A 223396-nucleotide genomic window follows, 5' to 3' on the forward strand; every position below is an offset into this window, starting at 1 on the left:
GTGATTCAGCGACAGCCTTTCGCCGGAAGTTCTGTGTGCTCCTGCAGGCCGCGCTTCGCCGCTGGCCAGCGCGGGCGCGCCCCGAAAAAACTAAAGATCAGTGGCGTTCCGCACTCCGCGCCGGATGTGCCGTCTTGCGGCACATCCGGCCCTACCCCTTGAAACCTGGCCGAATTGCCTTATTATTAGCACTCGTTGGGTATGAGTGCTAACAATCCTCTGTCCCACATTGCTTCGAATGCCGGCCCGCCGGGCCGGCAAGTCTTTGTTTCAACTTTGTTGATGATTTAGGAGTTGGTATGAACCTGCGTCCCCTGCACGATCGCGTGATCGTCAAGCGCCTCGAAAACGAAACCAAGACGGCTTCGGGCATCGTGATCCCCGACAACGCCGCCGAGAAGCCCGACCAGGGCGAAGTGCTGGCAGTGGGTCCCGGCAAGAAGAACGACAAGGGTGAAGTGATCGCCCTGAACGTGAAGGTCGGCGACCGCGTTCTGTTCGGCAAGTACAGCGGCCAGACCGTCAAGGTCCATGGCGACGAACTGCTGGTGATGAAGGAAGACGACCTGTTCGCGGTCGTCGAAAAGTAATCCACGCGCTTCGAAACCGCACTTTCCAACTGAATCCGGAGAATTGAAATGGCAGCAAAAGACGTAGTTTTCGGCGGCGAAGCACGCGCCCGCATGGTTGAAGGCGTGAACATCCTGGCCAACGCGGTCAAGGTCACGCTGGGCCCCAAGGGCCGCAACGTGGTGCTGGAGCGCTCCTTCGGCGCCCCCACCGTGACCAAGGACGGCGTGTCGGTCGCCAAGGAAGTGGAACTCAAGGACAAGCTGCAGAACATGGGCGCCCAGCTCGTGAAGGAAGTGGCCTCCAAGACCAACGACATCGCCGGTGACGGCACGACCACCGCCACCGTGCTGGCACAGGCCATCGTCCGCGAAGGCATCAAGTACGTGGCCGCCGGCCTGAACCCCATGGACCTCAAGCGCGGCATCGACAAGGCTGTCGCCGCCCTGGTGGAAGAGCTGAAGAAGCAATCCAAGGCCACCACCACCTCCAAGGAAATCGCCCAGGTCGGCTCGATCTCCGCCAACTCCGACGAATCCGTGGGCAGCATCATTGCCGAAGCCATGGACAAGGTCGGCAAGGAAGGCGTGATCACCGTTGAAGAAGGCAAGTCGCTGGCCAACGAACTCGACGTCGTCGAGGGCATGCAGTTCGACCGCGGCTACCTGTCGCCCTACTTCATCAACAACCCCGAAAAGCAGGTTGCCCTGCTGGACAACCCCTTCGTGCTGCTGTTCGACAAGAAGATCAGCAACATCCGCGACCTGCTGCCCACGCTGGAAGCCGTGGCAAAGGCCGGCCGTCCCCTGCTGATCATTGCAGAAGACGTCGAAGGCGAAGCCCTGGCAACGCTGGTGGTCAACACCATCCGCGGCATCCTGAAGGTTGTGGCTGTCAAGGCTCCTGGCTTCGGCGACCGCCGCAAGGCCATGCTGGAAGACATCGCCATCCTGACGGGCGGCAAGGTCATCGCTGAAGAAGTGGGCCTGGCGCTGGACAAGGTGACCCTGGAAGACCTGGGCCAGGCAGTGCGCATCGAAATCGGCAAGGAAAACACCACCATCATCGACGGTGCTGGCCAAGCTGCTGAAATCGAAGCCCGCGTCAAGCAGATCCGCATCCAGATCGAAGAAGCCACCAGCGACTACGACCGCGAAAAGCTGCAAGAGCGCGTGGCCAAGCTGGCCGGCGGCGTGGCCGTGATCAAGGTCGGCGCTGCCACCGAAGTCGAGATGAAGGAAAAGAAGGCCCGCGTTGAAGACGCCCTGCACGCTACCCGCGCTGCTGTGGAAGAAGGCATCGTGGCCGGCGGCGGCGTGGCTCTGCTGCGTGCCAAGCAAGCCGTGGGCGAACTGAAGACCGGCGACGCCGAGCAGGACGCCGGCATCAAGCTGATCATGAAGGCCATCGAAGCGCCCCTGCGCGAAATCGTGGCCAACGCCGGTGGCGAGCCCTCGGTGGTGGTCAACGCCGTGCTGAACGGCTCGGGCAACTACGGCTTCAACGCCGCCAACGACACCTACGGCGACATGCTGGAAATGGGTATCCTGGACCCGACCAAGGTGACGCGTACGGCCCTGCAGAACGCCGCTTCCGTGGCATCGCTGCTGCTGACGACCGAAGCCATGATCGCCGAGTCCCCCAAGGCTGAAGGCGCCCCCGCCATGCCCGACATGGGCGGCATGGGTGGCATGGGCGGCATGGGCATGTAATTGCCCGCCGCAACCGGGCAGGCCTTGCGCCATACCCGGTTTGCCCCGCAAGGAAAAGGCCGCCCTCGGGCGGCCTTTTTCATTGCATGAACGCTGTTGCCGATGTCCTCAGGACACGGCCTGGCCCCAGGCCCGGCCCAGGCGCGCCACGGCCTCGGTGATCTGGGGCACGGTGGGCGCCGCATACGACAGGCGCATGCACAGGCCGGCCTGCTGCGCCGCCTCGGCCGGGAAGAAGGCCTTGCCTGGCACATAGAGCACGCCCTGCTCCACAGCGGCCGTGAACAGCGCCCGGGCCAGGGCCTCGGGCTCGCCCGCATGCCGTTGTGGCGGCAGCAGCTGCGCCCAGACGAACATGCCGCCCGCAGGCCGCACGAAGCGGATCTGCTCGCCCAGGGCCGACTGCATGCCCGAGCACAGCGCATCCATGCGCGCCGCGTACTCGGCGCAGGCCTGGGCCAGCTGGGGCGCATAGCGGCCCGAGCGCAGATAGTGCGCGGCGATCATCTGCGCCAGCGGCGAGGTGCACAGATCGGCCGTCTGCTTGGCGATGGTGCAGCGGCGCAGCAATTGGGCGTCGGCCAGCATCCAGCCGATGCGCAGCGCAGGCGCCACGGTCTTGGACAGGCTGGACAGGTAGACCACGGGATTGGCCTGGGCGCCGCACAGCGCCAGGCCCGTTTCGTAGATCGACGGTTCGCGCTGGCCGGTAAAGCGCAGCTCGCCATAGGGATCGTCCTCGACGATGGCAAAGCCGTGCTGGCGCGCCAGCGCCACCAGGGCCTCGCGCCGCGCCGCGGGCAGCAGCGTGCCGCCCGGGTTGGAGAAGTTGGGCACGGTGTAGAGCAGCTTGGGGCGGCGCGCATGGGGCCACTGCGCCAGCAGGCTGGCCAGGGCACCGGTGTCCAGGCCGTGTTCATCCGTGGGCACGGCCACGACCTGTGCCTGGGCCAGCTTGAGCGTCTGCAGCGTGGCCGGGTAGGCGGGCACCTCGACCAGCACCGGATCGCCAGGCTCCACCAGCACCTTGACCAGCAGGTCGAAGGCCTGTTGCGAGCCCGTGGTCACGATCATGTCGGCCGGCGTGCAGGCAATGCCGCGCGTGGCGCACAGCGCGGCCAGGGCTTCGCGCAGCGGCAGCTGGCCTTCGCTGGCGCCGTACTGCAGGCTGGCGGCAGCGTCCTGCTGCAAAGCGGCCATCGCGGCCTGTTGCAGGCCTTCGGCATCGAACAGGCTGGGCGAGGGATAGCCGCCCGCCAGCGAGAGCATGCCAGGGCGGCTCAGATAGGGAAACAGCTCGCGTATGGGCGAGCCTTCGGGGTGCGCGAACAGCGGGTTGAACAGATGGGCGGTGGGCGACTGAATGCCCAGGTCTGCAGTGCTCATGAAGGCCTCTTGCGGCTTTGCAAAAAACAAAGGGGCGCGTGCACAGGCCTGGCGCCTGCGCATGCGCCCCGGGAAAGGGGATACAGGGTGGATGCCGGCCAAAGCCGGCATCCAGGCAGCCGGTCAGGCCACAGCCTGGGCGGCCTGGGTGCGCAGCGCGCTGCGCAGCTGGTCGATGGAGCGCTGCTGCGCCTGCTCGTACAGCGCGATCTCGTCATGCACGCGGGCACCCAGGTCGGCCTCGAAGGCCTGCTGGGCCGCATGGGCCGCGTACTGCTTTTGCTCTTCGCCGCCCAGGTTGGACTGGAAGATGCCGGCCGCGCTCACGGGCAGGAAGTCTTCGTAGACGATGGGCTCGGCCTGGGCCAAGCCACGGGCGATCAGGGCGTCCAGGTCCGAGGCGGCGGCCGCGGCGGCCTCGCCTGCGGCCAGGGCGGCTCCCTCGTCGCTCAGCGTGAAGCGGTAGAAGGCCAGGTCCTGGCGGCGCAGCTGCTCATGCGTGTCGGGGAAAGCCTCGAAGACCTGGGCCAGGCGGCTGCCGTAGTCGGGTGCGGCACTGCCCGCGCTGCCCATGTCGCGCACCTGGGCCAGCAGCTGGTCGTAAAGCGCGCGGCCCTTGCGCGTGAGCGCCACGCCGCGCTGCTCGATCTCGCCGAAGCGCGCCGTGTGCGAGCCTGCGCCCGTGGCATCGCCGGCAAAACGCACGGTCTCCTTGAGCGCCTTGAAGCTGGTCTGGCGCAGCAGGATGGGGCAGGCGCGGCGCGGCGGGCCTTCGACCACGTCCTTGGCGTCCATGCCGCGTGCGGGCATGGCGGCCTGGGCCGCGTCGATGTCCAGGGTGCGCGGCGTCAGGTGGTTGATGTGCGGGCCCTTGAAGCAGACCACGTCGGCGATCAGGCGGTGGGCCTTGTGCAGCGCGTCATAGGTGGCGCCGTCCACGGTGGATTCGCTGTGCCAGCGGAAGGTCTCCAGCGCCTCGCCGACGAATTCATCGGCCTCGGCATCGGTGAGGCCGCCGTTGGCCTCGGACTGGGCGATCAGCGCCAGCGCGCGCTCGGTGAAGATGTTGCGGCGCGCCAGGATGGCGGCAGCCTGGGCGCGCAGCGCCTCGTCGGCGATCAGGTCCAGGCGCAGCAGCGAGGTGAAGACGCGGAAAGGGTTGGCCAGCAGCGCGGCATCGCTGACGGGACGGAAGGCCGTGGAGTGCACGGGCACGCCGGCCACCGACAGGTCGTAGTAGCCCACGGGCTCCATGCCCATGATGGCGAACAGGCGGCGCAGCATGGACAGCTCGGCGGCCGTGCCCACGCGGATGGCGCCGTGGCGCTCCACGCCCAGGCGGGCCAGCTCGCCACTGCGCTGCATCCGGGCCAGCAGCTCAGGCTCGGCCTGCAGCGTGCGCTGGTTGATGTCGGCCACGAGTTCGATCAGCGTGCCGTACTGGGGCACTTCATCGCGGTACATCTCGGACATGGCGCTGGAAAAGCGCGCGCGGATCTCGTCGGAAGGCACGAAGGCGTTGGCGGACGTAGAGGACATGGTGCTTGTGGGGACTGATGGTGGGGCCGCAGATCAGCCTGCGGCATGGTGAATTCCTGGCACGCATGCTAGGTCTGCGCCTTGAGCCTGGTCAAACGATAATCGGGCCCATAGGTCATTCCCAAACAGAATGGCCCCTCCCACGATTGCCCCACCGCTCCCTGCCATGCTGCTGTCCCGCCGTTTCCTGCCTCCCATGTCCCTGCTGTGCGCCTTCGAGGCAGCGGCCCGGCACCAGAGCTTCACGGCAGCTGCGGCCGAGCTGCACCTGACGCAAAGCGCCGTCAGCCGCCAGATCCGAGCGCTGGAGGAGCGGCTGGAGGCAGAACTCTTTGTGCGCGAGCGCCAGACCGTGCGCCTGAGCCCGGCCGGCCAGGCCTATGCGCAGGAAATCCGGGGCGCGCTGATGCGCATCTCCACGGCCACGCTGGGCTTTCGGGCCAACCCGCGCGGCGGCAGCCTGAACCTGGCCATCCTCCCCACCTTCGGCACGCGCTGGCTGGCGCCGCGCCTGCCGCAGTTCTTCAGCGCCCACCCGGGCATCACCATCAACCTGACGACGCGGCTGTCCCAGTTCGACTTCCAGCTCGAAGCCGTGGACGCCGCCATCCATTTCGGCCTGCCGCACTGGCCGGGCGCCGAGCTGGCCTTTCTGATGAGCGAGACCGTGGTGCCTGCCTGCAGCCCCGCCCTGCTGGCCCAGCATGGCTTTGCCCAGCCCCAGGACCTGCTGCAGGCGCCGCTGCTGCACCTGGCATCGCGCCCCGATGCCTGGCAGCGCTGGCTGTCCGTGCACCATGCGCCCATGGCCGAGGGCCAGGGCATGCTGTTCGACCAGTTCGCCACCGCCGCCCAGGCCGCCATCGCCGGCGTGGGCGTGGCCTTGCTGCCACGCTTTCTGATCGAGCGCGAACTCGCACAGGGCGATCTGGTGCGTGCCCTGCCCCATCTGCCCGAGATGGAAAGCGCCGAGCGCTACTACCTGGCCTGGCCCACGAGCCGCGGCAACTACCCGCCGCTGCAAAGCCTGCGCGAGTGGCTGCAGCAGGCGGCCCAGGATTTCATGCGGGACGGCCCGCAGCCCTGACGCCCGCAGCGCCTGCCACCAGCGCCTGCAGCGCGGCCACCGGAAGCTGCCCGGCCAGGCCGATGGCCACGATGGCGGGCACCTGCTGCTGCGCGGGCGCTGATGCGGCACGCAGCCGGCCGCTGCGCCCGGCAAATTGAAGCTCGCTCCAATGGCCCGCCCCGGTCTGCACCACGCCCTTGAGCCGCAGCACGCCAGCCGGCATGGCCTGCAGCCACGCCTGCAGGGCCGTCTCGGACAGCACCCCGGGCGGCTGGCAGGACCAGGTCTCGAACTGCCGGCCATGCATGGGGCGCGCAGTGCTGGCACCCCATGAGACCTCCCGCACGCCACGCAGCAGGGCTGCGCCGCTGAGCAGTTGCACGGGCACCCGGGCTTCGTGCACGTCGCAACGTTGCGCGGCTGGCGCGTGGTGGGCTATCCAGCCGTGCACGCGCTCCAGGGTCCGGGCATCGGCCAGATCGGTCTTGTTGACGATGACCAGGTCGGCCCGGGCCACCTGGCGCTGCAGCGTGTCGGCCAGCAGCGGATCGGCGGCCTGCGAGAGCAAGGTGCCGGCATCCAGCACCACGATGACTCCATCGAGCGCCAGACCCGGATCGGCCAGGCCCAATTGGGCGATGCGCCAGGGGTCGGAGACGCCGCTGGCCTCGACCACCACGGCGTCGAAGCGCTCGCGCTGCTGCAGCACGCCGATCAGGGCCATGGACAGGTCATCGCCGATCTGGCAGCACACGCAGCCATTGGTCAGCGCGATGGTGTCGCCGCTGTGGTCCTTGATCAGGCCTGCATCGATGTTGAGCGCGCCGAAGTCGTTGACCAGCACGGCCAGCCGCTGGCCATCCGCATGGCGCAGCCAGTGGTTGAGCAGCGTGGTCTTGCCGGCGCCCAGGAAGCCGCCGATGACCGTGAACGGCAACCGCTGTCCCATGTCATGCCGCCTTGAAGACGCGCCCCGACAGCACCGTGCCCCAGACCCTGAGGTCCTTGAGCACCATGGGGTCCAGGGACAGCGGATCGTCCTCCAGCACGCAGAAGTCGGCGCGCTTGCCGCATTCGATGCTGCCGATCTCGTGGTCCAGCTTCAGTGTCCAGGCCGCGCCCAGCGTGACGGCATGCAGGGCCTGGGCCACGGTCAGGCGCTCGGCCGCGCCCAGCACGCGGCCCTTGGGCGTGATCCGGTGGACCGCGCACCAGGCGGTGAACAGCGGCCCCAGCGGCGTGACGGGCGCATCCGAATGGATGGCCAGCGGCACGCCGGCGGCCAGCGCGCTGGCGCAGGCATCGAGCCGCATGGCGCGGTCCGGCCCCATGGTCATCTCGTAGTGCTGGTCGCCCCAGTACCAGAGGTGGTTGGCGAACAGGTTGGCGCACAGGCCCAGCGCCGCCATGCGGCGAAACAGCGGCGCATCGATCATCTGGCCATGCTGCAGCGTGTGACGGTGGTCGGGCCGGGGCGCGCGGGCCAGCACGCGGCCTATGGCGTCGATGGCGGCTTCGCTGGCCTCGTCGCCATTGGTGTGCGTATGGATGAGCAGGCCCGCGCGGTGGTAGGTCTCGAAATCGGCCTCGTACTGCGCGGGCGCGGTGACCCAGATGCCGTTGGGCGCGCCGTTGTAGTGACCGGGCCAGCGCAGGCGCGCCGAAAAGCCCTGGATGGAGCCGTCCAGCATCATCTTGACCAGGCCGTAGCGCAGCCGGTCGGTGTTGCGCGCCATGAGCGCGCGCACATGCCCGGCACCGGCCTCGGCGCCATGGGTGCCGTGAAACGCCTGGAAGGCGGGCAGGATGCGGATGGGCACCTGGTCGTCGCCCAGCGCGGCCTCCAGCACGCGGCAGTCCTGCTCACCCAGTTTGTTGACCAGGTCGGTGGCCGTGGTCACGCCCTGGCGGCAGGCCAGGCGGGCGAAGGAGCGCACGCCGGCCTCGGTCATGGGCGCCAGCAGCCCGGCGTTGCCGATCTTGCGCAGCACCAGGAACATGGCGGCCGGTTCCTGCAGCTCGCCCGTGGGCTCGCCGGCCAGGGCGTGGCCGGGCGCAAAGCGCACCACGCCCTCGACCTCGTTGTCGCGCGTGATCTCGGCCAGGCGCAGCATGGCGCTGTTGACATTCATCAGATGGCCGTTGGCATGCGAGATCACGATGGGACGGCCTCCTGCGGCGCGGTCCAGGTGCTCCACCGTCATGCGCTCGCCGCCGAAGTAGATGGGATCGAACCCCCAGGCGATCAGCGGCTGCCCGGGCGGCAGGCCCTGCGCATCCATGCGCGCCGCCACCTCGGCCAGGCGGTCCACCACGGCATCCATGGAGCGCAGGCCGGGCCAGGTCTTTCCGTCGGGGTCGCGCCGGTCGAACCAGCCCGTGTATGTCCAGTCCCACATGCTGCCTTCCTTGAGGTGACAGTGGCCCTCCACCAGCCCGGGCAGCAGCACCTGGTCGGCAAAGCGCTCGTCGATGCGGCATTCGCCCCAGGCCGTGCAGCGCGCGAGGTCCCCGACAGCGAGGATGCGCCCGTCGCGCACGGCCACGTGCGTGGCCTCGGGCTGCATGGGGTTCATGGTGATGATCTTGCGGGCGGCGTAGACGGTGATGCTCATGGTGGCGGGTGCTCCGGGTTCAAAGGGCCAGCGGCGCGCGCGGCACGCCATAGATGTGGTCCACGCGGATGCATCGCACCCAATGGCCGGGGGCGGCTTCGCGCAGCGGTGGCGTCTCGGCCGAGCACGCAGGCACGGCCACGGGGCATCGCCCGGCGAAGCGGCAGCCCGCGGGCGGGTTGATGGGACTGGGCGGATCGCCGGCCAGCCGTATGCGCCGCGCCGCGCGCTCGCGCCCGCCGCGCACCGTGGGCACGGCCGACATCAGGGCCACGCTGTAGGGATGCAGCGGCCGCGCAAAGAAGGCCTGGCGCGGTGCGCGCTCCACGATCTGGCCCAGGTACATGACGGCGATGTCGTCGCAGATGTGCTCGACCACGGCCATGTCGTGCGAGATGAACAGGTAGCTCAGGCCCAGCTCGCGCTGCAGCCGCGCCAGCAGGTTGAGGATCTGGGCGCGGATGGCGATGTCCAGCGCCGACACGGGTTCGTCGCAGACCACGAGTTCGGGCCGCGTGGCCAGGGCGCGCGCGATGTTGATGCGCTGGCGCTGGCCGCCCGAGAACTGGTGCGGGAACAGCTGGCGCTGTTCGGGCCGCAGGCCGACCTGGGTGAACAGCTCGGCCACGCGCGCCTCGCGCTCGGCCGGCGTGCCCACGTCCATCAGGTCCAGCGGAGCGCGCACCGCATCGCCCGCGCGCTGTCGCGGATTCAGCGAGGAAAACGGGTCCTGGAACACGATCTGCATGCGCCGCCTCGCCTGGCGCAGGGCCTCGCCCGACAGGCCACCCAGGTCGGTATCGCCCAGCTGCATGCGGCCTGCCGTCACGGGCGCCAGGCGCATCACGGCCAGCGCCGTGGTGGTCTTGCCCGAGCCCGACTCGCCCACCACGGCCAGCGTGCTGCCGCGCCGCAGGCTGAAGGACACGCCGTCCACGGCCTTGACCACCTCGGGCCTGCCGAACAGGCCCTTGCCCGGGCGCGGAAAGTGGACCTGGAGATCGTCCACCTGCAAGAGGGTATCGTCCATGCGTGCGTTCATGCCAGGGCCTCCGTGTGGGCGCGGATGCGGGAAGCGGGAGCGTGCAGCCAGCAGGCCACGCCGTGGGATGGATCATCCAGCGCGACCAGCGGCGGCGCCTCGCTGGCGCAGCGCGGCTGGGCCTCGCGGCAGCGCGCACGAAAGGCGCAGCCGCTGCCCAACTCCCAGATCGAGGGCACGACGCCGGGGATCTCGGGCAGCTCGGTGCGCCCGCCTGCCTGGCTGCTGCCCAGCTCGGGCAGGCAGGCGATCAGGCCGCGCGTGTACGGATGGGCGGGCGCCGACAGCACCTGCTCGCAGCGGCCCTGCTCGATCACGCGGCCCGCATACATGACCATGACGCGGTCGGCCATCTCGGCCACGGCCCCCATGTCATGCGTGATCAGCACGATGGCCGTGCCCTTGTCGCGCTGCAGCTCGCGCAGCAGGTCGAAGATCTGGGCCTGCACAGTCACGTCCAGCGCCGTGGTGGGCTCGTCGGCGATCAGGATGTCGGGCCGGCAGGCCAGGGCCATGGCGATCATCACGCGCTGGCGCATGCCGCCCGACAGCTGGTGCGGGTACTCGTGCACGCGCCGCTCGGGCGCGGGGATGCCGACCTGCCGGAGCATCTCCACGGCGCGCTGGCGCGCGGCGCCCGCGTCCAGGCCGGCGTGCAGGCGCAGCGGCTCGGCGATCTGCTCGCCCACGGTGAGCACCGGGTTCAGCGAGGTCATCGGCTCCTGGAAGATCATGGAGATGCGGTTGCCGCGCACCTGGCGCATATGGGCCTCGCCGGCGGCCACCAGGTCCTCGCCCTGGAAGCGCACCTGCCCGCCCGTGATGCGGCCCGGAGGCGAGGGAATGAGGCGCAGCAGCGCCAGCGCCGTCATGCTCTTGCCGCAGCCGGATTCGCCGACCACGCACAGGGTCTCGCCCGCGCGCAGATCGAAATCCACGCCGTTGAGCACCGTCGCCTGGCCGCGCCGGCCCTGGAAGGCCACGCGCAGGCCGCTGACTTGCAGCAGGGGGGTGTCGGTGTCCATCAGCGCTCCCTCAGCTTGGGGTTGAGTGCATCGTTGAGGCCGTCGCCGATCAGGCTGACGGCCAGCACGGTGACGAAGATGGCAGCACCAGGAAAGGCCACGGCCCACCAGCACGACAGCAGGTACTGGCGGGCCGACCCGATCATCAGGCCCCAGCTCATCTGGTTGGGGTCCCCCAGGCCCAGGAAGGACAGACCGGCCTCGAACAGGATGGCGGCGCCCACGGCCAGCGTGGCCGACACCACCAGCGGCGGCAGCGCATTGGGCAGGATCACCTTCCAGATGATGCGGCCGTGGCGCGCGCCGATGGCACTCTCCGCGCGCACGAATTCGAGCTGGCGGATGCGCATGAACTCGGCCCGCGTCAACCGCGCCGTGGCCGGCCAGCTCACGCTGCCGATGGCCAGCGTGACCGTCACCAGCGAGGGCGAGAACAGCGTGACCACCACCATGGCGAACAGCAGCGCAGGCAGCACCTGGAAGAACTCGGTCACGCGCATCAGCAGCGCATCGACGCGGCCGCCGTAGTAGCCGGCCATCGCCCCCAGCGTCACGCCGATGCACACCGACAGCAAAGCCGCGAAGGCGCCCACCATCAGCGTGGCGCGGCCGCCGTGGATGATGCCCGTGAGCACGTCGCGCCCCAGCTGGTCGCTGCCCAGCCAGGCCTCCTCGCTGAACGGCGGGCTCAGCGGCATGGTGCGGATCTCGAACGGGTCCGCAGGCCAGATCCAGGGGCCGGCGATGGCCACCAGCAGCACGATGAGCAGCATGGCCATGCCGGCAATGGCCGAGGGGTTGCGCAGGAACATGCGCAGCGCCTCACGGGCCGGGTGCTCGGCATGGGCTGCGGCCTGCGGCGCGGCGACGGTCGGCACGGACACGGAAGGTGGTGTGATGGCATTCATGGTCTCAGGCCGCCTTGATGCGGGGATCGATCAGCCGGTAGCACAGGTCGGTGACGAGGTTCATCACGACCACGACGATGGAGGAGAACAGCAGCACGCCCAGGATGGTCGGGTAGTCGCGCCGCAGCACCGAGTCGAAGGCCAGCCGGCCCAGGCCCGGCCAGTTGAAGACCGTCTCGACGATGATGGCGCCGGCCATGACGTTGCCGAACTGCAGGCCCAGCATGGTCACCACGGGCAGCAGCGCGTTGCGCAGCGCATGGCGGTAGAGCACCACATGCTCGGCCAGGCCCTTGGCGCGCGCCGTGCGGATGTAGTCGGCGCCCAGCACGTCCAGCATGGACGAGCGCGACAGCCGGCTGTACTGCGCCAGGTAGACCAGGGCCAGTGTCAGCGCAGGCAGCACCAGGTGCCGGGCCACGTCCAGCAGGTCGGCAAGGCCTGCGCCGCCTGCGGCATCGGCCGAGCGCATGCCCGACACCGGCAGCACGGGCCACCAGGAGGCAAACGCCAGCACCAGCAGCATGCCGGTCCAGAACACGGGCGCCGCAAAGCCCACCAGGGACAGCACGGTGATGCACTGCGACAGCAGGCCGTTGGGCCGGCGCGAGGACAGCACGCCCAGCAGCGTGCCCACCACGAAGGCCGTGAGCACGGCGGCCAGCACCAGCAGCAAGGTGGCGGGCACGCGCTCGGCAATCATCTGCGCCACCGGCAGGTTGAAGAAGTAGGAGTAGCCCAGATCACCACTGGCCACGCGCGCCAGGTAGATGCCCAGCCGCACGGGCAGCGGCCGGTCCAGCCCGTAGCGTGTGCGCAGCTCGGCCATGAGCTCGGGCTCCATGCCGCCGCTGGCGCCGGCAATGGTCTCCACGGGATCGCCGGGCGCCGCATGCACCAGCATGAAGTTCAGCACCACCACGGCCAGCACCAGCGCCAGGCCCTGCAGCAGCCGCTTGAGGAGTGTGCGGAGAAATGCCATGGCCGGGTCCTCCTGGATTACTTCAAGAAAATCTCGTCGTAGGGCGAGGCCGGCCCCCAGACCGTGGTCGGCAGGTTGCCCACGTTCTTGCGCGCAGCCGTGTGGTAGGGCGAGTTGTTGATGAAGATCACCGGCAGCTCGTCGGTCACGGTCTTCTGGAAAGCCGCATAGAGCTTCTTGCGCTCGGCCGTGTCCAGCGTGCTGCTGGCCGTGTTCAGCAGCTCGTCCACCTTGGGATTGCGGTAGGACTGGGTGTTGGTCCAGACCACGGGCTTGATGTTGGTGGACAGGTAGCTGCGGTGCACGCCGATGACCGGGTCGCCCCAGTTGAAGACGATGTCCATGGACAGGTCGAAGTCATGCGTGGCCAGCCGCCGGGACCAGGCCGGGAAATCGGCCGAGGCCCTTACATCGACGGCGATGCCCACCTTCTTGAGCTGGGCGCGCACGTACTCGGCCACGTTCTTTTGCTGCTCGTCCGTGCCCGGCAGGTAGTCGATGGTGATCTTGAAGCGCTCGCCGTTGGCGCCGGGCTTGAGGCCGGCCTCGTCCAGCAGGGCCGCCGACTTCTTGAGGTCCAGCGGATAGCGCACCAGGTCGGCCGAGGCAAAGGGGCTGGCCGCCACGATGGGGCCGTCGGCCACGGTGGCGAAGCCGCCCATCAGCGCCTTGGTGATGAAGTTCTTGTCGATGGCATGCGCAATGGCCTTGCGCACGCGCACATCGTCCAGCGGCTTCCTGTCGGTGTTGATGGCCAGCCAGTTGATCGAGCCTATGCCCTCGAAGCCCTTGCCGGTCAACGTGATCTGGGGATTGGTGGACAGGCGCTTCAGGTCGATGGAGGCCTGCAGGTAGGGCACCATCTGCACGTCGCCGCGCTCCAGGCTCAGCAGCAGGCTGGAGGAGTCGGGCACGATGTTGAAGACCAGCTTGTCCAGGTAGGGCCGGCCGGGCAGGAAGAACTTGTCGAAGCGCTCCATCACGATGCGCTGGCCCGCGCGGAACTCGGTCAGCTTGAACGGCCCCGAGCCCACCACGTCGGCGCTGTTGCGCGCATGGGTCTTGAGGTCGGCACCGTCGCCATAGATGTGCTTGGGCAGTATGGGCGCCAGCGCCGGGCTCATGGCCAGCAGGATGGCCGGATGCGGCGCGTTCATGCGGATGATGGCCGTGTAGGGGTCGGGCGTGTCCACCTTCTCCACGGGCCCCAGCATGGTCTGGAACGGGTGGTTGGCCTTGATGGCCATGATGGAGAAGGCCACGTCGGCCGAGGTGATGGGCTTGCCGTCGTGGAACACGGCATTCCTTCGCAGGTTCAGGGTCAGCGACTTGCCGTCCTCGGCCAGCTTCCAGGATTCGGCCAGGTAGGGCTGGGGCTTCCACTGGTCATCGAAGCGCAGCGGGCTGGCGAACAGCTGGGTGGAGGGCATGGCCGTGGCAATGCCCGATTGCACGGCACCGTTCAGGTGCCGTGGCACCTGGGTGCTGCCCACGATCAGGGTGCCGCCGCGCTGCGGCTCCTGGGCCTGGGCCTGCAGCGGCGTGGCCGCCAGGCCCGCCAGCGCGCCGGCCAGGGCCAGGGCCGCCAGGGCGCGGCGTCGGAAAGTGATGGTGTGCATGGACTGTCTCCCTCGTTGGATCGCCAGGCCGCGCGGCTCGCTGCCTTCAATCCAGAATACGCAACAAGGGCGCGGGCCGCGGGGGCCACAGCCGTCCAAACGTAGGAGCCAGAGGCCCGGTGTTTACCCGCGTCGGCCGGCCCAAACCTTTACTTGCCCGCACCCGCACCGCAACATGGCGCCGACCGCGCGCCCTCTGCCCGGCCGCGCCAAGAACGCCCCCCGATTGCCTCCGTTGCGCCATGAGCACCCCTTCCGCCACAGACCCACGCCACCAGTGGGCCCGCCTGTTCGCGCTGCCCGAGCAGCCCGGCCTTCCCCTGAAGGACCGCCTGCGCCTGGCCCTGGTCCAGCCCATCCTCGAAGGCCGCCTGCCGCCCGGCGCGGCCATGCCACCCTCACGCGAGCTGTCGCGCCTGCTGGAGGTGTCGCGCAATACCGTGACCACGGTCTACGAGCAGCTCGTGGATGAAGGCTTTCTGGAAGCCCGCCCGCGCAGCGGCGTGTTCGTGGCCCGGGATTCGCGCTTGGCCGGTGTGGACGGCGCCGTGGCCCTGCCTGCGGCAAGTCCCGGGGAGCCCGCACCGGACTGGTCTGCACGCGTGCTGCGCTCGCTGACGGACAGGCACACGCTGTCCAAGCCGCTGCAGTGGCGCGAGTACCCCTACCCCTTCGTCTACGGCATGCACGATCCCGCGCTGTTTCCCACCGAAGGCTTCCGGGAATGCTGCACGCGCAGCCTGGCGCGCGCCCAGCTGCCGCACTGGACGCCGGACTTCGAGACCGACGACGTGCCCGACCTGATCGAGCAGATCCGCCTGCGCCTGCTGCCCCGGCGCGGGGTGTTCGCGCTCAAGGAAGAGATCCTGGTCACCGTGGGCGCGCAGCAGGCCTTCTACCTGCTGGCCGACGCGCTGCTGGACCCCTCGCAGCGGCTGGGCTTCGAGGAGCCGGGCCACCCGCATGCGCGCAACACCTTTTCGCTGCGCCGCCCGCACTGGGTGCCCGTGGCCGTGGACGAGGAAGGCGTGGTGGTCGATGGCCTGCCGCCGCTGGACTACCTGTTCGTCACGCCCTCGCACCAGAGCCCCACCACCGTGACGCTGAGCCTGCAGCGGCGCGAGCAACTGCTGCGCCGCGCCGAGCAGGGCGATTTCGTGATCATCGAGGACGACTACGAGGCCGAGAACCTCTACCAGGGCAGGCCCATGCCCGCGCTCAAGAGCCTGGACAAGGGCGGGCGCGTGATCTATGTGGGGTCGCTGTCCAAGAGCCTGTCGCCCGCGCTGCGGCTGGGCTACATCGTCGCGCCGCGCGCGCTGATCGACGAGTTGCGCGTGCTGCGCCATGCCATGGTGCGCCACCCCAGCGCCTTTCTGCAGCACGCCTATGCGCTGTTCCTGTCGCTGGGCCACCATGAAGCCCATGCGCGCCGCGTGAACCAGGCCATGCTGGAACGCGTGGCGCAGGTGGACCGCTCGCTGCGCGCACACCTGCCGGATTTCATCTTCCGCCAGCCCCAGGGAGGCGCATCGCTGTGGGTGCAGGCGCCGGCCTGGCTGGACGCCGATGCGCTGGCCGCCGTGGCGCGCCGCCACGGCGTGCTGATCGAGGCAGGCAGCGCGTTCTTTGCGACGCCGCGCCAGCCCTGCCCCTTTTTCCGGCTGCGCCTGTCCTCCATTGCCACCGATCAGATCGATGCAGGCATTGCGGCACTGGCACAGGCGGTGGCCGAACTGGCCCGGTCGCGATGACCGGGTCCGGGCCCTTGGTCACTGCTGCGCGTAGGACTCCAGCGGCTTGTCGTTGGGCTTTTGCAGCAGCTGCTTGAGCATGTCGCTCATGGGCAGGTTCAACGGGGCATTCTTGGGCGGAATGGGCTGCACGAACCACTTGTCGTAGATCTTCGCCACTTCGCCCGAGGCCATCATGCCCACCAGCACGTCGTCCACGGCCTTCTTGAAGGCGGGATCGTCGCGGCGAAACAGGATGGCGATGGGTTCGGAGCCCAGCACCTCGCCCACGATCTTGAAGCCTGCAGGGTTCTTGGAGTTGGCGATGACGCCGGCCAGCAGGTTGTCGTCCAGCACGAAGGCATCGGCACGGCCCGATTCGAGCATCAGAAAGCTCTCGAAATGGTCCTTGCCCAGCGAGGTGGGCAGGTTCACGCCATTGTCGCGCCCGTACTTGCGCAGCAGCTGCACGGCAGTCGTGCCGGCCGAGGCCGCCACGGGCTTGCCGTCGAGCTGCTTGAAGGAGGTGATGCCCGAGTCGGCACGCACGGCCATGCGCACCTGGCTCACGTAGGTGGTCACGGCAAAGGCCACCTGCTTTTGGCGCGCGAGGTTGTTGGTGGTCGGGCCGCAGCCGATGTCCACGGTGCCGTTCTGCACCAGGGGCATGGTGTTCTGCGAGGTCAGGGCCATGTACTCGATCTTGGCCTTGGGCACGATCTGGGCCAGCACCTTCTCGCACAGCTCGACGTGGTAGCCCACGTACTTCTGCGTGGTCCCGAAGGCATAGGCCATGGGCGCCGAGCTTTCGCGCACGCCCATCACCACCTTGCCTGTGCTCTGGATCTTGTCCAGCGTGCCGGCCGCTTCCTGTGCATGGGCAGCGCCAGTTGCCGCCACCACACATGCCATCGCCACATGGGCCAGTACGAATCGCATCGAGGGTCTCCTTGGATAGTTGTTGCAGGTCCGAAGGCGCGCTGCGCCTCCACCCTGCCGAGCCGCCGTCACTGGCTGCATGCAAGCAGGGCCGCCGGCAAGGCGATTGCATCAACTATCGAGCAATCAGGCGCCTGTGCATAACGATGAAATGGAAGAAGGTCATGCTCCACCCACATGACCCGGCACCCTGCTGGTGCGCTGCGGGGGCCACAGGCCCGCAGCGCCCGGTCAGCCGGCCGACCCTGCCGCAAGCCGGTGCATGAGGCCCTGCGTCGAGGCATCGACGCCCTGCCAGTCGCCGCTGTCCTGGCGCGCATGCAGCTGGCGCGCCAGGTGCTTGCCCAGCTCCACGCCCCATTGGTCGAAGCTGTTGATGCCCCAGACCGCACCGGCCGAGAAGACACGGTGCTCGTACAGTGCGATCAGGGCACCCAGCGATGCCGGATCGAGCTGCTGCAGCAGCAGGAAGCTGCTGGGCCGGTTGCCCGCGCAATGGCGCTCCGCACCCTCGCCGTGGCGCCCCTCCATCAGGGCCTGGGCCTGGGCAATGGCGTTGACGACCAGGCTCTGGTGGTGGGCGCCCAGGTATTTGCCGCCGTCGCGCAGTGCGATGAATTCCACGGGAATCACGTCCTGGCCCTGGTGCAGCATCTGGAAGAAGGCATGCTGGCCATTGGTGCCGGGCTCGCCCCAGATCACGGGCGCCGTGCGCACGGGCAGTGTCTGCCCGTCGCGCGTCACGCCCTTGCCGTTGCTCTCCATCTCCAGCTGCTGCAGATAGGCGGTCAGCCGCCGCAGGCCATGGCTGTAGGGGGCAATGCAGCGGCTGGAGAAGCCGCAGAAATCGCGATACCAGACGTCCAGCAGGCCCAGGCGCAGCGGCAGGTTGCCCTCCACACCGGAGGAAAAGAAATGCGCGTCCATGGCATGGGCGCCGTCCAGCAGCGCACGGAACTGCGCCGCCCCGATGGCGATGGCCACCGGCAGGCCGATGGCCGACCACAGCGAAAAACGCCCGCCCACCCAGTCCCAGAATCCCAGCGTGCGGCGGATGCCGAAGTCGGCTGCGGCCTGCACATTGGTGGTGAGCGCCACGAAGTGCCGGTCGATGGAGCACGCGGCCTGCGCATCCTCGCTGCCGCCCTGCTCCAGAAACCACCGGCGCGCCGAGTGCGCGTTGAGCATGGTCTCGGCCGTGGTGAAGGATTTGGAGGCGATCAGGAACAGCGTGCTGTGCGGGCGCACGCGGCGCAGCACATGGCCGAGCTCATGGCCATCGACGTTGGAGACGAAATGGAAATTCTTGCCCGCATCGACCCAGTCCTCCAGCGCATTGACCACCACTTCGGGGCCCAGGTGCGAGCCGCCGATGCCGATGTTCACGATGTCGGTGATGCCCTCGTCGCCACGCACCTGCTCGGCCAGGGCCAGCATGGCGTCCAGCGTCTCGTGCACCTGGGCCAGCGCCTCGTGCATGGCCGGCTGCCACTGCTGCACGGTAGCGCAGTGGCGCAGCTGGCCGCCGTCGCGCGGCATGCGCAGCAGCCAGTGCATGACGGCGCGGCCCTCGGTGCAGTTGACGGGCTCGCCGGCCAGCATGGCGTTGCGCTGGGCCAGCACGCCGGCCTGCTGCGCCAGCTCGCGCAGCAGCGTCTCGGTGGCTTCGGTCCAGAGGTTCTTGGACAGGTCGGCGAAGACATGCGGGGCCTGCTGGCTCAGCGCGTCCAGCCGGCCCGCGTCCGCGGCAAAGGCCTGGCGCAGATCCAGGGACCGGATGTCTTCGTTGAAATGGCGTTCAAGTGCCGACCAGGCCGGCAAGGTGTTGCACAAAACGGGCAAGATCTTCATCCAATCAGTCTGCGGCCTGCTGCATCAATGCTTCGAGCTTGCGGGTGTCGGCAGCGAAGGCGCGTATGCCTTCGGCCAGCTTCTCGGTGGCCATGGCGTCCTCGTTGAGGGCCAGGCGGAAACCGGCTTCGTCGTAGTGCACGGGATCGAGGGCCAGGGTCCGCGCGGCCTCGGGGTCCAGGGCGCGCGCCAGGGGCGCATCGCTGGCGCCCAGCTGGGCCAGCAGTTCGGGGGCGATGGTCAGCAGGTCGCAGCCCGCCAGCGCCACGATCTGGCCCGTGTTGCGAAAGCTCGCGCCCATGACCTCGGTGGCGATGCCGAAGTGCTTGTAGTGCTCGTAGATGGCGCGCACGGAGCGCACGCCGGGATCGTTGGCGCCGGCCATGGCGGCCTCGTCCCACTGGGCGCCGGCCTGCTTCTTGTACCAGTCGTAGATGCGGCCCACGAAGGGCGAGATCAGCTGCACCTTGGCCTGTCCGCAGGCCACGGCCTGGGAGAACGAGAACAGCAGGGTGAGGTTGGTGTGGATGCCGCGCAGCTCCAGCTGGCGCGCCGCCTCGATGCCTTCCCAGGTGGAGGCGATCTTGATGAGCACGCGGTCGATGTGCACGCCTTCGGCCTGGTACAGCTCGATCAGGCGCTCGGCACGCGCCACGGTGGCCGAGGTGTCGAACGACAGGCGCGCATCGACTTCGGTGGAGACGCGGCCCGGAATGGTGTTCAGGATCTCGCAGCCGAAGCGCACCAGCATGCGGTCCATGACCTCGTCGAGGCGGCGGCCCTTGTACTGGGCCACGGTGGCGCGCATCAGCGGCGCGTACTCGGGCTTTTGCACCGCCTTGAGGATGAGCGAGGGATTGGTGGTCGCATCCCGCGGCTGGAACTGGGCCAGTTGGTGGAAGTCGCCGGTATCGGCCACCACGGTCGTGTACTGTCGAAGCGCATCAAGCTGGTTCATGGAACATCCTTTGGGCGGGAGCCTGGCGAGGGGCGGCATCGCACCAGGGCGGTGCGGTTGTACCGGCAAATCCTCCGAGTGTATGCGCGCGCATGGTTTGCATCGGCGTCAGGAAAGTAAGCGAAGGCTGCCGCTCATGCAAAATGCGCGCTGGACCTGCCTTGCGGCAACCGCTTCCCTTTACCCATAGAACAACGCCCACCGCCTAATGCTGGACCGCATCACCGCCTCGCTGCCCTCGCTTGCTCCCGCCGAACAACGCGTGGCCCGCCTGGTGCTGGCCGATCCACGGGCCTTCGCACGGCAGCCGGTGCGCGAACTGGCCGAGCGAGCCCATGTCAGCAAGCCGACGGTGGTGCGTTTTTGCCGCAGCATGGGCTACGACGGCCTGGCCGACTTCAAGCTCAAGCTGGCCGGCAGCGTCAGCGAGGGCGTGCCCTTCATCCACCGCAGCGTGGACACCGACGACAAGACCAGCGACGTGATGGTCAAGGTGGTGGACAACGCCGTGGCCGCCTTCCTGCAATACCGCAATGCCGCCAGCACCACGGCCATAGAGCAGGCGGCGCAGGCCATCGCCTCGACCTGGCAGACAGGCCGGCGCATCGAGTTCTACGGCGCAGGCAATTCGGGCATCGTGGCGCAGGATGCACAGCACAAGTTCTTTCGCCTGGGCGTGACCAGCCTGGCCACCAGCGACGGCCACATGCAGGTGATGAGCGCCACCCTGCTGGGGCCCGGCGACTGCGCGGTGATCATTTCCAACTCGGGCCGCACGCGCGACCTGATGGACGCGGCCGACATCGCGCGCAAGAACGGCGCCACCACGATTGCCATCACCGCCAGCGGCTCGCCCCTGGCCTCGGCCTGCCACATCCATCTGGCCGCCGACCATCCCGAGGGCTACGACCGCTACAGCCCCATGGTGTCGCGCCTGCTGCACCTGCTGGTCATCGACGTGCTGGCCACCTGCGTGGCGCTGCGCATCGGCCCGGCCCTGCAGCCTGCGCTGGAGCAGATGAAGAACAACCTGCGGGCCAAGCGCTACACGTAGCACCGGCCCCCAGGCCCACCCGCCTCGTTCAGCCCTGCCAGCGCCTGAGCACCAGCGAGGCGTTGACGCCACCAAAGCCGAAACCGTTGACCAGGGCATGCTCCATGGCCCAGGGCCTTGCCGCGCCGGCGATCAGGTCCAGCCCCTGGGCCAGGGGATCAGGCTCCAGGAGATTGCGCGTGGCCGGCGCCATCTGGTCGCGCAGCGCCAGCACCGTGAAGATGGCCGCCACCGCGCCCGCCGCGCCCAGCAGATGGCCCGTGGCCGACTTGGTGGAGCTGATCGCCACGCCGCTGCCCTCGCCAAACAGGGAGCGCATGGCCGCCAGCTCGCCGCGGTCGCCCACGGGCGTGGAGGTGGCGTGGGCATTGAGGTACTGCAGCTGATCCGGCGACAGCCCGGCCATGGCCAGCGCCTGTGCCATGCTGCGGCGCGCGCCGTCGCCATCTTCCGGGCCCGAGGTGATGTGATAGGCATCGGCACTGGTGCCGTAGCCCACCACTTCGGCCAGCGGCACGGCGCCGCGCGCCAGTGCGTGGTCCAGTCCCTCCAGCACCAGGGCGCCCGCGCCCTCGCCCATGACAAAGCCGTCGCGGCCCGCGTCGAAGGGGCGTGAGGCCTCTTCGGGCCGGTCGTTGTATCCCGTGGAAAGGGCCTTGGCCGCCGCGAACGCACCCAGGCTCACGCGGTCGATGGCCGCCTCGGCGCCGCCGCACAGCGCCACGTCGGCCTCGCCCGAACGGATCATGCGCAGGCCGTCGCCCAGGGCCTGCACGCTGGCTGCGCAGGCAGTGACCGGCGCACCCAGCGGGCCCTTGAGCCCATGGCGTATCGACACATGCCCGGCCGCGAGATTGACCAGGAAAGACGGTACGGTGAAGGGCGACAGGCGCGACACCCCCCGGCTGTCCGTGGTGCGCACGGCCTGGGCAATGGCGCCAAAGCCGCCGATGCCCGAGCCAATGATGCAGGCCGTGCGCGTGCGCTCCTGCTCGCTGGCCGGCTGCCAGCCGGCCTGGGCCAGGGCCTGGTCCGAAGCGTCCAGTGCCAGCGGAATGAAGCGGTCCATCTTGCGCTGGTCCTTGGGCGAGACCACGGCATCGATGTCCCAGCCGCCTTCCGGGTCCCGGGCCAGGTCGGGCACCTGGCCTGCCACCTGGCCCGGCACATCGGGCGCCAGATCCTCGGGCAGCCGGCTCAGGCCCGATGCGCCGGACAGCAGCCGCCGCCAGGCCAATTCAGTGCCCCGCCCCAGCGGCGAGACCATGCCCATGCCCGTGATGACCACGCGGCGTGCGAGAGGACCCGTGCTCATGAACGCTCCCTGATGGACCATGCAGAGACTGCAGCGCGCACGGGGCACAGGCTGCTCGGGATTGAAGAGGCGTTCATCGGTTCTTCCCTGTAGAGTGCACAGCCCCTGCCGCAGATGGTGAGCATTGCCTGCAGGGACGGACTTATGATGATGGCCGTCATCATAAACGCATTTTGATGACAACCATAATCATTGGACAGTGCACATGAAAGTCACGAAAGCCCAGGCCGCGCAGAACCGGCAGGACATCCTCGAAGCCGCTGCGCGGCTGTACCGCGAGCACGGGCTGGACGGCGTCGGCGTGGCCGAGGTGACGCGCGGCGCGGGACTCACCCACGGCGGGCTCTATCGCCACTTCGAATCCAAGGACGCGCTGGTGCGCGAAGCCTGCGCACGCGCCTTCGACTGGCCCATCGCGCCGCTGGACGGCCTGCAGGGTGAACAGGCCGGCAGCCTTGCCGCGCGCGTGCAGTCCTATCTGTCGCCGCAGCACCGCGACAGCCCCGGCGAGGGCTGCCCCGCTGCGGCGCTGGCCGTGGACGTGGCTCGGGCAGGTGGTGATCTTTCAGCGGTGTTCGCCGAAGGGGTGGAACGCAACATCGGCAGGTTTGCGCGCGTGATCGGCACACTTGGCGACGATCAGGCACCCGATGCCGCACAGCGCGCCCAGGCCATGGCCATGCTCAGCAGCATGGTGGGCGCCCTGGTCCTGGCACGTGCCACGGTCGCCGCCAATCCAGCCTTGTCCGACGAGATCCTGGAAACGGTAAAGGCCCACCTTCTTGCGACCGAGGGACAGCCCCGCTGACCGGCTCCGCCTGCGCTATACGTCCTGCGAAGGCAGCGGCATGGCCTGCTCGATCAGGCTGGCGTGCAGGGCAGCGCCCAGCGGCAGCACCTCGTCGTTGAAGTCATACCGGCTGCTGTGCAGCGGCACCCCGGGCTGGGCGCCCGTGGATTGCCCCAGACGCAGGTAGGCGCCGGGTTTGTGCTGCAGCATGAAGGAAAAATCCTCCGCGCCCATGCTGGGCTCCAGCTGCCGGTCCAGGTTCTCCACGCCCACCAGCGCCTGGGCCACGTCGGCCGCAAAGGCGGCCTCCGTGGGGGAATTGATGGTGGCGGGATAGATGCGCTCGTAGTTGACCTTGGCCGTGGCACCCAGCCCCAGCGCCACCGCGCTGCACAACTCCTGCAGTCGCTGCTCGACACGGTCCTGCACGGCGGGATCGAAGGTCCGCACGGTTCCCACCAGCGTTGCCGTGCCCGGCATCACGCTGAAGGCGCCCAGGTCCCCGGCCTGCACGGCGCACAGGCTGATGACGGCACTGTCGATGGCGCGCACATTGCGCGAGACGATGCTCTGCACGGCCGTGGTGATGTGCGCGGCCGCCAGCACCACGTCCACCGTCTGGTAGGGATGGGCGCCGTGGCCGCCGCGCCCCGTGATCTCGATGGTGATGCGGTCGGCCGCCGCCATCATCGCGCCCATGTTGATACCGACGGTGCCGGCGCGCATGGCGGGCCAGTTGTGCATGGCGTACACGGACTGCATGGGAAAGCGGTCGAAAAGCCCGTCATTGATCATGGCCCGCGCGCCGCCCCGTCCTTCCTCGGCAGGCTGAAAGACCAGCACGGCCGAGCCGTCGAAACGCCGTGTCGCAGCCAGGTAGCGGGCGGCGCCCACCAGCATGGCCGTATGGCCGTCATGCCCGCAGCCGTGCATCAGCCCCTGCTTGCCCGATCTCCAGGGAAATTCGTTGTGCTCGACCATGGGCAGTGCATCCATGTCGGCACGCAGGCCCACCATCGCTCCCGAGCTATGCCCCTGGCCACGGATCACGGCCACCAGGCCCGTGGTGCCCAGGCCTTCGTGGATCTCGTCCACGCCGCATTGCCGCAAGGCCTCCTTGACGCGCGCAGCCGTGAAGCGCTCCTCGAACCCCAGCTCAGGATGCGCATGCAGCTCGCGGCGCAGCGCCGTCAGCTCGGGGTGGTACTGAGCGATCTGGGCAAAGACCCGACCGCCTGCCTTGTATCGAGTGGCTTCCATCGCCTTGGTTCTTTCGCTTCATTGGCCTGCGCATTACCTTAACGCAGGAAATCGCGCCCGCCCACCGTCAGCCCATCGACAGGAAACAAAAAGGCCTCCCGAAGGAGGCCATCCGTTGCGCAAACGCCGCGCGCTCAGAAGCGATGGCGCAGGCCGACGGTGAAGCCCGTGCGCTTGGTGGCGCCATTGGCGTCGAGCATCACGCCCGAGCCGCCACTGGTCTTGGTGTGGTCCAGGGCCACATAAGCATCCGTACGCTTGGAGAAGGCGTAGTCGAGCACCGCCACCAGGAAGTCTGCCTTGCCATTGAAATTGCCCGTGCCCGAGCCCGACTGCTTGGCATGGTAGTAATGCGCGCCCACATTGATCTGGGGCGTGATCTGGTAGCCGAAGCCCATCTTGTACATCTGGCGCTTGTTGGCGTCGCCGGCCACGAAGCCGCCGTTGGACGAACCCGTCCAGAAGGAGTTGAGGATGGCCTGGTCGAATCCACCGCCTGCGGTTGCCGCCGGGAATGCGTCCTTGCGCTTGTTCAGGCCGTAGCCCAGGTTGACGTACCAGGGACCCACGCGGTAGGAGCCGCCCAGGGTATAGGCATCGACCTTGGTGCCGGCCGGCAGCGTCGTGCCCAGGTAGCCGGCGCCTGCGGAAATGCCGCTTTGCGAGTAGCGCAGATAGCCGCCAGCCGTCTTGATGGCGCCACCGGGCACCACGCCAGTGCCGACCTTGTCGAAGGTGTTGTTCTCGTCGAACGAATACTGCAATGCGCCGCGCACGGGGCCGAACTCGGCCAGGTACTTGACCATGTTGCTGGCGCGCGCGCCCATGGACATGCCGATTTCAGGCTTGTAGGCCTCCATGTACGGCGAATACGGGAAGGAGGCATAGGTGGACGTCACCAGGTCGAACAGCATGTTGTACTGGCGACCCAGGGTGATCTGGCCGAAGCTCTTGCTGCGCAGGCCCACCCAGGATTGCTGGAAGTAGCTTGCCGCAGCCTGCTCGCCGGTGTCGGTGAGGAAACGGGCTTCCAGGTTGGCAATGGCTGCCAGACCGCCGCCCAGGTCCTCGGTGATGTTGATGCCCCAGCGGCTTTGCGACATGCCGCCGCCGATCATCTGGGTCTTGCCGCTCTTGGTCGGGCCTTCATTGGTGGTGTGGCGCACGCCGGCATCGACGATGCCGTACAGCTGTACGCTGCTTTGCTGGGCGAATGCTGCCAAGGGTGCCGTTGCTGCCAACACCGCCAGTGCCACGCTCTTTTTCACGAATGAAGAATTCATTGTGTTGTCTCTCTCTTGTTAACGATTGGTTGGTGGAAATTTCATTCTAGAAACGCTTTTCCCGCCTCGTCACCGTTGGCACAAGCACAACACAGGTCTTTCCCTAGCACAAAACAAAAGAGCCAGTCCGAAGACTGGCTCTTTTTTGCTTCAAATGGCAACTGGCTTACGCCAGCCGTTCATTAGAAAGCGTGGCGGATACCGACTTGCACGCCAGTCTGGCTTTCGCCAGCTTGCACGCCACCAGCGTACACGCCCTTGGCTTGCAGGCCCAGGGTCGAAGCATCCTTGTTCTTCAGGAATGCCAGGTTGCCGTACAGAGAGGTGCGCTTGGACAGGTTGTGCACGTAGCCCAGAGTGATCTGGTGAGCCTTGGAGTCGATGGCCTTCTGGTCGTACAGAGCGTACTGCAGCTTGACTTCGCCCACGCCGCCCACGGGAGCCGAAGCGCCCAGCATGTAGGAGTTGGTCTTGATGTCGCCGCCGATGTCGCGCTTGAACTTGGTCTGTTGCAGCAGGCCGCTCAGCTTGGCAACGCCGAAGTTGTACGAAGCACCCAGGGTGATTTCGTCACGGTCGGTAGCCAGGCCGCCAACGGCAGTCTTTTGCTGGGCAACGCCCAGGCTGGCGCTCAGGGGGCCGTTGTCGTATGCAACGTAACCGCCGATGTAACGGCCGACGCTGTCAGCAGTACCGATGGTTTGCTTTTCGTCGAAAGCGTAGCCAAAGCCGGCGTTGAAACCGCCGAAGTTGGGGGTGTAGTACGAGATCAGGTTGTTAGCGCGGATGCCGTTGTCGTCGGCGCCTTGGCCAGCAGCCCAGTTACGGAAGCCCATGAACTGGCCGATACCGGTGGCGCTGAACAGGTCGTAGGAGGTCAGCTTTTGGAAGGTCGGAACTTGGTCACGGCCCAGGCGCACTTCACCGAAGTTGCCCGACAGGCTCACGGTGGAACGACGCTTGAAGTTGAAGCCGCTGGCGTTGCCATCGTCACCGAAGATTTCGCCTTCCAGCCAGAAGCCAGCCTTCAGACCACCACCCAGGTCTTCCGTGCCGCGCAGGCCCAGACGGCTCGTGGAAGCGCCGCTGGTGCCCAGACCATAACGGCTGTCGCCAGCTGCGTCCTTGTTCACGTAGGCAACGTTGGTGTCCACGATACCGAACAGGGTCACGGAGGATTGAGCCATTGCGGCGCCGGAAGCAGCCAGCACTGCCAGGGCAATCAGAGATTTTTTCATTACGAGTTACTCCAAGGTTTAGAAGGGCGCCGGTCGTGAGGAAGAGAGGCTTGGCCTGAGGCTCCACCGGTTTCCCGCGCCAACCTCCTGGTGGGGAAGTTAGGGCCTATTGCACCAGACCGCCGCTGCCCATGCAAAGAAATTCACCCACAAACGGGCTTGAACCCCCGTTTTTCGTTGCACTGCCGCAACAAACCTGCAGACCAACACAATCAGGCCCAACCCGAACATCGCGCCGGCCTTGTTGCGCTTGCACAAAGAGAGGGCATGTCGTCCTGGTGTACCGTTCAGACCCTGAATTTGCCAAGATTTTCCGCTCTAGGGACCGCCCATGGACAAGATACTGACTGCCGCCGATGCGGCGCTTCGCACCCTGTTTGCACAGCCTTCCGCGGCCGAGCGCTCTCCCGCCACCGGCATCGCGGAGGGTGAGCTGACCGAGGCACAGCGCCGCCTGTCGGGCGCCTTGATGCGCGTCAATCATGTCGGAGAGGTCTGCGCCCAGGCGCTGTACAACGCCCAGGCCATGGTGACGCGCGACATGGTGCTGCGCAAGCATCTGCTGGAGGCGGCCCGCGAGGAAACCGATCACCTGGCATGGACCCGCGACCGGCTCAACGCCCTGGGCGACCGGCCCAGCCTGCTGAACCCGCTGTGGTTCGCCGGGGCATTCGCCATCGGCGTGGTGGCCGCCAAGATCAGTGACGCCGCCAGCCTGGGCTTCGTGGTGGAGACCGAGGAGCAGGTTTCCGCCCACCTGGAATCCCATCTGGGCCGTCTGCCCGAGGAGGACCGCCCTTCGCTGGCCGTGGTGGCCCGCATGAAGGACGATGAGGAGCGCCATGCCGCCGCTGCGCGCGAAGCCGGCGCGCTGGAGCTGCCGCCGCCCGCCCGCGCCCTGATGCGCCTGGCCGCCAAGGTCATGACGACGACCGCTCACCGCATCTGAGATCCGAAGCTTCTGAAACGACGGGAGCTGCATCCAGCCAAAAAAGAAGCGGGCCCGGCCCGCTTTCTTCATTCTTGGCGAGTCCCCGCCGAGGCACGGACCCAAGCCCCCAGACACATCAGGCCTCGACGATGTCGAACCCCGTGGTGATCTCGGCCGTCTTGCCCAGCATGATGGTGGCCGAGCAGTATTTGTCGTGGCTCATGGCAATGGCCCGCTCCACCGCGCCCGCTGGCAGGCCGGTGCCGCTGACGGTGAACTGCATGTGGATCTTGGTGAACACCTTGGGGTCGTTGTCCGCGCGCTCCGAAGTGAGCTTGACGCTGCAGCCTTTGACCGCGTGCCTGCCGCGCTTGAGGATCAGCACCACGTCGTAGGCCGTGCAGCCGCCTGCGCCTGCCAGCAGCATTTCCATGGGGCGGGGTGCCTGGTTCTGGCCTCCATTGGCAGGATTGGCCGCATCCGGCGCCCCGTCCATATTGACCACATGGCCGCTGCCCGTTTCCGCCACGAAGCCCATGCCCGAGCGCATGCCGGTCGTGCCGCCTGTCCAACTCACTGTGCATTCCATTGTTGCGTCCTCAAAAAACTGTTGCTATTTTGCATCAACTACACAAAAACCCTGATTTTGTTGCAACGCAGCACCTGCCGTGCATACAATGCACCCAAGCGTTATCTGAAGGGTTAACCCGGACACCCCTCCAGATGGACTGCAGATTGTGAACCAACTTCACCCTGCATCGCACCAGTTGTCTCCTCCACCTCCTCTATTGGTGGATTCAGCCCCCGGCTTTACAGCCTGGGGCTTTTTTTTGCCTTCGTCGTCCCTGGCCCAGCCTGGACGCTGCACTGCAGCATGAGTCACAAGCGCCTATGATGGCCGCCTGACACCGACAGGCCGCCTCCCGGCCTGCTGCTCTCCAGCCTTTCGCCGACGATGAACCACCCCCTGACCCCTGCCGACTACCTGACCAAGATCCTTACCGCGCGCGTGTACGACGTGGCCGTGGAGTCGGACCTGGAGCCCGCCAAGGCGCTGAGCCGCCGCCTGCACAACAAGGTGCTGCTCAAGCGCGAGGACCAGCAGCCGGTGTTCAGTTTCAAGCTGCGAGGCGCCTACAACAAGATGGCACACCTGTCCGCCGAGCAGCTGGAAAAGGGCGTGATCTGCGCCTCGGCCGGCAACCATGCGCAAGGCGTGGCGCTGGGCGCACGCAAGCTCGGTTGCCGCGCCGTGATCGTGATGCCCACCACCACGCCGCAGGTCAAGATCGATGCGGTACAGGCGCTGGGCGGCGAGGTGGAACTGGCCGGGGAAAGCTATTCCGACGCCTACAAGCACGCCGTCAAGCTGCAAAAGGAAAAGGGCCTGACCTTTGTGCACCCCTTCGACGATCCCTATGTGATCGCCGGCCAGGGCACGATTGCCATGGAAATGCTGAGCCAGCTGCAAAAGCTGGGCAGCCCGCGCCTGGATGCCGTATTTGTCGCCATTGGCGGCGGCGGCCTGATCTCGGGCGTGGCCAACTACATCAAGGCCGTGCGCCCCGACGTGAAGGTGATCGGCGTGCACACCAAGGATTCGGACGCCATGCTGCAGTCCGTGCGCGCCGGCCACCGCGTGGAGCTGGCCGATGTGGGCCTGTTCGCCGACGGCACGGCCGTCAAGCTGGTGGGCGAGGAGACCTTCCGCATCGCCCAGGGCCTGGTGGACGACTACGTGGTGGTCGATACCGATGCCGTCTGCGCCGCGATCAAGGACATCTTCGTGGACACGCGCTCCATCGTCGAGCCGTCCGGCGCCCTGGCCGTGGCGGCGATCAAGCAGTACGTCGCGAAGAACAAGACTAGGGGCGAGACCTATGCCGCCATCCTGTGCGGCGCCAACATGAACTTTGACCGGCTGCGCTTCGTGGCCGAGCGTGCCGAGGTGGGCGAGGAGCGCGAGGCGCTTTTTGCCGTGACCATCCCCGAGGAACGCGGCAGCTTCAAGCGCTTTTGCGAAGTCGTGGGCAAGCTGCCTGGCGGCCCGCGCAACGTGACCGAGTTCAACTACCGCATCAGCCACGAGAACAAGGCCCATGTCTTCGTGGGCCTGACCACGGCAGCGCGCGGCGAGTCCGAGAAGATCGCCAGGAACTTCGAGAAGCAGGGCTTCGAGGCGCTGGACCTGACCTTCGACGACATGGCCAAGGAGCATCTGCGCCACATGGTCGGCGGCCATTCGCCGCTGGCGCAGGAAGAGCGCCTGCTGCGCTTCGTCTTCCCCGAGCGCCCCGGCGCACTGTTCAAGTTCCTCAGCCTGATGGCGCCGACCTGGAACATCTCGCTGTTCCATTACCGCAACCAGGGCGCGGACTACGGCCGCATCCTGGTCGGCATGCAGGTGCCCGCCAAGGATGGCAAGAAATTCGACGCCTTCCTGAGCAATCTTGGCTACCCCTGGGTCGAGGAAACCGCCAACCCGGCCTACCAGCTTTTCCTCAAGTGACGGACCTGGCGGGCCGGCACTGACACGCCCATGCAGCCGCTTCGCCACTTTGTCCTGGCCGTCCAGTTCTTCAGCCGCATCCCGGTCACGGGGCGGCTGGCCGCCTGGGCTGGCTGGAGCCCCCAGTTGCAGCACGCCAGCGTTGCCCATCTGCCGGGCGTCGGCTGGCTGGTGGGCGCATGGGGCGCAGCGTGCCTGGCGGCAACGGGCTGGCTGCTGGCGCCTAGCCCCTGGATGCCGCTGGTTGCCGCCGTTCTCTCCACCGTGGCCACGCTGTGGCTGACCGGGGGACTGCATGAAGACGGATTGGCCGATGTGGCCGACGGCCTGGGCGGCTTTGTCCCGCCCGAGCGCGCGCTGGAAATCATGAAGGATTCGCGCCTGGGAGCCTACGGCGCCATGGCGCTGGTGATGGCGCTGCTGGCCAGGATCTCCCTGGTCGCGCTGCTGGTCGACATTCGCGTGCAATGGGCTGCCTTGCTGCTGTGCAGCATCCATGTGCTGTCGCGCATGGCGCCGCTGGCCCTCATGCAATGCCTTCCCTATGTGGGCCAGGCCACCCACTCCAAGGCCTTGCACGCCGCGGGTCGGCCATTGGCTGCCAGGGGCCTGGTCGCGGCAATCCTCTGGTGCCTGCCCGCCCTGGCGCTGTCGGCGTGGCTGGCGGGCCTGCCGCTCGTCATCGGCCTGGTACTGCCCGGCGCCCTGGTCACGGCGGCCATGGTGCGCTGGCTGCGCCGTCGCCTGGGCGGCATGACGGGCGATTGCCTGGGCGCCGCCCAGCAGGTCTGTGAACTGGCCATGCTGCTGGGCGCCGCCGCTGTGCTGATGCGCATGCAATGAACGCTCTCCCAACGCCGCACCTTTGGCTGGTACGCCATGCCCGCCCCCTGGTGGAGCCCGGCATCTGCTATGGCCGGCTCGACATGGAGGCCGACGCCCAGGCCACGGCCGATGCGGCGCAGGCCCTGCACCTCGCCCTGCCTGCGGATTGCCTGCTGGCGCATTCGCCACTGCGCCGATGCCATCAATTGGCACAGGCCCTGCAGGCACTGCGGCCCGGCCTGGCATCGGCGGCGGACAGCCGCCTGCTGGAGATGGACTTCGGCGAGTGGGAAGGCCAGCCATGGGATGCGCTGGACCGCAGCGCCATCGATGCCTGGGCGGCAGACCTTGCCGGGCACGCGCCGGGCCGGGGAGAGTCCCTGGCCGCCATGCTGCGCAGGGTGGATGAGGCCTTGCAGCAGGCGAGCAGGGGCTCGGTGGGCGATGGCGCCGCACGCGGCATCGTCTGGATCACCCATGCCGGTGTGGCACGCTGCGTGCAATGGCTGATGCGTGAAGGCAACGCCCTGCCTCAGGCGGCCCAGTGGACGCTGCCGGCGCCTGACTTTGGCGGCTGGCTGGTATTGGAACTGCAGCCGCCGCACTGACCGGACTCAGCGCTTGTCGGGCAGGGACAGCTGCAGCGTGATGGAGGCGGGGCCATCGACGCTGGGGCCCAGGCGCGCCTCGCGGCCCGAGACCGACTGCAGCACCACGCCCTCTTCCACGGCACGCCCCACGCGAAACGGCTTGGCCGGCTGGTTGCCCACGGCGATGACCGCCGCGCCGCCGCCGCTGTCGCGACCGGCCAGCACACCCACCAGCGCATAGCGCGAGACCACAGGCGCCGCGACCGGCACAGCAACACCCTGAGCAGCGGCCACGCCCCCCAGGGCCTGCGCCAGCGCGGGCGCATCGACCTGCAGTGCCTCGGGGGGAGCCGGTGGCACGGGCGCCCCCGCGCCGCCATTGCCCAGGCGCATGGCCCAGAAAGCCACGATGCCGGCCGCCAGCAGCCAGAGCACGAATGTGGCCGCCTTGACGTGCCAGGTCCGGGCCTGGCCCCGGTTCAATGAAAGTGTCACCATCGCGCGATTATGATGGAGCGATATGTCCAATTTGCTGCACCGTTCCATGACCAGCCTTCCCCGCCGTCCGCTGCCTGCCCTGCGCACCGCCGTCCAGCGCGGCTTCACGCTGATCGAGCTGATGGTGGTCCTGGTCATCATCGGCGTGCTGGCGGCCCTGATCGTGCCCAACGTGCTGGACCGCGCCGACGATGCCCGCGTCACGGCTGCACGCACCGACATCACCAACATCTCCCAGGCGCTCAAGCTCTACCGCCTCGACAACCAGCGCTATCCCACGGCCGAGCAGGGCCTGCAGGCGCTGATCATCCGTCCCACGAGCGGACCGCTGCCCAACAACTGGAAGCCCTATCTGGAAAAGCTGCCCAACGATCCCTGGGGCCGCCCGTACCAGTACCTGAATCCGGGCATCAAGGGCCCCATCGACATCATGTCCTTCGGTGCCGACGGCCAGGCCGGCGGAGAGGGCAAGGATGCCGACATCGGCAGCTGGCAGTAAGTCGATGGCCCGGGCGATGGCCCGCAAGCGCCGCGCTGCACCGCACCACAGGCCCGCACTCCCGGCGGGCCTGCCTGCTCTCATGCCCCGCCAGACGGTTGCGCCCACCCTGACCATTCCTTCGCGCGGCTTCACCCTGCTGGAACTGCTGGTGGTCATCAGCATCATGGCGATTGCCGCTGCCGGCGCAAGCCTGTCTCTGCGCGACAGCGGGCAGGCCCAGCTGGAACGCGAGGCCGAGCGCCTGGCCGCACTGCTGGAATCGGCCCGCGCACAGGCACGAGCCAACGGCGTGCCCGTGCGCTGGCGGCCCATGCCGCAGGGCTTTCGCTTCGAGGGCCTGCCGGCCAGCGCGCAATTGCCTTCGCAATGGCTGCAGCCCGGGGTACAGGCACAGCCGGCGACGCCGCTGATCCTCGGCCCCGAGCCACTGATTCCTCCCCAGTCCGTCACGCTGACGCTGCGCGACTCCAACAGCCCGCCGCTGCGCGTGGCCACGGATGGACTGCGGCCCTTTGCCGTGCAATCCCTGCCATGACAGGCATCCACGGACCACGCCGCAGGCACGGCGCGCCAAGGCGCCTGCCGCACGGCTTCACGCTGATCGAGGTCCTGGTGGCCCTGGGCATCGTGGGCATTGCCCTGATGGCAGGCCTGCAGGCCACATCGGCCCTGACTCGCAATGCCGAGCGCCAGTCCGAGGTGCTGCTGGCCCAGCTGTGCGCGCAAAACGAGCTGGTGCGCCTGCGCCTGTCGCGCCAGATGCCGCCCGTGGGCGACAACAGCTTCACTTGCGAGCAGGGCAGCCGGCAGCTGCAGGTCCAGCTCAGCGTGCGCCCGACGCCCAACCCCAGCTTCCGCCGCGTGGATGCCCTGGTCGTCACGGCCGAGCATCCGGTGCTGCGGGTATCGACCATCGTGGGCCGCTTCTAGATGCGTTTGCGCCCTTTCTCCCGCGCGCAAGGCTTCACCCTGGTGGAGCTGATGGTGGCCATCGCCGTCATGGCCCTGCTGGCCCTGGTGAGCTGGCGCGGACTGGACAGCATGGTGCGCTCGCAGGAGACCATTCGCGCGCGCAACGAGCAGCAGATCGTGCTGCAGACCGTGATCGCCCAGTGGAATGCCGACCTCGAAGCACTGATGCCGCTGGAGCACGCCCAGGTCATCGACTGGGATGGCCAGGTGCTGCGCATGACCCGCAAGAGCAGTGCCGCCGTGGACGATGGCGCCGTGGTCGTGGCCTGGGCCCGCCGCCAGACAGCCGGACGCGACCAGTGGCTGCGCTGGCAGTCGCCACCGCTGCGCACGCGCGCCCAGTGGCGCGAGGCCTGGAACCAGGGGGCGCAATGGGGACGCAATCCTTCGGACGACCAGCGCCGCCGCGAAACCGTGCTGCTGCCCCTGGACCAGTGGCGCCTGTACTACTACCGTGACAACGCCTGGAGCAACCCGCAGTCCAGCGGCTCGGACAACGGCACGGGCACGCCCAATCCACCATCCGGCGGCACCAACAGCAGCGCACAGCTGCCCGCGATTCCTGACGGCATACGCGTCGAACTGACCCTGCCGCCCGACAGCGCCGTCCCCGGCCGCGTCACCATGGACTGGGTCAACCCCCTGCGATCCAACAGCCGATCATGATGCGCGCACCCCGCACCCTGCCCGTCCGCCGCCGCCCTCGCGGCGTGGCCCTGCTGGCCGCCATGCTCACGGTCACGCTGGTCGCCACCTTTGCCGCCACCGCGCTGTGGCAGCAGTGGCGCAGCGTGGAGGTCGAGACCGCCGAGCGCAACCGCATGCAGGCCGCCTGGATTTTGCTGGGTGCGCTGGACTGGTCGCGCGTGGTGCTGGCCGAGGATGCGCGCACCAGCCTGCAGGTGGACCACCTGGCCGAACCCTGGGCCGTGCCGCTGCAGGAGGCGCGCCTGTCCACCTTCCTGGCGGCGCAGAACAACGTCAGCCAGGTCGATGACGGCATGGCCGACATGCAGGACGCCTTTCTCTCGGGCCAGATCATCGACCTGCAGTCGCGCCTGAACCTGCGCAACCTGCTGGGCGCGCCCGACAAGCCCGAAACCCTGCGCCCGCTGGCACGCCTGCTGGAACGCCTGAACCTGCCGCCCGCCTATGCCGCCCAGATCGTCCAGGCCCTGCGCGCAGCGGCCACCGCCGGCGAGGGCGCGCAGTTCCTGATGCCGCGCACGCTGAGCCAGCTCGGCTGGCTGGGATTGCCGCCCGAGGTCGTCTCGCGCCTGGAGCCCTACATCACCCTGCTGCCCGAGAACACGCCCGTCAACCTCAACACCGCCAGCGCCGAAGTCATCTGGGCCAGCGTGGAGGACCTGACCTGGTCCCAGGCCAGCCAGCTGGTGCAGCTGCGCGCATCGCGCCCGCTGCGCAGCCTGGCCGATGCCTCCAACGCGCTGGGCCTGCCGCAGAAATTCGAGGGACAGAACCTGTCGGTCGCCACCAGCTTCTTCGAGGCGCGTGGCCGCATGCGCCTGGGCGAGATCGTGGCCAGCGAACGCTCCATGTTGCGGCGCAACAACATGACAGTCACTACCATCTGGCGCGAGAGGGGGGACTGGGGATTGCCCGAAGCTCCCGCGCCGTGACAGATGCCTGTCACACTCGGCCCCCTACAATGCCCGCTTCCGTCCATGAGCACCTTGATTCTTCATCTGCCTGCGGGCCCCGCTGGCGAATACGCCTACGCACTCAGCAGCGACGGCCCGCGCGCCGACCGGCATGGCCACGCCGCAGCAGGCCTGCTGCCCGATCCTGGCCGCACCGGCCAGACGGTTGCCGTGGTGCCGCACCAGGCCTTGTCCTGGCATCTGGTCAGCCTCCCCCATGGCGTGCCTACGGGGAGCCGGCGTGGACATGTGCGCCTGCGTGCCGTGCTCGACGGGCTGCTGGAAGAGCGCCTGCTCGACGACCCCTCCCAACTGCATCTGGCGCTGCAGCCTCAGGCACGCGCGGGCGAGCCCTGCTGGGTTGCCGCCTGCGACAAGGCCTGGCTCCATGCCCATCTGCAGGCCCTGGAGTCCGCAGGCCGGCCCGTGGGCCGCATCGTGCCCGAATGCCCGCCACAGTCCACGCCCCAGCTGTGGGCCGTGGGCACGCCTGAATCGGCTTGGCTGCTGGCCACCGGCCTGAGCACGGCCCCGCAAGGCATGGAATCGCTGGCCTGCCTGCCGCTGCGCACCGACAGTGCCGACCCCGCCATGCTGGCCGCCCTGCTGCAGGCCCTGCCCCCCGACACCCCGATCCAGGCGGACCCGGCGCTGGCCCGCGCCGCCGAGGCCCTGCAGCGCCCCGTCAGCCTGCTGACGGACGCCCAGCGCGGCCTGGCGGCCCGCGCACAAAACTGGGACCTGGCCCAGTTCGACCTCGACCTGGGCGGCGGCAGCCGCACCCGCCGGCGCATGCTCGACGGCTGGCAGAGCTTTCTGCGCGCGCCGCAATGGAAGGCCGCGCGCTGGGGTGCCGCGCTCACACTGCTGGCCCAGGTGGTGGGCCTCAATGCCTGGGCCTGGACCGAAAACCGCGCCATCGCGGCCAAGCAGGTCCAGGTGCGCTCCACGCTGGCCACCAGCTTTCCGCGCGTTCCCGTCATCGTCGATGCGCCCGTTCAAATGCAGCGCGAAGTCGCCACGCTGCGCCAGAGCGCCGGCGCGCTGACGCAGGGCGACCTGGAACCCCTGCTGGCCGCCGCATCCCGGGCCCTGCCTGCCGGCCAGTTGCCGCAGGCCATGGACTACCAGGACCGTCAGCTGCGCCTCAAGGGCGTCTCGCTGGAGGCCGAGGCACTGGAGCAGGCACAACAACATCTGGCCGGCAGCGGCCTGCGACTGCAGCGCGACGGTGCCGACCTGCTGCTTGCCAAGGAGGCCCGGCCATGAACATGCGCGCATCCCGCCAAAGCCTGGCCCCACTGCGCGCGCGCTGGAATGCCCTGGCGCCGCGTGAACAGAACATGACGCTGCTGGCCGGTGGTGTGGTGGCACTGGCCCTGCTGTGGTGGCTGGCCCTGGCCCCCGCCCTGCACAGCCTGCGCACCGCGCCCGAACGCCATGCCCAGGCAGACCGCCAGTTGCGCCAGATGCAGCTGCTGCAGGCCGAGGCCGAGCAGCTGCGCAGCAACGCACGCCCCGTGGTCGGCGATGCCAAGGCGCTGCTGCAAAGCTCGCTGTCCGCCGAACTGGGCGCCTCCGCCCAATTGAACTGGATGGGCGACCGCGCACAGATCACGCTCAAGGCCGCGCCCGCCGCCGCGCTGGCGCGCTGGCTGGCCCAGGTCCGCAGCAACACGCACGCCGTTCCCGCCGAGATGAAGCTGGCCCGCAGTGCTTCTGCAAGCGCCGCAGGCGCTGCCGATGCCGTGCGCTGGGATGGCAGCCTGGTGCTGGACCTGCCTGTCGATCCGTCGCGGGCACCTTGAGCATGCGCCGCCAGCCCCGCTCCCAGCCTGTCCTGCGCTCACCGCGCGGCTGGGCGCTGGCAGGCGCCCTGTGCGGCCTGGTGGCCACCACCGTCGTCTGGGCACCCGCCGCCTGGCTGGCACGCGGCGTGGATTCCGCCACACAGGGCCAGGTACTGCTGCTGCAACCGCGCGGCACGCTGTGGAACGGCTCGGCCTCCCTGGCCTTCACCGGAGGCGCCGGCAGCCGCGACCGCACGGCCCTGCCCACGCGGCTGGAATGGACGCTGCGCCCGCGCCTGGACGGTGCCCGCATTCAGCTGCGCAGCGAATGCTGCACACCCACGCCCGTGGTGCTGGACCTGCTGCCGCGCTGGCAGGGCCTGAGCGCCGTGGTGCACGACAGCGACACGCGCTGGCCCGCCTCGCTGCTGTCCGGCCTGGGCACGCCCTGGAACACGGTGGACCTGCAAGGCCAGCTGCGGCTGGCCACGCAGGCCCTGCAACTGCAATTGCTGTGGCAATCGGGGCGCTGGCGCAGCGACGGCAGCACGCGGCTGGAGGCGCTGGCCGTATCCTCGCGGCTGTCCCCTCTGCGCCCGCTGGGCAGCTACCGGCTCGACATCCTCGGGGGCGACAGTCCGCAGCTGCAGCTCAGTACCCTGACCGGCGACCTGCGCCTGAGCGGCCAGGGCCAATGGGTAGGCCAGCGGCTGCACTTCCAGGGCGAGGCCTCGGCCAGCCCCGAGCGCGAAACCGCGCTGTCCAACTTGCTCAACATTCTGGGACGGCGCCAGGGGCCCCGGTCCATCATTTCCTTTGGTTGATCCATGACTCAGCAGCACACGACCCCGTTCTGGCGCAACACCCTGCACACGCTGGCCGTCAGCGCCATGCTGGCCTGCACCGCTGGCACCGCCCAGGCCCAGCAGACCAATGCACCGGCAGGCGCCACGCCCAGCCTGCGTCCGGGCGAGCCTGTGACGCTGAATTTCTCGGGTGCAGACATCGAGGCCGTCTCGCGTGCCATCGGCGCCATCACCAACCGCAACGTGGTGGTCGACCCCCGCGTCAAGGGCCAGATCACGCTGCTGACCGACAAGCCCGTGCCGCCCGCCACCGCCTACCAGCAGTTCCTGGCCGCGTTGCGCCTGCAGGGCTTCACCATCGTCGAATCGGCCGGCCTGTACAAGGTCATCCCCGAGGCCGACGCCAAGCTGCAGGCCAGCGAAGTGGCCGTGGGCGCGAGCCGCAGCAGCGCGGGCAGCCAGATCGTCACCCAGATCTTCAAGCTCAACTACGAGAACGCGGCCAACCTGGTGCCCGTGCTGCGCCCCCTGATCAGCCCCAACAACACCATCAACGTCAACCCGGGCAACAACTCGCTGGTCATCACCGACTACGCAGACAACCTGCAGCGCATCTCGCGCATCGTGGCGACCATGGACGTATCCAACGCCACCGATGTCGAAATCATCCCGCTGCGCCATGCCGTGGCCACCGACATGGTGGCCCTGGTCTCGCGCCTGATCGAAGGCGGCACGGCCAGCCCCGGCGGCCTCACGGTGACCGCAGGCGGCGCCAATATTCCGGGCCAGAGCGACAACGCCTTCAAGACCTCGCTGATGGCCGAGCCGCGCAGCAACTCCATCGTGCTGCGCGCGGCCAACCCGGCACGCCTGGCCCAGGTGCGCTCGCTGATCGCGCGGCTGGACCAGCCCGCCATGAACGGCGGCGGCGACCAGGGCAACATCCACGTGGTCTATCTCAAGAACGCCGACGCCGTGGCGCTGGCCGCCACCTTGCGCGCCGCCATCGGCGCCCAGGCCACGGCCGCCGGCACGGCCAGCGGCCAGCCCGGTGCGGGCGGCACCCTGCCGCAGGGCGGCGGCATGTCCTCCATCCCCACCTCGCAGCCCGTGGTCTCGCGCGACTCCAGCGGCACGGCATCCATGGGCATGGGCTCGTCCTCGGGCCTGGGCAGCGGCGGCGGGGGCGGCGCGCTGGGCGTGGCCCAGCAGCCCTCCACGGGCGGCATGATCCAGGCCGATCCTTCGACCAACTCGCTGATCATCACGGCACCGCCGCCCGTCTACCGCCAACTGCGCGCCGTGATCGACAAGCTCGACGGCCGCCGCGCCCAGGTGCTGATCGAAAGCCTGATCGTCGAAATCAAGGACAACCGGCTGGCCCAGTTCGGCATCCAGTGGCAGGCCATGCTCAGCAACAACGGCCGCGTGATCGGCACCCTGGGCACGAACTCCAATGTGGCGGGCGCCAACATCCTGAACCTGCTCGGCCTGGTCAAGGATGGAGGCCTCGACGGCAGCGCCATTACGGGAGACACGTTGTCCAGCCTGAGAGGCACCAACCTCGGCTTCACGCAGCGCGTCAACGGCAAGGACACGCTGGGCTTTCTGGCCAACTTCCTGCAAAACAGCGGTGACGCCAACATCCTGTCCACGCCCAACCTGATGACGCTGGACAACGAGGAGGCGCGCATCATCGTGGGCCAGAACGTGCCCATGGTCACGGGCTCGTACGCCAGCAACTCCACGGGCGGCACGGTCAACCCCTTCACCACCGTGGAGCGCAAGGACGTGGGCCTGATGCTGCGCGTGCGCCCGCAGATCAACGAGAACGGCACGGTGAAGCTGGCCGTGTTCCAGGAAGTCTCCTCGGTGGACGAGTCCACGCGCAAGGACACCAACGGCCTGACCACCAACAAGCGCTCCATCGAGTCCAACGTGCTGGTCGAGGACGGCAACATCGTCGTGCTCGGCGGCCTGATCGACGACAACTACTCCCAGGCCGAGGACCGGGTGCCTCTGCTGGGCGACATTCCCGTCGTGGGCAACCTGTTCCGCAACACCAACCGCAAGCGCAACAAGACCAACCTGATGGTCTTCCTGCGCCCCGTGGTGATGCGCGATGCGACTGCGACCAACCAGGTCTCTTCCGAGCGCTACGAAGCCATCCGCGCGCAGCAACAGAGCCTGCAGCCCGAGCCCAGCGCCCTGCTGCGCTCGGTCAATGCCGCGCCCGTGCTGCCCACGCTGACGCCGCAGCCGGACCCCGGCTCGTTCACCAACCCGGCCGCCATCGTCAACGTGCCGGGCGCCAGGCCCGAGCTGATCGACTTCACCCAGCCGCAGCCCGCCGCGCCCGCCCCCGTGCCGGCCGCTCCCGGCGCGCTCTGAGGCAGGAAGGCCCCATGCGCTACCCCCTGCCCTATGCGTTTGCGCGCACCAGCCAGCTGCTGATCGAGGACGACGGCCACGAGCCCCTGCTCTGGCACGGCCCCTCGCCCGACTGGCAGGCCCTGTCCGAAGTCCAGCGCAGGCATGCGGTGCAGCGCTGGCAGATGCTGGACGCGGGCACGCTGGCCCACCGCATCAGCGCCGCCTACTCGCAGGGCGAGTCCAGCGCGGCCCTGGTGGTCAGCGAGGTCGAGTCCGACGCCGACCTCTCGCGCATGATGCAGGAGCTGCCTGCGGTCGAGGACCTGCTGGAGACGGCCGACGACGCGCCCATCATCCGCATGCTCAACGCCCTGCTCACGCAGGCTGCGCGCGACGGCGCCAGCGACATCCACATCGAGCCCTACGAGCGCCATTCCAGCGTGCGCTTTCGCGTGGACGGCGACCTGCGCGAAGTCGTGCAGCCCAACCGCGCACTGCATGCAGCGCTGATCTCGCGACTGAAGATCATGGCCGACCTGGACATCGCCGAAAAGCGCCTGCCCCAGGACGGCCGCATCAGCCTGCGCCTGGGCACGCGCGCCATCGACGTGCGCGTCTCCACCCTGCCCAGCGCCCACGGCGAGCGCGCCGTGCTGCGCCTGCTGGACAAGAGCGAGAGCAAGCTCAGCCTGGAGGCCGTGGGCATGCAGGGCGAGACGCTGAGGCGATTCACCCACCTGACGGCCCAGCCGCACGGCATCGTGCTGGTCACCGGCCCCACGGGCTCGGGCAAGACCACCACGCTGTATGCGGCACTGTCGCGCATGGACGCCAGCCACAGCAACATCATGACGGTGGAGGACCCCATCGAGTACGAGCTGGCCGGCGTGGGGCAGACCCAGGTCAACGCCAAGATCGACCTGACCTTCGCCAAGGCCCTGCGCGCCATCCTGCGCCAGGACCCGGATGTGATCATGATCGGCGAAATCCGCGACTTCGAGACCGCGCAGATCGCCATCCAGGCCTCGCTGACCGGCCACCTGGTGCTGGCCACGCTGCACACCAACGATGCCTCCAGCGCCGTCACGCGCCTGATCGACATGGGGGTGGAACCCTTCCTGCTGTCGTCCTCCCTGCTGGGTGTGCTGGCCCAGCGCCTGGTGCGCAAGATCGACACCACCGAGCCCAGCGGCTACCGGGGGCGCACCGGCATCTTCGAGATGCTGGTGGTGGACGACACCATCCGCGCGCAGATCCACCGCCAGGCCAGCGAGGCCGAGATCCGCGACACCGCGCTGGCCGCGGGCATGCGCCTGATGCGCGACGACGGCGAGCGCCTGGTGCGCGAGGGCATCACCACGCCCGAGGAAGTGCTGCGCGTCACGCGCGACTAGGCGCAGGCGGCCACGCCCGACCCTGCGCAGCACGGGGCATCCCTGTTTGCCACAATGGTCGGCATGTTGGAATCCCTACGCGCCTGGAGCGCTCCCTATGGCGGCGACCTGTTCCTGTGGGTCGCCACGCTGAGCCTGATCAGCTACATCGCCCTGTGGTGGTTCAAGTCACGGCTGTCCACCAGCCAGCTGCGCCGCGTCATCCGCCTGTCGGCGCTGGTGGCGCTGCCGCTGTCCTGGCTGGCCATCCAGCAGGGCGAGAACCATCTGGCGGCAGCCATCCTCCCCCTGGTCTGGTGCGTGGTGCTGGGCATCACCTGCGCGCGGGAAATGTCCAGAAGAAACTGAGTGCGCGAACGCGCACCAGGAATGCCCTGGCGCGGCAAGGCCCGCGCCGCCCCCACCCACCGTGAACTGGAAGTTGGAACCTGCCATGACATCATTCAATGAAGTCCGTCTGTCCATGCTCGACCTCGTGGCCGTGCGCGAAGGCGGCACCGTCGCCGAGGCCCTGGACATCGCGCTGGCCACGGCCCGCAAGGCCGAGGCACTGGGATTCGAGCGCTACTGGCTGGCCGAGCACCACAACATGCCCGGCATCGCCAGCTCGGCCACGGCCGTGCTGATCGGCCACATTGCAGGCGGCACCTCGAAGATCCGCGTGGGCTCGGGCGGCATCATGCTGCCCAACCATGCCCCGCTGGTGGTGGCCGAAGCCTTCGGCACGCTGGCCGAGCTGTACCCGGGCCGCATCGACCTGGGCCTGGGCCGTGCGCCCGGCACCGATGGCGCCACCATGCGCGCCCTGCGCCGTGACCGCGTCGAGACCGAGGAAGACTTCCCGCGCGACGTGATGGAGCTGCAACGCCTGCTGGCCCCGGCCACGCCGGATCAAAAGCTGGTGGCCACGCCGGGCGCGGGCACCAACGTGCCGATCTGGCTGCTGGGCTCCAGCCTGTTCTCGGCCCAGCTGGCCGCCCATCTGGGCCTGCCCTACGCCTTTGCCTCGCACTTCGCGCCGCGCATGCTCTACCAGGCCGTGCAGCTGTACCGCAGCCTGTTCAAGCCGTCGGCCCAACTGGCCAAGCCCTACGTGATCGTCGGCGCCCCCGTGATCGCCGCGCCCACCGATGACGAGGCCGAGTACCTGGCCAGCAGCACCTACCAGCGCGTGCTGGGCATCATCACGGGCCGGCGCGGACTGCTGCCGCGCCCCATCGAGAACTACGCGGCCCAGCTCGGCGAGCAGGAGCGCCGCGCCATCGGCGACTTCCTGGCCGTGGCCTCCATCGGCGGCCCGGACAAGGTGCGCACGCGCCTGCAGAAGCTGCAGGCCGACACCGAGGCCGACGAGCTGATCCTGGTCAGCGACGTGTATGACCGCGACCTGCGCCTGCGCTCGCTGGAGATCACGGCCGGCGTCATGGGCCGCTGAAGGCATGAGCCGCTCCGCCCGGCTGCTGCAGCTGATCGACCTGCTGCGCCGCGCGCGCCTGCCCCAGGCCGGTCCGGTGCTGGCCCGGCAGCTGGACGTGAGCCTGCGCACCCTGTACCGCGACATCGCCACCCTGCGCGAACAGGGTGCCGCGATTGCGGGCGACCCGGGCGTGGGCTACGAGATGCGGCCCGGCTTTCTGCTGCCGCCGCTGATGTTCACGCCCGATGAGCTGGAAGCCCTGCTGCTGGGCGCGCGCTGGGCCAGCCGCCAGGCCGACCCCGAGCTCGCCCAGGCCGCCACCGCCGCGCTGGACCGCATACGCAGCGCGCTGCCGCTGGAGCTGCGCATCGAGGTGGACACCAGCGGCCTGCTGGTGCCGCCCATCTGCCACGAATCCGTGACCGAGCCCTGGCAGACCGCGCTGCGCCTGGCGATACGGCGCCAGCACCGGGTGCTGCTGCACTACACGGATGAGAAGGGCCAGCCGACCGAGCGCCGGATCTGGCCTTTTGCCATGGCTTTCTTCGATCAGCGGCGCATTCTTGCGGCCTGGTGCGAACTGCGCCAGGACTTCCGCCATTTCCGCGCCGACCGCGTGCGCTCCGTCACCGATCTGCAGGAACGGTATCCCGACCACCGCAGCGGCCTGATCGAACGCTGGTCGCGGCAACTGGGCTACACGGTCCGCTGACACCACTGCTGACAAAAACTGTCAGCATGGCCTCCTACAGTCGCTCCCATGGCCTTCTCGCCATGCATTCAAACCACTGGGAGCCTTCATGAACGACTCGATCAAGCCTCTGCGCTTTTACTTCCACCCCCGCTCGCGCGCCGTCATCGCGCGCTGGATGCTGGAGGAATGCGGCGCCCGCTATGAGCCCGTGCGGCTGGAATTCGGCAGCACCATGAAGGCTGCCGACTACCTGGCCATCAACCCCATGGGCAAGGTCCCCGCCCTGGTGCATGGCGAGACCGTGATCACCGAACAGGCCGCCATCCTTGCCTATCTGGCCGACATCTTCCCCGAACGAAGGCTCGCGCCGGCCGTGGACAGCCCGCTGCGCGGCGTCTACCACCGCTGGATGTTCTTCCTGGCCGGCCCCGTCGACGCGTTGATGACAGCCAAGAGCCAGGGCCACCTGGAGCAGCAGACGGCCGACCAGGCCATGTCCGCCGGCTATGGCCGCTATGACGACGTGGTGCAGACGCTGCGCCAGGCCGTGGCCGGCAGGCGCTACCTGTGCGGCGACCAGTTCACCGCGGCCGACGTGCTCATGGCCAGCTACCTGCGCTGGGGCACGATGATGAAGCTGCTGCCCGCGCTGCCCGAATTCAGCGATTACGGCCAGCCGCTGATGGAACGCCCGGCCTCGCTGCGCTCCATCCAGCTCAACGAAGCGGACCTGGCCGCCCAGCCGGCATAGGCACCTCCGGGACCTGGGGACGAGGCCCGAGACGGCCTCGCCATCCAGCCGTCACCGGCAGCGGCTACCATCGGGGGTTGGATCGCCGCCTGGCGTTTCCTGAACGCCATCCTTCCCCAGCCCCTCCCGACTCCCGCCGCGCATGCCTGCCTTTTCCTTCGAAGCCCTGGATGCCCAAGGTCAGACCCGCAAGGGCACGATCGAAGCCGACAACGCGCGCGCTGCGCGCAGCCAGCTGCGCGCCCAGGCCCTGGTGCCCATGGCCGTGGAGATCGTGGCCTCGGGGTCCGCGTCCGGCCCGCAGGGTGGCGCCTCGCGCTGGCTGACCCGCCCCGTCCTTGGCTCCACAGGGCTCACCGTGTGGACGCGCCAGATGGCGGGGCTGGTCGGATCAGGACTGCCCATAGAGCGCGCACTGGCCGCGCTGTCCGAAGAAGCCGACGACCCGCGCCAGCGCCACCTGGTGGCCGCGCTGCGCGCCGAGGTCAACGCAGGCTCCACCTTTGCCCGCGCACTGGCCCAGCATCCGCGCGAGTTCTCCGACATCTACTGCGCCGTGATCGGCGCCGGCGAGGCCAGCGGCAGCCTGGGCCCGGTGCTGGAGCGGCTGGCCGACGACCTGGAATCGCGCCAGGCCCTGCAGTCCAAGCTCATTGGCGCAGCCCTGTACCCGGCCATCGTGACCCTGGTGGCCATCGTCATCGTGCTGTTCCTGGTCAGCTACGTGGTGCCCCAGGTGGCCAGCGTGTTCGCGGGCACCAAGCGCGCCCTGCCCTGGCTCACCGTGGCCATGCTGGCGCTCAGCGACTTTGTGCGCAGCTATGGCTGGGTCGCGCTGATCGCCCTGGTGCTGGGCGCCGTGGGATTCCGGCTGTCCATGAAGAACCCCGTGCTGCGCGAGCGCTTCGACGCCTGGTGGCTGCGCCTGCCGCTGATCGGCCGGCTGGCGCGCAACTACAACGCGGCACGCTTTGCCGGCACGCTGGCCATGCTGGCGGGCGCAGGCGTGCCCATTCTCAAGGCCTTGCAGGCCGCCGCCGAAACGCTGGGCAACCGCGCGCTGCGCGCCGATGCCATGGACGCGCTGGCCCTGGTGCGCGAGGGCGCGCCGCTGGCCTCGGCCCTGGCGCAGAAAAAGCGCTTCCCGGGCCTGATCTCCATGTTTGCCCGCCTGGGCGAGCAGACCGGCCAGCTGCCCGTGATGCTGCAGCGCGCGGCCAACCAGCTGTCCACCGAGGTGCAGCGCCGCGCCATGCACCTGGCCACCATCCTGGAGCCGCTGCTGATCGTGGCCATGGGCATGGTCGTGGCCCTGATCGTGCTGGCCGTGCTCATGCCCATCATCCAGCTCAACCAGTTCGTCAAATAGCGACAAGCGCCAAGCCATGCCCGTGACCCTGCAAGACAAGCTGGTCGTTGCCATCTCATCGCGCGCACTGTTCGACTTCGAGGAAGAGAACCGGCTGTTCGATGCGGGCGACGAGCAGGCCTACATGCGCCGCCAGCTGGACCTGGTGCACCAGCCGGCACGCCCGGGCATCGCCTTCCCGCTGGTGCGCAAGCTGCTGGCCTTCAATACGCCCGAAGTGCAGCGCGTGGAGGTGATGATGCTCTCGCGCAACGACCCGGCCAGCGGCATGCGCGTGTTCGCCTCGGCCAAGGCGGCCGACATGCACATAGAGCGCGGCGTGTTCACGCGCGGGCGCGATCCGTTTTCCTACCTGCGGCCGCTGGGCGCCCACCTGTTCCTCTCGGCCAACGAGGTCGATGTGCGCAAGGCCCTGTCCATCGGCTTTCCCGCGGCGCGCGTGATGGTCGACTCCACGCCCGCAGGCGACCGCTACCCGCAGGAAGTGCGCATTGCCTTCGACGGCGATGCCGTGCTGTTCTCCGACGAGGCCGAGCGCATCTACCAGCAAGGCGGGCTGCCGGCCTTTCTGCGCCATGAGGTCTCCCATGCCGCCACGCCCCTGGGAGAAGGGCCATTCAAACCCCTGCTGCAAGCCCTTCACCGGCTTCAGCAGCAGGCGGACTCGTCCCAGACCATGCGCATTCGCACGGCCCTGGTGACGGCGCGCAGTGCGCCGGCGCACGAGCGCGCCATCCGCACATTGCTCGATTGGGGAATCACCGTGGACGAGGCCATGTTCCTCGGCGGCCTGGAAAAAGGCCCCTTCCTGCGCGAGTTCGAGCCGGATTTCTTCTTCGACGACCAATCGGGCCATGTCAGCTCGGCGGCCCGCCATGTGCCCGCAGGCCATGTGAACAGCGGCGTCTCCAATCCGGACGCCGATCCGCTGAAGTAAACAATTGCAAAGGGCGCACAGCCCTGGCTTGCAGACACCGGTTCCATGCCCAAATAGGTGCCATGCATTTTCCCCTCATGAACCGCTCCGCCCTGCTGCGCCGGCCGCCTGTGCTGCAGGCCGCCGCTGCCGTCCTGCTGACCAGCGCCTTCATGCTGCCCGCCGCGCGCGCGCAGGCGGCCGAGACGGCCGACAAGGCGTCCACCGGACAGACCTCGGCCAGCCCGGCGCCATTGACCAAGGGGGAAATCAAGGCCCAGCGCGAATTCAAGATGCTGGACTTCAACAAGGACGGCAAGCTCAGCCGCACCGAAGTGGCGCTGTTCCCGCGCCTGGCGGCGGCCTTCGACGAGGCCGACACCGACAAGGACGGCTACGTCTCCTATGCGGAAGTGCAGGCCTTTGCCGTCAAGTACCGCGCCGAGCGCGACAAGGCGAAGGCCAAGGCGCAGGCCGAAGAGGCAAAGGCCGCCGAGCATGCCGCAGCCGTGTCCGCTGCCAGGGACACGAAGGAAGGCGAAGGCTCAAAGGACTGAGCCTGCGCATTCAGCCACTGACACTCAAAGTCCGCCGGTACGCTTGACCTTGGGTTCCGAATAGGTCAACGGCTCCTCGCGCACCTGCAGCTTGTTGCGGGCCACGTCATCGGCCTTGCTGACCTCCTGGGCCTGCTCCACGGCCATAGCGCTGGCGCGCCACATGGACTGGATGAACTCGATGAGCTGCTTGGAAATCGGCTCCTTGGGCGGCTCCTCGACCTCTTCCTTCTGCTTGATCTCCTCGGCCAGCGTCCAGTCGCGGTTTTCCTGGTCCACCACGGACGGTTTTTCAGGATCGCGAATCACACGGCCTTCTCCGATGCGGTCCGTGGATTCGACAGGATTGGCAGCGTTCACGGGACGCACGGGCACCGCGCCCGACGCGCCGGTGGAGTACAGATCGGCGCTTTGCGGGCGCCACGGTATGGGCGATCGGTCAACAGGTGGAATTGGCATGGCTCGACCCTCTTGCTGGATGTGTGCTGTGGGCGGGAATTTCCCGCCGTCGCCTCATCATCGACAGAACCTGAAAGAACTGAAGCGCTTTTTTTGAAAGACGCCCAGGCCTGCCTCAAACCAAGGGTAAACCCTTAAACCACCCTGACCAGGCGCTAGAGGAAACGCTCCAGCATCTTGCGCGAGGCACGGTCCAGCGCCGTGCTGTCGGGCACGCTGAACTGCACGCCGTCCTGGCTGGTGATCATCAGGTGCGTGCGGCCCGACAGGCGGCGGATATCCTCCTCGGCCTTGAGCACGAGCTGCGCGGGACCGCGGTCGGTCTCCAGGTCCCAGGTGCTGGGCGTGGAATAGCTGGACACCTTGCGGATGCGCTGGATGACGGGCACGAACTCGCGCACGGCCAGATCCTGCTCGATCAGCGTGCGGGCCTGCGCGGGCAGGTGGTCCATGTGGTCCACCCACAGCGCCTCCTTGCCATCGGCACAGACCAGGGACAGGCCTTGCAGCGGCGCGGCAATCGGAAAGGCGCGCACGGGCACCACGGATTCATGGCGCGTGCCGTCGGCCAGGATCAGCACCAGGCGGCCATGGGCGTTGCGCTCCACGCGTACGCGGCTCAGATCGGCGCCGGCGGCGCAATGTTGGGCAGTGGACATGGCTTATTCCTCGATGGTGGTTGCGACCAGGGTCAGGCCTGCGGCCTGGGCATCCTCTTCGGCGCGCCGCGCCTGGGCCTGGTACAGGCGCCAGTAGGCGCCCTGCTTTTCCATCAGTTCGTCGTGCGGCCCCACTTCCACGATCTCGCCCCGGTCCATGACCACGAGGCGGTCTGCCTTGCGCAGCGTGGACAGACGGTGGGCGATGGCAATCGTCGTGCGGCCCTGCACCAGATTGTCCAGCGCCTTCTGGATTTCCTTCTCGGTCTCGGTGTCCACGGCAGAAGTGGCCTCGTCCAGGATCAGGATGCGGGGATCGATCAGCAGCGCGCGCGCGATGGAGATGCGCTGGCGCTCGCCGCCGGACAGGCCCTGGCCACGTTCGCCGACCAGGGAGTCATAGCCGTGCGGCAGGCGCAGGATGAATTCATGGGCATGGGCCGCACGCGCGGCCGCCACGATTTCCTCGCGCGTGGCGTCGGGCTTGCCGTAGGCGATGTTCTCGGCAATGGTGCCGAAGAACAGGAAGGGCTCCTGCAGCACCAGGCCGATGTTGCTGCGGAAGTCCGACACCTTGAGCCGGCGGATATCCACGCCGTCGAGCTGGATGGAGCCTTCGCTCACGTCGTAGAAGCGGCTGATCAGGTTGACCAGGGTGCTCTTGCCCGAGCCGCTGTGGCCGACCAGGCCGATCATTTCACCCGGGCGAATCTGCAGATCCAGGTTCTTGATGACGGCGCGGCTGCCGTAGCGGAAGGTCAGGTTGTCCAGCGTGATGGCACCCTGCACGCGCGGCAGCTTGACCGGGTTGACCGGGTCGGGCACGTTGCTCACGTGGTCCAGGATGTCGAAGATGCGCTTGGCGCCGGCTGCCGCCTTCTGTGTGACCGAGACGATGCGGCTCATCGAATCCAGGCGGCTGTAGAAGCGGCCGATGTAGGCGATGAAGGCCGTCAGGATACCGACCGTGATCTGGCCGCCCGCCACCAGCCAGATGCCGAAGCCCCAGACCACCAGCAGGCCGATCTCGGTCAGCAGCGTCACCGTGGGCGTGAACAGCGACCAGGTCTTGTTGACCTTGTCGTTGGCCTGCAGGTTGACCAGATTGGCCTGGGCGAAGCGGTCGGCCTCGCGCTTTTCCTGGGCGAAGGCCTTGACCACACGGATGCCGGGAATGGTGTCGGCCAGCACATTGGTCACCTCGGACCAGACGCGGTCGATCTTCTCGAAGCCCGTGCGCAGGCGGTCACGCACCAGGTGGATCATCCAGGCGATGAAGGGCAGCGGCACCAGGGTGACCAGGGCCAGCCATGGATTGATGGAGAACAGGATGACCGAGGTCATCACGATCATCAGCACATCGGTCGCAAAATCCAGCGCGTTCAAGGATAGAAACAAATTGATGCGATCTGTTTCCGCCCCGATGCGCGCCATCAGGTCGCCCGTGCGTTTGCTGCCGTAGTAGTCCAGCGACAGCGTCAGCAGGTGGTTGTAGGTGGTCGTGCGCAGGTCCGAGCCAATGCGCTCGGAGACCTTGGCCAGCACGAAGGTGCGCGCCCAGCCCAGGCCCCAGGCCACCAGGGCCGCAGCCAGCAGGCCGCTCAGGTAGAAGACCACCAGGCTGCTGTCGATCTGCTGCCCGTTCTGGAACGGGATCAGGATCTTGTCCACGATGGGAATCGTCAGGTAGGGCGCCACCAGGGTGGCGCCCGTGGAGGCCAGGGTCAGCAAAAAGCCCAGCAGCAGCTGGTGCCGGTAGGGATGGGCAAAGCGCCACAGGCGCAGCAGCACCCAGGTGGAGGTCTGCGGACCCTGCTGGCGCGCGCAGGCCGGGCATTCGTCGGCCTCGGGCGGCAGCTCGGTCTGGCAGGCCGGGCAGCGGGGCACATCGTCCTCGGGCCCGTCGAAGTCCTCGCCGCGCGCCATGCGCTCACGCTGGTGATCGAACTGTTGCAGCAGGCGCAATACGCCCGCCTGGTGGCGCAAGGTGAAGCGCCACAGCGCCAGCCGAGCCGCAGGACCATGCAATTCGAGGTTGCCCACGCCGCCGTGGTCCAGCGTACGCAAATTCTGATCGACCGAGAGTATCCACTCACTCCATCGCTGATCCTCAGGATCACAGGCGATGAGGCGCTGGTTGGTCAGGACAACCCAGCCTTCGCCGAAGCGCATATCCAGGGTCAGGTCAACCGTGGCGAGGGCCAGCACGTTTTCATTGGAAGCGAGCCTGGCTCGCAGCTCAGCCCCGCGGGGGCTGGCAAGGAAGGCCGAAACGTCCACAGAATGGTGTTCTTGCATGTTGAGTTGTTTTTCCCGCCCCTGGCGGCTCCTGGTGTCATGCGGGCAACCGCAGCTCCCCGGTGGATATCCCGCGCGTTGCACGGCATACCCTGCTCAACGCGCCAACCCTGGTTTAGGCTGACAACACTGCGCATGGGTTTTCTGGGCGCACAATCCTCTCCCATTCTCCGGCGATCCGAATCCGGGTCGTCGTTCACGCTTACCCGTTGACCGACATGGCGAAATTCAAAGACATCCAACTCTTGCGCACCACCTACCTGCGTGGACCCAGCGTCTGGACCTACCGTCCCGTGCTGGAGGTCTGGCTGGATCTGGGCGAGCTGGAGGACTATCCCTCGAACAAGCTTCCCGGTTTCAACGAGCGCCTGACGGCCTGGCTGCCCGACCTGGTCGAGCACCACTGCGGCGTGGGCGAGCGCGGCGGCTTCATCCAGCGCCTGGAAGGCGGCACCTGGTGCGGCCACGTGCTGGAGCACATCATCATCGAGCTGCTGAACCTGGCGGGCATGCCTGCCGAGTTCGGCCAGACCCGCGAGATCTCGCAGCGCGGCGTGTACCGCATGGTCTTCCGCTGCCCCGAGGAAACCGTGGCGCGCACGGCCCTGGCCCATGGCCACAGGCTGATCATGGCCGCCATCAATGACGAGCCCTTCGACCTGAAGGCCGCCATCAAGGCCATCAAGACCGAGATCAACGACCGCTACCTGGGCCCGAGCACGGGCTGCATCGTCGATGCGGCCGGCGAGCGCCGCATCCCCCACATCCGCCTCAATGACGGCAACCTCGTGCAACTGGGCTATGGCGCCGCGCAGCGCCGCATCTGGACCGCCGAGAGCGACCAGACCAGCGCCATCGCCGAGGGCATTGCCCAGGACAAGGACTTCACCAAGCGCCTGCTGGCCGCCTGCGGCGTGCCCGTGCCCGAAGGCCAGATCGTCCACAGCCCCGAGGAAGCCTGGGAAGTGGCGCAGGACATCGGCTTTCCCGTCACCGTCAAGCCCTCGGACGGCAACCACGCACGCGGCGTGACGCTGGACCTGCGCGACGAGGCCGACATCAAGGCCGCCTTCGCGCTGGCCCAGCCCGAAGGCTCGGACGTCATCGTCGAACGCTTCATCGACGGCACCGAGCACCGCATCCTGGTGGTGGGCGGCAAGGTGGTTGCCGCCTGCCGTGGCGAGACCGTGAGCGTGGCCGGCAATGGCAAGTCCACGGTTCGCGAACTGGTCGCCGTGGTCAACCAGGACCCGCGTCGCGGCCCCGAGCAGGAATACCCGCTGGACTGGATCAACCTCGAAGCCCCGGCCGTGAAGCTGGAACTCAAGCGCCAGAACGTCACGCCCGACACCATTCCTGCCCAGGGCACCAGCGTGCTGCTGCAGCGCAACGGCAACATGGCCATCGACTGCACCGACGAAGTCCATCCCGAAGTGGCCTACATGGCCACGCTGGCCGCCAAGATCGTGGGCCTGGACATCGCGGGCATGGACATGATCCTGCAGGACGTCTCGCGCCCCATGAAGGAGCAGGGCGGCGCCATCCTCGAAGTCAACGCCGGCCCCGGCCTGCTGATGCATCTGAAGCCCACCAGCGGCGCGCCGCGCCCCGTGGGCATGGCCATCGCCGACCACCTGTTCCCGCGCACCGAAGAGGGCACGGGCGCCGGCCGCATCCCCCTGGTCGGCATTGCCGGCACGCGCAACAACGGTTTCACGGCCCGCCTGGTGGGCTGGCTGCTGCAGTTGTCGGGCAAGCTCACGGGCGTGGCCAGCAGCGAAGGCATGTTCCTGTCCAACCGCCAGACCCAGAAGACCAATACCGCCAACTGGGCCGGCGCCCACCGCCTGCTGACCAACCGCCTGGCCCAGGCCGCCGTCATCCAGACCACGGCCCGCTCCATCCTGGAGGAAGGCCTGGCCTACGACCGCTGTCTGGTCGGCGTGGTCACCGACATGGACGGCTTCGAGCAGTTGCCCGACCATGACGTGCACGAGCAGTCGCAGATGACGCGCGTGATGCGCACCCAGATCGACGTGGTGCTGGACGAAGGCGCGGGCGTGCTCAATGCCGACATCGAACAGGTGGCCGACCTGGCCCGCCTGTGCGACGGCGAGGTGCTGTTCTATTCGATGCAGGCAGACAGCCCCGTGGTCGCGGCCCACCGTTGCGAGAGCGAAGGCCGTGCCGTCTTCGTGCGCGGCAACCAGGTGATCCTGGCCACGGGCGCCGCCGAGCGCGTGCTGGGCACGCTGGACGCGCTGAGCCTGCCCGGTGGCCTGCGCCCGGACACGCCGGCCCTGCTCGCTGCCATTGCCGCGGCGTGGTCCATGGACATTGCCCCCGACCTCATCGTCGCCGGCATCAAGACCTTCGACTACACGCCGGCCGCCGCTGCGGTTTCCACCGCCGCCGCCTGAGCCCGACCACACGATGACATGCAGGCAGGCCCGGCGACGCGGGCCTGCCCTCCGAAAGAAGACACTATGCAGATCACCCGCATCCGAGCCCTGCGCGGCCCCAATCTCTGGACCCGCAGCACCGCCATCGAAGCCATCGTGCAATGCGAGCCCGGCGACTGTGACTACTCGGCCCTGGCAGGGTTCGAGGACCGGCTGCGCGCACGCTTTCCCAAGATCGGCACGCTGCAGCCGCACGGTGCCGACCAGCGCCTGTCGCTGGCCCATGTGCTGGAAGTGGCGGCCCTGTCGCTGCAGGCCCAGGCCGGCTGCCCCGTGACCTTCAGCCGCACGCACGAGACCGTGGAAGCCGGCACCTACCAGGTGGTGGTGGAGTACACCGAGGAATCCGTGGGCCGCCTGGCCATGGAACAGGCCGGTGCGCTGCTGCAGTCGGCACTGGCCGACACGCCCTTCGACGCCGACAAGGTGGTGGCCGAGCTGCGTGAACTCGACGAGGACGAGCGCATCGGCCCCTCCACAGGCTCCATCGTCGATGCGGCCGTGGCGCGCGGCATTCCCATCCGCCGCCTGACCTCGGGCTCGCTGGTGCAACTGGGCTGGGGCTCCAAGGCCCGCCGCATCCAGGCCGCAGAGCTGGACCAGACCAGCGCCGTGGCCGAATCCATCGCCCAGGACAAGGACCTGACCAAGCGCCTGCTGCACGCCGCCGGCGTGCCCGTGCCGCTGGGCCGCCCCGTCAAGGACGTGGAAGAAGCCTGGCTCGTGGCCCAGGAAGTGGGACTGCCCGTGGTGGTCAAGCCCCAGGACGGCAACCAGGGCAAGGGCGTGGTGGTCAACATCACCACGCACGAGCAGCTCAAGGCCGCCTTCGCCACCGCCTCGGAATTCGGCGACGACATCATGGTCGAACGCTTCCTTCCCGGCCATGACTTCCGCCTGCTGGTGGTCGGCGGCCAGCTGGTGGCCGCTGCGCGCCGCGAGCCGCCCCAGGTGCTGGGCGACGGCCAGCACACCATCCGCGAACTGGTCGAGCTGGTCAACCAGGACCCGCGCCGCGGCTCGGGCCACGGCACGGCGCTGACCAAGATCCGCCTGGACGACATCGCCATCGCGCGCATCGCCACCGAAGGCCTCACGCCCGAATCCGTGCCGGCCCAGGGCCAGCGCGTGGTGCTGCGCAACAACGCCAACCTGTCCACGGGCGGCAGCGCCACCGATGTGACGGACGACGTGCACCCCGACATCGCCGCGCGCGCCGTCGAGGCCGCCCAGACCATCGGCCTGCACATCTGCGGCGTGGACGTGGTCTGCGAGACCATGCTGCGCCCGCTGGAGGAGCAAAACGGCGGCATCGTCGAAGTCAACGCCGCGCCGGGCCTGCGCATGCACCTGGCGCCGTCCTTCGGCAAGCCCCGCAACGTGGGCGTGCCCATGGTCGATGAGCTGTTCGCACCCGGCCAGGATGGCCGCATCCCGCTGGTGGCCGTCACCGGCACCAATGGCAAGACCACGACCACGCGCCTGATCGCCCACCTGTTCACCTCGCATGGCTGGCGCACGGCCATGACCAATACCGACGGCGTCTACGTCAACGGCCGCCAGATCGACAGCGGCGACTGCTCGGGCCCGCGCAGCGCGCGCAACGCCCTGGCCCACCCCGAGACCGATGCGGCCGTGCTCGAATGCGCACGCGGCGGCATCCTGCGCGAAGGGCTGGGCTTCGACCGCTGCCAGGTGGCCGTGGTCACCAACGTGGGCGCGGGCGACCATCTGGGCCTGAACTACATCACCACGGTGGAAGACGTGGCCGTGCTCAAGCGCGTCATCGTGCAGAACGTGGCCGCCGACGGCTATGCCGTGCTCAACGCCGCCGACCCGTTGGTCGCCGCCATGGCCTCCACCTCGCCGGGCAAGGTCATCTACTTCGCGGCCGACCGCCACCATCCCGTGATGGCCACGCACCGCGCCCAGGGCAACCGCGTGGTCTACGTGGACGGCGACAGCATCGTTGCGGCCGAAAGTTCGTGGCGCGAGACCATCGCCCTGCGCGAGATCCCCATCACGCGCAACGGCACCATCACCTTCCAGGTGGAGAACGTCATGGCCGCCATCGCCGCCGCCTGGGGCGTGGGCCTGCCGTGGCAGACCATCCGCCGCGGGCTGGCCGGCTTCGTCAACGACAGCGACAACGCCCCCGGACGCTTCAACGTCATGGACTACCGTGGCGCCACGCTGATCGCCGACTACGGCCACAACCCCGACGCCATCCGCGCCCTGGTGCAGGCCGTGGATGCCATGCCGGCCCAGCGCCGCAGCGTGGTCATCAGCGGCGCGGGCGACCGCCGCGACCAGGACATCACCGAGCAGACACAGATCCTGGGCAAGGCCTTCGACGACGTCATCCTCTACCAGGATGCCTGCCAGCGCGGCCGCGCCGACGGTGAAGTCCTGGCCCTGCTGCAGCAAGGCCTGCAAGGCGCACCGCGCACCGACTACGTGACCCAGATCCAGGGTGAGTTCAACGCCATCGACCACGCGCTGGCGCGGCTGACGCCCGGCGACCTGTGCCTGGTGCTGGTGGACCAGGTCGAGGAAGCCCTCGAACACCTGCGCCGCCATGTGGCGGGTGAGGCCTGACATGAACGGCCGCGCCTTGCTCACGGCCGCTCTGGCCACGCTGCTGCTGGGCGCCTGCGGTGCGCGCGCCGAGCAGGTGGGCGCGGTGGACACGGTGTTCAAGTTCATAGGCCCGGACCACAAGATCGTGGTCGATGCCTATGACGATCCCAAGGTGGCGGGCGTGACCTGCTATGTCTCGCGCGCCAAGACCGGCGGCATCAAGGGCGGCCTGGGCCTGGCCGAGGACCGCGCCGAAGCCTCGATCAGCTGCGTGCAGACCGGACCCATCCAGATCCCTGCGCCGCTCAAGCAGCAGGACGAGGTGTTCACCGAACGCATCTCGCTGCTGTTCAAGCGCCTGCGCGTGGTGCGCATGGTCGATGCGCAGCGCAACACCCTGGTCTACATGACCTACTCGGACCGCGTGATCGAAGGCTCGCCGCAGAACAGCGTCACGGCCGTGCCCGTGCCGCGCAACACGCCGATACCGCTGCAAAAGTAGCCTGGGCTCATTCCTGCGCCTGGGACCTGCAGGCCTGCACGAAGGCCGCCAGCGCAGGCGAGCGGCGCTTGCCTGCCCGCTGCACCAGCGAGAAATCGCGCCACATGCGCGGCAGCGTGGTCGGCAGCACGGCCAGTTCTCCTGACACGACCAGGGCCTGCACCAGCACGCGCGACAGGCAGCTGATGCCCAGGCCCTGGGCCACGCAGCGCGCTATGGCCTCGGAGCTGCCCAGCGTGGCGGCGGCCGGCAGCTGGTGCAGATGCGGCAGCAAGGCATGCTCCACCATCTCGCGCGTGCCCGAGCCCGGCTCGCGCAGCAGCCAGCGCGCACCGCGCAAGGCGGCCACGCCCAGCGGGCGCTGGCCGGCAGCCTGCACCAGCGGGTCCTGTGCTGCGGCCACGATGACGAGTTCGTCACGCATCCAGGGCTCGACCTCCAGCCCGGGCCAGTGGCTGGTGCCCTCGATCAGGCCCAGGTCCACGTCCAGCGATTCCACGGCCTGGCCCACCTCGCGCGTGTTGGCGATCTGCAGGTCCACGCTCAGGTGCGGATGGCTGCGCGCCAGGTGCGCGAGCACGGCTGGCAGCGCATAGGTGCCTATGGTGGTGCTGGCTGCCACGCGCAGACGCACGGGCAGGCTGGCGGCCCGCACCGAAAACGCCTGCTCTATGCCCCTGGCCTGCTCCAGCAGCGCCAGCGCCTCGGGCAGCAGGGCGCGGCCCGCGTCGTTGAGCGCCAGCCGCCGGCCCACGCGCTCGAACAGCTGGGCGCCCATGGCCTGCTCCAGCTGCTGCAGCGCGGCGCTGGTGGCCGACTGCGACAGGGCCACGGCGTCGGCCGCCGCCACGGTGGAGCCGGCCTGGGCGACGGCGCAGAAGATTTCAAGTTGGCGCAGGGTGAGGTGCAGCATGGCGTGCAGTCTGGACGAGGCATCAACCTGTTTCCCCGGTTGATGCTACAAAAACTATTCGTTATACGAATATAGCCAAGAAATCTAAAGTGCCTCCCATGCACCGCGCTCCTGACGCGGCGCGCAGGCACCATGAACACCACTTCCCTCCCACGCTCCTCCCTCCCTGGCTGGCTTCGCCATTTGACCGAGCTTGCGCCCGGCCTGCTGCTGGCAGGCGCCATTGCCGCAGCCGCCACCTGGGGCGCACGCCAGCCCCTGCTGGCCGGCTCGGGCCTGAGCGCGCTGACGCTGGCCATCTGCATCGGCCTGGTCATCGGCAACACCGTCTATCCGCGCCTGGCGCCCAGCTGCCATGCCGGCGTGGGCCTGGCCAAGCAGCGCCTGCTGCGCGCGGGCATCGTGCTCTACGGCCTGCGGCTGACCTTCCAGGACATAGGCCATGTGGGCATGGCCGGCGTGGTGGTCGATGCCCTGGTGCTGGGCAGCACCTTCTTGCTGGCGCAGTGGCTGGGCCGCCGCGTCTTCGGGCTGGATGCGCGCACCACGGTGCTGATCGGCGCGGGCAGCTCCATCTGTGGCGCCGCTGCCGTGCTGGCCACCGAACCCGTGATCAAGGGCCGTGCCGAAGACGTGGCCGTGGCCGTGGCCACCGTGGTGGTCTTCGGGACCGTGGGCACCTTCCTCTATCCCGCGCTGTTCCACTGGAACGCTGCCCACGGCTGGCTGGACATGTCGCCTGCGCAGTACGGGCTGTACGTGGGCTCCACCGTGCATGAGGTGGCCCAGGTCGTGGCCGCCGGCGAAGCCATTGCGCCCGAAGCCGCCGACGTGGCGGTGATCTCCAAGATGGTGCGCGTGATGATGCTGGCCCCCTTCCTGCTGCTGCTGTCCATGGCGGTGGCGCGCGGCAACCGCAGCAGCCAGGTGAGCGACGGCCAGCCGCGCCGCATCACCATTCCCTGGTTCGCGCTGGGCTTCGTCGCCATGGCCGGCGTGAACTCGCTGGGCGTGCTGCCCGCTGCCGTGGTACAGGTGGGCGTGCAGCTGGACAACGCGCTGCTGGCCGTGGCCATGGCGGCCCTGGGCCTGACCACCCATGTCCGCGCCGTGCGTGCCGCAGGCACGAAGCCCCTGCTGCTGGCCGCCTTGCTTTTCGCATGGCTGCTGGTAGCGGGCCTGCTCTTCAACCGCTGGGTGCCCGGCCTGCTCTGAAGCTGCCAGCATCCATCGACCGGCCCTGCGAGCCATCGTCTCGCAGGGCCTTTTTCATGGACGGCCTGCCTTCCAGAGCAAGGGAATACCCTTAAATCAAATGCAGGAACAATTAATTTGCAATGCAAATTAATTGAACTACAAAGATAATCGAGGCATGTCCTTTGCCTCTGCCCCTCCCCGCGCCCGTCTCGGCTTTCTCATGGTCACCCTGGTACGCCAATGGCGCCGCCAGGTCGAGGAACAACTGCTGGCCGACGGCCTGACCGACGCCACCTGGGCGCCGCTGATCCACCTGCGCGCCTGGGGCGATGACGTCACGCAAAAGGAACTGGCCGAGCGCGTGGGGCTGGATGGCTCCAGCCTGGTGCGCCTGCTCGATATTCTGGAAGGCCATGGATGGGTGGAGCGCCGCGCCGACCCCGGTGACCGGCGCAGCAAGCGCATCTTCCTGACCGATGAAGGCAACGGCGCCGTGGACCGCGTGCGCGCCACCATGCTGCAGGCCGAGCTGGCCATGCTGCAGGACCTGGACGATGCCGAGGTCGAGGCCATGCTGGCCGGCATGGCCAAGATCCAGGCGCGCATGGGCGCGCTGCGCACGGAAGGCGCGCCATGAGCGCACTCCACGATGCCTATGGCCGCCTGCTGCAGGCCTCGGCCCGCTGGGGTTTCGACCCCGTGCGCCTGCGCCAGCACCTGCGCACGGCCTTCGCCGCCTGCCTGGCCTTGCTGGCCGCCTGGCAGCTGGGGCTGGAGCATCCGCAGTGGGCCGCCATGGCCACCTGGGCCGCATCCCAGCCGCTGCGCGGGCAACTACTCGAAAAAAGCTTTTTCCGGGTCGCAGGCACCGTGGCCGGCACGGCCGTCGGCGTGGGCCTGGTGCTGCTGGCCCAGGGCAATCTGCTGTGGCTGGTGCTGGGCCTGGCCGTCTGGCTGGGCCTGTGTGCGGGCGTGGGCAATCTGCAGCGCAGCTTCGTGGCCTACGGCACCATGCTGGCCGGCTATTCGGCAGCCATGGTGGCGCTGCTGGACTTCGCCCATCCCGAGCAGGTCTTCGCCCTGGGCTGGGACCGGCTGTTCACGGCGCTGACCGGCGTGTTCGCAGCCTTGCTCGTGGGCTGGCTGTTCACGCCCAAGGGCAGCGGCATTCCCGGCAATGCCGAGGTACGCCAGCTGTTTGCCCGGCTGCTGCGCGATCTGGCCGACAGCCTGCAGGCGCGCGGCCGTTCGTCACTGGGCTCGCAGGAGATCGCCGCCCGCCTGCTGGCCATGGCGGTGATCGAGGAGGGGCTGGACCCGCACGCCGCAGGATCGCAGCGCTCGCGCGAGGCCGTGCACGCGCTGCGCCGACTCATGAATGCCCAGATCTCGGCCCTGCTGTGGCTGCGTGACGCGCCGTCGCAGGAGCCGCCTGCGGCCTTTGGCGAGGCGCAGGCCCTGGCCGCCGCGCAGGCGCTGCGCGAAGCCGCCGTGGCGCTGGAGACGCGCGTGCAGTTGCACGAGGCCACGGCGGCCCTGATACGCGCACGCGAGTCCGCCGCAACCTGGCCCGGCGCGGCCGACATGCTGGCCCCGATGGGCTTTGCGCTGCAGGCCCACCTGGCCGCCACCCATGACGTGGCCCTGCCGCCCGGCCACCGCGCGCGCCAATGGCCCGTGGTGCTGCACAGCGATTGGCTGGGCGCGCGCCGCGCCATGCTGCGTGCCAGCGCGGCCATCGCCATCGTGGGCCTGCTGTGGGTGGTGACGGGCTGGAGCGGCGGTGCCTACATGCTGCTGGGCATGTCCATCATGCTGACCGTGTTCTCGGGCTTCGAGAACCCTTCGGCCACCATGCGCCATGTGACCCTGGGCCAGGCCATGGGCGTGCTGGTGGCCCTGGCCTGCCAGTGGCTGGTCTGGCCGTTCGCCAGCAGCCAGGCGGGCCTGGTGTGGCTGATGCTGCCCTTCGTCTTCGTGGGCGCGCTGCTGTTCTCCCACCAGCGCACCATGCTGTCGGGCTATGACTGCAACATGGTGCTGCTGCTCCTGCTGCAGCCCCACTACCCGCAGACGGCCAGCTTCGGACATGCGCTGGCCCTGGGGCTGGCCGTGGTGTCCGGGCCGCTGGCCGGCTGGGCGGCCTACCGCTTCATCCTGCCGGTCACGCTGCAGGGCCGGCTGCAAAGCCTGCGCTCCATGATGGTCCACGAACTGCAGGATATGGCCGCCACGCCCGGCCATGCGCGCGATGGCCGCATCTGGCGCGCCCGCCTGTACCACCGGCTGCTGCGCCTGGTGCGCATGTCGGAGCAGGCCGGAGGGCAGCTGGGTGCGCAGGCAGCGGAGTGCGGCCTGGCCGCCCTGCATGTGGGCCGCGCCATCCAGGCGCTGCACCAGCTGTCCGGGGAAGCGGCCCTGGGCGACGGCACGGCCCGCGCCGTGCGCGCCGCGCTGCTGCGCCTGCAGCGGCTGCAGCAGGCGCCCGGCCAGTGCCCGCCGCTTTTGCGCGCGCTGGCGCAGCGCGTGGCCGAACGCCACCCCGACCAAGCCCGCCAGCTGCGCCATGCCGCGCATGAGATCGCGCAGCACGAAGCCTTCTTCCGCAATGCCGGCTGAAGCACGGGCCCATGCCAGAATGAACGGCTAAGGCCGGCCCAGGCCGGCAGCGCCCCACGCTCTCTGTCCCCCTGTTGCGAGGAAAGCATCCATGACGTGGAGCGACACCACCATCACCTCACAGCGCCTGGCGCTGCGCCCCTTCACTGCCGCCGATGCCGATGAGGCCTTTGCCTGCATCACGCCCACGTTGACGCGCTACCTGTCGTTCGAGCCGCCATCGGCGCCTGCCGATTTCGAGGCGGTCTGGCGCGGATGGCTGCGGGAGATCGCAGCCGGCACGGACTTCAACTTCACGCTGCGCGAGCGCGCGTCAGGCCGATTCACCGGCCTGCTGGGCCTGCACCGCGCGCGCGATGCCGAGCCCGAACTCGGCATATGGATACGCGAGGACGCGCATGGCCAGGGCCATGGCCGCGAGGCCGTTGCCGCCCTGGCCGCCTGGGCCGCGGAAACCTTCGCCCCGCAGTCCTTCAGCTACCCGGTGGCCGAGGCCAACACGGCCAGCCGGCGCATCGCCGAAGGATTGGGCGGGGTCGTCGTGGAGCAGCAGCAGCGGCCCAAGTACGCGGCCGTCATCTACCGCATTCCCGCGCGCAAGCCGCACCCATGAAAAACGGCCCCCTCAGGGGCCGTTCATCGTTCAGCCGGCCATGATCACACGGCGGCAATGGACACGGCCTTGGAGACCAGGTAGGCCTCCAGCGCCTCGGGGCCGCCTTCGGAGCCGTAGCCCGAGTCCTTGATGCCGCCGAACGGCATCTCGGCCGAGGCCACGGCCGGCTGGTTGATCCACAGCATGCCGGCCTCGACCTGCTGCGCCAGCTGGTGAGCGGTCTTGATGGAGCGCGTGAACGCATAGGCGGCCAGGCCATAGGACAGGCGGTTGGCCTCGGCGATGGCATCGCCCAGATCGTCGAAGCCGCGGATGGCAGCCACGGGGCCGAAAGGCTCCTGGTTGAAGATCTCGGCGCTCAGCGGCACATCGCCCAGCACCGTGGGTGCAAAGTAGTTGCCCTTGTCGCCCAGGGAGCCGCCGCCCGTGAGCAGCTTGGCGCCCTGCTTTTGCGCGTCCTCGATGAAATGGGCCAGTGCGGTGACGCGGCGCGGATTGGCCAGCGGGCCCATCTGCGTGCCCTGCACCAGGCCATCGCCGACCTTGAGGCCCTCGGCATGCGCCACCATGGCGCGTGTGAACTCCTCGCGCACGCTGTTGTGCACCAGAAAGCGCGTGGGCGAGATACAGACCTGGCCTGCATTGCGGAACTTGGCCGCCCCCGCCGCCTTGACGGCCAGCGCCACGTCGGCATCCTCGGCCACGATGACCGGCGCGTGGCCGCCCAGCTCCATGGTCGAGCGCTTCATGTGCTGGCCGGCCAGCGCCGCCAGCTGCTTGCCCACGGGCGTGGAACCCGTGAACGTGACCTTGCGGATCACGGGATGGGCGATCAGGTAGGAGGAAATCTGGGCCGGATCGCCGAACACCAGGCCCACCACCCCGGCCGGCACGCCGGCATCGACAAAGCACTTGAACAGGGCGGCAGGCGCAGCCGGCGTTTCCTCGGGCGCCTTGCACAGGAAGGAGCAGCCCGTGGCCAGCGCCGCGCCGATCTTGCGCACGATCTGGTTGACGGGGAAGTTCCAGGGCGTGAAGGCGGCTACGGGACCCACGGGCTCCTTGATCACCAGCTGCTGCACCTCGGGACGGCGCGAGGGCACGATGCGGCCATACACGCGCAGCGCCTCGTCGGCAAACCATTCGATGATGCCCACGCCGGCCAGGATCTCGCCCTTGGCCTCGGCCAGCGGCTTGCCCTGCTCCTGCGTCAGCAGGGCGGCGATCTCGTCGGCCCGGTCCTTGAGCAGGGCTGCGGCACGGCGCATGGCGGCGCCGCGCTCATGGGCGGAGACCTTGCGCCAGGTCTCGAAGCCGCGCTGAGCGGCGGCCAGCGCACGGTCCAGGTCGGCTACGTCGGCATGGGCCACATGGCCGATGACCTCGCCGCTGGCCGGATTGCGCACGGGAATCTTCCTGCCGCTGGCGGCGTCCTGCCATTGGCCGTCGATCAGGAGTTGGGTGTCGGAGTAGGAGTGGCTCATGCTGGATCAGATCCTTGGTAGATGACAGGGGGCAGATGTGTGGGGCAGGCACGGCGCTCGCAGTGTCCGCACCCGGCTGCCGCTGCAGCGCAGCGACCATTCTAGGAAGCGCCGGACGGCCCTGCCGTCACCGGGCTGTCACGCACACAACACCTAAAATGCCCGGGTTTCGCAATATCCACCAATCCGTTGAGAGGGAGCTCATGACCGATCTTTTCGACACCACTGCGCGCAGGGGCTTGCGCAGCGTCGCGCTGGCGCTCGCCCTGGCCGGCAGCCTGGGGCTGGCATGGGGGCAGGAATCTGCCTACCCCGCCATGAGCGTGGACCACCATGTCCAGCCTCTGAACTCCCCTCGGGAATTTCTGGCATCTCGCAGCTTGGCCGCCCCTTCCGAGGTCACACCACTGCGCGTGGAACTGGGCGCATGGAAGGAGTACCACGCCGCATCGGCCCCGCAGGACGGCGCCATGCAGGTGGGCGCGCAGCGACTGAGCACACAGACGGCCACGACCGACGCGCTGGCCTCGCAGTTGCAATGGCACTCCACGGCCTCGGGCGGCCTGGTGGCCGCTGTCAGCCTGCGTTCGGAAGGCGCCTACGGCATCCGCATGGGCGTCGAGATGCAGCAACTGCCAGGCAGTGCGCTGCTGCGCGTATATGCGCGTGACCATCGTGCGGGCGCCTACGAGATCGCCGGCCAGCGCGTGCTGCAGGGTCTGCAGGCCAATCTGGAGGCGGGAGACAAAACCACCGATGGTCGCACCTGGTGGACGCCGGACACCGGCGGTGACGAGGTGACGCTGGAGATCGAACTGCCACCCGGCATTCCCGCCGACGCGCTGCGCATCGCCATCCCGCGCGTGATGCATATCCACGAGAACCTTTCGCTTCCGCTGGAAAGCGAAATGCAGTTCTCGGCCCAGCTCAACGAGTCCCTGTCCTGCAATCTGGACTCCACCTGCTACGACAACTACAGCACACAACGCAATGCCGTAGCACGCATGCTCTATGTGAAGAACGGTGCGGGCTATTTGTGCACGGGTACGCTGCTCAATGACAAGGCCGCTTCCGGCACGCCTTACTTCATTACGGCCAACCATTGCATCAGCAGCCAGACAGTGGCTTCCACCCTGGAAACCTCCTGGTTCTATCGCACGCCCTCCTGCAACAGTCGCACGTTGTCATCCGCAAACAGGGTGCTGCGAAACGGTGCCACCTTGCTCTATGCGACAGCGGACTACGATTCCACACTGCTGCGCCTCAACGATGCGCCCCCAGCCGGTGCGGTGTTTGCAGGCTGGACCAGCCAGACAGTGGCTGGTGGCACCAGCATGGTGGGCATCCACCATCCCCGAGGCGATCTGCAGAAAATCAGTTTCGGCACAGTCTCCAGATCAGTCTCATGCGAGCCTTCCAGCGAAGGGATGATGAAATGCGCCAATGTCAGCGGTGGCTTCAACCTGGTGAACTGGGATCAAGGGCTGACGCAAGGAGGCAGCAGCGGCTCGGGCATGTTCGTGGAAGGACGTTTGGCCGGGGTCCTCTATGGCGGCGACGACCAGACTTGCCCTGCCTCTGGCGGCATGTCCATCTATGGACGCTTCGATCTGCTGTTTCCCAATGTTCAGAAATGGCTTGCAGCAGACCCGATTACCGGCACCTCCCAGACACGTACCCCCGTCTATCGCTTCTTCAATCGGGTCACCGGTGCGCATTTCTATACAGCCAATGCACAAGAGCGCGATCAGGTGATTGCAACCTATCCGGCCTTCCAGTATGAAAACGTGGCCTTCTATGCATCCACCCAAATGCAACAAGGGCTGGATCCCGTATTCCGCTTCTTCAATAGAAATACAAGCGCGCATTTCTTCACCATCGACGCCTTCGAGCGCAACCAGGTGAAGATCTACTATCCCGGCTTCATCGATGAAGGCATCGCCTGGTATGCCGCCACAACTGCAGTCAATGGAACAGTTCCCATATTCCGCTTCTTCAACGAGCAGACTGGTGCGCACTTCTACACCATCAACATTGCAGAGCGGGATCAGGTGATCACCAAGTATCCCTTCTTCAAATATGAGGGTGTGGGCTACTACGTCTGGAAAACCCAGTAAGCACGCGCACTGCACCTGCTGCAGTGCCTCCCCAAGAAGAAGGCCCCGCACTGCGGGGCCTTCTTCTTGGGCAACAGCCGTCACCCCACCAGCACCAGCCCCGGCGGCAGGCTATCCCCAAAGCTGCGCTTCGCATCCTGGGCGTCCATCTGCTGGACCTGTTCCACCAGGTCGATCCAGCGCTGCGGTGCACCGGCGCCGCGCAACCGCTCCAGCACCAGGGCGCGCTGGGCATCGGGCAGGTCCAGCGCACGGTCGCCCGTCATGCGGGCCATCTGAACGGCGGCGAACATGGCGGTTTCATTGCGGCGCCAGTCCTGGGCCAGGGTGGCGTCGAGGAACTCCTGCGCGGCCTCGGGCGGCATGACGCGGTGGGCGTTGGCGGCCAGCGGCATGCGCGCGGCCAGCCGGCCTATGGCCCACCAGGTCTGCACGGATTCACCAGGGTGCTTCAGCCGCTGCAGCATCCACTGGCCCATTTCCTGGCGGTACTGCCAGGGCACGGCCTCCATGGCGGCGAACAGGCGCAGCATGTCGTCGTAGCTGCCATGGGCGGACTTGCCCTGGCTGCGCTGCGTGGACTGCTGCACGGCCTTTTGCATGTGGCCGGCAACCTCTTCCAGCAGCTCCATCTGCCGGGCCTCGTCCAGGCCCGCGGCCACGCGGCGCCAGAACACCCACCATTCGGTGCGGTTGGCCGCCTCACCGCCATGGCCCAGGCCCTGGCCATGCAGTTGCCAGACCTGCTGCATGCGCCAGCCGTCCAGCTCGGCGCCCACGCCGGGTCGCAGGCACCAGCCTGCCAGGTTCAGCCAGACGCGCTCGTGCTCGGCCGTGCGGCGGCGGCGCCTGGCGCGGGCCAGCAGGGCGTCGAACAGTGCGCGCAGCAGCGGCAGGTCCCAGTCCTCGCGCGGGCCCAGCCGTCGCTCCAGCGACTGGCGCAGCTGGCGGACCTCCTTGGCCGTCACCTCCTGGGCCTGGCTGCCGAAGATGCGCTCGATCAGGGCCACGGCGTCCGCCAGCCGGCCCTGCCGGGCAGAACGATCGCCGGTGTCCTGCGCATCTGCGGCCAGCGCACCACGCACGCTGAACGGCAGCAGCCACTGGCGCTGCGCATCGTCGGCGGCCACGCAGCGCACCTCCAGCGTGCCGACCTCGGTCATGCAGGCCTGCAGTTGCACTTCGACCTGGGCCTTGTCCCGGCCTTCGGGCGCGGGCAGCACGGTGGACAGGGCGGGCAGCTCGACCCAGCCCTCGCCGTCGAGCGCCGCGATACGGCCGGCCTGCGCAGGCGCCGCCGCCAGGCTGTTGGCCACCAGCGAAAAGCGCACGGCCTGGCCCAGGCGCAACGCAAAGCGCCGGCCGGAGAGCACGATGCGCACGCCCTCCTCCGTGCCGCGCGGCAGCAGGCAGATGCCCTGTGGTGCGGCACCCGCCTTCTCGGGCAGGACCAGCCAGTAGCTGCGCGGCGAGCCACCGCCGATGCGCGGTACCGGGGCGGGCACCGTCCGGGCATCTTCCGATTCCGGCAGATCCTCAGACGGACGGCTCTGGACATGCATGGCCAGGCCATGCGCCGCTGCGCCGCGTGCAACGGCCCAGTCGGGATGCGGGTTGTGCAGCAGGCGCAGCGGCTGGCCGCGCCAGGCCTGCAGCTGCGCCACCAGCCGCTGGGCCAGCGCATGGGCGTGGAAGACGCCGCCATTGAGCAGGACCGCATCGGGCAACTCCCCAGCCGCGTGCTGCGCGAGGAACTGCGCCAGGTGCCGTGTGATCGCCGCATCGGCAGGATAGGGTAGCCCCAGGCCGCGCAAAGCGCCCTGGCGCCGGGTGGGCAGATCCTGCAGGCCGGCCAGCGGCATGAAGCCTTCGACCACGGCCTCGCGCACCTCGTCGCGGCGCAGCGTGGCCGTGCGCGTCTGCGCCAGCAGCTTCGATCCGCCGCCCAGCAGGGTCACGGCCACGGACTCGGGCGCATCGTCGGCCAGCAACTGTTCCTTGGCCATGCGGCAGCGCTGCACCAGTTGGGCGAAGCGTGCGGCGGGCAGACGCTCGCCGGGCGGGGCGAACTGCGGCTCCAGCCGATGGGCCAGCGCCAGGTCCATGTTGTCGCCGCCCAGCATCAGGTGCTCGCCCACGGCCGTGCGTGTCAGCACGGGCAGGCCTCCAGCTTCAGCGGGCTGCACGCGGATCAGGGTCAGGTCGGTGGTGCCGCCGCCCACATCCACCACCAGCACCAGGCGGCAGTGCGCCAGCTCGGCCGCCAGGCGTTCGCCCTGCAGCACCAGCCAGTCGTGGAAGGCGGCCTTGGGTTCCTCCAGCAATTGCACCGCAGGCAGACCGGCCAGCCGCGCGGCCTCCAGCGTCAGTGCGCGCGCGCCTTCGTCGAATGAGGCCGGCACGGTCAGCACGACCAGCTGGTCCCTCAGCGGCGCGCCGGGGTGCGTGCGGTCCCAGGCCTGCCGGACATGGTCCAGGTAACTGGCCGAGGCCTGCAGCGGCGACAGCCGGGCCACCTCTTCGGGCGCGCCCCAGGGCAGGATGGCCGCCGTGCGGTCCACGCCCGCGTGCGACAGCCAGCTCTTGGCACTGGCCACCAGGCGCGACGGCACGGCCGCGCCCAGGTCACGCGCCCAGCGGCCATTGACAGCGGGCGCTTGCGCATCGGCGCCCAGTGCCGCCCAGGGCTGCTGCCAGGCATCGCCCAGTTCGCCGGGCGCCGCCTGGTAGCGCGCAGAAGGCAGCAGCACCTGGGCAGCGACCTCGCCAGCCGAGACACGCTGCGCCACGGGCAGCAAGGCGATGTCGGCCGCCGTGCCGCCCACGGGCACATGCGCCACCACGGTGTGGCTGGTGCCCAGGTCGATGCCCACGATGTGGGCGGCGTCGGGAGCGAAGGGGGTGGCGGAGGCGGGGGCGGCAGTATCAGGCATATCGGCAGTCATACAGGGCACGGTGCGCGGCCCGGACCGGGCCTGCCGCCGGGGCGGGCTACGCTACATCGGCCCGCACGTCGAACTCCACCTTCCAGCGTTCGTCACCACCCACGGGCACGGCGTTGAGTTCCAGCGTGCCGATGTCGGTCACGCGCGCATGCAGGGTGACGGGCACGATCTCGCCGGGCGCACGGCCTTCGGCGGGCAGATGGGCCTCGATTTCCTGCAGCTCGACCAGCTCCTCGGGTCCCCAGAAGTCCAGCACGGTGCCGACCTGGTCGGCGCGGCGCACGGAGGAGCCGAAAAAGCGCAGGCGCACGGGCTCGCCCACGACCAGGCCGAATTCCTGGGTGTCCAGCGCCACCTCGGTGCCCTCTTCCATGCCGAAGGGCGCCAGGCACAGGGCCGAGATGGGCGGCTCCATGCCGGGGATGGCGGGCATGTTGCTTTCCACGCCCACGTAATAGCTCTGCGCCGTGCCGCCACGGATGCGCACGCCACGGCCCGCAGCCGCCACATGGCCGAAGTAGGCGGCGCCGCGCGCCACGGCCAGGTCGAGGTTGGCGCCGTCCAGCAGGCGCGCGGGTTGCGCGCCTTCGCCGGCCAGCCAGCCGTTGACGACTTCCAGGATGCGCTGCTCGATCTGCGGCGCCTTGAGCACGCCGCCGTTGAACAGGATGGCCGAGGGATGCAGGAAGGACGCGCCCTCGGGCTGCGTGCCCTGGAGGCCTTCGATCTGCTCGGTGGCGCCGGCCTGGCGCGAGAGGAAGGCCGCCAGGTGGCGCGTGACAGCTGCGTCCTGCGCATAGGGCAGGCCCAGCTGGGTCAGCGCGGCGCGCGCGCGGGTCTGGGGCTTGTCGGAGACGGCTGCGCGCGGGAAGAAGCCTTCCACCAGCATCTGCAGCACCTCGTCACGCGTGACCTCGGTGCGGATGCTGCCGCCGATGAGCTTGCTGCCCCGGCTGGGCACGACCACGGGCACGGACTGCAGCGTGGCATCGGCCAGCAGTTGCTCCTTGGCCTGGCGGCAGCCATGGGCCAGGGCACGGGTCTGCCAGGCGTCGAGCTGCTTGCCCTCCTGGGCCAGCTTGCGGGCCACGCCGTAGGCCAGGGCCAGGTCCATGTTGTCGCCGCCCAGCAGGATGTGCTCGCCCACGGCCACGCGCTGCAGCTCCAGGCCGCCGTCCTTTTCCAGCACGGCAATCAGCGACAGGTCGGTGGTGCCGCCGCCCACGTCCACGACGAGGATGATCTCGCCGCTTTGTACCTGCTTGCGCCACTGGCCGCCGCTGGCCTGGATCCAGCTGTACAGCGCAGCCTGGGGTTCCTCCAGCAGCGTGAGCTTCTGGAAGCCCGCCGCGCGGCAGGCCTCGGCCGTCAGCTCGCGCGCGGCCGGGTCGAACGAGGCGGGAATGGTCACCGTCACATCCTGGGCATCGAACGGCGCCTCGGGATGGGCCTGCTCCCAGGCCCAGCGCAGGTGCGACAGGTAGCGGATGGAGGCGGTCAGCGGCGAGACGCGGTGCACCTCTTCGGGCGCATCGGCCGGCAGCAGGGGCGAGCGGCGGTCCACGCCCGGATGGCACAGCCAGCTCTTGGCGCTGGAGACCAGCCGGATCGGCGTGGCCGCGCCGCGCGATCGCGCGAACTCGCCCACCACGAAGTCCTGGCTGGCGCCCCAGGGCAGGGCCATGTCGGCCGCAGTCAGCTCGCTTTCATGCGGCAGGTAGAGGAAGGATGGCAGCAGCGGGCGTGCCTCCACGCTGGAGGGGCCGGTGAGCTGGGGAATGTCCAGCACGCCCTGCTCCACCTTCTCGCCATCGCTGGCCTGGCGGTCCACATAGGAGAGCGCGCAATGCGTGGTGCCCAGGTCGATGCCGATGCTGTAGCGCGCCTGGGAGGATTGAAGGGACTGGTCCATGCTCACAGCTCCACCTCGGCCTGGGCCACGATGGCGGCAGCCTTGTGATCGGTGAGCTGGGGCAGGCGGACATCGTCCACGCGCCAGCCACGGTGGCCCAGCGTGCCCGTGAAGGGTGCCTGGCCGACCACGTTGCCCGTCAGGCGCACGGCGGCGGCATCAAAGCCTGCGGCCAGCGTGACGCGGCTGCCTTCGGCCTCCGTCCGCACGGGGGCGATGCTGAAATGCTCACGCAGCACCTTGCGGCAGCCTTCGTGCACCACGCGCGCGGCGGCGCCGATCTCGGCGTCGGCATAGCCGGCCACGTCTTCCTGCACGAAGTCCACGAAGCGGGCCTCGCGCTGCAGCAGGCCCAGCAGCTGCAGGGCGGCGGTGCCAGCGGGTGCGGCCGGCTCCACGACGGTCTTTTCGACGATCTTCTCGACCGGCACCTCGACACGCTTTTCAACCACTTTCTCGACCACCTTTTCGACAGGCACCTCGACACGGACCTCGACGATCCGGTCCACGGGCACCTCCACGCGCACCTCCTTGGGTGCGGGCGGCGGCACGTCGGCGGCCAGCGGCTCGCCGTCGCGCAGGCGGGACACATCGGCGGCCAGGCGGCCGTTGCCGAGGATGGCGAAGAAACTGCCGATCGCGATGGCGATGCGGCTCAGGAACGAGGGGGGAGTCTTGGAATTCATGGGCTTCTCTTGGCGAGAGGACCCTGCCGGGCCGATCGCCGCGCAGCAGGGCAACCGGGCGCCGATGGTCCTCCACCGGGCGCCCGCAGGGTCCGTGATGTTACCCAAAGCAACGAAGCCCCGTCCTGTACACGGCCCCATGCCCCCGTGCGCAAATGGCCTCGCGGCATAATCGCGGCTGCTCCTGCCCCTGTCCATGGCCCATACACGCCTTTTCCGCCACGCCCCGACCCGCTGCACCGCCTTGCGCGCGCAGCGGCCGCAGCGCGTGCACGGCGTGCCCACGGCCTTCATCAGCCTGTGCGGCTTCACGGCCCTGCTTTCCGCCGCCGTGCGGAAAGCCTGAGGTCCACCCCCAGCTTCCCGCACGGCCCCCGCAGCGAATCCCGCATGCGAAGCGCATGCCAGGAGCTGCCGGCCCACGCCCCGCACCTCCCTGGCCTGCACGCCTTTTCGGCCGCGCCGCCGCATGGCGCAGCCGCCTTGACCCCGGAGCCGATGATGGACATGGAACTCTCCCAAAACTTTCTGCGTGCCAAAAGCCCCTGCGCGGCGGGCTTTCGCTGGTTCGTGCGCAACCGCCATGACGGCAACGACTACCAGCGCGTGCTCGACGCCCTGGTGGGCGATGGCCGCGTCGAGGATGCGCGCTGGCTCATGAACCAGTTCGGCCCCACCGACGCCGTGCTGGAGGTCGATCACCTGGAGGCCGATGCCCTGGTGTTCGCGGGCAGCGTCGTCGTGCATGGCGAGCTGCGCGTGCCCGGCCTGCTGGCCGTGGGCCGCACGCTGCAGGCCGGCGCCGGCATCCACGCCGGCCGCATCGAGGCCGGCCAGGACCTGCACAGTGGCGGCGCCATCTTCTGCAGCGGCCCGCTGCAGGCCGGCGGCCTGGTCAAGGCCGCCTGGAGCGTGGACGTGCACGAGGAACTGCGCGCCGAGGACGTGCGCGCCGGCTGGGAGCTGCGCTGCGGCGCCGACCTGCGCCTGGGCGGAGGGGCCCAGGCCGGCCAGGACATCGAGGTGCAGGGCGCCATCCGCTGCGGCAAGGGCCTGCGCGCGGGCGGCAGCATCCGCGCCAGCGGCCTGATCGAGCTGGGCCATGGCCTGTACGCTGGCGCCGACGTGGAAGGCGGCAGCCACATCGAGGTGGACTGGGGCATGCGTGCGCTGGGCGACATCCGCGCGGCCTGCAGCATCCGCGCGGGCGAGACCCTGCATGCCGAAGGCGAGATCGCGGCCGGCCCCGGCTACGGCATCTATGCGGGCATGAACGTGCAGCAGGATGCCTGGCCGTCCTGTGCCTGGGTGCATGCGGCGCAGCGCCCGCCGGCACTGCTCAGCGGCTGGTGGGAGGAGGCAGCGGCACCGGCCTGATGCCCGCAGGGACACGCCGGCCTGCGCCCCCGCAGCGCAGCGCCGCGATGCAAAATACCCGCTTCGCCGCCGACCGGGCGGCTCCAAGGAATCCCACATCGTGTTCACCGGCATCATCCAGGCCGTGGCAAGCATTGCCGCGATGCGCGACCAGAACGGCCTGCGCACCTTCACCCTCGACTTTCCCGAAGGCTTCTGCCAGGACCTGGCCATCGGCGCCAGCGTCTCCACCGACGGCGTGTGCCTGACGGTGACGGAGATCCTCTCGCCCACGCGCGCCACCTTCGACGTGATGCTGCAAAGCCTGAACATCACCACGCTGGGCGGCTATGCCGTGGGCGGGCGCGTCAATGTGGAGCGCGCGGCAAAGGATGGCGCCGAGATCGGCGGTCATCCGCTGTCGGGCCATGTGGATTTCACCTCGCCCGTGCTGGAAGTGGCCTCCAGCGACACCAACCACCGCATCCGCTTCGGCATTCCCGAGGGCTTTCGCCACTACGTGTTCGCCAAGGGCTACATCGCCATCAACGGCGCCAGCCTCACGGTGTCCGAGGTGGACCGTCAGGCCGGCTGGTTCGAGGTGTGGCTGATCCCCGAGACGCGCCGCATGACCGTGTTCGAGTCCAAGGGCGTGGGCGACCTGCTCAATGTGGAGATCGACCGCAGCACCCAGGTCGTGGTGGACACGGTGCGGGAGACCGTGCAGCAAAGCCTGGGCCGCCTGCAGCCCGTGCTAGAAGCCTTGCTCAAGGAAAAAGGCCTGAGCCTGGACGACTTCATAGACGTCCCCAAGCTGCCCGGCTGACTGCCTTCGTCGTTCAACGCCCTGCCGCCAGCGGCGGATTGAAACGCCGCAGGCGCAGCGCGTTGCTGAGCACGAAGACGCTGGACAGCGCCATGGCCCCGGCCGCGAACACGGGCGACAGCAGCGTGCCGTTGACGGGGTACAGCAGGCCCGCGGCCACGGGGATCAGGGCCACGTTGTAGGCAAAGGCCCAGAACAGGTTCTGGCGGATGTTGGCCATGGTGGCCTTGGACAGCGCAATCGCATTGGGCACGCCGCCCAGGTCGCCTGACATCAGCACCACGTCGGCCGCCTCGATGGCGATGTCCGTGCCCGTGCCGATGGCCAGGCCCACATCGGCCTCGGCCAGGGCCGGCGCGTCGTTGATGCCGTCGCCCACATAGGCCAGCGTGCCGTGCTCGGCCTTCAGGCGCTTGACGGCATCGACCTTGCCGCCGGGCAGCACCTCGGCCACCACCTCGTCGATGCCCAGCTGGCGCGCAATGGCCTCGGCCGTGCGGCGGTTGTCGCCGGTGATCATGGCCACCTTCAGGCCCAAGGCGTGCAGCGCGGCAATGGCGGCCGGCGTGCTGTCCTTGATGGGATCGGCCACGGCGATCATGGCGGCCAGGCGTCCGTCCACCGCGGCATACAGCGGCGTCTTGCCTTCGTCGCCCAGGCGCGCGGCCTCGTCTGCCAGCGTGTCCACCTGCAGGCCCAATTCGCGCATGAAGCGGTCGGCACCGATCTCCACGCGCACGCCGTCCACCTGGGCGCGCACGCCAAAGCCTGTCACCGATTCAAAGCGATCCACAGCGCCCAGCGGCAGATCCTCGGCCTTGGCAGCATCCACGATGGCGCGCGCAATCGGGTGCTCGGAGCGGTCCTCCACGGCCGCCACCAGCGCCAGCACGCGGCTACGCTCGCCCTCGAAGCCCGGGGCCAGCACCAGGTCGGTCAGCTCGGGGCGGCCTCGCGTCAGCGTGCCCGTCTTGTCCACGGCCACCACGCGGGCATCTTTCAAGGTCTGCAGGGCCTCGCCCTTGCGCAGCAGCACGCCCATCTGCGCGGCCCGGCCCGTGCCCACCATGATGGAAGTGGGCGTGGCCAGGCCCATGGCGCAGGGGCAGGCGATGATGAGCACGGCCACGGCATTGACCAGCGCAAAGCTCAGTGCGGGCGACGGCCCCCAGGCCAGCCAGGCGCCGAAGGTCAGCAGGGCCACGGCCATCACGGCCGGCACGAACCACATGGTGACCTGGTCCACCAGCGCCTGTATGGGCAGCTTGGAGCCCTGGGCCTGCTCGACCATGCGGATGATCTGCGCCAGCAGCGTGTCCGCGCCCACCTTGGTGGCGCGAAAGGCCAGTGCGCCGTTCTGGTTCACCGTGCCGCCGACCAGTTCGGCACCCGGAGTTTTCTCGACCGGCACGGGCTCGCCGCTGATCATGGATTCATCGACGAAGCTGCTGCCCTCGATGACCTCGCCATCGACGGGAATGCGCTCGCCGGGCCGCACCTCGATGGTGTCGCCCGCACGCACGGCGGCGATGTCCACTTCCTGCACGGCGCCGTCCTTGCGCACGCGCGCCGTCTTGGCCTGCAGGCGCACCAGGCGGCGGATGGCCTCCGAGGTATTGCCCTTGGCGCGCGCCTCCATGAAGCGGCCCAGCAGGATCAGCGCCACGATCACGGCCGCCGCCTCGTAATACACATTCACCGTGCCGGCCGGCAGCCACTGCGGCACGAAGGTGGCCACCAGCGAATAGGCAAAGGCCGCCGAGGTGCCCACGGCCACCAGCGAATTCATGTCGGGCGCGCCGCGCAGCAGCGCGGGAATGCCTTTCTGGAAAAAGCGCAGGCCCGGCCCGAACAGCACGATGGCCGACAGCAGGCACTGCAGATACCAGCTGTTCTGCGTGCCGATGGCCTGCCCCACCCAATGGTGGAAGGCCGGCACCATGTGGCCGCCCATCTCCAGCACGAACACCGGCAGCGCGAACACTGCGGCCACGATCAGCGAGCGCTTGAGCGAGGCCCGCTCGCGCGCCTGGCGCTGCTCCGTGCCGTCTTCGGCCGGCGACTGCGCTGCGCCGCCTTCACTGGCCGGGTTCGCGCTGGCGCCCAGCGGACGCGCTTCGTACCCGGCCTTGTGCACAGCTGCCACAAGGGCCGCCACATCTGCACTGCCAGCCAGCGTCACCACTGCACGCTCGGTGGCCAGGTTCACGCTGGCCGATTGCACGCCTTCCACCTTTTTCAGCGCACGCTCCACGCGGCCCACGCAGGAGGCGCAGGTCATGCCCTCCACTTCCAGTTCCACGCTGGACTGGGGCACTTCGTAGCCGGCCTTCTCGATGGCTGCAATGGCGGCGGGCAGATCGGCCGCGCCCTCGAAGCGGATGCTGGCCTTTTCGGTGGCCAGGTTGACCACGGCTTCCTGCACGCCCGGCAGCTTCTTGAGCGCGCGCTCCACACGCCCCACGCAGGAGGCGCAGGTCATGCCCTGAACGGGCAGGTCTATGGCCATGCCGGCCTTGGTCGATGCATTCATTGCCTGACTCCTTTGTTCTCGCATGCAGGCACTTTAGAGATTGCCACCATGTCAAGGTCAAGCCCCCTGCAGGGCGCTTTCATCGCCATGTCATCTGCCTTGCCCAGCATCGGCGGCCGTGACAAACCGATACAGAGAGAACCCGTTCATGTCCTTGACCTCCCATCGCCCCGCCCTGCGCCCGCTGGCCGTGGCCCTGGCTGCCTCCGCCCTGATCGCCGGTTGCGGCGGCTCCGGCAACGACACGCCCGCAGGCCAGCCGCTGGAGCTGCGCATTCTGCACATCAACGATCACCACTCCACGCTGGAGTCCAAGAGCAAGACCCTGCAGCTGGACGCCGGCACGGGCAAGGCCGAAGCCGTGGCCGTGGACGCCGCAGGCTTTGCGCGCGTGACCCAGGCCATCGAGGAGCTGGCCACGCAGTCGCCCAACGTGCTCAAGCTGCATGCCGGCGACGCGCTCACCGGCACGCTGTACTTCAACCGCGCAGGCGCCGACGGCGAGGCCGATGCCGCCCTCATGAACACCGTCTGCTTTGACGCCTTCACGCTGGGCAACCACGAGTTCGACAAGGGCGACAGCGGCCTCAAGTCCTTCCTGGACCGCCTGCGCGCCGGCACCTGCAAGACGCCCGTGCTCAGCGCCAACGTGCGCTTTGGCGCCAACTCGGCCCTGAACGCGGCCAAAGCGCCCGGCTATGTGAACCCCTCCACCGTGGTGGAGCGCGGCGGCCAGAAGATCGGCATCGTCGGCCTGACCATTGCGGGCAAGACCAAGGCATCGTCCAGCCCCGATACCGACACCACCTTCGAGGACGAGGCCACGGCGGCCCAGCGCGAAATCGACGCGCTGCGCGCCAAGGGCATCAACAAGATCATCGTCATGAGCCACGTGGGCTATGAGTACGACCGCCAGATCGTGCCCAAGCTCAGCGGCGTGGACGTGGTCGTGGGCGGCGACTCGCACACCCTGCTCGGCCCCGACGTGCTCAACACCACGGGCGTGGGCACGCCCGGCGGCGCCTACCCCACGCGCCTGACCGACAGGGACGGCAGCCCCGTCTGCGTGGTCCAGGCCTGGGAGTACGCCCAGGTCGTCGGCGACCTCAAGGTCCAGTTCGACGCCGACGGCCGCGTCACCCAGTGCACGGGCACGCCCCATGTGCTCATCGGCGACAGCTTCACCATCGCCGGCAAGGCCGCCACCGATGCGCAAAAGACCGCCCTCAAGGCCAGCGCCGCCGCCACCGGCGTGCTGCGCGTGACCACGCCCTCGGCCAAGGCCACCGCCGCGCTGCAGCCCTTCAAGGACAAGGTTGCCCAGTTCAACCTCAAGCAGGTCGCCACCGTGCCCCGGGAACTGTGCTCGCGCCGCGTGCCCGGCGGCGTCGGCACCATGAACTACAGCCAGTCCAGCGCCGCCTGCAATGCCGAAGGCAGCGTCAGCGTGCGCGGCGGCGACATCCAGCAGCTCGTGGCCCAGGCCTACCTGGAAGAAGCCAACCGCCACTACGGCGGCGCCGACATCACCCTGCAAAGCGGCGGCGGCGTGCGCATCCCGCTGCTGGGCCAGGTCACGGCCGCCCAGGTCATCCAGGTCCTGCCCTTCGGCAACAAGCTGTTCCGCCTGGACATCACCGGCACGGAAGTCAAGGGCATGCTCGAGGACGGCCTGCAGGCCGTCTACGGCCCCAGCGGCACGACCGGCCCCTACCCCTACACGGGCGGCCTGCGCTTTGACGTGAATGCGGCAGCGGCGGCCGGCCAGCGCGTATCGGGCATCGAGGTGTACGACAACGCGAGCAAGTCGTGGAAGCCGCTGGATACGGCGCGCACGTACAAGCTGTTCGTGCTGAGCTTCAATGCCACGGGTGGCGATGGCTACAAGACGCTGGCGGCCGTGCCTGATGCGCGCCGTCTGGACATTGGCGTGCTCGATTCCGATGTGTTCTTCAACTACATCGAGAGGCAGCCGGTGGATGCGGTGTCTGGTCTGCCGCTGCTGTCGCGGCTGCCGGCGGATCTGTACAGCACGCGTAGTTTTCAGGGTGGGCGCTGATTAGTTCACGCTCTTTTTTGAGACCCTGCCGGGGGGTGTTTTTCGAGGCCGGGTCTCGGCCCGGCCTCTGCCCCAGAGGCACAACACAATCAAAAACAGGTCAACCAGAAATCAGCCAATCCGAGCAATCACAGCCCCCAACACCTGCGCCTTCCCCGCCTCAGCTACCAAAGCCACCACCCCACTGCGATGCGCAGTCACCTGCATCTCCATCTTCATGGCCTCCATGACGGCAATCACATCGCCCTCCTGAACGGTGTCGCCATCCGCCACCTTCCACGCATGCAGATTCCCTGCAATGGGTGAGGTGACGGCAGCGGGGTCCACTGCAGATTCGGCAGCCGGCGCGGCAGCCACACCGCCGCCAGCCGATGCCAGCCCCTGCAGCAGCACCGCAGGCAGGCCCAGCGACACCCGGCGCCCGTCGATCTCGACCGCGCAGCGCACCAGGCTGGCGTCGGGCAGCGGCTCGGCGCGCACGGCGGCGGCCAGGGGTTCGGCGAAGTCGGATTCGATCCAGCGCGTGTGGACCTTGAAGCCGTCGTTGCCCACGAAGTCGGCATGGCCGATGACGGCGCGGTGGAAGGGCAGGACGGAGGACAGGCCTTCGATGCGGAACTCGGCCAGGGCGCGGCGGGCGCGGGCCAGGGCCTGTTCGCGCGTGGCGCCGCTGACGATGAGCTTGGCCATCAGCGAGTCGAAGCTGCCGGGCACGACCGAGCCGGTCTGCACGCCCGTGTCCAGGCGCACGCCGGGGCCCGAGGGCGGGTCGAACCGCACCACGGGGCCGGGCGTGGGCAGGAAGCCCCGGCCCACGTCTTCGGCGTTGATGCGAAATTCGATGGAGTGGCCCAGCGGCGCCGGGGTTTCGGTGATGGACAGGGGCAGGCCGTCGGCCACGCGCAGCTGCTCGATCACCAGGTCCACGCCCGTGGTCTGCTCGGTCACGGGGTGCTCGACCTGCAGGCGCGTGTTGACTTCGAGGAAGGAGATGGCGCCGCTCTGGCTCAGCAGGAATTCCACCGTGCCCGCGCTGACGTAGCCGGCCGCCGCGCAGATGTCGCGTGCGGAGCTGTGGATGCGGGCGCGCTGATCGTCGCTGAGGAAGGGCGCCGGGGCCTCTTCCACCAGCTTCTGGTTGCGCCGCTGCAGCGAGCAGTCGCGCGTGCCCAGCACGACCACGTTGCCGTGGGTGTCGGCCAGCACCTGGGCCTCGATGTGGCGGGGGCGGTCCAGGAACTGCTCGACGAAGCATTCGCCGCGGCCGAAGGCGGTGACGGCCTCGCGCACGGCCGAGTGAAAGAGTTCCTCCACCTCGTCCATGCGCCACGCGATCTTCATGCCGCGCCCGCCGCCGCCGAAGGCGGCCTTGATGATGATGGGCAGGCCGTGCTGCTGGGCAAAGGCCAGCACTTCGCCGGCATCCTTGACGGGGTCGGGCGTGCCGGCCACCAGGGGAGCGCCGACCTGCAGGGCGATCTTGCGCGCCTCGACCTTGTCGCCGAGCTTGGCGATGGTCTCGGGCGTGGGGCCGATCCAGCGCAGGCCCGCATCCAGCACGGCGCGCGCAAAGGCTTCGCTTTCGGACAGGAAGCCGTAGCCGGGGTGCACGGCGTCGGCGCCGCTCTTGTGCGCGATGGCGATGAGCTTGGCGATGTTCAGGTAGGTGTCGGCCGGGCGCTCGCCGTCCAGGCCATAGGCCTCGTCGGCCATGCGCACGTGCAGGGCGTCGATGTCGGCATCGGCGTAGACGGCCACGGATTTCACGCCGTAGTCGGCGCAGGCGCGGGCGATGCGGACGGCGATCTCGCCACGGTTGGCAATCAGGACTTTTTTCATCGCAATACCTTCAATTGTTCTGCAGGCGCTGGGCGCCTTGCGCGCCGGGGGGAATATTCCTCGAAGGCGCGAATGGGGTTGAAGCGGATCCAGGCGCCCACGGGAATCTGGCCGGCCAGATCGAGGTGGTGCGGCGCCACGCAGCCGATGACGGGATAGCCGCCCGTCAGCGGATGGTCGGCCAGGAACAGCACGGGCTGGCCGCTGGGGGGTACCTGGATGGCGCCCAGCGGCGTGCCTTCGCTGGGCAGCTCGCCGGCCACGGCGCGCTCCAGGGGCTGCTCGCCCGCCACGCGCAGGCCCACGCGGTTGGACTGCGGCGTGACCTGCCAGCGCTGCGCGGCCAGCAGGGCCACGGCATCGGGCGTGAACCAGTCGGTGCGCGGGCCCAGTTCCACGTCCAGCACCACGTCCTGCCCGGCGGTGGGCAGGGACTCGGGCGGCAGCTCGGGTGCGGACACGGCCGTGCGGTCCGCAGCCCGCACGGGCAGGATCTGGCCCACGGCCAGGGCGGCTGGGCCGACATTCGCCAGGGTGTCGGTGCAGGCGCTGCCCAGCACGGGCGTGACGGCAAAGCCGCCGCGCACGGCCACATAGCAGCGCGCGCCGGCCACGGGCTGGGCAATGGTCAGCAGGTCGCCATCGGCCAGGGCCACGGCCTGGTAGCGCGGCACGCTCCAGCGCTGGCCGGACCCGGTGGTCACGGTCAGGGGTGCATCGGCGCCCGTGATGGCGACCACGGTCTCGCCCTGGCTTTGCAGCGACAGGCCACCGCCCACGGTCTCCAGCACGGCCAGGTCGCTGGCATTGCCGACCAGGCGGTTGGCGGCCTTGAAGGCTGCCTGGTCCATGGCGCCCGAGGCCGAGACGCCCTGCCCGGCCTGGCCCAGCCGGCCCCGGTCCTGGAACAGCGTCATCAGGCCCGTCGCCTTCACGCGCAGCGCGTTGCCTTCATGCGGCGCGGCCTGCGCCACGGCGGGCGCGGGCGCCTCATCCACCTGTGCCATGCCGGCCGCATCGACAAAGCGCACGCGGTAGCCGGGCTGCAGCAGCGCAGGCAGTTCGCGCGCCAGGTCCCACATGCGCGCCGAGGTGCGGCCTATCAGTTGCCAGCCGCCCGGGCTGGCCTGGGGATAGACGGCGCTGAACGTGCCGCCCAGCGCCACCGAGCCGGCCGGCACGCGCGTGCGCGGCGTGGTGCGGCGCGGCACGTTGAAGATCGGATCGCCCCCGCTGAGGTAGGCGAAGCCGGGCGCGAAGCCCGTGAAGGCCACGGCGTACTCGCTGCCCGTGTGGCGGCGCACGACTTCCTCGGGCGTGATGCCCAGCAGCTGCGCCACATCGGCCAGGTCCTCGCCGTCGTAGTGCACGGGGATTTCGACCAGCACATCGCTGCGCTCGGCGCGCTGGCTCAGGTCACGCGCGGCGATGCAGTTCACCAGCTCGGCCACGCCCACCTGGGCGGGGGTGAACTGCACAAGCACGGTGCGCGCGGCCGGCACCAGCTCCTGCACGCCGGCGATGGGCTCGCGCTGCAGCGAGCCCAGCAGGGCCAGGGTTTCATCCAGGTCGGCCAGCTCCACCAGCAGGGCCTGGCGGTTGACAGGTAGAAAGCGCATGGCCACTCCTCAACCCGCGAAGGAGGAAATGCGCACGCCCTCCTGCTCGAAACGCTCGCGCAGATGGCGTGCGATGGCCACGGCTCCCGGGCTGTCGCCATGCACGCAGATGGAGTCGGCGGCAATGCGCACGGGGCTGCCGTCCACGGCCTCGACCACCCCTTCGCGCACCAGCATGAGCATGCGCGCGGCGATCTGGTCCACGTCGTGCAGCACGGCGCCCGGATCGCGGCGCGAGACCAGGGTGCCCTCGGGCGTGTAGCCGCGGTCGGCAAAGGCCTCGGCCACCACGGTCAGGCCTGCGTCGCGCGCCCAGTCGATCAGGGGCGAGCCGGCCAGCGCCACCAGCACCAGGCTGGGGTCGATGGCGCGCATGGCCGTGATCACGTCGGTGGCCTGGCGCCTGTCGTGGGCGATGGTGTTGTAGAGCGCGCCGTGCGGCTTGACGTAGCGCACCTCGGTGCCGGCCACGCGGGCCAGGCCCTGCAGCGCGCCGATCTGGTAGATGACGCCGGCCACCAGGTCGGCGCTGGCCACGTCCATGTTGCGCCGGCCGAAGCCGACCAGGTCGGGATAGGACACATGGGCGCCGACGATGGCGCCGCGCGCGCGGGCGGCCTTGAGCGTCTCCAGGATGCCTGCCGGGTCGCCGGCATGGAATCCGCAGGCCACGTTGGCGCTGCTGACGATATCGAGCATGGCGGCATCGTCGCCCATGCGCCATCCACCCAGGCTCTCGCCAAGATCACTGTTCAGGTCAATTTTCATCGTTCTCTCCTCACCGGACTCGGTGCACGGGGTTCAGTGCAGCTGGCCGGCGTTTTCCTTCAGATCCTGGGACACGGTCAGGGCCGTGCGGATGGTCTCGCGCACGGCAGCCACCTGGTCGGCCAGCGACATGCTGGGCATGCCCGGCTTGCGCGCTGCCTGCTCAGGCAGGGCCGGCACATGGATGAAGCCGCCCCGCGCACCCGGCGCAGCCTTGCCCTGGGCCAGCCAGTGCATGAGCGCGAAAAACACGTGGTTGCAGACAAAGGTGCCCGCCGTGTTGGACACGGAAGACGGAATGCCCCGCGCACGCAGGTTGTGCACCACGGCCTTGATGGGCAGCGTGGAAAAGTACGCGGCGGGCGCGCCCGGGATCACCACCTGGTCCACGGGCTGGCGCGCCGCATGGTCGGGAATGCGGGCGTCGTCGATATTGATGGCCACGCGCTCGGGCGTGAACTCGCTGCGGCCGCCGGCCAGGCCCAGGCTGATGACCAGCACCGGCTGCAGCTGCGCAAGCGCCTCCTGCAGCTGGCGCAGCGATTCGCCGAACACGCAGCGCAGCTGCAGGCCGTGGACGGTGGCGCCCTCCACGATCTCGCCATGCAGGGCACGCGCCACTTCCCACGAGGGATTGACAGGGTCCTGCTCGAACGGCTCGAAGCCGGTCACCAGGATGCGCGGGGAAGTGGAATCGGTCATGGCAACAGTCCGTCCTTTAACGGAACATCAGGAAATACATGAGGAAGACGTTGGCCGTCAGCAGGGCCAGGGCCGTGGGCACCTGGGCGCGGATCACGGCATTCTTGTCGATCTCCAGCAGCGCGGCGGGCACCAGGTTGAAGTTGGCCGCCATGGGCGTCAGCAGGGTGCCGCAGTAGCCCGAGAGCATGCCGATGGCCGCCATCACGGCCGGGTCGCCATGGTAGACGCCCACCAGAATGGGCACGCCCACGCCGCCCGTCATCACCGGGAAGGCCGCGAAGCCATTGCCCATCACCACCGTGAACAGCGCCATGCCGAGCACGTAGACGGCCACGGCCACGAAGCGGATGTCCATGTTGATATAGGTGGTGGTCACATAGGCCACGGCCTTGCCCACGCCGGCGTCCGAGAACACCAGGCCCAGCATGCCCAGCATCTGGGGCAGCACCAGGGCCCAGCCCAGCGCATCGGTCAGGCGGCGCGATTCGCGCATGCCCTGGGCCGGCGTCTCGCGGGTCAGCCAGCAGGCCAGGCCCAGCGCCAGCACGCAGCCCACGCCCAGGCTCACCAGCGTGGTGGCCTTGGGGTCCAGCAGGGGCGTTCCGCCGAAGACCAGGTGCGAGGCGCTCAGCGTGCCCACCATGGTGATCAGCGGAATCGCCAGGGCCGGCACGAACAGCTTGTTGCCCAGGCGCTTGGCGCTGGCCAGGTATTCTGCATCGCTGCGCGGCGCGTGGCGGCCGCTGCCCACGCCACCGAAGCCGGCGATCAGCGCCATGGCCACGGCGATCACGCCCACGACCACGGGCGGCAGTTCATTGCCCACCAGGAAGACGGCTGCATACAGCGCCCAGAACAGGCCGCTGGACCAGCGCTTGGGGTTGCTGGCATCGCGCAGCGTCATCACGGCCGTGACGGCCAGGACGAAGCCGACCAGGTAGTACAGGTGTTGGATGGTCAGCGTCATTTCAGGCTCCCTTGGCTTGGGTGGCGTTGGCATTGGCCGCGTCGGCTGCGACGCCCGCCTTGTACTGGGCCAGCTCGCGCTCGAGCATGCGGTCCAGGCGACCCAGGCGCCAGGCGTGGATCACGAAGGCGCAGATGGCCGTGGGAATGCCCCACAGCGCGACGTGGATGGGCTCGACCTCGATGCCGGCTTCCTTCAGGAAGGTGGTCATCAGCACGATGGCGCCGAAGGCCACGAAGATGTCCTCGCCGAAGAACAGGCCCACGTTGTCCGTGGCGGCCGAGTAGGCGCGCAGCTTGTCACGCACCTTGGCGGGCAGGATGCCGAAGCGCGACTGGGTCGCGCCTTCGGCCATGGGCGCCAGCAGCGGACGCACCATCTGCGGGTGTCCGCCCAGGCTGGTCAGGCCCACGGCGGCCGTCAGCTGGCGCGCCGCCAGGTAGACGATGAGCAGGCGGCCAGCGGTGGCCGACTTGATGGAGCTGATCCAGTTTTGCGCGTGCTGGCGCAGGCCATGGCGCTCCAGCAGGCCGATCACGGCCAGCGGCAGCAGGATGATCAGCGGCAGGTTGCGCGTCTTGATGAAGCCCGTGCCGATGGTGGCCAGCACCTTGTCGACGGGAAAGCCCGCCGCCAGTGCCGTGCCGATGGCCGTGACGATCACGACCAGCATGGGATTGAAGCGCAGCACGAAGCCCGCAACGATGATGGCCACCCCGATAAGCGGCCAGAGATTGACGTCAGTCAGCATGTTGATTCCCCCTTCACACCCCCGGTGCGGAGCGGCCGTCAAGCCGCCCCGCAGGCCCAACCCGGTGGCGTGGAGTGCGCTGCCAACCTGGTTTTGTTCAACAAAACAAAGAATTTGTCTTACAGAAACGAATTGTGAATAAGACAATCAGCGCATGCTGATAGTACAAACCCGCATATCGTTGCCCAAGGATTGAGCACGCACGGGGTTTTCAAATGCCAAAAGCTATCGGATATTGAACATCCATAGAAGGCATTAACACAACAATGCCCCTGCCCCGGTATCGCCTGTGACGAGGCCGCCTCCTACAATGGGCCGCCCTCCCGGCCTGCGGCGCACGCGTGGCAGTCGGCGTGAATGGCACCTTCCTGCTCCCATCCCTTTTGTCCGAGCTCTGAATCCATGCAACGCCGTCAACTTGTTTCCCTGCTTCCCCGTGCTGCAGCCATCGCAGCGGTTCCCGCGCTGGCGCCGGCCTTCGTGCGCAATGCCTTCGCCGATGAGGCAGGCCTGTCCGCCAAGACCATCACCATCGGCTGCTCGGCCGCCATGAGCGGCCCGCTGGCCGGGTTCGGCTCCGACATCAAGCTGGGCACGGAAGCGGCCATGGCGCAGATCAACGCACGTGGCGGCATCCAGGGCCGCACGCTGCAGCTGCAGATGGTTGACGACGGCTACGTGCCCCAGCGCTCGGCCGACAACGTGCGGCAGATGCTCTCCAAGGGCACGGCCTTTGCCCTTCTGTCCTGCGTGGGCACGCCCAACAACGCCGCCGTCATCCCGCTGATCGAGGAAGCCGGCGTTCCCTATGTGGCGCCGTTCACGGGCGCCTCGTCGCTGCGCAAGGGATCGCGCAACGTCTTCCATGTGCGCGCCAGCTACACCACCGAGGTCCGACGCCTGGTCCAGCGCCTTGCGGGCATGGGGCTCAAGGGCATTGGCATCGTCTACCTGGACAACGCCTACGGCCGCGAAATGCTGGAGGACGCCACGCGCGCCCTGGAGGCCGAGAAGATGGCCCCCGCCGTGCAGGCGGCCATCGCCACCGATGGCAAGAATCTGGCCGATGTGTTGAACAAAGTGGACGCGGCCCACCCCTCGGCCGTGCTGCTGGCCACGGCTGGCACGGTGTCGGTCGATCTGGTGCGCGGCCTGCGCAAGAGCGCGCCCGGCGTGCTGCTCACCGGCCTGAGCGTGACCCTGCCCAACGACAGCCTCAAGCCGCTGGGCGAGGACGCCCGGGGCATTGCCCTGACCATGGTCGTTCCCGCGCCGCACCAGGCCAAGCTGCAGGTGGTGCGCGACTACCAGGCCGCCATGCGCGCCCACGGGCAGCAGGAGTTCTCGCTGGGCACGCTGGAAGCCTATGTGAACACACGCGTGCTGGCCGAGGGCCTGGAACGCGCAGGCCGCGACCCCAGCCAGGCCAAGCTGCGCTCGGCGCTGGCCGGCATCCGCAACTGGGACATGGGCGGCTTCGTCATCGACTACAGCGGCCAGACGCCCCATGTCGGCTCCAGCTTCATCGACCTGGGCGTGCTGGGCAATGCGGGGCGCTTCATCGGTTGATGAAGGCGGGTGGCTTGCGGGCCAGGCCGCTGGCGGATCGGCCCATCGTTTCTTCCTGTCGCTGCACCAAGGAGCCTTCGCCATGCCTGCCGAACGTCACCCACTTCCGCACCCCGCCTTGCACCCTGCTGCACATCCCGCTTCGCACCGGGGCCTGCAGCGCCGCCTGCTCATCCTGGCAGCGGCTGCCCTGCCCGGTCTTGCCCTGGCGCAGAAATGGCCTGCGCAGCCCGTGCGCATCGTCGTGCCCTACACGGCCGGAGGCGGCTCGGACAACATCGCCCGCGCGCTGGGCACGGAGCTGTCGCGCGAACTGGGTCAGCCCGTGGTCGTGGACAACAAGCCCGGCGCCTCGGCCATGCTGGGCGCCGAGCTGGTGGCACGCGCCGCGCCCGACGGCTACACGCTGCTCCTGGCCGACATGCCGCACACCATCACGCCCAGTCTCTACAAGACACCGTACGACGCGCTCAAGGACTTCACGCCCGTGGCCCTGATCGGCTCCTCGCCGCTGGTGCTGGCCGTCAACCCCAAGCTCAAGGCGCAGAGCGTGAAGGAATACATCGCGATGGCCAAGGCACGGCCCGGCCAGATCAACTTCGCCTCGGGCGGCACGGGCACGGCCACGCATCTGGCAGGCGAGCTGTTCAAGCAGCAGACGGACACCTTCATCACCCACATTCCCTACAAGGGCTCGGGCCAGGCCGTCGCCGACGTGGTGGCCGGCCATACCGAGAGCATGTTCTCCTCGGCCCCCACCGTGATCCCCCATATCAAAAGCGGCGCGCTGCGCGCCCTGGCCACCACCGGTGCCCAGCGCTCGCCGGCCCTGCCCCAGGTGCCCACGATGGCCGAAAGCGGCGTGCGCGGCCTGACCGTGCTGCACTGGTTCGGCCTGCTGGCGCCTGCCCGGTTGCCCCCCGGCATACAGACCGCGCTGCACGATGCCGTGGCCCGCGCCATGGCCACGCCCGCGCTCCAGACCAAGCTGCAGTCCCTGGGGCTGGAACTGACGCCGCGCACTGCGGCGGAGTTCGGGGCCCAGATGGAGACCGACGCCGCACGCTGGGCCCGCGTCATCAAGGAACGCAACATCAAGGCGGACTGAATGCCCTCCCTGCACCATCACCACGACGCCGTTGACCTGCGCAGCGACACCGTCACGCGCCCCACGCCGCAGATGCTCGAAGCCATGGCCTGCGCCCCGCTGGGCGACGACGGCCTGGACGGCGACCCGACGGTGCGTGCGCTGGAAGAGACGGCGGCCCAGCGCTTTGGCAAGGCCGCAGGCCTGTTCGTGGCCAGCGGCACCATGGGCAACCTCGTGGCCGTGCTCGCCCATGGCCGCATGCCCGGCGAGGTACTGGCCGAGGCCGGCAGCCATCTGCTGAACGCCGAGCGCGCAGCCGCGGGCCTGACCGGCATGCACTACCGCAGCCTGCCCGGCGACGGCGGCCTGATCGCCCTGCCCGCTCTGGAAGCGGCGCTGGACACCTCGGCATCCGCGCGCTGCCCCAGCGCCCTCGTGGCCGTGGAGAACACCCACAACGCACGGGGCGGCAGCGTCGCGGCGCCCGAGTCGCTGGCGGCCCTGCATGCCCTGGCCGCCCGCCATGGCGTGCCCGTGCATACCGATGGCGCGCGCCTGTTCAATGCCGCCGTGGCACTGGGCCTGTCCTGCCGCGAGATCGCCGCACACACGGACTCGGTCACCGTCTGCCTGTCCAAGGGCCTGTCGGCTCCGGTGGGCTCGGTGCTCATGGGCCCGGCCGACTTCATCACGCGGGCGCGCGGCATACGGCGCATGCTGGGCGGCACCATGCGCCAGGCCGGCGTGATCGCGGCGGCGGGCCTGGTGGCGCTGGAGCACATGGTCGATCGCCTGGCCGAGGACCACGCACGCGCCCGCCGCCTGCACCAGGGCCTGCGCGCCATCCACCCGGCATGGTGCGCGGCCGAACTGCCGCAGACCAACATCGTGCAGGTGCGCGTGGGCACCAGCGCGGCCGATGCGCGCCTTTGGGAGGCACGCCTGGCCGAAGCCGGCGTGCTGGTGCGCACGGGCAGCGCGGGCCTGCTGCGCCTGGTCACGCACCGCCACATTGACGACGAGGCCGTGGACAGCACCCTGCAGACCTTCACGCGGCTGCATCACGACAACTGAGCACCACGCGAGGCCGGCAGGAGTGCCGGCCCTGGCTACACTGCCCATCGACCCTTGCATCCCCCATCACCATGACCCGCAGCACCGACATCCTCAACCTGACCGACCGCGTGACCGAGCAGCTGCGCAGCAAGCTCATCGATGGTGCCTGGGAGCCCGGGCAGAAGCTGTCGGAAGCCTCGCTCAGCGAAAGCCTGCAGATCTCGCGCAACACGCTGCGCGAGGCCTTCCGGCTGCTGACCAAGGAAGGCCTGCTGGTGCACGAGCCCAACAAGGGCGTGTCGGTGGCGGCGCCCAGCATCGCCTCCATCATCGACATCTACCGCGTGCGCCGCATGGTGGAGTGCCAGGCGCTGGCCCAGGCCTATCCCATGCACCCGGCTCGCAGCCTGATGCGCGAAGCCGTGGAGGCAGCGCAGCGCCACCGCGAGGCCCAGGACTGGTCCGGCGTGGGCACGGCCAACATGAGTTTCCACAAGGCCGTGGTGCAGCTGGCCGACAGCGAGCGCCTGGACACCATGTTCGAGCACCTGCTGGCCGAGCTGCGGCTGGCCTTCGGCCTGCTGCGCGACCCGCACTTCCTGCATGCGCCCTATGTGGACATGAATGCGCGCATCCTGCAGCAGTTCGAGGACGGCAAGCCGGCCGAGGCCGCTGCCGCACTCAATGACTACCTGGTGCATTCGGAGCGGCTGATCCTGGCCGCCTACGCCCGACGCCTGGCTGAAAAAGGCATCAAGGTGTGAGACAAAGACACCCCCTGAGCGGCTGACGCCGCTTCCCCCTCTCTACTCGCTTCGCGAGGGAGGGGGACGACACCCTCGGGGCGGGGCGGCCCTTCCTCGGTGTCCCTGGCTTTTCGGGCGCGCCGGTTTCATGGGCTATGGGTAACGCACAGCGCCAGGGATCACTGGCTCGTGCTCAACGCGAGGCCTTGCGCCGTGCGTCCAGGCTCCAGCGCGCCACGGGCGCCAGCATCAGTTGCACGAATCCCCCGGCGATCGCCAGGTTCTTCAGGAACTGCACCAGCTGGCCCTTGTCGCCGAACTGGTTGTGGAACATCAGCGCCGACATGACGCTGAACACGGCCATCACGGCCGCGGCCTCGCGGGTGCGCCAGCCCAGCAGCAGGGCCGTGGCCACGCCCAGCTCCACCACCAGCGCCATGGCATACGACAGCATGGGCAGCGGCAGGCCCGCCTTGGCGATATAGGCCATGGTGCCCTCCGGCCCCATCAGCTTGCCGATGCCGCTGTAGATGAACAGCAGGCTCAGCAGCACCCGGGCCAGCAGCGGCGCGAAGTCGGCCCAGGGCGATGCGGCGGCATGGGCAGTGGAATGCGTGGCGGCGCGCATCGTCGGCTCAACCCGGGACACGACCGGAACCCTGGCCTTCGGCCGCTTTCACCGAGCCGCCCAGGCGCTGCACTTCGGCCAGGTACTCGGGGCCGCTGCGCATGCGCTGGTACTGGGCCAGGCGCTGCTGGTAGTCGGCATCCCAGTGGTTCACATCGGACTCGCGGTAGACGTTGAGGCCGGCGCGGTTCCACAGGGCCAGGTCGGCCTGCACTTCGGCGCGCGACAGCGCGGGGCCGGAGCTGGCGGGCTCGGCGCCGAACCAGGTTTCTGCAGATACCGTGGCAGCCGGTGCGGCCGAGGCCATGCCCGGCCACAACGCGGAGGAAAGTGCGGCAGAAAGGGCGGTGATGGCGAAGAGGGTCTTTGCGTGCTTCATGGCGAATCCTTTGTCAAATCCTGCAGCGCGTGATTGCGTTCTGCATGGCTGCAGTCTCGTCTTCGCCCGCCTGCGCGTCAGTGCCTAAACGCACAGCTTTGCGCAAACTCTCCAGCTCCCACGCTCACCATCCACGCTCAGGGCCACTGCAGGCCGGGCCGTGCCACATGCAGGGCCGGCAAGGGCTCGGAGCGCCCGCGCACCTGCACCTGCCGGACTTCACCCAGGCCATCGGCCGCGCCCGCGCGGCGCGCCACCTCCAGCGACAGCACCAGCCGCGCCTGGGCGCTCTTGGTGTACTCCTGCAGGCGGCTGGCCGTGTTGACCACCTCGCCCACAGCCGTGAAGGTGGTGGTGTGCTCGAAGCCCACGCGCCCCACGGCGGCGCGCCCCGCGTGCAGCCCCATGCCGAAATCCACCGGCTGGCCGAACTGCGCCTCGAAGCTCGCGCTCCACTCCTGCATGCGCCGGTCGATGAGGGCGCTGGCCTGCACGGCCTGGCGGCAGGCCGTGTCCAGGTCGGTATCCAGGCCGAAGATGGCCATCACGCTGTCGCCGATGAACTGGTTGGCCATGCCGCCGCTGTCGTGCACGGCCTGGCCCACGCGCTCGAAATACTGGTCCAGCACCCAGGACAGGTCCACGGGCCATTGCCGCTCGGCCAGGCCCGACCAGCGGCGCAGGTCCACGAACAGGATGGCCACCGCGCGCACTTCGCGGACCTCGCGCTGCTCATCGCCCCGCCCGGCCTGGGCGGCTGCCGGCGAGCGAAACAGCGGCGCCACCTGCACATCGCCCGTGGGCCGCAGCTGGCAGGCCAGCCGCACGTCCTGCGGCGCGCCCACGCGCTCCAGCGTGAGGCGCTCGTCCCGCACCGGCGCAGGCAGGTGGGCCGCCGGGCCGGACACGCGCACCCGGCAGGTGGAGCAGCGCGCCCTGCCGCCGCACAGCGACAAATGGGCAATGCCATGCTCGCGGCTGGCTTCGAGCACGCTCATGCCCTGGGGCACCTGCACCGTGCGGCCCGGATAGTGCAGCAGCACCTGGCGGGCGCCGCGCAGGCGCATGCGCCGCCACAGCCAGGGGCCGGCCAGCAAGGCAGCCAGGCCGGCCAGCCAGCCCTGGCGCAGCCCCGATGTCAGATCGCGCAGCAGCTGCGCCGCCTGCGGCGAAGGCCCGGCCGGCGCGGGCACACCGGCCGCCGCGATCTCGCGCGCCATGGAGACGATTCCCAGCGCCGCCAGCACGGGCAGCAGCACGGCGGCCGTGAGCAGCAGCGGCTGCCAGCGCCGCCACCAGCCGCGCGCACGCATGGCCATGTGCAGGCCCATGCAGCCGTGGGTCCACGCGGCCGCCATCAGCAGCAGCTGGATGGCCATGCTGGAGGGATTCCAGGAAGAACGCACGATGCGCGCATACGAGGGGTCCACGCCCCAGGCCTCCTGCGCCAGCCGCGTGGCCGGCACGTGCAGGGCCAGCAGCAGCGGCAGGCTCAGGCCCAGCAGCAGCCGCACGGCCTCCAGCGCCGGCATGCGCAGACTGCGCCGCCGCGCCAGCGCCTGCAGCGCCAGCCCCATGTGCACGGCCAGCGCGCCGTAGAGCAGCAGGCTGCCGGGCAGGGATCGCCACACGCCGTGGACCAGCTCGCGCACGGCCTCGGCCGTGGCCAGCGAGACCAGGCCCAGGGCATGGTTGGACAGGTGCAGCGCCGCATAGGTCCACAGCACCAGGCCGGTGGACCAGTGGAGACTGCGCAGGGACGGCAGGGACGGAGGAAGGACACGGGCCATGGAAACGGATGATGCGCCCGACGGCAGGACAAGACAGGAACAATGGCGGCTTGAAGGAACTTGGGACAGCGCAGCCCGATCCAGAATCTTTGTACATTCCGCCCGCTATTGGTTCCATGGCCCACCCCACCCAGCCCTCCAGCTTCGCCCTGCGCGGCATCACCCTGTTCGAGGGCCTGGGCACCGCCAGCCTGGACCGCATCGCCGCCGACTGCGAATGGCGCCCGCTGCAGGCCCGCCAGCCCGTGTTCAATCGCTGCTCCACGGGCAGCGACGTGTTCTTCCTGGTCAGCGGGCGCGTGCGCATCACCACCTATTCGCCGGGCGGGCGCGAGGTCAGCTTCCGCGACTACGGGCCCGGCGAGCACTTCGGCGACCTGGCGGCCATTGACGGCCAGGCCCGCTCCACCGATGTGGTCACCCTGGAATCCTCGCTGCTGGCCAGCCTCTCGCGCCAGGACTTCCTGGCCCTGCTGGCGCGCGAGCCCGCCATCGCCTTGCGCATGATGGAGGGCCTGGCCGGCCTGGTGCGCCGGCTGACCGACCGCGTCATGGAACTGAGCACCCTGGGCGTGCCCACGCGCCTGCACAGGGAGCTGCTGCGCCTGGCCCGGGAGGCGGGCGTATCGCCCGAGCACACGGCCCTCATCAGCCCCGTGCCTTCGCACTCGGTGCTGGCCAGCAAGATCAGCACCAACCGCGAGCAGGTCACGCGCGAGCTGGGCGCCCTCACCCGGCGCGGCCTGCTGCGCAAGGAGGGGCGCCAGGCGCTGCTGGTGACCGATGTGCGCGCACTGCAGGCGCTGATAGCGCAGGAAAGCTAGGCGGACTCCATTCGCCAGCCCTGCGGCGACCACATCAGGCGTTCGGTCAGCCCGATGGCCTGCAGAAAATCCTCGTCATGCGAGACCACGACCAGCGTGCCGGCGTAGCCGCGCAGCATGCCCTCCAGCGCCTGCAGGGAAGGAAGGTCCAGGTGGTTGCAGGGCTCGTCCAGCAGGAGCAGGGGCGCGGGCGGCTCGGCATGCAGCGCGCAGGCCAGGGCAGCCTTGAGCTGCTCGCCGCCGCTGAGCCGACCCGCGGGCTGCTCCACCTGCCGGGCCGCCAGCCCGAGCCAGGCCAGGCGTGTGCGCAACACATCCACGGGGGTGCCGGGGCATGCGTCCTGCAACTGCTCCATCACCGTGCGCCCGGGCTGCAACAGGGACAGGCGCTGGTCCAGGTAGGCACAGGCCTGCATGCGGCGCACCTCGCCCGCCTGGGGCGCAAGGCGGCCTGACAGCACATCGAGCAGGCGCGTCTTGCCGCAGCCGTTGGGACCGGTCACGGCCAGGCGCTGGCCGCCGTACAGAGACAGGTTCAGGCGCGGCCCCGGGGAAAACGGCAGCAGCACATCGTCCAGCAGCGCCACCACGTCGCAGGGAGCACCTACCGGTGGCGGCGCCTGCAAGCGGATGTCGGCCTGCAGGTCGATCTGGCGCGCCGCCTCGCGCACGCGCTGGTCCAGCGCTTCGCGCGTGTCCGCCTGCTGGCGGCGCAGGCGGCCGGCCGACGCCTGGCTGCGCTCCTTTTGCCGGTCCAGCAGAATGCGCGCCTGGTTGGCCTCCTGGCCCTGGCGGCGGCCGCGCGCCTCGCGGCGCTGCTGGCGCTCCTGCTGCTCGCGCAACTGCTGCGTTTCGCGGCGGCGCTCCAGCTTGCGCTGCTCCAGCAGTTGCACCGCCGAGGCCATCTCGCGCGCCTTGGCTTCGGCATAGAAGGCGTAGCCGCCGCCGTAGCTGCGAAGCCCCTGCGGCGACAGCTCCACGATGCGTTCCATGCCCTGCAGCAGACTGCGGTCATGACTGACCACGACCAGGCCACCGGGCCAGCGCTGCAGTTGCGCGGCCAGGGCCTGGCGGCTTTCGCGGTCCAGGTGGTTGCTGGGCTCGTCCAGCACCAGGTGGTCGGCGCCCGACAGCAGCGCGCCCGCCAGGGCCGCGCGCATGGCCTCGCCGCCGCTGAGGGCGTGGCCCGGCGTATCGGCACGCAGATGACCCAGGCCCGCCAGCTCCAGCTGGGCCTGCAGGCGCTGGCGCAGGTCCCAGCGGTCGGCCAGCAGCTCGAAGTCGCGGGGCTCGCAACTGCCGGCCTCGATGCGCGCCAGCGCCTCCAGCGCGGGCTGCAGCCCGGCCAGCGCCGCCACCGAAGGCTGGCCGTGCCAGTCCGTGCGCTGGGCCAGGTACAGCACCTGCCCCGAGCGCAGGCAGCGGCCCTGCGAGGGCGCATCCAGCCCGGCCAGGATGCGCGCCAGCCGCGACTTGCCCACGCCGTTGCGCCCCACCAGGCCGGTGCGGCGGTGGTCCAGGGTTTCGGAAAGATCGGAGAAAAGGGGGCTGCCATCGGGCAGCACGCAGGAAACGCCGTCGAGCGTGATCGTGGTATTCGTCATATCGCGGTTCATGGATGCCAACGCAGTTCCTTGCCGCTTTGCATGCATTGCGCGTGCGGTGGGCAGGGTCGGGAAAAGCGGGCCGCTGGGATAGCGGCAGCATCAATGGCGCATGGGACGAATACCTCCTGCAATGGCGAACGAAGCCGCCATTATAGAAATCATGGGACGGACGTGCTGGCCGTGCCGGAGGGGGCGCCATCGGCGCCGTCGGGGCCAAGGGGGCCGGCATGCGCACCGGCGTTTGCACGCGGCGGCTCGGGTCCGGTGGGCCCGGCCTGCCGCGCGGGGGCTGCAGGCGCCGATGGCGCGCAAGGGTTCGAAGACTGTGCCGGCGGGCGGCCCTGAAAGCACAGGGCGTTGAGCGCGATCCAGAGGGGCATGTGTTTATGTTCCGGGGTCGGCAGCAGGCGGCGGCCGGCGCGCGCTGCCGCGCGGCCCGGCGATGCGCCGCTGCCATTCAAGGACGAAGACGAAGAAGACGGGCACGAAGAACACCGCCAGCACCGTGCCGCTGACCATGCCGCCGAACACGCCCGTGCCGATGGCGTGCTGGGTCTCGGCGCTGGCGCCCGATGCCAGCATCAGCGGCACCACGCCCAGCGCAAAGGCCAGCGAGGTCATGAGGATGGGCCGCAGCCGCAGGCGCGCGGCCTTGATGGCGGCCTCGCGCAGGTCCTGGCCTTCCTCGCGCAGCTGCTTGGCAAATTCCACGATCAGGATGGCGTTCTTGGCCGACAGGCCGATGATGGTGATCAGGCCCACCTTGAAGAACACATCGTTGGGCATGCCGCGCAGCAGCACGGCCGCCACCGCGCCCAGCAGGCCCAGGGGCACGACCAGCATCACCGACAGCGGGATGGACCAGCTCTCGTACAGCGCGGCCAGCACCAGGAAGACCACCAGCATGGACAGGGCCATGAGCAGGGGCGCCTGCGCGGCCGACTGGCGCTCCTGTAGCGACTGGCCGGTCCAGGCCACGGCAAAGCCGGGCGGCAGCTGGGCCACCAGCCGCTCCATCTCGGCCATGGCCGCGCCGCTGGATGTGCCGGGCGCAGGCGTGCCCGAGATGCGCGACGCCAGGAAGCCCTGGTAGCGCACCAGCTGCAGCGGCGTCTCGGACCACACGGGCGTGGCGAACTCGGCCAGCGGCACCATGCCGCCCGCAGCGTTGCGCACGTTCAGCCGGAGCACATCATCGATCTGCATGCGCGCGGGCGCGTCGGCCTGCACGATGACCTGCTGCATGCGCCCGGCGTTGGGGAAGTCGTTGACGTACAGCGAGCCCATGGCCGTGGACAGCGTCTCGCTGATGGCGGCAAAGCCCACGCCCAGGGCCTGGGCCTTCTGGCGGTCGATCTCCAGCCGCACGCTGGTGCCCGAAGGCAGGCTGTCCTGGTAGGCCGAGCCCAGCACGCTGCTGCTGCCGGCCAGCGCCAGCAACTGGTCGGTGGCCGACTTGAGCGCGGCATGGCCCTGGCCCGTGCGGTCCTGCAGGTACATGGTGAAGCCCGAGGAAGTGCCCAGCTCATCGATGGCCGGGGGCTGCAGCACCATGATGGCGCCCTCGGGCGCGTGTTCCATGGCCTTTTGCGCGAGCGAGACTTCCTCGCCGGCCGTGGCGCCGTTGCGCTGGTCCCAGTCCTTGAGCGTGGTGAAGGCCATGGCCGCGTTCGGGCCCGAGCCCGCGAAGCTGAAGCCCAGCACCGAGATGCTGGAGGCGATGCCGGGGCGCTGCGCCACATGCTCCTCATAGCGCTTGACCACGTCCAGCGTGCGCTCGGCCGTGGCATCGGCCGGCAGCTGGATGGAGGTCATGAAGTAGCCCTGGTCCTCCTCGGGCAGGAAGGCCGATGGCAGCTGGCGCAGCGCAAACACCAGGATGGCCACGATGGCCGCGAACAGCAGCATCATGCGGCCCGTGCGCCGGACCAGGCCCGTGACATGGGCCTCGTAGCGGTTCGTCAGCCGCTCGAAGCCGCGGTTGAACCAGCCGAAGAAGCCTTTCTTCTCATGGTGGCCTGCCGCCACCGGCTTGAGCAAGGTGGCGCACAGCGCCGGCGTCAGGCTCAGGGCCAGGAAGGCCGAGAACAGGATGGACACGGCCATGGACAGCGTGAACTGCTGGTAGATCACGCCCACCGAGCCGCTGGCGAACGCCATGGGAATGAACACCGCCGTCAGCACCAGGGTGATGCCGATGATGGCGCCCGTGATCTCCTTCATGGCCTTGAGCGTGGCATCGCGCGGCGACAGGCCTTCCTCGGCCATGAGGCGCTCCACGTTCTCCACCACGACGATGGCGTCATCCACGATGATGCCGATGGCCAGCACCATGCCGAACATGGTCAGCACGTTGATGGAAAAGCCCGCCACCAGCATCACGGCGAAGGTGCCCAGCAGCGCCACGGGCGCCACGATGGCCGGGATCAGCGTGTAGCGCAGGTTCTGCAGGAACAGGTACATCACCAGGAAGACCAGCACCATGGCCTCGACCAGGGTCTGCACCACCTTCTCGATGGAGATCTTGACGAAGGGCGCGGTGTTGAACGAGATGGTGTGCTGCATGCCCTGCGGCAGGATGGAGGCCAGCTCGGCCATGCGCTTTTGCACGGCAGCGGCCGTGCGCACGGCATTGGCACCGGGCGACAGCTGCACGGCGGCACTGGTGGCGGGCTTGCCGTCCTCGCGGTTGGAGAAGGCATAGGACTGCGCGCCCAGCTCCACGCGCGCCACGTCGCCCAGCACCAGGCGGGAGCCGTCGGCATGGGCGCGCAGCACGATGGCCGCGAACTGCGCGGGCGAGGTCAGCTGGCCCTGCACCGTCAGCGGCGTGGTCACGCGCTGGCCCGGCGCGGTCGGCGCATCGCCCACGCGGCCCGGGGCGATCTGCATGTTCTGCTGCTGTATGGCCTGGGTGAGGTCGCCCATGGACAGCCCGTAGGAAATCAGCTTGGCCGGATCGACCCAGACGCGCATGGCCTGCTCGGTACCGAACAGCTGCACGCGGCCCACGCCCTCGATGCGGCGCAGCTCCTCCACGATGTTGCGCGCCATGTAGTCATTGAGTGCCAGCTCGTCGAACTCGCCGCCCGGCGAGATCAGGCCCACCAGCAGCAGAAAGCTCGACGTGGCCGACTCCACCTGCAGCCCGTTCTGGCGCACGGCCTGCGGCAGGCGCGGCTCCACGGCCTTGATGCGGTTTTGCACATCCACCTGGGCCAGCTCCGGGTTGGTGCCGGGCTTGAAGGTGGCCTTGATCTCGGCCGAGCCCGAGGTGTCCACCGAGGACTCGAAGTACAGCAGGTGGCGGACGCTGGACAGCTCGCGCTCGATCAGCGAGACCACGGAATCATTGAGCGTCTTGGGCGTGGCGCCCGGATAGGTGGCATACAGGCTCACCGTGGGCGGCGCCACCGTGGGATAGCGCGATATCGGCAATTGCGGGATGGCGAGCACGCCCAGCAGCACGATGAACAGCGCGATGACCCAGGCAAAGACGGGCCGGTGAATGAAGAACTGTGGCATGGACGCGAGGTCTGGTTTTCAATGCGCGCCAGGGCGCGCTGCGGAAAAAATACGGCGCCTGGCGCCGAATCATCTGAGGGGCCATCCGGATGCAAATCCAGATTGCCAGGAGGCATGGGGATGGAGGAAACTCCTGCCGGTGCGGCTTCGGCCTGCGGCGTGTTGCCGCCAGGGCCATTCATCCATGGAGCCGCTGCAAAGCTAACAGCTCTCCCACCCGCTCATACGGCATTGCCGCTGTGACTTCATATTCAGGGATTTGTTTCGCATGCCGGCCAATGGCGGCGGCACAGGGAAACAGCTTGCGTTCTTTCGATGGCATTTCGGCCCGGGAAATGTGGAAGAACGATGGAGATGAACACAGCCCCCGCCGCGACCCCAAAATGGCTTCTATCATTGCCCAGCCCTTGCCTTTCCAGCCATCGACATCGCTCATCCTCGTTGCCGAGGACGAGCCCGAGATCGCAGACATCCTGTGCGCCTACCTGGCCCGCAGCGACCTGCGCACCGTCCATGCCGCCGATGGCCAGCAGGCCCTTGAACTGCATCACCACTTGAAACCCGATCTCGTTCTTCTCGACGTGCAGATGCCACGCCTCGACGGCTGGCAGGTGCTGTCCGAAATCCGCCGGCGCGGCGACACGCCCGTCATCATGCTCACCGCCCTCAACCAGGACGTGGACAAGCTCATCGGCCTGCGCATTGGCGCGGACGACTACGTGGGCAAGCCCTTCAATGCGGCCGAGGTCGTGGCGCGCGTGCAGGCCGTGCTGCGCCGCTGCGGCCAGGGCCGGCTCCGCGATACCAAGCTGCTGCAGGCCGGCCCCTTTCGCGTGGACCTGGACAGCCGCGAGGTCAGCGTGCAGGTGCAGGGCGCCACGCATGTGCCCGAACTCACCGTGACCGAATTCAACCTGCTGGCCAGCCTGGTGCGTTCGCCCCGGCGCGTGTTCAGCCGCGCCGAGCTGCTGCTCAGTTGCCTGCCCGAAGGCCACACGCTGGAACGCACCGTGGACAGCCACATCAGCAAGCTGCGCAAGAAGCTCGAAGGCCTGGGCCTGCAGGGCATGCCCGACAGCGTGCGCAGCGTGGGCTACCGGCTGGGGATGGACCCATGAGCGCAGTGCCGGGCCTGCGCCGGCAGGTGGTGCTGACCATGTCGGCCGTCACGCTGGCCGTGGTCGTGCTGTGCGTGCTGGGTTCGTACGCCTTCTATGCACTGCTGCTGACCTTTCACCCGGCCAGCGTCTCCGACGGCTGGATGCCCTCCAGCGTGGAGCTGGCCTGGGTGCTGCTGACCCTGGTCATCGCCCTGCTGATCGCCATCTTCGTGGCCACGCGGCTGTCGCGGCGCATCCTGCCCTCGCTGGACTCGGTGGCCATCAGCCTGCGCCAGCTGGCCCAGGGCGACCTCTCGGCGCGCGCGCACACCGACGACAGCGCGCTGCACGAGGCCGCCCAGCTGGTGCACGACTTCAACAGCCTGGCCCAGCGCCTGGAAGGCATGGCGCAGGAGCGCGCCTTCTGGAGCGCGGCCATCGCCCATGAGCTGCGCACGCCCGTGACCATCCTCAGCGGACGGCTGCAAGGCCTGTCCGACGGCGTCTTCCTGCCCAGCAAGGACATGCTGGCCAGCCTGATGACCCAGGTCGAGGGGCTGACCCGCCTGATCGACGATCTGCGCCTGCTGGGCCTGCAGGACAACGGCCACCTGCATCTGGAGCTGCGCCAGACCTGCCTGGCCGGCGAGGTGCGATCGGTGACCCTGGCCGTGGGGCCGGCGCTGGAGCAGGCGGGCCTGCAACTGGCGCTGGAGCTGGACGAGCAGCCCGTGGTCTGCGACCCCGTGCGCATACGCCAGGCCCTGCTGGCCCTGCTGGAGAACGCCATGCTGTATGCGCAGCCCGGCCCCCTGCTGGTGGCCGCGCGCGTGCGCCAGGGCCTGTGCACCGTGCGCGTGGAAGACAGCGGCCCCGGCGTGGCGGCGGACCTTGCGCCGCGCATCTTCGACGCCTTCCAGCGCGGCGAAGGCGCCCGCAGCCGCAAAAACGCCGGCGTGGGGGCCAGCAAGGGCAGCGGACTGGGCCTGGCCGTGGTCCAGGCCATTGCCCAGGCCCATGGCGGGCGGGCGCAATGCCTGCCGGGCGAGCGCGGCGGCGCGCTGTTCGAGCTGAGCTGGCCGGCCTGACCTCGTCAGAGCCGCAGATCAGCCTGCGAAATCATCGGCCCGCACATGGCGTGCGTCCCAGGCAGCGGCCAGCGCAGCGGCCCGGCCCAGGCGCACGCGGCCTGATTCAAAGTCCACGATGCCTGCCTCCTGCGCCGCCGCAGGCCGCGCGGGCCGCTCGCGCGTGCGGCCGTCGGTGAGCAGCCACAGCCAGCCCTGGCAGGAGGCCTCTGCGCCGCAATGGCGCTGCAGCAACTGGCCCGCCTGCTCCACGGCCGCCTGCAGCGGCGTGCCGCCGCCCCCGCCAATGGGAGCGATCCAGTCGTCATTCCAGGCCGCAGCCTTGCGCGGCGGCAGGCGCAATTCCACGCGCGTGCCCGCAAAGCAGATCAGCGCCACCTGCTCGCGGCGGCGGTAGGCCTCTTCCATCAGCGACAGCAGCACGCCCTTGGCCCGCGCCAGTGCGCCGCTGGCGGCCATGGAGGCCGAGCAATCGAGCACAAAGCAATGCAGCCGCGTGGCCTGCGGCGGCTCGCGGCGGCGCTGCAGATGTTCGGGCGCCAGCGCCTGGGCGCCGCGCGCGGCCAGCGTGCGCGGCCAGTCCCAGCTGCCGGTGGTCTGCCCGCCTTGCGACTGAGCCAGCCGGGGTTGGCTGGCGGCCTGCTGGCCCGCCCCCGCACCCCTTGCCTGTGGCGCGGGGCCGCGGGGGCTCAGGCTTTTTTTGCGGCGGGCGCTCCCGCCTTTGCGGCCTCGCGGGCAAGCAATGAGGGCACGGCGACACGCAGCAGGCCCACGGGCTCGGGCGGCATGGCGCCCCAGTCAGCCTCGGAGGGCGGGCTGTCGCCTGCGCCGTTGGCCGTGGATTCTGCAGGCGGCCGGATTTGTGCCGGCGACTGCGAAGGCGGATTCGATGGCGCTTGCTGTGGGGATGGCTGCTGCTGCGGCTGTGGCTGCGGCGCCCCCGGCTTGCGGCGGTGCACCAGCACCAGCTCGGCCACGGCCTGCACATGGTCGGGCCTGACCTCGGCATCGCCCAGCCAGGCGGCCCAGGCGCGGGCGGCGCGCAGCAGCACCAGGTCGGCCCGCAGGCCGTCCACCTGGGCGGCAATGCACAGCGCTCCGGCGGCCTGCAGCACCGCGTCGGACCAGGGCAGCGCGCCGGCCGGCTGCAGGCGCTCGCGTGCCGTGCGCAGCTGCGCGGCCAGCGCGGCCTGGGCGTCTGCATGGCGGGCGCGGAAGGCGGCCGGGTCGGCATCGAACAGCAGCCGCGCGCGCACGATGGCCTGGCGCTGGGCCGGGTCCTCCACATTGGCCAGGCGCACGCACAGGCCCAGGCGGTCCAGCAACTGCGGGCGCAGCTGGCCTTCCTCGGGGTTCATGGTGCCCACCAGCACGAAGCGCGCCGCGTGGCGGTGGGAGATGCCGTCGCGCTCGACCACGTTGACGCCGCTGGCGGCCGCATCCAGCAGCACATCGACCAGGGCATCGGGCAGCAGGTTGATCTCGTCCACATAGAGCACGCCGCCATGGGCGCGCGCCAGCAGGCCGGGCGCGAATTTGAGCGCATGCCCGGCCATGGCCTGGCCCAGGTCCAGCGAGCCGGCCAGATGCTCCAGCGAGGCGCCCAGCGGCAGCGTGACGAAGGGCGCGGCATCGATGAGCTCGGCCAGCGCGCGCGCGGCCGTGGACTTGGCCGTGCCGCGCGGCCCCTCGATCAGCACGCCGCCCAGTTGCGGGTCGATGGCGGCCAGCAGCAGCGCCTGGCACAGCAGGGGCTGGCCGGCAATGGCGGCAAAGGGAAACAGCGGCGGCAGCGCGGGCGGGGCGCCGCTGCCCAGGTCAGGAGATGCGGTCATGCGCGCAATCCTTCGAGATGGTTTTCATGTTCCAGCAGCAGGTCTTCCAGCTGCTGGCGATAGTCGCCGGGCTGCTCCCACAGGCCGCGCTGCATGGCTTCGAGCAGGCGCTCCAGCATGTCGCGCAGGGCCTGCGGATTGTGCTGCACGAGAAAGTCGCGCGTGGCCGCGTCCAGCACATAGGCGTCGGCCACCAGGGCGTACTGGTGGTCGCCCACCTGCTGCGTGGTGGCGTCGAAGCCGAAGAGATAGTCCACCGTGGCCGCCATCTCGAAGGCGCCCTTGTAGCCATGGCGCTTGGCGCCGTCCATCCACTTGGGATTGGTGACGCGCGAGCGCACCACGCGCGCAATCTCCTCCTTGAGCGAGCGCACGCGCGGCTGGGCCGGGTTGGCATGGTCGCCGTGGTAGAGCGCGGGCTGGCGGCCCGAGAGGTGGCGCACGGCCGAGGCCATGCCGCCCTGGAACTGGAAGTAGTCGCCCGAGTCGAGGATGTCGTGCTCGCGGCTGTCCTGGTTGTGGGCCACCACGTCGAGCTCGCCCAGGCGGCGGCGCAGCGCATCGCCTGCGGGCACGCCCTCGGCGTCCTGGCCGTAGGCATGCTGGCTCCAGCCCAGGTAGGCCTGGGCCAGGTCGGCATCGCCCTGCCAGTCGCCGCTCTGGAACAGTCCACCCAGGCCCGATCCATAGTGGCCGGGTGGCGCGCCGAACACGCGCCAGCCGGCCTGCAGGCGGGCCTGCACGGCGTCCATGCCCTGCGCCCGCAGCTGCTCGGCCTCGGCCAGGATGCGCGCGCGTATGGGGTTGTCCTCGGCGTCTTCGTCCAGCGCGGCCACGGCCTGCACGGCCGCGTCGAACATCTGCACGGCGCCCGGGAAGGCATCGCGGAAGAAGCCCGAGATGCGCAGCGTCACATCCACGCGCGGCCGGCCCATGCCCACGCGCGGCACCACCTCGAAGTCCACCACGCGCTGGCTGCCGGGCGCCCATTTGGGGCGCACCCCGATCAGCGCAAAGGCCTGGGCGATGTCATCGCCACCCGTGCGCATGGTGGCCGTGCCCCAGACCGACAGGCCCAGGGTGCGCGGGTATTCGCCGTGCTCCTGCAGATAGCGCTCCAGCAGCCTGAGCGTGGCCTGCTGGCCCAGCTCCCAGGCGGCCTGGGTGGGAATGGCGCGCGTGTCCAGCGTGTAGAAATTGCGCCCCGTGGGCAGCACGTCGGGCCGCCCGCGCGAGGGCGATCCGCTGGGCCCGGGCGGCACGAAGCGGCCCTGCAGCCCGCGCAGCAGCTGGCGCAGTTCCTCGCCGCCACAGGCATCCAGCGCGGGCGCCAGCACGGCATGCACCTGCGCCAGCGCGGCGCGCGTCTGCGGCCAGTCACCGGCCGGGGCCTCACCTTCCAGCAGTTGCTGGGCCAGCAGCTCCAGGCGCTCGCGCGTGTCTCCCTCATGGCGCCAGGGCTCGTCGCTCACGGCCTGCAGGGCGGCGGGGCGCGCGCCGGTCCAGGGGCGTGCGGGCTCCATGCGCAGCGGGTCGAACCCGGGGCTGTCCAGCAGGTCGGCGGCCAGCGCCTGGATCAGGCCCTGGCCTTCGTCCGACGGGAAGCGCGCCAGCGCCAGCAGCGTGTCGCGGCGCTGGCGGCCTTGAGGCGAGGCGCCGAAGACATGCAGGCCGTCGCGGATCTGGGTTTCCTTGAGCTCGCACAGGTAGGCGTCTATGCGTTCGAGCACGGCATCGTCGTCCTGCGCGGCACCGGGCGCCAGGTCCAGCTCCTGGTCCAGGTGCTGGCGGCGCACGATGTCCAGGATCTGGCGGCGCAGCAGCGCGCCGCGCCGCGCATCGACCAGCAGCGCGTCGTAGTACTCGTCCACCAGGCGCTCCAGGTCCTGCAGCGGGCCGTGGTTTTCGGCGCGCGTCAGCGGCGGCATCAGGTGGTCGATGATCACGGCCTGGCTGCGGCGCTTGGCCTGGGCGCCTTCGCCGGGATCGTTGACGATGAAGGGGTAGAGATGGGGCAGCGGGCCCAGGATGGCATCGGGCCAGCACGCGCCCGACAGCGCCAGGCTCTTGCCCGGCAGCCATTCGAGGTTGCCATGCTTGCCCACGTGGACCATGGCGTCCACGGCAAAGCGGTCGCGCAGCCAGAAGTAGAAGGCCAGGTAGCCGTGGGGCGGCACCAGCTCGGCATCGTGGTAGCTCGCATAGTCCTGCGCGCCCATGCCTTTACCGACCAATGCACGCGCCGGCTGTATGCCGACAAAGACATGGCCCAGGCGCAGGCCCGCGATCATGAAGCGGCCCTGGCGCAGCAGCGGGTCGGCCTCGGGCGCGCCCCAGCGCGCCGTGATGGCGTCGGCCATGCCGTCCGGCAGCGCGGCCAGGCGCGCCAGGTATTCGTCCAGCGCATAGCTTTGCCAGGCCGGGCGCAGCGGCCATTGGGCCGGGTCGTTGGCAATGCCCTGCTGCAGGGTGTGCATCAGCGCCTCGCCATCGGCGGGCAGCTGCGCGGGGTCGCCCAGCTCGTGCCCTTCGGCCGCCAGGTGCTGCAGGATGGCGATCACCGAGGCCGGCGTATCCAGCCCCACGCCGCTGCCGATGCGGCCTTCGCTGCCCGGATAGTTGGCCAGCACCAGGGCCAGGCGCTTGTCGCGCGCGGGCAGGCTGCGCAGGCGGCACCAGCGCCAGGCCAGGTCGGCCACGAAGTCCACGCGGTCGGGCTCGGGCTGGTAGGCCACCACGTCGGCCTGGGTGAAGGCGCAGCGGTGGGACAGGCCCTTGAAGCTGATGGCGCGCGTGATGATGCGGCCATCCATCTCGGGCAGCACCACCTGCATGGCGATGTCGCGCGGGCGCAGGCCCTGGCTGTCGGCCCACCAGTCCTCGCGGTTGCCGCCGCTGGCAATGACCTGCAGCACGGGCGCATCGCCGGCCAGGGCCGTGCCCGATTCCAGCGCCGAGAACGCCGTGGTGTTGAGCACCAGCTGCACGGCATGGTCTTCGCAGAGCTGGCGCAGCGTGGCCAGGCACAGCGGGTCCTTGAGCGAGTCCAGCGCCACGGGCAGCGGGTTCATGCCGCGCTGCTGCAGCGACAGGGCCATGGCGTCGAAGGCCGCCGTATTGCCCGCCAGCAGGTGGGAGCGGTAGAACACCAGGGCCACCGTGGGCGCACCCGGCGTCCAGGCGCGCTGCAGGTCGTCGATGCCGGCCACGTCATGGGCCTGCACCTGGGCAGGGTTGGGGGCGTTCTCGAACAGCGCAGGCGGCACGTGCACGGCTGCCTGAGGCAGGGTGCGCGGCGGCAGCGGCGCATCGCCCCGGTCCAGCCCGTGGTAGACGGTGGCCTTGAGGAACTCGCGCGCATTGGCCGCGCCGCCCGAGCGCAGGTACTGCCACAGCTGGCGGCAGGCGGCGGCCGGCAGCGTGCTGCGCGCCAGCAGGTGCGGGTCTTCCTGCAGGTCACCCGAGAACATGGCCAGGCGCTGCCCCTTGCGGCGCGCCAGAGAGCCGATCTGCTCGATGCCGTAGGGCCAGGCCGACTCCGAGCCCAGGTGGTCCACGATGACCACGCGGGCATGGCGCAGCACCTCGTCCACATACAGGTCCAGCGAGGCCGGCTGGCGCAGGTACAGCAGATTGGCCAGCCGCACCGAAGGGAAGTCCGCCGACGCCCCGGCCAGCGCGGCCACGGCCGAGGACAGCAGGGCCAGCGTGGTGTCGGCCGAGCTCAGGATGACGATGTCGGCCGGCGTCTGGTCGAGGCGGGTGACGATGCTCTCGTCCTCGACGAAGCCGCCGGGGCGCGTGGACAGCAGGTGCATGGAACAGGTTTCAGTGCGGAATCGGAAGGTCAGGCGGCCACATTCTCCAGGCCCTTGCGCAGCGCTGCTTCGTCAAGGTCTTGCCCGATGAACACCAGGCGCGTGCCGCGTGCCTCGCCCTCGCGCCAGGCGCGGTCGAAATGGTGGTCGAAGCGGCGGCCCACGCCCTGCAGCAGCCAGCGCATGGGCTTGCCCGGGATCTCGGCAAAGCCCTTGACGCGCAGGATGCTGTGCTGCTCCACCAGCGTCTCCAGCGCGGCCAGCAGGCGGTCGCGGTCCACGGCGGGCAGGTCGATCACGTAGGAGTCGAAGTCGTCGTGGTCATGGTCCTCGTCGTGGTCGTGGTGGCTCACGCGCTGGTCGATGGTGGTCTCGGCCGCCTTGGCCAGGCCCAGCACCACGTCCAGCGGCAGGCGGCCCTGGGACGATTGCACGATCTTGACCTCGGGCGGCAGCTCCTCGCGCACCAGGGCGGTCACGCGCGCCAGGGCCTCGGCATCGGCCAGGTCGGTCTTGTTGAGCACCACCAGGTCGGCCGCGCCCAGCTGGTCCTCGAAGAGTTCGTGCAGCGGCGATTCGTGGTCCAGGTTGGGGTCGGCGCGGCGCAGCTCGTCCACGGCCTGGGGATTGGCGGCGAACTGGCCGCTGGCGGCCGCTGGCGTGTCCACCACGGTGACCACCGCGTCCACGGTGAACACGTTGGCGATCTCGGGCCACTGGAAGGCCTGGACCAGGGGCTTGGGCAGGGCCAGGCCCGAGGTCTCGATGATCACGGCGTCGATCTGGTCGCGGCGCTCGGCCAGCGCGCGCATCACGGGGAAGAACTCCTCCTGCACCGTGCAGCACATGCAGCCGTTGGCCAGCTCGTACAGCGCGCCTTCGCGCTCGTTGCCCTCGTCGTCGCAGCCGATGCCGCAGCCCTTGAGGATCTCGCCGTCGATGCCCAGCTCGCCGAACTCGTTGACGATGACCGCGATGCGCCGGCCATCGGCGTTGTCCAGGATGTGGCGCAGCAGCGTGGTCTTGCCGCTGCCCAGGAAGCCGGTGACGATGGTGGCGGGAATCTTGGCGGTTTGCATGGAAGGTTCTCCAGAAAAAAGAGGAAGTCAGACGGTGGCGAAAGGCACGGCGCTGCGCAATGAAGGAAGAACCTCCTGCGCAAACAGCTCCATGCCGGCGAGGGCCTGGGCGTCGCTCCACAGGCCGTTGGCGTTGAAGACGCAGCGCAGCTGGCCAATGCCCGTGCGCTCGCGCAAGGCGGTGATCTGCGCATGGCACTGCTCGGGCGTGCCATGGATGAATTGCTCGGCCAGCACGCGCGTCACATCGATGGGCAGCACCTGGTCGGCCGGCACGCCGCGCTTGCCCGCGAAGTACACGCGGCGCTGGTACAGCTGCGGCCACAGCGTGGCCAGCCGGGCCTGCACGGCGGCCTCGTCGGCACCGATGCAGACATAGCGCGCCAGCGATGAACGCGCACGCAGCGCGGCGGCATCGCGCCCGCGCTCCCGGGCAGCGGCCTCCAGGCGCTCCAGCTGCATGCCTTCGGGCGGCTCCAGGCTCAGCAGCAGGGGCAGATTCTGATCGACGGCAAAGCCCAGGGTCTCTGCCGTGGAGCCGGCCACATAGATCGGAGGATGGGGGCGCTGCACGGTCGAAGGCAGGGCGGGCCGGTCCTCGAAGCTCCACGGCCCCTGCCCCGCCACGATGGGCCTGCCCGACAGCGCCTCCACCAGGATGCGGCAGGACTGCGCAAAGCGTTCGCGCGTGCAGTCCGCATCGATCTGCAGGGCGCGCAGCGCGGCCGGCTCCGTGCCCCGGCCCACGCCCACGTCGATGCGGCCGGCGCTTTGCAGGTCCAGCTGGGCAATCTCCTCGGCCAGCATCAGCGGGTGGTGCAGCGGCAGCACCAGCACCGAGGTGCCCACGCGCAGCCGCTCGGTGCGCGCCAGCACGGCGGCGGCCAGCAGCAGGGGCGAGGGATAGGGCCAGGCGGTATCGGGCACGCGGAATTCGTTGAACCACACGCCCTCGAAACCCAGGCGCTCGGCGCGCTCGAACAGCGCCAGGAATTCACGGTGCCCGCCGCGCGTGGCGTCGCGCGTCCAGCCGGCCAGATCGATGCGCATGGGGTCAGTTCTCCTGTTTCAGCCGCGCGCGCAGCAAGGTTTGCGGGGGTGCGTCGATGCGCTCGAAATCCACGCCGAACACGGCATCCAGCCCCGGCGCATGCAGCAGCTCGGCAGGGGCTCCATCGAGCGCAATGCGCCCCTGGTCCAGCACGATGACGCGCCCGAAGTGCGCCAGCGCCAGGTCCAGGTCATGCATGACCACCAGCACCAGCCGCTCGCGCCCACGCTGCGCCAGCGCCTGCACCAGGGCCAGGCGGTGGCGCACGTCCAGCGCGGCGCCGGGCTCGTCGGCCAGCAGCACGGGCGGGTCGGTGGCCAGCACGGTGGCCAGCAGGGCACGCGCCTGCTCGCCGCCGGACAGCGTGGACCAGCGCCTGCGCGCGAAATCCTGCAGCCCGGCGCCTGCAATGGCCGCCTCGACACCACCCCGGCCCGCCAGCCGCATGTGCGTGAGCTCGGCCAGCGTCAGGTCCCAGTGCGGCGCAAAGCGCTGGGGCATGTAGCCCACGCGGCGTGCGCGCTCGGCCACGGGCAGGGTTGCGATGTCTTGCCCGTCCAGCAGCACGCTGCCGGATGCAGGCGCCTGCAGCCCCGCCAGCAGGGACAGCAGGCTGGACTTGCCTGCGCCATTGGGTCCGACCAGGGCCACGGCGCCGCGCGGGGGCAGCTGCACAGAGACCGCATCGAGCACGCTGCGGCCACGATGGCGCAGCGTGAGGGACCGGGCCTGCAGGCGTGGCACGGCGTCGTCCATGGCTTGATCGTTCATGCGGACCTCAGCCTGCGCGCCAGCAGCACGATGAAGAAGGGCCCGCCGGCCACGGCCGTGACCAGGCCCAGCGGGATTTCGGCCGGCGGCAGCACGCTGCGCGCAATCGCATCGGCCAGCGTGACGATGATGGCGCCCGTGAGCGCCGACGCCGGCAGGGCCGCGCGGTGCAGCGGTCCCGCCATCCAGCGCGCGATGTGCGGCGCAGCCAGGCCCACGAAAGCCACCAGCCCGCCATAGGCCACGGCCACGGCCACCACCAGCGAGCCGGCCAGCACGGCCAGCGGCGTGAAGCGCGCCACGTCCAGGCCGAAGCCCTGGGCCGCATCCTGCCCCAGGCCCAGCAGGTCCAGCCCGCGCGCCAGCGCCATGGCCCCGGCCAGGCAGGCCAGGGAGGCGCCGGCCAGCAGGCCCAGGCCGCTCCACGACGGCGTCTGTATGCCGCCCAGCACCCAGCTGAGCACCACCTGCAGGCTCACCGTCTCATCGGACAGCGCCAGCATCAGGAACGAGCGCAGCGCGCCCAGCACGGCCGCCAGCGCCACGCCGGCCAGCAGCATGCCGGCCGCATCGGTGGCACCGGCCACGCGCGAGACGGCCAGCACCAGCACGGTCGAGCCCCAGGCGCCCGCAAAGGCCAGCACGGGCAGCGTCCAGGCCTGGGGCAGGCCGAACAATAGATGCATCGGAACCAGCAGGGCGACAGTCGCCCCCAGCGCCGCGCCGCCCGAGGCGCCCAGCAGATAGGGCTCGGCCAGCGGATTGCGGAACACGCCCTGGAAGATGGCGCCCGACAGCCCCAGCAGCGCGCCCACCAGGGCGGCTGCCAGCACGCGCGGCACGCGCCACTGCAGCAGCAGCCGGCTGCGCAGGCTGTCTTCGCCGCCCAGCGCGGCCAGCAGGTCGGCAGGGCTGGCCCACTGGTGGCCCGCGCAGGCGGCGATCAGCAGGCTGGCCAGCAGCAGCAGGACCGCACCGGCCCAGGGGCGCCACGCAGGTGGATGTGAAAGGGAATTCATGCGGCCTCCCCGGCCCAGGCCGCAGGGTGCAGCCAGCGCGAGAGCTTTTCCACGCCGCCGAAGGTGCGCGGCCCGGGAATCAGGAACTCGGCACGCGCCACCGTGGTGGCCCGGCCGCCGCGCACGGCACGCAGGTCGCGCCAGCCGCGCTGGCCGATCAGGTCCTGCATGGCCTCCTGCGTGCCAGCGAACAGCAGCACGTCGGGGTCGGCGGCCAGCACGGCCTCGGGCGAGACCTGGGGCACGGTGCCCAGGCCGTCCAGCGCGAACGAAGCGCCCGCGCGCACCATGGCCTCGCCGGTATAGGTGCCAGGGCGTGCCGCCAGCAGCATGCCGTTGCCCAGCCGGCCCGTGACCATGAGGGCGCGCGGCCGGGGCTGGCCGGCCACCTGCCGGTCCACGCGCAGCAGCCGCGCCTCCTGCGCCAGGGCCAGCGCCTGGCCGCGCGCCTGCACGCCCGTGGCGCGGGCCACCAGGCGCAGGTTGTCCATCACCTCGGCCAGCGAGCGGCTGAGCAGCACCATCACCGGCACGCCGATGCGCTCCATGGGATCGACCAGCTGGTGCGCTGCCTGGCGCGCGGGCGTGACGATGACCAGGTCCGGCTGGCGCGCCACCACGGCGTCCACCGAAAACCCCAGCCGCCCGCCCACCTTGGGAATGCGCTCCACGCCCGGCGGAAAGCGCGTGAAATCCTCCACGCCCACCACGCGGTCCAGCAGGCCCAGCGCGGCCACCAGCTCGGTGTTGGAGGCAAAGATGGAGACGATGCGCTGCGGCGGCGCGGCAATCTCCACGCGCCGGCCCAGCGCATCCTGCAGCACCACCGGACCGCCTGCAGCGACGGTGTCGGCCCAGGCCGCGGGCAGGCCGCAGCCCAGGGCCGCCGCCGCGCCCTGGCGCAGCAACTGGCGGCGCGTGGTGCTGGATTGCCTCATGCCATGGTCCTCAAAACTCTGCTTGCAGGCCGACCATGAGTTCGCGCCCGGCCATCGACGTTCCGCAGCCGCCGTTCTGGTACGCCGGGTTGGCGATGCAGGGCGCGCGGTCCAGCGCGATGAAGATGGGATGGCGGTTCAGGTCGAACAGGTTGTTCACGGCCGCGAACAGCTTGACGCCCGGCGACACGCGGTAGTCGGCACGCAGGTTCCAGATGGTGAAGGCGCCCTTGCGGTGGATGAAGGTGCTGCGGGGCTCGCCCTGCGGGATGAGCAGCGCCTCTTCCGTGTCGTACCACATGGGACCGCGCAGCAGCGTGGACAGCTGCAGGCTCCAGTCGCCCTGCAGGCGCCCGCTGCCGCGCCCGTAGCGCACGCCGGCCGAGGCCTCGTAGCGGTACATGCGCTGCACCTTGTCGGTATTGGCCGACGCTGGCGATCCCTTGTCCCGCATGCTGAAGTGGTAGTAGCCGCCAGCCCAGGCCTTGAGCTGGTGGCCCGTCAGGTTCAGCGCCCGCGCCAGGTCCATGTCGGCCTGCATTTCCAGGCCGCGCGCCACGATGTCGGCCGCGTTGTTGGCGTAGTCCGAGGTATTGGTCGTGGCCCCGCGCGAGACGGTGATGATGCGGTCGCTGATGGTGTTCTGGAACAGGGCCGCATCCACGCGCCAGCCGGGCTGCTGCAGCGCGGCGCCGACCTCGATCTGGCGGCTGGTCTCGGGCTTGAGGTTGGGGTTGCCGAAGGTGCGGCCACCGCCGACGGCCGTGAAGTCCGAGGCCAGCTCCGTGGCCGTGGGCGCGCGAAAGCCCGTGGAGGCCGCAGCGCGCAGCGTAAGCCGGTCCGTGGCCTTCCAGGTGGCGCCGGCCGACCAGGTGTGGTTGTCGTAGTCGCGCGTGCTGGCCTGGGCCAGGGCCAGGTTGGGCGTCTCGTCGAAGCGTGTCGTGCCCCAGGTCTTGCGCAGGCCGGCGCGCAGCGTGAGGCGGTCGTCGAACAGGGTCTGCGCGTCCTCGACGTACAGCGCGTGCACCTGCTCGGTCTGGTTGTTGTCGTAGGGCGCAACCTGGCCCGCCGGGCCGCCCGGCATGGCCACGCGCAGGCGGTCGGAGCGCAGCTTGCTGCGCTCCCAGTCAAAGCCCATCAGCAGGTCATTGGTCTGGCTGACACGCAGGCGCGGCTGAAAGCGCAGGCCCGTGGCGTCCAGCTGGCGGTGGTTGTAGTCGCGCGCCGTGCCGGGCACGGCGCTGTTGCCCGAGCGGATCACGGGCGAGGCCCAGTTGAACTCATCGGTATCGACCAGGCTGTAGAGGTGGGTCGTCCAGCTCAGGCGCTGGCCGGGCAGCGCGCCCTCGTAGGTCAGGTCCAGCGAGCGGTTGCTGCGGTTGTCGCGGCTGTAGATGTTGGCGCCCGATCCGCGAAAGCCCGCGTTGTAGATGCCGTCCGTGCGCAGCTGCAGCTCCACGCGGTGCAGCTCGTGCAGCTGCCAGCCCAGGGCGCCACTGGCGCCGCGCCGCTTCCAGCCCGTGTTCTCCATGCGCGTGCCGCCGTCGCCCGACTCGTAGTCGCCGCGCCCGCCTGCGCTCACGCCGAAGTACCAGTCGAAGCGGTCATTGGCGCCGGCCGTCTGCGCATCGGTACGCCACAGGTCCCATGAACCGGCCTGGACCTGGGCGCGCGTGCCGGGTGCGGTCGCTCCCGTCTTCATGATGATGTTGACCACCCCGCCCATGGCCTGGCTGCCGTAGATCACCGAGGACGGGCCGCGCACGATCTCGATGCGCTCCACATCCGAGGGGCTGAGCTTGGACAGGTTGGCCGTGCCCGCGCGCCGGCCGTTGACCAGCACCAGCACCTGGCTGCGGAAGTCGCGCCCCTGGCCGTCGGTGGAGGCGCCGCGCAGGTTCATCGAGGTCTGGGCCGCCGTCCATTCGCTGAGAAAGCCCACGGCGTTCTCGGCCAGCAGGTCGGTGACCGAGCGCGCGCTGGAGCGCTCTATGGCCTCGCGGTCGATGGTCTGCGTGGTGCCCGCGATGCGGCTGCGCGCCTCGGGCCGCGCCGTGGCGGTCACGAAGACGGCGTCCAGCGCATCGTCGGCGGATGCACCGGCTTTACCGGCCGCCGGTTCCTGTGCGGCGCCGGCCGCCGCGGCGCAGCAGGCCAGCACGGCCGCAGCGGTGGCCGGGCGCAGGAAGGGAGGAAGGGGAAAGGGGCCGGAACAATCGGCGGCCAAAGAAGCGAAGCGCATGCGTTGAATCCAACTGCCCCAGTCACCCGTGGGGCCTATCGTCTGAACCACGCCGCACGGCGCGCACGCCGGAGCCGGCCACGCCAGCGCAGGCTGGGGCCGGACCGGACAGGCGCACTCCCGCGGCGTCCGAAAGCAATGCAGAAGGCCGGTATCCGGGCTTGCGGAACGCTGCGGCGCGCATCGTGGGCGCGCTGCAGCAGGCATCCCCGCCTTCCCATGTCCGTCCAGACACAGTGGCTTGCGGCGCGCAACCGGTGGGTGGCGCGCCAGCGTGGGGAGTTGTATTCCGCTGACCGTTGCGGGGGCAGCGCAGGCATTGCGAGCGGCCACCTCGATGGCATCGCGCACCTGCTTCCCGTTGAACCCCTGGCCGGCAAGCGGCATGGGGCACCTTCAGCAACAGCGCACCGCCACGGCCCAGGGGCTGCGGCGGTGCGCCAGCGGCGGATTATCGCTGATGCGGTCTAGGCCCAGAAGCCCGACACGCGGGCCAGCGCACGCAGCGCGCGGCGGCTGCTGCGCGCGCTGGTGGCCAGGCGGGCCTGCAGGTAGCCGGCGGCAAACCAGGCGCGCGGATCCGTGCCGGCCTCGTCACGAAAAAGCGCGGCCGCCACGGCCATGTCGTTGTGCAGGCCCAGCGCGTCCTGGGCGGGCACCAGCGCCTCGGCAAAGCGCCGGCCCTTTTTGCCGGGCCACATTCCGGGCGCGAATTCCCGCGCAAAGTCCGCCAGGTAGCGCAGGCGCTTGAGCCGCTTGCGCACGCGGTGCTGCTGCGCCAGCGGCAGGCGGTCGAACTGCCGGCCGTCGCGCAGCACCTGGCGGTGCAGGCGCGCCAGCCGCCGTGCCAGGTACTTGCGCGTGCCTGCGGCGGACAGGCTGACCAGGCCGGGCTGCCGCTTGCCTGCAGGCGCCTGCGCCAGCGCATGGATCTCGGCCAGCGTTTGCAGGAACTGCGGCTCGCGGACCGCAGCGGCCGCGTCCGCGTCGGCCTGCCCGGCATCCGGCACGGCCCAATCGCACAAGGGCGCATCGGCGTCCTGCAGCAGCGGCCGCACCACGTCGGCCAGGGTGCCGGCATCGCGCAGCGTGCCCAGGCGCGCAAAGGCCAGGGCCAGCGGGGCATCCCATTCGGCGCGCATGCCGGGCGCCAGCCCTGCGCATTCGCGCAGCAGGGTGCGCAGGCGCCGCAGGGCCACGCGCAGCTGGTGGATGCGTTCGGCCTCGCCGCTGCCGGCGTCCACGGCATCCATATGCGACTGCACCTGGGCCAGTGCGGCAGCCAGCGCCGCACGCACAAAGCCGGCCGCATCGGGCCGGTCGGGGAACTGCCTGGCAGGGGTGGTCATGGTCAGGAGAGGATGTGCGGGCGTTGCTGCGATTGTGGGCACCGCCCGGCCCCCGGGTCAATCGGCGCCATCCCCGCTCAGGCTGTGCAGCGCGGGCCGGGCAATGCGCACATAGTCGGCCGAGTCCAGCACGATGGAGCGGTCCAGCCGGCCCGCATTGAAGGCGATCTCGGCAAAGCGCTCCACCAGTGCCGGGTCCACCACCAGGCGCACCTGCGGGTTGAAGGAGAACGGCGGCACCGATCCCATCACGCAGCCGGTGGCGGCCTGGGCCTCCTCTGGCGAGGCCAGCGTGGCCTTGCGCACGCCCACGGCCTGGGCCAGGCGCTTGAAGTCCAGCTTGCGGTCGCCGGGCAGCACGGCCAGGAACAGCTGGGGATCGCCCGCACCGGCCGCATCGCGGCTCTTGCAGAGCATGGCCTTGGCGCCCTGGCCGGGTGCCGTGCCCCGGATTTCGGCGACGAGGTCGGAGCGGCCCTCGGCAGGGTGCTCGATCACGCGAAAGCGCGCGTCCTGGGATTGCAGCAGGTGAACAAGGGTGTCGAACATGGCAGGGAGCACAAGAAACGGACAAAAAGGCAGGTCGCCTGAGTTTTGACATTTTGTCCAATTCAAAACAAAATGTCCAATATGACACAACGCACTCCCGAGCAGCGCCAACTGCTGGAACAGGTGGCCAAGATCGCCGAAGGCCTGGGCCAGACCCTTGCCCCGTTCTGCGAGGTGGTGGTGCATGACCTGCTCGACCCGTCCCATGCGGTGCTGGCCATCCACAACAATCTCTCGGGCCGCGAGGTCGGCCAGGGCGCGACCGAGCTGGGCCTGGCCCGCATCCAGGACGCCGGCTACGAGCAGGTCATCGCCAACTACCCCAACCAGTTCGCCGATGGCCGCCAGGCCAAGAGCACGTCCATCGGCATCCGCGACTCCGAGGGCCGCTACATCGCCGCCCTGTGCATGAATGTGGACCTGACGATGTTCCAGGGCTTCCAGAGCATGCTCAACCGCTTTGCCGCCGTCAGCGGCGACACGCCGGCCCGCGAAATGCTGGCGCCCATGGGCGCCGGGGCCGGTGCCGACGCGGTGCGCGCCCGCATCGACCAGTTCGCGGCGCGCCTGGCGACCACGCCGCGCGCCCTCAAGCCCGAGGAGCGGCGCGCCCTGGTCCGTGAACTCAAGGGCGACGGCCTGCTGGACCTTCGCCGCTCCATGGAGACCATTGCCGCCCACCTGGGCGTGTCGCGCGCCACGGTCTACAGCTACGCCAAGTAGCTCCCGGCACCCCGCCGATCAGCAACCCCTTCTCTCCCGTACCGATGACAAGCCTTCCCACCTATGACGACGTGGCCGCAGCGGCCCAACGCATCCAGGGCCATGCCCACCGCACGCCCGTGCTCACCTCGCGCACGCTGGACGAGGCGCTGGGCGCCCGTGTCTTCCTGAAGTGCGAGAACCTGCAGCGCATGGGCGCCTTCAAGTTCCGGGGCGCCTTCAACGCCCTGTCTCGCTTCAGCGCCGCGCAGCGCAAGGCCGGCGTGGTGGCGTTTTCCTCGGGCAACCACGCCCAGGCCATCGCCCTGGCAGCGCGGCTGCTGGAGATCCCCGCCACCATCGTCATGCCGCATGACGCGCCGGCCGCCAAGGTGGCGGCCACCAAAGGCTATGGCGGCCAGGTGGTGGTCTACGACCGCTATACCGAAGACCGCGAGCAGATCGGCCGCGACCTGGCCGAGCGCCACGGCCTGACCCTGATCCCGCCCTACGACCATGCCGACGTGCTGGCCGGCCAGGGCACGGCCGCCAAGGAACTGTTGGAGGAAACCGGCCCGCTCGACGCCCTCTTCGTGCCGCTGGGCGGCGGTGGCCTGCTGTCGGGCACCGCCCTGTCCACACGCGCGCTCAGCCCCGGCTGCGCCCTCTACGGCGTGGAGCCCGAGGCCGGCAACGACGGCCAGCAGTCGCTGCGCGCAGGCCGCATCGTCCACATAGACACCCCAAAGACCATTGCCGACGGCGCCCAGACCCAGCACCTGGGCGGCATCACCTTCCCCATCATCCAGCGCGACGTGACCGACATCCTCACCGCCAGCGATGCCGAGCTGGTCGATGCCATGGGCTTCCTGGCCACGCGCATGAAGCTCGTGGTCGAGCCCACCGGGTGCCTGGGCCTGGCCGCCGCGCGCCAGAAAGGCGAGGAGCTGCGCGGCCGGCGCGTGGGCATCATCCTGAGCGGCGGCAACGTGGACATGCAGCGCTTTTGCAGCCTGCTGGGCGCCTGATCCTGATCCTGGCCCTGATCGAAGGCCGCCCTCACCCGCGCGGGCTGAAAGTGCGCGGAAACACCACGGGCGCGCTGCGGTCGGCCAGGCGGTAGCCCATGGCGGGGCGGCGTGACGTGCCCTCCACCTGGCCGGCCTCCACCAGAAAGCCGGCCGCCATCATGCGCGTGCGAAAACCGCTCTTGTCCACGGGGCGGCCCAGCACCACTTCGTAGGCCTGCTGCAGCTGCGGCAGCGTGAAGGGCTCGGGCAGCAGAAAGGCCGGCAGCGAGGTGTACTCCACCTTGCCCCGCAACCGCTCCACCGCTGCGCGCAGGATCTCGCCGTGGTCGAAGGCCAGCGCAGGCGCGCGCAGCAGTTCATCGACGGCAAACCACGACACATCGGCCGCATTCGCTCCCTTGGCCAGGATCAGGTCATGGCCCGGGATCAGCGCGAAATACACATGCGTGGCCGACCAGCCACGCGGGTCGCGCGCCGCGCCGCCCCAGCTTCCCAGCTGCTCCAGGTAGGGGCTGTCCACGCCCGTCTTGTCCAGCAGCTTGCGCCGCGCGCAGGCCAGCAGGTCCGCGTCCTGGCGCACATCCACAAAGCCGCCGGGCAGCGCCCACAGCCCCGGGAAGGGCTCGCTGCCCGCCGTGGGGCGCTGCACCAGCAGCACCTGCAGGGCATCGTCTGCCACCGTGAAGATGACCACGTCCACCGTGGTGAACGGGCGCGGGAAGTCCAGCGCGCCCTGCGGGGATGGGGAATTTTTTTCAGCCATGGGATGGATTGTGCTTGACGTGCCGGATTTTAAGTTGCACTATGCAACCCATACAAGTTGCACAGAGCAACTTAAAGGAGAAACACCATGTTCGGCATCCGTTTCATCAAGTCCCAACCCACGGTCCACCTCATGCAGTTCCGCGCCGGCAAGGTGGTGCGCGAGGGTGCGGGCCAGTCCTTCTTCTACTACGCGCCCACCACCACCCTGGTCGCGGTGCCCGTGGGCAGCCAGGACTGCCACTTCATGCTGGAGCTGGTGACGGCCGACTTCCAGAGCGTCACCGTGCAGGGCCAGGTCACCTACCGCATCAGCACACCGCGCCAGACCGCCACGCTGATGGACTTCTCCCTGGCGCGCGACGGCCAGAAATACCTGTCCGAAGACCCGCAGCGCCTGGGCGACCGCGTGACCATGCAGGCCGAGGTCATCATCCAGCAGGCCGTGCAGGCGCTGGAGCTCAAGCAGGCGCTGCGCTCCTCGGCACTCATTGCGCGCACGGCCCAGCAGGAGCTGGCCGCCCAGCCCGAGATCGAGGCGCTGGGGCTGGAGATCCTGGGCGTCTCGGTCATGGCCGTCAAACCCACGCCCGACATCGCCCGCGCCCTGGAGGCCGAGGCGCGCGAGTCCAACCTCAAGGCCGCCGACGACGCCGTGTATGCCCGCCGCATGGCTGCCGTGGAAAACGAGCGCGCCATCCGCCAGAACGAGCTCGATACCGACGTGGCCGTGGAAAAGAAAAAGCGCCAGATCCGCGAGGCCCAGCTGGAAGCCAAGGCCGCCCAGATGCGCAAGGAAAACGAGCTGCGCGCCGAACAGATGTCCGCCGACGTGGCGCTGGAGGCCAGCCGCCGCGACTTCGTCGAAGGCCAGGCCGCCAACAGCCGCACCCTGGCCGAGGCCGAGGCCTACCGCGTGGGCGCCGTCATGCAGGCCCTGGAAAAGGCCGATCCGCGCATCGTGCAATCGCTGGCCGCCGTGGGCATGCAGCCGGGCCAGCTCATCGCCCAGGCCTTTGGCGGCATTGCCGAGAAGGCCGAGCGCATCGGCCAGCTCAACGTCTCGCCCGAGCTGCTGCAGTCGCTCATGGGCGCCGGTGCAGGCCATGCAGCTGCCGTGGCCGATACCGAACCCGCAAGGAGCCGCCGTGAACGCCAATGAACGCAAGACCGTGCTGGTGGTGCGGCGCACGCGGCTCGATGAGCTGGTGGCCAGGTACCACACGCTGTCCCAGGCGCGCTTCTACATCGAGCACCTGGGCGCAGACTTCGGCGACTACCTGCGCGAAAGCGCCGCCTACGCCGCCGCCCTGCAGGCCGTGGTGCAGGCGCTGGAGGCACGCGGCCGCTACCAGATCGTGGACCGCGCCCTGGTGCCCAACTTCGTCTTCGGCGCCGACGACATCGTGGTGGCGCTGGGCCAGGACGGCATGGTGGCCAACACCATGAAATACCTGGACGGCCAGCCGCTCATCGGCGTCAACCCCGAGCCCGCGCGCTGGGACGGCCTGCTGCTGCCCTTCGCCCCCGCCGACCTGGCCGCCCTGCTGGGCGACGTGGCCGCCAACCGCCGTCCCACGCGCGCCGTCACCCTGGCCGAGGCACGCCTGAGCGACGGCCAGGTGCTGCGCGCCGCCAACGACCTGTTCATCGGCCCGCGCAGCCACACCTCCGCCCTGTACGACATCGCGCTGGGCGACCGGCAGGAATCCCAGTCGTCCTCCGGCCTCATCGTCGCCACGGGGCTGGGCTCGTCGGCCTGGATCAAGAGCATCGTCACGGGATCTATGGGCATTGCCCGCGCCGTGCGCGGCGCGTCCACCGACTTCGACTACCAGCCCTTCGCCTGGGATGCGCCACGCCTGGACTTCGCCGTGCGCGAGCCCTTTCCCAGCCGCTCCTCCACGGCCGAACTGGTCTACGGCCAGGTCACCGCCGGCCAGCCGCTGACCCTGCGCTCGCGCATGCCCGACCATGGCGTCATCTTCTCGGACGGCATGGAGGCCGACTACCTGCAGTTCACGGCGGGCATGCAGGCCACCATCGGCCTGTCGGATCGGCAGGGCTGCCTGGTGGTGTGAAGGACCGGCCCTGCAGCGTGGCGCAGCGCCCTCAGAACACCTACAACAACAACAACGACAGCGACAACGACAACGAACAGACCATGAATCTCGCAACAGCACCCTACCTGCAGCAATCTGCCACCTGGCCTTCCGAGGGAGAGCACATCCTCGCCCACTACGACGACTCCACCGTGGTGGTCTACCAGGCCTATCGCCCGGCCATCGGCCTTCACGCGCTGGAGCATGGCCGGTTCGGCGGCCCGGACTTCAGCTTCACGCGCATGAGCTGGATCAAGCCCAATTTCCTCTGGATGATGTATCGCTGCGGCTGGGCGACCAAGGCCGGCCAGGAAGTCATCCTCGGCCTGCGCATACGCCGGACTTTCTTCGAGAGCCTGCTGGATGCCGCCGTACCTTCCACCTTCAACCCCCGGCTCTACGCTGGCCTGCTCGAGTGGCAGCAAGCGGTGGCCACCTCCGAGGTGCGCCAGCAATGGGATCCGGACCATGCCCCCAGCGGCGCCAAGCTGCCGTTGCGTGCCATCCAGCTGGGCTTGCGTGGCAAGCTGCTACGCAGTTTCGCCACGGAGGAACTGCTGGAGGTCATTGACATGACATCCTTCGTCACCGAGCAGCGGGCCCATGCCCAGGATGGAAATCCGATGCTCATGACTCCCGTGGAGCGCGTCTACGTGCGGCTCGACAGGAAGAATTGCGCACCTGAGAACTCCGTATGACCACCACAGACCACATCGCCTCCCTGCAAGACCTCCAGCACGCCATGGCCCAGGGTCTCACCCCGCGCTTTCTGCCGTTCTGGGGCCACCAGCCTGCGGCCGATGGCTCCATCGGCAAGACCTGCATGAGCCAGTGGTTCGAGGCAGGCTTCGAGGTCGATGGCCAGCACTACCCCACGGCCGAGCATTTCATGATGGCGGGCAAGGCGCGGCTGTTTGGCGACGAGGCGGCGCACGCCGCCATCGTGCGCTGCCGCACGCCGGGCGAGGCCAAGAAGCTGGGGCGTGGCATCCAGGGCTTCGATGAAGCGGCCTGGGTGGCCGCGCGCATGGGCATCGTGGTGCGCGCCAACCAGGCCAAGTTCTCCCAGAACCCAGCCCTGGCCGGCTATCTGCTGAACACGGGCGACCGCGTGCTGGTGGAAGCCAGCCCCGTGGACGCCATCTGGGGCATCGGCCTGGCTGCCGACGATGTGCGCGTCACCGACCCCGCGCGCTGGCAGGGCCTGAACCTGCTGGGCTTTGCCCTCATGCAGGTGCGGGCGCGGCTGCGCAGCACCGCTCCCTGACCGACCATGATCAAGAGCACAGGCATGGCCATGGACACGCTGGACCGATACCGTGGTGCCCTGCTGGGCCTGGCCTGCGGCGACGCCGTGGGAACGACGCTGGAATTCCAGCCGCGCGGCAGCTTTGCGCCGCTGACCGACATGGTCGGCGGCGGCCCGTTCTCGCTGCCCGCAGGCAAGTGGACCGACGACACCTCCATGGCCCTGTGCCTGGCCGAAAGCCTGCTCCAGCGCGGCGGCTGCGACCCGCAGGACCAGATGACGCGCTATGCCAACTGGTACGAATGGGGGTACTGGAGTTCCACCGGCAACTGCTTTGACATCGGCATGGCCACCAGGGCGGCCATCCAGCGCTTCCTGGACACCGGCGATCCGCTGGCCGGATCGCCCGACCCGGACCAGGCCGGCAACGGCTCCCTGATGCGGCTGGCGCCCGTGCCCATGTTCTTCGGCCCCGACGAGGACCTGGTGCAGCGCATGGCTGAACTCAGCTCACGCACGACCCATGCGGCACCTGAATGCCTGCAGGCCTGCCGCCTGTTCGCCGTGGCGCTGTGCCGGGCACTGCGCGGCCTGCCCCGGCAGCAGGTGCTGGATCTGGGCGGTGTCCTGGAACACAGCGCCAGCCCGCGCCTGCGGGAGATTGCCCGTGGCGACTATCGCGACAAGCCGGCCGCACAGATTCGCGGCAGCGGCTACGTAGTGGACAGCCTGGAGGCGGCCCTGTGGTGCTTTGCGAGGCATGACAGCTTTGAAGGCGCAGTGCTGCAGGCCGCCAACCTGGGCGATGACGCCGACACCACGGCAGCCATCACGGGCCAGTTGGCAGGAGCCCTCCACGGCGCCAGCGGCATTGCGGACCGCTGGCTGGAACGCCTGCACCTGGCCCCTGAGATCACAGCCCTGGCCGATGCGCTCTGGCAAGCCGCCAGAGGTGCCAGGGACGCTTCTTCGACCGCACCTCTCAGTACCTGAGCGGCCTGGCGCGCTCACGACAGTCGCCGGGGCCGCGAGCGGACTGAACCTGGCTTGTCTGCACGACCTCCCACGCACCCGGGCTCCGTGACACGCGGGCCTTGCTCTTTACGAATGGCGTGCATGGGCGGCTTTTGACTGAGCCACGCTCCATTTTCAGAACAATCTGATTGCATCAACTCATATCTTCGGCGTAGAGTGTGAAATACCTAAGAGGCCACACATCGAATGATTCGATGCTTTCATTTCCAGCCCCTCATTATTCACTCAAAAGTTCGATAAAACTATTGCGTGATATTTTCGAGAATCATACTTCAGCAATGGACCGAATCAGTATCATGCATTTTTCTTTCATTCCCTCATTTCCTTCGCAAGTACGCCGCCTTGCATTGATCGCCCTTCCATTTCTCATCGCCTTTTCAGCGGCAACGATGAACACCAATGCCTTTGCCGGGGGCGTATTCTCCCCCACCAGTTCCAGCATTTCACTGCCCGAGGAAATAACAGTACCCGGAAATTACGCCAACGGATCGACGCTATGGAAGTCTACGGCAACCGTATTTAATCTTCGAGCAGTGCTGAATACGGCATTCGAGTACGATGTTTCCAAAGCTGTTGTAGCCGCCAATGTTCAATCCGGAAACAAGACGCCCGGATACAATAATGTCTACAGCACCAATATTCCCGGCATTGGAATCCGCTGGTGGGCAACATGGCGCGGCCCCAGCGCTCCCAGTGGCAGAACCATGCCCATTACCACCGAATCAGAAAATAATTCGGGCGCACTGGGTTATTTTTGGAATGTCAGTTCACACCCCCAGGATGTCTGGATCGAGCTGGTGAAAACCGGGAGCGTTTCCGCTGGCGTGCTAACGGGCTCCGGGATGAACGTCGAGATGCGATTCCAGTGCCCCAGCTGCACCGCAGGAAACGTCAACCTGTCCGGCCGCACCAGGGTGGTGGTCGGTCCCTCCTGCTCGGTGGCCGCCTCGACCATCTCCGTACCCATGGGCGCTGTGCCCATCCTGCGATTCACGGGCCTCCAATCCACCTCCATCCCCCAGCACTTCGACATCACGCTGGAATGCAAGGGCGGCGCGCCCGAAAGCGTTCTGCGCCCCCACATCACGCTCACCGATGCCAACGACACCAGCAATCAGAGCACCGTCCTGACCTTGAGCCAGACCGCGCCAGACGGCAAGCCGGTTGCCACCGGAATAGGCATACAGATACTGAAGGATGGCACCGCTCTCGGCTACGGCCCGGATTCCAACGTGCCTGGCAACACCAACCAATGGAGTGCGGGAACCATCGTCCAGGGCGTTGCCCAGTTCAAGATCCCGCTGACTGCCAAATACGTGCAGACCGCTGCGGCAGTCACGACGGGGCAGGCCAACGGCAGGGCCACCTTCACGCTGAACTACCAGTGAGCAGCATCCCCGCCCTCAGGGCTTCTTGTCCAGCTGCATTTCCCAGGACTTGAGCTGCTTGGCGCGGGCGCGGGCGAAGTCGCTCCAGCAGTTGGCGCGCGCATCGTCCTTGGCAAAGCTGGCGGAATTGAATTCAGAGAGGAACTCGCAGGCACTGCGCGCGTACTGCACCCAGTTCCTCTGCGCCACTTCCAGCTCTTCCGACGCCTGGGGCATGCGGGCCTTGAGCTTGAGCGACAGCGAGACGTAGGCGGCCTTGACCATGGCCACGTTCTGCTCGTGCAGGCAGGCGCGCACCTCGGACATGTTGGTGGAGCTTTCCTCGCAATTGCCCGAGCTGGTGGGATTGGCGGCCCAGGCCACGGGGCTGGCACACAGCAGGGCGGCGCAGGCGAGAGGGGCGAGTAGGGACGCTAGGGCTTGGTGCATGGAAGAGGGCTCGCTGGGAGGTGCCGGTGGGCGCAGCACCCCGGCCGTCGCGATTACACCATCGACCCGCCCTGCCTCGGGCCCACATTCCCCTGGTGATCACCCTGATGCAGCGACGCAAAGCGCATAAACATGCTCCCAAAGCTTTGTTGCCGTGGGTCAAGGGCGGCCAGAAGATGCGGGCGTACGCATCTTTCGTTGGCCCTGTTATTCCCCGCTCCCCCTGCTCCCGCCATGCACACAAGCCCCACCCTGCGCCGCCAGCCCCGCGCCACCCTTTCCGCATCCCTGACCTTCATCGCCGCCGCGCTGGCCCTGGCCTGCACCCAGGCCCGGGCCGATGCCACGCTGGACAAGATCAAGCAGCGCGGCAAGGTCACCATTGGCGTGCTGGTCAATGGCGGGCCCTTCGGCTCCATCGACCCGTCCACCCAGCAGCTCGTGGGCTGGAACCCCGAGCTGGCACGCGCCCTGGCCAAGGGCCTGGGCGTGGAGGCCGAGCTGGTCCAGGTGCAGACCGCCACGCGCGTGCAGTTCCTGCAGGCCGGCAAGGTGGATCTGCTGATCGCCTCCATGGAGCTCAACCCCGACCGTGCCGAGACCCTGGGCTACGCGCCCACGCCCTTCTACCGCGTGGGCGGCATTGCCGCCGTGCGCAAGGGCAGCGGCATCGCCAAGTGGGAAGACCTGCGCGGCAAGCCCGTGTGCGTGTCCCAAGGCAGCAGCTTTGCCAAGCCGCTGGCCAGCGAGTACGGCGCCCAGGTGCATGGCTACAAGAGCTCGTCGGACTCGCTGCTGGCGCTCAAGGGCGGCAACTGCGTGGCCGCCGTGCATGACAGCACGCTGATCTACCCGCTGCTGCGCAGCAACCCCGAATGGGCGCAGTACTCGGCCCCCATCGCCGGCGAGGTGCTGCCCGCGCCTTCCGTGGTCTGGACCCGCAAGGGCGAGGCCGACACCATCGCCGCCGTGGACAAGGTGGTGCAGGACTGGCACCGCACGGGCTGGCTGATCGCCGCCGAAAAGCGCGTGGGCATAGAGCCGGCCAACCCGCTGCTGCCCGAGCTGCAGGCCAAGTTCAAGTCCGCCAGCTGACCGCCGGCCGCCACGGCGGTCCACCCCTACTTTTTTCCCGACCACCCAGGCCCAGGCCCCGCAAGACGGGGCCGGGCCTTCCGTTCCCTGATGGATTCACGCATGCCCCGCCTTCTTCCTCCCCTTGCCGCCGCCCTGGCCCTGCTGCTGGGCGCCGGCGCCGCCCACGCCGATGCCACGCTGGACAAGATCAAGCAACGCGGCAAGCTGTCCGTGGGCATTGATGGCGCCAGCCCGCCGTTCGGCGTGCTGGACCCCGCCACCGGCAAGACCGGCGGCTACCAGTCCGAGCTGGCCGCCGACATCGCGCGCCGCCTGGGCGTGCCGCTGGAGACGGTTCCCGTGACGGCCTCCACGCGCGTGCAGTTCCTGCAAAGCGGCAAGGTGGACCTGTTGATCGCCAACATCCAGTGGACGCAGGAGCGCAGCGAGATCCTCTCGTTCGCGCCCACGCCCTATGACCTGATCGGCGGCGGCGCCCTGGTGGCCAAGGCCAGCGGCATCAAGCGCTGGGAAGACCTGCGCGGCAAGGTGGCCTGCGTGTCGCAGGGCAGCAACTTCGCCAAGCCCCTGGCCGAGAGCTATGGCGCCGTGGTCAAGGGCCTGCGCGGCATTCCCGAGTCGCTGCTGGCGCTCAAGGGCGGCACCTGCGCGGCTTCGGTCCATATCCAGCCCGCCCTTTATGAAAAGCTCACCGGCCCGAATGCAGCCGAGTGGAAGGACTTCGAGCTGGGCACGCAGGACCAGTTGATTCCCTCGCCCACCGTGGTGTGGACGCGCCGCGGCGAGGCCGACACCCAAGCCTTCGTGGACAAGGCCATCCAGGACTGGCACCGCACGGGCTTTCTGCTCAAGGTGGCCCGCGCCAGCGGCGTGCCCGACACCTGGATCGCCGAGCGCCACGAGCGCGCGCTGAAGGGCCAGTTCGACCGCGCGCCCTACGACTTCGCGGTGTATGCGGCAGCACAAGCCGATGCGCAGGCAACCCAGGCCGCCGTCAAGGGAGCCAAGCCATGAAGCCGACTCGCACCGCACTGGCGGCCCTGCTCGCCCTCACGGCCCTGGCAGCCCATGCCGACGCCACGCTGGACCGCATCAAGCAGCGCGGCAAGATCGTGGTGGGCGTGATGCTTTCGGGGCCGCCGTTCGGCACCATCGACCCCGTCACGCAAAGGCACGTGGGCTACAACGTGCAGCTGTCCGAAGGCGTGGCCAAGGGCCTGGGCGTGGGAGTGGAGACCGTGCAGGTCCAGCCGTCCAACCGCGTGCAGTTCCTGCAGCAGGGCAAGGTGGACATCCTGATCGCCAACATGCAGTGGACGCAGGAGCGCAGCGAGATCCTGTCCTTCGTGCCCACGCCGTTCGAGGAAGTCGGCGGCGCCGGCATCGCCAAGAAGGGCAGCGGCGTGCGCCAGTGGGACGACCTGCGCGGCAAGCCCGTGTGCGTGTCGCAGGGCAGCAATTTCACCAAGCCGCTGGCCGATCAATACGGCGCCCAGATCAAGGCCTTCCGGGGCCAGCCCGAGTCGCTGCTGGCCCTCAAGGGCGGCAACTGCGCGGCCGCCGTGCATGTCAGCCCCACGCTGCGCGAACTCGTGGCCAGCAATGCGGACTGGAAGGACTACGAGATCGTCTCGCCCGCGGACATCATTCCCTCGCCCTCGGTGATCTGGCTGCGCAAGGGCGAGTCCGACACGCAGGCGGCCATCGACCGCATCGTGCAGGACTGGCACCGCACGGGCTGGCTGATCGAGGTGGAGCAGCGCAACGGCATGACGCCCACGCCGCTGCTGCACCAGCTGCGCGACAAGTTCAGGAAGGCGCCCGCATGAGCACCCACACCAGCACCAGCACCCGCACCAGCACCAGCGGCCACATCACCGGCCCCGCCGACCTCATCACCGCGCTGCGCCACGCCCTGGGCGACGCCCATGTGCTCACAGGTGCCGATGCGGCCGGCTACCTGACCGACCAGCATGGCCGCCTCACGGGCCAGGCCCTGGCCGTGGCACGGCCCGCCGACACGGCCCAGGTGGCGCAGCTGGTGCGCCTGTGCCGCGCCCACCGCACGCCCATCGTGGCCCAGGGCGGCAACACCGGGCTGATGGGCGGCGCCACGCCCGACGCCTCGGGCCACGCCGTGCTGCTGTCGCTGGCGCGCCTGAACCGCGTGCGCGCCATAGACACCGACAACGACACCCTGACCGTGGAAGCCGGCGCCGTGCTGGCCCATGTGCAGCAGGCAGCGCGCGATGCGGACCGGCTGTTTCCCCTCAGCCTGGGCTCCGAGGGCAGCTGCACCATTGGCGGCAACCTGTCCACCAACGCGGGCGGCACCCAGGTGCTGCGCTACGGCAACGCGCGCGAGCTGGTGCTGGGCCTGGAAGTGGTGACGGCCGAGGGCGACATCTGGGACGGCCTGCGCGGGCTGCGCAAGGACAACACCGGCTATGCGCTGCGCGACCTGTACGTGGGCAGCGAAGGCACGCTGGGCATCATCACGGCGGCCACGCTGCGCCTGCATCCGCTGCCCCGCGCCCAGCACACGGCCCTGCTGGCCTTTGGCTGCATACGCGATGCGGTGGCCTTCCTCAGCCAGGCGCGGGCGGGCTTCGGCGCCAGCCTGACGGCGTTCGAGCTGATGTCGGACACGGCCCTGGGCCTGATAGCCCGCCATGTGCCCGAGCAGCCGATACCGCTGGCGCTCAAGGCGCCCTGGTTTGCGCTGATCGAGCTGTCCGACAGCGAGGGCGAGGACCATGCGCGCCAGCGCTTCGAGTGCGTGGTGGGCCAGGCCTTCGAGGACGGCCTGGTCACCGATGCCGCCATTGCCGAGAGCCTGCAGCAAAGCCAGGCCCTGTGGCGGCTGCGCGACCAGGCCCTGGGCGAGGCCCAGCGGCGCGACGGCCGCAACATCAAGCACGACGTGTCGGTGCCCATCTCGCGCTTCCCCGACTTTCTTGCGGCCACGGCCGCGCTGCTGCAGGCGCGCTTTGGCGCCGTGCGGCCCGTGGCCTTCGGGCACCTGGGCGACGGCAACCTGCACTACAACGTGTCGCACGCGCCGGACAGCACGCCCGCGCAACTGTTTGCCCAGGAAGACGCCATCCACGAGGTGGTGCACGACAGCGTGCACGCCCATGGCGGCTCCATCAGCGCCGAGCACGGCGTGGGCCAGACCAAGCGCGACCTGCTGCCCCGCTACAAGAGCGCCGTGGAGCTGCAGCTCATGCGGCGTCTCAAGCAGGCCTTCGACCCGCTGGGCCTGCTCAATCCCGGCAAGGTGCTGCAAGCCCTGCCGGACGATTTGCCGCACGACTTGCCGCAGGTTTCTCCAACGCCAGCCGCCGCATTCCAGGAAGGCCCCACGCCATGACCACGCCTTTTCCCCTTTCGCAGCGCGTGCAGCGCGTCAGGCTCTCGCCCAATGCCGCGGCCAGCGCGCGGGCCACGGCCCTGGCCCGCCAGGGCCGCGACATCATTGCGCTGACCACGGGCGAGCCCGATTTCGACACGCCCGAGCCCATCAAGCAGGCCGCCATCGCGGCCCTGGCCCGTGGCGAAACCAAGTACACGCCCACGCCCGGCACGGCCGCGCTGCGCCAGGCCATCAGCGCCAAGTACCGGCGCGAGAACGGTCTGGACTTCGACGCCGGGCAGATCATCGTCAGCAACGGCGGCAAGCAGGTGATCTACAACGCGCTGGCGGCCACGCTGGATGCGGGCGACGAGGTCATCGTGCCCGCGCCGTACTGGCCTTCGTTTCCCGACATCGTGCGCGTGAACGACGGCACGCCGGTCATCGTGGACTGCGGCATTGAGCAGGGCTTCAAGCTCACGCCAGCCGTGCTGCAGGCCGCCATCACGCCGCGCACGCGCTGGCTGGTGCTGAACACGCCGGGCAACCCCTCGGGCGCCGTCTACAGCCGCGAGGAACTGGCCGCCCTGGCCCAGGTGCTGCGCCTTCATCCGCAGGTGCTGGTGCTGCTCGACGAGCTGTACGAGCACATCTGGTTCACGCCCCAGGCCCCCGCGCACTGGCTGGCCGTGGCCCCCGACCTGCGCGAGCGCACGCTGCTGGTCAACGGCGTCTCCAAGACCTATGCCATGACCGGCTGGCGCATCGGCTGGGGCGCAGGCCCGGCCGCGCTGGTGCAGGCCATGGTGGTGATCCAGTCGCAGGCCTCGTCGGGCCCCAATTCCGTGGCCCAGGCCGCAGCCGCGGCGGCGCTGCAGTCGCCCGACCAGAGCTTTGTGCAGCAGGCCCGCAACGCCTATGCGCGGCGCGCGCAACGGGTCACCCAGGCGCTGGACCAGGTGCCGGGCCTGGCCCTGCTGCCGCCGGGCGGATCGTTCTTTGCCTTTGTGCACTGCGGCGCGCTGATAGGCCACCTGCGCCCGGACGGCCAGCCCATCGCCAGCGACACCGACCTGACCGAATGGCTGCTGGAGTCCGAAGGCGTGGCTGCCGTGGATGGCAGGGCCTACGGACTGTCGCCCTACTTCCGCATCTCCACGGCCGCCAGCGACGAGGTGCTGGTCGAGGCCACGGCCCGCATTGCACGCGCCGTGGCCGCGCTGAAAGACCCCGCTGCACAAGCGCAAGCGCATGCACAGCCGGCCGCCCTGGAGGCCGTGCCATGAACGACAGCCTGCTTGCCCAGGGCGTGCAAGCGCTCAAGGGCCTGGGCCTGAACTACGCCTTCGTGCTGGACGTGGCCGAGCGCCAGGCCTTTGTGCGCGGCATGTTCGTGACCGTGCAGCTGGCCCTGCTGACCATTGCCGGCAGCCTGGCGGCCGGCGTGGCGCTGGCGGCGGCCCTGACCTCGGGCCGCGCCTGGCTGGCACGGCCTGCGCGCGCCTTTGTGGAGGTCACGCGCAACACGCCCACGCTGGTGCAGCTGTACTGCGCCTTCCTGGTGCTCAACATGCTGATCACCCAGCAGCTGCGCGACTGGGGCGCGGGCAACAACCCGCTCACGCCCTTTGTCTGGGTGGTGATCGTGGTCTCGCTGCACAAGGGCGTGTTCCATGCCGAGGCGCTGCGCGCCGGCATCGAGGCCGTGCCCGCCACCACGCTGGAGGCGGCACGCTCGCTGGGCTTTTCGCAGCGCCAGCTGCTGGTGCGCGTGCAGCTGCCGCTGGCCGTGCGCTTTGCCCTGCCCTCGCTGACCAACAACCTGGTGGACCTGGTGAAGATGACGGCCGTGGCCTCGGCCATCGCCGTGGGCGACGTGACCTACGAGTCCATCATGATCTGGTCGCAGCGCGACAACGTGCTGGAGCTGCTGCTGCTCATCCTGCTGTGGTTCGGCCTGCTGACCTGGCTGGTCAGCCTGGCGGGCCGCTGGCTGGAACAACACCTGAGGATGCCCGGCTATGGCCAATGAAGCCACCCTGAACCCCGGCGCCGCGCCCCGCCCGCTGCCTGCCGCCCTGCTGCGCGCGGCGCGCAGCCCCTGGCTGATCGCAGGCACCGCACTGCTGGCCCTGTGCGCCTGCTGGGCCGCCACGGACAGCGCCCCGCCCGCCTTCGTGCACCTGTCGAAATGGCTGCCCGCGCTGCTGCGCGGCCTCCTGGTCAACATCGAGATCAGCGTGCTGGCCGTGGCCATCGGCACCGTGGCCGGCCTGGTGCTGGGCGCCCTGTCGCTGTCGCCCACGCCGGCCGTGCGCACGGGCGTGCGCTGGTATGTGCAGCTGTTTCGCAATGCGCCCATCCTGGTGCTCATCTACTTCACCACCTATGTGTTCCCGTTCGAGCTGAAGCTGGTGGGCTGGACCTTTCCGTTCCCCGACTGGGTCAAGGTGGTGCTGGGCCTGGCCCTGCCCACCAGCGCCAACGTGGCCGAGATCTTCCGGGGCGCCATCCAGTCCATTCCCAGCGCGCAGTGGGAGGCAGCCCAGTCGCTGGCCTTTCGCCGCAGCGAGATCTTCCGCCTCATCGTGCTGCCGCAGTGCGTGCGCCGCATGCTGCCGCCGTGGATGAACCTCTACGCCAGCATCACCATGAGCACCTCGCTGGCCTCGCTGGTGGGCGTGCACGACGTGGTAGACACCGCCCAGATCGCCAGCAACACCGTGGCACGCACGGACTTCACCATCCTTGTGTACTTCACGCTGCTCGCGCTGTTTTTCGCCTATTGCTATCCGATTGCCCGCGCCACCCGCGCCCTGGAGCGACGCCATGAACGCCACTGACTCCTTTCTCTCCCAACTCGCCACTGCCGATGCCCCAGCAGGCACGGCGCCCGCACTGGTCCAACTGCAGGATGTACACCTGTCCTTTGGCGACAACCAGGTGCTCCAGGGCATCGACGTGCAGGTGCGGCGCGGCGAGGCGGTGACCATCATCGGGCCCTCGGGCTCGGGCAAGTCCACCATCCTGCGCTGCATCACCGGCCTGCTGCGGCCCCAGCGCGGCGCCATCTCGGTGGCGGGCACGCGCGTGGACCAGTTGCGCACCGAGGCCGAGCTGATCGCCCTGCGCAAGCGCGTGGGCTTCGTCTTCCAGCAGTACAACCTGTTCCCCCATCTGTCGGTGCTGGAGAACCTGGTCATCGCCCCCACGCGCGTGGTCGGCCGCGACCGCGCCACGGCCGAGCGCGAGGCCCGCGCCCTGCTGCAGAAGGTGCGCCTGGACCACAAGGAATCCGCCTACCCCGGCGAGCTGTCCGGCGGCCAGCAGCAGCGCGTGGCCATTGCGCGTGCCCTGGCCATGCGGCCCGAGCTGATTTTGTTCGACGAAGTGACCTCGGCCCTGGACCCCGAGACCGTGGGCGAGGTGCTGACCGTGATCCGCGACCTGGTCAGGGACGGCATGACCTGCGTGCTGGTCACGCACGAAATGCGCTTTGCCGAAGAGGTCAGCGACCAGGTCTATTTCACCGAGGCCGGCCGCATTGTCGAGCACGGCCCGGCCGCCCAGATCTTCGGCAGCCCGCGCAGCGAGCGCACGCGCGAATTCCTGCAGCGCGCCCTGGGCGATGGTGCACGGTCCAGGCCTGCGCCAGCCGCCCCGGCCACAACGCCGCTGCCCTTCAACAGCCTGCGCTTTGCCCTTTGATCCCCCACCTTCAGGAGCACATCCCCATGACCGCAGAAACAAAGACTGAAACCCCGGCCGGCACAGGCGCAGATACAGACACCCATACAGACACCGCCGCCCGGCGGCGCCAGGCCGTGGATGCCGCCCTGGCCGACGTGCGCCAGCTGCTGCAGGCCGGCGCGCCCGACCGCAGCACCCTGTCGGCCATCACCTCACGCCTGGAGCAGCTGGCCGAGCACAAGGCCTTGTTCAGCCGCGCGGACTTTCCCCCGCCCGCGCAGACCGAAGGCGTGGGCGCCTCCACGCGCTACCGCCTCAACCCGGCCGATGGCGATGCGGGCCTGGCCCTGTACCTGAACTCCATCAACCCCGGCAAGACCACGGCCCCGCACAACCACACGACCTGGGCCGTGATCGTTGCCGTCGAAGGCCAGGAACTCAACCGCCTCTACGAACGCACGGACGACCGCAGCGACCCCGCACGCGCCAGCATCCACCTGGCGCGCGAATTCACCGTGCAGCCGGGCGCCTCCATCGCCTTCCTGCCCGATGACATCCACAGCATTGCCGTCGTGGGCGAGCAGCCCACGCTGCACTTCCATCTCTACGGCCAGCCGCTGGAAACCCTGAGCGGCCGCGTGGCCATCGACCCCGACACCGGCGAAGTCAAGAACTACAACGCCGCCTACTTCCGTCCCAGCGAGGCCGTGGCATGAGCACCCCCCAAGACAAGCAACGGCCCCTGGGCCCGTCGACCCGCCTGCTGCACGCAGGCACGCCGCCGCTGCAGGGCGGCTCCGGCCCCGTCAACGTGCCCGTGGTGCGCACCAGCACCGTGCGCTTTGCCGACAGCGCCGCCTACGCCGACCTGCACCACCGCCGCGAGGCCGGCGAGCGCGTGGCCTCCTACGGCCGCCACGGCCTGGACACGCACCGCGCGCTGGAAGACGCCGTGGTCGCGCTGGAGGGCGGGCACCGCGCATTTCTCACGCCCTCGGGCCTGTCCGCCATCACCCTGGTGCTCATCGCCCTGCTCTCGCCCGGCGACCATGCCCTGGTGGCCGACAGCGTCTACTCGCCCGTGCGCCGCGTGGACGCCACCTTGCTGCAGCGCCTGGGCATCACGCTGGAGTACTTCTCGCCCTCGCGCGACGATCTGGCCGGCAAGATCCGCCCCAACACCCGCCTGGTCTACCTGGAATCGCCCAGCTCCCTGCTCTACGAGGTGCTGGACCTGCCCGCCCTGGCCGCCGTGGCACGCCAGCACGGCATTGCCGTGGCTACCGACAACACCTGGAGCGGCGGCTGGTTCTACCAGCCCCTGGAGCACGGCGCCAACCTCTCCATCCAGGCCGCGACCAAGTACATCGCCGGCCACTCGGACGTGATGCAGGGCATCGTCATCACCGACGGCCCCGCGCTGTCCAAAAAGATATCCACCGCCTACGAGGCCCTGGGCCTGACCATAGGCGCCGACGACGCCTACCTGGCACTGCGCGGCCTGCGCACCCTGCCCGTGCGCCTGGCCCAGCACCAGCGCCACGCCACCGAAATCGCGCAGTGGCTGGAGCAGCAGCCCCAGGTCGGCCGCGTCTTCTACCCGGCCCTGCCATCCGATCCCGGCCATGCGCTGTGGAAGCGGGACTTCAGCGGGGCCAGCGGGCTGGTGTCATTCGCGTTTGCCGAAGGGGTGGACGCCGGTGCCGGCGCCGTGTTCGTTGACTCGTTGCGGCAGTTTGCGCAGGGGGCTTCCTGGGGCGGGTACGAGAGCCTGGCGCTGGTGGCGCAGCCTGAGCGGTTGCGGGAGCACAGTGTGTGGACGGGGACTGCGCCTGTGGTGCGGCTGCATGTGGGGCTGGAGGATCCTTTGGATTTGATTGCGGATCTGGAGAGGGGGTTTGGGGGGGTGGTGGAGCGGTTCAGGTTGGCTGCCTGAGATTTTTGGGCGCTGCTGCGTTTGCTGCGTTTGCTGCGTTTGCTGCGCTTGCTGGTTCTGGCCCTGCCGGGGGGTTTCTTTTCGAGGCCGGGTCTCGGCCCGGCGGCCGACCTACTTTCCTTTGTTTCGCCAAAGGAAAGTAGGCAAAGCAAAGGCGACCCGAATGTCCGCGACCCCTTCGCTTCGCTGCGGGGCAACCTGCGTCGTGGCGGTTGCGGGGTTCGCTGCGGAACTCGCTTTGCGCTTCGCGCGCCGCTCAGACAACCGCAGCGAGTCAGATCACGAAGCAGTCCTGTCCTTCGGCAGGACTGCAACCCCGCAACCACCACGCCGCAGGCGCTGACATACGGGGAGTTGTGACGGGCCGTCGCTTCGCTCGGCCTTTTTTTGAGCGCGCTTGTCGTCCAAAGCCTCTATCATTTCGACCGGCCCCCTGTTCAGGGGCTGGTGCGTAAGAACACCGATCGCAGCTGGTGCTGGCCTCCCCATCAGAGAGGCCTTGTCTCGTCTGAATACGGAGCACGCAACCATGCATACAGCGTCCATAAGCCTCGCAACCCTCACCATCACACGGAGGGTCAGGCCATGAAGCAGGAAACACGATCCACCAGCGCCAGAACCACGCAGTTGAACTTCTCCATCACCGAGGTGAACCGAATGGTCCAGATGAGCTGCAACGAGGTCTCTTCCATCTCCCAGCTTGCCCAGGCGTGGTTGCTATCGCCCGACGGCATGCGCGATACCGACGTGGTGACCAACGCCTTGCGCACCATTCAGCACAGTGCAGAGCGGCTGGCCACCTACGTGGAAGACGAGATCTATCTTCTGCGCAACACCGCCAAACCCGAGGTCTGAAGCAGTAGCCTCAGCCCACGAAAAACAGCCGAGCGCAACAATGGCGCATCGGCTGTTTGCATTTTTGGCGTTCGGCTGTTGGCTGTTGGCTGTTGGCTGTTGGCTGTCCCTCAGCCTCCCCCCTTCTGCCCACGCCTGCGTTGGGCGGGATGCGGGGTGGCAGCCCTGCCGAAGGACAGGGCTGCTTCGTCATCTGACTCGCCGCAGTTGTTTGAGCGAAGCGCGCCAGCGCGCAGCGAGTTCTGCGGCACACCCCGCATCCCGCCCAACGCAGGTCGCCCGCAGCGAAGCGAAGGGTCGTGGGCAGTTCGGGGCGCGCTTCTTTGCCTACTTTCTTATGGCCGGCACTCCGGTCGCGCGATAAGAAAGTAGGTCGGCCGCCGGGCCGAAACCCGGCCTCGAAAAACAACCACCCGGCAGGGGCAAAAGCAGACCAAGAGCCAGCCTCACCTCAAACAGCAGGCACCAGCCGAATCCCAGCAGCCCACCCATCCCGCTCCAACTGCTCAACCAACCCCAACTCCCAATCCAGATAAGCCCGAAACCCCGCATCCCTCAACCCCAGATCCCGATGCGCATAAGGGCTGTACCACTGGTCATCATCCCCCGTCAGCACATCCGCATCCCCCTGCCCCAGCGGCAGCCCGGCAGCAGCCCAGGCAGAAGTGCCGCCGACGACGGAGCGCACATCGCGCCCCGTACGCGCCGCCAGTTCGGCCGCCACGCTACGGGCCAGCACGCCGTCCGGCGAGGTCAGCACCACGACCTGCGCTGGCGGCAGGGCCTGCACGAAGGAGGGCAGACGATCAGGCACGGCAAAGCGCGCACCGGCGATGTGCTGCTTCTCGAAGGCGGGCCGGCTGTCCACGTCGAAGACGATGGCGCGGCCTTCGCCCAGCAGTTCCTGCGCCTGCTGCACGGACAGCTGGGGCGCAGGCGCGTGGGAGGCGAGCACGCGCACGGGTTCGGCGCCGACCTCCAGGGTGGCCAGCGTGGGCGGAACGTAGGTGAAGACTTCCCAGCCCAGTTGGGCCAGCCAGGCGCCGGTGGTGAGGGCGCGCACGCCGTCCCAGTCGGCCAGCACGATGCGTGCGCCGCGCGTGGCCGCGTACTCGTCGGTGGCCTGCACGAGTTGGCCGCCCGGCGCCCAACGCCAGCCGGGCAGGTGGCCGGCCTGGTATTCCTCGCGGGTGCGCACGTCGAAGCGGTAGAGCGTGCGTTCGGTGGCTTCGGACTCGAAGCGGGCCAGTTCGGCCGCATCAATGGATTGCACGCCCGCGCGCTGTGCCACGCTGGCTGCGCGCTCGCGTGCGGTGGCCAGGGCGATGGCGCCGGGCTCGGGCAGCGGGGTGCGGCGGCCATGGGCCAGCCTGCGGCCGGTGAGCAGCCAGTCCATGGTGCCGTTGCGCAGCGAGACGACCTGGTTGGGGATGCCGGCGTCGATCAGGGTCTGAGCGCCCACGATGGAGCGCGTGCGGCCCGCGCAGTTGACGACGACCAGGGTTTGCGGGTCCGGGGCGATTTCGCCGATGCGGTAGACCAGTTCGGCCCCCGGCACGCTCAGGGCAAAGGGCAGGCTGAAGGCCGCGAATTCCTCGGGCGTGCGGCTGTCGACGACGACGATGTTGTCGCCGCGCTGCACGCGCTCGCCCAGCTCGTCCGAGGTGATCCAGGGCGTGTGCTTTTCATGCTCGATGACTTCGCCGAAGGCCTTGCTGGGCACGTTGGTGCCGCTGAAGATTTCCAGCCCCTCGGCCGCCCAGCCTTCGGTGCCGCCTTCGAGCACGGAGACGTTGGGCCAGCCCAGGCGCACGAGCTTGGCGGCGGCTTCATGGGCCAGCGTGCCGTCGCCATCCACCAGCACGATGCGCGTGCCGCGGCGCGGCACCAGGCGATCGATGAGCTGCTCCAGCCGCCAGGCCGGGGCCGGCGCCGCGAACAGGATGTGGCGGTGCGCGAAGACACCGGCCTCGCGCACGTCGAGCACGGCGATTTCCTCGCCATCGGCCAGCGCTTGCCGGAGAGCGGCGGGAGTGACCAGCGCATGGCGAATGGACTTGGGCGGGCCGAAGGTGCGGAAGCTGCCACCCTCCAGGCTCTCGAAGACCACGCGCTCGGGCATGCGCTCCAGGCCGCGCCCGTAGAAATGCAGGTGCAGGCCGGGTTCCTCGCCGATCAGCTCGATGGTGTGCACGTCGGTGGGCGTGAGCACCACCGAGGTTCCGCTGCCCACATCGACGCTGCGGCCCACCGCCAGGGTGTCGCGCAGCGGGTCGTCGGTCTTGCCGCGTGTGAAGAACACGTTGCGCTCCACGCCTTCGACGCCCGCGATGATGGCCCAGGTGGTGTGGTCATGCGGCGGCTGGGACTTGCCCGGCAGGCCGGTGGAAAGGTACAGCGCATAGCGCCCGCCCAGGTCTTCGCTGAGCCGGTAGACCTGGGCCGGGTTGCTGGCCGAGACAGGAAAGTGCGCGTGCGGGAACAGTTCGCGCTGCAGGCCCAGCGCCTCCAGCTCGCGGGCCACGGCCTGCAGTTGCTCGGGCGTGGCCCGCTCGGGATCGGGGAGCAGGCGCCGGGCCGTGGCGATGAAGCCGGTGATGGCGGCTGCGCGGCGGCTGGCCACGTCGCTGCCGCTGAAGTCGATGGAGAGATGGGTCTGTGTCATGGGAGTGCCTGGGAGGACGTTCGCGGGAGGACACGAAGTTAGGCCTCTCCCGCCCCGGCGCCAACGACGCATTGCAGATATGGATATGAGCTTTGGGCACTGCGCGCGCATGCGTGGCGCAAGCGTGACGCACGTTGTGCGGCAGCCGCATATGCATAGCCGCAATGCTTAGTTCACGCCGCGCCAGGAGCCTCCCAGACTGCGGGCATCGACTCTCTGCACTCCGGCACTCCCATGATCCGCACCCCGTCTGCGCTGCGCGCGCTGCTGCTTCCCCTGTTCTCCGCCCTGGCCCTGCACGCGCCGGCGGCCCTGGCCTCGGCCGAAAGCTTTCCGAACAAGCCGGTGCGCATCATCGTGCCCGTGGCGCCCGGGGGCAGCGCCGACAAGCTCACGCGCACGCTGGCCGACAAGCTGGCCGCGCTGTGGGGCCAGTCGGTGGTGGTGGAGAACGTGGCCGGGGCCAGCGGCACCATCGGCGCGGCCAAGGTGGCCAAGGCCGCGCCCGACGGCTACACCCTGCTGCAGCAGGGCGAAGGCCTCACGCTCAACGGCCTGCTGTTCGCCCAGCTGCCCTACGACACGCAAAAGGCCTTCACGCCCATCATCAAGGCCGTGGTCAATCCGCAGGTGCTGGTGGTCAACCCCGGCACGGGCCTGAACACGCTGGGCGACTATCTGGCCCGCGCCAAGGCCAAGCCGCAAAGCATCAGCCTGGGCCTGCCCGGCAATGGCGGCATTGCCCATGTGGCGCATGAAATCCTCACGCAGGAGACGGGCGCCAAGGTCAACTACATTCCCTACCCGGGCGGTGGCCCCGCCGCGCTGGACGTGCTGGGCGGCCATACCGACGCCACGCTGATCACGCTGGCCGCCGTGACCGAGTACGTGCGCGCCGGCAAGCTGCGCGCCCTGGCCGTGACCACGCCCTACCGCTCCGACGCCCTGCCCCAGGTACCCACCATGGCCGAGGCCGGCGTGCCCGGCTTCTCGGTGGAAAGCTGGCAGGGCTACTTCGCCCCGGCCGGCACGCCTGCGCCCATCGTCGCCAAGATCAACCGCGACCTGCAGACCGTGCTGCAGGCGCCCGATGTGCGCGCGCAGCTGGAGCACATGGGCTTCAAGGTGGCGGGCGGCTCCCCAGCCGACCTGGGCCAGAGCCTGCAAAGCGAGCGCCCGCGCTACGCCCGCGCGATCCAGTCGGCGGGGCTGTCGCTGCGCTGAGGTGCAGGCAGGTCCTCAGAGGGGCGAGGGCCGATTGTCCAGGCGCCATTTCTCGCCCTCGGGCGTGCCCGGCACGGGCGGGCGCAGGCCCTGGATGCTCCACAGGCTGAAGGGTGTCTCGTCCACATGCATCTCCCAGCGCAGGCCACGGTCGGCAATGAAGGGGGACAGCTGCCGCCGCACGCCTTCGAGGAACCGTGTCTTGGTCTCCTCGTCGCGGATCTGCCGCGCGATGTGGTCCACGGAGATGCGCACGAAATCGTCGGCAGGCTCGCCGCCGATGAAGAACGAAGTGCGCGCCACGGCCTCGAACACCACGCCCACGTAAAAGCGCGGCAGGTCGCCGTAGACGGCCGTGATGCGCTGGGCGATGGCCTGTTTGTCTTCATCGCTGAAGGCGTTTTCGGGGTGGTAGATCTTCCACAGGGGCATGGCTTTCTCCGGGGACAAAAAAAGAGGAGTACGGGAATCCGGGGTGGCGACGCAGCGCGGCCGTCAGGCCGGCTGGCCTGCATCCGCAGCCTGGTAGCGCGCCGCCGGCACGCCGCTGAGCGTCAACGCCTTGACGAGATTGGCGCGCGATTGGTCAAAGTCCAGCCAGGCGGTCGTGCTGCCCAGCGTGGGAAAGCAGATGGCCTCGCCCTGGTCCAGCGCCGCCAGGGCCGTGTCCACCAGGGTCTCGGGCGACATGAACAGGTGCTCGGGAAAAGGAGAAGGCTTGCCCCCGAAGAACTCCGAGCGCACCAGGCTTGGCATCACGGCCTGCACCATGACGCCGCTGGAAGCGAGCTCGGCCTGCAGCGAGCGCGTGAAGTTCAGCACATAGGCCTTGGAGGCGCCGTAGCTGGAGGCGCCCGGCACCGGCATCACGGCCAGGATGGAGCCGATGTTGATCAGCGTGCCCCGGCCGCGCGTGGCGAAAAGCCGCGCCGCCGCCAGCGACAGCCGCGTCAGCGCATGGATGTTGACCATGACCATGCGATCGACCTCGCCCGCATCCACCTGGGCGGCCGGGCCCAGGGCTCCCAGGCCGGCGCAGTTCACCAGCATGCGGATGTCACGCTCACCCGACAGCAGCGCCTCCACGCGCTGCAGGCCGGCGGCGTCGGCCAGGTCGGCGGCCACCACCTCGACCTGGCGGCCATGGTCGTCGCGCAGGCGCTGTGCCAGCGCCTGCAGCCGGTCCAGGCGGCGTGCGACCAGGATCAGGTCATGGCCGCGTGCGGCCAGGCGATCGGCATAGACGGCGCCGATGCCGGAGGAGGCGCCAGTGACGACGGCGGTGCCTTGATGCGTGCTCATGGGAGAAGTCCTTGCTTGGGTCAAGCGGTGGTTGAAAGTGGCTTCAACTATAAACTTCAATCATTAGAGCTACAAGCACGCAATCCACCTTTGCGGGCCGGGCTTGCGTTTTGCTGAGACACTCCAGGCCTGCGACAACGCGAACAGACAACGAGGAATTCCATGCGATCCAAGAGCTTCGAGGGCATGGCCTGCTCGATCGCCACCACGCTGGAGGCCGTAGGCGACCGCTGGGCCATGCTGGTGCTGCGCGACCTGATGCTGGGCCTGAGCCGCTATGACGACCTGAGAAAGTCCACGGACATCACCAACGCCACGCTGACCGACCGCCTGCGCCAGCTGGAGCAGTCCGGCCTGGTCGAGCGCCGCCTCTACCAAAGCGGCCCGGACCGCTACGAGTACCTGCTCACGCCCAAGGGCCGCGACCTGTCCCTGGTGATCCAGGCGCTGGCCCAGGTCGGCGACCGGTGGCGCCTGCAGCAAGAAGCGCAGCCGCCCATGCGCTTTGTGCGTGCGCAGTCGGGCACGCCCCTGCGGCTGGCGCTGGTGGAGGAGGAGTCGGGCCGCAGCGTGCCCTTTTCCGAGCTGCGCGTGGAGGCCGGCCCCGGCGCGGACGACCTGACGCGCTGGCGGCTGTCCAAGCTGGCCGCGCAGGCCGGGACGCCGGCAGCGGCTTGCGGCGTTGCGCCCGCAAGGCGCATGGCGAAGGCGCAAGGCTCCGGCCACTGACCACGGCGGTCAGTGGCCGGCCCGCTCGCTGCCTGTGCCGCTCACTTGGGCAGCAGCACCTTGTCGATCACGTGGATCACGCCGTTGGACTGGTAGACGTCGGGAATCGTCACCGTGGCCGTGCCGCCCTTTTCATCGGTCAGCATGATCTTGGAGCCGCTGGACTTGGCCACCAGCGTGCCGCCGCTGACGGTCTTGATGCTGGCCATGCCCTTGCCGTCCTTGATCATCTTGGACAGCGCCGCTGCATCCCACTTGCCGGACACCACGTGGTAGGTCAGCACCGTGGTCAGCGTGCCCTTGTTCTCGGGCTTGAGCAGGGTGTCCACCGTGCCTGCGGGCAGGGCCTCGAAGGCGGCATTGGTGGGCGCGAACACGGTGAACGGACCCGGGCCCTTGAGCGTGTCGACCAGGCCCGCCGCCTTGACGGCTGCGACCAGGGTGGTGTGGTCCTTGGAGTTGACGGCGTTGTCGATGATGTCCTTGGACGGCAGCATGGGTGCGCCGCCCACCATCACATCGGCCATGGCAGCCACGGAGGCAGCCGACATCACGATGGCCAGGCCGAACGAGGCCAGCTTGCGGGTGTTTTGAATCGAGATCATGGAATGCTCCTAGCGGGTTGATGACAAGCCGAACGATTCCGGCTGATCTGGATACGCAGCGCAGCGGGGTCTGGATTCAAAAAAAACGGCGATCGACGTCAAACACAAAAAGTTACAACCACTTTCAATTGCGGCACATCCAGACCTGCGCGGCCTGCGTACTGCCGGATAGCGGGGACGCATCCCATTCCCCTGGAGCAGGTGGCCACCTCTTCAGTGGAACGCGCTTTCGCCACACCCGTGTGCTTTCGGCCGGAGGCGCATTCTTCACGTTGACCGTTCGCGCCTGCCGCGAACCGAGAGGAACCATCATGTCTGACGAATCAGTGTTGATCGGGGTTTTGCAAAAACGTGCCAAGAAGCTGGAGGACAGGCGCCAGTTCTTCCGCAAGACCAGCGGCGTGGCCGTGGGCATGGCGGGCGGGGTGATCCTGTCCGCCTGCGGCGGCGGCGGAGGCGATGCGAATGCGCAGGCCAACGGGCCCACGGATGCGGAGATCCTGAACTTCGCCCTCAACCTGGAGTATCTGGAGTCGCAGTTCTATCACTACGCGGTGTTCGGCACCGGCCTGCCCGCCAACCTGCAGTCGGGCGTGGGCACGCAGGGCGCCATCACGGGCGGCCGTGCCGTGGCCTTCAAGGACCCCGTTGTGGCGCAGTACGCCAAGGAGATCGCCCAGGACGAGATCGCCCACGTGGCCTTCCTGCGCGCGGCGCTGGGTTCGGCCGCAGTGGCGCAGCCGCAGATCGACATCGGCGGCACCGACCCGAACGGCGCCTTCTCGGTGGCGGCGCGAGCGGCCGGGCTGGTGGGCGCGGGCACGGCCTTCGATCCCTATGCGAGTGACGAGAACTTCCTGCTGGGGGCCTTCATCTTCGAGGACGTGGGCGTCACCGCCTACAAGGGCGCATCGCCGCTGATCACCAACAAGACCTATCTGGAGGCAGCCGCCGGCATCCTGGCCGCCGAGGCCTACCACGCAGGTCTGGTGCGCACGGTGCTGTACGCCAAGGGACTGGCCACGCCCGCGCTGCGCACGGCGGCCGGCGCCATCTCGGATGCGCGCGACAGCCTGGACGGCTCCACCGACGTGGACCAGGGCATCACGGGGGATGCCACGACGTCCAACATCGTGCCGCTGGATGCCAACGGCATCGCCTACAGCCGCTCGCCGGGCGACGTGCTGAACATCGTGTACCTGACCAAGGACACGGCGACCAAGGGCGGGTTCTTCCCGTCCGGCGTGAACGGCTCGCTGGTGATGAGCAGCGCCTACGCCTGACGCGGACCGCCCGCCTGCCCCGCACCGGCCGGGGCAGGCGGGCTTCCCCGGGGCTGGCCCGAGACAAGCGTTCCCCTGCCAAGGAGTTGCCATGATGTCCCTTCTGCCTTCCTCATCCGCCCCCCGCACGCCGGCCAGCACGCCGGGCCGCACGCCGCGGCGCCTGAAACCTTCCACCGTGGCGCGCCGCTGCGTGGGCAGCCTGATTGTGCTGGCCGGCGCGGTCATCGTGACCGGAGATCTCGTGGCGCTGTGGCGCGGCGCAGGCACCGATGCCGCACCCGCCGCCGCACCCATGGCACCCGCCAGCGGCCTGGTGCCGACGGCCCGATAGGCATCCCCCTGCAACCGCGTGCCCCCGCCGGCGGAAAGGCCCCCATGAACGACACCGTGCTTGCGGCTGAACAGGGCCGTTTCGGCTCCATCGAGCCGGACAACGGCCACGCGGGCACGCCCAGCCTGCCGCAGGTGCATCGCAGCATTGCCGTGCCGCGCGGCGCCAGCCGCTCGGACAACGCGCGCCGCGTGCTGGCGTTTGCCGGGCCCGGCTACATGGTGGCCGTGGGCTACATGGACCCGGGCAACTGGGCCACCTCCATCGCGGGCGGCTCGCAGTTCGGCTACTCGCTGCTGGCGGTGATCTTTGCCTCCAACCTGATGGCCATGCTGTTCCAGGCGGCGGCCGTGCGCCTGGGCCTGGCCAGCGGGCGGGACCTGGCCCAGGCCTGCCGCGCGCAGTTTTCCCCGCGCATCAACCTGGTGCTGTGGTTCTTCTGCGAGATCGCCATCGTGGCCTGCAACCTGGCCGAGGTGCTGGGCATGGCCATCGGCCTGAACCTGCTGTTCGGCCTGCCGCTGCTGGCCGGCGTGTGCATCACGGTGGTGGATGTGATGCTGATCCTGGCGCTGCAAAGCCGGGGCTTTCGCTGCCTGGAGTCGGTGGTGATCGCCCTGGTGGCATTGATCGGCCTGTGCTTTGCCGCCCAGCTGGTGTGGCTGCAGCCGCCCGTGGCGGCCGTGCTTCGCGGCCTGCTGCCGGGCATGGAGATCGTGGCCAATCCGCAGATGCTGTACCTGGCCGTGGGCATCGTGGGGGCCACGGTGATGCCGCACAACCTGTACCTGCATTCGTCCATCGTGCAGACACGCCGGCATGACACCACGCCCCAGGGCACGCGGCAGGCCATCCGCCTGGCCACGCTGGACTCCACGGTGGCGCTGGGGCTGGCGCTGTTCGTGAACGCCGCCATCCTGGTGGTGGCGGCCGGCGCGTTCAACCGGCCCGGCCAGGCGCCGGTGACCGAGCTGTCGGACGCCTACCACCTGCTGTCGCCGCTGCTGGGCGTGGGCATCGCCAGCGCGGTGTTCGGCGTGGCGCTGCTGGCCTCGGGGCTGAGTTCTTCGGTCACGGGCACGCTGGCCGGGCAGATCGTGATGGAAGGCTTCTTGCAGATCCGCCTGTCGCCCGCGCTGCGCGCCCTGCTGACGCGCTGCATCGCCATCGTGCCCGCCGTGGTGGCCACCGCCTGGTTCGGCAGCACCGGCGCCAGCGCTCTGCTGGTGTTCAGCCAGGTGGTGCTGAGCCTGCAATTGCCGTTTGCCATCGTGCCGCTGCTGCTGTTCACCACGCGGCGCAAGACGCTGGGGGAGCTGGCCTTTGGCCCCAGGATGGCGGCGGTGCTGTGGGGCTGCGCGGCCCTGGTGGTGTCGCTGAACCTGTGGATGCTGCAGCGGCTGCTGACGGCCTGATCACCCGAACCGGGCATGGCGCCACGCGGCGCCTTCATAGACGTTTTGCTTCTATCAAACGCCGCTCTTGTTCGTTGGTGGCTTGCCGCGAAGTTCTTAGATTGGTGCCCATAGCCACCAACCCGCGAACTCTCCGCAAGGACGACGACATGACAGCCCTCACTTTGGAAACCGCCTTGCCCCGGGCGCTGCAGGAGGCACAGGACCACGCCCGCGCACAGGGGCTGGGCCACGCAGGCGGCGTGCGCCCGCCCGTGGCCTGGGCGCTGGTGCAGGCCGGCCAGGCCGTGCTGGTCGATGTGCGCACGGCCGAGGAACGCAAGTTCGTCGGCCAGGTGCCCGGCACCCTGCACGTGCCCTGGGCCACGGGCACGGCCCTGACGCGCAACCCGCGCTTTGCCCGCGAGCTGGAAGCGCGCCTGGCCCCGCACGGCGGCAAGGAGGCCGTGGCCCTGCTGCTGTGCCGCAGCGGCAAGCGCTCGGTGCTGGCGGCCCAGGTGGCGGCCCAGGCCGGATTCGCCCATGTGTTCAACGTGCTCGAAGGCTTCGAGGGCGAGATCGACGCGCGTCAGCAGCGCGGCAAAAACGACGGCTGGCGCTTCCACGGCCTGCCCTGGATTCAAGACTGAAGGAGCACGCAGATGGCCAGTTTCGACATTGCCGGACTCACCCAGAACCTGCATGCGGCGCGCCGCGAATGGCGCGAGGCGCACGGCCGCACCCAGGAGCCCGGGGCGCGCGAGTTTCCCTCGCGCGACGCGCTTTCCACCCTCATCGACCAGCTCAAGGCAGCCCTGTTTCCCATGCGCCTGGGCCCGCACGACCTGCGCCAGGAAAGCGAGGACATCTTCGTGGCCCACCAGCTGGACTCGGCCCTGCATGCGCTGCTGGGCCAGATACGGCTGGAGCTGCGGCTGTCCGCGCCCCACACGGCAGCGGGCGCCGATGCCATGGCGCTGGACATCGCCCGCGCCTTCGCCGAGTCCCTGCCCCAGATCCGCCGCCTGCTCGACAGCGATGTGCTGGCCGCCTTCCAGGGCGATCCTGCCGCGCGCAGCGTGGACGAGGTGCTGCTGTGCTATCCGGGCGTGCTGGCCATGATCCACCACCGCCTGGCCCACCAGCTGTACCTGCTGGAGCAGCCGCTGCTGGCGCGCATCGTGGCCGAGCTGTCGCATGCGCAGACGGGCATCGACATCCACCCGGGCGCGAAGATCGGGCGGGGCTTTTTCATGGACCACGGCACGGGCGTGGTGATCGGCGAGACCGCCGTGATCGGCGAGCGCGTGCGGCTGTACCAGGCCGTCACCCTGGGCGCCAAGCGCTTTCCCACCGATGAGCACGGCCACCTGCGCAAGGGCCTGGCGCGCCATCCGGTGGTGGAGGACGACGTGGTCATCTACGCGGGCGCCACCATCCTGGGGCGCGTCACGCTGGGGCGCGGCGCCGTCATCGGCGGCAATGTCTGGGTGACCGAGGACGTGCCGCCCGGCGCCCATGTCACCCAGGCCCATGCGCGCGAGCACGCGCAGCAGCCCCGGGAGGTGGCCCTATGAGCACTCGGCTTGTCACCAGCTTCGGCATTGCCGTGCGCCAGGCGCGCGAGGCCCATGGCTGGTCGCAGGAGCGGCTGGCCGAGCACTCGGACCTGAACCGCTCCTACGTGGGCGAGATAGAGCGCGGCCGCGTCATCGCCTCGCTGCTGACCGTGGAGAAGCTGGCCGTCTCGCTGGGCGTGCAGCCCTCGGCCCTGGTCATGCGCGGCGAGACCGTGGCCCACGACCAGCTGGTGCGGGGCCTGCGCTTGGCGGCTATAGCATGTTGAAGACATGTGCGCGGGCCGGGACACTGGCCCTGTTTCCCTTCCTTCCCCTTCCCTTTTTCCTGAACTGATCACGGAGTCTGCACATGTCGGCAACAGTGGGCGGCACGACCGCGCTAGGCGACAACGCCGCGCGGCAACTGGCCAACGCAACCAAAACCGTTCCCCAGCTTTCGACCATCAGCCCGCGCTGGCTGACGCACCTGCTGCAATGGTCGCCGGTGGAGGCGGGCATCTACCGCCTCAACCGCGTCAAGAACCCGGAGGCCATCAAGGTCACCTGCACGGCCAAGCAGGAAGACAACCAGCTGCCGCGCACCTATGTGGACTACGAGGAGCAGCCGCGCGAGTACTTCCTCAACGCCGTCTCCACCATCCTGGATGTGCACACGCGCATCTCCGACCTCTACAGCAGCCCGCATGACCAGATCAAGGAACAGCTGCGCCTGACCATCGAGACCATCAAGGAGAACCAGGAAAGCGAGCTCATCAACAACCCCGACTACGGCCTGCTGGCCCAGGTCACGGACGAGCAGCGCATCTTCCCGCTGACCGGCGCACCCACGCCCGACGACCTGGACGAGCTGCTGACCAAGGTCTGGAAGGAGCCCGCCTTCTTCCTGACCCATCCGCTGGCCATTGCCGCCTTCGGCCGCGAGGCCACGCGCCGCGGCACGCCGCCGCCCACGGTCAGCCTGTTCGGCTCGCAGTTCATCACCTGGCGCGGCATTCCGCTGATCCCCTCGGACAAGGTGCCCGTGGCCGATGGCAAGAGCAAGATCCTGCTGCTGCGCGTGGGCGACAAGCGCCAGGGCGTGGTCGGCCTGTACCAGCCCGGCCTGCCGGGCGAGCAAAGCCCGGGCCTGTCGGTGCGCTTCATGGGCATCAACAACCATGCCATCGCGTCCTACCTGATCTCGCTGTACTGCTCGCTGGCCGTGCTCACGCCCGACGCGCTGGCCGTGCTCGACGATGTCGAGATCGGCAAGTACCACGACTATCCCGACACCTACAAGTAAAGAGGCCGGGCGTTGACCGTGTCTGCAATCACCTCCGTGGCGCCCCAGGCGCCCTTCGACCCCGAGGCGCTGGCGCGCATGGCCAACGCCCTGTTCTCCGCCGCACCGGGATCGGCTCCTGCCCTGCCCGGCCTGCCTGCTGGCGTGCAGGCCCCCGTGAACGTGGCGCCGCCCGGCTCGCCGCTGGCCAGCCCCGCAGGCCTGGGCCCCGGCGTGCCGGGCACGCCCATCCCGCAGGGCCTGGCGCCGGGCAGCAACCTGCTGCCGGCCTCGCCCGCGCCGCTGGCCTCGCTGGCCCACCGCGCGCCCGCGCTGCTGCCCCATGCCCAGGCCGGCAACGGCGTGCCCGACCATGTCGTGAGCGCCCTGCCCGCCTACGAGCCGCGCCTGGGATCGCAGGTGCTGGGCGTGCCCCAGCGCCAGGGCGATCCGCTGGATGCGCTGGCCGCGCTCCCGTTCACGGCACCTGCGTCACCTGCGTCACCCGCCGTGCCGCGCATCGGCGTGCCCACCGAAGGGCCCGGCATAGCGTCCACCGTGCCTTCGGCCGAGCCGCGCTTTTACTTTGTCGATCCCGTGGTGCTGCCAGCCGGCTACACCACGCCGGCCCATCCGCTGCAGCGCCAGCAGGCTTCGCACGGGGCAAGGCATGGCACGGCCGGCGTGCAGGCGCCCTTCGACGTGCATGCCGTGCGCCGGGACTTTCCCATCCTGTCAGAGCGCGTCAACGGCCGTCCGCTGGCCTGGCTGGACAACGCGGCCACCACGCACAAGCCGCGCGCGGTAATCGAGCGCATCCGCCACTTCTACGAGCACGAGAACTCCAACATCCACCGCGCGGCGCATGAACTGGCCGCGCGCGCCACCGACGCCTACGAGGGCGCGCGCGAGCGCGTGCGCCGCTTCATCAACGCGCCCGACGTGAACGAGGTCATCTTCGTGCGCGGCACCACCGAGGCCATCAACCTCGTGGCCAAGAGCTGGGGCTGGCAGCATGTGGGCGAGGGCGACGAGATCATCGTCTCCCACCTGGAGCACCACGCCAACATCGTGCCCTGGCAGCAGCTGGCGGCCGCCAAGGGCGCGAAGATCCGCGTGATCCCGGTGGACGACTCGGGCCAGGTGCTCATCGATGAATACCGCAGGCTGCTGAACCCGCGCACCAAGATCGTCTCCGTCACCCAGGTCTCCAACGCGCTGGGCACGGTCGTGCCCGTGCAGCAGATCGTGGAGCTGGCCCACCAGGCGGGCGCCCGGGCCCTGGTCGATGGCGCGCAGTCGGTCTCGCACATGGCCGTGGACGTGCAGGCCATCGGTGCGGACTTCTTCGTGTTCTCGGGCCACAAGGTCTTCGGGCCCACGGGCATCGGCGTGGTCTGGGGACGGCGCGAGGTGCTGGAGGACATGCCGCCCTGGCAGGGCGGCGGCAACATGATTGCCGACGTGACCTTCGAGAAAACCGTCTACCAGCCCCTGCCCAACACCTTCGAGGCCGGCACAGGCAACATTGCCGACGCCGTGGGCCTGGGCGCCGCCATCGACTACGTGCAGGCCCTGGGCATGGAGCGCATCGCGCGCTACGAGCACGATCTGCTGCAGTACGGCACACAGGCGCTGGCGCCTATCACCGGCCTGCGCCTGATCGGCACGGCGGCCGACAAGGCCAGCGTGCTGTCCTTCGTGCTCAAGGGCTGGACCACGGCCGAGGTGGGCGAAGCGCTCAACGCCGAAGGCATCGCCGTGCGCACCGGCCACCACTGCGCCCAGCCCATCCTGCGGCGCTTCGGCGTGGAGACCACGGTGCGGCCCTCGCTGGCCTTCTACAACACCACCGAGGAAATCGACCGGCTGGCGGCCGTGGTGCAGGGGCTGGCGGCGCGCAGGCGGGGTTGAGCCACCGGCTCAGCCCAGGCGTCTTGCAAAGGCGTCGCCCGTGGCGCCCATGCCCAGGCGGCCGTGCCCAGGCGGCCGCCCACGTCGTTGGCGCCGCTTGCGCCAGGTGTGCCGCAGGCCGGCCCCGGTGGCCATGCCGCGCCACGGCAGCGGACGGAACACGGCATTGGAGTCATGAAAAAGCATTGCCAATATCAGAATGATCCTATGGATTTCCATCAATCATAGGAATAGACTTTGGAGCGCGCCCATCAAACTCTCCTGCATCGTTTCCGGTTTCATTCATATGAAAAAAATCAGATATTTTCTCATTACGGCAACGCTTTGCTTTTCTGTAAGCTCCATTCATGGAGGCATATTTACCCCGGCGTCGTCCACCATCCAATTACCGGAAATCATCAACGTTCCCGCAGGAAATATCATGAATGGATCAGTGCTATGGGAATCGCCCATGGTCAAATCCACCCTCGACACAATTTCCTACAGTGTGCTTTCGGGGCCATCTTCAGAAATATGGCCCCAAATCATGAACCCCACTACGCTGGACGGCGAGATCTACTCCACATCTTTGCGCGGAATAGGAGTCCGTTGGCGTGCCATATGGAAAGCCAGGAATTTCCCCAATGGCAAAACCATGTCCATCACCACTACGTCCAACAATGCAGGAGCCACGGGATGGCTAAGGAATGATGTACATGAGCAAACCATATGGATGCAACTCATCAAGACAGGCGCCGTTCAATCGGGCACTTTCAGCGTCAGCAGCTATGCATCCGCCCGGTTTGACTGCAATAGCCTTTGCAATAACTGGATCGTGAAGGCGACCGGCAGCACCGTGGTGCGCACAGGCGCCAGTTGCCGGGTGAAGACGAGCAACATCGCCGTGAACCTGCAGCGAATCAACAGGTCACTGTTCAACGGGATAGGCGCTACCTCCGCGCCCCAGCCATTCGATCTGGAACTGATATGCACCGGGGGCGAAGCCAATTCCACCCTGCGCCCGTTCGTCACGCTCACGGATGCCAACGATGCCGCCAACCGCTCCGATGTGCTGACGGTGACCGGAGGGGCTGCCGGCATCGGCATCCAGATCCGCAGCAGCGACAAGGTCATCAGCTACGGCGAGGACTCCGCCAACTTCGGCAATCCCAACCAGTGGCAGGCGGGCACCATCACCCCAAACACCAGCAACCACGTGATTCCATTGACGGCGCGCTATGTCCAGACCCAGCCCTCCGTCACCACGGGCCTGGCCAACGGACGGGCCACCTTCACGCTCAACTACCAGTGACCTGCCAGTGACCTGCCAGTGACACGCTGGCTGCATTGCGGCTGCGCAGGCGCCCGTGCCGATCCTGCGTGGCCGCCCGCCCCCGGCTGCGCTCACTCGGCTCTGGCCCCCGACACCCGCACCTGCTCGGCCGCCACGGGCATCTGCTCGCGCACGAAGCGCCAGAACGCGTCCACGTCCATGGGCTTGACGGGCAGCGAGCCTTGGTCGATGAACTGCTTTTGCACCTCGGGATTGCGCAGCGCCGTAGCCAGTGCGCCGTTCAGGCGCTCCAGCGCCGCACGCGGCGTGCCGGCCGGGGCAACCAGGCCGTACCAGGAGTCGGTGTAGAAGCCCTTGACGCCTGCTTCCTCGAACGTTGGCACATCGGGCAGGGCCGGCAGGCGCTGGCGTGAGGCCACGGCCAGGGCGCGCAGCTTGCCCGAGCGGATGAAGGGGATGGCGCCCGTGGTGAGCACGAAGTCCACGCGGCCCGCCATCAGGTCGGTCATGGCCGGGGCCGTGCCCTTGTAGGGGATGTGGGTGACATCCACGCCCGTGAGCTGCTTGAAGCTGGCGCCGGCCAGATGCTGGCTGGAGCCCACGCCGCCCGAGCCGTAGTTGAGCTGGCCCGGCCTGGCGCGCGCCGCCTCCAGCAGATCGTTGACCGAGCGCAGCGGCGAGGCCACGGGCACCAGCAGCACGCTGGGCGAGGTGGTGATCATGCCGATGGGCGCGAAGTCCTTGAGCGGGTCGTGGTTGAGCTTGGCGTAGAGCGCGGAGTTCAGGCCGTGCGAGGCCACGGTGGCCAGCATGATGGTGTTGCCATCGGGCCTTGCGCGGGCCGCCGCGTCGCTGCCCAGGTTGCCGCCCGCACCGGCCCGGTTGTCGATGGTGATGGGCTGGCCCAGGGCCTCGCTCATGCGCGTGGCCGCCAGCCGCGCCACGTTGTCGGAGGGGCCGCCCGCAGGCCAGCCCACGATGAGGGTGATGGGGCCTTGCGCCAGGGCCGGCAGGGCCAGGGCGCACAGGGCCAGCGCAGCCAGGCTGCGGCGCGACAGAGGGGTCATGGCAGTCGTCCTTGTCCATTCAAAGGTTTGCATGGCCAGGGCCTTCAGGGCTTGCCGTCCTGCCAGGGCATCTCGGTCCAGAGCTTGCGAAAGCCGGCCTCGGTGCGCTCCAGCTCGGCCGCGTAGGCGGGCGGTGCCAGGTAGCGCAGCGGCGCGTACATGGCCTCGGCCTGCTGCCTGAACTGCGGGTCGGCCGCGATGGCGGCCACGGCATCGACCAGCTTTTTGCGCACGCCTTCGGGCAAGCCCTTGGGCGCTGCCAGGCCGCGCAGGGAGGCCAGCTCGATATCGATGCCCTGCTCCTTGAACGTAGGCACCTGCGGCGCCAGCGAGCTGCGCGCGGCCGACATCTGGCCCAGCAGGCGGATGGGAGTGCCGCCCTTCTGGTAGGCCAGCACCTCGCCCACGTTGATGGCGCCAATGGTGATCTGCTGGCCCGTGGCGGCGGCGCGCACCTCGCCCGCGCCCTTGTAGGGCACATGGGTGAGCTGCGTGCCCGTGGCCTTGGCGAACAGCAGCATGGCCAGGTGGTCGTCCGAGCCCGTGCCCGTGGTGCCCACGGTCACGGCGCCGGGGTTGGCCCGGGCGTAGGCGGCCAGGCCGGCCAGCGTGGTGATGGCGTTGCTGTTGTGGATGGCGAAGCCGCCCGGGTCGTCCACCAGGTTGCCCAGCAGGTCGTACTGGCTCCAGTGGAAGCTGCTCTTGCGCTCGATGGGAATGGTCAGCACGTTGGGCGTGTTGATGAAGCCGATGGTGTAGCCGTCCGGCTTGGCCCGCGCCAGTTCGCCAAAGCCGATGCCGCCGCCCGCGCCGGGGCGGTTGAGCACGACCACGCTGCCGCCCAGCTTCTTTTCCAGATGGCGGGCCAGCAGCCGCGCCACCAGGTCGGTGCCGCCGCCGGGTCCGTAGGCCACGATCATCTCGATGTTGCGCGAGGGATAGGGGGCCTCGTCCTGAGTCTGGGTCTGAGCCTGGGCCAGGGCCGGCAGCGCCATGCAGGCGGCGGCCAGGCCTGCGCACAATGCGCGCCTTGCTTGCTGTGTCATCTTTGTCTCCTGGGTCGCCTCTTGCAGTGGTCTGAGAGGCTTTTTAGTCATGGTGAAGGAAGCGGCTAACGGAACGGGGAAGGGGACAGGTCCAAGGCCCTGGCGATGCGCTCGCGCGCATGCGGCCAGACCTCGGGATTGACCAGGCGCGCGGGCCGCTGGCCGTCGGCCAGCAACTGCACGATCTGGGTGGCGGCCAGCTCGGCGTTGTTACGCCGGGCCTCGTGCGTGACACCGGCGGTGTGGAAGGTGGCCACCACCTGGGGCAGGGCCAGCAGCGGATGAGAGGCGGGCGGCGGCTCCTGGTCCCAGACATCGAGCCCGGCGCCGGCCAGGTGGCCGCTGGCCAGGGCGGCGTGCAGGGCGGCCTCGTCATGGATACCGCCGCGCGCCGTGCTCACGAAGATGGCGCCCGGCCGCATGGCCGCAAAGGCAGCGGCGTTCATGAGCCCCAGCGTGGAGGCATCGCGCGGGCAGTGTAGGGAGACGATGTCCGCGCGCTGCAGCAGCTCGTCGAAGCCGACGGCCTCGGCCCCGCGCGCTGCCAGGCCGGCCGCGTCGTAGGCCGGGTCGCAGCCGATCACCTGCATGCCGAAGGCCCGGCCCAGGGCCGCGACGCGGCTGCCGGCCTCGCCCACGCCCACCAGGCCCAGGGTGCGGCCGCGCAGCTCGTGGCCCATCACGTCCTCGCGGCTGAAGCCCCGGGCAGGGGCGCGCAGCAGGCGGTCGGATTCGTTGATGCGGCGCAGCACGGACAGCATCAGCCCGATGGCCATCTCGGCCACCGAATCCGCGTTGCCGCCCGACTGGTTCATCACGGCCACGCCGGCGCGCGTGCAGGCCTCAATGTCGATGGTGTCGCAGCCCGAGCCGCTGGAGGACACGGCCAGCAGATCGGGGCAGCGCGCCAGCAGGTCCGCCGTGGCGAACCAGTGGCGCGGCAGCTCGTCCTTGGCGGCCGTGATCTGGTAGACCTGTGCGCCGGCCAGGGCCTGCCAGGCGGCGGCATCGTCGCCCTCGCGCCGGCAGGTGACCAGTTGCACGCCAGGCGCGGCCGAGACGATGCGGTCGAAGGCCGCATCCAGCCAGTAGTCGAAACGGACAACGCGGCGGTCCATCACAGCACCCCCTTGGCGGCCAGCGTGCGCGCCACCCAGGAGCGGTCGGCGCGGCCTGCGGCAATGGCGGCGAGCACGTCGGCCTCGTCGCGCTGTATGGCCTCCACGCGGTCGGCAATGGCGGCGGCCTCGGCGGCGGGCACGGCCAGCAGGCCGTCGCCGTCGCCCAGCACCAGGTCGCCCGGGTGGACGACCATGCCGTCGATGCTCACGGGCACATGCAGCTCGCCGGGGCCGTCCTTGTAGGGGCCACGGTGCGAGACGCCGCGCGCATACACGGGCAGGCCGTGCTGGCCGATGGTGTCGCTGTCGCGGATCAGCCCGTCGATGACGATGCCGGCCGCGCCGCGCGCCATCATCAGCGCCAGCATGATCTCGCCAATGATGGCGTTGGGCCCGGCGCCGCCCGCGTCCACCACGATCACGTCGCCGGGGCCGCAGATGTCGATGGCCTGGTGCACCATGAGGTTGTCGCCGGGCCGCGTGCGCACGGTCAGCGCACGGCCCACCAGCGGCCCCTGGCGGCGATGGAAGGGCCGCAGCGCCGAGGTGCCCGTGGTGCGGCTCATGGCGTCGCTGACATTGGCGACCGGAAAGCCGCGGTAGCGCTGCAGCAGCGCATCGCCAAGGGCGGCCTCGGGCCGGGCGTGGATATGGAATCCGGGAATCTTGCTCACTGCTGTGTCTCCGTCTGTGTCCGTGTCTGTGTCTGTTGTCTGTGTCGATACCGCTGTCTTGCCGCTCAGAAAGCATCCCAGGCCTGCGCATGGCGCACGCAGGCCGGCGTGATCTGGTCCAGGCGCGTGGCACCCAGCATGGCCATGTCGCGCAGCACCTCCTCGCGCAGCAGGGCCATGGCGTGGGTCACGCCCGCAGGTCCGCCCACCGAGGCCGCGTAGTTGAAGGGCCTGCCCACGAACACGCAGCGCGCGCCCAGGGCCAGGGCCTTGAGCACGTCGGTGCCCCGGCGCACGCCGCTGTCCAGCATCACGGGCAGGCCAGGCACGGCGCGCACGATGCCGGGCAGCACGCGCAGCGGTGCCACGGCGCCGTCGAGCTGGCGCCCGCCGTGGTTGGAGACGATGAGGCCGTCGGCCCCGTGGTCGCGCGCCAGCACGGCGTCTGCGGCCGAAAGAATGCCCTTGACCACGAGCTGCCCCTGCCAGCGCTGGCGGACGGCGGCCAGATGCGGCCAGGCCAGGTGGGAGCGGTCCGAGAAATCGCGCATCACGCTGGCCGACAGGATGGGCGCGCCCCGGTGCGCATAGTTGTTCTCGAAATGCGGCATGCCGTGGCGCCACAGGGTCTTGAGAAAGCTGCCGAACAGCCAGCGCGGGTGGCTGATGCCCTGCCAGGCCAGGCCCGGCCCGGGCCGCAGCGGCGTGGAGAAACCGGCGCGCACATTGTTCTCGCGGTTGGCGGCCACGGGCGTGTCCACCGTGATCACCAGGGTCTGCACGCCGGCGGCGGCCACGCGGTCCAGCAGCGCATCGATCTGGCCCTGGTCGCCCGGCAGGTAGGCCTGGAACCAGGTGTGGGGCGCGGCCGCCATCACCTCCTCCAGACGGATCAGCGAGGAGCCGCTCATGATGGCCGGCACGCCCGCCTGCTGTGCGGCCTGGGCCAGCACCAGGTCGCCCCGGTAGGCCGACAGCGCGGCAATGCCCATGGGCGCCACGCCGAAGGGCGCGCCGTAGCGGCGCCCGAACAGCTCGAAGGAGGGGTCGCGCTGTGCCACGCCCACCAGCGCGCGCGGCACGAAGGCCAGCTCGGCAAAGGCGCGGCGGTTGTCCGCCAGCGAGGCGTTGTCCTCCACCGCGCCGCTGATGTAGGCATGGATGGGGCGCGGCAGATGGCGCCGCGCCAGCCGCTCGAAATCGTCAAGCGACAGCACGCCGCGCAGGCGGCGCGGTGGCGTGGCGGAAGCGGCAGGGACGGCAGGGACGGCAGGGACGGCAGGGACGGCAGGGACGGCAGGGACGGCAGGCTTAGGCATTGCCAGCCAATGTAGGAGGGCGCAATTCCAAAGAAAAGCGAAATAAATAGGAATCAATGTTTCGCTTTTGTGAAAATATCGCCATGACCCTCAAACAGCTCGAAGCCTTCTACTGGGCCGCCACCTGCCTGAACTTCAGCGTGGCCGCCGACCGCGTGCACCTGTCGGTCTCATCGCTGTCCAAGCGCATTGCGGAGCTGGAGGCTTCGCTGGGCGTGCAGCTGTTCGACCGCAGCGGCCGCGCCGCCGAACTCACGCCCCAGGGCGAGCAGCTGCTGCCGCGCATCCGCGAGCTGCTGCACGGCGCCGCCCAGCTGCGCGAGGCGGCGGGCCGCAGCGTGGGCCTGCAGGGCCGCTGCCGCATCGGCTTTGGCGAACTCAGCGGCCTGACCTGGCTGCCCCGGCTGGTGCAGAAGGTGGCCGAGCTGCACCCCGACCTGCAGCTGGAGCCCCACACCGACATCGGCCAGGTGCTGGAGCAGCGCATCGTCGATGGCGAGCTGGACTGCGTGGTCATCGCCGGGCCATCGTCGCGCAGCAGCCTGGCCTTCGAGCAGGTCGCCCAGGTGCGCTTCGTCTGGGCCGCCAGCGACGACTTCATCGCCCGCGCCGGCACCGGCCTGCCCCGGCGCCTGGTGCACGAGCAACTGCTGATCGCCCTGCCCACCGGCTCGGGCGCCACGCGCACGCTGGACGACTGGCTGGGCCGCCACGGCCTGGCCGTGGAGCGGCGCCTTTCCTGCAACAGCTGGGGCGCCGTGGTGGGCATGGTGGTGGACGGCCTGGGCTTCACCTACATGCCCGAGCAATGGGCCCTGGCCCTGCAGCAACGCGGCCGCCTGCGCGTGCTGGACGGCAGCGCCGAGGCCGCAAAGCACAGCGCGCTGGCCCCGCTGACCTACACCGTGCAATGGCGCCGCGACGATGCCCGGCCGCTGATCACGGAAATGCGCGAGATCATCCGCAGCGTGATCGATTTCCCGGCGCCGCGCTGTTTGAGTTGAACTTGCACCCTGGCGGCCCCATGCCCTTTAGCCCGCGCGCAGCAGCCACGGCAGGAGCTGCTGGACAATCACCCCCATGACCACCGCGCCTCTCCCAGATTCCGCAGATTCCGCCGCCTCCGCCGACCCCATGCCCCAGCCGCCCGAGCAGCCCGACCTGGACGCCTGCTGCGGCAATGGCTGCGACCCCTGCATCTTCGACAGCTATGACCTGGCCATGGACGAGTACCGCCAGGCGCTGCGGGCCTGGAAGGCGCGCAACGAAACGCCAGCGGGCCAGGGATAGGAATAGGGATAGGGGTAGCGCGATCAGTCCACGCGGGCGATCAGGTCCAGCTCCACGGCCGCACCCTTGGGCAGCTGCAGCACGCCCACCGAAGTGCGCGTGTGGGCACCCACGGGGCCCAGCACCCGGGCGATGAGGTCGGAGGCGCCATCGGCCACCTCGCTTTGCTGGGTGAAATCGGGCGCCGAGCGCACATAGACGGTGATGCGTGCAACGGCGCGCACGGCATCGAGCGAGCCGGCCGCGCGCTGCACGAAGGCCAGGGCCCGCATGGCACAGATGGCGGCGGCCGTTCTGGCCGATGCCAGGTCGATCCCGGCGCCGACCGTCCCCACGTAGAGCACTTCATCGCCCACGCGGGGAATCTGCCCGCTGACGAACAGCTGCTGGCCGTCGCGCACGACGGGGCTGTAGTTGCCGCCTATCTTGATCTCGCCATCGAAGCGGTGGCCGAGCTCGAGGGCGGCCTGGGCGAAGCGTTCATCTGCTGTCATGGTCTGGTGTCCGGAGTAAGGCAAGCGCGCAGTCTAGAGCGTGTTATGCACCGGCGCCTGCGGCGGCTTCAACTGCCCGTGGACGCGTAATGCCTCACCCCCATGCGCCAGGCGCCCGAGGCCAGCCAGAGGAAGGCAAAGCCGGCCAGCGGCGAGACCCAGCCCAGCCAGGCCGGCGCGCCCAGCGGGTCGGGCTTGCCCAGCACGGCCAGCGCCGGGTAGTAGGCCACGCAGGCCAGCGGCACGGCGAAGGTCAGCAGGCGGCGGAACCACTGCGCGTACAGGGCCAGGGGGTACTGGGCGGCCTCGACGCTGCCGTAGCTCAGCACATTGGCGGCTTCCAGGCTTTCCACGGTCCAGAACGAGAGCGCGCCCTGCAGCACCAGGATGCCCAGGAACAGCGCCACGCCACCCGCCACGGCGAACAGCGCCACGGCGACGGCCTGGGGCGTCCACGCCACGGCGCCCTGGGCCGTGGCAAAGCCCAGCACCATCAGGCCCTGCAGCAGGCGGCCCAGGCGGCTGATGCGCACGTCATGGCCCATGAGCTGCAGCCACACGGGGCGCGGACGCAGCAGCAGGCGGTCGAAGGCGCCCGTGCGCAGGAACTGCGTGCCCAGCACGTCGAAGCCCCGGCCCAGCGCATCGGCCAGGGCGAACATGCAGTTCACCAGGCCATAGAACACGGCCACTTCGCCGATGCGCCAGCCCTGCACCTCGCCAAACCGGTGGAACAGCGCCCAGACGGCGATGACCTCGATGCCCGTGACCAGGAACTGGCCCAGGGTCAGCATCAGCGCCGAGGCCGGGTAGCGCGCCTGCCCGCCCAGCGAGGCCAGCGCCAGGCGCAGGAACATGGACAGCGATCCTTTGTGCTTGGCCATGGCGCTCACCCGCCCTGCACTTCGAGGCCGCGCATGGTGCGCGCCATGGCCATGCGGCCCAGGGCCACGATCACGGCAATCCACAACACCTGCAGCGCAAGGCAGGCCAGCATCTGCGCACCGGCCATCTGGCCGAAATAGATGCGCGCAGGAATGTCCATCACGCCGGCCAGCGGCTGCAGCAGCAGCGCGGTCTGCCAGGCGTCGGGCATCAGCGCCAGCGGCAGCAGGTTGCCCGACAGCACGATGACCACGGGCGCGGCCAGCGTGTTGATGCCTTTTTCATTGAGCGCGGCGGCGGCGGCAACATTCAGCAGCATGACCAGTGCCGTGGACAGCAGCAGCGCCAGCAGCATGGAGGCGGCAAAGCCCAGGCCTGCGGCCCAGCCGGCCGGCGGCTGCCAGCCCCAGGCGCCCAGCCCCGTCAGCGGCAGGGCCAGCCCTGCAAACGCCACCATCAGCGCCACGCGCGGCAGCACGCGCGCGGCGATCCAGCCAGCCGAGCGCACGAACCACAGCGCATAGGCATCCACGGGCCGCAGCCGGTCATAGGCGATGGCGCCCGTGCGCACGGCCAATGCCACGTCGGGGTCGCCGCTCCAGGGCAGCAGCGCGAACAGGCCCTGCGCCAGCCAGGTGTAGGTGATGGCGTGCTCCAGCGAGATGGGCGCGCCGGCCGATGCCGAGGCACTGCCGTAGAACGCCGCCAGCACCATGGTCTTGATGGCGCCCCACCAGCACTGCGTGGCAAAGCCCGCGTAGGCGGCCGTGCGGTACTGCAGCATCACCAGGAACCGCGATGCAAAGGCCGCCACATAGGGGCGCAGGAGTTCACGCAGCGTCATGCCGGCTCAGCCTTCGGCCGCTCCGTGCATGGCGTAGAAGCGGGCGATCACGGCCTCGATGGCCATGTCTTCTCCATTGCCTTCGCCATCACCACCTCCACGCCCCTCGCCCTGCGCTGCCACCACCTGGGCGCGCAGCGCATCGACCGCGCAGTCGGCCAGCACGCGGCCATGGCCGATGACGATCACGCGCCGCGCCAGCGCCTCGATGTCGTGCATGTCATGCGTGGTCAGCAGCACCGTGGTGCCGCGCTCGTGGTTGGCGCGCAGCACGAACTCGCGCACGGCCAGCTTGGAGGGTGCGTCCAGGCCGATGGTGGGCTCGTCCAGGAACAGGATCTCGGGCTCGTGCAGCAGGGCCGCGGCGATCTCGGCGCGCATGCGCTGGCCCAGGGACAGCTGGCGCACGGGCTGGTCCAGCACGCGCTCCAGGTTCAGCAGCGCCACCAGCTCGTCGCGCGTGCGCCCGTAGCGTGCGGGATCGACGCGGTACAGGTCGCGCAGCAGGTTGAAGCCATCGCCCACGGGCAGGTCCCACCACAGCTGCGAGCGCTGCCCGAAGACCACGCCGATGCGGCCCACATGGCGCTGGCGGTCGGCGAAGGGGTCGCGCCCGTCCACCTCCACGCGCCCGCCATCGGGCCGCAGGATGCCCGACAGGATCTTGATGGTGGTGGACTTGCCCGCGCCGTTGGGGCCAATGAAGCCCAGCAGCTCGCCACGCTCCAGTGCGAACGACACGCCATCCAGCGCCTGCACCGTGCGATGGCGCGGATGCACCAGCGCGCGCAGCGCACCCATCACGCCGGGGTCGCGCTCATGGATGCGGTAGGTCTTGCGGAGGTCGTGGACGAGGATCTGGGGCATGGCGCTGGGCGGTGAGGTAAGCGCAGAGGGGGGGCACAGAGGGGGCGCGATTCTACACAGGACCGGGCTTTGCTATCCTGCGCGCAAATTCGCGGATGGAAATCCGCCTTGCCGCACGCACGCACAAAGGAAACACAACATGGCCGCTGAAGGCAATGCAAGCCAGCTCGTAGGAATCGTCACGCTGCTGGGGGCCGCCGTGGTGGCCGTGCCGCTGTTCAAGCGGCTGGGCCTGGGCGCCGTGCTCGGCTACCTGGCCGCTGGCCTGGCCATAGGCCCCTACGGGCTGGGCCTGGTGACGGACGCGCAGACCATCCTGCACGTGGCCGAGCTGGGCGTGGTGATGTTCCTCTTCGTCATCGGGCTGGAGATGAAGCCTTCGCACCTGTGGGATCTGCGCGGCCAGATCTTCGGGCTGGGCAGCCTGCAGGTGGTGGTGTGCGCGCTGCTGCTCACGGGCGTGGGCATGGCCTTCGGCTTTCCGTGGCAGGTGGCCTTCGTGAGCGGCGCGGGCTTCGTGCTGACCTCCACGGCCATCGTCATGCAGGTGCTGGCCGAGCGTGGCGACATCCTGGCGCCGCGCGGCCAGCGCATCGTCTCCATCCTGCTGTTCGAGGACCTGCTCATCGTGCCGCTGCTGGCCGCCGTGGCCTTTCTGGCGCCGGCCGATGCGGCGCCCGTGGCCACCTCGCCCCTGTGGCAACGCGCGGGCGTGGCCCTGCTGTCGCTGGGCGCGCTGGTGGGCGCGGGCCTGTGGCTGCTGAACCCGCTGTTCCGCATCCTGGCCAAGGCCAAGGCGCGCGAGGTGATGACGGCCGCCGCGCTGCTGGTGGTGCTGGGCGCCGCCCTGCTGATGGAGATGGGCGGCCTGTCCATGGCCATGGGCGCCTTTGTGGCGGGCGTGCTGCTGTCCGAATCCTCGTTCCGCCACCAGCTGGAGGCCGATGTGGAGCCCTTCCGCGGCCTGCTGCTGGGCCTGTTCTTCCTGGGCGTGGGCATGGCGCTGAACCTGGAGGTGGTGGCGCTGAACTGGCGCATCGTGGGCATGGGCGTGGTGGCGCTGATGCTGGGCAAGGCGCTGTGCATCTATGCCGTGGCCCGCGTGGCGCGCAGCAGCCATGCCGATGCGCTGGACCGCGCCATCCTCATGGCCCAGGGCGGGGAGTTCGCCTTCGTGCTGTTTGCCGAGGCGCTCAAGCTCAAGGTGCTCAGCCCCGAGGTGCATGCCAACATGACGGCCATCGTCGTGCTGTCCATGGCCATCACGCCGCTGGTGGTGGTGCTGCACAAGCGCCTGGCCGGCGCCCAGGCCGTGTCGCTGGACGGCGTGGAGGCGCCGCAGGACCTGCGCGGCAACGTGCTGGTCATCGGCTTCGGCCGCGTGGGCCAGATCGCCAGCCAGGGGCCGCTGGCGCATGGGGCCAGACTGTCCATCATCGACAACGACCCCGACGTGATCCGCAACGCCGAGCCCTACGGCTTCAAGGTCTACTTCGGCGACGGCGCGCGCGCCGACATCCTGCATGCGGCCGGCGCCAGCCATGCCAGCGCCATCCTGGTCTGCGTGGACAGCAAGGCCGCCGCCACGCGCATCGTGGAGAATGTGCGCCACGAATGCCCGCACGCCCGCCTCATCGTGCGCGCCTATGACCGAGAGCACGCGCTGGAGCTGATCCAGAAGGACGCCGACCATGTCGTACGCGAGAGCTTCGAGTCCGCCCTGCTCATGGGCCGCCACGCCGTGCTGGCCCTGGGCGCCACCGAGGACGAGGCCCGGACGCTGGAGTCCGAAGTGCGCGGCCGCGACACCGAGCGCTTTGCGCTGGAGACCGCCGGCGGCACCTTTGCGGGGCGCGCGCTGCTGCTGGGCAATATCGAGCGCATCGATCCGCCCCGGCACGACAAGCCCACCGCCAGGGACTGAGCGCGCAAGGGCCGCAGGGGCCGCAGGCCCCGCTCAATGCCGCTGGTTGATCTGTATGAGATTGCCGCAGGTGTCGTCGAACACCGCAATCGTGACCGGCCCCAGATGCGTCGGCGGCCTGGTGAAGCACACGCCGGCCGCGCTCAGGCGCTCGTACTCGGCCTGCACGTCGTCCACGCCGAAGAAGGTGGCCGGCACGCCGTCGGCATGCAGGGCGGTCTTGAACGGCCTGGCGGCCGGGTGCATGTCGGGTTCGAGCAGCAGCTCCACGCCATCGGCATCGCCGGGCGATGTCAGGGTGAGCCAGCGCGCGTCGCCGCCCATGGGAATGTCGTGCTTGAGAACGAAGCCGAGCACGTCGCGGTAGAAGGCCAGGGCCTTGTCCTGGTCGTCGACGAGCACGCTGGTGATGACGATCTTCATGGAATGCTCCTTGTGTCGCTGCGCAGGGCACGCACCGGGTACACACCTGCCACCACCGGCATGCCGCTATTTCAGCAGGAAGGTGACGGGCACGCGCGTCCACATGCTGTCCGGCACGCCGTCGCGCGTGCCGGGGACAAAGCGCCACGTCCGCACGGCGTCCAGCGCCTCCTGGTCGAGCAGAGGATAGCCGCTGCTGTCTGCCACATCCACGGCCAGTGCCTTTCCGCTGGCGCCCACCAGAACCCGCAGCACCACCTTGCCTTCCTGCTCCAGCCGCCTGGCTTCCTTGGGATAGGCCGGCATCTTGTTCTCGCTGGCCTGCCTGTCAGGCACAGGCTGCACCACGCCTGCCGCAGCCGGGCCGCCGGCCAGCAGGCCCAGGGTCAATGCAAGGATGGCGCAGCGCATGCGGGGCATTCGGAAGGCTCCTGGATGGGGGCGGGATGGGGGACTGGATGGGGATGGGATGGCAGTCGCGGACTGGTGCGGCCCCGGATCATCGCATGCCCTCCACCCGCCACCAGCGCGGCAGCAGCGCCTGCACCTCGCCGCGCCGATAGCGGTCGTCGATGAGAAAGACCACGCCGCGGTCGCGCTCGCTGCGGATGACGCGGCCTGCGGCCTGGACCACCTTGCGCAGGCCCGGGTAGAGATAGCTGTAGTCATAGCCCTTGTCCGCGCCGAACTGGCGGTCCATGGCGCGCTTCATCTCTTCGTTCACGGGATTGACCTGGGGCAGGCCCAGCGTGGCCACGAAGGCGCCGATGAGGCGCTCGCCGGGCAGGTCCACGCCCTCGGAGAACGCCCCGCCCAGCACGGCGAAGCCCACGCCCTGACCGGCTTCGGTGAAGCGGGCCAGGAAGGCCGCGCGGCCCTCTTCGTCCATGGAGGGGGTCTGCAGCCAGACCGGCAGATCGGGATGGGCACGCTGCAGGCATTCGGCCACGCGCTGCAGGTAGTCGAAGCTGCTGAAAAAGCACAGGTAGTTGCCGGGCCGGCGCGCGTACTGCGCGGCCACGAGATCGGCGATGGGCCGCAGCGAACGGTCGCGGTCGCGGTAGCGCGTGGAGATGTGGCCGGCCACCTGCACATCGAGCTGGTCGGCCTGGAAGGGCGATTCGGCCTCCAGCCAGTGCGTGCCTTCGGGCAGGCCCAGGATGTCGCGGTAGAAGTGCGGCGGGCTCAGCGTGCCCGAGAACAGCACCGAGGCATGGGCCGCCGCATGGCGTGCCGCCAGGTGGGGCGCGGGCACCACGCAGCGTATGCACAGCGTGGATGCCGGCGTGCGACGGGGGCCTGGGCGCCCGGGCAGCAGGTGGACATCGAACAGCGCATGGCCGCCGAACTGCTCGGCCAGCGCCATGAACTGCAGCGCCTCCCAGTAAAAATCCAGCACGGGGTCGCCGGGCAGCATGGGGCTGTCGGCATTGGCGTCGGCGATGGCGGCCACGGCGCGCTGCGCGGCGCCCAGCAGGCCTGCGGGCACTTCCTCATGGGCCTGGTAGCTGGCGGTCTGCTCCCTGTTCAGCGCACTCCAGCTTCGGCTGAACCGGTCCAGCGCCTTGCGCACGGCACCGGTGGCCGACTTGCGGGCGGCCGCCAGTGCGAACTGCGACAGCTCGGCCGTGTACATGCGGCGCGCGCGCTCGAGCAGGTTGTGGGCTTCGTCCACCAGCACGCCCACCTTCCATTGCTGGGCCTGGGTGAGCGCGTACAGCATGGCGGCGCTGTCGTAGAAGTAGTGGTAGTCGGCCACGACCACATCGCTCCAGCGCACCAGTTCCTGGGCCAGGTAGTAGGGGCAGATGTCGTGCGCCAGCGCCACGGCACGCACGGCAGGCGGGTCCCAGGGCACCTGCTGCAGCGCGGCGGCGCGCGCGGCGGGCAGGCGGTCGAAGAAGCCGCGCGCCAGCGAGCAGGAGTCGCCGTGGCAGGCCTTGTCGGGATGCTCGCAGGCCTTGTCGCGCGCCAGGATGGCGAGCACGCGCAGCCTTGCGGGTGGCGAGGGTGGCGAGGGCGGAGGTTGTGGCGCAGCCGGTTCCTGCGGCGGTGGCTGGTGCTGCTCGGCGATCTGCCGGTTCACGCTGGCCAGCGCCTGCAGCGCCAAGCCATGGCCCGTGCCCTTGGCCGTGAGGAAGAACAGGCGGTCCAGGCCCTGGTCCGGCATGGCCTTGAGCATGGGGAAGATGGTGCCCAGCGTCTTGCCGATGCCCGTGGGCGCCTGCGCCATCAGGCACTGGCCGCCCTGCTGCGCGCGCGCCACGCGATAGACGGCCACGGCCAGCTCGCGCTGGCCCGCGCGAAAGCCCTGCATGGGAAAGCGCAGCGCGGCCAGCGCCGCCTCGCGCGTCGCGCGGTGGGCGGCCTCGCTGCGCGCCCAGTCCAGGAACAGCGCGCATTGCTGCTCGAAGAAGGCGCGCAGCGTGGCCGCGTCTTCCTCCTGCACCAGCACGGTTTCCTCCGAGTTGCCCACGTTGAAATACACCAGGGCCACGCGCAGCCGCTGCAGGCCGCGCGCCTGGCACAGCAGATGGGCGTAGATGCGCGCCTGGGCCCAGTGCAGGGCGCGGTGGTGGGCGCGCACGCCCTCGATCTGGCCCCGGTAGGTCTTGATTTCCTCGAGCTGGCCAGCCCCGGCGTCGAAGCCGTCGGCGCGGCCGCGCACGCGCAGGTCGCCGTATTCACCGGCCAGGCTGATCTCGGTCTCGTAGTCCTTGCCCCTGCGCGACTGCACCAGGCTGTGGCCGGCCATGCCCTCCAGTGCGCTGGGCGCGGGCGTGAAGCGCAGGTCCAGGTCGCCCGCGCGCGCCGTGAACTCGCACAGCGCGCGCACGGCCACGGTGTAGCTCACGCGGCCTCTCCCAGCGGCTGGCCGCGCCACTGCACATGGCACACGCGCACGGGAATGCCGTGCTCGGCACAGTACTGCAGCCAGCGGATCTGGTTGTCCTGCAGCTTGTCGCCGGGGGCCTTGGCCTCGACCAGTTCGTAGCGGCGCTCGGCCGGCCAGAAACGCACCAGATCGGGAAAGCCCGTGCGGTTGGCCTGCACGTCGCGCAGCAGCCGCGCAAAGAACAGCTTGAGGTGGGCGGCCGGAATGCAGTCCAGCGCCAGCGCAAGCAGCGGCGCGCTCAGCGTGCCCCAGAACACGAAGGGCGACTGCAGGCCCTGCTTGTCGGCATGGCGCTGCACGATGACCTCGCGCCAGCTGCCATCGTCCAGATGCGCCAGGCATTCCTCGAACAAGGCTGCGCGCCGCTGCACGAAGTCGGGCGCGGACAGGTCGGCCGGGCCGCTCTGGAACGGGTGGAAGAAGGCGCCCGGCAGCGGCGCGAAGATGGCCGGCCAGCACAGCAGGCCGAACAGCGAGTTGATGAGCGCGTTCTCCACGTAGAACACCGGCGCGGAGTCGCTGTGCCAATGGTCGCGCAGCACGTATTCGACCGATGCGGGCCGCGCCGGCAGCTCCAGCTCCACGTCCATGCGCATCTGCGCCACCACGGGCGCCAGCGCCGCCGCACGCCCGCGTGCGCCCTGCCCCAGGCTGCGGCGCAGGCGCGGCAGCATGCGCGCCACGCGCTGTAGTTCCTCGTCGCTCTCGGGCTGGGCCTGGGCGGCCTGGGCCAGCGCCATGGCATCGGCAAAGCGCTCCATGCGCTCGTACACACGCATGCGCCGGTGGCGGGCGCCGGGGTAGCGGCTTTGCGCATAGGCCTGCTCGGCACGCTCCCAGTCCTGCATGCGTTCGCAGGCCTGGCCTATGCGCAGCAGCACCTTGGCGCGGCGCTGCTCCAGCCAGGCATTGCCGCTGGCGCAGCCGGCCACCTGCTGCAGCAGCGCATCGATCTCCACGCCCTCATCCAGCGCCGCGCGGCAGGCCTGCAGGGCCAGGTAGCCATCGACATCGTCACGCGACTGGAAGGCCCGTGACGCCGCATCGAAGGCCACGGCCTCGTAGCGGAACACGCCCAGGTCGGCCAGCACGAATTCCGACCAGTCCTGGTAGAGGTTGCCGAAGAACATCAGCCGAAAGCGCTCGCACAGCGCGCCCACCATCACGCGCCAGGCGGCTTCGCCGGCTCCGACGCCCTGGGGCTGCCACTGCGCATAGGGCCTGGGCGCCTCGTGCAGGGGCTGCAGGGCCTGCAAAAGCTCGGCCTTGCGCAGGCCTGAGTGAACGGGTGCGCCTGCGAACAGCTGCAGCAGCTCGGGCTTGGTGTGCAGCGCAAACAGCTCCTCCAGCGCCATGGGGTGGTCCGCGTCCAGCCAGCCAAGATCCAGCAGGGGCGCGGCCGCGTCAGCAATGGCGGGAATCTCTTCATACACCAGCTTGCCGGCCCGAAACCAGGGCCCGCGCCGCATCAGCAAACGCACCATCAGCGCCTGCGAGGGCTGGGGCAGCTGCGTGAAACGGGTGAGGAATGCCTGCTCGGGCGCGTCCAGCAGATCGCCGTAACGCTGGCCAATCCAGTCCAGCGCGCGCTGGAAGTTGTGCAGGTAGTAGAAGCGGTGGGGAGGGAGCATGGGCCTGGCAGATCGGGCAGCCAGGCCGCTCGAAAACTGTATCTTTATACAGTCATCATAGCAAAACAGGAGTGACCACTTCGGAGGGAAGCGCGCTTGTCTGCAGGCTGGCGCAAGCCCAGAATTGCATCTGTTTTGATGACAGAGGGCCCGCCATGCGGATCACCGTGACGATCGACGATGCCTTGTACGAAGAAGCCCTGAAGATGTTGGAGCCAGGCATGGACGAGGCAGATCTGTTCCAACAGGTCCTCAGAACTTTCGTGAGGGTGCAGGCAGCCAAACGCCTCGCAGCACTTGGCGGCAGGGCAACCGATATGCCGGACTCCCAGGAGATTGCGTGTCGCTGGCCCTCGCCTACAGACTAGCTTTCCACCAAAGGCAGCACGATGCGCAACGCATGGCAGCATGCGTATTGACCACTCCCTGCCAGAAGGACCAGGGCATGGCGGCGATACGGCCACACGCTGCCCTGGAACCCGCTCTCAGATCACTTACGGATTGGCTATCACCTCGTCAGCATCCGACCAATAGCTGATCAGGCGTGTATAGACAAAGCCGGCGGCAGGCTTGTTGGGATCACTGATGCTGAACAATACCACCTTGCCTGCGTCACGGGAGTCATAGTTGGCCGAGTAATCCGACCAGAAGGTTGGCAGGCTGAATACGGTCTGGCCCGTACTCTTGTCCGTTGCCCGGACTGCGTGGCCGATGCTGCCGTTCTTGGAAATGCTTTCGATCACCAGTCGATACCAGCGCAGTTCCTCGAGCTTGGCCTCGCCGATGGCACCACGCGGATATTGAGCGGACGGACGATGGTGCGAGTCACCGTTGTCCTTGGTGTTGGTGATCTCAATTTCCTCAAGCGCCACGCTGCCTGGCGAATAGCCCCAATTGCCCGCAATGACAGCACCGCCACGGTTGTCACCCGCCACACTGTATGAGCCTTTGTGCCTGGCAATGATGCCCATGTGGCAAGCGGCCAGATAGCCATCGCTGAAGCGCACATCCATCACGATGGTGTGGCGGTTGTTGGCAGGGTTGTAGTTGGCAGGACGCCCCGTGTTGTCGAACACGAGCGCATGCGGATTGATATGCCGCGAATCGTAAACAAGAGGGAAACCCGTCGTGCTTTTGTACTGCTGGATGTTGTCCGGCGGCATGTACTGATCCGAGACGAGAACCTTGGAAACTTGAGCCATGGAGGCCTCCTATTCAATGGATGGAGTCGAAGGCGCTCGGCGGCACTCGGGTGGGGGGTTCGCTTGGACCCTCAGGGAATTCAACGTGCCGCAACGCGGGCACTTGATGTTCAGTAGCTGAAAGACGCCCATGGCGAGCTTTCGATTGCAGTTCGCGCATCTCACTTCCTGCTCCATGCGCTGCCTCACTGCAATGGTTGAAACAACATGCCGTCGGACACCAGAAATGGCAACGTACCGCCGCTGAGAAGGACGGCGTTGAAGCCGACAGGAGAGCAACTGGCAAAACAAAACATGAGGCCTCGGCACAGTGGATTTCAGGAAGTCCGCCGTATGGCTTGGGCGGACTTTTATTGTGCTGGCGCGAAACCTGTAGGTAAAACTATGCCGGACGTAGCTGCACCGCTTACGTCGAGCAAGCCTGTGGTCGCGAGACAGCCGCCTGCACGCGCTGGCCCAGCGGTTTGGCATTGCCTGCCGGAGCGTCTTGCCGTAGGGCCGGTTTCCCTGCTTCTCGAAGGGCTGGCCCCGCGCACGGCGCACGCGCGGGTTCGCACAAGCGCGCGACACGCGCTAGAAATCCGGACTGCGCATCCTCGACAAGGCGTCCTGCCGATTGGCGGCTCCCAGCTTGCGGTAGATGTTTTCCAGGTGCCGCTTCACCGTGCCTGCACGCAACTCCAGCATGGTGGCGATTTCTGCGTTGGTGTTGCCGTTGGCGACCCATTGCAGCACTTCACGTTCGCGCGGGCTCAGCACGTCGGCAGCCGGCGAGCCCGGTGAGAGCGCCTGCCATGCCGCCTGGCTGATTCGCTGCTGCTGGCTCAGGCGCCGCCACTGCGCCTGCGCATGCGGCCCCAGCAAGGTCAGCGCCATGCGCTCCGCAGCCGTGTAGCCGCGCGAGGCGCGTGTGACATTGAGGGTCAGCATCGCGCCGTGGCCCAGGTCCACGTCCAGCGCGAGTCCGTCCTGCTGGCCCACCTGGGAGTAGGCCTGGGCATAGAGCGCCGTACGTTGCCATTGCCCGCGAGTCAGCAGGTCGGAAATGCTGGCGGCCTGCGTCTGGCGCTGCCGATACAAGGGGTTGTCGGCCAGATGCCGGTGCACCGCAGCGTTGACTTCGGAGGAAATGGCCCGCACCGGATCGTAGGCCGTGCAGCCACGGACTTCCGCAATGCCGGAGAAATCCACCACCCGAATGTCACCCGGCACCACCAGGCGCAGCGCGTGCAGCAAATGCGTGGCCAGCGCGTGCAGATCGGGCGCGCCGTGCACCGCGAGGATGGCCTGATTGAGTTGCCCCAGTTGCTGCGTTGACAGGGTCATGTCGCGAAATCCAATGGCGTGCTCGAGGTGCTGGCGATAGGTGGGCCGGCTGAGGCCGCATTTTCAGGCCTGCGATGTGCCGTCGGCACATTTTCACGATCTTCGCAGAAAGCTAAGGTCACGCGGTCCGCAACAACAGCGCGCGGGTCTGCCCGGGACACGCAGCGCAACGGGAGGAACCGTGCACGCTTTTCTTCACAGACCCCTTCGACGCCTCCGGCTTCTGGCAGTGCCTGGCGCGCTGTGCAGCCTGCTGGCACTCAATGGCCAGGCCGCGACCATCGTGGTCAATACCACGGACAACACGCCCGGTGCAGCGGACTGCAGCCTGAATGAGGCATTGACCAGTGCCCAGATGGATGACGGCAGTTGGGGCAACGGCGCATGCATATCGGGCAATGGCGCGGACACCATCGTGTTCGACCCGGCCGTCTTTCCGGCAGGCAGCCTCACCGCCATTGCATTGGCAGGCCATTCCATCGACCTCAACTTCACCACCTCGGACATCACGATCGACGGGGACCAGCGGGTGGCGCTCGATGGGGGCAATGCCTCCCGCCTGGTGTCGGCCCAGGGCAGCGGTGTCCAGCTCACGCTGCGCGGCCTGACACTGCGCGGCGGGCAGACCGCCGCCGGTGAAGACGGCGGCGCCATCTACCTGGACAACGGCGTCACCCTGCGCCTGGAGCGCAGCGTGGTGCAGGACAGCACGGCCGGCATCAACGGCGGGGGACTGTACAGCCGCGACAGCACGGTGACCATCGTGGACAGTGTGTTCAGCGGCAACCAGGCAGGGGGACAGGGCGGTGCCATCTACAGCACGGGCAGCGGCTCGCTGACGGTGGAGCGCAGCCGCCTGTCCGGCAACACGGCCCGCACGCTGGGCGGGGGCCTGCGCAGCGGGGTGCCGACCACCATGACCGACAGCACCGTCACCGGCAACGTGCTGGTGTCTCCGGGCTCGGGTGCCGGCGTCTCGTTCACGCTCACCCGCCCCCGCACACTCCACGGCAACCAGATCACGAACAACGCGCCCGGCAACAACTGTGGCGGCGAAACGTTCACGGGGACGGGCAACCGCTACTGGCCGGCCAGCGATACCAGTTGCCCGGCGGCGGCAGGTGCCATCGCCAAAGCGCCGCAGGCCATCACCTTCACCACGGCACCACCGGCCGGCGCACGGGTGGGGGATACCTATGACGTGGCCGCCGTCGGAGGCGCCTCGGGAAACCCCGTCATGTTCGCCGTGGATGCATTGACCGCGGCGATCTGCAGCGCCTCCGGCAGCACCATCCGCTTCCAGGCCGCAGGGACATGCACGATCAACGCCAGCCAGCTCGGCGATGCGGACCATGACGCGGCTACGCAGGCGGTGCAGATGGCGGCGGTGGGACAGGGCCCCTCCCGTGTCACGCTGACCTCCAGCGCCAATCCCTCGCGTTCCGGGCAGTCGCTGTCCTTCTCCGTGGTGGTCGCACCCGATGTCTCCCTGGGCACCGCCGCCGTCCCCACGGGAACGGTCGAAATCATGGCTGGCGGCCTGTCGCTGGGCACGGCGGGTTTGTCCAATGCCAGGGCCATCATCGCCACCACCCAACTGACGGCGGCCGGCCCGCATGCCATCGTAGCCCGGTACGGCGGCGATGCGAACTATCTCGCCGCGGACAGCGGCGCATGGGCCCAGACCGTGGAGCCCGCAGCCCCGGCCCCGGCCACAGCCACCCCCGTGCCCGCGCTGGGCCCCTGGGGAGTGCTGCTGTGCGCCGTGCTGACGGGATGGGCAGGACTGCGGCTGCGCCGCGTGCACGGCACCTGATGCGGCACCTGATGCAGCACCTGATGCCACCGCCTGCCCGCAGGCCTCAGGCCGAATGCATCCAGCGCTGGTGCAGCCAGCGCGCCGCATGGTCCAGCGCATAGCCCAGGGCGCCGATCAGCACCACGGCGGCCATCAGCTCCGAATACGCCAGGCGGTCGCGCGTGTCGAGGATGAAGTAGCCCAGGCCGGCCGATACGCCCAGCATTTCTGCGGGCACCAGCACGATCCAGATGATGCCGATGGCCAGGCGCACGCCCGTGAGGATCTGGGCCGTGATGCCGGGCAGCACCACGCGCAGCACGGTCTCGGTGCGCGTGGCCGACAGGCTGCGCGCCAGCAGCAGCCAGTTGCGGTCCAGCTGGGCCACGCCGGCCGCCGTGCTCAGCAGGATGGGCCAGACGGCGGCGAAGGCCAGCAGGAAGTACACGGGCGCGTCGCCCACGCCCAGCACCATCACGGCAATGGGCATCCACGACAGCGGCGAGATCATGCGCAGGAACTGGAACACGGGCGAAAACGCCTGCGAGAACCCGCGCGACAGGCCCACCAGCACACCCAGCGGCACGCCGACCACAAAGGCCAGTAGCAGGCCCACGGCCACGCGCTGCAGGCTCAGCAGGGTGTGCATCCAGATGTCGGCGCCCGTCAGCAGCTGGCCCAGCGCCTGCAGCGACGGCCAGGGCGCGAAGGCCGCAGCCACGGGCGTGCTGCGCGCCAGCAGCGCGCCGCCCACCCACCACAGGGCCAGGACCAGGGCCGCGCCCAGCAGCGGCAATCCAATACGTCGCAACACCTGGCTCAGACCACGATGGTTTCGCGGCGCGAGAAATCGGCCGGAATGCCGAAGACCTGCGGGCCGCCCACGGCCTGGATGGCCTTGCGCACGAAGCGGTCGTCCACCAGGTCGGTGGCCGCGAACTTGGGCTCCAGCTTGTCGAGGAAGCGCGTGTCGCCCTCGACCTTGGTGGCCTTGATGGCGCGCACCAGCTGCTCGGTGTACGACGGATAGGGATAGGGCTGGAAGTCGATGCGCCGCTGGTGCCAGCCCTTGTTGACGACCACGCCGCTGGCCTCGTAGCTGGCGTAGTCGGTGGCGGCCAGCACCTTGGACAGCGTCTGCTGCGGATGCGGCGTGTAGCGGCGCTCGCCTGTGCTCGACAGCAGGCGCGCGGCGGCCAGGCGGTTGTCGCGCGTCCACAGCTGGGCCTTGACCACGGCATTGGTCACGCGCTGGGCCCATTCGGGCTTGTCGGCGATATCGCGCTCGGCCAGGAAGGTGACGCAGCAGGCGTGGTCCTTCCAGACATCGCCCGAGAAGCGCAGCATCTTGCCCACGCCCGCGATCTCGGCGGCGGCATTGAAGGGCTCGGCCACGATGAAGCCCGCAATCGACTTGCCGGCCAGGGCCGAGACCATTTCGGCCGGTGCCAGCACGACGAGGTTGACCTCGTTGGCCGCAATGGCGCCGCCGCGCGCCCGCGTCACGGCCGTGAGGCCGGCCTTGCGCAGCACGTCCTGCAGCAGGATGTTGTGGATGGAGTACCAGAACGGGATCGCCACGGTCTTGCCGCCCAGGTCCTGCACCTTCTGGATCTCGGGCAGCACGGTCAGGCCCGAGCCGTTGACGTGGTTCCAGGCCACGATCTTGGCGGGGAACTTGGCGCCGTAGCGCACCCACAGCGTGGAGGGCGTGAGCAGGTGGATGACGTTGACCTGGCCCGAGACGAAGGCCTCGACGATCTGGGCCCAGGAGCGGAACAGGCGCGGCGCCTCGGCCTTGAGGCCTTCGGCCTCGAACAGGCCGTTGCCGTGGGCCACCAGCAGCGGCGTGGCGTCGGTGATGGGCAGGTAGCCGATCTTCACGGGCTGGTCATCGCCCTTGAAGCCCTGGGCGCGCGCATCGCCTGCGGCCAGCAGCGGCGCGGCCACCGAGGCCGTGGCCAGCGCGCCCAGGCGCAGCATGTCGCGCCGCGTGAGGCCGCAGCCGCAGTCCGACGAAGCGCAGATGTGGGTGTAGGAAGGGTGGTCCTGGAAGCTCATGCGAAAGACCTTTCAGAAGAGCATGGTTGAAGTCGAAGAAATGGCGGATCTGCAGGCGGATCGGCAGGCGGGCAGGCAGGCAGGCGAGCCGGATCAGGCCTGGGCCGCATGGCGCACGCCGTGCAGGGCCGAGAGGATGTCCAGCCGCAGCGCGGTCACGGCGGCGGCCTGGTCCTCGCGCGGGCGCGCTATGTCCACGCGCCATTCGCGCACGATGTGGCCGGGCCGCCCGCCCATCAGCAGGATGCGGTCGCCCACGAGGATGGCCTCGTCGATGTCATGCGTGACCAGCAGCGCGGCCGTGTGCCAGCGGTGGACCACGTCCACCATCAGCTCCTGCATCTCGGCGCGCGTGATGGCGTCCAGGGCCGAGAACGGCTCGTCAGCCAGCAGCAGCTGCGGCTCGCGGGCCAGGGCGCGCGCCAGGGCCACGCGCTGGGCCATGCCGCCCGACAACTGCGAGGGGTAGAGCGCGCCACTGCCGCCCAGGCCCACGGCCTGCAGCGCCTGCTCCACGCGCTGGCGGCGGGCCTCGGCCTCCAGCTTCGGCTGTCGCTCGAAGTCCAGGCCGAAGCCCACGTTGCGCCGCGCGTCCAGCCAGGGCAGCAGGCTGGGCTGCTGGAACACGAAGCCCGCGCGCGGGTGCGGCGCGGTCAGCGGCTGTCCGAGGAACTGGAGCTCGCCCCGGCTCCAGGCGCCGCCGTCCGGCGACTCCAGGCCGCCGAGCACGCGCAGCAGCGAGGACTTGCCGCAGCCGCTGCCGCCGAGCAGGCAGACGATCTCGCGCGGGGCAATGCTCAGGGAGATGTCCTCGAACACGGCCTTGCCGGGCGCATAGCCAAAGCCCGCGCCGCGTGCCTGCAGCACGGGCGCGGGAGCGTCAGGGGAGAAAGCTTCCGTCTGGGTCATGAACTGGTGGTTGCCAGGGCCGCGCCAGCCAGCGCACCCTGTAGCTGCGTGACGCTGGGCGTCACGATGGGGATGAAGGCCGCCTCGCGCCAACGGCGCGCAAATCCCAGCGGCTGGTCGCGATGATAAGCGCGCCCGCCACTGGCGTGCAGTTCCAGCTGCAGGGACTGCTGCACGATGTCGTTCAATTCCAGGCGCAGGCGGAACAGGGCTTGAGGTCGGTCAAGAAAACGCCCGTCGGACAGGCCGGCATGCAGCGTGGCCGTGGCCAGTTCCAGCGCGTGGCGCTGCTGCTGCAGCGGGCCGCCCAGCACATCGCGCCCGGCGCCGGCACGGGCCGAGGCCGCCGCCAGCGAGGCGCGCGCCAGGCCGATGCACAGCCCCAGCTGCAGGCCCATGAAGGCGGGCCGCACGCGCGGCAGGAAATGGTTGGCGTCGGCATGGATCACATCGGCCGGACCGATCTGCAGCCCCTCGATGGACAGCGCCGCCGTATGGCTGCCGCGCAGCGCGATCAGGTCCAGGTCGGCGCTGCGCTGCAGGCCCGCCGCATCGCCGGGCAGCGCGGCCACGAAGGGCTTTGCACCGTCGCTGCGCGAGACGGCAACGGCCACCACGAAGCGACCCGGCGGCACCAGGTTGGTGGCCCAGGGCACGCGCCCGCGCAGTGCAAGGCCGTCGGCGTTGCCGGAGCCGACGGGCGTGGCCTCGACCTGCAGGGCCTCGATGCCGCCCAGGTACTTCATGGCGTTGGACAGGCCCGTGGCGCCCGCCTGCGTGCCCTGCAGCAGGCCCGGCAGCCAGCGCTGGCGCAGCGCCGCGTTGGGCGACTGCAGCAGGTATTCGACAAAGGCGCGCTGCGCCCAGAACACGAAGCCCGCCGTCAGCGAATGCCCGGCCACGCCGGCAATGGCCTCCAGCGCATCGCCCAGGCTGCCACCCTGCCCGCCCTCGGCCACGGGCACGCCCAGGCCGAACAGGCGGTGCTGCGCCAGCCGGGGCAGCACTTCGTGCGCATGCGCGGGGCCTTCGTCCAGGGAGTCGGCATGGGCGTCCAGCCACTGCCGCAGCGAATCAGCCAGCATGTGCGTTCTCCTGCGGTTGTCGGAACTGTTCGGGCAGATAGGGCTGCAGCTGCGGGTTGACGGGGCTTTGCGCCAGGCTGTTGGCAAAGTTGCACAGCGTGGCCAGGCTGATGCCCAGCACCACCTCCAGCGCCTGCTGCTCGCTCAGGCCTGCTGCATGGAAGGCGGCCAGGGCCTCGTCGGCGACGGCGCCGCGCGTGGCGATCACGGCTTCGGCAAAGCGGCGCACGGCGTCCAGGCGGGGCTGGCCCGTGTCCCGGCCGTCCTGCAGCGCCACCACCTCGGCCTGGGTCAGGCCGGCCTGCTTGAAGGCCAGCTTGGTGTGGCCGGCCACGCAGAAGTCGCAGCCATGGATGCGCGCCGCCGTGATCTGCACCACCTCGCGCTCGGCCAGCGTGAGCTGGGCGCGCGCGTTGATCTGGCCCACGGTCACATAGGTCTCCAGCGCCTGGGGCGAGTTGGCCAGGATGGCGATCAGGTTGGGCAGGAATCCGTTGCCGGCCAGGGCGCGCTCCACGAAGGGGCGGCTGGCTTCAGGGGCGGTTTGCGGGGTGTGCAGGGTCAGGCGTGCCATGGTGCTTTGCAGGAATGAAGGAATGCCTTCATGATCGGCCGCGCCCCCCTTGCCATCAATGCCGCCGCGTCGCGGATTTATGCCCGAACGTGTCAACCCGCAGGCAGATGCGGCGGGCCCGGATGCCGGCTCAGCAGCAGCGTGCCTGCGCGCGCTGCCAGGCGCCGGGCTGCTCGCCCATCACGCGCTTGAAGGCGCGCGAGAATGCCGCGTAGGACTCGTAGCCCACGGCCTCGGCCACCTGGCCTATCGCCTCGCCCTGGGCCAGGCGGCGCGCGGCCAGCTGCATGCGCAGCAGCAGCAGGAATTGCTGGGGCGGCTGGCCGCAGGCCTCGGCGAACTGCCGAAAGAACGTGGCGCGCGACAGGCACACGCGCGCGGCCATGTCGGCCACGCTCCAGTTGCGGGCCGGCTCGCGCAGCAGCTCGGCCACCAGCGGCGCAAAGCCCGGCCGGCGCAGCAGGCTCCAGATGCCGCGCGCCCGCGCATCGCCATGCGCCAGCTGGCGCAGGCCGTAGAAGAACAGCAGGCCCACCAGCCGGTCCATCACGGCCGAGGGCTCGGTGCCCGTGCGCAGCGCCTCGGCGCGCATCAGGTCGAACAGCATGGAGGCGCCGCTCATCGCATGGTCGTCGCCGCGCAGCACCAGGTGGTCGGGGAAGGCATCGACCAGCAGGCCGCGCATGGGCCCCTCGAAGGTGAAGAAGCCGCAGGCCAGCGCCGTCTCTCCGATGCCGGCATCGCCCGTGGCGGGGCGCATGGCCTGCGGGGCGCAGGCCATGTCCGGGTCGGCATAGGGCGAGATGAAATGCGGCACGTCGCGCGAGAGGAACACGCCGTCGCGCGGCTGCAGCTCCACCGAGGGCTGGCCCGGCAGGTGCAGCCAGCAGCGCCCGTCCAGGATCAGGTGAAAGCTGGCCCGCGCGCGCCCCGCCGTGGAGGCCCGCCAGCGCCCGCAGTACTGCCCCACATGGAACACGCTGGCGCGCCATTGCAGGCCGTTGAGCAGGCCGTCGATGACGCGATCGACCTGCGCTTCGGCCGCGCTGTCGGGGACTGGGTCGGGTAGCACGGTGCGGCGGTGAAAAAGCTGAGGCGGTGGAGGGAATGCGGCCGGCCAGTATCGCCACGATGCAGGCGCGGGGGAACGAATCTTTGGGCATATGCTTGTGCCCTTCCCGATATCAGCGCGGCCCCACCCGGCCCCGCCCCGCACCCGGCCTCAGTCCGGCTTGATATCCGACTCCTTGATCACGGCCGACCAGCGGCCCACCTCCTTGGCGATCTGCATGCGCGCCTCGGCAGGCGTGGTGAAGGTGGGCATGGCGCCCTGGGCGACCAGGGCGTCCTTCACTTCCTGCTGCCCCATCACCTCCTTGAGCGCGCCGCTGAGCCGGGCGACGATGGGCGCGGGCGTGCCCGCAGGCGCCAGCAGGCCGAACATCGACGTCACCTCGAAGCCCGACAGCCCGGCCTCGGCCGTGGTGGGAATGTCGGCAATGGAGGGCACGCGCTGCGCCGTGGTCACGGCCAGGCCGCGCAGCCGCCCGCCCTTGATGAAGCCCTGCGTGGCGGGCAGGGTGTCGAACACCACATCCACCTGGCCGCCCATGAGGTCGTTGAGCGCGGGCGTGCTGCCCTTGTAGGGCACGTGCGTCAGCGGCACGCCGGCCTGCCGCTTGAACAGCTCGGCCGCCAGATGCTGGGGTGAGCCATTGCCCGAGGAGCCGTAGTTCAGCCCGCCCGGCTTCGCTTTGGCCAGCGCGATGAACTCCGCCAGATTGGCCGACGTCACCGACGGCCCCACGGTGATCACCAGCGGCACGCGGCCCACCACGGCTATGGGCGCGAAGCTCTTGTCCATGGTGAAGCCCGCCGTGGCAGGCATGAGCACGCTGTTGATGGAATGGCTGGTCAGCGCGCCCAGCAGCAGCGTATAGCCATCGGGCCTTTCCTTGGCCACGGCCGCGGCGCCCAGGTTGCCGGCCGCGCCGGCCCGGTTCTCCACCACCACGGGCTGGCCCAGCGCCAGCGAGAGCCTTTGCCCCACCACGCGGCCGATCACGTCGGTGGCGCCCCCGGGCGTGTACGGAACGACCAGCTTGATGGGCCGGGCCGGATAGGCGCCGTCGGCCAGCGCGGGCGTGGCCAGGCCTGGGCCCAGCGCCAGCGCGGCCAGCAGCGCCGCAGCCAGGGCGGCGCGCCGGTTGGGCGCATGAATGCGACGGATGCGGGATGCAGCAACAACCATGGGTGTCTCCTCCTTTTGTCTTGTGTCGGAAAAACATGCCCGGCACGCACTCCGGGCACGGCTGCATGGTTGGCCAGATAGATTATTAATAATATAGGTGATAACGACGATAATAATCCGCGGCATCCGCCGCTATCCTGCCCCACGACAAGGCAGCGCCTGCCTTCCGACCCCGCCAAGACCCTCTGCAAAGCACCCCACCCATGACCGACCCCAAGACTCCCGATGGCGCTCCAGGCCATGACATCGCCCCCGCCGATGCGGCCACGGGCATCTCCAAGGGCCTGACCAACTACGGCGACCGCGGCTTTTCGCTGTTCCTGCGCAAGGCCTTCATCAAGGGCGCGGGCTACACGGACTCGGCGCTGCAGCGGCCCGTCATAGGCATCACCAACACGGGCAGCAGCTACAACCCCTGCCACGGCAATGCGCCCCAGCTGATCGAGGCCGTCAAGCGCGGCGTGATGCTGGCGGGTGGCCTGCCCATGGACTTCCCCACCATCTCGGTGCACGAAAGCTTCTCGGCGCCGACCAGCATGTACCTGCGCAACCTCATGTCCATGGACACCGAGGAGATGATCCGCGCCCAGCCCATGGATGCCATCGTGCTCATCGGCGGCTGCGACAAGACGGTGCCGGCCCAGTTGATGGGAGCGGCCTCGGCGGGCATTCCGGCCATCCAGCTGATCACCGGGTCGATGCTCACCGGCTCGCACCGCAGCGAGCGCGTGGGCGCCTGCACGGACTGCCGCCGCTACTGGGGCAAGTTCCGCGCCGAAGAGATCGACGCCGAAGAGATCGCCGACGTGAACAACCAGCTGGTGGCCAGCGTGGGTACCTGCTCGGTCATGGGCACGGCCAGCACCATGGCCTGCATTGCCGAGGCGCTGGGCATGACCGTGCCCGGCGGCGCCTCGCCCCCCGCCGTCACGGCCGACCGCATCCGCATTGCCGAGCAGACCGGCACCGAGGCCGTGCGCATGGCGCGCGGGGGCCTGACCATCGACAAAATCCTCACGCCCGCCGCCTTCGAGAACGCCATGCGCGTGCTGCTGGCCATCGGCGGCTCCACCAACGGGCTCGTGCACCTGGCCGCCATTGCGGGGCGCATGGGCTATGACATCGACCTCAAGGCCCTGGACCGCATGGGCCGCGACACGCCCGTGCTGCTGGACCTCAAGCCCTCGGGCGACCACTACATGGAGGACTTCCACCACGCGGGCGGCATGGCCACGCTGCTGCGCGAGCTCAAGCCCCTGCTGAACCTGGACGCCCTCACCGTCACCGGCCGCACGCTGGGCGAAGAGATCGACCGCGCCGGCCCCGGCTTTGCGCAGGACGTGGTGCGCCCGCGCTCCAACCCCATCTACCCGCAGGGCGGCATCGCCGTGCTGCAGGGCAACCTGGCGCCGGGCGGCGCCATCATCAAGCAGTCGGCCGCCCATCCCCGGCTCATGGAGCACGAAGGCCGCGCCGTGGTCTTCGAGAACGCGGCCGACCTGGCCCACCGCATCGACAGCGACGACCTGGACGTGACGGCCGACGACATCCTCGTGCTCAAGAACATCGGCCCCAAGGGCGCGCCCGGCATGCCCGAGGCCGGCTACATCCCCATCCCGCGCAAGCTGGCGCGGGCCGGCGTCAAGGACATCGTGCGCATCTCCGACGGGCGCATGAGCGGCACGGCCTTCGGCACCATCGTGCTGCACGTCACGCCCGAATCGGCCGTGGGAGGGCCGCTGGCCCATGTGAGGAATGGCGACCGCATCACGCTGTCGGTGGCGCGCCGCGAGCTGACGCTGCAGGTCGGCGACGAGGAACTGGCCCGCCGCGCCCGCGAGCAGCCGGTGGCCGTGCCCACGGCCGAGCGCGGCTACCGCAAGCTCTTCCTCACCACCGTGAACCAGGCCGACCAGGGCGTGGACTTCGACTTCCTGCGCTGCGCCACCGAGCGCGGCACCATTCCCGGCCGGCGTGAATAGTCGGCGCAGGCGGTCAATTCGGACAAAATGGCGTCTTTGTCCCAACCGCCTGTCTTGATGGTCGCTGCCGCCTCACTGCCGATTTCCCTGGATGCCGAACCCGCCCCCGCAGCCGACGCCCTGGGCGCCATGGTGGCCGCGCTGGAAGAGGACGTGGTCTTCGGCCGGCTGCACCCGCGCGAACGCCTGGTGGAGGACGACCTCATGGCCCGCTTCGACGTCAAGCGCCATGTGGCCCGCGAGGCCCTGGCCGCGCTGGACCGCATGGGCCTCATCGAGCGCCGCAAGAACGTGGGCGCCCTGGTGCGCTCCTTCTCCACCCAGGAAGTGCAGGAGCTGTACGAGCTGCGCGGCATGCTGGAAGTCGAGGCCGCGCGCAAGATCCCCCTGCCCGTTCCCCCCGAAAGCCTGGACCGCCTGACCGCCATCCAGCAGCAGCACGACGCCGCCGTGGCCGAAGGCAACGCTCGCCTGGTGTTCCGCATCAACCTGGCCTTTCACCAGGAACTGTTTGCGCTGGCGGGCAACGACACGCTGCACAAGGCCATCACCGAATACGCGCGCCAGACCCACCCCATCCGCTTCGCCTCCCTGGTCTCGGCCGACTACCGCGAGCGCGCACGCCAGGAACACTGGCAGATGATCGAAGCCCTGCGCGCCCAGGACCGCGACGCCCTGGTCCGCCTGTGCGCCGAGCACCTGCTGCCCTCGCGCGATGCGTATCTGAATGCGCAGTTGCAGCGGTTGTAGGCGAAGTCACCCAGGAGCGACGCGGGCAGCGTCACGCGCCGTTGCCGCCGCTGCGCTCGGCAGCCAGACGCTCCCGCAACTGGCCGAGGGTGACGGCGCTGGAGGGATCAGCCCTCAAGGCGTCATAAGCAGGGCCTACCTCCAGGTGCAGCCAGCTATCCAGGCCGCGATCCTTGTCCATCAGCGCTTTCAACCCCGCGCAGATCACCTCGCTTTCGCTGGCGTACTCACCGGCCCTCACTTTGGCCCTGACCGCATCGGCGATGTCATTGGGCAAGGTGATGCTCATTTGCTGAGTGGTCTGCATGGGAGGCTCCCTGTAGGCAAGTGAGTGATCCTACTTTCATGTGGCAATCCAGTCGCCGACCCCGCCTCAGCTTGCACTCGCCCCCAACCTCCCCCGGTACGCCGCAGGCGTCTCCCCGAACGTGCGCCGGAACAAGCCGATGAAGGCGCTGGCCGTGGCGTAGCCCAGGTCCAGCGCGATGTTCGTTACAGGCGCGCCGGCGGCCAGCATCTCCAGCGAGCGCATCAGCCGCGCGCGCTGGCGCCAGGCGGTGAAGCTGAAGCCCGTCTCCGAGACAAAGCGCCGGCTCAGCGTGCGCGAGCTGACTGCGGCCCAGCGCGCCCAGGCCTCCAGGTCGCGGGCATCGGCCGGGTCGGCGATCAGTGCGCGGGCGATGCGCTGCAGGCGCGGGTCGGCGGGCAGGGGCAGGCCCAGGGGCTCCACGGGCAGGGTGCGGATCTCGTCCAGGATCACCGCCATCACATGGGCGCGGGCCTGGTCCGCCGAAGGGCCTGGTTGCACGGGCTGCGTTGTGGGCACGCCTTGCTGCCATCCCCAGCCGGCGGCGCGCAGCACGGCCTCGCGCAACAGGCCCGAGGTGCGGATGGCGCAGGGCCGCTGCGGCAGGTCGGCGCAGGCCGGCTCCGCCACATAGACGCTCCAGCCGTGGAAGGGACCATGGGAGCGGCCCGAATGCAGCTGGTGCGGCGGCAGCCACACGGCATGGATGGCGGGCACCACCCAGACCGCGTCTTCCACGCCCACCGACAGCAGCCCGCGCAGCGAGCCGAACAGCTGGCCGCGCGCGTGGCGGTGCGGCTCGGAGGCCAGCTCCTCGTCCTGGTTGCCCACGGCTGCTATCAGCACGGGGCCATCGGCACGGTTCACATGGCTGACCAGTTCAAGAATGGCATCGGGCATGGCGTCTTTGAGCTATTTGTTGGCTGATCCAGTCTACAGCCGCCAACGCCTTTGTTCTTACGCTTGTGCCATGCACACAGACAACACCGCCCTTGCAGACCCGCCAGGCCCGGCCATCGACCTGGACTTGCTCTACGCCGCCCCGGCAGAAAGAATCCAGAAGGCCGTGCGCGACCGCCTGTCCGACTTCCACGAGGCCTATCTGCGCCAGGCCAGCTTCTTTTGCCTGGCCACGGCCGGCGAACGCGGCCTGGATGCCTCGCCGCGCGGCGGGCCACCCGGCTTTGTGCAGGTGCTGGACGAGCGCACCGTGGCCTTTGCCGACTGGCCCGGCAACAACCGCATCGAATCCCTGCGCAACCTGCAGGCCGATGACCGCCTGGCCATGCTCTTCCTGTTCCCGGGGCTGGACATCTTCCTGCGCATCAACGGGCGCGGCCGCATCTCCACCGACCCCCATCTGCTGCAGGAACTGAGCGAAGGCCGGGGCACGCCCAAGACCGCCACCGTGGTCCTGGTCGACGAGGTGCTGCTGCACTGCGGCAAGGCCGTCCACCGCTCCGGCCTGTGGAACCCGTCAAGCCAGCTGGACCGCACCGCCCTGCCCTCCGTGGGCCAGATGATGGCCGCCCTCACGCAGTTGGCCGATGCCACGGCGCCCGCCATGGATACCGCCCAACAGGAACAGGCCAACGCCCACTACGCCCATGCGGTCAGGAACGACCTGTACTGACGGCCCGCCCTTTTCAGGAGAAATGCCATGCTGCTCGACACCACCCACTTTCCCCTGGTCTACCTGCGCGAGCATGCGGCGCAGAAGGCCCGCACCAACGAAGACGCATCGGCCGAAGGCCAGCTGGAATCCCTGCTCGACCAGGGCCGGCACTTCGTGCTGCTCACCGACCACCTGCCCGGCGACCACCCCGAGGAAAGCCACGAAGAACGCAAGCAGCGCGCCCTGTTCTTCAAGCGCAACCGCGAACGCATGCGCCAGCTGTGCCGGGGCATGGTCGTCATCACGGGCGACCGCGCCGTGCCCACCGCCCTGCGCCTGGCCGTGCAAGGCATGGGCAAGGCGCTGGGCATGCGGGTTGCGTTCGTGCAGGGGGAGGATGAGGCGCAGGTCTGCTCGTGGGAGCTGCTTGGACAGGCGTGAAGGCGGGCCAGGCGGAGTGTGGGCACAAACAGACACATCTCCCTACAAGCTCCATACGGGGGAGTCGCATCGATAAAATTATTGGGAATCATTCTCATCCCGCATTCTCATCCCGTTTTCTCCATGCACTCCCCCCTCCACACGCTGACCCCGATCGCCGGGGCCCTGGCCCTTCTTTTGTCTGCTGGCGCCGCATGGGCCCAACCTGCCCCTTCCACGGCAACGGCCGCGCCCGAGCTGGGCACCGTCACCGTGGAGGCCAGCGCCGATGCGTCGGCTGAAGGCCTGTCCAGGCCCTACGCGGGCGGCCAGGTGGCGCGCGGCGGGCGGGCCGGGATTCTGGGCACGCGCGACAACATGGAGACGCCGTTCTCCATCACCAGCTACACCAACGAGCTGATCCAGGACCGCCAGGCCAAGAGCGTGGGCGATGTGCTGCAGAACGATCCTTCCGTGCGCGTGGCGCGCGGCTTCGGCAATTTCCAGGAGTCCTACTTCGTGCGCGGCTTCGTGCTGGGCTCGGACGACGTGGCCTACAACGGCCTGTATGCGTTGCTGCCGCGCCAGTACATCGCCACCGAGCTGTTCGAGCGCGTGGAGCTGCTGCGCGGCGCATCGGCCTTTCTGATGGGCGCCAGCCCCAATGGCGGCGGCCTGGGCGGCAACATCAACCTGCTGCCCAAGCGCGCGGGCAGCGATCCGCTGTCGCGCCTGACGGCAGGCATTGCCAGCGGCGGCCAGGCCTTTGTGGCGGCCGACGTGAGCCGGCGCTTCGGCCCCGACCAGGCCACAGGCATCCGCCTCAATGCCGCGCACCGGGGCGGTGATACCGCCATCGACCAGGAAAGCTCCAAGCTCGATCTGCTGTCCGTGGGCATGGACTGGCGCAGCCGCAATGTGCGCCTGTCGGGCGACATCGGCTGGCAGGACAACCGCCTCAAGCGCACGCGCACCAATGTCACGCCGGGCGCAGGGCTGGCGGCCATTCCTGCGGCGCCCGATGCTTCCTCCAACTGGGCCCAGCCCTGGACCTATTCCGACGAGCGCGACCTGTTCGGCACGCTGCGCGGCGAATGGGACATCAACAGCAACGTGACGGCCTGGGCCGCCTACGGCCTGCGCCGCAGCTCCGAGAACAACTCGCTGGCCAACATCACGCTGGCGGCGGCCGGCAATGGCGCGGCCACCACCAGCCGCTTCGACAACGCGCGCAAGGACCGCGTGAGCACAGGCGAGCTGGGCGTGCGCGCACGCCTGAATACGGGCAGCGTGGGCCATGAGATCGTGGCCAGCTACTCGGCCTTCGACCTCAAGGTCTACAACGCCTATGGCATGAGCACCGGCGGGGGCAGCAACACGCTGGCCACCAATCTCTACGACCCGCGCTACTACGCGATCACACCGCTCAACTACCTGGGCAACGACCTGTCCAACCCCGCCTACAACCGGGGCACGCGCCTGAACAGCTTTGCGCTGGGCGACACGCTGTCGCTGATGGACGGCCGCATGCTGGTGACGGCCGGCGTGCGCCGCCAGACGATAGAGACCGACTCGGTGAGCTACCGCCTCGTCAGCAACGGCGCGGTCACCAGCCAGGGCGGCGTGCGCACGGCCTATGACCAGAGCCGCACCAGCCCGGTGCTGGGCGCGGTGTTCAAGCTCACGCCCCAGGTATCGCTGTACGGCAACTACATCGAGGGACTGGCCCAGGGCGACACGGCGCCGGCCAAGTCGGGCGACACCATCATCGCCAACGCGGGCCAGCAGATGTCGCCCTACGTGACCAAGCAAAAGGAAGTGGGCGTCAAGTACGACGGCGGCAAGCTGGGCGGCGGCCTGGCCTTCTTCTCCACCGACAAGCCGCGCTCGCTGATCGACGGCAACCTGTTCACCTCGGCCGGCAAGGACCGCCACCAGGGCGTGGAATTCAACGTCTTCGGCGAACCCATGCGCGGCCTGCGCCTGCTGGGCGGCGCCACCTGGCTGGACGCCAGGCAGCAAAGCACGGGCCGAGCCACCACCGACGGCAAGCGCGTCATCGGCGTGCCGCGCTTCCAGGCCACGGCGGGCGTGGAATGGGATGTGCCGGGCATCAACGGCCTGGCGCTGGACGGCCGCCTGGTGCACACCGGCGCCAGCTACGCCAACGACGTCAACACCCTGCGCGTGGCCGGATGGAACCGCCTGGACCTGGGCGTGCGCTACATGACCGAAGTGCAGGGCAAGCTGCTCACGCTGCGCCTGCGCGTGGACAACGCGACGGATCGCAACTACTGGGCCTCCGTAGGCGGCTACCCGGGTTCGGGCTACCTGACGGTGGGCGGTCCGCGCACGTTCTCGCTGAGTGCGAGTGTGGATTTCTGAGGCGGGATGCGCGTGCTTTCCGGGAAGGAACCTTTCGCCCGGGCATGGTAATGCACCTGCATTACCATGCATGGCAGCCTATCAGGAGATGCCATCATGTTTTCGACACTTGAAGCCGAATCCACGCTCACTGACCGCTACCAGACCACCATTCCCGAAGCCGTTCGCCGCGCATTGCACCTGAGCAAGCGCGACAGGATCCACTACACCATCCTGCCCGGCGGGGAGGTCGTGCTCAGTCGCGCCGACTCCGCCGAGGATGCCGATCCCGTGCTGGGCCAGTTTCTCGGCTTTCTGGCACAGGACATGGCAGCCCACCCCGAGCGCCTGCAGACCATGGATGCCCGTCTGGCGCAGCAGATCCAGGCGCTGACCGAAGGCATCGAGGTCGATCTGGATGCACCGCTTCTGGCAGACGACGAATGAGCGCCGTACCGCCCGCCCCCTTGCGCATCCACGGCTGGACGGTATTCATGCACCCGCTTTTCCTGGCCCAGCTACAGGCGTTGAGCCACGAAGTGGAGGGTCTGAAAACCAAGGACCCTGGCGGGTACACACGCAAGAACGCGACCAAGCGATTGGCGGCGATCCGCAAGCTGGCATTCGATGTCATCCCGCAGGATCCCACGCGGCCAGACTACCGCCAGGGCCATACCCTGGGCGAGGAGCACAAGCACTGGTTTCGGGCCAGGTTCTTCCAGCAGTACCGCCTGTTCTTCCGCTTTCACGCCCCCAGCAAAATCATCGTGTTCGCCTGGGTCAACGATGAGGACACCAGGCGAGCCTATGAGGGCAGCGACGATGCCTACAGGGTGTTCCGAAAAATGCTCGCCAACGGGCACCCTCCTGGCGATTGGGACAGTTTGCTGGCACAGGCGGAGTCCCCGCCACCCGACTCACAGCCGCACGCCTGAGCCGCAGCCCGCCCTCAGGTCTCGCGCGGCTTGGTGTCCGGCTCCGCGTCATCGTGCGGCGGCGGCGCACTGACCACGTGCGGCAGCATCACGAGGATGACGATGGCCAGCAGCGTGGCCAGCAGCGCGATGGCTTCGCGCCCCAGGCCGCAGGCCACGCCGATGGCGGCCGTCATCCAGATGCCGGCGGCCGTGGTCAGGCCCTGCACCTGTTCCTCGGAGTGGCGCTTGATGATGGCGCCCGCGCCCAGGAAGCCCACGCCGGCCACCACGCCCTGGATCACGCGGCTCATGTCGGCAATGTCCATGCCGCCGCGCTCGGGCACCAGCACGAACAGCGCCGCGCCCATGGCCACCAGCATGTGGGTGCGCAGGCCTGCGGCCTTGCCCTTGTGCTCGCGCTCGTAGCCGACGATGCCGCCCAGCAGCGCCGCCAGCAGCAGGCGCACCATGACGCGCGTGACCTCGGCCGCATCGGGCAGGCTGGAAAATTCCTCGACCAGGGTGTTGGCCACTTCCTCCCACATGCCGCGTTCCTTTCCTTGGGTTTGCGTCCGGACTCAGGAAGGGAGCATGGCGTGGCGTGCAGCACACCCAGGCCATCGGCATTCGCCATTGGCTGTCAGCCAAGCGCGCCCGCTTCAGGCGCCTGCGGGCTTGTCCTGGTCCTTCGGGGGAGAGGCCTGCTCGGGCACCGGTGCGGGTGCCGACGCAGGAGCAGGAGCAGGTGCGACCACCATGCTCAGCATGTGCTGGGCCAGCGTCTCGTACAGCGGCCGGGCCAGCATGCGCGAGACCAGGCTGGCCAGCATGGCCGCCGCCATGAGGCTGAGCACCATGGAGTGGCCGTCCACCATCTCCATGACGATGATGAAGGCCGTCAGCGGCGCCTGCGTCACGGCGGCCAGGAAGGCGGCCATGCCCATGGCGATGAGGGCGGGCGCGATGTCTGCGCCCATGAGGCCGGCCACGTTGTGGCCCACGCCCGCGCCAATCGACAGCGAGGGCGCGAAGATGCCGCCCGGCACGCCCACCCAGGCCGACAGCCAGGTGGCGATGAACTTCAGGGTGACGTAGAACGAAGGCACGTCGGCCTGGCCCGCCAGCATGTGCTTGACGGCTTCCGAGCCCGCGCCGAAGGTGGCGCCGCCCGTGACCATGCCGATGACGGCGATCACCAGCGCGACCGCCGCCGCGAAGCGGATGGGAAAGCGCGCGCGCAGTTGGTTGAGCCGCTCGGGCGCGCGGGTCAGCGAGGCGGCCAGCAGCTTGGCGAAGAGGCCTCCCAGCACGCCGCAGGCCAGGGTCACGCACAGGCCCGGCAGCAGCGCGTCCCAGGTCAGGTGGGGCACCTGGATGCGGCCGAAATAGCTGAGGTTGCCGAAGGCCGACACGCCCATCAGGCCAGCCAGCACGATGGCCGCGATGATCAGGCCGCTGGAGCGCGACTCCAGCTTGCGCGACAGCTCCTCGATGGCGAAGACCACGCCGGCCAGCGGCGCGTTGAAGGCCGCCGCAATGCCGGCCGCGCCGCCGGCCACCAGCAGCGCATGGTGGCTGATGCCCGAATGCGGGCCGAACCAGCGCCGCGCATGGTGCATGACACCGGCGGCCACCTGCACCGACGGCCCCTCGCGCCCGATGGACAGCCCCGCCGCAAAGCCTGCGCTGGCCAGCGCCATCTTGGCGAAGGACAGCCACAGCGACACGAAGCGCCCGCGCTGCGTGGAGTCCAGCGCCGGGTCCAGCGTGGCGATCACCTGCGGAATGCCCGATCCCGCCGCACCCGGCGCCCAGCGCCGCGTGAGCCACACGGCGCCCGCCGTGACGGCAGGCATCCACAGCAGCACGGCCCAGCCGCCCTGCCAGTGGTAGATGCTCTCGAAGAATTCGAAGCCCGCGTCCGCCATCAGCGTGAAGGCCACCACGCACAGCCCGGCGGCGGCGGCATAGGCCAGCACGATGGTGCGGTCCAGCCAGCGCCTGCCGTCCCGGAATTCCTGGTTCAGGTTGTGGAGGAAGTCGGGTTCTTGCTGCATCGCGTGAAGAGGCTGGGCGAAAGCTCTTCATTGTGCACAAGCCCGGCCACAGGGGCTGTCGCCATCGGCAATGCCTACTTCGCCGCTGAGTTGATGGACGATGACTGTGTACCTGGAGAGCCGTCCGTCAGGCATTCCACCACCCGGGCATGGGCACCCTGGCAAGCCTTGCCGTACGCCACTCAATGACGGCACGTTTGCGCAGCTCTCGCCCGCGCCGGCGCGAACCTGTCGCAGACCTGCAGCGCGCTGCCGTGCCGATCGTGCCTGCAGGTTCAGTCCACCACGAAGAGCCTGGCGCCCTTGGGCGAGCGCGAGCGGTGCGGCTCGGCGTTGTCCGCCACCTGGTAGCTCATGCCGGGTGTCAGAGTGAAGCGGCGGCCGTCCGCCAGTTCGGTCTCCAGCTCCCCTTCCAGGCACAGCAGCACATGGCCCTTGGTGCACCAGTGGTCGGAGACATAGCCGGGCGTGTACTCCACCGTGCGCACGCGGATGTTGCCGAAGTTCTGCGTGCGCCAGAACGCCTGGCCGGCCTCGGCCGAATGCTCGGTGGGCGCCACGGCGGCCCAGTCGGTGGTGTTGAAGGGGATGTTGTCCATCTGCATGGCGGGATTCCTTGATGAAGGGGGTGTGCAGCTAGAGGGCCGGCGTCGGCAGCAGCCTCGGCCTCAGTCCCCGCGCCGCAGCAGGTAGATGTCCATGATCCAGCCATGCCGCTCGCGCGCTGCGGCTCGGGCCTGCGCGATGCGCGGGGCGGCCTCGGCCAGCGGGCCGCTGTCCAGCATCTGGCGGTCCATGCCCAGGTAGGCACCCCACCAGATGTGCAGGCCGTGGGAGGGCAGCTCGGTGAAGCTGCATTGCCCGTCCAGCATGACCACGGCCGTGTCCACGCCGGGCGGCCAGCCCTGCTCGCGCAGCTGGCGGCCCGTGGTCACCACGAAGGGCTGGCCTATGCCGTTGAGCGCAATCGCATGCGCGGCGCACAGCACCTGCATGGAGCTGATGCCCGCCACCACGCGCACGCTGTGCGGCGCCGGCTGCATGCGCGCCGCGATGCGCAGGGTGCTGTCGTACAGCGCCGGGTCCCCCCAGACCAGCAGGGCGACCTGCAAGGGCTGGCCCGCCGTTCGCGGCGCCAGTCCATCGGCCATCGACCGGGTGATGGCCGCCTGCCAGCAGCGCGTGATGGCCGCATGCCATTCATCGACCTGGGCCAGGTAGTCGTCGCCCACGCTGCGGCGCACGGGCATGTCGAAGCCTTCGATGCGCGGGCCGGGCGCAGTGAGCACGGCATCGCACAGGTCGCGGCGCAGGGCGGCGAGTTCGGCCTTGTCCTCGCCCTTGTGCGGCAGCAGGATCAGGTCGGCGGCCTGCATGGCGGCCTGGGCTTCGCGCGTGAGGTGGTCGGGGTTGCCCGTGCCGATGCCGATCAGGCTCAGCGCCACGGGCGGCAGGGCGGCGCTCATGGTGCGGGGTTCCCGAGGGGCACGTCGATCACGGTGTCGCTCACGGTGTCCCTCAAGGTATCCCTCGCGGTATCCAGCGCGGCATTCGCATGCACATCGGTGGCGGGAAAGCGCGGCTCGGTGCCCAGCGGGCGGTAGCGGCGGTCGTAGTCGGCCGCGTAGAGGCGGCTTTCGCCGAAGTCCTCGGCCTGCAGGCTGCGGCCCACCAGGATCAGGGCCGTGCGCTCCATGTGGGTGGCCACGGCCTCGGTCAGGCTGCCCACCGTGGTGCGCACCACGGTTTCGTCAGGCCAGCTGGCGCGCCAGACGATGGCCACGGGGCAATCGGCGCCGTAGTGCGGCAGCAGCTCGGACTGCACCTTGGCGGCCACATGGATGGACAGATGGATGGCCAGCACGGCGCCCGTGGCCGCGAAGGCGGCCAGGTTCTCGCCCTCGGGCATGGCCGTGGCGCGGCCCGAGGTGCGCGTCAGCACCACGGACTGGCACAGGCCGGGCAGGGTCAGCTCCGCGCCCAGCGTGGCGGCGGCGGCCGCGAACGAGGGCACGCCGGGCGTGACGGTGTAGGCAATGCCGGCCTCGCGCAGGCGGCGCAGCTGCTCGCCCATGGCCGACCACACGGACAGGTCGCCCGAGTGCAGGCGCGCCACGTCTTCGCCACGCGCCTCGGCGGCCTGGATCTCGGCCACGATGTCGTCCAGGCTCATGGATGCGGTGTTGACGATGCGCGCGCCCGGCGGGCAGTGCGCCAGCAGCTCGCGCGGTATCAGCGAGCCTGCGTACAGGCAGACCGGGCAGGCCGCCATGAGGTCGCGCCCGCGCACGGTGATCAGGTCGGCGGCGCCGGGGCCGGCGCCGATGAAATGCACGGTCATGCCGTTGCTCCTTGTTTCTTGGCCTGGCTGGCGTGGGCCAGGCAACAGTTCAGAGGACCGCCCTGGCCCACGGCCAGGGCCAGGGTGGCGCTGCCATCGTCCGCCACCAGGCGGGTCACGCTCAGGGCGGAGTGCGGGCCTGCGGCGGCCAGCGCCGCCGCCTCGGCCACGCTGCCCGTGCCATAGCGCGCCAGCATGCGCGGCGACTGCGTGAACACGGGCTGCCCAGGCAGTTGCCCTGGCGGCACACGCACCAGAACGGCCGTGGGCACGACAGCCGCCATCCAGGCGGCCAGCGCCGGGTGGCCGGCCTTGGTGTCCAGCACGGCCACGGCGCAGATGGGCTGGGGCGCGCAGGCGCCTGCGTCTGCGCTTTCCGGCAGGAAAGCCTGCGCCCGCTGCCACAGCGCCTGCAGCGCATCGGGCAGTGCGTCGGTGTGCAGGCCCAGGCCCAGCACGCCGCAGCGGTGGGGGATGGCTTGGTCCGGGTTCACCGCTGCCAGCTCCACTGCACCAGCGGCCGCGCAGCCTTCCAGCTGCGCATGCGGCCCAGCGGCTCGGCGCTGGAGATCTCCAGCCGCAGCAGCTGGCCGCCGTGCTGGGCCTGCAGTTGCACCAGCAGGGCCTCGGTCTCCAGCGTCACGGCATTGACCACCAGGCGGCAGCCTGCGGGCATGAGGGCCTGCAGGCGATCGAACAATTCGGCGTCAAAGCCCCCGCCCACGAACACGGCCTGGGGCCGGGCCAGCGCCTGCAGCCCGGCCAGCGCCTCGGGCGCCACGCCCTGCACCACGCGCAGGCGCGCCTGCAGACCGAAGCGCCGGGCGTTGAGGCGGATGTTGTCCGCACGCGCCGCATGCTGCTCCAGGCTGATGGCAGAGCCACCGGCCAGGCACCACTCCACGGCCACCGAGCCCGAGCCGCCGCCCACATCCCACAGGCATTCGCCGTGGCGCGGCGCAAGAGCCGCCAGGGTCAGCGCGCGGGCCGGGGCCTTGGTGATCTGGCCGTCGTTGGCGTACCAGTGATTGGGCCGGCCCGGCACCAGCGGCAGGGCCGCGCCGCCCTGGGCGAGCACGGCCACGGCCACGGGCGCGCAGGCAGGGTCGGCGGCCAGGGCCTGGGCGGCTTCGGCGGCGCGCCATGCGCGGCGGCGCTCGCGCGGGCCGCCCACGGATTCCATGACCTCCAGGCGGCTGTCGCCCCAGCCTTCCTGCACCAGCCAGTCCGCCAGTGCGGCCACGGCGGCGCCATCGCGCAGCAGCACCAGCGACTGGCGGCCTGGCGACAGGTGCGGCAGCAACTGCTGGACATGGCCGGCATGCAGGCCCAGGCAGACCGTGTCTTCCAGCTTCCAGCCCAGGCGGGACGCCAGCAGCGAAAATGTCGAAGGTTGGGCGTGGCAGCGCCACTCCTGCGGCGCCAGATGCGCCGCCAGGCTGCCGCCCGCCCCGAACCAGAACGGATCGCCCGACGCCAGCACCACCGTGGGCCGGCCACGGCAGGCCAGCACGGGCGCCACGTCAAAGGGCACGGGCCAGGGGCGGCCCCGCTCGCCGGCCTGGGCCAGCGCCAGGTGGCGCGGCCCGCCAAAAACGGTCTCGGCAGCGTCCAGTGCGCGCAGCGCGGCGGGCGCGAGGCCGTCCAGGCCGTCTTCGTTCAGGCCCACCAATGTCAACCAGGGATCAGTCATGCCCCATGTTCTCCTGCTGGGCGGCACCAGCGGCGCCAGCCAGCTGGCCCAGGCCCTGCACCGCGCCGGCATTGCCGCCGTGTTCTCGTATGCGGGCGTCACGCAGTCGCCCGTGGCCCAGCCCCTGCCCACGCGCGTGGGAGGCTTTGGCGGCGCGCAGGGCCTGGCGCAATTCCTGCGCGGGCAGGCCATCAGCCATGTGGTCGATGCCACCCATCCGTTCGCCGCGCAGATGAGCCGCAATGCCTGCGAGGCCTGCGCCGCCACCGGCACGCCGCTGCTGGCGCTGGAGCGCGAGCCCTGGCAGGCCAGTGCTGGTGATGCCTGGATCGACGTGCCCGACATGGACGCCGCCGCTGCCGCCCTGCCCCAGGCAGCCGCCCGGGTGTTTCTGGCCGTGGGCCGCAAGCAGCTTGCGGCCTTTGCGGGCCGGCCGCAGCACCACTATCTGCTGCGCCTGGTCGATGCGCCCGGGCCCGGCAGCCTGCCCCTGCCCCACACCACGGTGGTTCTGGGGCGCGGGCCTTTCAGCGCGGAAGACGATGAAGCCTTGCTGCGCACACACGGCATCGAATGGCTGGTGGCCAAGAACGCGGGCGGCGAGGCCACGCGCGGCAAGCTCGATGCCGCACGTGCCCTGGGCCTGCCCGTGGTGATGGTGCAGCGCCCGGCGCTGCCGCAGCGCCAGCGCACCGGGTCGGTGGCTGCGGTGCTGCACTGGATTGCTCATGGCGTGCTGCCGACAGCGCCGACGGCGCCGACAGCACCGCCCGCGCCGCCATCCATGCCGTAGTGGCGTGGCGTGTAGACCCAGCGGCCCACGCGGCGCGTGGCGCTGTTGCCCACCAGGACCACGGTGCGCATGTCGGCCATCTCGGGCGTGGCCTCGGCCAGCGTGCATACGTGCAAGTGTTCCTCGGGCGTGGACACGGCGCGCGCGAACACCAGCAGGCGCTGCGGCTCGCAGCGGGTGCGCAGCAGCTGCAGCAGGCGCACAAAGCCTTCGGGCCGGCTCTTGGAGCGCGGGTTGTAGAAGGCCATGGCGAAGTCGGCCTCGGCCGCCAGTTCCACGCGCCGCGCGATCACAGGCCAGGGCTTGAGGTTGTCCGAGAGATTGATGCAGCAAAAGTCATGGCCCAGCGGCGCGCCGGCCCGCGCGGCGGCGGCCAGCATGGCGGTGATGCCGGGCAGCACCTGGATATCGAGCGCCTGCCAGGCGGCGGCCTGCGCCGCATCGGCCGATTCCATGGCCTCGAACACGGCCGACGCCATGGCGAACACGCCCGGGTCGCCCGAAGACACCACGACCACCTGCCGCCCCTGCGCGGCCAGCGCCAGCGCCTGGCGCGCGCGCTCCAGCTCCACACGGTTGTCCGAGGCATGCCAGGCCACGGCCTGGCCCTGACCCGCCTGCGCCAGCAGGGCCTGCGCGCGGGACACATAGGGCAGGTAGCCGACCACATCGTCGGCCGCGTGCAAGGCGGCTGCGGCTTCGGGCGTGATCTGGTCCAGTGCGCCCGGGCCCAGCCCCACCACCGTCAGGCGGCCGGCGCTCACCATGCGGCCTCCGGCCGGCGGCCCTGGCCGTGCACGAGCACGATGGCGAAATAGGGGCAGGCGTCGTCGGACACATCGCCCAGGCGCGCGACCTGCTCGCTGTCCGTGGTGCCGTTCTGCACCAGCCAGGCGGCCTCCAGCCGGCCCGTGCGCTGCAGGGCGCGGCGGATGCGCGGCAGGTTGCGGCCGACCTTCATGACCACCAGGGCCTCGGCGGACTGCATGCGGCGCACCAGCTCGTCTTCCGACAGGGTGCCGGTCATCACGCTGAGCACGTCGTCGCCCCAGGTGATGGGCTCGCCCGTGGCGTGCCAGCAGCCCACCATGCCGGGGATGCCGGGCACCACGTCCAGCGGCACCTGGCCGCGTTCGCGCAGCCGGGTGTACAGATGCATGAAGGAGCCGTAGAGGAAGGGGTCGCCCTCGCACAGCACCACCACCTGCCCGGTCTGCGCCAGCGCTTCCAGGCGCAGGCACCAGTCGTCGTAGAAGCGCGCCAGCAGGTCCACATAGGCGGGGCTGTCCACGGGCAGCTCGGTGGTCACCGGATATTCCATTGCGTGCTCGGCAGCGCCTTGGGCCAGCAGGCCGTCCACCAGCTGGCGGGCCTTGCCGGGCCGGCCCTTCTTGCGGAAGAACGCCACCTGGCGGGCGCCGCGCACCAGGCGGTCGGCCTTGACGCTCATGAGTTCGGGGTCGCCCGGGCCCAGGCCCACGCAGACAATGCCGGGCCCGCCCTGGCCGGGACGCGGCTGCCTACTCGACATGGCTGGCCAGTGCGTTGATGGCGGCCACGGTGATGGCCGAGCCGCCCAGGCGGCCGTGCACGGCCATGCAGGGAACGGGCAGGTCCTGCATCAGCGCCTGCTTGGATTCCATGGCACCCACAAAGCCCACGGGGCAGCCGATGATGGCGGCCGGCCGGGGGCAGGCCGGGTCCTGCAGCATGTTGAGCAGGTGGAACAGGGCCGTGGGCGCATTGCCGATGGCCACCACGGCGCCGGCCAGGTGCGGGCGCCACAGCTCCAGCGCGGCGGCGCTGCGCGTGTTGCCCATGTCACGGGCCAGCGCGGGCACGCGCTCGTCCTGCAGCGTGCAGATGATGGGGTTGGCGGCGGGCAGGCGCGAGCGCGTGATGCCCTCGCTGACCATGCGCACGTCGCACAGCACGGGCGCGCCGTTTTGCAGGGCCTGCGCGGCGGCCTCGGCCATGCCGGGCGAGAAGGCCACGTGCGGGGCCAGCTCCACCAGGCCAGCGGCGTGGATCATGCGCACCACCACGCGTTCCTCGACAGGCGTGAAGCGTTCCAGCGCCGCCTCGCGGCGGATGGTGGCAAAGGACTGCCGGTAGATCTCGGCGCCATCGGTTTCGTAGCGGTGCAGCATTATTCTTTTGAAAACAGCAATCCCGGATTGTCTCGCACCGAGGCCAGGGTCCGCTGCTCCTGCGCCCTATCCCCGGCACGGCCGTGGCGCACTACGGAATAGACGAGGCCTTCGCCCTCGTCTTCACCTTCTGCCCGCAGCACCACCGTGGCCGGCGCCTGCCGCGCGCAGCCCTTGGCGCATCCGGTCACATGCAGGTGCGCGCCGGGCGGCACCTGCGGCGCCAGCTCCAGCGCCAATGTCTGCGTGGGACCCAGGGCCTGGGTGCAGCCCGGCGCGCCGGTACAGGCGGATACGCGCAGGCGCGGGTCATGGGCGTGGGTGATCCAGTCAGCGGCGCTGTCCAGCCCTGCAGCCGCCCACCAGCGGGGCATGGCGGCGCCAGCTTCCGCGTCTTGGTCTTCCACCAGCAGCATGCGCCAGGGCGTGACACGCAAAAAGGCCTGCTCAGGCAAGGCGCGCAGCAGCCGCGCCAGCGCCACGGCCGGCAAGCGGCCCAGCGGCGCGCCCAACAGCCAGCCCACGCCGGGCACGGCACCGGGCGCCGGTCCTTCGCCGTGGGCCGGGGTTTCTGTCTCCACCCAGTCCAGTCCCGGGGGCGGCTGCAGTTGCGCCGCCACCGCGGCCATGCGCCCGGGCCGCAAGCCCTGGGCGCGGCGAAGGACGGCCTGACCGGCAAACCAGCGCGCCAGCGCCAGGCCTGCGGCCACGGCCTGGTCCGCGTCGGCCACGGCCAGCGCCTGCTGCCGTCCATCGGGCTGCACCTGCCAGCCGGTAGAGGTGCGCTGCAGGCGGATATCGGCGGACACGCCGGCCAGCCGGCCCGGCGCGCCTTCCACCGACCAGCCGAACTTGGCGGGCAGGCCGGCCAGGTCGTCGGCCGCATCCAGCGCCTGCTGCAGGGCCTGGCCCAGCGCATGGACAGCCTCCTGCGGCCGGCACAGCGGGTCGATCACCAGGTTGCGGCGGCGCTCGCGGCCCGCGTCGGCGTCCAGCAGGCCCACGGCCGCCAGGGCGCGCAGCACGGCGGCGTGCCGACCGGGTGCAATGCCGCGCAGCTGCACATTGGCGCGGCTGGACAGCTCCAGCACGCCACTGCCATGCACCAGGGCCAGGCGCGCCAGGCGCCGCGCCTGGACCACCGTCAACCGCCCCAGCGGCGGGCGCACGCGCACCACCAGCCCATCGCCGGAGGCCATGGGCTGCCAGGCGCCGGGGCACCAGCCTTGTATGTGGGGAGGGGTATGCATGGGATGGGGACCGACTGTAGCGCCGACGCAGCCTGTCCCGCAGGGGCAGCACCCGCAGGCGTTCAAGAAATGCGGGCTTTGTTGATCCAGCCTGCATGGGAAGCGCAGCGGTGACGCTGAACCGATGCCTCGTCTGAATTTGTCACTTCTCATGGAAATTTAACAATTTTCAAAGGGCTTTTATCAAATTAATCACTTATTCTTTGATAAAAACTGATACTTGCACCATCTACCTGGAAAGCGCCATGAATCTCCGCACCTGGACCGTCAAGACCAAGCTCTACGCCGCCTTCACCGCCCTGGCTCTGCTGGTCGCGCTGGTTTCCGTATCCGCTCTGCAGGCGCTGGACGATGCCAACCGCAACCTGACCCGGTTCGTCGATGGCGTGAACGCCCGTGCCCAACTGGCCGAACAGGTGCGCGCAGCCGTGGACAGCCGTGCCATCGCGGCGCGCAACCTGGTGCTGGTGAACACGCCGGCCGACCTGGAGCTGGAAAAAGCGGCCGTGTACGCCGCCCATGCCGAGGTCAAGACCCGGCTGGACCAGCTCAAGGCCCTGGTGGCCGCGCCCGGGGTGGGTGAGGAGGCACGCGCCCTGGTCGCCCGCATCGACCAGATAGAGCAGCGCTACGGCCCGGTGGCGCTGGACATCGTCGCGCTGGCGCTGCGCCAGCAACGCGACGAGGCCATTGCCAAGATGAACAGCGAGTGCCGGCCGCTGCTGGCCCAGCTGATCGCGGCCACCGACGAGTACAGCCGGCTCACGCGCCAGCACGCCCAGGACATGGTGGAGCAGGCCACGCAGTCCTATGTGCAGCAACGCAACATGCAGATCGGCATGAGCGCGGTCGCCTTCGTGCTGGCCCTGCTCATGGGCCGGCTGATCGCACGCGGCCTGACACGCGCGCTGGGCGCCGAGCCGGCCCAGCTGGGCGAGGTCGCCCGCCAGATAGCCGACGGCAACCTCGACCCCGGACTGCTGCGCAGCGAAGCGCCCGCCGGCAGCGTGCAGGCCTCGCTCAACGCCATGCACCAGAGCCTGGCCAGCGTGGTCAGCGACGTGCGCAACAACGCCGACAGCGTGGCCGTGGCCAGCGAGCAGATCGCCAAGGGCAATGCCGACCTGAGCCGCCGCACCGAGCAGCAGGCCAGCGCGCTGCAGCAGACGGCGGCCTCCATGGACGAGCTGTCCTCCACCGTGCAGCAGAACGCGGACAACGCGCGCCAGGTCAACCAGCTCGCGCTCGGCGCCAGCCAGGTGGCGGTCAAGGGCGGCACCGTGGTGCAGGAAGTCGTCGGCGCCATGCAGGACATCCATGCCAGCTCGCGCCAGATCGGCGACATCGTGGGCGTGATCGACTCCATCGCCTTCCAGACCAACATCCTCGCCCTCAATGCCGCTGTCGAAGCCGCTCGCGCCGGTGAACAGGGCAAGGGCTTTGCCGTGGTGGCCGCCGAGGTCCGCACCCTGGCCCAGCGCAGCGCGCAGGCCGCCCGCGAGATCAAGCAGCTCATCACTGACAGCGCCACGCGCGTCAGCCAGGGCGCGGAGCTGGCCGACCAGGCCGGCGCCACCATGGCCGAGGTGCTGCAATCCATACAGCGCGTGACCGACCTCATGGGCGAGATCAGCAATGCCAGCGACGAGCAAAGCGCCGGCGTGGCCCAGGTCGGACAGGCCATGAGCCAGATGGACCAGGTCACGCAGCAAAACGCCTCGCTGGTGGAAGAAAGCGCGGCGGCGGCCTCCAGCCTCAAGTCCCAGGCCCAGCGCCTGGTGCAGGCCGTGGCCATCTTCCGCCTGGGCGACCAGGGTCGCGCGGCGCAACAGCCGCGTTTGCAGGCGCCGCTGCCGGCGTCCGTGCCCACGCGCGCGGCCACGGCATCTGCGCTGGCGCCGGCCAGGCCGGCACCGGCACGACCCGCAGCTGGCGCGCGCCCTGCAAGCCCTGCAAGCCCTGCAAGCCCTGCAAGCCCTGCACGCCTGGCTGCGGCCAAGCCGTCCGCCGAATCGCAGGACTGGACCAGCTTCTGAAGCCGGCAAGCCGCACGCATGCGCCGCCACCGCTCCTGCACCGCGCCCCTGGACAAGGCTGCGCAGGTGCGCGAACTGGAAGAGTTCTTCCGCGGGCAAAACCCCATCGACCTCGCTGCGGCCGACTGGCACACGCGCATGGAGCAAGGCCTGACCGCCGAGGAAGAAGCCGAATTCACCGAATGGCTGGCGGCCAGCACGGCGCACGAGGCCGCCTTGCGCCACCTGGGCCAGAGCCTGGCGGCAGCGCGGTCCATTCCCCCCGAACAGGTGGCGCGCCTGCGCGCGGAGCAGGCACGCCGGCGCTCGCAGTCGGCGCCTCACGCACACCCGGAACCGGCCTCGCAGCGCCCGTCCTCCGAAGAGCGCCAAGGCTGGATCTGGTCCCGCCTGCTGCCGCGACCTGCCCTGGCGGCCCTGTGCTGCACGGTGGCCCTTGCCCTTGCCCTGGTCCTGGCCGTGGGCGTGGGCTGGCACCAGTGGCAGCAGCAGCCCACCTTCACCAGCAGCCACCTGACCCCACGCGGCCAGGCCAAGACCATCACCTTGCCGGATGGCACCGCACTGTCCCTGGATGCCGATACCCAGGCGCAGGTAACTCTGTACCGCGACCGGCGCGAGGTGCGCATCACGCAAGGGCAGATCCTGTTCGCCGTGGCACCCGACAGTGCCAGGCCCTTTCATGTGCTGGCCGGCCCGGCGCGCGTCACCGTGGGCGGCACGCGGTTTTCCGTGCGCTATCGCGCCACGGGCATGGAGGCGGGCAGCGCCCAGGTGGCCGTGCAGGAAGGCCATGTGCGCGTGGCCGGTGCGCAAGGCGCGGCAACGCCTGCCGACCTGGTCGCTGGCCAGGCCCTGAGCGTGTCGCCTGCAGGCGTGCTCGGTCCGGTGTCGGCTGTGGCGCCCGGCAGCATTGCGCTGTGGCGCAAGGGACTGATCCGCTTCGAGAACACGCCCCTGGCCGACGCCCTGGTGGAACTGGAGCGCTACGGGCCGACCGGCCTGGTGGTGCACGACCCGGCCGTGGCGGCTCTGCGCATTGGCGGCACCTACCAGACCAGCCGCCCCGCCGAGTTCGCACGCATGCTGGCCCAGATCCTGCCCGTCACTCTGGTGGCCGGGCCCGATGGCCAGACCGAGATTGCCGCTGCGCCCTGAGCACGGAGGCGGGACCGGCCCCACTCGCCCTGGCTGTCTGCAATGACGACTGCCCAGCACCGATGCGCAGCATCTGCAAGGGTGTCAATGACAATCAGCGGCGTGCGAAGCCCATGGGCTGCAACGCGGCGGCAACGGCGTGTGGCCGGTCGGCCGTCGTGTGCGAGATTGCCGCAAGCGATTTCCTGGACCGATGGAACGCGGCGGATGCACTCCGACTCACACCGTCCGCCGCTGTTGCCACAGCACCAGGCGTTGCACCCTTGTCGCGCAGCGCCGCCCCCTCATTCATTCAATCGTTTCAAGGAGTTCCCATGCATCTTCAACGCACCGTCCTTTTTGCAGGCATGGCTGCCAGCCTCTTTCTGGCGGCGGGATGGGCCACGGCCGCAGAAGGCCCTGCCACGGCCCAGGCCCCCCAGGCCAAGGCACAGGCCGCCAAGCCGGCGGGCGACACCGTGCAGGCGCAGCTGGAGACCTCCACCTGGGTGCCCGACGGCAAGGCCGATGCGCCGCGCGTGATCTATACCTTCACCGACCCCAACTGCAAGTACTGCCACAAGTTCTGGGAGGCCGCACGCCCCTGGGTGGATGCGGGCAAGGTGCAGCTGCGCCACATCCTGGTGGGCGTGATCCGGGACGACAGCCCGGCCAAGGCCGCCGCCATCCTGCAGGCCCCGGACCGCGCGGCCGCACTGATGGAGCACGAGAAGAAGTCCGCCCAGGGCGGCATAGCGCCCGCCTTCAGCGTCAGCCCCGACGTGCGCAAGGCGCTGGAGGCCCACCGCAAGCTGATGATGTCCCTGGGCTTCCGTGGCACGCCGGGCATCGTGGTGATCGACAGCCAGGGCAGCACCAAGAGCTATGGCGGCATGCCGCGCGATGCGGCCTTGCCGGAGGTGTTCGGGGCGCTGTGAGGCGGCGGCGCCGTCCAGCTGCCGCCCAGCACGCGGAACAGCTGGGCCAGCGCCAACTGGCGCTGGGTCACGGTATCGATGTAGGCGCTTTCATTGGCGAAGGCGTTGCGCTGTGCGTCCAGGTAGCGCAGATGGTCGTCCACCCCCGCCTGGTAACGGGCCTGCGCCAGCCGCAGGCTTTCGCGGCTGCTGTCGCGCAGCGCCAGGCGCGCGGCTTCCTCGCGGCGCAGCGTGTCGGTGGCGGCCAGGGCGTCGGCCACTTCGCGGAAGGCGGTCTGGATGGCCTGCTCGTAGGCTGCCACGGCCATGTCCTTGCGCAGCACGGCCAGGTCGAGGTTGGCGCGGTTGCGCCCCCCGTCGAAGAGGGGCAGCGTGACCTGGGGAGTGAACGACCAGGCGCGCTGGCCCGGGCGGAACAGGTCGGACAGATCGGCGCTGGACGATCCCAGGAAGCCGGTGAGCGAGATGCGCGGGAAGAAGGCCGCGCGCGCCGCACCAATGTCCGCGCTGCGCGCGCGCAGCCGGTGCTCGGCCGCCTGGATGTCGGGCCGGTGGATGAGCAGTTCGGAAGGCGTGCCGGCCGACAGGTCCTGCAGCAGCAGGGGTACGTCGGACGACTTTGCCGACTGTGCAGACCCTGCGGACTGTGCGGCCAGGTACGGCGCCAGATACTCCACGCCCGTCAGCAGCAGCAGGGCGTTGCCGGCCTGGCGCAGCTCGCGTTCGCTGCGCTCCACGTCGGCGCGGGCCTGGGCGGCCAGGCCCAGGGCATCCTGGTGATCCAGGGCGGTGGCCGTGCCCGCCTGGCGCCGCTGCGCGGTCAGGCGCAGCGAGGATTCACGGCTTTGCAGCGTGCGCTGCGCCAGTTGCAGGCGGCGCAGGGCCCCGTCGCGGGACAGGTAGGCCTGCACCACCTCGGCGCCCAGGCTGATGCGGGCAGCGCGCGCGGCCTCTTCGGTGGCCAGGTACTCGCCCAGGGCGGCTTCGGACAGGTTGCGCACGCGGCCGAACAGGTCCAGCTCGAAGGCGGCCAGCCCCAGGCCGGCCTGCCAGCTGCCCTGCACCTGCGGCTGGCCCGTGGCATTCATGTCGCCCGGCAGGCGCTGGCGCGTGCCGCCGCCCTGCAGGCCCACGCCCGGCAGGCGGTCGGCGCGCTGCACCTGGTACAGGGCGCGTGCCGCCTCCACGTTGAGCAGGGTCTGGCGCAGGTCGCGGTTGTGGGCCTGGGCCAGGTCCACCAGCTGGCGCAGCTGGCGGTCGGCGATGAAGCTGTTCCAGTCCAGCGTGGCCGCCGACGAGGACAGCACGGGCGCCGCATCCTGCTGCGGCCATTGCGTGGGAATGGGCGCCTGCGGACGCTGGTGGACCGGGGCGAGGGAGCAGCCCGCCAGCACCAGGCTGGCGGCCAGCGCACACAGGGCGCGTGGGAAGAAGTGCATGGACATGGCGCTTACTCGATGCGGGTTGCCGGGGCCTGCAGGGCAGGCGGGGTGCCGGCCGGCGCCTTGCGCCGGGACAGGGACAGCACCCAGACGAAGAAGACGGGAACGAAGACCACCCCCAGCAGCGTGGCCGACAGCATGCCGCCAATCACGCCGAAGCCGATGGCGGCCTGGCTGGAGGCGCCCGCGCCCGAGGCCAGCGCCAGCGGCACCACGCCCAGGATAAAGGCCAGCGAGGTCATGACGATGGGCCGAAAGCGCAGCCGCGCCGCCTGCAGCGCGGCCTGCGCCAGGCTGTGCCCCTGCGCATGCAGGTCCCTGGCGAACTCCACGATCAGGATGGCGTTCTTGGCCGCCAGGCCGATGATGGTGATCAGGCCCACCTTGAAGTACACGTCGTTGGACAGGCCCACGGCCGAGGTGGCCAGCACCGATCCCAGCGCGCCGATGGGCACGATCAGCATCACGGCGGCGGGAATGCTCCAGCTCTCGTACAGGGCCACCAGCAGCAGGAACACCACCACGATGGCCAGCGCGAACAGCTTGGGCGCCTGGGCACCGGCGGCTTTCTCCTGGAAGGACAGGGCCGTCCACTCGTAGCCTATGCCGCGCGGCATCTCGGCCATGATGCGTTCCAGCTCGGCCATGGCCTCGCCCGTGGTGTGGCCCGGCTTGGCATCGCCCGAGATGCGGAAGGCCGGATAGCCGTTGTAGCGCGAGATCTGCACCGGCCCGCTTTCCCAGCGCACCGTGGCAAAGGCCGACAGCGGCACCTGCTGGCCGGCGGCGTTGGGCACGTGCAGGCGCAGGATGTCCTCGGGCCGCGCGCGGGCCTGGGCATCGGCCTGCACCACCACGCGCTGCAGGCGGCCCGCGTTGGGGAACTCGTTGATCACGGCCGAGCCGTAGGCCGTGGACAGGGCCGTGTTGATGGCGCTGAAATCCACGCCCTGGGCCTGCGCCTTGCGCCGGTCGATGTCCAGCCGCAGCTGGGGCGCATCCTCCAGGTTTTCCATCATGGCGTAGGCAATGATGGGCGAGGCATTGGCCTTGGCCAGCAGCTGGTCGCGCGCGGCGATCAGCGCCTCGCGGCCCAGGCTGGCGCGGTCCTGCAGGCGCAGCGCAAAGCCGCCGGAGTTGCCCAGGCCGTCGATGGGCGGCGGGTCCACGGCCATGACGGTGCCGTCGGACAGGCTGGCAAAGCGCTGGTTGAAGGCCTGCACCTCGTCCCACGATGCCTGCCCGGCGCCGCGCACCGACCAGTCCTTGAGCGTGACGAAGGCCAGGGCCGCGTTCTGCCCCATGCCCGAGAAGCTGTAGCCCATCAGGAACTCGGCCTGGGCCGTGGCGGGGCGGCTCTGAACATAGTCCTCCATGTCCTTGACCATGGCCTTGGTGCGCTCCGTGGTAGCGCCCGGCGGCAGCTGCACGCCGACGATGTAGTAGCCCATGTCCTCGTAGGGCACGAAGGATTCGGGCATGCGCGTGTACGCCACGCCCAGCCCGGCCACGATGGCGGCATACACCAGCATGCAGCGCCCGGCGCGGCGCACCAGCCGCTGGTTGAGCAGGTCGAAGCGCTCGGTCAGCGCCGCGAAGCGGCGGTTGAACCAGCCGAAGAAGCCCTTGCGCTCGGCGTGGTGGCCCTTGGCAACGGGCTTGAGCAGCGTGGCGCACAGCGCCGGCGTGAAGGTCAGCGCCAGCAGGCCCGAGAACAGGATGGACACGGCCAGCGACAGCGAGAACTGCCGGTAGATCACGCCCACCGAGCCGCTCATGAAGGCCAGCGGCAGGAACACCGCCACCAGCACCAGGGTGATACCGACGATGGCGCCCGAGACCTGCTGCATGGCCTTGACCGTGGCGGCCAGCGGCGACAGCCCCTCCTCGGCCATGAGGCGCTCCACGTTCTCCACCACCACGATGGCGTCGTCCACCAGGATGCCGATGGCCAGCACCATGCCGAACATGGTCATCATGTTCACCGAAAAGCCCAGCGCATACATCACGCCCAGGGTGCCGGCCAGGCAGACGGGCACGACGATGGTGGGAATCAGCGTGTAGCGCAGGTTCTGCAGGAACAGCCACATCACCAGGAACACCAGCGCCACGGCCTCCACCAGGGTCTGGATGACCTTGCCGATGGCCACTTCCACGAAGCGCGAGGTGTCATAGGGCACGGCGTACTGGATACCGGCAGGGAAGTTCTGCGACAGCTCGGCCAGGCGCGCCTTGACGGCCTTGGCCGTCTGCATGGCGTTGGCCCCGGGCGCCAGCTGCACGGCGGCGGCCACGCCCTGGCGGCCGTCCTCGCGCGAGGAAAAGCTGTAGTCCAGCTGGCCGACCTCCAGCCGCGCCACATCGGCCAGGCGCACGGCCGAGCCATCGGCCCTGGCACGCAGCACGATCTGGCCGAACTCCTCGGGCGAGGCCAGCGTGCCCTTGACGGCAATGGTGGCGCTCAGCTCCTGGCCGGGCCCTGCGGGCGAGGCGCCAAAGCTGCCGGCCGGCACCTGCGCGTTCTGGGCGGCGATGGCCGCGTTCACGTCCGCCACCGACAGGCCGTAGCCCAGCAGCTTGTTCGGATCGACCCACACGCGCATGGCCACATCGGCTGCGAAGAACTGCACCTTGCCCACGCCGGGCACGCGACGGATCTCGTTGTTGATGTTGCGCACGGCGTAGTCGGACAGGGCCACCTCGCTGTTGCCGCCGCTGCCGTCCTTGTAGGTCAGCGAGTAGATCATCAGGAAGTTGGCGCTGGCCTGCTCGACCTGCAGGCCCATCTGCATCACGGACGCGGGCAGGCGCGCCTCGGCCTTCTTGATGCGGTTTTGCACCTCCACCTGGGCCAGCGCGGGCTCGGTGCCCGGGGCGAAGGTGGCCGTGATCTCGGCCAGGCCCGTGGAGCCGCTGGAGGAGTCGAAGTACAGCAGCCCCTTGGTGCCGTTGAGCTCCTCCTCGATGACGCTGGTCACCGACTCCATCACCGTGGTGGCGGAGGCGCCCGGATAGTTGGCGGTGATCGAGATCTGCGGCGGCGCCACGTTGGGAAACTGGGAGACGGGCAGCGCCGGTATGGCCAGCAGCCCGGCGAGCATGATGAAGATGGCCACCACCCAGGCGAAGTTGGGGCGGTTGATGAAGAACTTGGACATGGTCTATTCCTTGGGCAGGCGCCGGCTCAGTCGCTGGACGTGGCGGAGCTGCCGGAGGCGCAGAAGGTGCCGGACAGCCCCGCCGTAGGGGAGGCCGCGGCATCGGAAAGGGCCGTGACCTGAACCCGCGCCCCGGGCTGCAGGCCCGCCATGCGGCCCACCACCACGCGCTCGCCGCCCTTCAGGCCTGCGCTGATCTGCCACTGCGCGCCATGCATGGCCGCGGTCTGCACGGGGCGCATCTGCAGCGTGTCCTGGCCATCCACCACCAGCACGTGGGCCTGCCCGTCGGTGCTGCGCTGCACGGCCCGCTGCGGCACCAGGATGGCGGCAGGGTCCACGCCCTGGCCCACGGTCACGCGCACATACATGCCGGGCTGCAGCATGCCGTCGCGGTTGTCGAAGCGCCCGCGCAGCGACATCTGGCCGGTGCCGCGGTCCACCGTCACATCCGAGAACAGCAGTTGCCCCGTGCGCTGCAGGCCCGTGCCGTCCACCTTCAGGGAGACCGGCGTGCCGTCCTTGCCCGCTGTCTGTGCCAGGCGGCCCTCGGCCAGGGCCGCGCGCAGGCGCTGGGCTTCGGCCACGGGCTGCTGGAAGTCGGCATAGACCGGGTCGAGCTGCTGGACCAGCGCCATGGGCGTGGCCTCGCCCTGGCCCACCAGGGCGCCCTCGGTGACCAGCGCACGGCCGATGCGGCCCGCGATAGGCGCCCTGACCGTGGCGTATTCCAGGTTCAGGGCGGCCGCCTGCACCTCGGCCTGGGCGGACTGGCGCGCGGCCTGGGCCGCCTGCAGGCGGGCCTGCATGGCTTCGAAGTCCTGGCGGCTGACCGCCTCCTGGGCCACCAGCGGCGCGTTGCGGCCGACCACGGCACGCGCTTCGATCAGGGCCGCTTCGGCGCTGGCCAGCTGGCCCTGGGCGCGGGACAGGGCGGCGCGCAGGGGCGCCGGGTCGATCTGGAACAGCACCTGGCCGGCCCGGACGTCGGCGCCTTCCTCGAAATGGCGGCGCAGCACGATGCCGGCCACCCGCGCACGCACCTCGGCCACGCGCACGGGCTCGATACGGCCCGGCAGCTCGCTGGACAGGGCCAGCGGCGCGGGCTGCACGGTGACGGCCTGCACCACGGGCAGCGCGTCACCCGCTGCGGCCGGAGCCTCGTTGCGGCCGCAGCCCGCTGCCAGGGCGGCCAGGGCGGCCAGCACCAGGGCCGCCAGCGGCAGGCCACGTCGCTTGTTCAGACGCATGCTCATGTTCACAACCTGATTGAGTTCGATACGAAGGCCGCGATGGTACATATCAGAATCAAATGAGTCAACATCGATTCATTTGATGCCTTAAAACATCAACAGATAAAATCCATGCACTTTCCAAGGAGGCATGACAAGCGATGACGAGCACCAAGCAAGAGGACGAAGGCAAGCTGCTGGGCGCACTGGCACTGGCGCTGCTGGACGATCCCAAGGCCAATCTGCAGGAGCTGGCACGCGCCATCGGCATCAGCAAGGCCACGCTCTACCGCTTCTGCCCCACGCGCGACCAGCTCATCGACCGGCTCATAGGGCATGCGGCCGACACCCTGTCGCGCGCCATGCACGCGGCCGAGCTGGAGCGCCACGCGCCGCTGGAGGCGCTGCGCCGCCTCACCGCCCACTGCCAGGACCACCAGACGCTGCTGCTGTTCCTGATGTATTTCTGGCGCTCCGACATCTCGGTGGTCGGCCAGATAGAGAGCGAATGGGTGGCGGCCATGGATGCCTTTTTCCTGCGCGGCCAGCAGGCCGGCGTGTTCCGCATCGACATCACGGCCGCGGCGATGACCGAGCTGTGGCTTTCCATGGCCGTGGGCCTGCTGGATGCGGAGCGGCGCGGCCGTGTTGCGCGGGCCAGCGTGGCGGCCGTGATGGAGCAGTCCTTCCTGCACGGCGCCCTGCAGCCCGGCGCACCGGCTGCGTAGCACGCCGGGCGCCGATGGGAAACCGAGGTGATGATGGTCATGCACTGCTTTCAATCGATGAAGGCAGCCATGGAATGGATTCGCATCAATGAACTAAAATTTTTCTAGTTCAAAAATCCATGAATTTTTCTCACCAAAATGTTGGAACGCACCCACCTCGCCATCGTCCGTGAAGTCGAAAAACAGGGCTCGCTGACGGCGGCGGCCGGCGTGCTGTGCGTGACGCAGTCGGCGCTGAGCCACAGCATGAAGAAGCTGGAGCAGCAGCTGGGCACGGACATCTGGCTGCGCGAAGGCCGCAGCCTGCGCCTGACGCAAGCCGGCCAGTACCTGCTGGCCGTGGCCCAGCGCGTGCTGCCCCAGCTGGACCTGGCCGAGGAGCGGCTGCGCCAGTTCGCCCAGGGCGAGCGCGGCGCGCTGCGCATCGGCATGGAGTGCCATCCCTGCTACCAGTGGCTGCTCAAGATCGTCGCGCCCTATCTGGCGAGCTGGCCCGATGTGGATGTGGATGTGAAGCAGAAATTCCAGTTCGGCGGCATCGGCGCGCTGTTCGGCTACGAGATCGACCTGCTGGTCACGCCCGATCCGCTGTTCAAGGCGGGCCTGGAGTTCGTGCCCGTGTTCGACTACGAGCAGGTGCTGGTGGTCTCCAGCGCGCATGCGCTGGCAGGGGCCGATTTCGTGGAGGCCGCCCAGCTCGCGCCCGAGGTGCTGATCACCTATCCCGTGCCCATGGACCGGCTGGACATCTACAACCAGTTCCTCATGCCGGCCGGCATCACGCCGCGCCGCCAGAAGGCCATAGAGACCACGGACATCATGATGCAGATGGTGGCCAGCGGCCGGGGCGTGGCGGCCCTGCCGCGCTGGCTGGTGCAGGAGTACGCGGGCAAGCTGGACGTGGTGCCCGTGCGCCTGGGCGCCCAGGGCATTGCCAAGCAGATCTTCCTGGGCGCGCGCGTGGCGGACCTGCAGACCGACTATCTGCAGGCCTTCATCGAGCTGGCGCGCCAGCCGCTGGCCGCTGGCACGCCCCCTTCTCAGGCTGCCTGAGCCTGCGCCAGGAAGTCCTGCGCAAACCGCTGCAGCACCCCGCCGGCCTCGTAGACCGATACCTCCTCGGCCGTGTCCAGCCGGCAGGTCACGGGCACGCGCAGCGTCTGGCCGTTTCTGCGCTCGACCACCAGCGTGAGTTGGGTGCCCGGCGTGCGCTCGCCTTCCACGCCATAGACCTCCGTGCCGTCCAGCCCCAGGGTCTTGCGGTCGGTGCCCGGCAGGAACTGCAGCGGCAGCACGCCCATGCCGATGAGGTTGGTGCGGTGGATGCGCTCGAAGCCTTCGGCCACCACGGCCTCGACTCCGGCCAGCCGCACTCCCTTGGCCGCCCAGTCGCGCGAGCTGCCCTGGCCGTAGTCGGCGCCCGCGATGATGATCAGCGGCTGGCGGCGGTTCAGGTAGGTTTCCATGGCCTCCCACATGCGCACCACACGGCCTTCGGGCTCGATGCGCGCCAGCGAGCCCTTGTGCTGCACGCCATCGATGACGGCCATCTCGTTGACCAGCTGCGGGTTGGCGAAGGTGGCGCGCATGGCCGTCAGGTGATCGCCGCGGTGGGTGGCGTAGGAGTTGAAGTCTTCCTCGGGCAGGCCCATGCGCGCCAGGTATTCGCCCGCCGCGCTGTCGGCCAGGATGGCGTTGGAGGGCGACAGGTGGTCGGTGGTGATGTTGTCGGGCAGCAGCGCCAGCGGCCGCATGTTGCGCAGCGTGCGCGGGAAGGCCGCCAGCGCGCCCACGCCTTCGGTATCCCAGTAGGGCGGGCGGCGGATGTAGGTGGACTGGGGGCGCCAGTCGTACTGGGGCCGTGCCTTGTCGCCATCGTCCTTGCGGATGGCGAACATGGGGTCGTAGACGGCGCGGAATTGCGCAGGTTTGACCGCTTGCTCGACGATGGCGTCGATCTCCTCGTCGGCGGGCCACAGGTCCTTGAGGCGGATCTCGCGCCCGTCCACCACGCCCAGCACGTCCTGCTCGATGTCGAAGCGGATGGTGCCCGCCAGCGCATAGGCCACGACCAGCGGCGGCGAGGCCAGGAAGGCCTGTTTGGCATACGGATGGATGCGCCCGTCGAAGTTGCGGTTGCCCGAGAGCACGGCCGTGGCGTAGAGGTCGCGCTCGACGATTTCCTGCTGGATCCTGGGGTACAGCGCGCCGCTCATGCCGTTGCAGGTGGTGCAGGCAAAGGCGACGATGCCAAAGCCCAGTTGCTGCAGCTCGGTGAGCAGGCCGGCCTCCTTCAGGTACAGCTCCACGGCCTTGGAGCCCGGCGCCAGCGAGGACTTGACCCAGGGCTTGCGCGTGAGACCCAGGCGATTGGCATTGCGCGCCAGCAGCGCCGCGGCGATGACATTGCGCGGGTTGCTGGTGTTGGTGCAGCTGGTGATGGCCGCGATGATGACGGCCCCATCGGGCATCAGGCCCTGGCGCTCCTGGGCGCGGGCGGCCTGCAGCTTGGCCGCATCGGCAATGCCGCGCTCGGCCAGGGCCGAGGTGGGCAGGCGCCGGTGCGGATTCGAGGGACCGGCCATGTTGCGCACCACGGTGGACAGGTCGAACTGCAGCACGCGGTCGTACTGGGCATCGGCCAGGCTGTCGCTCCAGAAACCTGCGGTGCGCGCATAGGCCTCGACCAGGCGCACCTGGGCCTCGTCGCGGCCGGTCAGGCGCAGGTAGGCCAGGGTCTGGTCGTCAATGGAGAACATGGCCGCCGTGGCGCCGTATTCGGGGCACATGTTGGAGATGGTGGCGCGGTCGCCGATGCTCAGGCTGTCGGCGCCCTCGCCAAAGAATTCCACATAGGCGCCCACCACCTTTTGCTGGCGCAGGAATTCGGTCAGGGCCAGCACGATGTCGGTGGCGGTGATGCCGCCCTGGCGCCGGCCCGTGAGGCGCACGCCCACGATCTCGGGCATGCGCATCCAGGAGGCGCGGCCCAGCATGACGTTCTCGGCCTCAAGGCCGCCCACGCCCACGGCGATCACGCCCAGGGCATCGACATGGGGCGTGTGCGAGTCGGTGCCGACACAGGTATCCGGGAAGGCCAGGCCATCCTGCACTGTCACCACGGGGGACATCTTCTCCAGATTGATCTGGTGCATGATCCCGTTCCCTGCGGGGATCACGTCCACGTTGGCGAAGGCTTTTTTTGTCCACTCGATGAAGTGGAAGCGGTCCTCGTTGCGGCGGTCCTCGATGGCGCGGTTCTTCACGAAGGCATCGGGATCGAAGCCGCCGCACTCCACGGCCAGCGAGTGGTCCACGATGAGCTGCACGGGCACGACGGGGTTGACCTGGGCCGGGTCGCCGCCTTCGGCCGCGATGGCGTCGCGCAGGCCGGCCAGGTCCACCAGGGCGGTCTGGCCCAGGATGTCGTGGCAGACCACGCGCACGGGGTACCAGGGAAAGTCGATGTCGCGCCGGCGCTCGATGAGCTGCAGCAGGTAGCCGTCCAGCTGCGAGGGATCGGCGCGGCGCACGAGGTTCTCGGCGTGGACGCGGGCGGTGTAGGGCAGGCGTGCCCAGGCGCCGGGCGAGAGCGCATCGACGGCGGCGCGGGCATCGATGTAGTGCACCGTGGTGCCGGGCAGGGGTTTCTTGTGGTCGTTGTTCATGGGGCGGATGCAATGCGGGCAGGCCTGCAGCCCGCCCGCCAGGTTCAGGACAGCGGCGGCTCAGGCGCGCGCATCGAGGGGCACGAACTTCTGGTCATCCGGCCCCGTGTAGTTGGCGCTGGGGCGGATGATCTTGTTGTCCTGGCGCTGCTCGATCACGTGCGCTGCCCAGCCGCTGGTGCGCGCGATCACGAACAGCGGCGTGAACATGGCCGTGGGCACGCCCATCATGTGGTAGCTGACGGCGCTGAACCAGTCCAGGTTGGGGAACATCTTCTTGACCTCCCACATCACCGATTCCAGCCGGTCGGCAATGTCGTACATGCGGGTGGTTCCGGCCTCGTCGGACAGGCGCTTGGCCACGCCCTTGATGACCACGTTGCGCGGGTCGCTGACGGTGTAGACCGGGTGGCCGAAGCCGATCACCACTTCCTTGGCATCGACGCGGCGGCGGATGTCGGCCTCGGCCTCGTCGGGCGTGTCGTAGCGCTTCTGGATCTCGAAGGCCACCTCGTTGGCGCCGCCATGCTTGGGCCCGCGCAGCGCGCCGATGGCGCCCGCGATGGAGGAATACATATCGCTGCCCGTGCCCGCGATCACGCGCGCCGTGAAGGTGGAGGCGTTGAACTCATGCTCTGCATAGAGGTTGAGCGAGGTGTGCATGGCGCGCACCCAGCCTTCGGACGGCCGGTGGCCGTGCAGCAGGTGCAGGAAGTGGCCGCCGATGGAGTCGTCGTCGGTCTCCACCTCGATGCGCCGGCCCGAATTGCTCCAGTGGTACCAGTACAGCAGCATGGAGCCCAGGCTGGCCATGAGCCGGTCGGCAATGTCGCGGGCACCCGCCAGGTTGTGGTCGTCCTTTTCGGGCAGCACGCAGCCCAGGGCCGAGACGCCGGTGCGCATCACGTCCATCGGATGGGCGCCGGCAGGCAACTGCTCCAACGCCTGCCTGACGCTGGCCGGCAGGCCGCGCAGCGCCTGCAATTTGGTCTTGTAGGCCTGCAGTTCGGGGCGCGTGGGCAGCTTGCCGTGCACCAGCAGATGGGCGATTTCCTCGAACTCGCAGACCTCGGCAATGTCCAGGATGTCGTAGCCGCGATAGTGCAGGTCGTTGCCCGAGCGGCCCACGGTGCACAGCGCGGTGTTGCCGGCGGTCACGCCCGACAGCGCGACGGATTTCTTGGGCTTGAATGCGGACGCAGATGGCGCGTCGATGGTCGTGGTACTCATGGAAGGGTCTCCTGGTTCAGATAGGAATGGGCAATGGCCGCAGGAAGGCCGTTGTGGTCGACAGCCACCATCTCGAACAGGCCCTTGAGCACGTCCTCGCAGGCAATGCCCGGAGCCTGGGCCGACGCGGTGACGCAGACCGTCATGGAGCTGCGCCCCACGCGGCTGACCCAGCCGCGCAGGACGATCTCGTGGCCCACGGGCACGGGCGCCAGGAAGTCCACGCCGGTGACGGCGGCCATCACGACCTCGCGCTGTGCCAGGCTGCGCGCAGCGAGAAAGGCCGCCTTGGCCATGAGCTGCAGGCCCTGGCCCGCGAACAGCGTGCCGTGGTGGTTGGCCAGCGCGGGCAATACCAGTTCATGCAGCTCGGCGGTTCCGGTGGGTGTTGTCATGTTTCGCAATTTACGCAAAATAGCGCCCCTGCCATAGTGCTGAAAAGGCGAATTCTTGCGAAACGAAGTCCGCGAATTTGCAAATTCTGCGAATAACAGCCACCCGAGGAAACAGCCATGAAGAAGACGTTCATGGGCGTCAAGCTGCGCAAACTGCGCGCGGAGCACGGCCTGTCCCAGATCGCCCTGGCCCACGCGCTGGGCCTGTCGCCCAGCTACCTGAACCAGCTGGAGCAGAACCAGCGGCCGCTGACGGTGTCGGTGCTGCTCAAGCTCAACCGCGCGCTGGGCGTCGATATCCAGCAGTTCTCGGAGGACGAGGAAGCGCGCCTGGTCGCCGGCCTGCGCGAGGCCCTTGCCGAGGCGCCCGAATCCATTGCCCTGCCCGAGCTGCAGGAAGTCGCCGCGCAGATGCCCGCCCTGGGACGTGCGGTGATGGCGCTGCACCGCCGCCATCTGGAAGCCCTGGAGCGCATCGAGAGCATGTCGCTCAGGCTGGGCGATGACCGCTCGGACATGCCGGTGGCGCGCACCATGCCGTTCGAGGCCGTGCGCGATTTCTTCTTTGCGCACCAGAACTACTTCGATGAAGTGGACCGCGCGGCCCAGGCTCTGGCCGGCGAGGCGCGTGCGGACCCGGGCCATCTGGCGGACTGGCTGGTCCGGCGGCTGCAGCAGCGCCACGGCGTGCAGGTGCATCGCCTGGAAGACTCCCGGCAAAGCCAGCGCCGGTTCGACCCGGCCACGCGCTCGCTGTGGCTGTCCTCGGCGCTGGAGCCTGCGCAACAGGCCTTCCAGCTGGGCACGCAGCTGGCCTTGCTGGAGATGGGCGACACGCTGGACCGGCTGATCGCCACCGCCGCCTTCCAGGGCGACCCGGCCTCAAGCAAGCTCGCCCGCGTGGGCCTTGCCAACTACTTTGCGGGCGCGCTGTTGCTGCCCTACGACCTGTTCCTGGAATCGGCCGAGCAGCTGCGCTATGACATCGACCTGCTGGGCCAGCGCTTTGGCGTGGGCTTTGAAACCGTCTGCCACCGGCTGAGCACGCTGCAGCGGCCCGGCGCGCCCGGCGTGCCCTTCTTCTTTGTGCGCGTGGACCGCGCGGGCAATATCTCCAAGCGCCAGTCGGCCACGCATTTCCACTTCAGCCGCACCGGCGGCACCTGCCCGCTGTGGACGGTGTACGAGGCCTTCGGCCAGCCCGACCAGGTGCTGCGCCAGCTCGCCAGCATGCCCGACGGGCGGCGCTACCTGTGGATTGCACGCTCGGTCTCGCACGGTCAGCGCGGCTATGGTTCGCCGCGCAAGACCTTCTCCATCGGCCTGGGCTGCGACATACGCCATGCCGCGCGCCTGGTCTATGCCAAGGGGCTGGACCTGGGCGATCCGGAATCGGCCACGCCCATCGGCATGGGCTGCAAGGTCTGCGAGCGCGACCAGTGCACGCAGCGCGCCTTTCCCTATGTGGGAAAGGCGCTGCATGTGGATGAGAACGCCAGCCGCTTTGCGCCGTACGGCGTAGGCGGCTAGCAACCCCCAGGCATCCTGTGCCGGGTCAGGAGGCCGCGCGCATGCGGTCGCGCAGATCGCGCACTTCGTCGTGGTTGCGCTGCGCGCCCTGGGCCTGGCGCTCCACCATCACGCGGATGGCCGGAGGCAACGGCTGCTTGAGCGCCTTGCGGTACTGGGCCACGGCGGAATCCTCGCCGCGCTCGCACTCCTCCAGCACGGCCTTGTCGTCCTGCGAGGTCAGCGCCGTCTTCACCGACACCCAGCCCCGGTGCAGCGCGCCGGCCACCGTGCCGCCCGATGCGGGCTCGCGGCCCAGCTTGCGGATCTCGGCCTCCAGCTCCAGCGCGGCGGCGCCGCACTCGGCGCTGTGGCGCAGGAACAGGGTCTTGAGGTCCGGCGAGTCGGCGTTCTCGGCCGAGGTGCGAAAGCCGTACTCGCCATCGCGGCAGGATTCGAGCAGGTCGTTGAGCACGTCGGCTACATCGTCGTTGTCGATGTCGCCGGTGTAGGCCGGTGCCACGATGGTCCCCGTGTCATCACGGACATCGCGAACGCCTGCGCGCTCCCAGGCTGCGCGCGCTGCGGGCCGGGCCTGATCCCAGTCCAGGTGGCTGGCGCCACGGCGCGTGGTCCATTCGCGCTCCCATTCGGCGTCGAAGGCATCGAAATCGGCATCGCGGCGCGCGGCGGCCGCGTTCCAGCCCAGCTCGTAGGCGGGGCGGTACTCCTCGTAGCTGCGGCCGGCCACGTAGTAGGGCTCGTTCTGGTAGGCGTCGCGCCAGTAGGCGTCCTCGACCGTGGGATTGACGGCTTCGGCCGCGCCCTTGCCGGCCAGCCCGCCGACCACGGCACCGGCCACACCGCCCACGGCAGCACCGATGGGGCCGCCCATTGCGCCGAATGCAGCGCCGGTCACGGCACCGCCTGCAGCGCCTATGCCGGTGCCCACGGGATGTGCGCCGGGCGCGTCGGACAGCGGGTCACGGTTTGCGGGATTCGATTGCGTCATGGAATGTGCTCCTTGGCAGTTGAAAGTGATGTCTATCGTGATCGCCGTGGCGCGCCGCCGGCGTGCGCGCTTGCGGCCATGTGCCGTAGGAACGCGGCGACCGGGCCTTGCGGACATCGCGCCAGTGGCCTGTGGCCATTTTTCGCACCCCGGCACAGGGCAATCGGCGTGCCTGAGAACGGCGTTCATGCGCGTGGCATCTTTTCGTTCCTGCGCTTTCGGCGTGGTCCCACGGCGGCTGCGAAAGGGCCAAGAGACCATGGCCCAAGCGCCGCCTGCGCAGGCCCGCGAATGAAAGGAAGACGCCATGAAAGACAAGACCCCATCCGCATCCAAGTCCTCTGCACCCACACAGGCGAAGCCGTCGGGCGATGGCCAGACCAAGCTGCCCGGACAGGTCGGCAAGGCGCCCCATGCGCCCGGTGAATCCGATGCATCCGACGCATCCGAACAGGGCCTGCGCCTTCCGCACGAGCGCGACCAGAGCCTGGACGCTACCAGCGATGCGCCCGATCCGGTGATGCGCCAGGCCCATGACGACCTCGCCTCCGGCCAGGTCGATACCGACATGCGCCAGACGCCGGGCCTGGATGCCGAACGGCGCAAGAAGATGGTGCGCAAGCAGCCTTGATGGCACCTGAAGCTTGCACCTGAAGCACAACGAGCTGCTGGCAGCCAACAAGATTGCCAGCAACCGCATGACCGGCATCGAAGGGCTCTGGACGGGGAGCAGCTGCAGCAAGGGGCGGCCTTCCACGTCAATCTGGCCGCCCGCGCGCACGAAAGCGGAGCCTGCAAGGAATGCCACTCCATCGACGAAGACGACCCGGCACGGCCCGGCAACTGAGGTGCCCGCGCTTCACTTCATACAGGAGCAACCCCATGCCCGACATTCCCGACTGGCTCCAGTGGCCTGCCTTTCTGGCCTCCATCGCCGGCGCCTGGTGTGTGGGCTCGCGTTCTGCGCAAAGGCGCAACCTGGGCTTCTGGGTCCTGATGCTCAGCAATGCGCTGTGGGCGCTGTGGGGCTGGTCCACGGCGGCCTGGGCGCTGGTGAGCCTGCAGTTCTGCCTGGCCATCACCAACATCCGCGGCTCCATCAAGGCCGAGCGGTGAGCAGGCCATGGCAGCAGACGCTTTCCTGATGTCGATCCACGAAACCGGCAACCCATACCCTGGCGCCTCCATGGAAACACCCCCATTCCCCACCTGCAGATCCGCCCTGTTCCTCGACTTCGACGGCACGCTCGTGCCACTGGCCGAGACCCCGGACGCCATTGCGCCAGACCCCGGCCTGATCCCCATGCTGACCAGGCTGCAGGGTCTGTTGGGCGGTGCGCTGGCCATCGTCACGGGTCGGCAGGTCGAGATGCTGGACCGCTTTCTGGCGCCGCTGCATCTGCCCGCCGCCTGCGAGCACGGCCTGCAGCGGCGGGATGCCGCAGGCCGCCTGCACATGCAGGCATCGGCCATGCCAGAGACCGTGCTGCAGATGTGCAATGCCTTGGCGGCCGATCATCCGCGCCTGCTGGTGGAGCGCAAGCGCTCCTCGGTCGCACTGCACTACCGGCGTGCGCCAGAGCTGGCGGCGCTGTGCCTGGACATGTTGGGCCGCGCACTGCGGCACCAGCCCGGGCTGGAGCTGCTGCACGGCAAATGCGTGCTGGAGGTCAGGCCCGCAGGGGTGGACAAGGGCCACGCCATTGCGGCCTTCCTGCGCGAAGCGCCGTTCGCCGGCCGCACCCCGGTGTTTGCCGGTGACGATGTCACGGACGAGAGCGGCTTTGCCGTGGTGCAGGCGCACGGCGGCATGGCGATCAAGGTGGGCGAAGGCGCAAGCGGGGCCCGCCACCGGCTGGGCAGCCCGCAGGCCGTGCATGCCTGGCTGAAGTCCGCATGCATGCACCTGGCTGCGCAGACCTGCGCGGAGGTGCTGCCATGAGCCGGCTGGTGGTGATCTCCAACCGCGTGGCCGATCCGCGCAGGGCCGCAGCCGGGGGCCTTGCCGTGGCCATGGGCGATGCGCTGCGGCAGACGGGCGGCCTGTGGTTCGGCTGGAGCGGGACCGTCACCGACGACGGTGCCCAGGCCGCGCCGGCCGGCCATGTGCACCGCACCCAGGCAGGCAACGTCACGCTGGCCACGGTGGACCTGGACCGCGCGGACCATGACAGCTACTACGCGGGCTACAGCAACGGCGTGCTGTGGCCCGTCTTTCACGGACGGCTGGACCTGGCGAGCTTCGACACGGGCCATGCGGCCGGCTACCGCCGCGTGAACCAGCTGCTTGCGCGCAGGCTGCTGCCCCTGCTGGCGCAGGACGACATCCTCTGGGTGCATGACTACCACCTGATCCCGCTGGCGGCCGAGCTGCGCGCCCTGGGCTGCCGCCAGCGCATCGGCTTTTTCCTGCACATCCCATTGCCCCCGCCGACCCTGCTGGCGGCCATTCCCGAGCATGCATGGCTGATGCGCTGCCTGTTTGCCTACGACCTTGTGGGCCTGCAGACCCGCCAGGACGTGCACCATTTCGAGCGCTATGTCTGCGACGAGGCCGGGGGCCAGTCGCTGGGCGATGGCGCCTTGCGTGCCCATGGGCAGCGCCTGGTCTGCCGAGCCTTCCCCATAGGCATCGATGTGGATGGTTTCATGGCGCTTGCACAGGGCGGCGCCTCGCGGGACATGTACGAGCGCATGAAGCACGAGTACGCCCAGCGCCGCCTGCTGCTGGGCATAGACCGGCTGGACTACTCCAAGGGCCTGCCCCAGCGCCTGCGTGCCTTTCGGGAGCTGCTGGCCCGCCATCCCGAGCAGCGCCGGCGCGCCACGCTGATCCAGATCGGCTCGCCCACGCGCGAGGGCCTGGACGCGTATGCCGACATACGGCGGGAGCTTGAATCGCTGTGCGGCGCCGTCAACGGCGACTACGGCGAGCTGGACTGGATGCCCGTGCGCTACATCCACCAGACCCTGCCGCGCGATGGCATTCCGGGCCTGTGCCGCGCGGCGGCCGTGGGCCTGGTCACGCCGCTGCGCGACGGCATGAACCTCGTGGCCAAGGAATATGTGGCGGCCCAGGACCCGGCCGACCCGGGCGTGCTGGTGCTGTCGCGGTTTGCCGGCGCGGCCGAGCAGCTGCAGGAGGCGATGCTGGTCAATCCCTACGACGTGCACGGCACGGCCGCCGTGGTGCAGCAGGCCCTGCAGATGCCGCTGCAGGAAAGGCGTCAGCGGCACCAGCGGCTGCTGCAGCGCATCGCCGAGCAGGACGTGCACTGGTGGCGCAAGGCCTTTCTGTCTGCCTTGAAAGAGGCCAGGCCGCTGGAGCACAGGGAAAGGGAAGCCTTCGGCATCCCCGTTCCCTCGATCAGGCAGGAGCAGGCACCGCTGCGCCTGGAGCTGGCCGCCTGCCCTGCCGACGGCGTGGAACGGGACGCCTGCCGGTCGGTGGTCTCCGACAGGTAATGCCTTCCTGCTCCTGCGGCGCCGCGTTCATCCTCCCGGCACCATGGCATCGCCCGGCCCCACCCCCATTTCCCGGGCTGCGCACGACACACAAAAGGAAGGCAAGCGGCGATGGCCCAGCACGACAACGAGCACGCCCATGCGTGGACATGCAGCGACACGCTGGCGCAGGCCTTGCGCGGCCACACGGACCTGTCGCCAGCGGACCAGTTGGCCCTGCTGGTGGCGCAGGGCGCCGACCGCCTGCCGCTGCCGGGCCATGGCCACACGCTGCAGCGCTGGCGCGCACTGGCCGAGGTGGCCGCCCACAGCCTGAGCCTGGCCAAGCTCTATGAAGGCCATACCGATGCCCTGGCCATCCTGTCCGAACTGCAGGCCGACCTGTGCACCGAAGGACTGCGCTGGGCCGTCTGGTGCGCCGAGCCGCCGGGCGAGCGCGTGCAGGCCACGCCCACGGCCCCCCATGCTGCGGCACATGCCGGCATGGCCGTGCAGCTGTCCGGCCACAAGCCCTGGTGTTCGGGCGCGCGCGCGGTGGACCGTGCCCTGGTCAGCGGCTGGCTGGCCGACGGCCGGCGCTGCCTGATCGCCGTCACCATGGACCAGCCCGGCATCCGCAGGGACGACAGCCACTGGCAGGCCGTGGGCATGGCCGCCAGCGCCAGCGCCGACGTGCATTTCGACGGCGCCACCGGCGTGCTGGTCGGCGAACCGGGCCAGTACCTGAGCCGCCCCGGCTTTCACCATGGCGGCGCGGGCGTTGCGGCCTGCTGGCATGGCGCGGCAGCGCGCATCGCCAGCCATCTGCAGCAGGCCGTCGGTCAAGGCGAGGACCCGCACCGCCAGGCCCACCTGGGCGCGCTGGATGTGGCCCTGGCCGGCGCGGCCGGCCTGCTGCGCGACGCTGCAGCCCGCATCGATGCCACGCCCTCGGACCCCTGCCTGCTGGCCGTGAACCGCGCCCGCCTGGCTGTGGAAGCCGCCGCCGAAGAGGTGCTGCGGCGCGTGCCGCGCGCCATCGGTCCCGGCCCACTGTGCAAGAACAGGGGCCTGGCGCAGCTGATGGCCGACCTGCCCGTCTTCATCCGCCAAAGCCATGCCGAGCGCGACCAGGCCGCGCTGGGCCGCCTGCTGGCCGAGAAGGCACAGGCCTCGCAGGCACCGGGAGGCGCGGCATGGATGCTGTGAAGCCGCGCCTCATCGAGGGCCGGGGCACGCCCGAATCGCGCTGGCAGGCCTGGTTTGCGCAACGCCGGCCAGCGCAGGTATCCATGGACGACCTGCTGGAAGGCCGGCGCCGCGCCGTCATCGTCGCGCCGCACCCCGATGACGAGATCCTGGGCTGCGCCGGCCTGCTGCGCCGCTGTGCCGAGCGGGGCATGCCCTGCCTCATCGTCTCCGTGACCGATGGCGGAGCCAGCCACCCCGACTCGACGCTGTGGCCGCCGCAGCGGCTGGTGCGCGAGCGCGTGCAGGAGAGCACCCAGGCCCTGGCCCTGCTTGCGCCGCAGGCGCAGGTGCTGCGGCTGGGCCTGCCCGACGGCCGTATCGCCGAGCATGCAGCGCAGTTGCTGCAGCGGCTGGAGCCGTTGCTGCAGCCCTCGGATGCGCTGCTGTGCACCTGGCGCGAAGACGGTCACCCGGACCACGAGGCCACGGGCCAGGCCTGCGCCACGGCAGCCCGGCGCACGGGCTGCCGGCTCTTCGAGCTGCCGATCTGGGCCTGGCACTGGGCCGAGCCCGGCGACACGCGCGTGCCCTGGCACCGCGCCGCCGCCATTGCGCTGGCGCCGCAGGAGCTGGCGCTCAAGCGCCAGGCCCTGTCGTGCTTTCGCAGCCAGCTGCTGCCCGACCCGTCCACGGGCCGCGACGCCATCCTGCCGTCCTGGGCCACGCAGCGCCTGCTGCGTCCGTTTGAAGTGGTGTTTCTATGAACGGCGCCCGGCAGCACTTCGAGCAGATGTACCAGGCCGACCCCGACCCCTGGCAGGTCGCATCACGCTGGTACGAGCGGCGCAAGCGCGACCTGCTGCTGGCCGCCCTGCCGCGCGAGCGCTATGCCCACGGCTTCGAGCCCGGCTGCGGCAATGGCGAGGCCACGCAGCGCCTGCTGCAGCGCTGCGACCGGCTGTGCGCCGTCGACTTCTCGGACAGGGCCGTGGATCTGTGCCGGCAGCGGATTGCGCCGCAGGACCGCGCCCGCCTGGACCTGCAGGCCCTGCCCCTGCCCTGGCAATGGCCACAGGTGCCCCAGGTGCCGCAGCAAGGCTTCGATCTCATCGTGGTCTCGGAGCTTGCCTACTACTTCGACGACGCGGCACTGGCGCATTTCAACCGCCAGTGCCTGGCCTCGCTGCAGGGCGGCGGCCACTGGCTCATGTGCCACTGGCGGCATGGGGCGCACGATCACCTGCAGAGCACCCGCGCCCTGCATGACAGCGTGTCGGCCCATGCGCAGCTGCACTTGCTGCTGAGCCACAGCGAACCGGATTTCCAGCTGGACATCTGGCAGAAAACCCCTGAAAGGACGGACAGATGATCGGCGTGTGCATCCCAGCCCATGACGAGGAAGACCTCATAGGCCGCTGCCTGGACAGCGTGTTTTGCGCGGCCGCCCATGCCGACCTGCAAGGCGAGACCGTGGCCGTCGTGGTGGTGCTGGACAGCTGCCAGGACGCCACCGAATCGGCCGTGCGCCGCTGGCCCGCCATCCCGTTGTCCATTGCCGCGCGCAACGTGGGCAAGGCGCGGGCCCTGGGGTCGGAGTACCTGCTGCTGCTGGGCGCCCGCTGGCTGGCCTTCACGGACGCCGACACCACCGTCTCGCCGAGCTGGCTGGCCGACCAGCTGGCACTTCAGGCCGACGTGGTCTGCGGCACGGTGCAGGTGGCCGACTGGTCGGCCCACGGCGTCCAGGCGGACACGGCGCGGCGGCACTTCGAGACCACCTACACGGACCGCGACGGCCACCGCCACGTGCACGGCGCCAACCTGGGCATCTCAGCCTGGCACTACCGCCAGGCCGGCGGGTTCGACGCACGCACCTGCGGCGAGGACCAGGACCTGGTGGACCGCCTGGCGGCCAGCGGCGCCCGCATCGCCTGGTCGGCCCGGCCCCGGGTGATGACCAGCGGCCGCGCCTACTCGCGCGTGGCCGACGGCTTTGCCGGTGCGCTGCGCCAGGGATGGGCCCTGCCCTGCGACGCGCCGCCTGCGCTGCCCGTGCGCCAGGGCGCCCTGGCGCAGCAGGCCCTGGCCCTGCCTCAACCGCAGGCCGGCTCGTCCACGCGGTAGCAGTCCCTGAGGAACACCGGCAGGTCGTTGGCCGGCGGCACGAAGGGCACCTGGTACATCATGTCGCTGACAAAGCCACGGTGGTAGCTGCCGTGGTTCACCACGTGCAGCACGATCTGCTCGCGCGTCATGGCGCCCTGCCCGCCGCCCACGAACTCGAAGTGCACGACCTTCGCCAGTTCCTCGTCCGGGCATGCGTCGACGAACTCCACATACCAGCGGTCCATTGCCTGCACGGATTCCCACAGCGCCTGCAGCGTGGGCGTGTGGTCGGTGTTGCGCATGGTGTAGCCATGTTTGCGGCCCTGCAGGTGGTGCCTGAAGATGTCCTCCACCACAAGGACGTGGTTCAGCGTGCGCACCATGTTGCCGAAGCTCGTGGGGCGCTGCTTCAAGGCCTCGCCTTCGGGCAGCTCCATCACGCTCTTGAAGGTCAGGCCGTTGGCCCAGGCCTTGTAGCGCACCAGCATTTTCAGGTTGGCCCTGGCCGATGAGACGGGAGCGCGCGGGCTCTCCTGGATCGCTGTCATTCGTGGGTTCTTTCGGTGTGGATCAAAGGCCGCTCAGTGCGCCTTCGACATGGGTGCGCGCCGTGCCGCCCACCCAGACCTGGCCCGTGCCGTCACGGGTCAGGAAGATGCGGCCGTCACGGCCCAGACAGCGGCCCTGGGCGGCAACGTAGTCGCTGTCCATCACCCCCGTCGCAAACAGCCACTGCGCCAGCGAGGCGTTGAGGCTGCCGGTGACGGGGTCTTCGACGATGGCGCCCTGGTGATCGGAGAAGAAGGCGCGCACCTCGCAGGCGGCAGGGCTGACACCGCCGATACCCCTGGCATAGGGCCCCACCACGCCCACGTCCATGCGCGTGGGCCACTGCCGGGCCGGGTTCAGCGCCAGCACCTGCTCGGCCGAGGCCAGGCGGATGCCCAGCCAGCCGGGGCCGTTGTCTATCCACGAGGCGGCCTGCACCTCTTCGGCAGTGATGCCCAGCATGCGCAGCGCGGCATCCAGCTCGTCGGCGGTGGGCGCGCCAAAGCGCAGCATGGGCGGCGCGGCGAATGCCAGCCGCCCATGCTCCTGCCGTATCTGCACCAGGCCCGCCCCGCACTCCTGGACGATGTGGCCTGCGTTCCTGGGCGCACCGCGCTGGGACAGCCAGGCATGGCAGCTGCCCAGCGTGGGATGGCCGGCAAAAGGCATCTCCCGGTCCAGCGTGAAAATCCTCACGCGGTAGTCGGCCTGCGCCTGCGTGGGCGGCAGCAGGAATGCGGTTTCGGAGAGATTGAACCAGCGCGTCAGCTGCTGCATCTGTGCGGTGGTCAGCGCCTGCCCACCGGTGATCACGACCAGCGGATTGCCGGACAGCGGGCCGCTGGCGAAAACGTCGACCATATGAACGGCAATGCTCATGAAGACAGTCCTTGTTGCATGGGAAGGAAAAGAAGGGGAAACGGACGGCGGTCCCGATCTGCGCTACGGCCGCACATCGGCGCGATGCACCACATGGACCTTGTTGCCGTCGGGGTCGCGCAGGTAGGCACCGTAGTAGCCATCGCCGTAATGAGGTCGCGGGCCGGGCGGGCCTTCGTCGCTGCCGCCACGCGCCAGGCCGGCGGCATGGGCCGCATCCACCGCCTCGGGCGATGGCGCCAGAAAGGCCGCCATGCTGCCGTTGCCCGCCGTGGCCGGCTCGCCGTTGAAGGGGCTGTAGACATAAAAGCGCGGCAAGGAAGCCTGCGGCGCCACCCAGCACAGCGCGGCCGGCCCGCCATCGGGCTGGACGGCGCGGCGCTGCAGTCCCAGCGGGGAAAGCACCGCGTCATAGAAGCGGCCGGCCCGCTCGAGATCACGGGCGCCGACGGTGATGTGGCTGAACATGGGGTGAACGTTACACTATCGATAAATGAAATAGTGTCACGGCACACTCTTTTTTTCCTTGCCCCGATCATGCTCCTGCCCTCCCCCTGGACACCCCGTCTTGCGCGCATTGAAGCCAGTGCCGCCGAGCGGCTGGCGCGCGCCCTGGCCGACGACATCGTGGAAGGCCGACTGGCCGGCGGCGACCGCCTTCCCGCCCACAGAGACCTGGCCGACAGGCTGCAGATCGGCCTGGGCTCGGTGACCAGGGCCTATGCGCTGCTGGAGCGCCGGGGGCTGACGCGCAGCGTCAAGGGCAGGGGCACCTTCGTGGCCGCCCGGCGGACGCAGGGCGGCGAGGCCATCGACCTGTCCTCCAACGCGCCGCCGGCCGCCATCAGCGAA

The 223396-nt window shown here is 69.3% G+C and carries 205 protein-coding genes and 1 riboswitch (1 of these 206 cut by a window edge); of the genes, 104 read left to right on the forward strand and 101 right to left on the reverse strand.

The genetic code is table 11. The annotated features are described in order from the left end of the window. Window positions 1-299: 299 nt before the first annotated feature. Window positions 300-590 carry a co-chaperone GroES gene (gene groES, locus ACF8O7_RS15460; RefSeq protein WP_016445456.1) on the forward strand — a complete coding sequence of 97 codons (291 nt, stop codon included), beginning with the start codon at window positions 300-302 and terminating at the stop codon, window positions 588-590. Between the two features lie 48 nt (window positions 591-638). Beyond that, window positions 639-2282: a chaperonin GroEL gene (groL, locus tag ACF8O7_RS15465; RefSeq protein WP_016445455.1), complete on the forward strand. Its 1644-nt coding sequence runs from the start codon at window positions 639-641 to the stop codon at window positions 2280-2282. Between the two features lie 108 nt (window positions 2283-2390). On the opposite strand, the gene ACF8O7_RS15470 is transcribed toward groL, so the two are convergent. Both ACF8O7_RS15470 and ACF8O7_RS15475 read right to left on the reverse strand, forming a co-directional pair. Further along, the gene (locus ACF8O7_RS15470; protein ID WP_392443742.1) at window positions 2391-3668 is read right to left on the reverse strand and encodes a PLP-dependent aminotransferase family protein; all 1278 of its coding nucleotides are present in this window, start codon (window positions 3666-3668) and stop codon (window positions 2391-2393) included. A 123-nt stretch (window positions 3669-3791) separates the two neighbouring features. Next, on the reverse strand, window positions 3792-5207 hold the full coding sequence (locus tag ACF8O7_RS15475) for a VOC family protein (protein ID WP_017406079.1): 1416 nt from the start codon (window positions 5205-5207) through the stop codon (window positions 3792-3794). Window positions 5208-5373: 166 nt separating this feature from the next. Between ACF8O7_RS15475 and ACF8O7_RS15480 the strand changes: the two genes are divergently transcribed. Beyond that, window positions 5374-6294: a LysR family transcriptional regulator gene (locus ACF8O7_RS15480; protein ID WP_012207461.1), complete on the forward strand. Its 921-nt coding sequence runs from the start codon at window positions 5374-5376 to the stop codon at window positions 6292-6294. Here ACF8O7_RS15480 and ACF8O7_RS15485 read toward each other — a convergent pair. From ACF8O7_RS15485 to ACF8O7_RS15515, 7 genes are read right to left on the reverse strand one after another with little or no spacing between them, the layout of a single operon-like run. Then, on the reverse strand, window positions 6269-7225 hold the full coding sequence (locus ACF8O7_RS15485) for a CobW family GTP-binding protein (RefSeq protein ID WP_392443744.1): 957 nt from the start codon (window positions 7223-7225) through the stop codon (window positions 6269-6271). The two genes, ACF8O7_RS15480 and ACF8O7_RS15485, sit on opposite strands and share 26 nt — an antisense overlap. Window position 7226: 1 nt before the next feature. After that, window positions 7227-8891 carry an amidohydrolase gene (locus ACF8O7_RS15490; RefSeq protein WP_126310967.1) on the reverse strand — a complete coding sequence of 555 codons (1665 nt, stop codon included), beginning with the start codon at window positions 8889-8891 and terminating at the stop codon, window positions 7227-7229. Window positions 8892-8910: 19 nt separating this feature from the next. Then, complete coding sequence (locus ACF8O7_RS15495; RefSeq protein WP_034364475.1) at window positions 8911-9933, reverse strand: ABC transporter ATP-binding protein; 1023 nt, start codon at window positions 9931-9933, stop codon at window positions 8911-8913. Further along, window positions 9930-10958, reverse strand: a complete 1029-nt coding sequence (locus ACF8O7_RS15500; RefSeq protein ID WP_016448710.1) for an ABC transporter ATP-binding protein — start codon at window positions 10956-10958, stop codon at window positions 9930-9932. The genes ACF8O7_RS15495 and ACF8O7_RS15500 overlap by 4 nt, the downstream gene beginning before the upstream one ends. Beyond that, entirely contained in the window at window positions 10958-11866 is a 909-nt protein-coding gene (locus tag ACF8O7_RS15505; RefSeq protein ID WP_016448711.1) for an ABC transporter permease, read from the reverse strand. Before ACF8O7_RS15505 ends, ACF8O7_RS15500 begins: the two co-directional genes overlap by 1 nt. Window positions 11867-11870: 4 nt before the next feature. Then, window positions 11871-12848: an ABC transporter permease gene (locus ACF8O7_RS15510; protein ID WP_126310968.1), complete on the reverse strand. Its 978-nt coding sequence runs from the start codon at window positions 12846-12848 to the stop codon at window positions 11871-11873. Window positions 12849-12865: 17 nt separating this feature from the next. Continuing rightward, on the reverse strand, window positions 12866-14467 hold the full coding sequence (locus ACF8O7_RS15515; RefSeq protein ID WP_061287314.1) for an ABC transporter substrate-binding protein: 1602 nt from the start codon (window positions 14465-14467) through the stop codon (window positions 12866-12868). Between the two features lie 242 nt (window positions 14468-14709). Between ACF8O7_RS15515 and ACF8O7_RS15520 the strand changes: the two genes are divergently transcribed. Beyond that, on the forward strand, window positions 14710-16221 hold the full coding sequence (locus tag ACF8O7_RS15520; RefSeq protein WP_392443748.1) for a PLP-dependent aminotransferase family protein: 1512 nt from the start codon (window positions 14710-14712) through the stop codon (window positions 16219-16221). A gap of 18 nt (window positions 16222-16239) precedes the next feature. On the opposite strand, the gene ACF8O7_RS15525 is transcribed toward ACF8O7_RS15520, so the two are convergent. From ACF8O7_RS15525 to tal, 3 genes are all read right to left on the reverse strand, one after another. Beyond that, a complete protein-coding gene (locus ACF8O7_RS15525; protein WP_016448714.1) occupies window positions 16240-17139 on the reverse strand; it encodes a transporter substrate-binding domain-containing protein in 900 nt (299 codons plus the stop codon). Between the two features lie 231 nt (window positions 17140-17370). Continuing rightward, window positions 17371-18990: a glucose-6-phosphate isomerase gene (pgi, locus tag ACF8O7_RS15530; protein WP_046240748.1), complete on the reverse strand. Its 1620-nt coding sequence runs from the start codon at window positions 18988-18990 to the stop codon at window positions 17371-17373. 4 nt (window positions 18991-18994) lie between these two features. After that, window positions 18995-19948, reverse strand: coding sequence for a transaldolase (gene tal / locus ACF8O7_RS15535; protein ID WP_047472720.1), 954 nt, complete (start codon window positions 19946-19948; stop codon window positions 18995-18997). A 208-nt stretch (window positions 19949-20156) separates the two neighbouring features. On the opposite strand from tal, the gene ACF8O7_RS15540 reads away from it, so the two are divergent. Further along, the gene (locus ACF8O7_RS15540) at window positions 20157-21002 is read left to right on the forward strand and encodes a MurR/RpiR family transcriptional regulator (protein WP_016448717.1); all 846 of its coding nucleotides are present in this window, start codon (window positions 20157-20159) and stop codon (window positions 21000-21002) included. 28 nt (window positions 21003-21030) lie between these two features. On the opposite strand, the gene fabF is transcribed toward ACF8O7_RS15540, so the two are convergent. Then, a complete protein-coding gene (gene fabF / locus ACF8O7_RS15545; RefSeq protein WP_392443750.1) occupies window positions 21031-22317 on the reverse strand; it encodes a beta-ketoacyl-ACP synthase II in 1287 nt (428 codons plus the stop codon). A 205-nt stretch (window positions 22318-22522) separates the two neighbouring features. On the opposite strand from fabF, the gene ACF8O7_RS15550 reads away from it, so the two are divergent. Continuing rightward, complete coding sequence (locus ACF8O7_RS15550; protein ID WP_280047493.1) at window positions 22523-23125, forward strand: TetR/AcrR family transcriptional regulator; 603 nt, start codon at window positions 22523-22525, stop codon at window positions 23123-23125. A gap of 15 nt (window positions 23126-23140) precedes the next feature. Here the strand turns inward: ACF8O7_RS15550 and ACF8O7_RS15555 are convergent, their stop codons facing one another. From ACF8O7_RS15555 to ACF8O7_RS15565, 3 genes are all read right to left on the reverse strand, one after another. Then, complete coding sequence (locus tag ACF8O7_RS15555) at window positions 23141-24367, reverse strand: M20 aminoacylase family protein (protein ID WP_209799934.1); 1227 nt, start codon at window positions 24365-24367, stop codon at window positions 23141-23143. A gap of 134 nt (window positions 24368-24501) precedes the next feature. Continuing rightward, window positions 24502-25650 (reverse strand): porin, encoded by a 1149-nt coding sequence (locus ACF8O7_RS15560; RefSeq protein WP_016448721.1) that lies wholly within the window; start codon window positions 25648-25650, stop codon window positions 24502-24504. Window positions 25651-25832: 182 nt separating this feature from the next. Beyond that, window positions 25833-26888, reverse strand: coding sequence for a porin (locus tag ACF8O7_RS15565; RefSeq protein WP_016448722.1), 1056 nt, complete (start codon window positions 26886-26888; stop codon window positions 25833-25835). Window positions 26889-27219: 331 nt separating this feature from the next. Here ACF8O7_RS15565 and coq7 point away from each other — a divergent pair, with 331 nt between their 5' ends. Continuing rightward, window positions 27220-27837: a 2-polyprenyl-3-methyl-6-methoxy-1,4-benzoquinone monooxygenase gene (coq7, locus tag ACF8O7_RS15570; RefSeq protein ID WP_126310975.1), complete on the forward strand. Its 618-nt coding sequence runs from the start codon at window positions 27220-27222 to the stop codon at window positions 27835-27837. A gap of 118 nt (window positions 27838-27955) precedes the next feature. On the opposite strand, the gene ACF8O7_RS15575 is transcribed toward coq7, so the two are convergent. After that, the gene (locus tag ACF8O7_RS15575; protein ID WP_126310976.1) at window positions 27956-28408 is read right to left on the reverse strand and encodes an OsmC family protein; all 453 of its coding nucleotides are present in this window, start codon (window positions 28406-28408) and stop codon (window positions 27956-27958) included. Between the two features lie 366 nt (window positions 28409-28774). On the opposite strand from ACF8O7_RS15575, the gene ilvA reads away from it, so the two are divergent. From ilvA to ACF8O7_RS15590, 3 genes are read left to right on the forward strand one after another with little or no spacing between them, the layout of a single operon-like run. Further along, window positions 28775-30328, forward strand: a complete 1554-nt coding sequence (ilvA, locus tag ACF8O7_RS15580; protein WP_016448725.1) for a threonine ammonia-lyase, biosynthetic — start codon at window positions 28775-28777, stop codon at window positions 30326-30328. Between the two features lie 30 nt (window positions 30329-30358). Then, entirely contained in the window at window positions 30359-31171 is an 813-nt protein-coding gene (locus ACF8O7_RS15585) for an adenosylcobinamide-GDP ribazoletransferase (RefSeq protein ID WP_126310977.1), read from the forward strand. Continuing rightward, complete coding sequence (locus ACF8O7_RS15590) at window positions 31168-31761, forward strand: histidine phosphatase family protein (RefSeq protein WP_046988624.1); 594 nt, start codon at window positions 31168-31170, stop codon at window positions 31759-31761. The genes ACF8O7_RS15585 and ACF8O7_RS15590 overlap by 4 nt, the downstream gene beginning before the upstream one ends. A 6-nt stretch (window positions 31762-31767) precedes the next feature. Here the strand turns inward: ACF8O7_RS15590 and ACF8O7_RS15595 are convergent, their stop codons facing one another. Then, complete coding sequence (locus ACF8O7_RS15595; RefSeq protein ID WP_016448728.1) at window positions 31768-32241, reverse strand: type II secretion system protein N; 474 nt, start codon at window positions 32239-32241, stop codon at window positions 31768-31770. A 22-nt stretch (window positions 32242-32263) separates the two neighbouring features. On the opposite strand from ACF8O7_RS15595, the gene gspG reads away from it, so the two are divergent. From gspG to ACF8O7_RS15680, 17 genes are all read left to right on the forward strand, one after another. Continuing rightward, window positions 32264-32740, forward strand: coding sequence for a type II secretion system major pseudopilin GspG (gene gspG, locus ACF8O7_RS15600; protein WP_016448729.1), 477 nt, complete (start codon window positions 32264-32266; stop codon window positions 32738-32740). An 82-nt stretch (window positions 32741-32822) separates the two neighbouring features. Continuing rightward, entirely contained in the window at window positions 32823-33278 is a 456-nt protein-coding gene (locus ACF8O7_RS15605) for a GspH/FimT family pseudopilin (protein ID WP_034364466.1), read from the forward strand. Further along, entirely contained in the window at window positions 33275-33673 is a 399-nt protein-coding gene (gene gspI, locus ACF8O7_RS15610) for a type II secretion system minor pseudopilin GspI (protein WP_016448731.1), read from the forward strand. Before ACF8O7_RS15605 ends, gspI begins: the two co-directional genes overlap by 4 nt. Further along, a complete protein-coding gene (locus tag ACF8O7_RS15615; protein WP_043790035.1) occupies window positions 33674-34381 on the forward strand; it encodes a prepilin-type N-terminal cleavage/methylation domain-containing protein in 708 nt (235 codons plus the stop codon). Beyond that, the gene (gene gspK, locus ACF8O7_RS15620; protein ID WP_034364464.1) at window positions 34378-35355 is read left to right on the forward strand and encodes a type II secretion system minor pseudopilin GspK; all 978 of its coding nucleotides are present in this window, start codon (window positions 34378-34380) and stop codon (window positions 35353-35355) included. Before ACF8O7_RS15615 ends, gspK begins: the two co-directional genes overlap by 4 nt. A 45-nt stretch (window positions 35356-35400) precedes the next feature. Next, window positions 35401-36645 (forward strand): type II secretion system protein GspL, encoded by a 1245-nt coding sequence (gene gspL, locus ACF8O7_RS15625; RefSeq protein ID WP_392443754.1) that lies wholly within the window; start codon window positions 35401-35403, stop codon window positions 36643-36645. After that, entirely contained in the window at window positions 36642-37184 is a 543-nt protein-coding gene (gene gspM, locus ACF8O7_RS15630) for a type II secretion system protein GspM (RefSeq protein ID WP_016448735.1), read from the forward strand. The genes gspL and gspM overlap by 4 nt, the downstream gene beginning before the upstream one ends. Window positions 37185-37186: 2 nt before the next feature. After that, a complete protein-coding gene (gspN, locus tag ACF8O7_RS15635) occupies window positions 37187-37990 on the forward strand; it encodes a type II secretion system protein N (RefSeq protein ID WP_016450868.1) in 804 nt (267 codons plus the stop codon). 3 nt (window positions 37991-37993) lie between these two features. Then, window positions 37994-40363, forward strand: a complete 2370-nt coding sequence (gene gspD / locus ACF8O7_RS15640; protein WP_126310979.1) for a type II secretion system secretin GspD — start codon at window positions 37994-37996, stop codon at window positions 40361-40363. A gap of 14 nt (window positions 40364-40377) precedes the next feature. Beyond that, complete coding sequence (locus ACF8O7_RS15645; protein WP_016448738.1) at window positions 40378-41739, forward strand: GspE/PulE family protein; 1362 nt, start codon at window positions 40378-40380, stop codon at window positions 41737-41739. A 63-nt stretch (window positions 41740-41802) separates the two neighbouring features. Next, window positions 41803-42087 carry a hypothetical protein gene (locus ACF8O7_RS15650; RefSeq protein ID WP_223275171.1) on the forward strand — a complete coding sequence of 95 codons (285 nt, stop codon included), beginning with the start codon at window positions 41803-41805 and terminating at the stop codon, window positions 42085-42087. 85 nt (window positions 42088-42172) lie between these two features. Beyond that, window positions 42173-43174, forward strand: coding sequence for an LLM class flavin-dependent oxidoreductase (locus ACF8O7_RS15655; RefSeq protein WP_016448739.1), 1002 nt, complete (start codon window positions 42173-42175; stop codon window positions 43172-43174). Window positions 43175-43178: 4 nt separating this feature from the next. Next, on the forward strand, window positions 43179-43868 hold the full coding sequence (locus ACF8O7_RS15660; RefSeq protein ID WP_016448740.1) for a YafY family protein: 690 nt from the start codon (window positions 43179-43181) through the stop codon (window positions 43866-43868). Window positions 43869-43956: 88 nt separating this feature from the next. Further along, window positions 43957-44601, forward strand: coding sequence for a glutathione S-transferase family protein (locus ACF8O7_RS15665; protein ID WP_016448741.1), 645 nt, complete (start codon window positions 43957-43959; stop codon window positions 44599-44601). A 142-nt stretch (window positions 44602-44743) separates the two neighbouring features. After that, window positions 44744-45970, forward strand: coding sequence for a type II secretion system inner membrane protein GspF (gene gspF / locus ACF8O7_RS15670; protein WP_126310980.1), 1227 nt, complete (start codon window positions 44744-44746; stop codon window positions 45968-45970). Between the two features lie 16 nt (window positions 45971-45986). Next, on the forward strand, window positions 45987-46907 hold the full coding sequence (locus ACF8O7_RS15675) for a 5'-nucleotidase (protein ID WP_047218876.1): 921 nt from the start codon (window positions 45987-45989) through the stop codon (window positions 46905-46907). Window positions 46908-46969: 62 nt separating this feature from the next. Continuing rightward, window positions 46970-47443, forward strand: a complete 474-nt coding sequence (locus ACF8O7_RS15680; RefSeq protein WP_392443757.1) for an EF-hand domain-containing protein — start codon at window positions 46970-46972, stop codon at window positions 47441-47443. A gap of 24 nt (window positions 47444-47467) precedes the next feature. Here the strand turns inward: ACF8O7_RS15680 and ACF8O7_RS15685 are convergent, their stop codons facing one another. The 3 genes from ACF8O7_RS15685 to ACF8O7_RS15695 form a co-directional block, all read right to left on the reverse strand. Continuing rightward, window positions 47468-47902 carry a hypothetical protein gene (locus ACF8O7_RS15685; protein WP_016450864.1) on the reverse strand — a complete coding sequence of 145 codons (435 nt, stop codon included), beginning with the start codon at window positions 47900-47902 and terminating at the stop codon, window positions 47468-47470. A gap of 155 nt (window positions 47903-48057) precedes the next feature. Then, window positions 48058-48561 (reverse strand): DUF1854 domain-containing protein, encoded by a 504-nt coding sequence (locus ACF8O7_RS15690; RefSeq protein ID WP_016448746.1) that lies wholly within the window; start codon window positions 48559-48561, stop codon window positions 48058-48060. A gap of 3 nt (window positions 48562-48564) precedes the next feature. Further along, window positions 48565-50859, reverse strand: coding sequence for an ABC transporter ATP-binding protein (locus tag ACF8O7_RS15695; RefSeq protein ID WP_016448747.1), 2295 nt, complete (start codon window positions 50857-50859; stop codon window positions 48565-48567). A 218-nt stretch (window positions 50860-51077) separates the two neighbouring features. On the opposite strand from ACF8O7_RS15695, the gene cphA (ACF8O7_RS15700) reads away from it, so the two are divergent. The 3 genes from cphA (ACF8O7_RS15700) (at window position 51078) to ACF8O7_RS15710 (ending at window position 56403) form a co-directional block, all read left to right on the forward strand. Beyond that, window positions 51078-53279 (forward strand): cyanophycin synthetase, encoded by a 2202-nt coding sequence (gene cphA, locus ACF8O7_RS15700; protein ID WP_016450863.1) that lies wholly within the window; start codon window positions 51078-51080, stop codon window positions 53277-53279. A gap of 66 nt (window positions 53280-53345) precedes the next feature. Next, window positions 53346-55919 (forward strand): cyanophycin synthetase, encoded by a 2574-nt coding sequence (gene cphA, locus ACF8O7_RS15705; protein WP_016448749.1) that lies wholly within the window; start codon window positions 53346-53348, stop codon window positions 55917-55919. Between the two features lies 1 nt (window position 55920). Next, window positions 55921-56403, forward strand: coding sequence for a CreA family protein (locus ACF8O7_RS15710; RefSeq protein WP_016448750.1), 483 nt, complete (start codon window positions 55921-55923; stop codon window positions 56401-56403). Window positions 56404-56410: 7 nt separating this feature from the next. Here ACF8O7_RS15710 and ACF8O7_RS15715 read toward each other — a convergent pair whose 3' ends face one another. Further along, window positions 56411-57316 (reverse strand): LysR family transcriptional regulator, encoded by a 906-nt coding sequence (locus ACF8O7_RS15715; protein ID WP_034364456.1) that lies wholly within the window; start codon window positions 57314-57316, stop codon window positions 56411-56413. Between the two features lie 132 nt (window positions 57317-57448). Here ACF8O7_RS15715 and ACF8O7_RS15720 point away from each other — a divergent pair, with 132 nt between their 5' ends. From ACF8O7_RS15720 to ACF8O7_RS15735, 4 genes are all read left to right on the forward strand, one after another. Beyond that, entirely contained in the window at window positions 57449-58531 is a 1083-nt protein-coding gene (locus tag ACF8O7_RS15720) for a YeiH family protein (RefSeq protein WP_016450859.1), read from the forward strand. A 157-nt stretch (window positions 58532-58688) separates the two neighbouring features. Next, a complete protein-coding gene (locus ACF8O7_RS15725) occupies window positions 58689-59150 on the forward strand; it encodes a MarR family winged helix-turn-helix transcriptional regulator (RefSeq protein WP_126310984.1) in 462 nt (153 codons plus the stop codon). Beyond that, window positions 59147-61132 carry an FUSC family protein gene (locus ACF8O7_RS15730; RefSeq protein ID WP_392443760.1) on the forward strand — a complete coding sequence of 662 codons (1986 nt, stop codon included), beginning with the start codon at window positions 59147-59149 and terminating at the stop codon, window positions 61130-61132. Before ACF8O7_RS15725 ends, ACF8O7_RS15730 begins: the two co-directional genes overlap by 4 nt. 91 nt (window positions 61133-61223) lie before the next feature. Further along, the gene (locus ACF8O7_RS15735; protein ID WP_047218881.1) at window positions 61224-61745 is read left to right on the forward strand and encodes a GNAT family N-acetyltransferase; all 522 of its coding nucleotides are present in this window, start codon (window positions 61224-61226) and stop codon (window positions 61743-61745) included. A 44-nt stretch (window positions 61746-61789) separates the two neighbouring features. Here the strand turns inward: ACF8O7_RS15735 and ACF8O7_RS15740 are convergent, their stop codons facing one another. After that, entirely contained in the window at window positions 61790-63232 is a 1443-nt protein-coding gene (locus ACF8O7_RS15740; protein WP_016448756.1) for an NAD-dependent succinate-semialdehyde dehydrogenase, read from the reverse strand. Between the two features lie 203 nt (window positions 63233-63435). Here ACF8O7_RS15740 and ACF8O7_RS15745 point away from each other — a divergent pair, with 203 nt between their 5' ends. Further along, window positions 63436-65349 (forward strand): trypsin-like peptidase domain-containing protein, encoded by a 1914-nt coding sequence (locus ACF8O7_RS15745; protein ID WP_047218883.1) that lies wholly within the window; start codon window positions 63436-63438, stop codon window positions 65347-65349. Window positions 65350-65429: 80 nt separating this feature from the next. On the opposite strand, the gene ACF8O7_RS15750 is transcribed toward ACF8O7_RS15745, so the two are convergent. The 3 genes from ACF8O7_RS15750 to ACF8O7_RS15760 are packed head-to-tail and all read right to left on the reverse strand — an operon-like array spanning window position 65430 to window position 70892. Further along, on the reverse strand, window positions 65430-68282 hold the full coding sequence (locus tag ACF8O7_RS15750) for an Hsp70 family protein (protein WP_392443761.1): 2853 nt from the start codon (window positions 68280-68282) through the stop codon (window positions 65430-65432). Window positions 68283-68340: 58 nt separating this feature from the next. Then, complete coding sequence (locus ACF8O7_RS15755) at window positions 68341-70206, reverse strand: Hsp70 family protein (protein WP_280047480.1); 1866 nt, start codon at window positions 70204-70206, stop codon at window positions 68341-68343. Window positions 70207-70208: 2 nt separating this feature from the next. Next, entirely contained in the window at window positions 70209-70892 is a 684-nt protein-coding gene (locus tag ACF8O7_RS15760) for a DUF2760 domain-containing protein (RefSeq protein ID WP_047326411.1), read from the reverse strand. Window positions 70893-71088: 196 nt separating this feature from the next. Here ACF8O7_RS15760 and ACF8O7_RS15765 point away from each other — a divergent pair, with 196 nt between their 5' ends. From ACF8O7_RS15765 to ACF8O7_RS15775, 3 genes are all read left to right on the forward strand, one after another. Further along, the gene (locus tag ACF8O7_RS15765) at window positions 71089-71238 is read left to right on the forward strand and encodes a hypothetical protein (protein ID WP_013800628.1); all 150 of its coding nucleotides are present in this window, start codon (window positions 71089-71091) and stop codon (window positions 71236-71238) included. Window positions 71239-71393: 155 nt separating this feature from the next. After that, a complete protein-coding gene (locus ACF8O7_RS15770) occupies window positions 71394-72269 on the forward strand; it encodes a hypothetical protein (protein ID WP_043823815.1) in 876 nt (291 codons plus the stop codon). Between the two features lie 100 nt (window positions 72270-72369). Continuing rightward, on the forward strand, window positions 72370-73074 hold the full coding sequence (locus ACF8O7_RS15775) for a riboflavin synthase subunit alpha (protein ID WP_392443763.1): 705 nt from the start codon (window positions 72370-72372) through the stop codon (window positions 73072-73074). 13 nt (window positions 73075-73087) lie between these two features. Here the strand turns inward: ACF8O7_RS15775 and ACF8O7_RS15780 are convergent, their stop codons facing one another. Then, window positions 73088-75607 (reverse strand): heavy metal translocating P-type ATPase, encoded by a 2520-nt coding sequence (locus ACF8O7_RS15780; RefSeq protein ID WP_244387812.1) that lies wholly within the window; start codon window positions 75605-75607, stop codon window positions 73088-73090. 148 nt (window positions 75608-75755) lie between these two features. On the opposite strand from ACF8O7_RS15780, the gene ACF8O7_RS15785 reads away from it, so the two are divergent. Then, the gene (locus tag ACF8O7_RS15785; RefSeq protein ID WP_392443765.1) at window positions 75756-77666 is read left to right on the forward strand and encodes a bifunctional metallophosphatase/5'-nucleotidase; all 1911 of its coding nucleotides are present in this window, start codon (window positions 75756-75758) and stop codon (window positions 77664-77666) included. A 111-nt stretch (window positions 77667-77777) separates the two neighbouring features. Here the strand turns inward: ACF8O7_RS15785 and ACF8O7_RS15790 are convergent, their stop codons facing one another. The 6 genes from ACF8O7_RS15790 to ACF8O7_RS15815 are packed head-to-tail and all read right to left on the reverse strand — an operon-like array spanning window position 77778 to window position 84315. Then, on the reverse strand, window positions 77778-79505 hold the full coding sequence (locus tag ACF8O7_RS15790) for a biotin carboxylase N-terminal domain-containing protein (protein WP_043791818.1): 1728 nt from the start codon (window positions 79503-79505) through the stop codon (window positions 77778-77780). Further along, a complete protein-coding gene (locus tag ACF8O7_RS15795) occupies window positions 79502-81124 on the reverse strand; it encodes a carboxyltransferase domain-containing protein (protein ID WP_392443767.1) in 1623 nt (540 codons plus the stop codon). Before ACF8O7_RS15795 ends, ACF8O7_RS15790 begins: the two co-directional genes overlap by 4 nt. 9 nt (window positions 81125-81133) lie before the next feature. Continuing rightward, on the reverse strand, window positions 81134-81892 hold the full coding sequence (locus ACF8O7_RS15800; RefSeq protein ID WP_016454390.1) for a LamB/YcsF family protein: 759 nt from the start codon (window positions 81890-81892) through the stop codon (window positions 81134-81136). A gap of 33 nt (window positions 81893-81925) precedes the next feature. Next, complete coding sequence (gene pcp / locus ACF8O7_RS15805; RefSeq protein ID WP_016454391.1) at window positions 81926-82594, reverse strand: pyroglutamyl-peptidase I; 669 nt, start codon at window positions 82592-82594, stop codon at window positions 81926-81928. Between the two features lie 16 nt (window positions 82595-82610). Continuing rightward, window positions 82611-83564, reverse strand: a complete 954-nt coding sequence (locus tag ACF8O7_RS15810) for a DUF979 domain-containing protein (RefSeq protein ID WP_392443769.1) — start codon at window positions 83562-83564, stop codon at window positions 82611-82613. Between the two features lies 1 nt (window position 83565). Further along, window positions 83566-84315, reverse strand: a complete 750-nt coding sequence (locus ACF8O7_RS15815; RefSeq protein WP_016448769.1) for a DUF969 domain-containing protein — start codon at window positions 84313-84315, stop codon at window positions 83566-83568. 402 nt (window positions 84316-84717) lie between these two features. Here ACF8O7_RS15815 and ACF8O7_RS15820 point away from each other — a divergent pair, with 402 nt between their 5' ends. The 4 genes from ACF8O7_RS15820 (at window position 84718) to ACF8O7_RS15835 (ending at window position 88794) form a co-directional block, all read left to right on the forward strand. After that, window positions 84718-85884: an ABC transporter substrate-binding protein gene (locus ACF8O7_RS15820; RefSeq protein WP_043825611.1), complete on the forward strand. Its 1167-nt coding sequence runs from the start codon at window positions 84718-84720 to the stop codon at window positions 85882-85884. Window positions 85885-85966: 82 nt separating this feature from the next. Continuing rightward, on the forward strand, window positions 85967-86992 hold the full coding sequence (locus ACF8O7_RS15825) for a tripartite tricarboxylate transporter substrate binding protein (RefSeq protein ID WP_392443771.1): 1026 nt from the start codon (window positions 85967-85969) through the stop codon (window positions 86990-86992). Next, a complete protein-coding gene (locus ACF8O7_RS15830; RefSeq protein ID WP_313238743.1) occupies window positions 86993-88048 on the forward strand; it encodes a GntG family PLP-dependent aldolase in 1056 nt (351 codons plus the stop codon). 71 nt (window positions 88049-88119) lie between these two features. Continuing rightward, window positions 88120-88794 (forward strand): GntR family transcriptional regulator, encoded by a 675-nt coding sequence (locus tag ACF8O7_RS15835; RefSeq protein WP_012207532.1) that lies wholly within the window; start codon window positions 88120-88122, stop codon window positions 88792-88794. 175 nt (window positions 88795-88969) lie between these two features. Here ACF8O7_RS15835 and ACF8O7_RS15840 read toward each other — a convergent pair whose 3' ends face one another. The 3 genes from ACF8O7_RS15840 to ACF8O7_RS15850 all read right to left on the reverse strand — a co-directional run bounded on the left by ACF8O7_RS15840 (window position 88970) and on the right by ACF8O7_RS15850 (window position 91573). Then, window positions 88970-89404, reverse strand: a complete 435-nt coding sequence (locus ACF8O7_RS15840; RefSeq protein WP_061289501.1) for a DoxX family protein — start codon at window positions 89402-89404, stop codon at window positions 88970-88972. A 7-nt stretch (window positions 89405-89411) separates the two neighbouring features. Next, window positions 89412-89783 (reverse strand): DUF4148 domain-containing protein, encoded by a 372-nt coding sequence (locus tag ACF8O7_RS15845; protein WP_016454396.1) that lies wholly within the window; start codon window positions 89781-89783, stop codon window positions 89412-89414. Between the two features lie 137 nt (window positions 89784-89920). Next, window positions 89921-91573 carry an adenylate/guanylate cyclase domain-containing protein gene (locus tag ACF8O7_RS15850; protein ID WP_392443773.1) on the reverse strand — a complete coding sequence of 551 codons (1653 nt, stop codon included), beginning with the start codon at window positions 91571-91573 and terminating at the stop codon, window positions 89921-89923. Window positions 91574-91689: 116 nt separating this feature from the next. On the opposite strand from ACF8O7_RS15850, the gene ACF8O7_RS15855 reads away from it, so the two are divergent. After that, complete coding sequence (locus ACF8O7_RS15855) at window positions 91690-92397, forward strand: Crp/Fnr family transcriptional regulator (protein WP_154833513.1); 708 nt, start codon at window positions 91690-91692, stop codon at window positions 92395-92397. Here ACF8O7_RS15855 and ACF8O7_RS15860 read toward each other — a convergent pair. Both ACF8O7_RS15860 and ACF8O7_RS15865 read right to left on the reverse strand, forming a co-directional pair. Then, the gene (locus ACF8O7_RS15860) at window positions 92394-94013 is read right to left on the reverse strand and encodes an ABC-F family ATP-binding cassette domain-containing protein (protein WP_392443775.1); all 1620 of its coding nucleotides are present in this window, start codon (window positions 94011-94013) and stop codon (window positions 92394-92396) included. The genes ACF8O7_RS15855 and ACF8O7_RS15860 overlap by 4 nt on opposite strands. A gap of 375 nt (window positions 94014-94388) precedes the next feature. Then, a complete protein-coding gene (locus ACF8O7_RS15865; RefSeq protein WP_016454400.1) occupies window positions 94389-97529 on the reverse strand; it encodes an efflux RND transporter permease subunit in 3141 nt (1046 codons plus the stop codon). Window positions 97530-97912: 383 nt separating this feature from the next. Between ACF8O7_RS15865 and ACF8O7_RS15870 the strand changes: the two genes are divergently transcribed. Further along, window positions 97913-98647: a response regulator gene (locus ACF8O7_RS15870; RefSeq protein ID WP_016448779.1), complete on the forward strand. Its 735-nt coding sequence runs from the start codon at window positions 97913-97915 to the stop codon at window positions 98645-98647. Then, complete coding sequence (locus ACF8O7_RS15875) at window positions 98644-99717, forward strand: ATP-binding protein (protein WP_016448780.1); 1074 nt, start codon at window positions 98644-98646, stop codon at window positions 99715-99717. Before ACF8O7_RS15870 ends, ACF8O7_RS15875 begins: the two co-directional genes overlap by 4 nt. 18 nt (window positions 99718-99735) lie before the next feature. Here ACF8O7_RS15875 and ACF8O7_RS15880 read toward each other — a convergent pair whose 3' ends face one another. The 11 genes from ACF8O7_RS15880 to ACF8O7_RS15930 all read right to left on the reverse strand — a co-directional run bounded on the left by ACF8O7_RS15880 (window position 99736) and on the right by ACF8O7_RS15930 (window position 114368). Beyond that, complete coding sequence (locus ACF8O7_RS15880) at window positions 99736-100197, reverse strand: VWA domain-containing protein (protein WP_084027467.1); 462 nt, start codon at window positions 100195-100197, stop codon at window positions 99736-99738. A gap of 209 nt (window positions 100198-100406) precedes the next feature. After that, on the reverse strand, window positions 100407-101552 hold the full coding sequence (locus ACF8O7_RS15885) for an ATP-binding protein (protein ID WP_392443776.1): 1146 nt from the start codon (window positions 101550-101552) through the stop codon (window positions 100407-100409). Next, window positions 101549-105370: a cobaltochelatase subunit CobN gene (gene cobN, locus ACF8O7_RS15890; protein WP_392443778.1), complete on the reverse strand. Its 3822-nt coding sequence runs from the start codon at window positions 105368-105370 to the stop codon at window positions 101549-101551. The genes ACF8O7_RS15885 and cobN overlap by 4 nt, the downstream gene beginning before the upstream one ends. 29 nt (window positions 105371-105399) lie before the next feature. Then, window positions 105400-106449, reverse strand: a complete 1050-nt coding sequence (cobW, locus tag ACF8O7_RS15895; protein ID WP_017407718.1) for a cobalamin biosynthesis protein CobW — start codon at window positions 106447-106449, stop codon at window positions 105400-105402. A 27-nt stretch (window positions 106450-106476) separates the two neighbouring features. Beyond that, entirely contained in the window at window positions 106477-107499 is a 1023-nt protein-coding gene (locus tag ACF8O7_RS15900; RefSeq protein ID WP_392443780.1) for an LLM class flavin-dependent oxidoreductase, read from the reverse strand. Between the two features lie 4 nt (window positions 107500-107503). Beyond that, entirely contained in the window at window positions 107504-108271 is a 768-nt protein-coding gene (locus tag ACF8O7_RS15905; RefSeq protein WP_209671168.1) for an ABC transporter ATP-binding protein, read from the reverse strand. Further along, window positions 108268-109290: an iron ABC transporter permease gene (locus tag ACF8O7_RS15910; RefSeq protein ID WP_074923769.1), complete on the reverse strand. Its 1023-nt coding sequence runs from the start codon at window positions 109288-109290 to the stop codon at window positions 108268-108270. Before ACF8O7_RS15910 ends, ACF8O7_RS15905 begins: the two co-directional genes overlap by 4 nt. After that, window positions 109287-110228, reverse strand: coding sequence for an ABC transporter substrate-binding protein (locus ACF8O7_RS15915; RefSeq protein ID WP_392414357.1), 942 nt, complete (start codon window positions 110226-110228; stop codon window positions 109287-109289). Before ACF8O7_RS15915 ends, ACF8O7_RS15910 begins: the two co-directional genes overlap by 4 nt. Window positions 110229-110238: 10 nt before the next feature. Then, on the reverse strand, window positions 110239-112470 hold the full coding sequence (locus ACF8O7_RS15920) for a TonB-dependent receptor (protein WP_312841215.1): 2232 nt from the start codon (window positions 112468-112470) through the stop codon (window positions 110239-110241). Between the two features lie 128 nt (window positions 112471-112598). Beyond that, window positions 112599-112883, reverse strand: a riboswitch (cobalamin riboswitch). A 54-nt stretch (window positions 112884-112937) separates the two neighbouring features. Next, window positions 112938-113819 (reverse strand): CHAD domain-containing protein, encoded by an 882-nt coding sequence (locus ACF8O7_RS15925; protein ID WP_392443783.1) that lies wholly within the window; start codon window positions 113817-113819, stop codon window positions 112938-112940. 57 nt (window positions 113820-113876) lie between these two features. Next, window positions 113877-114368: a YbaK/prolyl-tRNA synthetase associated domain-containing protein gene (locus ACF8O7_RS15930; RefSeq protein WP_016448791.1), complete on the reverse strand. Its 492-nt coding sequence runs from the start codon at window positions 114366-114368 to the stop codon at window positions 113877-113879. Between the two features lie 81 nt (window positions 114369-114449). Between ACF8O7_RS15930 and ACF8O7_RS15935 the strand changes: the two genes are divergently transcribed. Then, on the forward strand, window positions 114450-115091 hold the full coding sequence (locus ACF8O7_RS15935; protein WP_392443785.1) for a transcriptional regulator: 642 nt from the start codon (window positions 114450-114452) through the stop codon (window positions 115089-115091). Between the two features lie 44 nt (window positions 115092-115135). Beyond that, complete coding sequence (locus ACF8O7_RS15940; protein ID WP_244387804.1) at window positions 115136-116098, forward strand: threo-3-hydroxy-L-aspartate ammonia-lyase; 963 nt, start codon at window positions 115136-115138, stop codon at window positions 116096-116098. A gap of 31 nt (window positions 116099-116129) precedes the next feature. Here ACF8O7_RS15940 and ACF8O7_RS15945 read toward each other — a convergent pair whose 3' ends face one another. After that, window positions 116130-116864, reverse strand: a complete 735-nt coding sequence (locus tag ACF8O7_RS15945; RefSeq protein WP_016448794.1) for an NUDIX domain-containing protein — start codon at window positions 116862-116864, stop codon at window positions 116130-116132. Between the two features lie 87 nt (window positions 116865-116951). Between ACF8O7_RS15945 and ACF8O7_RS15950 the strand changes: the two genes are divergently transcribed. The 6 genes from ACF8O7_RS15950 (at window position 116952) to ACF8O7_RS15975 (ending at window position 122637) form a co-directional block, all read left to right on the forward strand. Beyond that, window positions 116952-118025 carry an SPFH domain-containing protein gene (locus ACF8O7_RS15950; RefSeq protein WP_280047466.1) on the forward strand — a complete coding sequence of 358 codons (1074 nt, stop codon included), beginning with the start codon at window positions 116952-116954 and terminating at the stop codon, window positions 118023-118025. Then, a complete protein-coding gene (locus ACF8O7_RS15955; protein WP_016448796.1) occupies window positions 118012-118944 on the forward strand; it encodes a hypothetical protein in 933 nt (310 codons plus the stop codon). Before ACF8O7_RS15950 ends, ACF8O7_RS15955 begins: the two co-directional genes overlap by 14 nt. Before the next feature lie 17 nt (window positions 118945-118961). Then, a complete protein-coding gene (locus ACF8O7_RS15960) occupies window positions 118962-119663 on the forward strand; it encodes a DUF4291 domain-containing protein (protein WP_392443787.1) in 702 nt (233 codons plus the stop codon). Beyond that, complete coding sequence (locus ACF8O7_RS15965) at window positions 119660-120232, forward strand: NADAR family protein (RefSeq protein ID WP_046239246.1); 573 nt, start codon at window positions 119660-119662, stop codon at window positions 120230-120232. Before ACF8O7_RS15960 ends, ACF8O7_RS15965 begins: the two co-directional genes overlap by 4 nt. A gap of 6 nt (window positions 120233-120238) precedes the next feature. Next, on the forward strand, window positions 120239-121207 hold the full coding sequence (locus tag ACF8O7_RS15970) for an ADP-ribosylglycohydrolase family protein (RefSeq protein WP_392443789.1): 969 nt from the start codon (window positions 120239-120241) through the stop codon (window positions 121205-121207). A gap of 338 nt (window positions 121208-121545) precedes the next feature. After that, window positions 121546-122637: a fimbrial protein gene (locus ACF8O7_RS15975; RefSeq protein ID WP_392443791.1), complete on the forward strand. Its 1092-nt coding sequence runs from the start codon at window positions 121546-121548 to the stop codon at window positions 122635-122637. 15 nt (window positions 122638-122652) lie between these two features. On the opposite strand, the gene ACF8O7_RS15980 is transcribed toward ACF8O7_RS15975, so the two are convergent. After that, window positions 122653-123066 (reverse strand): lysozyme inhibitor LprI family protein, encoded by a 414-nt coding sequence (locus ACF8O7_RS15980; RefSeq protein ID WP_012207561.1) that lies wholly within the window; start codon window positions 123064-123066, stop codon window positions 122653-122655. A 234-nt stretch (window positions 123067-123300) separates the two neighbouring features. Between ACF8O7_RS15980 and ACF8O7_RS15985 the strand changes: the two genes are divergently transcribed. From ACF8O7_RS15985 to ACF8O7_RS16035, 11 genes are all read left to right on the forward strand, one after another. Further along, window positions 123301-124161 (forward strand): transporter substrate-binding domain-containing protein, encoded by an 861-nt coding sequence (locus tag ACF8O7_RS15985; protein ID WP_047327838.1) that lies wholly within the window; start codon window positions 123301-123303, stop codon window positions 124159-124161. A 102-nt stretch (window positions 124162-124263) separates the two neighbouring features. Continuing rightward, a complete protein-coding gene (locus tag ACF8O7_RS15990; RefSeq protein ID WP_392443792.1) occupies window positions 124264-125178 on the forward strand; it encodes a transporter substrate-binding domain-containing protein in 915 nt (304 codons plus the stop codon). Continuing rightward, complete coding sequence (locus ACF8O7_RS15995; RefSeq protein WP_392443794.1) at window positions 125175-125993, forward strand: transporter substrate-binding domain-containing protein; 819 nt, start codon at window positions 125175-125177, stop codon at window positions 125991-125993. Before ACF8O7_RS15990 ends, ACF8O7_RS15995 begins: the two co-directional genes overlap by 4 nt. Beyond that, on the forward strand, window positions 125990-127537 hold the full coding sequence (locus tag ACF8O7_RS16000; RefSeq protein ID WP_392443796.1) for an FAD-binding oxidoreductase: 1548 nt from the start codon (window positions 125990-125992) through the stop codon (window positions 127535-127537). The genes ACF8O7_RS15995 and ACF8O7_RS16000 overlap by 4 nt, the downstream gene beginning before the upstream one ends. Next, entirely contained in the window at window positions 127534-128805 is a 1272-nt protein-coding gene (locus ACF8O7_RS16005; RefSeq protein ID WP_392443798.1) for an aminotransferase class I/II-fold pyridoxal phosphate-dependent enzyme, read from the forward strand. Before ACF8O7_RS16000 ends, ACF8O7_RS16005 begins: the two co-directional genes overlap by 4 nt. Further along, entirely contained in the window at window positions 128802-129551 is a 750-nt protein-coding gene (locus ACF8O7_RS16010) for an amino acid ABC transporter permease (protein WP_013800583.1), read from the forward strand. The genes ACF8O7_RS16005 and ACF8O7_RS16010 overlap by 4 nt, the downstream gene beginning before the upstream one ends. Further along, window positions 129541-130362 (forward strand): amino acid ABC transporter permease, encoded by an 822-nt coding sequence (locus ACF8O7_RS16015; RefSeq protein ID WP_392443800.1) that lies wholly within the window; start codon window positions 129541-129543, stop codon window positions 130360-130362. The genes ACF8O7_RS16010 and ACF8O7_RS16015 overlap by 11 nt, the downstream gene beginning before the upstream one ends. Continuing rightward, a complete protein-coding gene (locus tag ACF8O7_RS16020) occupies window positions 130349-131227 on the forward strand; it encodes an amino acid ABC transporter ATP-binding protein (protein WP_392443802.1) in 879 nt (292 codons plus the stop codon). The genes ACF8O7_RS16015 and ACF8O7_RS16020 overlap by 14 nt, the downstream gene beginning before the upstream one ends. Window positions 131228-131253: 26 nt before the next feature. After that, window positions 131254-131925, forward strand: a complete 672-nt coding sequence (locus tag ACF8O7_RS16025) for a cysteine dioxygenase (RefSeq protein ID WP_392443804.1) — start codon at window positions 131254-131256, stop codon at window positions 131923-131925. Next, window positions 131922-133145: a cystathionine beta-lyase gene (gene metC, locus ACF8O7_RS16030; protein ID WP_043823873.1), complete on the forward strand. Its 1224-nt coding sequence runs from the start codon at window positions 131922-131924 to the stop codon at window positions 133143-133145. Before ACF8O7_RS16025 ends, metC begins: the two co-directional genes overlap by 4 nt. A 585-nt stretch (window positions 133146-133730) precedes the next feature. Next, complete coding sequence (locus ACF8O7_RS16035; RefSeq protein WP_252653424.1) at window positions 133731-134000, forward strand: hypothetical protein; 270 nt, start codon at window positions 133731-133733, stop codon at window positions 133998-134000. Between the two features lie 451 nt (window positions 134001-134451). On the opposite strand, the gene ACF8O7_RS16040 is transcribed toward ACF8O7_RS16035, so the two are convergent. Beyond that, on the reverse strand, window positions 134452-136665 hold the full coding sequence (locus tag ACF8O7_RS16040) for a rhodanese-like domain-containing protein (RefSeq protein ID WP_392443806.1): 2214 nt from the start codon (window positions 136663-136665) through the stop codon (window positions 134452-134454). A 234-nt stretch (window positions 136666-136899) separates the two neighbouring features. On the opposite strand from ACF8O7_RS16040, the gene ACF8O7_RS16045 reads away from it, so the two are divergent. Then, window positions 136900-137889 (forward strand): tripartite tricarboxylate transporter substrate binding protein, encoded by a 990-nt coding sequence (locus tag ACF8O7_RS16045; protein WP_343740567.1) that lies wholly within the window; start codon window positions 136900-136902, stop codon window positions 137887-137889. A gap of 15 nt (window positions 137890-137904) precedes the next feature. Here ACF8O7_RS16045 and ACF8O7_RS16050 read toward each other — a convergent pair whose 3' ends face one another. Further along, the gene (locus ACF8O7_RS16050; RefSeq protein ID WP_013800576.1) at window positions 137905-138321 is read right to left on the reverse strand and encodes a tautomerase family protein; all 417 of its coding nucleotides are present in this window, start codon (window positions 138319-138321) and stop codon (window positions 137905-137907) included. A gap of 63 nt (window positions 138322-138384) precedes the next feature. Further along, window positions 138385-139191, reverse strand: coding sequence for an SDR family NAD(P)-dependent oxidoreductase (locus ACF8O7_RS16055; protein WP_392443809.1), 807 nt, complete (start codon window positions 139189-139191; stop codon window positions 138385-138387). A gap of 162 nt (window positions 139192-139353) precedes the next feature. On the opposite strand from ACF8O7_RS16055, the gene ACF8O7_RS16060 reads away from it, so the two are divergent. Continuing rightward, on the forward strand, window positions 139354-139920 hold the full coding sequence (locus ACF8O7_RS16060; protein ID WP_016452655.1) for a helix-turn-helix domain-containing protein: 567 nt from the start codon (window positions 139354-139356) through the stop codon (window positions 139918-139920). A gap of 41 nt (window positions 139921-139961) precedes the next feature. Here ACF8O7_RS16060 and ACF8O7_RS16065 read toward each other — a convergent pair whose 3' ends face one another. After that, the gene (locus ACF8O7_RS16065) at window positions 139962-140525 is read right to left on the reverse strand and encodes a fasciclin domain-containing protein (protein WP_046241456.1); all 564 of its coding nucleotides are present in this window, start codon (window positions 140523-140525) and stop codon (window positions 139962-139964) included. Between the two features lie 311 nt (window positions 140526-140836). Here ACF8O7_RS16065 and ACF8O7_RS16070 point away from each other — a divergent pair, with 311 nt between their 5' ends. From ACF8O7_RS16070 to ACF8O7_RS16110, 9 genes are all read left to right on the forward strand, one after another. Then, window positions 140837-141808, forward strand: a complete 972-nt coding sequence (locus ACF8O7_RS16070) for a ferritin-like domain-containing protein (protein WP_016450780.1) — start codon at window positions 140837-140839, stop codon at window positions 141806-141808. Between the two features lie 91 nt (window positions 141809-141899). Continuing rightward, window positions 141900-142142, forward strand: a complete 243-nt coding sequence (locus ACF8O7_RS16075) for a hypothetical protein (protein WP_126311014.1) — start codon at window positions 141900-141902, stop codon at window positions 142140-142142. A gap of 44 nt (window positions 142143-142186) precedes the next feature. Beyond that, on the forward strand, window positions 142187-143557 hold the full coding sequence (locus ACF8O7_RS16080; protein WP_392443811.1) for an Nramp family divalent metal transporter: 1371 nt from the start codon (window positions 142187-142189) through the stop codon (window positions 143555-143557). A 149-nt stretch (window positions 143558-143706) separates the two neighbouring features. Beyond that, window positions 143707-144186 carry a rhodanese-like domain-containing protein gene (locus tag ACF8O7_RS16085; protein ID WP_203400376.1) on the forward strand — a complete coding sequence of 160 codons (480 nt, stop codon included), beginning with the start codon at window positions 143707-143709 and terminating at the stop codon, window positions 144184-144186. A 12-nt stretch (window positions 144187-144198) separates the two neighbouring features. Continuing rightward, entirely contained in the window at window positions 144199-145113 is a 915-nt protein-coding gene (epsC, locus tag ACF8O7_RS16090; protein WP_013800567.1) for a serine O-acetyltransferase EpsC, read from the forward strand. Next, the gene (locus ACF8O7_RS16095; RefSeq protein ID WP_012207587.1) at window positions 145110-145382 is read left to right on the forward strand and encodes a helix-turn-helix transcriptional regulator; all 273 of its coding nucleotides are present in this window, start codon (window positions 145110-145112) and stop codon (window positions 145380-145382) included. Before epsC ends, ACF8O7_RS16095 begins: the two co-directional genes overlap by 4 nt. A gap of 83 nt (window positions 145383-145465) precedes the next feature. Beyond that, entirely contained in the window at window positions 145466-146398 is a 933-nt protein-coding gene (locus ACF8O7_RS16100) for a family 2A encapsulin nanocompartment shell protein (RefSeq protein ID WP_013800566.1), read from the forward strand. A gap of 12 nt (window positions 146399-146410) precedes the next feature. Then, on the forward strand, window positions 146411-148291 hold the full coding sequence (locus ACF8O7_RS16105; protein WP_392443813.1) for a family 2A encapsulin nanocompartment cargo protein cysteine desulfurase: 1881 nt from the start codon (window positions 146411-146413) through the stop codon (window positions 148289-148291). Window positions 148292-148577: 286 nt separating this feature from the next. After that, a complete protein-coding gene (locus tag ACF8O7_RS16110) occupies window positions 148578-149582 on the forward strand; it encodes a fimbrial protein (RefSeq protein ID WP_392443815.1) in 1005 nt (334 codons plus the stop codon). A 92-nt stretch (window positions 149583-149674) separates the two neighbouring features. On the opposite strand, the gene ACF8O7_RS16115 is transcribed toward ACF8O7_RS16110, so the two are convergent. From ACF8O7_RS16115 to ACF8O7_RS16135, 5 genes are all read right to left on the reverse strand, one after another. After that, window positions 149675-150631, reverse strand: a complete 957-nt coding sequence (locus ACF8O7_RS16115; protein WP_017406236.1) for a tripartite tricarboxylate transporter substrate binding protein — start codon at window positions 150629-150631, stop codon at window positions 149675-149677. Window positions 150632-150675: 44 nt separating this feature from the next. Then, window positions 150676-151677: a tripartite tricarboxylate transporter substrate binding protein gene (locus tag ACF8O7_RS16120; RefSeq protein WP_392443817.1), complete on the reverse strand. Its 1002-nt coding sequence runs from the start codon at window positions 151675-151677 to the stop codon at window positions 150676-150678. 65 nt (window positions 151678-151742) lie between these two features. Next, complete coding sequence (locus tag ACF8O7_RS16125) at window positions 151743-152795, reverse strand: hydroxyacid dehydrogenase (RefSeq protein WP_392443819.1); 1053 nt, start codon at window positions 152793-152795, stop codon at window positions 151743-151745. Beyond that, complete coding sequence (locus ACF8O7_RS16130) at window positions 152795-153472, reverse strand: RraA family protein (protein WP_047327856.1); 678 nt, start codon at window positions 153470-153472, stop codon at window positions 152795-152797. Before ACF8O7_RS16130 ends, ACF8O7_RS16125 begins: the two co-directional genes overlap by 1 nt. A gap of 65 nt (window positions 153473-153537) precedes the next feature. Further along, a complete protein-coding gene (locus ACF8O7_RS16135; RefSeq protein ID WP_392443821.1) occupies window positions 153538-154791 on the reverse strand; it encodes an alpha-hydroxy acid oxidase in 1254 nt (417 codons plus the stop codon). An 83-nt stretch (window positions 154792-154874) separates the two neighbouring features. Between ACF8O7_RS16135 and ACF8O7_RS16140 the strand changes: the two genes are divergently transcribed. Both ACF8O7_RS16140 and ACF8O7_RS16145 read left to right on the forward strand, forming a co-directional pair. Next, window positions 154875-155795, forward strand: coding sequence for a LysR family transcriptional regulator (locus ACF8O7_RS16140; protein WP_392443823.1), 921 nt, complete (start codon window positions 154875-154877; stop codon window positions 155793-155795). A 76-nt stretch (window positions 155796-155871) separates the two neighbouring features. Next, window positions 155872-156081, forward strand: a complete 210-nt coding sequence (locus tag ACF8O7_RS16145) for an oxidoreductase-like domain-containing protein (RefSeq protein ID WP_267178125.1) — start codon at window positions 155872-155874, stop codon at window positions 156079-156081. Between the two features lie 23 nt (window positions 156082-156104). Here the strand turns inward: ACF8O7_RS16145 and ACF8O7_RS16150 are convergent, their stop codons facing one another. From ACF8O7_RS16150 to ACF8O7_RS16165, 4 genes are all read right to left on the reverse strand, one after another. Further along, window positions 156105-156575 (reverse strand): RidA family protein, encoded by a 471-nt coding sequence (locus tag ACF8O7_RS16150; RefSeq protein ID WP_012207603.1) that lies wholly within the window; start codon window positions 156573-156575, stop codon window positions 156105-156107. A 68-nt stretch (window positions 156576-156643) separates the two neighbouring features. Next, window positions 156644-157459: an ABC transporter permease gene (locus ACF8O7_RS16155; RefSeq protein WP_046239599.1), complete on the reverse strand. Its 816-nt coding sequence runs from the start codon at window positions 157457-157459 to the stop codon at window positions 156644-156646. Between the two features lie 5 nt (window positions 157460-157464). Then, window positions 157465-158304 carry an ABC transporter permease gene (locus tag ACF8O7_RS16160; RefSeq protein ID WP_392443825.1) on the reverse strand — a complete coding sequence of 280 codons (840 nt, stop codon included), beginning with the start codon at window positions 158302-158304 and terminating at the stop codon, window positions 157465-157467. Window positions 158305-158310: 6 nt separating this feature from the next. After that, a complete protein-coding gene (locus ACF8O7_RS16165) occupies window positions 158311-159171 on the reverse strand; it encodes an ATP-binding cassette domain-containing protein (protein WP_126311024.1) in 861 nt (286 codons plus the stop codon). 139 nt (window positions 159172-159310) lie between these two features. Between ACF8O7_RS16165 and ACF8O7_RS16170 the strand changes: the two genes are divergently transcribed. Beyond that, window positions 159311-161095: a monovalent cation:proton antiporter-2 (CPA2) family protein gene (locus tag ACF8O7_RS16170; protein ID WP_017405210.1), complete on the forward strand. Its 1785-nt coding sequence runs from the start codon at window positions 159311-159313 to the stop codon at window positions 161093-161095. A 33-nt stretch (window positions 161096-161128) separates the two neighbouring features. Here ACF8O7_RS16170 and ACF8O7_RS16175 read toward each other — a convergent pair whose 3' ends face one another. From ACF8O7_RS16175 to ACF8O7_RS16190, 4 genes are all read right to left on the reverse strand, one after another. Further along, entirely contained in the window at window positions 161129-161518 is a 390-nt protein-coding gene (locus ACF8O7_RS16175) for a VOC family protein (protein ID WP_016452676.1), read from the reverse strand. A gap of 66 nt (window positions 161519-161584) precedes the next feature. Continuing rightward, window positions 161585-161938 carry an energy transducer TonB gene (locus ACF8O7_RS16180; RefSeq protein ID WP_012207609.1) on the reverse strand — a complete coding sequence of 118 codons (354 nt, stop codon included), beginning with the start codon at window positions 161936-161938 and terminating at the stop codon, window positions 161585-161587. Between the two features lie 79 nt (window positions 161939-162017). Further along, entirely contained in the window at window positions 162018-164372 is a 2355-nt protein-coding gene (locus tag ACF8O7_RS16185; protein ID WP_392443827.1) for a helicase C-terminal domain-containing protein, read from the reverse strand. After that, a complete protein-coding gene (locus tag ACF8O7_RS16190) occupies window positions 164369-166045 on the reverse strand; it encodes a VRR-NUC domain-containing protein (RefSeq protein ID WP_392443829.1) in 1677 nt (558 codons plus the stop codon). Before ACF8O7_RS16190 ends, ACF8O7_RS16185 begins: the two co-directional genes overlap by 4 nt. A 155-nt stretch (window positions 166046-166200) precedes the next feature. Here ACF8O7_RS16190 and ACF8O7_RS16195 point away from each other — a divergent pair, with 155 nt between their 5' ends. Next, complete coding sequence (locus ACF8O7_RS16195) at window positions 166201-166413, forward strand: DUF2191 domain-containing protein (RefSeq protein ID WP_043821701.1); 213 nt, start codon at window positions 166201-166203, stop codon at window positions 166411-166413. A 126-nt stretch (window positions 166414-166539) separates the two neighbouring features. On the opposite strand, the gene ACF8O7_RS16200 is transcribed toward ACF8O7_RS16195, so the two are convergent. The 3 genes from ACF8O7_RS16200 to ACF8O7_RS16210 all read right to left on the reverse strand — a co-directional run bounded on the left by ACF8O7_RS16200 (window position 166540) and on the right by ACF8O7_RS16210 (window position 168573). After that, the gene (locus tag ACF8O7_RS16200) at window positions 166540-167247 is read right to left on the reverse strand and encodes a hypothetical protein (protein ID WP_016452681.1); all 708 of its coding nucleotides are present in this window, start codon (window positions 167245-167247) and stop codon (window positions 166540-166542) included. Between the two features lie 9 nt (window positions 167248-167256). Continuing rightward, a complete protein-coding gene (locus ACF8O7_RS16205) occupies window positions 167257-167718 on the reverse strand; it encodes a Com family DNA-binding transcriptional regulator (RefSeq protein ID WP_319803992.1) in 462 nt (153 codons plus the stop codon). A gap of 102 nt (window positions 167719-167820) precedes the next feature. Further along, window positions 167821-168573, reverse strand: a complete 753-nt coding sequence (locus ACF8O7_RS16210) for a helix-turn-helix transcriptional regulator (protein ID WP_126311027.1) — start codon at window positions 168571-168573, stop codon at window positions 167821-167823. Window positions 168574-168802: 229 nt separating this feature from the next. Here ACF8O7_RS16210 and ACF8O7_RS16215 point away from each other — a divergent pair, with 229 nt between their 5' ends. Beyond that, on the forward strand, window positions 168803-170389 hold the full coding sequence (locus ACF8O7_RS16215; protein WP_126311028.1) for an Ig-like domain repeat protein: 1587 nt from the start codon (window positions 168803-168805) through the stop codon (window positions 170387-170389). 46 nt (window positions 170390-170435) lie between these two features. On the opposite strand, the gene ACF8O7_RS16220 is transcribed toward ACF8O7_RS16215, so the two are convergent. The 7 genes from ACF8O7_RS16220 to ACF8O7_RS16250 all read right to left on the reverse strand — a co-directional run bounded on the left by ACF8O7_RS16220 (window position 170436) and on the right by ACF8O7_RS16250 (window position 177251). Further along, the gene (locus tag ACF8O7_RS16220) at window positions 170436-171194 is read right to left on the reverse strand and encodes an ABC transporter permease (protein WP_016448370.1); all 759 of its coding nucleotides are present in this window, start codon (window positions 171192-171194) and stop codon (window positions 170436-170438) included. Next, a complete protein-coding gene (locus ACF8O7_RS16225; RefSeq protein WP_126311029.1) occupies window positions 171191-172432 on the reverse strand; it encodes an ABC transporter substrate-binding protein in 1242 nt (413 codons plus the stop codon). Before ACF8O7_RS16225 ends, ACF8O7_RS16220 begins: the two co-directional genes overlap by 4 nt. A gap of 93 nt (window positions 172433-172525) precedes the next feature. Further along, the gene (locus ACF8O7_RS16230) at window positions 172526-173341 is read right to left on the reverse strand and encodes an ABC transporter ATP-binding protein (RefSeq protein ID WP_013800535.1); all 816 of its coding nucleotides are present in this window, start codon (window positions 173339-173341) and stop codon (window positions 172526-172528) included. Next, window positions 173338-174426, reverse strand: a complete 1089-nt coding sequence (locus ACF8O7_RS16235; RefSeq protein ID WP_126311030.1) for an acyl-CoA dehydrogenase family protein — start codon at window positions 174424-174426, stop codon at window positions 173338-173340. Before ACF8O7_RS16235 ends, ACF8O7_RS16230 begins: the two co-directional genes overlap by 4 nt. Continuing rightward, window positions 174416-175000 (reverse strand): carboxymuconolactone decarboxylase family protein, encoded by a 585-nt coding sequence (locus ACF8O7_RS16240; RefSeq protein WP_016448373.1) that lies wholly within the window; start codon window positions 174998-175000, stop codon window positions 174416-174418. The genes ACF8O7_RS16235 and ACF8O7_RS16240 overlap by 11 nt, the downstream gene beginning before the upstream one ends. Window positions 175001-175130: 130 nt before the next feature. Further along, window positions 175131-176072, reverse strand: a complete 942-nt coding sequence (locus tag ACF8O7_RS16245; protein ID WP_016448374.1) for an AraC family transcriptional regulator — start codon at window positions 176070-176072, stop codon at window positions 175131-175133. A 150-nt stretch (window positions 176073-176222) separates the two neighbouring features. Beyond that, window positions 176223-177251 carry a tripartite tricarboxylate transporter substrate binding protein gene (locus ACF8O7_RS16250; RefSeq protein ID WP_126311031.1) on the reverse strand — a complete coding sequence of 343 codons (1029 nt, stop codon included), beginning with the start codon at window positions 177249-177251 and terminating at the stop codon, window positions 176223-176225. Between the two features lie 203 nt (window positions 177252-177454). On the opposite strand from ACF8O7_RS16250, the gene ACF8O7_RS16255 reads away from it, so the two are divergent. Further along, window positions 177455-179233 carry an IlvD/Edd family dehydratase gene (locus tag ACF8O7_RS16255; RefSeq protein ID WP_126311032.1) on the forward strand — a complete coding sequence of 593 codons (1779 nt, stop codon included), beginning with the start codon at window positions 177455-177457 and terminating at the stop codon, window positions 179231-179233. A gap of 57 nt (window positions 179234-179290) precedes the next feature. Next, window positions 179291-179983, forward strand: coding sequence for a GntR family transcriptional regulator (locus tag ACF8O7_RS16260; protein ID WP_212644718.1), 693 nt, complete (start codon window positions 179291-179293; stop codon window positions 179981-179983). A gap of 31 nt (window positions 179984-180014) precedes the next feature. Here the strand turns inward: ACF8O7_RS16260 and ACF8O7_RS16265 are convergent, their stop codons facing one another. Beyond that, complete coding sequence (locus tag ACF8O7_RS16265; protein WP_016448378.1) at window positions 180015-180290, reverse strand: type II toxin-antitoxin system ParD family antitoxin; 276 nt, start codon at window positions 180288-180290, stop codon at window positions 180015-180017. Between the two features lie 66 nt (window positions 180291-180356). Next, window positions 180357-181190 carry a helix-turn-helix domain-containing protein gene (locus ACF8O7_RS16270; RefSeq protein WP_016448379.1) on the reverse strand — a complete coding sequence of 278 codons (834 nt, stop codon included), beginning with the start codon at window positions 181188-181190 and terminating at the stop codon, window positions 180357-180359. A 70-nt stretch (window positions 181191-181260) separates the two neighbouring features. Between ACF8O7_RS16270 and ACF8O7_RS16275 the strand changes: the two genes are divergently transcribed. From ACF8O7_RS16275 to ACF8O7_RS16295, 5 genes are all read left to right on the forward strand, one after another. After that, window positions 181261-181923, forward strand: a complete 663-nt coding sequence (locus ACF8O7_RS16275) for an MSMEG_1061 family FMN-dependent PPOX-type flavoprotein (protein WP_392443832.1) — start codon at window positions 181261-181263, stop codon at window positions 181921-181923. 27 nt (window positions 181924-181950) lie between these two features. Further along, on the forward strand, window positions 181951-182346 hold the full coding sequence (locus ACF8O7_RS16280; protein ID WP_154833467.1) for a hypothetical protein: 396 nt from the start codon (window positions 181951-181953) through the stop codon (window positions 182344-182346). A 123-nt stretch (window positions 182347-182469) separates the two neighbouring features. Further along, window positions 182470-184710, forward strand: coding sequence for a TonB-dependent siderophore receptor (locus tag ACF8O7_RS16285; protein WP_126311036.1), 2241 nt, complete (start codon window positions 182470-182472; stop codon window positions 184708-184710). Window positions 184711-184806: 96 nt separating this feature from the next. Beyond that, window positions 184807-185136 (forward strand): type II toxin-antitoxin system PrlF family antitoxin, encoded by a 330-nt coding sequence (locus ACF8O7_RS16290; RefSeq protein ID WP_016448384.1) that lies wholly within the window; start codon window positions 184807-184809, stop codon window positions 185134-185136. After that, entirely contained in the window at window positions 185133-185624 is a 492-nt protein-coding gene (locus ACF8O7_RS16295) for a type II toxin-antitoxin system YhaV family toxin (protein ID WP_043790975.1), read from the forward strand. The genes ACF8O7_RS16290 and ACF8O7_RS16295 overlap by 4 nt, the downstream gene beginning before the upstream one ends. 14 nt (window positions 185625-185638) lie before the next feature. Here the strand turns inward: ACF8O7_RS16295 and ACF8O7_RS16300 are convergent, their stop codons facing one another. The 7 genes from ACF8O7_RS16300 to cbiE all read right to left on the reverse strand — a co-directional run bounded on the left by ACF8O7_RS16300 (window position 185639) and on the right by cbiE (window position 191697). Then, window positions 185639-186151, reverse strand: coding sequence for an MgtC/SapB family protein (locus tag ACF8O7_RS16300; protein ID WP_016448386.1), 513 nt, complete (start codon window positions 186149-186151; stop codon window positions 185639-185641). A 114-nt stretch (window positions 186152-186265) separates the two neighbouring features. Continuing rightward, entirely contained in the window at window positions 186266-187663 is a 1398-nt protein-coding gene (locus ACF8O7_RS16305) for a chloride channel protein (RefSeq protein ID WP_017406579.1), read from the reverse strand. A gap of 275 nt (window positions 187664-187938) precedes the next feature. Continuing rightward, window positions 187939-188268 (reverse strand): DHCW motif cupin fold protein, encoded by a 330-nt coding sequence (locus tag ACF8O7_RS16310; RefSeq protein ID WP_013800515.1) that lies wholly within the window; start codon window positions 188266-188268, stop codon window positions 187939-187941. A gap of 63 nt (window positions 188269-188331) precedes the next feature. Continuing rightward, window positions 188332-189129 carry a precorrin-6A synthase (deacetylating) gene (cobF, locus tag ACF8O7_RS16315; RefSeq protein WP_392443835.1) on the reverse strand — a complete coding sequence of 266 codons (798 nt, stop codon included), beginning with the start codon at window positions 189127-189129 and terminating at the stop codon, window positions 188332-188334. After that, window positions 189126-190004, reverse strand: coding sequence for a precorrin-4 C(11)-methyltransferase (gene cobM / locus ACF8O7_RS16320; protein WP_099752653.1), 879 nt, complete (start codon window positions 190002-190004; stop codon window positions 189126-189128). The genes cobF and cobM overlap by 4 nt, the downstream gene beginning before the upstream one ends. After that, complete coding sequence (locus ACF8O7_RS16325; RefSeq protein ID WP_392443837.1) at window positions 190001-190498, reverse strand: cobalamin biosynthesis protein; 498 nt, start codon at window positions 190496-190498, stop codon at window positions 190001-190003. Before ACF8O7_RS16325 ends, cobM begins: the two co-directional genes overlap by 4 nt. Next, a complete protein-coding gene (cbiE, locus tag ACF8O7_RS16330) occupies window positions 190495-191697 on the reverse strand; it encodes a precorrin-6y C5,15-methyltransferase (decarboxylating) subunit CbiE (protein ID WP_392443839.1) in 1203 nt (400 codons plus the stop codon). Before cbiE ends, ACF8O7_RS16325 begins: the two co-directional genes overlap by 4 nt. Between cbiE and ACF8O7_RS16335 the strand changes: the two genes are divergently transcribed. Then, entirely contained in the window at window positions 191696-192490 is a 795-nt protein-coding gene (locus tag ACF8O7_RS16335; RefSeq protein WP_203400362.1) for a cobalt-precorrin-6A reductase, read from the forward strand. The two genes, cbiE and ACF8O7_RS16335, sit on opposite strands and share 2 nt — an antisense overlap. On the opposite strand, the gene cobJ is transcribed toward ACF8O7_RS16335, so the two are convergent. Genes cobJ through cobG form a run of 4 tightly spaced genes read right to left on the reverse strand, consistent with a single transcriptional unit; the run spans window position 192424 to window position 195890 of the window. Further along, window positions 192424-193257 (reverse strand): precorrin-3B C(17)-methyltransferase, encoded by an 834-nt coding sequence (gene cobJ, locus ACF8O7_RS16340; protein ID WP_392443841.1) that lies wholly within the window; start codon window positions 193255-193257, stop codon window positions 192424-192426. The two genes, ACF8O7_RS16335 and cobJ, sit on opposite strands and share 67 nt — an antisense overlap. Continuing rightward, on the reverse strand, window positions 193251-194021 hold the full coding sequence (gene cobI, locus ACF8O7_RS16345; protein WP_267178145.1) for a precorrin-2 C(20)-methyltransferase: 771 nt from the start codon (window positions 194019-194021) through the stop codon (window positions 193251-193253). The genes cobJ and cobI overlap by 7 nt, the downstream gene beginning before the upstream one ends. Further along, window positions 194011-194640, reverse strand: coding sequence for a precorrin-8X methylmutase (locus tag ACF8O7_RS16350; protein WP_013800507.1), 630 nt, complete (start codon window positions 194638-194640; stop codon window positions 194011-194013). The genes cobI and ACF8O7_RS16350 overlap by 11 nt, the downstream gene beginning before the upstream one ends. After that, on the reverse strand, window positions 194640-195890 hold the full coding sequence (gene cobG / locus ACF8O7_RS16355) for a precorrin-3B synthase (RefSeq protein WP_392443843.1): 1251 nt from the start codon (window positions 195888-195890) through the stop codon (window positions 194640-194642). The genes ACF8O7_RS16350 and cobG overlap by 1 nt, the downstream gene beginning before the upstream one ends. 245 nt (window positions 195891-196135) lie before the next feature. Here cobG and ACF8O7_RS16360 point away from each other — a divergent pair, with 245 nt between their 5' ends. The 3 genes from ACF8O7_RS16360 (at window position 196136) to dsbG (ending at window position 200001) form a co-directional block, all read left to right on the forward strand. Beyond that, window positions 196136-197926, forward strand: coding sequence for a methyl-accepting chemotaxis protein (locus ACF8O7_RS16360; protein WP_392443845.1), 1791 nt, complete (start codon window positions 196136-196138; stop codon window positions 197924-197926). Window positions 197927-197944: 18 nt separating this feature from the next. Then, entirely contained in the window at window positions 197945-199084 is a 1140-nt protein-coding gene (locus ACF8O7_RS16365) for a FecR family protein (RefSeq protein ID WP_392443846.1), read from the forward strand. 314 nt (window positions 199085-199398) lie between these two features. After that, complete coding sequence (dsbG, locus tag ACF8O7_RS16370) at window positions 199399-200001, forward strand: thiol:disulfide interchange protein DsbG (RefSeq protein ID WP_313284074.1); 603 nt, start codon at window positions 199399-199401, stop codon at window positions 199999-200001. On the opposite strand, the gene ACF8O7_RS16375 is transcribed toward dsbG, so the two are convergent. From ACF8O7_RS16375 to ACF8O7_RS16385, 3 genes are read right to left on the reverse strand one after another with little or no spacing between them, the layout of a single operon-like run. Next, window positions 199947-201446 carry an efflux transporter outer membrane subunit gene (locus ACF8O7_RS16375; protein WP_392443849.1) on the reverse strand — a complete coding sequence of 500 codons (1500 nt, stop codon included), beginning with the start codon at window positions 201444-201446 and terminating at the stop codon, window positions 199947-199949. The two genes, dsbG and ACF8O7_RS16375, sit on opposite strands and share 55 nt — an antisense overlap. A 5-nt stretch (window positions 201447-201451) precedes the next feature. After that, window positions 201452-204601: a multidrug efflux RND transporter permease subunit gene (locus ACF8O7_RS16380; protein WP_392443851.1), complete on the reverse strand. Its 3150-nt coding sequence runs from the start codon at window positions 204599-204601 to the stop codon at window positions 201452-201454. Between the two features lie 26 nt (window positions 204602-204627). Continuing rightward, window positions 204628-205857 carry an efflux RND transporter periplasmic adaptor subunit gene (locus ACF8O7_RS16385; RefSeq protein WP_392443853.1) on the reverse strand — a complete coding sequence of 410 codons (1230 nt, stop codon included), beginning with the start codon at window positions 205855-205857 and terminating at the stop codon, window positions 204628-204630. A gap of 137 nt (window positions 205858-205994) precedes the next feature. Between ACF8O7_RS16385 and ACF8O7_RS16390 the strand changes: the two genes are divergently transcribed. Then, window positions 205995-206561 carry a TetR/AcrR family transcriptional regulator gene (locus ACF8O7_RS16390; protein ID WP_034397250.1) on the forward strand — a complete coding sequence of 189 codons (567 nt, stop codon included), beginning with the start codon at window positions 205995-205997 and terminating at the stop codon, window positions 206559-206561. A 138-nt stretch (window positions 206562-206699) separates the two neighbouring features. Beyond that, window positions 206700-207614 carry a LysR family transcriptional regulator gene (locus tag ACF8O7_RS16395; protein WP_017407102.1) on the forward strand — a complete coding sequence of 305 codons (915 nt, stop codon included), beginning with the start codon at window positions 206700-206702 and terminating at the stop codon, window positions 207612-207614. Here the strand turns inward: ACF8O7_RS16395 and acnD are convergent. The 3 genes from acnD to ACF8O7_RS16410 are packed head-to-tail and all read right to left on the reverse strand — an operon-like array spanning window position 207602 to window position 211854. Next, window positions 207602-210229, reverse strand: a complete 2628-nt coding sequence (acnD, locus tag ACF8O7_RS16400) for a Fe/S-dependent 2-methylisocitrate dehydratase AcnD (protein WP_392443855.1) — start codon at window positions 210227-210229, stop codon at window positions 207602-207604. The genes ACF8O7_RS16395 and acnD overlap by 13 nt on opposite strands. A 60-nt stretch (window positions 210230-210289) precedes the next feature. Then, window positions 210290-211459: a 2-methylcitrate synthase gene (gene prpC, locus ACF8O7_RS16405; protein ID WP_133073241.1), complete on the reverse strand. Its 1170-nt coding sequence runs from the start codon at window positions 211457-211459 to the stop codon at window positions 210290-210292. Continuing rightward, window positions 211456-211854, reverse strand: coding sequence for an acyl-CoA thioesterase (locus ACF8O7_RS16410; protein ID WP_074922441.1), 399 nt, complete (start codon window positions 211852-211854; stop codon window positions 211456-211458). The genes prpC and ACF8O7_RS16410 overlap by 4 nt, the downstream gene beginning before the upstream one ends. Window positions 211855-211971: 117 nt before the next feature. Between ACF8O7_RS16410 and ACF8O7_RS16415 the strand changes: the two genes are divergently transcribed. Then, a complete protein-coding gene (locus ACF8O7_RS16415; protein WP_016448409.1) occupies window positions 211972-213384 on the forward strand; it encodes a short-chain fatty acyl-CoA regulator family protein in 1413 nt (470 codons plus the stop codon). A gap of 25 nt (window positions 213385-213409) precedes the next feature. Here ACF8O7_RS16415 and ACF8O7_RS16420 read toward each other — a convergent pair whose 3' ends face one another. Continuing rightward, complete coding sequence (locus ACF8O7_RS16420; RefSeq protein ID WP_016448410.1) at window positions 213410-214375, reverse strand: PA2169 family four-helix-bundle protein; 966 nt, start codon at window positions 214373-214375, stop codon at window positions 213410-213412. A gap of 307 nt (window positions 214376-214682) precedes the next feature. Between ACF8O7_RS16420 and ACF8O7_RS16425 the strand changes: the two genes are divergently transcribed. The 8 genes from ACF8O7_RS16425 (at window position 214683) to ACF8O7_RS16460 (ending at window position 221134) form a co-directional block, all read left to right on the forward strand. Next, window positions 214683-215006, forward strand: a complete 324-nt coding sequence (locus tag ACF8O7_RS16425; protein WP_016448411.1) for a hypothetical protein — start codon at window positions 214683-214685, stop codon at window positions 215004-215006. A gap of 251 nt (window positions 215007-215257) precedes the next feature. Then, window positions 215258-215491: a hypothetical protein gene (locus tag ACF8O7_RS16430; RefSeq protein WP_016448412.1), complete on the forward strand. Its 234-nt coding sequence runs from the start codon at window positions 215258-215260 to the stop codon at window positions 215489-215491. Between the two features lie 7 nt (window positions 215492-215498). Beyond that, window positions 215499-216317, forward strand: a complete 819-nt coding sequence (otsB, locus tag ACF8O7_RS16435) for a trehalose-phosphatase (protein WP_016448413.1) — start codon at window positions 215499-215501, stop codon at window positions 216315-216317. After that, a complete protein-coding gene (locus ACF8O7_RS16440; RefSeq protein WP_392443857.1) occupies window positions 216314-217840 on the forward strand; it encodes a trehalose-6-phosphate synthase in 1527 nt (508 codons plus the stop codon). The genes otsB and ACF8O7_RS16440 overlap by 4 nt, the downstream gene beginning before the upstream one ends. Before the next feature lie 111 nt (window positions 217841-217951). Then, window positions 217952-219028, forward strand: a complete 1077-nt coding sequence (locus ACF8O7_RS16445; protein ID WP_392443858.1) for an acyl-CoA dehydrogenase — start codon at window positions 217952-217954, stop codon at window positions 219026-219028. Further along, on the forward strand, window positions 219016-219774 hold the full coding sequence (locus tag ACF8O7_RS16450) for a PIG-L deacetylase family protein (protein WP_392443860.1): 759 nt from the start codon (window positions 219016-219018) through the stop codon (window positions 219772-219774). Before ACF8O7_RS16445 ends, ACF8O7_RS16450 begins: the two co-directional genes overlap by 13 nt. Further along, window positions 219771-220379: a class I SAM-dependent methyltransferase gene (locus ACF8O7_RS16455; protein ID WP_017407111.1), complete on the forward strand. Its 609-nt coding sequence runs from the start codon at window positions 219771-219773 to the stop codon at window positions 220377-220379. Before ACF8O7_RS16450 ends, ACF8O7_RS16455 begins: the two co-directional genes overlap by 4 nt. Continuing rightward, complete coding sequence (locus ACF8O7_RS16460; protein ID WP_392443863.1) at window positions 220376-221134, forward strand: glycosyltransferase; 759 nt, start codon at window positions 220376-220378, stop codon at window positions 221132-221134. Before ACF8O7_RS16455 ends, ACF8O7_RS16460 begins: the two co-directional genes overlap by 4 nt. On the opposite strand, the gene ACF8O7_RS16465 is transcribed toward ACF8O7_RS16460, so the two are convergent. The 3 genes from ACF8O7_RS16465 to ACF8O7_RS16475 all read right to left on the reverse strand — a co-directional run bounded on the left by ACF8O7_RS16465 (window position 221104) and on the right by ACF8O7_RS16475 (window position 223012). Next, window positions 221104-221664, reverse strand: coding sequence for a DinB family protein (locus ACF8O7_RS16465; protein WP_016448419.1), 561 nt, complete (start codon window positions 221662-221664; stop codon window positions 221104-221106). The two genes, ACF8O7_RS16460 and ACF8O7_RS16465, sit on opposite strands and share 31 nt — an antisense overlap. A 22-nt stretch (window positions 221665-221686) precedes the next feature. Further along, entirely contained in the window at window positions 221687-222544 is an 858-nt protein-coding gene (locus ACF8O7_RS16470) for a PhzF family phenazine biosynthesis protein (RefSeq protein ID WP_392443865.1), read from the reverse strand. A 63-nt stretch (window positions 222545-222607) separates the two neighbouring features. Then, window positions 222608-223012 (reverse strand): VOC family protein, encoded by a 405-nt coding sequence (locus ACF8O7_RS16475; RefSeq protein WP_016448421.1) that lies wholly within the window; start codon window positions 223010-223012, stop codon window positions 222608-222610. Window positions 223013-223081: 69 nt separating this feature from the next. On the opposite strand from ACF8O7_RS16475, the gene ACF8O7_RS16480 reads away from it, so the two are divergent. Next, window positions 223082-223396, forward strand: partial view of a PLP-dependent aminotransferase family protein gene (locus ACF8O7_RS16480; RefSeq protein ID WP_392443867.1) — the 5' portion only. Its footprint extends 1053 nt past the window's final position; only the first 315 of its 1368 coding nucleotides appear in the window; the start codon lies at window positions 223082-223084; its stop codon lies beyond the right edge, outside the window.

The organism is Delftia sp. WSY_16 (assembly GCF_043104415.1).
GTDB lineage: Bacteria > Pseudomonadota > Gammaproteobacteria > Burkholderiales > Burkholderiaceae_C > Comamonas > Comamonas tsuruhatensis.

Bases quoted from the DNA above. Each gene is read 5' to 3' on its own strand.
- ACF8O7_RS16165 (WP_126311024.1), bottom strand. From the start codon at position 159,171: ATGCCCCAGATCCTCGTCCACGACCTCCGCAAGACCTACCGCATCCAT.
- ACF8O7_RS15905 (WP_209671168.1), bottom strand. From the start codon at position 108,271: ATGAACGATCAAGCCATGGACGACGCCGTGCCACGCCTGCAGGCCCGG.
- groES (WP_016445456.1), top strand. From the start codon at position 300: ATGAACCTGCGTCCCCTGCACGATCGCGTGATCGTCAAGCGCCTCGAA.
- ACF8O7_RS15790 (WP_043791818.1), bottom strand. From the start codon at position 79,505: ATGAAAAAAGTCCTGATTGCCAACCGTGGCGAGATCGCCGTCCGCATC.
- ACF8O7_RS16155 (WP_046239599.1), bottom strand. From the start codon at position 157,459: ATGGCCAAGCACAAAGGATCGCTGTCCATGTTCCTGCGCCTGGCGCTG.
- ACF8O7_RS16040 (WP_392443806.1), bottom strand. From the start codon at position 136,665: ATGACACAGACCCATCTCTCCATCGACTTCAGCGGCAGCGACGTGGCC.
- ACF8O7_RS15940 (WP_244387804.1), top strand. From the start codon at position 115,136: ATGACAAGCCTTCCCACCTATGACGACGTGGCCGCAGCGGCCCAACGC.
- ACF8O7_RS16000 (WP_392443796.1), top strand. From the start codon at position 125,990: ATGAGCACCCACACCAGCACCAGCACCCGCACCAGCACCAGCGGCCAC.
- ACF8O7_RS15815 (WP_016448769.1), bottom strand. From the start codon at position 84,315: ATGCTGACTGACGTCAATCTCTGGCCGCTTATCGGGGTGGCCATCATC.
- ACF8O7_RS15695 (WP_016448747.1), bottom strand. From the start codon at position 50,859: ATGCAAGAACACCATTCTGTGGACGTTTCGGCCTTCCTTGCCAGCCCC.
- acnD (WP_392443855.1), bottom strand. From the start codon at position 210,229: ATGAACAACGACCACAAGAAACCCCTGCCCGGCACCACGGTGCACTAC.
- ACF8O7_RS16195 (WP_043821701.1), top strand. From the start codon at position 166,201: ATGCGGATCACCGTGACGATCGACGATGCCTTGTACGAAGAAGCCCTG.
- ACF8O7_RS16445 (WP_392443858.1), top strand. From the start codon at position 217,952: ATGGCCCAGCACGACAACGAGCACGCCCATGCGTGGACATGCAGCGAC.
- ACF8O7_RS16065 (WP_046241456.1), bottom strand. From the start codon at position 140,525: ATGATCTCGATTCAAAACACCCGCAAGCTGGCCTCGTTCGGCCTGGCC.
- otsB (WP_016448413.1), top strand. From the start codon at position 215,499: ATGGCAGCAGACGCTTTCCTGATGTCGATCCACGAAACCGGCAACCCA.
- ACF8O7_RS16160 (WP_392443825.1), bottom strand. From the start codon at position 158,304: ATGACGCTGCGTGAACTCCTGCGCCCCTATGTGGCGGCCTTTGCATCG.
- ACF8O7_RS15865 (WP_016454400.1), bottom strand. From the start codon at position 97,529: ATGCCACAGTTCTTCATTCACCGGCCCGTCTTTGCCTGGGTCATCGCG.
- ACF8O7_RS16135 (WP_392443821.1), bottom strand. From the start codon at position 154,791: ATGCCTAAGCCTGCCGTCCCTGCCGTCCCTGCCGTCCCTGCCGTCCCT.
- ACF8O7_RS16150 (WP_012207603.1), bottom strand. From the start codon at position 156,575: ATGACAGCAGATGAACGCTTCGCCCAGGCCGCCCTCGAGCTCGGCCAC.
- ACF8O7_RS16270 (WP_016448379.1), bottom strand. From the start codon at position 181,190: ATGCCCGATGCCATTCTTGAACTGGTCAGCCATGTGAACCGTGCCGAT.
- ACF8O7_RS16235 (WP_126311030.1), bottom strand. From the start codon at position 174,426: ATGCTGGCTGATTCGCTGCGGCAGTGGCTGGACGCCCATGCCGACTCC.
- ACF8O7_RS16200 (WP_016452681.1), bottom strand. From the start codon at position 167,247: ATGGCTCAAGTTTCCAAGGTTCTCGTCTCGGATCAGTACATGCCGCCG.
- ACF8O7_RS16260 (WP_212644718.1), top strand. From the start codon at position 179,291: ATGGTCGCTGCCGCCTCACTGCCGATTTCCCTGGATGCCGAACCCGCC.
- ACF8O7_RS16045 (WP_343740567.1), top strand. From the start codon at position 136,900: ATGATCCGCACCCCGTCTGCGCTGCGCGCGCTGCTGCTTCCCCTGTTC.
- ACF8O7_RS16410 (WP_074922441.1), bottom strand. From the start codon at position 211,854: ATGACAACACCCACCGGAACCGCCGAGCTGCATGAACTGGTATTGCCC.
- ACF8O7_RS16140 (WP_392443823.1), top strand. From the start codon at position 154,875: ATGACCCTCAAACAGCTCGAAGCCTTCTACTGGGCCGCCACCTGCCTG.
- ACF8O7_RS16240 (WP_016448373.1), bottom strand. From the start codon at position 175,000: ATGGCACGCCTGACCCTGCACACCCCGCAAACCGCCCCTGAAGCCAGC.
- ACF8O7_RS15520 (WP_392443748.1), top strand. From the start codon at position 14,710: ATGAGCACCCCTTCCGCCACAGACCCACGCCACCAGTGGGCCCGCCTG.
- ACF8O7_RS16275 (WP_392443832.1), top strand. From the start codon at position 181,261: ATGCACACAGACAACACCGCCCTTGCAGACCCGCCAGGCCCGGCCATC.
- ACF8O7_RS16230 (WP_013800535.1), bottom strand. From the start codon at position 173,341: ATGACCCAGACGGAAGCTTTCTCCCCTGACGCTCCCGCGCCCGTGCTG.
- ACF8O7_RS15820 (WP_043825611.1), top strand. From the start codon at position 84,718: ATGCAACGCCGTCAACTTGTTTCCCTGCTTCCCCGTGCTGCAGCCATC.
- ACF8O7_RS15980 (WP_012207561.1), bottom strand. From the start codon at position 123,066: ATGCACCAAGCCCTAGCGTCCCTACTCGCCCCTCTCGCCTGCGCCGCC.
- ACF8O7_RS16060 (WP_016452655.1), top strand. From the start codon at position 139,354: ATGCGATCCAAGAGCTTCGAGGGCATGGCCTGCTCGATCGCCACCACG.
- ACF8O7_RS16175 (WP_016452676.1), bottom strand. From the start codon at position 161,518: ATGAAGATCGTCATCACCAGCGTGCTCGTCGACGACCAGGACAAGGCC.
- ACF8O7_RS15780 (WP_244387812.1), bottom strand. From the start codon at position 75,607: ATGAATGCATCGACCAAGGCCGGCATGGCCATAGACCTGCCCGTTCAG.
- ACF8O7_RS15885 (WP_392443776.1), bottom strand. From the start codon at position 101,552: ATGACCGCATCTCCTGACCTGGGCAGCGGCGCCCCGCCCGCGCTGCCG.
- gspG (WP_016448729.1), top strand. From the start codon at position 32,264: ATGTCCAATTTGCTGCACCGTTCCATGACCAGCCTTCCCCGCCGTCCG.
- ACF8O7_RS16210 (WP_126311027.1), bottom strand. From the start codon at position 168,573: ATGACCCTGTCAACGCAGCAACTGGGGCAACTCAATCAGGCCATCCTC.
- ACF8O7_RS15675 (WP_047218876.1), top strand. From the start codon at position 45,987: ATGCCCGTGACCCTGCAAGACAAGCTGGTCGTTGCCATCTCATCGCGC.
- ACF8O7_RS15855 (WP_154833513.1), top strand. From the start codon at position 91,690: ATGGCCCACCCCACCCAGCCCTCCAGCTTCGCCCTGCGCGGCATCACC.
- ACF8O7_RS15720 (WP_016450859.1), top strand. From the start codon at position 57,449: ATGAACACCACTTCCCTCCCACGCTCCTCCCTCCCTGGCTGGCTTCGC.
- ACF8O7_RS15725 (WP_126310984.1), top strand. From the start codon at position 58,689: ATGTCCTTTGCCTCTGCCCCTCCCCGCGCCCGTCTCGGCTTTCTCATG.
- ACF8O7_RS15800 (WP_016454390.1), bottom strand. From the start codon at position 81,892: ATGAAAATTGACCTGAACAGTGATCTTGGCGAGAGCCTGGGTGGATGG.
- ACF8O7_RS16080 (WP_392443811.1), top strand. From the start codon at position 142,187: ATGAACGACACCGTGCTTGCGGCTGAACAGGGCCGTTTCGGCTCCATC.
- pgi (WP_046240748.1), bottom strand. From the start codon at position 18,990: ATGAAGATCTTGCCCGTTTTGTGCAACACCTTGCCGGCCTGGTCGGCA.
- ACF8O7_RS16085 (WP_203400376.1), top strand. From the start codon at position 143,707: ATGACAGCCCTCACTTTGGAAACCGCCTTGCCCCGGGCGCTGCAGGAG.
- coq7 (WP_126310975.1), top strand. From the start codon at position 27,220: ATGGACAAGATACTGACTGCCGCCGATGCGGCGCTTCGCACCCTGTTT.
- ACF8O7_RS15685 (WP_016450864.1), bottom strand. From the start codon at position 47,902: ATGCCAATTCCACCTGTTGACCGATCGCCCATACCGTGGCGCCCGCAA.
- ACF8O7_RS16100 (WP_013800566.1), top strand. From the start codon at position 145,466: ATGTCGGCAACAGTGGGCGGCACGACCGCGCTAGGCGACAACGCCGCG.
- ACF8O7_RS15715 (WP_034364456.1), bottom strand. From the start codon at position 57,316: ATGCTGCACCTCACCCTGCGCCAACTTGAAATCTTCTGCGCCGTCGCC.
- ACF8O7_RS16300 (WP_016448386.1), bottom strand. From the start codon at position 186,151: ATGTGGGAGGAAGTGGCCAACACCCTGGTCGAGGAATTTTCCAGCCTG.
- ACF8O7_RS16465 (WP_016448419.1), bottom strand. From the start codon at position 221,664: ATGACAGCGATCCAGGAGAGCCCGCGCGCTCCCGTCTCATCGGCCAGG.
- ACF8O7_RS15950 (WP_280047466.1), top strand. From the start codon at position 116,952: ATGTTCGGCATCCGTTTCATCAAGTCCCAACCCACGGTCCACCTCATG.
- ACF8O7_RS16280 (WP_154833467.1), top strand. From the start codon at position 181,951: ATGCTGCTCGACACCACCCACTTTCCCCTGGTCTACCTGCGCGAGCAT.
- gspD (WP_126310979.1), top strand. From the start codon at position 37,994: ATGACTCAGCAGCACACGACCCCGTTCTGGCGCAACACCCTGCACACG.
- ACF8O7_RS16335 (WP_203400362.1), top strand. From the start codon at position 191,696: ATGCCCCATGTTCTCCTGCTGGGCGGCACCAGCGGCGCCAGCCAGCTG.
- ACF8O7_RS15850 (WP_392443773.1), bottom strand. From the start codon at position 91,573: ATGGCCCGTGTCCTTCCTCCGTCCCTGCCGTCCCTGCGCAGTCTCCAC.
- ACF8O7_RS16475 (WP_016448421.1), bottom strand. From the start codon at position 223,012: ATGTTCAGCCACATCACCGTCGGCGCCCGTGATCTCGAGCGGGCCGGC.
- ACF8O7_RS16020 (WP_392443802.1), top strand. From the start codon at position 130,349: ATGAACGCCACTGACTCCTTTCTCTCCCAACTCGCCACTGCCGATGCC.
- ACF8O7_RS16095 (WP_012207587.1), top strand. From the start codon at position 145,110: ATGAGCACTCGGCTTGTCACCAGCTTCGGCATTGCCGTGCGCCAGGCG.
- ACF8O7_RS15515 (WP_061287314.1), bottom strand. From the start codon at position 14,467: ATGCACACCATCACTTTCCGACGCCGCGCCCTGGCGGCCCTGGCCCTG.
- ACF8O7_RS15750 (WP_392443761.1), bottom strand. From the start codon at position 68,282: ATGCCTGATACTGCCGCCCCCGCCTCCGCCACCCCCTTCGCTCCCGAC.
- ACF8O7_RS16120 (WP_392443817.1), bottom strand. From the start codon at position 151,677: ATGACACAGCAAGCAAGGCGCGCATTGTGCGCAGGCCTGGCCGCCGCC.
- cbiE (WP_392443839.1), bottom strand. From the start codon at position 191,697: ATGACTGATCCCTGGTTGACATTGGTGGGCCTGAACGAAGACGGCCTG.
- cobN (WP_392443778.1), bottom strand. From the start codon at position 105,370: ATGCACCTGCTGTCCACGCGCCCCGGCGGCTTCGTCGAGGACGAGAGC.
- ACF8O7_RS15730 (WP_392443760.1), top strand. From the start codon at position 59,147: ATGAGCGCACTCCACGATGCCTATGGCCGCCTGCTGCAGGCCTCGGCC.
- ACF8O7_RS16360 (WP_392443845.1), top strand. From the start codon at position 196,136: ATGAATCTCCGCACCTGGACCGTCAAGACCAAGCTCTACGCCGCCTTC.
- groL (WP_016445455.1), top strand. From the start codon at position 639: ATGGCAGCAAAAGACGTAGTTTTCGGCGGCGAAGCACGCGCCCGCATG.
- ACF8O7_RS15965 (WP_046239246.1), top strand. From the start codon at position 119,660: ATGACCACCACAGACCACATCGCCTCCCTGCAAGACCTCCAGCACGCC.
- ACF8O7_RS16415 (WP_016448409.1), top strand. From the start codon at position 211,972: ATGAAGAAGACGTTCATGGGCGTCAAGCTGCGCAAACTGCGCGCGGAG.
- ACF8O7_RS15605 (WP_034364466.1), top strand. From the start codon at position 32,823: ATGCCCCGCCAGACGGTTGCGCCCACCCTGACCATTCCTTCGCGCGGC.
- ACF8O7_RS15770 (WP_043823815.1), top strand. From the start codon at position 71,394: ATGGACATGGAACTCTCCCAAAACTTTCTGCGTGCCAAAAGCCCCTGC.
- tal (WP_047472720.1), bottom strand. From the start codon at position 19,948: ATGAACCAGCTTGATGCGCTTCGACAGTACACGACCGTGGTGGCCGAT.
- ACF8O7_RS15975 (WP_392443791.1), top strand. From the start codon at position 121,546: ATGCATTTTTCTTTCATTCCCTCATTTCCTTCGCAAGTACGCCGCCTT.
- ACF8O7_RS15785 (WP_392443765.1), top strand. From the start codon at position 75,756: ATGTCCTTGACCTCCCATCGCCCCGCCCTGCGCCCGCTGGCCGTGGCC.
- cphA (WP_016450863.1), top strand. From the start codon at position 51,078: ATGGCGAAATTCAAAGACATCCAACTCTTGCGCACCACCTACCTGCGT.
- cobJ (WP_392443841.1), bottom strand. From the start codon at position 193,257: ATGGTGAGCGCCGGCCGCCTGACGGTGGTGGGGCTGGGCCCGGGCGCA.
- ACF8O7_RS15765 (WP_013800628.1), top strand. From the start codon at position 71,089: ATGGCCCATACACGCCTTTTCCGCCACGCCCCGACCCGCTGCACCGCC.
- ACF8O7_RS16005 (WP_392443798.1), top strand. From the start codon at position 127,534: ATGACCACGCCTTTTCCCCTTTCGCAGCGCGTGCAGCGCGTCAGGCTC.
- ACF8O7_RS15500 (WP_016448710.1), bottom strand. From the start codon at position 10,958: ATGGACACCGACACCCCCCTGCTGCAAGTCAGCGGCCTGCGCGTGGCC.
- ACF8O7_RS15915 (WP_392414357.1), bottom strand. From the start codon at position 110,228: ATGAGGCAATCCAGCACCACGCGCCGCCAGTTGCTGCGCCAGGGCGCG.
- ACF8O7_RS15665 (WP_016448741.1), top strand. From the start codon at position 43,957: ATGAACGACTCGATCAAGCCTCTGCGCTTTTACTTCCACCCCCGCTCG.
- ACF8O7_RS16470 (WP_392443865.1), bottom strand. From the start codon at position 222,544: ATGAGCATTGCCGTTCATATGGTCGACGTTTTCGCCAGCGGCCCGCTG.
- ACF8O7_RS16460 (WP_392443863.1), top strand. From the start codon at position 220,376: ATGATCGGCGTGTGCATCCCAGCCCATGACGAGGAAGACCTCATAGGC.
- ACF8O7_RS15550 (WP_280047493.1), top strand. From the start codon at position 22,523: ATGAAAGTCACGAAAGCCCAGGCCGCGCAGAACCGGCAGGACATCCTC.
- ACF8O7_RS15590 (WP_046988624.1), top strand. From the start codon at position 31,168: ATGAACGCTCTCCCAACGCCGCACCTTTGGCTGGTACGCCATGCCCGC.
- ACF8O7_RS16255 (WP_126311032.1), top strand. From the start codon at position 177,455: ATGACCGACCCCAAGACTCCCGATGGCGCTCCAGGCCATGACATCGCC.
- ACF8O7_RS16285 (WP_126311036.1), top strand. From the start codon at position 182,470: ATGCACTCCCCCCTCCACACGCTGACCCCGATCGCCGGGGCCCTGGCC.
- ACF8O7_RS16250 (WP_126311031.1), bottom strand. From the start codon at position 177,251: ATGGTTGTTGCTGCATCCCGCATCCGTCGCATTCATGCGCCCAACCGG.
- ACF8O7_RS15480 (WP_012207461.1), top strand. From the start codon at position 5,374: ATGCTGCTGTCCCGCCGTTTCCTGCCTCCCATGTCCCTGCTGTGCGCC.
- ACF8O7_RS16305 (WP_017406579.1), bottom strand. From the start codon at position 187,663: ATGCAGCAAGAACCCGACTTCCTCCACAACCTGAACCAGGAATTCCGG.
- ACF8O7_RS15835 (WP_012207532.1), top strand. From the start codon at position 88,120: ATGACCCGCAGCACCGACATCCTCAACCTGACCGACCGCGTGACCGAG.
- ACF8O7_RS15470 (WP_392443742.1), bottom strand. From the start codon at position 3,668: ATGAGCACTGCAGACCTGGGCATTCAGTCGCCCACCGCCCATCTGTTC.
- ACF8O7_RS16265 (WP_016448378.1), bottom strand. From the start codon at position 180,290: ATGCAGACCACTCAGCAAATGAGCATCACCTTGCCCAATGACATCGCC.
- ACF8O7_RS15525 (WP_016448714.1), bottom strand. From the start codon at position 17,139: ATGCGATTCGTACTGGCCCATGTGGCGATGGCATGTGTGGTGGCGGCA.
- ACF8O7_RS15920 (WP_312841215.1), bottom strand. From the start codon at position 112,470: ATGCGCTTCGCTTCTTTGGCCGCCGATTGTTCCGGCCCCTTTCCCCTT.
- ACF8O7_RS16295 (WP_043790975.1), top strand. From the start codon at position 185,133: ATGAGCGCCGTACCGCCCGCCCCCTTGCGCATCCACGGCTGGACGGTA.
- cobF (WP_392443835.1), bottom strand. From the start codon at position 189,129: ATGAGCGCCGCCCTGCCGCCCGTGGCGCTGAGCCTGATCGGCATCGGC.
- ACF8O7_RS15655 (WP_016448739.1), top strand. From the start codon at position 42,173: ATGACATCATTCAATGAAGTCCGTCTGTCCATGCTCGACCTCGTGGCC.
- ACF8O7_RS16385 (WP_392443853.1), bottom strand. From the start codon at position 205,857: ATGAGCATGCGTCTGAACAAGCGACGTGGCCTGCCGCTGGCGGCCCTG.
- ACF8O7_RS15735 (WP_047218881.1), top strand. From the start codon at position 61,224: ATGACGTGGAGCGACACCACCATCACCTCACAGCGCCTGGCGCTGCGC.
- ACF8O7_RS16110 (WP_392443815.1), top strand. From the start codon at position 148,578: ATGAAAAAAATCAGATATTTTCTCATTACGGCAACGCTTTGCTTTTCT.
- ACF8O7_RS15910 (WP_074923769.1), bottom strand. From the start codon at position 109,290: ATGAATTCCCTTTCACATCCACCTGCGTGGCGCCCCTGGGCCGGTGCG.
- cobI (WP_267178145.1), bottom strand. From the start codon at position 194,021: ATGTCGAGTAGGCAGCCGCGTCCCGGCCAGGGCGGGCCCGGCATTGTC.
- ACF8O7_RS15510 (WP_126310968.1), bottom strand. From the start codon at position 12,848: ATGGCATTTCTCCGCACACTCCTCAAGCGGCTGCTGCAGGGCCTGGCG.
- ACF8O7_RS16205 (WP_319803992.1), bottom strand. From the start codon at position 167,718: ATGCCAAACCGCTGGGCCAGCGCGTGCAGGCGGCTGTCTCGCGACCAC.
- ACF8O7_RS16050 (WP_013800576.1), bottom strand. From the start codon at position 138,321: ATGCCCCTGTGGAAGATCTACCACCCCGAAAACGCCTTCAGCGATGAA.
- ACF8O7_RS16055 (WP_392443809.1), bottom strand. From the start codon at position 139,191: ATGAGCACGCATCAAGGCACCGCCGTCGTCACTGGCGCCTCCTCCGGC.
- ACF8O7_RS15845 (WP_016454396.1), bottom strand. From the start codon at position 89,783: ATGAAGCACGCAAAGACCCTCTTCGCCATCACCGCCCTTTCTGCCGCA.
- gspF (WP_126310980.1), top strand. From the start codon at position 44,744: ATGCCTGCCTTTTCCTTCGAAGCCCTGGATGCCCAAGGTCAGACCCGC.
- ACF8O7_RS16430 (WP_016448412.1), top strand. From the start codon at position 215,258: ATGCCCGACATTCCCGACTGGCTCCAGTGGCCTGCCTTTCTGGCCTCC.
- ACF8O7_RS15560 (WP_016448721.1), bottom strand. From the start codon at position 25,650: ATGAATTCTTCATTCGTGAAAAAGAGCGTGGCACTGGCGGTGTTGGCA.
- ACF8O7_RS15690 (WP_016448746.1), bottom strand. From the start codon at position 48,561: ATGTCCACTGCCCAACATTGCGCCGCCGGCGCCGATCTGAGCCGCGTA.
- cobW (WP_017407718.1), bottom strand. From the start codon at position 106,449: ATGCAAACCGCCAAGATTCCCGCCACCATCGTCACCGGCTTCCTGGGC.
- ACF8O7_RS15490 (WP_126310967.1), bottom strand. From the start codon at position 8,891: ATGAGCATCACCGTCTACGCCGCCCGCAAGATCATCACCATGAACCCC.
- ACF8O7_RS15585 (WP_126310977.1), top strand. From the start codon at position 30,359: ATGCAGCCGCTTCGCCACTTTGTCCTGGCCGTCCAGTTCTTCAGCCGC.
- prpC (WP_133073241.1), bottom strand. From the start codon at position 211,459: ATGAGTACCACGACCATCGACGCGCCATCTGCGTCCGCATTCAAGCCC.
- ACF8O7_RS16190 (WP_392443829.1), bottom strand. From the start codon at position 166,045: ATGCTCCCTCCCCACCGCTTCTACTACCTGCACAACTTCCAGCGCGCG.
- cobM (WP_099752653.1), bottom strand. From the start codon at position 190,004: ATGACCGTGCATTTCATCGGCGCCGGCCCCGGCGCCGCCGACCTGATC.
- ACF8O7_RS15970 (WP_392443789.1), top strand. From the start codon at position 120,239: ATGATCAAGAGCACAGGCATGGCCATGGACACGCTGGACCGATACCGT.
- ACF8O7_RS16290 (WP_016448384.1), top strand. From the start codon at position 184,807: ATGTTTTCGACACTTGAAGCCGAATCCACGCTCACTGACCGCTACCAG.
- ACF8O7_RS15555 (WP_209799934.1), bottom strand. From the start codon at position 24,367: ATGGAAGCCACTCGATACAAGGCAGGCGGTCGGGTCTTTGCCCAGATC.
- ACF8O7_RS15810 (WP_392443769.1), bottom strand. From the start codon at position 83,564: ATGACGCTGACCATCCAACACCTGTACTACCTGGTCGGCTTCGTCCTG.
- ACF8O7_RS16225 (WP_126311029.1), bottom strand. From the start codon at position 172,432: ATGAGCTTCCAGGACCACCCTTCCTACACCCACATCTGCGCTTCGTCG.
- ACF8O7_RS16455 (WP_017407111.1), top strand. From the start codon at position 219,771: ATGAACGGCGCCCGGCAGCACTTCGAGCAGATGTACCAGGCCGACCCC.
- ACF8O7_RS15485 (WP_392443744.1), bottom strand. From the start codon at position 7,225: ATGGGACAGCGGTTGCCGTTCACGGTCATCGGCGGCTTCCTGGGCGCC.
- ACF8O7_RS15760 (WP_047326411.1), bottom strand. From the start codon at position 70,892: ATGAATTCCAAGACTCCCCCCTCGTTCCTGAGCCGCATCGCCATCGCG.
- ACF8O7_RS15840 (WP_061289501.1), bottom strand. From the start codon at position 89,404: ATGCGCGCCGCCACGCATTCCACTGCCCATGCCGCCGCATCGCCCTGG.
- gspK (WP_034364464.1), top strand. From the start codon at position 34,378: ATGATGCGCGCACCCCGCACCCTGCCCGTCCGCCGCCGCCCTCGCGGC.
- ACF8O7_RS16125 (WP_392443819.1), bottom strand. From the start codon at position 152,795: ATGGACCGCCGCGTTGTCCGTTTCGACTACTGGCTGGATGCGGCCTTC.
- ACF8O7_RS16365 (WP_392443846.1), top strand. From the start codon at position 197,945: ATGCGCCGCCACCGCTCCTGCACCGCGCCCCTGGACAAGGCTGCGCAG.
- dsbG (WP_313284074.1), top strand. From the start codon at position 199,399: ATGCATCTTCAACGCACCGTCCTTTTTGCAGGCATGGCTGCCAGCCTC.
- ACF8O7_RS16070 (WP_016450780.1), top strand. From the start codon at position 140,837: ATGTCTGACGAATCAGTGTTGATCGGGGTTTTGCAAAAACGTGCCAAG.
- ACF8O7_RS16010 (WP_013800583.1), top strand. From the start codon at position 128,802: ATGAACGACAGCCTGCTTGCCCAGGGCGTGCAAGCGCTCAAGGGCCTG.
- ACF8O7_RS15615 (WP_043790035.1), top strand. From the start codon at position 33,674: ATGCGTTTGCGCCCTTTCTCCCGCGCGCAAGGCTTCACCCTGGTGGAG.
- ACF8O7_RS16015 (WP_392443800.1), top strand. From the start codon at position 129,541: ATGGCCAATGAAGCCACCCTGAACCCCGGCGCCGCGCCCCGCCCGCTG.
- ACF8O7_RS15565 (WP_016448722.1), bottom strand. From the start codon at position 26,888: ATGAAAAAATCTCTGATTGCCCTGGCAGTGCTGGCTGCTTCCGGCGCC.
- metC (WP_043823873.1), top strand. From the start codon at position 131,922: ATGAGCACCCCCCAAGACAAGCAACGGCCCCTGGGCCCGTCGACCCGC.
- ACF8O7_RS16440 (WP_392443857.1), top strand. From the start codon at position 216,314: ATGAGCCGGCTGGTGGTGATCTCCAACCGCGTGGCCGATCCGCGCAGG.
- ACF8O7_RS15990 (WP_392443792.1), top strand. From the start codon at position 124,264: ATGCCCCGCCTTCTTCCTCCCCTTGCCGCCGCCCTGGCCCTGCTGCTG.
- ACF8O7_RS15795 (WP_392443767.1), bottom strand. From the start codon at position 81,124: ATGCGCTTTCTACCTGTCAACCGCCAGGCCCTGCTGGTGGAGCTGGCC.
- ACF8O7_RS15935 (WP_392443785.1), top strand. From the start codon at position 114,450: ATGACACAACGCACTCCCGAGCAGCGCCAACTGCTGGAACAGGTGGCC.
- ACF8O7_RS15740 (WP_016448756.1), bottom strand. From the start codon at position 63,232: ATGAGCCACTCCTACTCCGACACCCAACTCCTGATCGACGGCCAATGG.
- cphA (WP_016448749.1), top strand. From the start codon at position 53,346: ATGCAGATCACCCGCATCCGAGCCCTGCGCGGCCCCAATCTCTGGACC.
- ACF8O7_RS15985 (WP_047327838.1), top strand. From the start codon at position 123,301: ATGCACACAAGCCCCACCCTGCGCCGCCAGCCCCGCGCCACCCTTTCC.
- ACF8O7_RS16375 (WP_392443849.1), bottom strand. From the start codon at position 201,446: ATGTCCATGCACTTCTTCCCACGCGCCCTGTGTGCGCTGGCCGCCAGC.
- ACF8O7_RS16380 (WP_392443851.1), bottom strand. From the start codon at position 204,601: ATGTCCAAGTTCTTCATCAACCGCCCCAACTTCGCCTGGGTGGTGGCC.
- ACF8O7_RS16145 (WP_267178125.1), top strand. From the start codon at position 155,872: ATGACCACCGCGCCTCTCCCAGATTCCGCAGATTCCGCCGCCTCCGCC.
- pcp (WP_016454391.1), bottom strand. From the start codon at position 82,594: ATGACCGATTCCACTTCCCCGCGCATCCTGGTGACCGGCTTCGAGCCG.
- ACF8O7_RS15475 (WP_017406079.1), bottom strand. From the start codon at position 5,207: ATGTCCTCTACGTCCGCCAACGCCTTCGTGCCTTCCGACGAGATCCGC.
- ACF8O7_RS15930 (WP_016448791.1), bottom strand. From the start codon at position 114,368: ATGTTCGACACCCTTGTTCACCTGCTGCAATCCCAGGACGCGCGCTTT.
- ACF8O7_RS16390 (WP_034397250.1), top strand. From the start codon at position 205,995: ATGACGAGCACCAAGCAAGAGGACGAAGGCAAGCTGCTGGGCGCACTG.
- gspI (WP_016448731.1), top strand. From the start codon at position 33,275: ATGACAGGCATCCACGGACCACGCCGCAGGCACGGCGCGCCAAGGCGC.
- ACF8O7_RS15595 (WP_016448728.1), bottom strand. From the start codon at position 32,241: ATGGTGACACTTTCATTGAACCGGGGCCAGGCCCGGACCTGGCACGTC.
- ACF8O7_RS15875 (WP_016448780.1), top strand. From the start codon at position 98,644: ATGAGCGCAGTGCCGGGCCTGCGCCGGCAGGTGGTGCTGACCATGTCG.
- ACF8O7_RS16075 (WP_126311014.1), top strand. From the start codon at position 141,900: ATGATGTCCCTTCTGCCTTCCTCATCCGCCCCCCGCACGCCGGCCAGC.
- ACF8O7_RS15925 (WP_392443783.1), bottom strand. From the start codon at position 113,819: ATGACCACCCCTGCCAGGCAGTTCCCCGACCGGCCCGATGCGGCCGGC.
- ACF8O7_RS16170 (WP_017405210.1), top strand. From the start codon at position 159,311: ATGGCCGCTGAAGGCAATGCAAGCCAGCTCGTAGGAATCGTCACGCTG.
- ilvA (WP_016448725.1), top strand. From the start codon at position 28,775: ATGAACCACCCCCTGACCCCTGCCGACTACCTGACCAAGATCCTTACC.
- ACF8O7_RS15505 (WP_016448711.1), bottom strand. From the start codon at position 11,866: ATGAATGCCATCACACCACCTTCCGTGTCCGTGCCGACCGTCGCCGCG.
- epsC (WP_013800567.1), top strand. From the start codon at position 144,199: ATGGCCAGTTTCGACATTGCCGGACTCACCCAGAACCTGCATGCGGCG.
- ACF8O7_RS15495 (WP_034364475.1), bottom strand. From the start codon at position 9,933: ATGAACGCACGCATGGACGATACCCTCTTGCAGGTGGACGATCTCCAG.
- fabF (WP_392443750.1), bottom strand. From the start codon at position 22,317: ATGAGCACGGGTCCTCTCGCACGCCGCGTGGTCATCACGGGCATGGGC.
- ACF8O7_RS16180 (WP_012207609.1), bottom strand. From the start codon at position 161,938: ATGCCCCGCATGCGCTGCGCCATCCTTGCATTGACCCTGGGCCTGCTG.
- cobG (WP_392443843.1), bottom strand. From the start codon at position 195,890: ATGCATACCCCTCCCCACATACAAGGCTGGTGCCCCGGCGCCTGGCAG.
- ACF8O7_RS15660 (WP_016448740.1), top strand. From the start codon at position 43,179: ATGAGCCGCTCCGCCCGGCTGCTGCAGCTGATCGACCTGCTGCGCCGC.
- ACF8O7_RS15680 (WP_392443757.1), top strand. From the start codon at position 46,970: ATGCATTTTCCCCTCATGAACCGCTCCGCCCTGCTGCGCCGGCCGCCT.
- ACF8O7_RS15650 (WP_223275171.1), top strand. From the start codon at position 41,803: ATGTTGGAATCCCTACGCGCCTGGAGCGCTCCCTATGGCGGCGACCTG.
- ACF8O7_RS15540 (WP_016448717.1), top strand. From the start codon at position 20,157: ATGCTGGACCGCATCACCGCCTCGCTGCCCTCGCTTGCTCCCGCCGAA.
- ACF8O7_RS15945 (WP_016448794.1), bottom strand. From the start codon at position 116,864: ATGGCTGAAAAAAATTCCCCATCCCCGCAGGGCGCGCTGGACTTCCCG.
- ACF8O7_RS15710 (WP_016448750.1), top strand. From the start codon at position 55,921: ATGAACGGCCGCGCCTTGCTCACGGCCGCTCTGGCCACGCTGCTGCTG.
- ACF8O7_RS16025 (WP_392443804.1), top strand. From the start codon at position 131,254: ATGACCGCAGAAACAAAGACTGAAACCCCGGCCGGCACAGGCGCAGAT.
- ACF8O7_RS16310 (WP_013800515.1), bottom strand. From the start codon at position 188,268: ATGCAGATGGACAACATCCCCTTCAACACCACCGACTGGGCCGCCGTG.
- ACF8O7_RS16425 (WP_016448411.1), top strand. From the start codon at position 214,683: ATGAAAGACAAGACCCCATCCGCATCCAAGTCCTCTGCACCCACACAG.
- ACF8O7_RS16115 (WP_017406236.1), bottom strand. From the start codon at position 150,631: ATGACCCCTCTGTCGCGCCGCAGCCTGGCTGCGCTGGCCCTGTGCGCC.
- gspM (WP_016448735.1), top strand. From the start codon at position 36,642: ATGAACATGCGCGCATCCCGCCAAAGCCTGGCCCCACTGCGCGCGCGC.
- gspN (WP_016450868.1), top strand. From the start codon at position 37,187: ATGCGCCGCCAGCCCCGCTCCCAGCCTGTCCTGCGCTCACCGCGCGGC.
- ACF8O7_RS15900 (WP_392443780.1), bottom strand. From the start codon at position 107,499: ATGCGCATCGATCTGGCCGGCTGGACGCGCGACGCCACGCGCGGCGGG.
- ACF8O7_RS15745 (WP_047218883.1), top strand. From the start codon at position 63,436: ATGACCGATCTTTTCGACACCACTGCGCGCAGGGGCTTGCGCAGCGTC.
- ACF8O7_RS15830 (WP_313238743.1), top strand. From the start codon at position 86,993: ATGCCCTCCCTGCACCATCACCACGACGCCGTTGACCTGCGCAGCGAC.
- ACF8O7_RS16450 (WP_392443860.1), top strand. From the start codon at position 219,016: ATGGATGCTGTGAAGCCGCGCCTCATCGAGGGCCGGGGCACGCCCGAA.
- ACF8O7_RS16350 (WP_013800507.1), bottom strand. From the start codon at position 194,640: ATGCTGCACCGCTACGAAACCGATGGCGCCGAGATCTACCGGCAGTCC.
- ACF8O7_RS15575 (WP_126310976.1), bottom strand. From the start codon at position 28,408: ATGGAATGCACAGTGAGTTGGACAGGCGGCACGACCGGCATGCGCTCG.
- ACF8O7_RS15645 (WP_016448738.1), top strand. From the start codon at position 40,378: ATGCGCTACCCCCTGCCCTATGCGTTTGCGCGCACCAGCCAGCTGCTG.
- ACF8O7_RS16420 (WP_016448410.1), bottom strand. From the start codon at position 214,375: ATGACGCAATCGAATCCCGCAAACCGTGACCCGCTGTCCGACGCGCCC.
- ACF8O7_RS15995 (WP_392443794.1), top strand. From the start codon at position 125,175: ATGAAGCCGACTCGCACCGCACTGGCGGCCCTGCTCGCCCTCACGGCC.
- gspL (WP_392443754.1), top strand. From the start codon at position 35,401: ATGAGCACCTTGATTCTTCATCTGCCTGCGGGCCCCGCTGGCGAATAC.
- ACF8O7_RS16035 (WP_252653424.1), top strand. From the start codon at position 133,731: ATGAAGCAGGAAACACGATCCACCAGCGCCAGAACCACGCAGTTGAAC.
- ACF8O7_RS16395 (WP_017407102.1), top strand. From the start codon at position 206,700: ATGTTGGAACGCACCCACCTCGCCATCGTCCGTGAAGTCGAAAAACAG.
- ACF8O7_RS15860 (WP_392443775.1), bottom strand. From the start codon at position 94,013: ATGAACCGCGATATGACGAATACCACGATCACGCTCGACGGCGTTTCC.
- ACF8O7_RS15755 (WP_280047480.1), bottom strand. From the start codon at position 70,206: ATGGACCAGTCCCTTCAATCCTCCCAGGCGCGCTACAGCATCGGCATC.
- ACF8O7_RS15825 (WP_392443771.1), top strand. From the start codon at position 85,967: ATGCCTGCCGAACGTCACCCACTTCCGCACCCCGCCTTGCACCCTGCT.
- ACF8O7_RS15870 (WP_016448779.1), top strand. From the start codon at position 97,913: ATGGCTTCTATCATTGCCCAGCCCTTGCCTTTCCAGCCATCGACATCG.